The 227,384-nt window shown below is 66.1% G+C and carries 193 protein-coding genes and 6 pseudogenes (2 of these 199 running past the window's edge); 103 read left to right on the forward strand and 96 right to left on the reverse strand.

Going from position 1 to position 227,384, the window contains the following annotated elements:
- Window positions 1-106 carry the 3' portion of a cysteine dioxygenase gene (locus ACOCMH_RS06320; RefSeq protein ID WP_427308293.1) on the forward strand. It extends 512 nt beyond the left edge of the window, so the window shows 106 of its 618 coding nt (coding positions 513-618); its start codon lies off the left edge, out of view; the stop codon is at window positions 104-106.
- Window positions 103-1,725: a rhodanese-related sulfurtransferase gene (locus tag ACOCMH_RS06325; protein WP_427308294.1), complete on the forward strand. Its 1,623-nt coding sequence runs from the start codon at window positions 103-105 to the stop codon at window positions 1,723-1,725. The genes ACOCMH_RS06320 and ACOCMH_RS06325 overlap by 4 nt, the downstream gene beginning before the upstream one ends.
- Before the next feature lie 40 nt (window positions 1,726-1,765).
- On the opposite strand, the gene ACOCMH_RS06330 is transcribed toward ACOCMH_RS06325, so the two are convergent.
- On the reverse strand, window positions 1,766-2,125 hold the full coding sequence (locus ACOCMH_RS06330; protein WP_427308295.1) for a type II toxin-antitoxin system PemK/MazF family toxin: 360 nt from the start codon (window positions 2,123-2,125) through the stop codon (window positions 1,766-1,768).
- On the reverse strand, window positions 2,118-2,348 hold the full coding sequence (locus ACOCMH_RS06335) for an antitoxin of toxin-antitoxin stability system (protein WP_427308296.1): 231 nt from the start codon (window positions 2,346-2,348) through the stop codon (window positions 2,118-2,120). The genes ACOCMH_RS06330 and ACOCMH_RS06335 overlap by 8 nt, the downstream gene beginning before the upstream one ends.
- Before the next feature lie 310 nt (window positions 2,349-2,658).
- On the opposite strand from ACOCMH_RS06335, the gene ACOCMH_RS06340 reads away from it, so the two are divergent.
- The 4 genes from ACOCMH_RS06340 (at window position 2,659) to ACOCMH_RS06355 (ending at window position 9,025) form a co-directional block, all read left to right on the forward strand.
- Window positions 2,659-3,069 carry a cobalt-zinc-cadmium resistance protein gene (locus ACOCMH_RS06340; RefSeq protein WP_427308297.1) on the forward strand — a complete coding sequence of 137 codons (411 nt, stop codon included), beginning with the start codon at window positions 2,659-2,661 and terminating at the stop codon, window positions 3,067-3,069.
- A 215-nt stretch (window positions 3,070-3,284) separates the two neighbouring features.
- On the forward strand, window positions 3,285-4,739 hold the full coding sequence (locus tag ACOCMH_RS06345) for a TolC family protein (protein ID WP_427308299.1): 1,455 nt from the start codon (window positions 3,285-3,287) through the stop codon (window positions 4,737-4,739).
- 2 nt (window positions 4,740-4,741) lie between these two features.
- The gene (locus ACOCMH_RS06350) at window positions 4,742-5,902 is read left to right on the forward strand and encodes an efflux RND transporter periplasmic adaptor subunit (RefSeq protein ID WP_427308301.1); all 1,161 of its coding nucleotides are present in this window, start codon (window positions 4,742-4,744) and stop codon (window positions 5,900-5,902) included.
- 6 nt (window positions 5,903-5,908) lie between these two features.
- Window positions 5,909-9,025, forward strand: a complete 3,117-nt coding sequence (locus tag ACOCMH_RS06355) for an efflux RND transporter permease subunit (protein WP_427308302.1) — start codon at window positions 5,909-5,911, stop codon at window positions 9,023-9,025.
- A 266-nt stretch (window positions 9,026-9,291) separates the two neighbouring features.
- On the opposite strand, the gene ACOCMH_RS06360 is transcribed toward ACOCMH_RS06355, so the two are convergent.
- The 7 genes from ACOCMH_RS06360 to ACOCMH_RS06390 all read right to left on the reverse strand — a co-directional run bounded on the left by ACOCMH_RS06360 (window position 9,292) and on the right by ACOCMH_RS06390 (window position 14,174).
- Window positions 9,292-9,876, reverse strand: a complete 585-nt coding sequence (locus ACOCMH_RS06360) for a methyltransferase domain-containing protein (RefSeq protein ID WP_427308304.1) — start codon at window positions 9,874-9,876, stop codon at window positions 9,292-9,294.
- A gap of 11 nt (window positions 9,877-9,887) precedes the next feature.
- Window positions 9,888-10,235 carry a mechanosensitive ion channel protein MscS gene (locus tag ACOCMH_RS06365; protein WP_427308305.1) on the reverse strand — a complete coding sequence of 116 codons (348 nt, stop codon included), beginning with the start codon at window positions 10,233-10,235 and terminating at the stop codon, window positions 9,888-9,890.
- Between the two features lie 170 nt (window positions 10,236-10,405).
- A complete protein-coding gene (locus ACOCMH_RS06370; RefSeq protein WP_427308307.1) occupies window positions 10,406-11,524 on the reverse strand; it encodes an NAD(P)H-dependent flavin oxidoreductase in 1,119 nt (372 codons plus the stop codon).
- A gap of 55 nt (window positions 11,525-11,579) precedes the next feature.
- Window positions 11,580-12,467: a LysR family transcriptional regulator gene (locus tag ACOCMH_RS06375; RefSeq protein ID WP_427308309.1), complete on the reverse strand. Its 888-nt coding sequence runs from the start codon at window positions 12,465-12,467 to the stop codon at window positions 11,580-11,582.
- A 134-nt stretch (window positions 12,468-12,601) separates the two neighbouring features.
- Window positions 12,602-13,219 carry an FMN-dependent NADH-azoreductase gene (locus ACOCMH_RS06380; protein WP_427308311.1) on the reverse strand — a complete coding sequence of 206 codons (618 nt, stop codon included), beginning with the start codon at window positions 13,217-13,219 and terminating at the stop codon, window positions 12,602-12,604.
- Window positions 13,216-13,677, reverse strand: a complete 462-nt coding sequence (locus ACOCMH_RS06385; RefSeq protein ID WP_427308312.1) for a GNAT family N-acetyltransferase — start codon at window positions 13,675-13,677, stop codon at window positions 13,216-13,218. Before ACOCMH_RS06385 ends, ACOCMH_RS06380 begins: the two co-directional genes overlap by 4 nt.
- Window positions 13,674-14,174 carry a carboxymuconolactone decarboxylase family protein gene (locus tag ACOCMH_RS06390; protein ID WP_427308313.1) on the reverse strand — a complete coding sequence of 167 codons (501 nt, stop codon included), beginning with the start codon at window positions 14,172-14,174 and terminating at the stop codon, window positions 13,674-13,676. The genes ACOCMH_RS06385 and ACOCMH_RS06390 overlap by 4 nt, the downstream gene beginning before the upstream one ends.
- Window positions 14,175-14,241: 67 nt before the next feature.
- Here ACOCMH_RS06390 and ACOCMH_RS06395 point away from each other — a divergent pair, with 67 nt between their 5' ends.
- Window positions 14,242-14,754, forward strand: coding sequence for a MarR family winged helix-turn-helix transcriptional regulator (locus ACOCMH_RS06395; RefSeq protein WP_427308315.1), 513 nt, complete (start codon window positions 14,242-14,244; stop codon window positions 14,752-14,754).
- An 18-nt stretch (window positions 14,755-14,772) separates the two neighbouring features.
- Here the strand turns inward: ACOCMH_RS06395 and ACOCMH_RS06400 are convergent, their stop codons facing one another.
- Window positions 14,773-17,238: a DUF3772 domain-containing protein gene (locus tag ACOCMH_RS06400; protein WP_427308317.1), complete on the reverse strand. Its 2,466-nt coding sequence runs from the start codon at window positions 17,236-17,238 to the stop codon at window positions 14,773-14,775.
- Between the two features lie 472 nt (window positions 17,239-17,710).
- Between ACOCMH_RS06400 and ACOCMH_RS06405 the strand changes: the two genes are divergently transcribed.
- Complete coding sequence (locus ACOCMH_RS06405) at window positions 17,711-18,379, forward strand: alpha/beta hydrolase (RefSeq protein WP_427308319.1); 669 nt, start codon at window positions 17,711-17,713, stop codon at window positions 18,377-18,379.
- A gap of 152 nt (window positions 18,380-18,531) precedes the next feature.
- Window positions 18,532-19,266: a BON domain-containing protein gene (locus tag ACOCMH_RS06410; protein WP_427308320.1), complete on the forward strand. Its 735-nt coding sequence runs from the start codon at window positions 18,532-18,534 to the stop codon at window positions 19,264-19,266.
- A 12-nt stretch (window positions 19,267-19,278) separates the two neighbouring features.
- Here the strand turns inward: ACOCMH_RS06410 and ACOCMH_RS06415 are convergent, their stop codons facing one another.
- From ACOCMH_RS06415 to ACOCMH_RS06425, 3 genes are all read right to left on the reverse strand, one after another.
- Window positions 19,279-20,001, reverse strand: a complete 723-nt coding sequence (locus ACOCMH_RS06415; protein ID WP_306852367.1) for a GntR family transcriptional regulator — start codon at window positions 19,999-20,001, stop codon at window positions 19,279-19,281.
- A 77-nt stretch (window positions 20,002-20,078) separates the two neighbouring features.
- Window positions 20,079-21,407, reverse strand: coding sequence for an MFS transporter (locus ACOCMH_RS06420; protein ID WP_427308322.1), 1,329 nt, complete (start codon window positions 21,405-21,407; stop codon window positions 20,079-20,081).
- A 132-nt stretch (window positions 21,408-21,539) separates the two neighbouring features.
- Complete coding sequence (locus ACOCMH_RS06425) at window positions 21,540-23,195, reverse strand: GMC family oxidoreductase (RefSeq protein ID WP_427308324.1); 1,656 nt, start codon at window positions 23,193-23,195, stop codon at window positions 21,540-21,542.
- A 130-nt stretch (window positions 23,196-23,325) separates the two neighbouring features.
- Between ACOCMH_RS06425 and ACOCMH_RS06430 the strand changes: the two genes are divergently transcribed.
- Window positions 23,326-24,150, forward strand: a complete 825-nt coding sequence (locus tag ACOCMH_RS06430) for an IclR family transcriptional regulator (RefSeq protein WP_427306063.1) — start codon at window positions 23,326-23,328, stop codon at window positions 24,148-24,150.
- Between the two features lie 22 nt (window positions 24,151-24,172).
- Here ACOCMH_RS06430 and ACOCMH_RS06435 read toward each other — a convergent pair whose 3' ends face one another.
- Genes ACOCMH_RS06435 through ACOCMH_RS06470 form a run of 8 tightly spaced genes read right to left on the reverse strand, consistent with a single transcriptional unit; the run spans window position 24,173 to window position 33,248 of the window.
- Window positions 24,173-24,847 (reverse strand): uracil-DNA glycosylase family protein, encoded by a 675-nt coding sequence (locus tag ACOCMH_RS06435; protein WP_427306064.1) that lies wholly within the window; start codon window positions 24,845-24,847, stop codon window positions 24,173-24,175.
- 3 nt (window positions 24,848-24,850) lie between these two features.
- On the reverse strand, window positions 24,851-25,675 hold the full coding sequence (locus tag ACOCMH_RS06440; RefSeq protein ID WP_427306065.1) for an IclR family transcriptional regulator: 825 nt from the start codon (window positions 25,673-25,675) through the stop codon (window positions 24,851-24,853).
- Between the two features lie 37 nt (window positions 25,676-25,712).
- Window positions 25,713-26,870 (reverse strand): alpha-hydroxy acid oxidase, encoded by a 1,158-nt coding sequence (locus tag ACOCMH_RS06445; RefSeq protein WP_427306066.1) that lies wholly within the window; start codon window positions 26,868-26,870, stop codon window positions 25,713-25,715.
- Between the two features lie 13 nt (window positions 26,871-26,883).
- On the reverse strand, window positions 26,884-27,798 hold the full coding sequence (gene dapA / locus ACOCMH_RS06450; protein ID WP_427306067.1) for a 4-hydroxy-tetrahydrodipicolinate synthase: 915 nt from the start codon (window positions 27,796-27,798) through the stop codon (window positions 26,884-26,886).
- Between the two features lie 13 nt (window positions 27,799-27,811).
- A complete protein-coding gene (locus ACOCMH_RS06455) occupies window positions 27,812-29,581 on the reverse strand; it encodes an ABC transporter permease subunit (protein WP_427306068.1) in 1,770 nt (589 codons plus the stop codon).
- The gene (locus ACOCMH_RS06460; RefSeq protein ID WP_427306069.1) at window positions 29,578-30,669 is read right to left on the reverse strand and encodes an ABC transporter ATP-binding protein; all 1,092 of its coding nucleotides are present in this window, start codon (window positions 30,667-30,669) and stop codon (window positions 29,578-29,580) included. The genes ACOCMH_RS06455 and ACOCMH_RS06460 overlap by 4 nt, the downstream gene beginning before the upstream one ends.
- Window positions 30,670-30,706: 37 nt before the next feature.
- Window positions 30,707-31,792 (reverse strand): ABC transporter substrate-binding protein, encoded by a 1,086-nt coding sequence (locus ACOCMH_RS06465; protein ID WP_427306070.1) that lies wholly within the window; start codon window positions 31,790-31,792, stop codon window positions 30,707-30,709.
- A 19-nt stretch (window positions 31,793-31,811) separates the two neighbouring features.
- Entirely contained in the window at window positions 31,812-33,248 is a 1,437-nt protein-coding gene (locus ACOCMH_RS06470) for an FAD-binding oxidoreductase (RefSeq protein WP_427306071.1), read from the reverse strand.
- A 285-nt stretch (window positions 33,249-33,533) separates the two neighbouring features.
- Between ACOCMH_RS06470 and ACOCMH_RS06475 the strand changes: the two genes are divergently transcribed.
- Window positions 33,534-35,015, forward strand: coding sequence for a PQQ-dependent sugar dehydrogenase (locus ACOCMH_RS06475; RefSeq protein ID WP_427306072.1), 1,482 nt, complete (start codon window positions 33,534-33,536; stop codon window positions 35,013-35,015).
- 30 nt (window positions 35,016-35,045) lie between these two features.
- Here ACOCMH_RS06475 and ACOCMH_RS06480 read toward each other — a convergent pair whose 3' ends face one another.
- Both ACOCMH_RS06480 and ACOCMH_RS06485 read right to left on the reverse strand, forming a co-directional pair.
- Window positions 35,046-36,056, reverse strand: coding sequence for a tripartite tricarboxylate transporter substrate binding protein (locus ACOCMH_RS06480; protein ID WP_427306073.1), 1,011 nt, complete (start codon window positions 36,054-36,056; stop codon window positions 35,046-35,048).
- A 24-nt stretch (window positions 36,057-36,080) separates the two neighbouring features.
- Window positions 36,081-37,262, reverse strand: coding sequence for a M20 aminoacylase family protein (locus ACOCMH_RS06485; protein WP_427306074.1), 1,182 nt, complete (start codon window positions 37,260-37,262; stop codon window positions 36,081-36,083).
- A gap of 159 nt (window positions 37,263-37,421) precedes the next feature.
- Here ACOCMH_RS06485 and ACOCMH_RS06490 point away from each other — a divergent pair, with 159 nt between their 5' ends.
- From ACOCMH_RS06490 to ACOCMH_RS06500, 3 genes are all read left to right on the forward strand, one after another.
- Window positions 37,422-38,330 carry a LysR family transcriptional regulator gene (locus ACOCMH_RS06490; protein WP_427306075.1) on the forward strand — a complete coding sequence of 303 codons (909 nt, stop codon included), beginning with the start codon at window positions 37,422-37,424 and terminating at the stop codon, window positions 38,328-38,330.
- Between the two features lie 151 nt (window positions 38,331-38,481).
- Window positions 38,482-39,054 carry an AraC family transcriptional regulator gene (locus ACOCMH_RS06495; protein WP_427306076.1) on the forward strand — a complete coding sequence of 191 codons (573 nt, stop codon included), beginning with the start codon at window positions 38,482-38,484 and terminating at the stop codon, window positions 39,052-39,054.
- Window positions 39,055-39,129: 75 nt separating this feature from the next.
- The gene (locus tag ACOCMH_RS06500) at window positions 39,130-40,032 is read left to right on the forward strand and encodes a LysR substrate-binding domain-containing protein (RefSeq protein WP_427306078.1); all 903 of its coding nucleotides are present in this window, start codon (window positions 39,130-39,132) and stop codon (window positions 40,030-40,032) included.
- Window positions 40,033-40,059: 27 nt separating this feature from the next.
- On the opposite strand, the gene ACOCMH_RS06505 is transcribed toward ACOCMH_RS06500, so the two are convergent.
- From ACOCMH_RS06505 to ACOCMH_RS06515, 3 genes are all read right to left on the reverse strand, one after another.
- Window positions 40,060-41,592 carry a class I adenylate-forming enzyme family protein gene (locus tag ACOCMH_RS06505; protein ID WP_427306079.1) on the reverse strand — a complete coding sequence of 511 codons (1,533 nt, stop codon included), beginning with the start codon at window positions 41,590-41,592 and terminating at the stop codon, window positions 40,060-40,062.
- An 84-nt stretch (window positions 41,593-41,676) separates the two neighbouring features.
- Window positions 41,677-42,885, reverse strand: a complete 1,209-nt coding sequence (locus ACOCMH_RS06510) for an acetyl-CoA C-acetyltransferase (protein ID WP_427306080.1) — start codon at window positions 42,883-42,885, stop codon at window positions 41,677-41,679.
- A 40-nt stretch (window positions 42,886-42,925) separates the two neighbouring features.
- Window positions 42,926-44,239 carry an acetyl-CoA hydrolase/transferase family protein gene (locus tag ACOCMH_RS06515; RefSeq protein ID WP_427308385.1) on the reverse strand — a complete coding sequence of 438 codons (1,314 nt, stop codon included), beginning with the start codon at window positions 44,237-44,239 and terminating at the stop codon, window positions 42,926-42,928.
- A gap of 323 nt (window positions 44,240-44,562) precedes the next feature.
- Between ACOCMH_RS06515 and ACOCMH_RS06520 the strand changes: the two genes are divergently transcribed.
- Both ACOCMH_RS06520 and ACOCMH_RS06525 read left to right on the forward strand, forming a co-directional pair.
- Window positions 44,563-45,729 carry an acyl-CoA dehydrogenase family protein gene (locus ACOCMH_RS06520; protein WP_427306081.1) on the forward strand — a complete coding sequence of 389 codons (1,167 nt, stop codon included), beginning with the start codon at window positions 44,563-44,565 and terminating at the stop codon, window positions 45,727-45,729.
- A 216-nt stretch (window positions 45,730-45,945) separates the two neighbouring features.
- Window positions 45,946-49,908, forward strand: a complete 3,963-nt coding sequence (locus ACOCMH_RS06525; protein ID WP_427306082.1) for an autotransporter outer membrane beta-barrel domain-containing protein — start codon at window positions 45,946-45,948, stop codon at window positions 49,906-49,908.
- A gap of 103 nt (window positions 49,909-50,011) precedes the next feature.
- Here the strand turns inward: ACOCMH_RS06525 and ACOCMH_RS06530 are convergent.
- Window positions 50,012-50,548 (reverse strand): annotated as a pseudogene (locus ACOCMH_RS06530) (amino acid ABC transporter ATP-binding protein); the annotation flags it as partial.
- 16 nt (window positions 50,549-50,564) lie between these two features.
- Here ACOCMH_RS06530 and ACOCMH_RS06535 point away from each other — a divergent pair.
- Complete coding sequence (locus ACOCMH_RS06535) at window positions 50,565-51,455, forward strand: LysR substrate-binding domain-containing protein (protein WP_427306083.1); 891 nt, start codon at window positions 50,565-50,567, stop codon at window positions 51,453-51,455.
- Between the two features lie 98 nt (window positions 51,456-51,553).
- Here the strand turns inward: ACOCMH_RS06535 and ACOCMH_RS06540 are convergent, their stop codons facing one another.
- Entirely contained in the window at window positions 51,554-52,267 is a 714-nt protein-coding gene (locus ACOCMH_RS06540; protein WP_427306084.1) for a TetR/AcrR family transcriptional regulator, read from the reverse strand.
- Window positions 52,268-52,480: 213 nt separating this feature from the next.
- On the opposite strand from ACOCMH_RS06540, the gene ACOCMH_RS06545 reads away from it, so the two are divergent.
- The 8 genes from ACOCMH_RS06545 (at window position 52,481) to ACOCMH_RS06580 (ending at window position 60,369) form a co-directional block, all read left to right on the forward strand.
- Window positions 52,481-53,773 carry an alpha/beta hydrolase gene (locus tag ACOCMH_RS06545; RefSeq protein WP_427306086.1) on the forward strand — a complete coding sequence of 431 codons (1,293 nt, stop codon included), beginning with the start codon at window positions 52,481-52,483 and terminating at the stop codon, window positions 53,771-53,773.
- Window positions 53,774-53,853: 80 nt separating this feature from the next.
- Entirely contained in the window at window positions 53,854-54,510 is a 657-nt protein-coding gene (locus ACOCMH_RS06550) for a VOC family protein (RefSeq protein ID WP_427306087.1), read from the forward strand.
- The gene (locus tag ACOCMH_RS06555; RefSeq protein WP_427306088.1) at window positions 54,507-54,779 is read left to right on the forward strand and encodes a hypothetical protein; all 273 of its coding nucleotides are present in this window, start codon (window positions 54,507-54,509) and stop codon (window positions 54,777-54,779) included. Before ACOCMH_RS06550 ends, ACOCMH_RS06555 begins: the two co-directional genes overlap by 4 nt.
- 15 nt (window positions 54,780-54,794) lie before the next feature.
- Window positions 54,795-56,492, forward strand: coding sequence for an AMP-binding protein (locus tag ACOCMH_RS06560; protein WP_427306089.1), 1,698 nt, complete (start codon window positions 54,795-54,797; stop codon window positions 56,490-56,492).
- Window positions 56,489-56,974, forward strand: a complete 486-nt coding sequence (locus ACOCMH_RS06565; protein WP_427306090.1) for an acyl-CoA thioesterase — start codon at window positions 56,489-56,491, stop codon at window positions 56,972-56,974. Before ACOCMH_RS06560 ends, ACOCMH_RS06565 begins: the two co-directional genes overlap by 4 nt.
- Window positions 56,975-56,979: 5 nt before the next feature.
- Entirely contained in the window at window positions 56,980-57,738 is a 759-nt protein-coding gene (locus ACOCMH_RS06570) for a maleate cis-trans isomerase family protein (RefSeq protein ID WP_427306091.1), read from the forward strand.
- Window positions 57,739-57,748: 10 nt separating this feature from the next.
- A complete protein-coding gene (locus ACOCMH_RS06575) occupies window positions 57,749-58,882 on the forward strand; it encodes an FAD-dependent monooxygenase (RefSeq protein ID WP_427306092.1) in 1,134 nt (377 codons plus the stop codon).
- An 86-nt stretch (window positions 58,883-58,968) separates the two neighbouring features.
- Complete coding sequence (locus ACOCMH_RS06580; protein WP_427306093.1) at window positions 58,969-60,369, forward strand: MFS transporter; 1,401 nt, start codon at window positions 58,969-58,971, stop codon at window positions 60,367-60,369.
- A gap of 51 nt (window positions 60,370-60,420) precedes the next feature.
- Here ACOCMH_RS06580 and ACOCMH_RS06585 read toward each other — a convergent pair whose 3' ends face one another.
- The 6 genes from ACOCMH_RS06585 to ACOCMH_RS06610 form a co-directional block, all read right to left on the reverse strand.
- Window positions 60,421-61,509, reverse strand: coding sequence for a porin (locus tag ACOCMH_RS06585; protein ID WP_427306094.1), 1,089 nt, complete (start codon window positions 61,507-61,509; stop codon window positions 60,421-60,423).
- Between the two features lie 57 nt (window positions 61,510-61,566).
- Entirely contained in the window at window positions 61,567-62,544 is a 978-nt protein-coding gene (locus ACOCMH_RS06590; RefSeq protein WP_427306095.1) for a PDR/VanB family oxidoreductase, read from the reverse strand.
- 30 nt (window positions 62,545-62,574) lie between these two features.
- Entirely contained in the window at window positions 62,575-64,023 is a 1,449-nt protein-coding gene (locus ACOCMH_RS06595) for an NAD-dependent succinate-semialdehyde dehydrogenase (protein ID WP_427306096.1), read from the reverse strand.
- A gap of 65 nt (window positions 64,024-64,088) precedes the next feature.
- On the reverse strand, window positions 64,089-65,225 hold the full coding sequence (locus ACOCMH_RS06600) for an aromatic ring-hydroxylating oxygenase subunit alpha (RefSeq protein WP_427306097.1): 1,137 nt from the start codon (window positions 65,223-65,225) through the stop codon (window positions 64,089-64,091).
- Between the two features lie 142 nt (window positions 65,226-65,367).
- A complete protein-coding gene (locus ACOCMH_RS06605) occupies window positions 65,368-66,963 on the reverse strand; it encodes a BCCT family transporter (protein WP_427306098.1) in 1,596 nt (531 codons plus the stop codon).
- Window positions 66,964-67,229: 266 nt separating this feature from the next.
- Window positions 67,230-68,303 (reverse strand): tartrate dehydrogenase, encoded by a 1,074-nt coding sequence (locus tag ACOCMH_RS06610; protein ID WP_427306099.1) that lies wholly within the window; start codon window positions 68,301-68,303, stop codon window positions 67,230-67,232.
- A gap of 100 nt (window positions 68,304-68,403) precedes the next feature.
- Between ACOCMH_RS06610 and ACOCMH_RS06615 the strand changes: the two genes are divergently transcribed.
- The 7 genes from ACOCMH_RS06615 (at window position 68,404) to ACOCMH_RS06645 (ending at window position 76,862) form a co-directional block, all read left to right on the forward strand.
- The gene (locus ACOCMH_RS06615; RefSeq protein ID WP_427306100.1) at window positions 68,404-69,318 is read left to right on the forward strand and encodes a LysR substrate-binding domain-containing protein; all 915 of its coding nucleotides are present in this window, start codon (window positions 68,404-68,406) and stop codon (window positions 69,316-69,318) included.
- Window positions 69,315-70,301 carry a PAS domain-containing protein gene (locus ACOCMH_RS06620; RefSeq protein ID WP_427306101.1) on the forward strand — a complete coding sequence of 329 codons (987 nt, stop codon included), beginning with the start codon at window positions 69,315-69,317 and terminating at the stop codon, window positions 70,299-70,301. Before ACOCMH_RS06615 ends, ACOCMH_RS06620 begins: the two co-directional genes overlap by 4 nt.
- A gap of 329 nt (window positions 70,302-70,630) precedes the next feature.
- A complete protein-coding gene (locus ACOCMH_RS06625; RefSeq protein WP_427306103.1) occupies window positions 70,631-72,961 on the forward strand; it encodes an FdhF/YdeP family oxidoreductase in 2,331 nt (776 codons plus the stop codon).
- 101 nt (window positions 72,962-73,062) lie between these two features.
- The gene (gene fdhD / locus ACOCMH_RS06630) at window positions 73,063-73,896 is read left to right on the forward strand and encodes a formate dehydrogenase accessory sulfurtransferase FdhD (protein WP_427306104.1); all 834 of its coding nucleotides are present in this window, start codon (window positions 73,063-73,065) and stop codon (window positions 73,894-73,896) included.
- Window positions 73,890-75,101: a molybdopterin molybdotransferase MoeA gene (locus ACOCMH_RS06635; protein WP_427306106.1), complete on the forward strand. Its 1,212-nt coding sequence runs from the start codon at window positions 73,890-73,892 to the stop codon at window positions 75,099-75,101. The genes fdhD and ACOCMH_RS06635 overlap by 7 nt, the downstream gene beginning before the upstream one ends.
- Before the next feature lie 38 nt (window positions 75,102-75,139).
- Complete coding sequence (locus ACOCMH_RS06640) at window positions 75,140-76,597, forward strand: PLP-dependent aminotransferase family protein (RefSeq protein ID WP_427306107.1); 1,458 nt, start codon at window positions 75,140-75,142, stop codon at window positions 76,595-76,597.
- A gap of 1 nt (window position 76,598) precedes the next feature.
- Window positions 76,599-76,862, forward strand: a complete 264-nt coding sequence (locus ACOCMH_RS06645; RefSeq protein ID WP_427306108.1) for a transcriptional regulator — start codon at window positions 76,599-76,601, stop codon at window positions 76,860-76,862.
- A gap of 27 nt (window positions 76,863-76,889) precedes the next feature.
- Here the strand turns inward: ACOCMH_RS06645 and moaA are convergent, their stop codons facing one another.
- The 9 genes from moaA to ACOCMH_RS06690 all read right to left on the reverse strand — a co-directional run bounded on the left by moaA (window position 76,890) and on the right by ACOCMH_RS06690 (window position 85,964).
- On the reverse strand, window positions 76,890-77,990 hold the full coding sequence (moaA, locus tag ACOCMH_RS06650) for a GTP 3',8-cyclase MoaA (protein WP_427306109.1): 1,101 nt from the start codon (window positions 77,988-77,990) through the stop codon (window positions 76,890-76,892).
- Window positions 77,991-78,112: 122 nt separating this feature from the next.
- A complete protein-coding gene (locus ACOCMH_RS06655; protein ID WP_427306110.1) occupies window positions 78,113-78,934 on the reverse strand; it encodes a biotin/lipoyl-binding protein in 822 nt (273 codons plus the stop codon).
- Window positions 78,931-79,143 carry a DUF1656 domain-containing protein gene (locus ACOCMH_RS06660; RefSeq protein ID WP_427306111.1) on the reverse strand — a complete coding sequence of 71 codons (213 nt, stop codon included), beginning with the start codon at window positions 79,141-79,143 and terminating at the stop codon, window positions 78,931-78,933. The genes ACOCMH_RS06655 and ACOCMH_RS06660 overlap by 4 nt, the downstream gene beginning before the upstream one ends.
- Complete coding sequence (locus tag ACOCMH_RS06665; protein ID WP_427306112.1) at window positions 79,130-81,226, reverse strand: FUSC family protein; 2,097 nt, start codon at window positions 81,224-81,226, stop codon at window positions 79,130-79,132. The genes ACOCMH_RS06660 and ACOCMH_RS06665 overlap by 14 nt, the downstream gene beginning before the upstream one ends.
- A gap of 4 nt (window positions 81,227-81,230) precedes the next feature.
- Window positions 81,231-81,380: a DUF2474 family protein gene (locus tag ACOCMH_RS06670; RefSeq protein WP_427306113.1), complete on the reverse strand. Its 150-nt coding sequence runs from the start codon at window positions 81,378-81,380 to the stop codon at window positions 81,231-81,233.
- On the reverse strand, window positions 81,380-82,387 hold the full coding sequence (gene cydB / locus ACOCMH_RS06675) for a cytochrome d ubiquinol oxidase subunit II (RefSeq protein WP_427306114.1): 1,008 nt from the start codon (window positions 82,385-82,387) through the stop codon (window positions 81,380-81,382). The genes ACOCMH_RS06670 and cydB overlap by 1 nt, the downstream gene beginning before the upstream one ends.
- 13 nt (window positions 82,388-82,400) lie before the next feature.
- Window positions 82,401-83,840, reverse strand: coding sequence for a cytochrome ubiquinol oxidase subunit I (locus tag ACOCMH_RS06680; protein WP_427306115.1), 1,440 nt, complete (start codon window positions 83,838-83,840; stop codon window positions 82,401-82,403).
- A gap of 529 nt (window positions 83,841-84,369) precedes the next feature.
- A complete protein-coding gene (locus tag ACOCMH_RS06685) occupies window positions 84,370-84,492 on the reverse strand; it encodes an MFS transporter small subunit (RefSeq protein ID WP_427306116.1) in 123 nt (40 codons plus the stop codon).
- 35 nt (window positions 84,493-84,527) lie between these two features.
- Window positions 84,528-85,964, reverse strand: a complete 1,437-nt coding sequence (locus tag ACOCMH_RS06690) for an L-lactate MFS transporter (RefSeq protein ID WP_427306117.1) — start codon at window positions 85,962-85,964, stop codon at window positions 84,528-84,530.
- Window positions 85,965-86,272: 308 nt separating this feature from the next.
- Between ACOCMH_RS06690 and ACOCMH_RS06695 the strand changes: the two genes are divergently transcribed.
- Window positions 86,273-87,679: a sigma-54-dependent transcriptional regulator gene (locus ACOCMH_RS06695; protein WP_427306118.1), complete on the forward strand. Its 1,407-nt coding sequence runs from the start codon at window positions 86,273-86,275 to the stop codon at window positions 87,677-87,679.
- 5 nt (window positions 87,680-87,684) lie between these two features.
- A complete protein-coding gene (locus ACOCMH_RS06700; protein WP_427308386.1) occupies window positions 87,685-89,733 on the forward strand; it encodes a sensor histidine kinase in 2,049 nt (682 codons plus the stop codon).
- On the opposite strand, the gene ACOCMH_RS06705 is transcribed toward ACOCMH_RS06700, so the two are convergent.
- The 6 genes and pseudogenes from ACOCMH_RS06705 to nhaA form a co-directional block, all read right to left on the reverse strand.
- Window positions 89,728-89,958, reverse strand: a complete 231-nt coding sequence (locus ACOCMH_RS06705) for a DUF1484 family protein (protein ID WP_427306119.1) — start codon at window positions 89,956-89,958, stop codon at window positions 89,728-89,730. The two genes, ACOCMH_RS06700 and ACOCMH_RS06705, sit on opposite strands and share 6 nt — an antisense overlap.
- 566 nt (window positions 89,959-90,524) lie before the next feature.
- A complete protein-coding gene (locus ACOCMH_RS06710) occupies window positions 90,525-93,569 on the reverse strand; it encodes an efflux RND transporter permease subunit (RefSeq protein ID WP_427306120.1) in 3,045 nt (1,014 codons plus the stop codon).
- Window positions 93,566-94,675 carry an efflux RND transporter periplasmic adaptor subunit gene (locus tag ACOCMH_RS06715; protein ID WP_427306121.1) on the reverse strand — a complete coding sequence of 370 codons (1,110 nt, stop codon included), beginning with the start codon at window positions 94,673-94,675 and terminating at the stop codon, window positions 93,566-93,568. The genes ACOCMH_RS06710 and ACOCMH_RS06715 overlap by 4 nt, the downstream gene beginning before the upstream one ends.
- A gap of 288 nt (window positions 94,676-94,963) precedes the next feature.
- Window positions 94,964-96,550 carry an alpha/beta hydrolase gene (locus ACOCMH_RS06720; RefSeq protein WP_427306122.1) on the reverse strand — a complete coding sequence of 529 codons (1,587 nt, stop codon included), beginning with the start codon at window positions 96,548-96,550 and terminating at the stop codon, window positions 94,964-94,966.
- Window positions 96,551-96,745: 195 nt separating this feature from the next.
- Window positions 96,746-96,917: pseudogene (locus tag ACOCMH_RS06725) on the reverse strand (sodium/glutamate symporter); the annotation flags it as partial.
- A gap of 95 nt (window positions 96,918-97,012) precedes the next feature.
- The gene (gene nhaA, locus ACOCMH_RS06730) at window positions 97,013-98,215 is read right to left on the reverse strand and encodes a Na+/H+ antiporter NhaA (RefSeq protein WP_427306124.1); all 1,203 of its coding nucleotides are present in this window, start codon (window positions 98,213-98,215) and stop codon (window positions 97,013-97,015) included.
- A 393-nt stretch (window positions 98,216-98,608) separates the two neighbouring features.
- Here nhaA and ACOCMH_RS06735 point away from each other — a divergent pair, with 393 nt between their 5' ends.
- On the forward strand, window positions 98,609-98,932 hold the full coding sequence (locus ACOCMH_RS06735; protein WP_427306125.1) for an aldehyde dehydrogenase family protein: 324 nt from the start codon (window positions 98,609-98,611) through the stop codon (window positions 98,930-98,932).
- 57 nt (window positions 98,933-98,989) lie between these two features.
- Here the strand turns inward: ACOCMH_RS06735 and ACOCMH_RS06740 are convergent, their stop codons facing one another.
- On the reverse strand, window positions 98,990-99,331 hold the full coding sequence (locus ACOCMH_RS06740; RefSeq protein ID WP_427306126.1) for a YciI family protein: 342 nt from the start codon (window positions 99,329-99,331) through the stop codon (window positions 98,990-98,992).
- A gap of 134 nt (window positions 99,332-99,465) precedes the next feature.
- Window positions 99,466-100,416 carry a LysR substrate-binding domain-containing protein gene (locus tag ACOCMH_RS06745; protein ID WP_427306127.1) on the reverse strand — a complete coding sequence of 317 codons (951 nt, stop codon included), beginning with the start codon at window positions 100,414-100,416 and terminating at the stop codon, window positions 99,466-99,468.
- A 165-nt stretch (window positions 100,417-100,581) separates the two neighbouring features.
- Between ACOCMH_RS06745 and ACOCMH_RS06750 the strand changes: the two genes are divergently transcribed.
- From ACOCMH_RS06750 to ACOCMH_RS06820, 15 genes and pseudogenes are all read left to right on the forward strand, one after another.
- A complete protein-coding gene (locus ACOCMH_RS06750) occupies window positions 100,582-102,042 on the forward strand; it encodes a form I ribulose bisphosphate carboxylase large subunit (RefSeq protein ID WP_427306129.1) in 1,461 nt (486 codons plus the stop codon).
- A gap of 47 nt (window positions 102,043-102,089) precedes the next feature.
- Window positions 102,090-102,509, forward strand: coding sequence for a ribulose bisphosphate carboxylase small subunit (locus tag ACOCMH_RS06755; protein ID WP_427306130.1), 420 nt, complete (start codon window positions 102,090-102,092; stop codon window positions 102,507-102,509).
- Between the two features lie 174 nt (window positions 102,510-102,683).
- On the forward strand, window positions 102,684-103,619 hold the full coding sequence (gene cbbX / locus ACOCMH_RS06760) for a CbbX protein (RefSeq protein WP_427306131.1): 936 nt from the start codon (window positions 102,684-102,686) through the stop codon (window positions 103,617-103,619).
- Window positions 103,620-103,622: 3 nt separating this feature from the next.
- Window positions 103,623-104,384: an HAD family hydrolase gene (locus ACOCMH_RS06765; RefSeq protein WP_427306132.1), complete on the forward strand. Its 762-nt coding sequence runs from the start codon at window positions 103,623-103,625 to the stop codon at window positions 104,382-104,384.
- A gap of 1 nt (window position 104,385) precedes the next feature.
- The gene (gene rpe, locus ACOCMH_RS06770; protein WP_427306134.1) at window positions 104,386-105,105 is read left to right on the forward strand and encodes a ribulose-phosphate 3-epimerase; all 720 of its coding nucleotides are present in this window, start codon (window positions 104,386-104,388) and stop codon (window positions 105,103-105,105) included.
- Between the two features lie 74 nt (window positions 105,106-105,179).
- Entirely contained in the window at window positions 105,180-106,274 is a 1,095-nt protein-coding gene (locus tag ACOCMH_RS06775; RefSeq protein WP_427306135.1) for a class 1 fructose-bisphosphatase, read from the forward strand.
- An 11-nt stretch (window positions 106,275-106,285) separates the two neighbouring features.
- Window positions 106,286-107,164 carry a phosphoribulokinase gene (locus ACOCMH_RS06780; RefSeq protein ID WP_427306136.1) on the forward strand — a complete coding sequence of 293 codons (879 nt, stop codon included), beginning with the start codon at window positions 106,286-106,288 and terminating at the stop codon, window positions 107,162-107,164.
- 28 nt (window positions 107,165-107,192) lie between these two features.
- Complete coding sequence (gene tkt, locus ACOCMH_RS06785; RefSeq protein WP_427306137.1) at window positions 107,193-109,217, forward strand: transketolase; 2,025 nt, start codon at window positions 107,193-107,195, stop codon at window positions 109,215-109,217.
- Window positions 109,217-109,912, forward strand: a complete 696-nt coding sequence (gene gph, locus ACOCMH_RS06790) for a phosphoglycolate phosphatase (RefSeq protein ID WP_427308388.1) — start codon at window positions 109,217-109,219, stop codon at window positions 109,910-109,912. The genes tkt and gph overlap by 1 nt, the downstream gene beginning before the upstream one ends.
- Window positions 109,913-110,055: 143 nt before the next feature.
- A pseudogene (locus ACOCMH_RS06795) lies at window positions 110,056-110,196 on the forward strand (erythrose-4-phosphate dehydrogenase); the annotation flags it as partial.
- A 9-nt stretch (window positions 110,197-110,205) separates the two neighbouring features.
- Window positions 110,206-111,444, forward strand: a complete 1,239-nt coding sequence (locus ACOCMH_RS06800; protein ID WP_427306138.1) for a phosphoglycerate kinase — start codon at window positions 110,206-110,208, stop codon at window positions 111,442-111,444.
- Window positions 111,445-111,482: 38 nt separating this feature from the next.
- Window positions 111,483-112,520, forward strand: coding sequence for a class II fructose-bisphosphate aldolase (fba, locus tag ACOCMH_RS06805; RefSeq protein WP_427306139.1), 1,038 nt, complete (start codon window positions 111,483-111,485; stop codon window positions 112,518-112,520).
- Window positions 112,521-112,625: 105 nt separating this feature from the next.
- Window positions 112,626-114,899 carry an FdhF/YdeP family oxidoreductase gene (locus ACOCMH_RS06810; RefSeq protein WP_427306140.1) on the forward strand — a complete coding sequence of 758 codons (2,274 nt, stop codon included), beginning with the start codon at window positions 112,626-112,628 and terminating at the stop codon, window positions 114,897-114,899.
- Window positions 114,900-115,011: 112 nt separating this feature from the next.
- On the forward strand, window positions 115,012-117,783 hold the full coding sequence (locus tag ACOCMH_RS06815; RefSeq protein ID WP_427306141.1) for an AAA family ATPase: 2,772 nt from the start codon (window positions 115,012-115,014) through the stop codon (window positions 117,781-117,783).
- Window positions 117,784-117,842: 59 nt separating this feature from the next.
- Complete coding sequence (locus ACOCMH_RS06820) at window positions 117,843-118,040, forward strand: hypothetical protein (RefSeq protein WP_427306142.1); 198 nt, start codon at window positions 117,843-117,845, stop codon at window positions 118,038-118,040.
- An 88-nt stretch (window positions 118,041-118,128) separates the two neighbouring features.
- On the opposite strand, the gene ACOCMH_RS06825 is transcribed toward ACOCMH_RS06820, so the two are convergent.
- The 11 genes from ACOCMH_RS06825 to ACOCMH_RS06875 form a co-directional block, all read right to left on the reverse strand.
- Window positions 118,129-118,779 (reverse strand): DUF1345 domain-containing protein, encoded by a 651-nt coding sequence (locus tag ACOCMH_RS06825; protein WP_427306143.1) that lies wholly within the window; start codon window positions 118,777-118,779, stop codon window positions 118,129-118,131.
- Between the two features lie 51 nt (window positions 118,780-118,830).
- Window positions 118,831-119,808 (reverse strand): Dyp-type peroxidase, encoded by a 978-nt coding sequence (locus ACOCMH_RS06830; protein ID WP_427306144.1) that lies wholly within the window; start codon window positions 119,806-119,808, stop codon window positions 118,831-118,833.
- Between the two features lie 369 nt (window positions 119,809-120,177).
- Complete coding sequence (locus ACOCMH_RS06835; protein WP_427306145.1) at window positions 120,178-121,170, reverse strand: Bug family tripartite tricarboxylate transporter substrate binding protein; 993 nt, start codon at window positions 121,168-121,170, stop codon at window positions 120,178-120,180.
- Window positions 121,171-121,223: 53 nt separating this feature from the next.
- Window positions 121,224-121,985, reverse strand: a complete 762-nt coding sequence (locus ACOCMH_RS06840; protein WP_427306146.1) for a cupin domain-containing protein — start codon at window positions 121,983-121,985, stop codon at window positions 121,224-121,226.
- Between the two features lie 39 nt (window positions 121,986-122,024).
- Complete coding sequence (locus tag ACOCMH_RS06845; protein WP_427306147.1) at window positions 122,025-122,840, reverse strand: GntR family transcriptional regulator; 816 nt, start codon at window positions 122,838-122,840, stop codon at window positions 122,025-122,027.
- On the reverse strand, window positions 122,837-124,627 hold the full coding sequence (locus ACOCMH_RS06850) for an acyclic terpene utilization AtuA family protein (RefSeq protein ID WP_427308389.1): 1,791 nt from the start codon (window positions 124,625-124,627) through the stop codon (window positions 122,837-122,839). The genes ACOCMH_RS06845 and ACOCMH_RS06850 overlap by 4 nt, the downstream gene beginning before the upstream one ends.
- Before the next feature lie 10 nt (window positions 124,628-124,637).
- The gene (locus ACOCMH_RS06855; RefSeq protein ID WP_427306148.1) at window positions 124,638-125,405 is read right to left on the reverse strand and encodes an enoyl-CoA hydratase/isomerase family protein; all 768 of its coding nucleotides are present in this window, start codon (window positions 125,403-125,405) and stop codon (window positions 124,638-124,640) included.
- On the reverse strand, window positions 125,398-126,651 hold the full coding sequence (locus ACOCMH_RS06860; protein WP_427306149.1) for a CaiB/BaiF CoA transferase family protein: 1,254 nt from the start codon (window positions 126,649-126,651) through the stop codon (window positions 125,398-125,400). Before ACOCMH_RS06860 ends, ACOCMH_RS06855 begins: the two co-directional genes overlap by 8 nt.
- Before the next feature lie 98 nt (window positions 126,652-126,749).
- On the reverse strand, window positions 126,750-127,856 hold the full coding sequence (locus ACOCMH_RS06865) for an SMP-30/gluconolactonase/LRE family protein (protein ID WP_427306150.1): 1,107 nt from the start codon (window positions 127,854-127,856) through the stop codon (window positions 126,750-126,752).
- A gap of 136 nt (window positions 127,857-127,992) precedes the next feature.
- On the reverse strand, window positions 127,993-128,541 hold the full coding sequence (locus ACOCMH_RS06870; RefSeq protein WP_427306151.1) for a 2,4'-dihydroxyacetophenone dioxygenase family protein: 549 nt from the start codon (window positions 128,539-128,541) through the stop codon (window positions 127,993-127,995).
- 258 nt (window positions 128,542-128,799) lie between these two features.
- Window positions 128,800-129,624, reverse strand: a complete 825-nt coding sequence (locus ACOCMH_RS06875; protein WP_427306152.1) for a GntR family transcriptional regulator — start codon at window positions 129,622-129,624, stop codon at window positions 128,800-128,802.
- A gap of 185 nt (window positions 129,625-129,809) precedes the next feature.
- Here ACOCMH_RS06875 and ACOCMH_RS06880 point away from each other — a divergent pair, with 185 nt between their 5' ends.
- On the forward strand, window positions 129,810-130,454 hold the full coding sequence (locus tag ACOCMH_RS06880; RefSeq protein WP_427306154.1) for a TetR/AcrR family transcriptional regulator: 645 nt from the start codon (window positions 129,810-129,812) through the stop codon (window positions 130,452-130,454).
- 35 nt (window positions 130,455-130,489) lie between these two features.
- On the opposite strand, the gene ACOCMH_RS06885 is transcribed toward ACOCMH_RS06880, so the two are convergent.
- On the reverse strand, window positions 130,490-131,251 hold the full coding sequence (locus tag ACOCMH_RS06885; protein ID WP_427306155.1) for a TetR/AcrR family transcriptional regulator: 762 nt from the start codon (window positions 131,249-131,251) through the stop codon (window positions 130,490-130,492).
- A gap of 362 nt (window positions 131,252-131,613) precedes the next feature.
- Between ACOCMH_RS06885 and ACOCMH_RS06890 the strand changes: the two genes are divergently transcribed.
- From ACOCMH_RS06890 to ACOCMH_RS06910, 5 genes are all read left to right on the forward strand, one after another.
- On the forward strand, window positions 131,614-132,810 hold the full coding sequence (locus tag ACOCMH_RS06890) for an efflux RND transporter periplasmic adaptor subunit (protein ID WP_427306156.1): 1,197 nt from the start codon (window positions 131,614-131,616) through the stop codon (window positions 132,808-132,810).
- Complete coding sequence (locus tag ACOCMH_RS06895) at window positions 132,807-135,860, forward strand: efflux RND transporter permease subunit (protein ID WP_427308391.1); 3,054 nt, start codon at window positions 132,807-132,809, stop codon at window positions 135,858-135,860. The genes ACOCMH_RS06890 and ACOCMH_RS06895 overlap by 4 nt, the downstream gene beginning before the upstream one ends.
- Window positions 135,861-135,888: 28 nt before the next feature.
- A complete protein-coding gene (locus ACOCMH_RS06900; RefSeq protein ID WP_427306157.1) occupies window positions 135,889-137,256 on the forward strand; it encodes a TolC family outer membrane protein in 1,368 nt (455 codons plus the stop codon).
- On the forward strand, window positions 137,241-138,734 hold the full coding sequence (locus ACOCMH_RS06905; RefSeq protein ID WP_427306158.1) for a patatin-like phospholipase family protein: 1,494 nt from the start codon (window positions 137,241-137,243) through the stop codon (window positions 138,732-138,734). Before ACOCMH_RS06900 ends, ACOCMH_RS06905 begins: the two co-directional genes overlap by 16 nt.
- Window positions 138,735-138,997: 263 nt before the next feature.
- On the forward strand, window positions 138,998-139,462 hold the full coding sequence (locus ACOCMH_RS06910) for a hypothetical protein (protein WP_427306160.1): 465 nt from the start codon (window positions 138,998-139,000) through the stop codon (window positions 139,460-139,462).
- Between the two features lie 18 nt (window positions 139,463-139,480).
- On the opposite strand, the gene ACOCMH_RS06915 is transcribed toward ACOCMH_RS06910, so the two are convergent.
- On the reverse strand, window positions 139,481-140,743 hold the full coding sequence (locus tag ACOCMH_RS06915) for a DUF445 domain-containing protein (RefSeq protein WP_427306161.1): 1,263 nt from the start codon (window positions 140,741-140,743) through the stop codon (window positions 139,481-139,483).
- A 44-nt stretch (window positions 140,744-140,787) separates the two neighbouring features.
- Between ACOCMH_RS06915 and ACOCMH_RS06920 the strand changes: the two genes are divergently transcribed.
- Entirely contained in the window at window positions 140,788-143,919 is a 3,132-nt protein-coding gene (locus ACOCMH_RS06920) for a cation-translocating P-type ATPase (protein WP_427306162.1), read from the forward strand.
- On the opposite strand, the gene ACOCMH_RS06925 is transcribed toward ACOCMH_RS06920, so the two are convergent.
- From ACOCMH_RS06925 to ACOCMH_RS06945, 5 genes are all read right to left on the reverse strand, one after another.
- Window positions 143,900-144,286 (reverse strand): HMA2 domain-containing protein, encoded by a 387-nt coding sequence (locus ACOCMH_RS06925; protein ID WP_427306163.1) that lies wholly within the window; start codon window positions 144,284-144,286, stop codon window positions 143,900-143,902. The two genes, ACOCMH_RS06920 and ACOCMH_RS06925, sit on opposite strands and share 20 nt — an antisense overlap.
- 90 nt (window positions 144,287-144,376) lie before the next feature.
- Window positions 144,377-144,865, reverse strand: coding sequence for an HMA2 domain-containing protein (locus tag ACOCMH_RS06930; RefSeq protein ID WP_427306165.1), 489 nt, complete (start codon window positions 144,863-144,865; stop codon window positions 144,377-144,379).
- Complete coding sequence (locus ACOCMH_RS06935) at window positions 144,862-145,200, reverse strand: DUF5132 domain-containing protein (protein ID WP_427306166.1); 339 nt, start codon at window positions 145,198-145,200, stop codon at window positions 144,862-144,864. Before ACOCMH_RS06935 ends, ACOCMH_RS06930 begins: the two co-directional genes overlap by 4 nt.
- 177 nt (window positions 145,201-145,377) lie before the next feature.
- On the reverse strand, window positions 145,378-146,097 hold the full coding sequence (locus ACOCMH_RS06940; RefSeq protein ID WP_427306168.1) for a hypothetical protein: 720 nt from the start codon (window positions 146,095-146,097) through the stop codon (window positions 145,378-145,380).
- A gap of 59 nt (window positions 146,098-146,156) precedes the next feature.
- On the reverse strand, window positions 146,157-146,945 hold the full coding sequence (locus ACOCMH_RS06945) for an alpha/beta fold hydrolase (protein WP_427306169.1): 789 nt from the start codon (window positions 146,943-146,945) through the stop codon (window positions 146,157-146,159).
- Window positions 146,946-147,184: 239 nt separating this feature from the next.
- Here ACOCMH_RS06945 and ACOCMH_RS06950 point away from each other — a divergent pair.
- Window positions 147,185-147,790, forward strand: a pseudogene (locus ACOCMH_RS06950) (aminotransferase class I/II-fold pyridoxal phosphate-dependent enzyme); the annotation flags it as partial.
- Window positions 147,791-147,872: 82 nt separating this feature from the next.
- Here ACOCMH_RS06950 and ACOCMH_RS06955 read toward each other — a convergent pair.
- Window positions 147,873-148,205 carry a hypothetical protein gene (locus ACOCMH_RS06955; protein ID WP_427306170.1) on the reverse strand — a complete coding sequence of 111 codons (333 nt, stop codon included), beginning with the start codon at window positions 148,203-148,205 and terminating at the stop codon, window positions 147,873-147,875.
- 150 nt (window positions 148,206-148,355) lie between these two features.
- Here ACOCMH_RS06955 and ppk1 point away from each other — a divergent pair, with 150 nt between their 5' ends.
- Together ppk1 and ACOCMH_RS06965 are read left to right on the forward strand one after the other, a co-directional pair.
- On the forward strand, window positions 148,356-150,491 hold the full coding sequence (ppk1, locus tag ACOCMH_RS06960; protein ID WP_427306171.1) for a polyphosphate kinase 1: 2,136 nt from the start codon (window positions 148,356-148,358) through the stop codon (window positions 150,489-150,491).
- Between the two features lie 352 nt (window positions 150,492-150,843).
- Window positions 150,844-151,584 carry an SDR family oxidoreductase gene (locus ACOCMH_RS06965; protein ID WP_427306172.1) on the forward strand — a complete coding sequence of 247 codons (741 nt, stop codon included), beginning with the start codon at window positions 150,844-150,846 and terminating at the stop codon, window positions 151,582-151,584.
- Window positions 151,585-151,724: 140 nt separating this feature from the next.
- Here ACOCMH_RS06965 and ACOCMH_RS06970 read toward each other — a convergent pair whose 3' ends face one another.
- Window positions 151,725-152,528 (reverse strand): SDR family NAD(P)-dependent oxidoreductase, encoded by an 804-nt coding sequence (locus ACOCMH_RS06970; protein ID WP_427306173.1) that lies wholly within the window; start codon window positions 152,526-152,528, stop codon window positions 151,725-151,727.
- 167 nt (window positions 152,529-152,695) lie between these two features.
- Here ACOCMH_RS06970 and ACOCMH_RS06975 point away from each other — a divergent pair, with 167 nt between their 5' ends.
- The 4 genes from ACOCMH_RS06975 (at window position 152,696) to ACOCMH_RS06990 (ending at window position 155,455) form a co-directional block, all read left to right on the forward strand.
- Entirely contained in the window at window positions 152,696-153,646 is a 951-nt protein-coding gene (locus tag ACOCMH_RS06975; protein WP_427306174.1) for a GlxA family transcriptional regulator, read from the forward strand.
- A gap of 463 nt (window positions 153,647-154,109) precedes the next feature.
- A complete protein-coding gene (locus ACOCMH_RS06980) occupies window positions 154,110-154,418 on the forward strand; it encodes a hydroxyquinol 1,2-dioxygenase (protein ID WP_427306175.1) in 309 nt (102 codons plus the stop codon).
- A gap of 39 nt (window positions 154,419-154,457) precedes the next feature.
- Entirely contained in the window at window positions 154,458-154,877 is a 420-nt protein-coding gene (locus ACOCMH_RS06985) for an organic hydroperoxide resistance protein (RefSeq protein ID WP_306855239.1), read from the forward strand.
- Window positions 154,878-154,939: 62 nt separating this feature from the next.
- The gene (locus ACOCMH_RS06990) at window positions 154,940-155,455 is read left to right on the forward strand and encodes a DUF1097 domain-containing protein (protein WP_427306176.1); all 516 of its coding nucleotides are present in this window, start codon (window positions 154,940-154,942) and stop codon (window positions 155,453-155,455) included.
- A 43-nt stretch (window positions 155,456-155,498) separates the two neighbouring features.
- On the opposite strand, the gene ACOCMH_RS06995 is transcribed toward ACOCMH_RS06990, so the two are convergent.
- Window positions 155,499-156,974 carry an efflux transporter outer membrane subunit gene (locus tag ACOCMH_RS06995; protein WP_427306177.1) on the reverse strand — a complete coding sequence of 492 codons (1,476 nt, stop codon included), beginning with the start codon at window positions 156,972-156,974 and terminating at the stop codon, window positions 155,499-155,501.
- A 122-nt stretch (window positions 156,975-157,096) separates the two neighbouring features.
- Between ACOCMH_RS06995 and ACOCMH_RS07000 the strand changes: the two genes are divergently transcribed.
- The 4 genes from ACOCMH_RS07000 to ACOCMH_RS07015 all read left to right on the forward strand — a co-directional run bounded on the left by ACOCMH_RS07000 (window position 157,097) and on the right by ACOCMH_RS07015 (window position 161,771).
- Window positions 157,097-157,585 (forward strand): winged helix-turn-helix transcriptional regulator, encoded by a 489-nt coding sequence (locus ACOCMH_RS07000; protein ID WP_427306178.1) that lies wholly within the window; start codon window positions 157,097-157,099, stop codon window positions 157,583-157,585.
- Window positions 157,586-157,649: 64 nt separating this feature from the next.
- The gene (locus tag ACOCMH_RS07005) at window positions 157,650-158,756 is read left to right on the forward strand and encodes an HlyD family secretion protein (RefSeq protein ID WP_427306179.1); all 1,107 of its coding nucleotides are present in this window, start codon (window positions 157,650-157,652) and stop codon (window positions 158,754-158,756) included.
- Window positions 158,756-160,357, forward strand: a complete 1,602-nt coding sequence (locus tag ACOCMH_RS07010) for a DHA2 family efflux MFS transporter permease subunit (protein ID WP_427306180.1) — start codon at window positions 158,756-158,758, stop codon at window positions 160,355-160,357. The genes ACOCMH_RS07005 and ACOCMH_RS07010 overlap by 1 nt, the downstream gene beginning before the upstream one ends.
- A 361-nt stretch (window positions 160,358-160,718) precedes the next feature.
- Window positions 160,719-161,771: an alpha/beta fold hydrolase gene (locus ACOCMH_RS07015; RefSeq protein WP_427306181.1), complete on the forward strand. Its 1,053-nt coding sequence runs from the start codon at window positions 160,719-160,721 to the stop codon at window positions 161,769-161,771.
- A 211-nt stretch (window positions 161,772-161,982) separates the two neighbouring features.
- Here the strand turns inward: ACOCMH_RS07015 and ACOCMH_RS07020 are convergent.
- The 3 genes and pseudogenes from ACOCMH_RS07020 to ACOCMH_RS07030 form a co-directional block, all read right to left on the reverse strand.
- Window positions 161,983-162,096: pseudogene (locus tag ACOCMH_RS07020) on the reverse strand (alpha/beta hydrolase); the annotation flags it as partial.
- Complete coding sequence (locus ACOCMH_RS07025; RefSeq protein WP_427306182.1) at window positions 162,084-163,187, reverse strand: alkene reductase; 1,104 nt, start codon at window positions 163,185-163,187, stop codon at window positions 162,084-162,086. The gene ACOCMH_RS07025 and the pseudogene ACOCMH_RS07020, both read right to left, overlap by 13 nt.
- 23 nt (window positions 163,188-163,210) lie before the next feature.
- Window positions 163,211-163,960, reverse strand: a complete 750-nt coding sequence (locus ACOCMH_RS07030) for an SDR family oxidoreductase (RefSeq protein ID WP_427306183.1) — start codon at window positions 163,958-163,960, stop codon at window positions 163,211-163,213.
- A gap of 103 nt (window positions 163,961-164,063) precedes the next feature.
- Between ACOCMH_RS07030 and ACOCMH_RS07035 the strand changes: the two genes are divergently transcribed.
- Together ACOCMH_RS07035 and ACOCMH_RS07040 are read left to right on the forward strand one after the other, a co-directional pair.
- A complete protein-coding gene (locus ACOCMH_RS07035; protein WP_427306184.1) occupies window positions 164,064-165,026 on the forward strand; it encodes a LysR family transcriptional regulator in 963 nt (320 codons plus the stop codon).
- 174 nt (window positions 165,027-165,200) lie between these two features.
- A complete protein-coding gene (locus ACOCMH_RS07040; RefSeq protein WP_427308392.1) occupies window positions 165,201-165,635 on the forward strand; it encodes a MarR family winged helix-turn-helix transcriptional regulator in 435 nt (144 codons plus the stop codon).
- Window positions 165,636-165,667: 32 nt separating this feature from the next.
- Here ACOCMH_RS07040 and ACOCMH_RS07045 read toward each other — a convergent pair whose 3' ends face one another.
- The gene (locus tag ACOCMH_RS07045; protein ID WP_427306185.1) at window positions 165,668-166,444 is read right to left on the reverse strand and encodes an enoyl-CoA hydratase; all 777 of its coding nucleotides are present in this window, start codon (window positions 166,442-166,444) and stop codon (window positions 165,668-165,670) included.
- A 220-nt stretch (window positions 166,445-166,664) separates the two neighbouring features.
- Between ACOCMH_RS07045 and ACOCMH_RS07050 the strand changes: the two genes are divergently transcribed.
- From ACOCMH_RS07050 to ACOCMH_RS07065, 4 genes are all read left to right on the forward strand, one after another.
- On the forward strand, window positions 166,665-167,153 hold the full coding sequence (locus ACOCMH_RS07050; protein ID WP_427306186.1) for a winged helix-turn-helix transcriptional regulator: 489 nt from the start codon (window positions 166,665-166,667) through the stop codon (window positions 167,151-167,153).
- A gap of 126 nt (window positions 167,154-167,279) precedes the next feature.
- The gene (locus ACOCMH_RS07055; protein ID WP_427306187.1) at window positions 167,280-168,467 is read left to right on the forward strand and encodes a thiolase family protein; all 1,188 of its coding nucleotides are present in this window, start codon (window positions 167,280-167,282) and stop codon (window positions 168,465-168,467) included.
- A 77-nt stretch (window positions 168,468-168,544) separates the two neighbouring features.
- A complete protein-coding gene (locus tag ACOCMH_RS07060) occupies window positions 168,545-169,018 on the forward strand; it encodes a MaoC family dehydratase (protein ID WP_427306188.1) in 474 nt (157 codons plus the stop codon).
- The gene (locus ACOCMH_RS07065) at window positions 169,015-169,956 is read left to right on the forward strand and encodes a 2-dehydropantoate 2-reductase (protein WP_427306189.1); all 942 of its coding nucleotides are present in this window, start codon (window positions 169,015-169,017) and stop codon (window positions 169,954-169,956) included. Before ACOCMH_RS07060 ends, ACOCMH_RS07065 begins: the two co-directional genes overlap by 4 nt.
- 58 nt (window positions 169,957-170,014) lie before the next feature.
- On the opposite strand, the gene ACOCMH_RS07070 is transcribed toward ACOCMH_RS07065, so the two are convergent.
- The 5 genes from ACOCMH_RS07070 to ACOCMH_RS07090 form a co-directional block, all read right to left on the reverse strand.
- Window positions 170,015-170,827 carry an oxepin-CoA hydrolase, alternative type gene (locus tag ACOCMH_RS07070; protein ID WP_427306190.1) on the reverse strand — a complete coding sequence of 271 codons (813 nt, stop codon included), beginning with the start codon at window positions 170,825-170,827 and terminating at the stop codon, window positions 170,015-170,017.
- Window positions 170,828-170,860: 33 nt separating this feature from the next.
- On the reverse strand, window positions 170,861-171,907 hold the full coding sequence (locus ACOCMH_RS07075) for a tripartite tricarboxylate transporter substrate binding protein (protein ID WP_427306191.1): 1,047 nt from the start codon (window positions 171,905-171,907) through the stop codon (window positions 170,861-170,863).
- 76 nt (window positions 171,908-171,983) lie between these two features.
- Window positions 171,984-173,906 (reverse strand): acyl-CoA synthetase, encoded by a 1,923-nt coding sequence (locus tag ACOCMH_RS07080; RefSeq protein WP_427306192.1) that lies wholly within the window; start codon window positions 173,904-173,906, stop codon window positions 171,984-171,986.
- Window positions 173,907-173,908: 2 nt separating this feature from the next.
- On the reverse strand, window positions 173,909-174,700 hold the full coding sequence (locus ACOCMH_RS07085; protein ID WP_306852951.1) for an enoyl-CoA hydratase/isomerase family protein: 792 nt from the start codon (window positions 174,698-174,700) through the stop codon (window positions 173,909-173,911).
- Between the two features lie 28 nt (window positions 174,701-174,728).
- Complete coding sequence (locus tag ACOCMH_RS07090; RefSeq protein WP_306852952.1) at window positions 174,729-175,913, reverse strand: acetyl-CoA C-acyltransferase; 1,185 nt, start codon at window positions 175,911-175,913, stop codon at window positions 174,729-174,731.
- Between the two features lie 402 nt (window positions 175,914-176,315).
- Here ACOCMH_RS07090 and ACOCMH_RS07095 point away from each other — a divergent pair, with 402 nt between their 5' ends.
- From ACOCMH_RS07095 to ACOCMH_RS07110, 4 genes are all read left to right on the forward strand, one after another.
- Window positions 176,316-176,795, forward strand: a complete 480-nt coding sequence (locus ACOCMH_RS07095; RefSeq protein ID WP_427308394.1) for an SRPBCC family protein — start codon at window positions 176,316-176,318, stop codon at window positions 176,793-176,795.
- Window positions 176,796-176,873: 78 nt separating this feature from the next.
- Complete coding sequence (locus ACOCMH_RS07100) at window positions 176,874-177,407, forward strand: (2Fe-2S)-binding protein (protein WP_427306193.1); 534 nt, start codon at window positions 176,874-176,876, stop codon at window positions 177,405-177,407.
- 1 nt (window position 177,408) lies between these two features.
- Window positions 177,409-179,784: a xanthine dehydrogenase family protein molybdopterin-binding subunit gene (locus ACOCMH_RS07105; protein ID WP_427306194.1), complete on the forward strand. Its 2,376-nt coding sequence runs from the start codon at window positions 177,409-177,411 to the stop codon at window positions 179,782-179,784.
- A complete protein-coding gene (locus ACOCMH_RS07110) occupies window positions 179,781-180,641 on the forward strand; it encodes an FAD binding domain-containing protein (RefSeq protein WP_427306195.1) in 861 nt (286 codons plus the stop codon). Before ACOCMH_RS07105 ends, ACOCMH_RS07110 begins: the two co-directional genes overlap by 4 nt.
- A 23-nt stretch (window positions 180,642-180,664) precedes the next feature.
- On the opposite strand, the gene ACOCMH_RS07115 is transcribed toward ACOCMH_RS07110, so the two are convergent.
- From ACOCMH_RS07115 to ACOCMH_RS07125, 3 genes are read right to left on the reverse strand one after another with little or no spacing between them, the layout of a single operon-like run.
- Window positions 180,665-181,414, reverse strand: a complete 750-nt coding sequence (locus tag ACOCMH_RS07115; protein WP_427306196.1) for a TetR/AcrR family transcriptional regulator — start codon at window positions 181,412-181,414, stop codon at window positions 180,665-180,667.
- Between the two features lie 57 nt (window positions 181,415-181,471).
- A complete protein-coding gene (locus ACOCMH_RS07120; protein WP_427306197.1) occupies window positions 181,472-181,915 on the reverse strand; it encodes a winged helix-turn-helix transcriptional regulator in 444 nt (147 codons plus the stop codon).
- A gap of 30 nt (window positions 181,916-181,945) precedes the next feature.
- Entirely contained in the window at window positions 181,946-182,497 is a 552-nt protein-coding gene (locus tag ACOCMH_RS07125; protein ID WP_306852964.1) for a TetR/AcrR family transcriptional regulator, read from the reverse strand.
- Window positions 182,498-182,898: 401 nt separating this feature from the next.
- On the opposite strand from ACOCMH_RS07125, the gene ACOCMH_RS07130 reads away from it, so the two are divergent.
- Window positions 182,899-184,266, forward strand: a complete 1,368-nt coding sequence (locus ACOCMH_RS07130; protein WP_427306198.1) for an MFS transporter — start codon at window positions 182,899-182,901, stop codon at window positions 184,264-184,266.
- Window positions 184,267-184,355: 89 nt separating this feature from the next.
- On the forward strand, window positions 184,356-185,390 hold the full coding sequence (locus tag ACOCMH_RS07135) for an XdhC family protein (RefSeq protein ID WP_427306199.1): 1,035 nt from the start codon (window positions 184,356-184,358) through the stop codon (window positions 185,388-185,390).
- A 65-nt stretch (window positions 185,391-185,455) separates the two neighbouring features.
- On the opposite strand, the gene ACOCMH_RS07140 is transcribed toward ACOCMH_RS07135, so the two are convergent.
- The 3 genes from ACOCMH_RS07140 to ACOCMH_RS07150 form a co-directional block, all read right to left on the reverse strand.
- A complete protein-coding gene (locus ACOCMH_RS07140) occupies window positions 185,456-188,593 on the reverse strand; it encodes an efflux RND transporter permease subunit (protein WP_427306200.1) in 3,138 nt (1,045 codons plus the stop codon).
- Window positions 188,590-189,717 (reverse strand): efflux RND transporter periplasmic adaptor subunit, encoded by a 1,128-nt coding sequence (locus ACOCMH_RS07145; protein ID WP_427306201.1) that lies wholly within the window; start codon window positions 189,715-189,717, stop codon window positions 188,590-188,592. Before ACOCMH_RS07145 ends, ACOCMH_RS07140 begins: the two co-directional genes overlap by 4 nt.
- An 87-nt stretch (window positions 189,718-189,804) precedes the next feature.
- The gene (locus tag ACOCMH_RS07150; RefSeq protein WP_306852969.1) at window positions 189,805-190,422 is read right to left on the reverse strand and encodes a TetR/AcrR family transcriptional regulator; all 618 of its coding nucleotides are present in this window, start codon (window positions 190,420-190,422) and stop codon (window positions 189,805-189,807) included.
- A 96-nt stretch (window positions 190,423-190,518) separates the two neighbouring features.
- On the opposite strand from ACOCMH_RS07150, the gene ACOCMH_RS07155 reads away from it, so the two are divergent.
- A complete protein-coding gene (locus ACOCMH_RS07155; protein WP_427306202.1) occupies window positions 190,519-191,964 on the forward strand; it encodes an efflux transporter outer membrane subunit in 1,446 nt (481 codons plus the stop codon).
- A 117-nt stretch (window positions 191,965-192,081) separates the two neighbouring features.
- On the opposite strand, the pseudogene ACOCMH_RS07160 reads toward ACOCMH_RS07155, so the two are convergent.
- Window positions 192,082-192,201 (reverse strand): annotated as a pseudogene (locus tag ACOCMH_RS07160) (peroxiredoxin); the annotation flags it as partial.
- A gap of 368 nt (window positions 192,202-192,569) precedes the next feature.
- Here ACOCMH_RS07160 and ACOCMH_RS07165 point away from each other — a divergent pair.
- The 12 genes from ACOCMH_RS07165 (at window position 192,570) to yedA (ending at window position 203,869) form a co-directional block, all read left to right on the forward strand.
- Window positions 192,570-193,313: a response regulator gene (locus ACOCMH_RS07165; protein WP_427306203.1), complete on the forward strand. Its 744-nt coding sequence runs from the start codon at window positions 192,570-192,572 to the stop codon at window positions 193,311-193,313.
- A complete protein-coding gene (locus ACOCMH_RS07170; RefSeq protein ID WP_427306204.1) occupies window positions 193,310-194,611 on the forward strand; it encodes an ATP-binding protein in 1,302 nt (433 codons plus the stop codon). The genes ACOCMH_RS07165 and ACOCMH_RS07170 overlap by 4 nt, the downstream gene beginning before the upstream one ends.
- Before the next feature lie 198 nt (window positions 194,612-194,809).
- Complete coding sequence (locus ACOCMH_RS07175; RefSeq protein ID WP_427306205.1) at window positions 194,810-195,745, forward strand: dioxygenase; 936 nt, start codon at window positions 194,810-194,812, stop codon at window positions 195,743-195,745.
- Window positions 195,746-195,784: 39 nt separating this feature from the next.
- A complete protein-coding gene (locus ACOCMH_RS07180; RefSeq protein ID WP_427306206.1) occupies window positions 195,785-196,534 on the forward strand; it encodes an SDR family NAD(P)-dependent oxidoreductase in 750 nt (249 codons plus the stop codon).
- Between the two features lie 51 nt (window positions 196,535-196,585).
- Window positions 196,586-197,470: a 3-keto-5-aminohexanoate cleavage protein gene (locus ACOCMH_RS07185; RefSeq protein ID WP_427306207.1), complete on the forward strand. Its 885-nt coding sequence runs from the start codon at window positions 196,586-196,588 to the stop codon at window positions 197,468-197,470.
- A 41-nt stretch (window positions 197,471-197,511) separates the two neighbouring features.
- A complete protein-coding gene (locus ACOCMH_RS07190; RefSeq protein ID WP_427306208.1) occupies window positions 197,512-198,489 on the forward strand; it encodes a quinone oxidoreductase family protein in 978 nt (325 codons plus the stop codon).
- Window positions 198,486-198,827: a cupin domain-containing protein gene (locus ACOCMH_RS07195; protein ID WP_427306209.1), complete on the forward strand. Its 342-nt coding sequence runs from the start codon at window positions 198,486-198,488 to the stop codon at window positions 198,825-198,827. Before ACOCMH_RS07190 ends, ACOCMH_RS07195 begins: the two co-directional genes overlap by 4 nt.
- A 101-nt stretch (window positions 198,828-198,928) precedes the next feature.
- Entirely contained in the window at window positions 198,929-200,032 is a 1,104-nt protein-coding gene (locus ACOCMH_RS07200; RefSeq protein ID WP_427306210.1) for a porin, read from the forward strand.
- A gap of 89 nt (window positions 200,033-200,121) precedes the next feature.
- Complete coding sequence (locus ACOCMH_RS07205; protein WP_427306211.1) at window positions 200,122-201,105, forward strand: tripartite tricarboxylate transporter substrate binding protein; 984 nt, start codon at window positions 200,122-200,124, stop codon at window positions 201,103-201,105.
- 95 nt (window positions 201,106-201,200) lie between these two features.
- Window positions 201,201-202,235, forward strand: coding sequence for a LacI family DNA-binding transcriptional regulator (locus ACOCMH_RS07210; protein ID WP_427306212.1), 1,035 nt, complete (start codon window positions 201,201-201,203; stop codon window positions 202,233-202,235).
- A gap of 360 nt (window positions 202,236-202,595) precedes the next feature.
- The gene (locus tag ACOCMH_RS07215; protein ID WP_012356335.1) at window positions 202,596-202,781 is read left to right on the forward strand and encodes a hypothetical protein; all 186 of its coding nucleotides are present in this window, start codon (window positions 202,596-202,598) and stop codon (window positions 202,779-202,781) included.
- A gap of 212 nt (window positions 202,782-202,993) precedes the next feature.
- A complete protein-coding gene (gene yedA, locus ACOCMH_RS07220; protein WP_427306213.1) occupies window positions 202,994-203,869 on the forward strand; it encodes a drug/metabolite exporter YedA in 876 nt (291 codons plus the stop codon).
- 8 nt (window positions 203,870-203,877) lie between these two features.
- Here the strand turns inward: yedA and ACOCMH_RS07225 are convergent, their stop codons facing one another.
- The 3 genes from ACOCMH_RS07225 to ACOCMH_RS07235 form a co-directional block, all read right to left on the reverse strand.
- Window positions 203,878-204,570 carry a GntR family transcriptional regulator gene (locus tag ACOCMH_RS07225; RefSeq protein WP_427306214.1) on the reverse strand — a complete coding sequence of 231 codons (693 nt, stop codon included), beginning with the start codon at window positions 204,568-204,570 and terminating at the stop codon, window positions 203,878-203,880.
- A gap of 128 nt (window positions 204,571-204,698) precedes the next feature.
- Window positions 204,699-206,312: a glucan biosynthesis protein gene (locus tag ACOCMH_RS07230; RefSeq protein WP_427306215.1), complete on the reverse strand. Its 1,614-nt coding sequence runs from the start codon at window positions 206,310-206,312 to the stop codon at window positions 204,699-204,701.
- A gap of 107 nt (window positions 206,313-206,419) precedes the next feature.
- Complete coding sequence (locus ACOCMH_RS07235; protein ID WP_427306216.1) at window positions 206,420-207,175, reverse strand: TerC family protein; 756 nt, start codon at window positions 207,173-207,175, stop codon at window positions 206,420-206,422.
- 201 nt (window positions 207,176-207,376) lie between these two features.
- Here ACOCMH_RS07235 and ACOCMH_RS07240 point away from each other — a divergent pair, with 201 nt between their 5' ends.
- The 10 genes from ACOCMH_RS07240 (at window position 207,377) to ACOCMH_RS07285 (ending at window position 220,675) form a co-directional block, all read left to right on the forward strand.
- Complete coding sequence (locus tag ACOCMH_RS07240) at window positions 207,377-208,354, forward strand: 2-dehydropantoate 2-reductase (protein WP_427306217.1); 978 nt, start codon at window positions 207,377-207,379, stop codon at window positions 208,352-208,354.
- A gap of 259 nt (window positions 208,355-208,613) precedes the next feature.
- Window positions 208,614-209,333: a GntR family transcriptional regulator gene (locus tag ACOCMH_RS07245; RefSeq protein ID WP_427306218.1), complete on the forward strand. Its 720-nt coding sequence runs from the start codon at window positions 208,614-208,616 to the stop codon at window positions 209,331-209,333.
- A 325-nt stretch (window positions 209,334-209,658) separates the two neighbouring features.
- Window positions 209,659-210,891: a formyl-CoA transferase gene (frc, locus tag ACOCMH_RS07250; protein ID WP_427306219.1), complete on the forward strand. Its 1,233-nt coding sequence runs from the start codon at window positions 209,659-209,661 to the stop codon at window positions 210,889-210,891.
- A 142-nt stretch (window positions 210,892-211,033) separates the two neighbouring features.
- Complete coding sequence (locus ACOCMH_RS07255; protein ID WP_427306220.1) at window positions 211,034-211,816, forward strand: fumarylacetoacetate hydrolase family protein; 783 nt, start codon at window positions 211,034-211,036, stop codon at window positions 211,814-211,816.
- 38 nt (window positions 211,817-211,854) lie between these two features.
- Window positions 211,855-213,417 (forward strand): Re/Si-specific NAD(P)(+) transhydrogenase subunit alpha, encoded by a 1,563-nt coding sequence (locus ACOCMH_RS07260; RefSeq protein WP_427306221.1) that lies wholly within the window; start codon window positions 211,855-211,857, stop codon window positions 213,415-213,417.
- Between the two features lie 16 nt (window positions 213,418-213,433).
- A complete protein-coding gene (locus ACOCMH_RS07265; RefSeq protein ID WP_427306222.1) occupies window positions 213,434-214,831 on the forward strand; it encodes an NAD(P)(+) transhydrogenase (Re/Si-specific) subunit beta in 1,398 nt (465 codons plus the stop codon).
- Between the two features lie 324 nt (window positions 214,832-215,155).
- Window positions 215,156-216,502, forward strand: coding sequence for an oxalate/formate MFS antiporter (oxlT, locus tag ACOCMH_RS07270; RefSeq protein ID WP_427306223.1), 1,347 nt, complete (start codon window positions 215,156-215,158; stop codon window positions 216,500-216,502).
- A gap of 556 nt (window positions 216,503-217,058) precedes the next feature.
- Window positions 217,059-218,798, forward strand: a complete 1,740-nt coding sequence (gene oxc, locus ACOCMH_RS07275) for an oxalyl-CoA decarboxylase (protein WP_427306224.1) — start codon at window positions 217,059-217,061, stop codon at window positions 218,796-218,798.
- 40 nt (window positions 218,799-218,838) lie between these two features.
- A complete protein-coding gene (gene frc / locus ACOCMH_RS07280) occupies window positions 218,839-220,089 on the forward strand; it encodes a formyl-CoA transferase (RefSeq protein ID WP_427306225.1) in 1,251 nt (416 codons plus the stop codon).
- A gap of 148 nt (window positions 220,090-220,237) precedes the next feature.
- On the forward strand, window positions 220,238-220,675 hold the full coding sequence (locus tag ACOCMH_RS07285; protein ID WP_427306226.1) for a PAS domain-containing protein: 438 nt from the start codon (window positions 220,238-220,240) through the stop codon (window positions 220,673-220,675).
- A gap of 110 nt (window positions 220,676-220,785) precedes the next feature.
- On the opposite strand, the gene ACOCMH_RS07290 is transcribed toward ACOCMH_RS07285, so the two are convergent.
- The 5 genes in view from ACOCMH_RS07290 to ACOCMH_RS07310 are tightly spaced (at most 28 nt apart) and all read right to left on the reverse strand, a layout consistent with a single transcriptional unit that may run on beyond the window.
- Window positions 220,786-221,556: an HpcH/HpaI aldolase family protein gene (locus tag ACOCMH_RS07290; RefSeq protein WP_427306227.1), complete on the reverse strand. Its 771-nt coding sequence runs from the start codon at window positions 221,554-221,556 to the stop codon at window positions 220,786-220,788.
- A complete protein-coding gene (locus ACOCMH_RS07295) occupies window positions 221,543-222,775 on the reverse strand; it encodes a type III PLP-dependent enzyme (protein ID WP_427308396.1) in 1,233 nt (410 codons plus the stop codon). Before ACOCMH_RS07295 ends, ACOCMH_RS07290 begins: the two co-directional genes overlap by 14 nt.
- 2 nt (window positions 222,776-222,777) lie before the next feature.
- Window positions 222,778-224,607, reverse strand: coding sequence for an IucA/IucC family protein (locus tag ACOCMH_RS07300; protein ID WP_427306228.1), 1,830 nt, complete (start codon window positions 224,605-224,607; stop codon window positions 222,778-222,780).
- A gap of 28 nt (window positions 224,608-224,635) precedes the next feature.
- On the reverse strand, window positions 224,636-225,808 hold the full coding sequence (locus ACOCMH_RS07305) for an MFS transporter (protein WP_427306229.1): 1,173 nt from the start codon (window positions 225,806-225,808) through the stop codon (window positions 224,636-224,638).
- Window positions 225,805-227,384: the 3' portion of an IucA/IucC family protein gene (locus ACOCMH_RS07310; protein WP_427306230.1), read on the reverse strand. The gene runs 241 nt beyond the window's last position; 1,580 of the gene's 1,821 nt are visible here — the last part of the coding sequence; its start codon lies beyond the right edge, outside the window — the gene reads right to left on this strand; its stop codon occupies window positions 225,805-225,807. Before ACOCMH_RS07310 ends, ACOCMH_RS07305 begins: the two co-directional genes overlap by 4 nt.

The raw sequence follows: 227,384 nt of genomic DNA on the forward strand, positions 1-227,384 counted from the left end.
CTCGGTCTACGCCGAGGACGGCACCCGCAAGCCCTTTGTCTCGGGCTATTCCAACCAGACCCTGCCCAACCCGTGGGACCGTTCCCGCGAACTTGCCCAGTCATGACCACCATTACCGCTACGCCGCCCGCGCCGGCATTCCCGACGTATGCTCCCGAAGCCGTGCGCGAGGCGCTGCGCAACCGCGACGAGATCGCGCTGATCGACGTGCGCGAGGAAGACCCGTTTGCGCGGGAGCATCCGCTGTGGGCTGCCAACTTCCCGCTGTCCAGGCTGGAACTGGACGCGTGGGCGCGCATCCCGCGCCGCGACACGCTGATCGTCGTCTACGGCGAATACGCCGGCACTGACCTGGCGCCGCGTGCGGCAACGGTGCTGCGTGAACTGGGCTATACCCGCGTGCATCGGCTGGAAGGCGGGCTGCGCGCGTGGATCGACGGCGGCGGCGAGGTGTTCCGCGACGTCAACGTGCCGAGCAAGTCGTTCGGCGAAGTGGTGGAGGCAAAGCGCCACACGCCGTCGCTGCCGGCCGAGGAGGTGCAGGCCTTGATCGACAGCCAGGCCGACGTGGTGATCGTCGACGCGCGCCGCTTCGACGAATACCAGACCATGAGCATCCCCACCGCCACCAGCGTGCCGGGGGCCGAGCTGGTGCTACGTGTGCGCGAGCTGGCCCCCCATCCGCGCACGCGCGTGATCGTCAACTGCGCGGGCCGCACGCGCAGCATCATCGGCACGCAGTCGCTGGTGAACGCAGGAATTCCGAACCCGGTGGCGGCGCTGCGCAACGGCACCATCGGCTGGACCCTGGCCGGCCAGCAGCTGGACCATGGCGCCAGCCGCCGCGCCCCGGCCGCGGTCAGCGACGCCAACCGCGACAGCGCCCGCCGCGGCGCGCGCGAGATCGCCGACCGCGCCGGCGTGCGGCGCATCGCGCTGGCGCAACTGGACACGCTGCAGCAGCCGGGCCGCACCGTGTACCGCTTCGATGTGCGCACGCCCGAGGAATTCGCCGACGGCCACTTGCCGGGCTTCGTCAACGCGCCGGGCGGGCAACTGGTGCAGGAGACCGACCACAGCGCGCCGGTGCGCGGCGCGCGCATCGTGCTGGCCGATGACGATGACGTGCGCGCCAGCATGACAGGGTCCTGGCTGGCGCAGATGGGCTGGGAGGTGTGGGTGGTCGAACCGGTGGCCGCCGCGGCGCGCAGTGAAACCGGCGCCGTGGCCGCGCCGGTGCCGTCGTCAGCGTCCGTAGCGAGCGTCACTGCGGCTGAACTGGCCGCATGGCTCGATGCCGGCGATGGCGGTACCGCCGTGCTGGATTTCACCACCAGCGCCAACTACGTCAAGCGCCATATCCCGGGCGCGTATTTTGTCATTCGCGCCCAGCTGGCCGACGCGCTGCCACGCATCGGGCAGCCGAAGCGCTACGTGCTCACCTGCGGTTCCAGCCTGCTGGCGCGCTTTGCCGCCGCCGACCTGCGGCGCCTGACCGACGCGGAGGTATTGGTGCTGGAAGGCGGCACCCAGGCGTGGATTGCCGCGGGCCTGCCGCTGGAGAGCGGAGAGACGCGCCTGGCCTCGGAACGCACCGACCGCTACCGTCGGCCCTATGAAGGCACCGACAACCCGCGCGAGGCGATGCAGGGCTACCTGGACTGGGAGTTCGGCCTGATCGCGCAGCTGGAGCGCGACGGGACGCATGGTTTTACGGTGGTGTAGGGGCTGCATGAGCGCGTCACTGCGTCTCATGCAGCGTGGCCTAGAGCCGTAGCAGCAGGCGCATGGCCTCTTCCACCTTACGCAGGTGATTGGCCGCAAGGGTCGCCACCGGCCGACTGCCCATGAAGCGGCGATTGGATACGGCGCGAACCTGGTCGATCAAAAGGTCCGTTTCATAGGCCAGGCCCGGCAGCTTCCCCAGCGCCACGCGCAGCGGAAAGCAATCCTCCATTTCGGTCTGTGATGTCCCGGGTACGACAATAGTGGTCGCATGCCCCGCATCATTGAGCAGGTCGGTCTGCAGAACCAGCGCAGGCCGGTTGCGCTTGGCCGGCTCTTCCCGGTGGGTCTGCGGGTTGAAATCGACCTCCCAGATCTGTCCCCGCTTCGGTTCAATCAAGGCCGTCTCCGGCGGCGCCGTCCATTGCTTCGTTGGCAGCCAGGTGCTTCGCCGAGAGCTTGCGCGAAAGCATCGCGATACGGTTCGCCAGCTCGCGCTCGTTTTTCTCGCGGACGGCGTCGCGGATATAGTCCGACGTCTTCTGGCCTGCCGCCATCGCCAGGGCGCGGGTTTGCTCGGCCAGTTCTTCGCCTGCGCGGAATGACAAGGTCGTGCCTTGCATGAAGGGCTCCGACAATGGGTAATACGCAAGTATAGCGCTCATATGTCACGCGATTTTGTATTACAAAATTGCAGACGAGCCTGTTGTCTGGCCGCCCGACCAAGGTGAAGGAAGCCTAAGGCGGAGGGCGATAGCGAGAAAGGGGATAAGTCTGAAAGACCTGAACGACGCGTGTTCTCTCTGCAGCAAGGGAACGAACGTAACGATTCCCTGTCAATCGTAATCGTTCAGTTACAATGCTGTCCTGCAGCATCCCGGCCGGCCTGGTTCGCCACGGCGCCCCGGTGATGCCGTCAATGCCTCCGATCCCATGCGACTGTTGTTCCTGCTGCTGACCGCCATGTGCTTGTCGCTGCTCTCCTTTGGAGCAGCGGCGGACGCGCGCGCGGCGTTGCCGGGGCTGCAGCAGCCGGGGGTAGATTTGATCGACATGGCGGCGGCGCAACCCCTCGACGACCTGGGCCGCATCGTGGTGCCCGGCGACGACGGCCTGCACGACGACGATGTCTGCGATGACCCGCCCCCCGGCTACTGCAATATCTGGTCGGCCGACCTGCTCGATCCGCTCGACCTGCTCGACGAAATCGAAGAATCCAGCGCGCTGTTTGCGTTGCCGCCGGTGAAGCTGCTATTGCCCACCGGCGACGTGGCCCAGCAGCCGCCGGGCCGCGCCGACCCTCCGCCTTCGGCCTTTTTCCGGCCTCCCATCTCCCTCGCCTGATCGTTTCCTGCGCCCGCACCGCGCGCGCTGCCGCATGCAGCCGCCATGCCGCGGGCCGCGCCCCCTTGCCTGATATCGCCAGCCTGCCCGCCGCCTGAGCGCGCGGGCATGCCGCCGCCGTTGTGCGTCCTGCCGTGAATGCGTCCCCGTGACGCCTTCACCCGGGCGGGCGGCAGCATGGCGAACGGCAGATGTATTGCTTGCTTTCCCGACTCATGACAACAACCAAGCTGACCCTGATCGCGTCGCTTTCGCTGATGGCGCTTGCCTCGGCCCCGGCGCAGGCCGGAGCCCAAGGCAGGGCGTCCGCGCAGGCGACGGACGTGGCCGGTGCCGCGCCCGCTGGCCGTGCACCGCTGTCCAAACCTGCTGCCGCGCCCCTGCCGGGCGACGCGATCCTGGCGGCCGCCGCCGTGCCGAAGCCCGCGTCCGCGGGTGCCGCCGGCGCCGTGGCGGGGCCCGCCTACTCGCTGCCCCAGCTGCTCGACCTGGCCCAGTCCACCAACAAGGGCGTGGCGGCCGCCGAGGCCAATGTCGATGCGGCCAGCGCCGCGATCAGCAGCGCCCGGGCCTATCCCAATCCGCAGGTCGAGGTGATGTATGGCCGCCTGTCCGGCAAGCAGCCGGGCGTGGCCAGCGGCAACGCGCCCACTTATGCGGTGGTGCAGAAGTTCGATTACCCGCACCAGCGCAGCCTGCGCGAGGCCATGGCGACCCGCGGGCTGGAATCGTCGCAGGCGGTGCGGCAGGGCTTTCGCGCCGATCTGGCCGCCCGCGTGAAGACCGCCTATTACGATGTGCTGCGCCGCGAGAGCGAGCTGCATGCCGCCGAGGAAGACCTGGCGATGATGCGCCAGATCCACTCGCGCGCACGCCTGCGCGTGGAAGTGGGCGAGGCCCCGCGCTACGAGCTGATCAAGGCCGAGACCGAATTGCTGGCGTCGCAGAAGAGCCAGCAGACCGCCGAGCTGCGTGTCAACCAGGCCAAGGCGGCGCTGCGCCAGCAGGTGGGCGGCGCCATGCCCGGGCAGTTTTCGCTGGCGGGCACGCTGGGCCAGTCGCCCGACGTGCCGCCGCTGCCGGCGTTGCGAGACACCCTGACCGCCAGCAATGCCGAGCTGGTCCAGCGCCGCATGGAGCTGGAACGCGCGCAGCTGGGCGTGGACTACCAGAAGTCGCTGCGCTGGCCCGAAGTGGCGCTGCGCGCCAGCACCGACCGCCAGCCTGACAACAACGTCTCGCAGATCGGCCTGATCCTGACCATCCCGCTGTGGGACCGCCGCAGCGGGCCGGTGGGTGAAGCCGCGGCGCAGGCCACGCAGGCGCGCAGCGCGCTCGAGGCGCGCGAGTTCGAGCTGACCCAGGAACTGGAAGCGGCCTACCGCCAGTTCGAGATCAACCAGGCCCAGGTGACGGCGCTGGAATCGGGCATCGTGCGCGAGGCCGAGTCGGCGCTGGGCGTGGCCGAAGCCGCCTACCGCTTCGGCGAGCGCGGCATCCTGGACTACCTCGATGCCCAGCGCGTGCTGCGTGGCGCGCGCAATGAGCTGATCGCCGCGCAGTACGACCTGCAGCTGGCCGCGATCCAGATCGAAAAGCTTATGTCGACCGCCGCCGGCGCCACCGCCGCGCCCGGCCTGCAGCCGGCATCCAACCTCGAACAGAAATAACCATGCGTCCCAAATTCCTGCTTTCGCTGACGGCCGCCGCCGTCCTGACGTTCAGCCTGGCGGCCTGTTCCGACCAACCTGAACCGGTCGCCGAAGCGCCCAAGCTGCCGCCCGGCGTGATCCAGCCGGAGGGCAACCTGCAGAAGGGCCTGAAGGTGGCGCCCGTATCGACCTCACCGTTCAGCGAGATGCTGCGCGTGTCCGGCCGCATCGACTTCGACGAACAGCGCGTGTCGCGCATCGGCGCCAGCGTGACCGGCCGCGTGACCGACCTCTATGCCACGCTGGGCCAGGAAGTGAAGGCCGGCCAGGTGCTGGCGCGCCTGCACAGCAGCGAGCTGGGCGCGGCGCAGATGGCCTTCCTGAAGAGCGAGGCCCAGACCGAGCTGCAGGGCCGCAACGCCGAGCGCGCACGCCAGCTGTTTGCCGCCGACGTGATCGGCCGCGGCGAACTGCAGCGCCGCGAGAGCGAACTGGCGATCGCCTCGGCCGAGATGCGCGCCTACCGCGACCAGCTGCGCGTGCTGGGCATGTCGGCGACCTCGATCGCGCAACTGGCCAAGAGCGGCAGCATCAACTCGCACTCGCCGGTGTATTCCAGCATCAGCGGCACCGTGGTCGAGCGCAATGTGGCGCAGGGCCAGGTGGTGCAGCCCGCCGACGCGCTCTACACCGTGGCCGACCTGTCGCGGGTGTGGGTCGTGGCCGAGGTGCCCGAGCAGCAGGCCGCGCAGGTGGCCGAAGGCCAGAGCGTTGAGATCGAGGTGCCGTCGCTGGCGAACGGCGCCGGGCGCCAAACCATTACCGGCAAGCTGATCTACGTGGGCCGCACGGTCAATCCGCAGTCGCGCACGGTGCTGGTCCGCACCGAGCTGGAGAACCGCGAAGGCCGCCTGAAGCCGGCCATGCTGGCCAGCATGCTGATTGCCGGCAAGCCGGTCGACCAGTTGGTGGTGCCGGCCGCGGCGGTGGTGCGCGACGGCAACGACGAGCTGGTCTATGTCGAGATGCCGGGCAACAAGTACCGCCTGACCAAGGTCAAGCTGGGCGCCGAGAGCGACGGCATGCGCGTGGTTCAGAACGGCGTGAAGGCCGGCGACCGCATCGTGGTCGATGGCGCGTTCCACCTGGACAACGAGCGCAAGCGCCTCGAGCAAGGGTAAGCCGCCATGATGAAATCTTTAGTCGAAGCCGCCATCAAACAGCGGCTGGTGGTGTGCGTGATCGCCGTGGTGCTGTTCTTCTTCGGCCTGCGCGCTGCCACCAAGCTGTCGGTGGATGCGTTCCCAGACGTGACCAACGTGCAGGTGCAGATCGCCACAGAAGCCGCGGGCCGTTCGCCCGAGGAAGTGGAGCGCTTTGTCACCGTGCCGGTGGAAATGGCCATGACCGGCCTGCCCGGCCTGGAAGAGATGCGCTCGCTGAACAAGGCGGGCCTGTCCCTGATCACGCTGGTGTTCACCGATGCCACCGACGTGTATTTCGCGCGCCAGCTGGTGATGGAGCGCCTGATCGAAGTGGGCGGGCGCATGCCGGAAGGCGTGTCGCCGGTGCTGGGCCCGGTTTCCACCGGCCTGGGCGAGGTCTACCAGTACACGCTGGACCGCGCCGACGACGGCAACCACGAACTGACCCAGGAAGAGCTGGCCGAGCGCCGCATCGCCCAGGACTGGGTGGTGCGTCCGCTGCTGCGATCGATTCCTGGCGTGGCCGAGATCAACTCGCAGGGCGGCTACGTGCGCCAGTACCAGGCGCTGGTCAACCCCGAGCGCATGCGCCACTACCAGATCTCGATCCAGCAGGTCTATGAGGCGCTGGCGCGCAACAACGCAAACTCCGGCGGCGGCGTGCTGCCCCACTATGCCGAGCAGTACCTGATCCGCGGCGTGGGCCTGGCCCGCGGCGTGGACGACCTGGGCAGCATCGTGCTCAAGGAGATCAACGGCACGCCGGTGTACCTGCGCGACGTCGCCAACGTCACCATCGGCCATGAGGTGCGCCAGGGCGCGCTGGTCAAGAACGGCCAGACCGAGGCGGTCGGCGGCATCGTCATGATGATGCGCGGGGGCAATGCCAAGGAGGTGGTCAGCCGCGTGAAGGCCCGCGTGGCCGAGATCAATGAGCGCGGCATGCTGCCGGGCAAGCTGCAGATCGTGCCGTACTATGACCGCAGCGAGCTGGTCGACGCCGCGCTGTGGACCGTGACCAAGGTGCTGCTCGAAGGCGTGGTGCTGGTGGTGATCGTGCTGTTCCTGTTCCTGGGCGATGTGCGTTCATCGGTGATCGTGCTGGCCACGCTGGTGCTGACGCCATTGCTGACCTTCATGGTGATGAACGAAGTCGGCCTGTCGGCCAACCTGATGTCATTGGGGGGGCTGGCGATCGCCATCGGCCTGATGGTCGACGGCTCGGTGGTGGTGGTCGAGAACGCGTTCGAGCGGCTTGGTCACAAGGAGCCCGGACTGAGCAAGACCGAGATCCTGGTCAAGGCGGTGCAGGAAGTGGCCACGCCGGTGATCGTCGGCGTGGGCATCATCATCCTGGTGTTCCTGCCGCTGATGACGCTGTCGGGCATGGAAGGCAAGATGTTCGCGCCGCTGGCATTCACCATCTCGATCGCGCTGGCGATCTCGCTGTTCCTGTCGATGACACTGTCGCCGGTGCTGTCGTCGTACCTGCTCAAGGGCGGCGCCGAGCATGACACGCGCGTGATCGCCTTCATGAAGCGCCACTACTTGCGCCTGCTGCACTGGGCGCTGGGCAACAGCCGCAAGACCGTCATCAGCGCGGTCGCGGCCTTCGTCGCCACGTTGCTGATCGTGCCGCTGCTGGGCACCTCCTTCATTCCGGAGATGAAGGAAGGCTCGATCGTGCCCGCGATCGACCGCGTGCCGAACATCTCGCTGGAAGAGTCGGTCAAGCTGGAGAAGGAAGCCAACAAGCTGGTGCTGGAGGTGCCGGGCGTGAAGTCGGTGGTGTCGGGCGTGGGCCGCGGCGAAAGCCCGGCGGACCCGCAGGGCCAGAACGAATCGACTCCGATCGCCAGCCTGAAGGACCGCGACCAGTGGCCCGACGGCTGGACCCAGGACGATATCGCCAACGCCATCCGCGACAAGCTCAAGGCCATTCCGGGCGTGCAGATCGTGATGGCGCAGCCGATCTCGGATCGCGTCGACGAGATGGTCAGCGGCGTGCGTTCGGACGTGGCGGTGAAAGTGTTCGGCGACGACCTGGACAAGCTGCGCGAACTGGCGGGCGAGATCGCGCGCGTGGCCGGCGGCATCCAGGGCTCGCAGGACATCCGCATCGAGCGCGTGTCGGGCCAGCAGTACCTGTCGATCGAGATCGACCGGCAGGCGATTGCACGCTACGGGCTCAACGTGTCGGACATCCATGACGTGATCGAGATCGCCATCGGCGGCAAGCGCGCCACCGACATCTTCGAGGGCGAGCGCCGCTTTGCCGCGGCGGTGCGCCTGCCGGAGGAGTTCCGCAACAACGTGCAAGCGATCCGGCAGCTGCTGGTCAACACCCCAGACGGCATGCAGGTGCCGCTGCAGAGCGTGGCCCGCATCGAGGTCAACGACGGTCCCGCGCAGATCAGCCGCGAAATGGCCAAGCGTCGCGTGGTGGTGATGATCAACGTGAAGGACCGCGACCTCGGCGGCTTTGTCGCCGAGCTGCAGCAGGCCGCCGGCGCCAAGGTGAAGCTGCCCGAAGGCTACTACCTCGAGTGGGGCGGCCAGTTCCAGAACATGGAACGCGCCATGGGCCACCTGAAGATCATCGTGCCGGTCACCATCGCCGCGATCTTCTTCCTGCTGTTCCTGCTGTTCAACTCGCTGCGCTTTGCCACGCTGATCATCACGGTGCTGCCATTCGCTTCCATCGGCGGCATCATCGGCCTGTTCGTCACCGGCGAATACCTGTCGGTGCCTGCCTCGGTGGGCTTTATTGCGCTGTGGGGCATGGCGGTGCTGAACGGGGTGGTGCTGGTGTCGTATATCCGCACGCTGCGCGATTCGGGCTTATCGCTCGATGAGGCGGTGGTGCAGGGCGCGACGCAGCGTTTCCGTCCGGTGATGATGACCGCGACCATTGCGATGCTGGGCCTGGTGCCGTTCCTGTTCTCGACCGGCCCGGGCTCCGAAGTGCAGCGGCCGCTGGCGGTGGTGGTGATCGGCGGACTGATTACCTCGACGCTGCTGACGCTGGTGATGGTGCCCACGCTGTATCGCTGGTTTGACGACCGCAAGCCGGATCCGACGCGGGATGTGCCGGTGTGAGGCAGTGATTGCCTTGATGTCCCGCTGGTTTGCTACCCTCTCCCGCTCAAGGGAGAGGGGCAGGGGTGAGGGCAGGCGGTGGCAATAGCGACAGCCTTCACTTCGTTGACGCTCTCGCCCTCACCCCAACCCTCTCCCGCAAGCGGGAGAGGGAGTACCCAGGCGGTCGGTCAAGGGCCGGTGTGCTTGGCAAATTGTTCCAAAGACAACGCCCCATGCAAGTAGCCACTTGCATGGGGCGTTGTCTTTCCCTATTAGGCTGATATCTACGCCAGCCGCATCTCCAACTGCCGCGTCCACAGTTCCAGCACGAAATCCGGCTCCTCGTGACGGATATGCCGATACAACCCGGGTTGCGCGCCGATGGCGTCATGCACGGCCTGCGCGGTGATCTGCTGCTCCGCGAACGGATGGCGGAAATGGCAGGCGACGATGACGCCGTCATCGGCGAGCGCGCCGGCCGCCATCGCCGCGACTTCGTGCCAGTCCGGCTTGGGAAAGTAGTAGCCCAGTTCGGAAAACACCATCAGGTCGAAGCTGCCTTCGGGCCACTGCTGCGGCAATTCGCCGGTCAGCACGCGCGCCTGCGGGAATGGCGCCAGCCGTTGCCGCGCCTGCTCGGCGGCGGACTCGGCCAGCTCCATCGCCACCAGCGCATCGCAGCGCGGCGCCAGCGCCACGCTCAGGTGGCCGCCGCCGCAGCCGGGCTCGAAGGCGCGGCCGAAGCGCTCGCGCGGCAGCGTCGCCAGCAGCAGGGCGCGCTTGCGCGCTTCGTACCAGCGCGTGCCGATGCCCCAGGGATCCTGGTTGCGGCCGTACAGGCCGGCGAAATAGTCGCGGTCGACCGGCATGGCGGCAGGCCTCAGTAGCCGTAGTACGGTGCCTCGCGGTAGTAGCCGGAAGGCTGCGGTCCGCACGGCACGTAGGCGCGGTCGTAGTCGCGGTAGCAATAGCCAGGCGGCACCGCCGGCGCTGCGTAAGAGACCGGCGCGGGGGCGTAGGTGACGGGCGGGGGCGCTACCGGCGCCGCCATCACCGGTCCGGAGGCCAGCATGGCGCCCAGCGCCAGGCCGGCCAGCGCGCCGACCGCGAGCACGGCGCCGCCGTTGGAGCCGCCATGGTGGTGGCGGCCGTGCGCGGAGGCGGAACCGGCGGCTACCAGGGACGCGGCCAGGACCGCCGTGGCGACGATGCGGGTGGAGGGGCGCATTTCGGACTCCTTGTCATGCACAGCTTGTGTTCCTGAATGATGGACGCAAACTGGCGCGCAAGGTGTTTCGGCGCCCGGGCCGACTTGTTAGCTTTGTAACCGCGGCTTTTCAGATCTGTCTTTTTTAACCCGGTGTAAGACGCGGTAAAACGGCCCGTGTCCGAAACGGCTTATCCGAGCGTTTCGGCCAGCGCGCCCAGCCCCCGCGCGCTGGCGGCAAGTTCGCCGGCCAGCGCCGCAACCAGCGCCGCCGCCGGCAGCGCGCGCGCCAGCGGCGCGGCCTGGCCGGCCCATTGCGCGGCAAAGTCGGCGCTGCCGCGCGCCTTGGCGGCGGCGTGCAGGGCCTTGCCCGCATCGTAGGCGGTCGGGTAGTCGGGCGTGGCGGGCGCGCCGGCTGCCGCGCCCAGCTCGGTAAAGCGGTTGGCCAGGCCGCGGGCATTGCGGCCGGAGATGGCACGCGTCAGCACGGTCGGGCGCTTGCGCGCCTGCAGCAGCGCCTCGCGGTAGGGGTCGTCGGCCACGGTCTCGGGGCAGGCAATAAAGGCGGTGCCGAGTTGCGCGGCCTGCGCGCCAAGCGCCAGCGCCGCGGCAATGCCGGCACCGTCCATGATGCCGCCCGCGGCGATCACCGGCAGGCGGGTCTGGGTCGACAATACGCGTACCAGTGCAAAGGTGCCGAGTCCCTCGTCGACGGCGGCGGGGTCGAACACGCCGCGGTGGCCGCCGGCCTCGATGCCCTGCGCAACGATCGCGTCGATGCCGGCCGCCTCGATGGCGCGCGCCTCGTCCAGCGAGGTGGCGCTGGCCAGCAGCACCATGCCGGCTTCGCGCAGCGCGCGGATCCGGCCCGCATCGGGCAGCCCGAAATGGAAGCTGACCACGGCCGGGCGTTCTTCCAGCAGCATCGCGTGCATGGCGTCGTCGCTGACGTAGCTGCGATAGATCTCGCGCAGCGTGGCCGGTGGGGTGGCGCCGAATTCGGCAAAGCGCGGCGCGAGGTAGGCCAGCCAGGCCTGCTCGCGCGCCGCATCGGCGACCGCCGGCGCATGGCAGAACACATTGACGTTGAACGGCCCGCTGGTCAGCGCGCGGGTCTCGCGGATGGCCTTGCGCGCGGCTTCGGCGTCCATGGCGCCTACGCCAAGCGAGCCCAGCCCGCCGGCATGGGTGACGGCCGCGGCTAGCGCGGGCGTGCCGACACCGGCCATCGGGGCCTGGATGATCGGGGTGCGGATGCCAAGCCGGCGCAGCAGCGGCAGCCGGTCAGCGGTTGGGGTCGAGTCGGTCAATTTGGCGCTCCTTGGCAGGGTCGGTGGCGATTGCGCGACGGGCGCGATGGCGGGATCAGCCATCGCGCAGTTCGCGCACGAAGGCGTCGCAGGCGTGCGTGGCATAGCCGGCACGCTTGACGATATAGGTGTGCACCGCACGCACCGGCACGGTCTGCACGTCGACGGCGTCGCGGTGCAGCGCCAGCAGCGAGCGTGGCAGGATCGCCATCGCCGTGCCGGCACTGACGCAGGCGAGCATGGCGTGGTACGACGGCATCTCGGTGATGGCCAGGCGCTGGCGCATGTCGTCGCTGCCCTGCGCCAGCCAGTCTTCGGCGCACCGGCGGTAGGTGCAGCCCTTGGGGAAGGCCGCCAGGCGGCGCAACGCCACGTCCCGCGGCCCGCGTGCCCTGGGATGGCTGGCCGGCAGCACCAGTTGCAGGTGTTCGGTGAACAGGTAGGTGCCTTCCAGGCCGGGGGCCAGTTCGTCCAGGTCGGCCGCGCGCGCCGGGCCCTCGCCCGGATGCGCCACCACGGCGCAGTCCAGCCGGTGGTCGAGCACGGCATCGACCAGCGCGCGCGTGGTGCCGGTCCGGATCTCGATCTCTACGCCGGGCCAGGCCGCGTGGAACCGCGCCAGCGGCATCGGCAGGCGGTTGGCGGCGGCGCTTTCCATGGTGCCGATGCGCAGGCGGCCCGACGGTGCGGCGCCCTGCACCGACTGCCGCGCTTCTTCGGCCAGGGCCAGCATCTGGTTGGCATAGGCGAGCAGCCGGTGACCCTCGGGCGTCAGCAGCATGCGCTTGCTGTCGCGCTGGAACAGGGCCACGCCGAGCGCTTCCTCCAGTTGCTTGACGCGCGTGGTGACGTTGGACTGCACCCGGTCCAGCAGGCGCGCGGCACGGGTGACGCTCTGCTCCGTGGCGACGGCGCGGAAGATTTCAAGTTCAGCCAGTTCCATCGGCGGTCGGGCGGGGAAGGGGACAAGCGAATCGCTTGGATATTCTCGTTCAGAGAATATATCAATACAAAAAATCTTTCCACGAGAATAACAAAAGCCACGCCCCCGCGCCGCGAAAGCCGGCTTCGCCTGCCTCAGGCCGGCGCCGTCTCCATGGGCCAGCCTGCCGGCACCCGTATGCTGTCCAGCCCCATCTGGGCGAAGTCCGGGCCCCAGTTCATGCGTTCCATGCGCATCACTTCCACTTGCGTGATGCCGATCGCCGCGAACACGTACTTCAGGTAGGGCGTCAGGAAGTCCTGCTGGCTCCCCGGACCTTCCCCGAACGGGCCGCCGCAAGAGACCACCGCCAGCACCGGCCGGTTCGCCAGCATGCCGACCTTGCCGGCCGGCGTATTGCGGAAGGTGCGGTTGGGCCGCACCACCAGGTCGATCCATGCCTTGAGCGCCGACGGCACGGTGAAGTTGTGCATCGGCGTGGAGATCAGCACCGCGTCGGCGGCCTCCAGTTCGGCGATCAGCGTTTCGGACAGCGCCAGCGCCGCATGGTCGGCCGGGCCGCGCTGCTCGGGCGGCATCAGGCTGGCTTCGACGGTGGCACGATCCGGATGCGGCAGCGGCTGGGCGGCCAGGTCGCGCGCGATCACGCGCAGCGAACCATTGCCGATCTGCCCCAGCAAGCGCGCGGCGCCCTGCTGGCTGCATGAGGCCTCGCCGCGGCTGCTGGCGCTGAGGTGAAGCAGGGTAGTCATCGGTCGCTTTCCTCAAGGGGGAAGTAGAAGTGGAGCGCGCTCGCCAGCAGGCCATTGCGGTAGTAGAAGCGGTGGCCCAGCACGTTGGCGAGTGGCGTATCCAGAACCAGCGCGCGGCAGCCGGCCTGGCGCGCCTCGTGTTTCAGGCGGTCCATCACCTGCTGCCCGTAGCCGCTGCTGCGCGCGTTTGCGTCGGTGACGAGGTCATCGACGTAGGCGTGAACGCCGCGGACCAGGTTGTCCTGCACCCGCCAGCCGGCGAGCGCAACCGGCTTGCCGTGGTCCCATAGCACCAGCAGGCGATAGCCTGTCGCCGCCTGGCGGCGCCAGCGCGCCACCAGCTCATCGGCCGAGGCCAGGTGCGGGCGCAATTGCCGCATCAGCGCAAAACAGGCGGCCACTTCCATGTCATGCTCGACATGCCGCAGTTCGGTCTGGGGGGCGGTGGCGGTGTTCATGCGGCGCTCCCTGCCGCTTGCGCGGGCGGCGGCGGGAACTGCAGGCCGGCGGCAATGCGGTTCCATGCCTGGATCGCGGCGATCGCAGTGGTCAGGTAGGGGATCTCGGCCTCGCTGAACTGCTCGCGCACCCGCGCCAGCGCCTGCTGGCGGGCGTGTTCGGCGCCGGCGCCCGCGGTGGCGCCCAGCACGGTCAGGGCCTCGGCCCAGGCCAGTGCCGCCTGCTCGCGCGCGCCATGGACACCGGCCTCGCGCCAGACCGCGACCAGGTCAAGCTTGCGCGCGTCCACGCCATGCCGGCGCGCCAGGTTCAGGTGGAACTGCAGGCAGAAGGCGCAGCCGTTGAGCTGCGATACGCGCACCTTGATCAGCTCGGTCAACGGCTTGTCGAGTCCCGAGTCATCCACGGCGGTGCCCAGCGCGCGCAGGGCCGCGTACACGGCTGGCGCGGCGCGGGTGAAGGATTCGAACGTCATGCTGGCATGCGGGTCTGGCATTCCGGGCCTCCTTGGGCGGAACTGGGTTAATATCAGAGCACGAACATAATATAAGAGTTCTGACATTATGAGCAAGACCACCACCAGGCGCGGCGTCGCGGCCACGGCTTCCACTGCGGTTCCAGCGCCCGGCGAAGGCAAGCGGGGCGAGAGCGGCCACCTTGGCTACCTGCTGCGCCAGGCCGGCGCGGCCAACCGGCTGCGCATGGAGCGGGCGCTGGCCGACCTGAACGTGACGCCGCCGCAGTTCGTGGTGCTGACTATGCTGGGCGCGTATGCAGGGCTGTCGGGCGCCGACCTGGCGCGGCTGGCGCTGCTGACGCCGCAGACCGTCAGCGTGATCGTCGGCAACCTGGAGAAGGCGGGCCATATCGAGCGCGCGCCGCATCCCGTGCACGGCCGCATCCAGACCATTGCGCTGACGGCGCAGGGCAAGGCCTTGCTGGCCCAGTGCCGCGAGCGGGTCATGGCCAACGAGGCGCGCCTGGCGGCGGGCCTGACGGCGCAGGAAGAGCAGGTGATTCGCCGCTGGCTGGTGTCGCTGGCGGTGGAAGACGCCGCCGGCCCGGCCAAGGCATAGCGGCATTGCCGTGCGGCGTCAGCCGGTCGCCAGTGCGCGCTCCGGCTCGGCGCCGAACGGCGGCATGTTCTCCAGCCGCAGCGATTGCGGCACCGACAGCGAAATGCCCGCGGCGCGCAGCCGCTTGAGGATCTCGAACAGCAGGTCGCTGCGCGTGGCCGCGGCGATGCGCGGGCTGCCGACATAGCCGGTCACCGACAGCGTGATGCCGTTGGGCGCCAGCTGGCTGAACATCACCGACGGGGCCGGCACGTCGAGGATGCTTTCGTTCTCGCGGTAGACGTCCAGCAGCAGGTCGCGCAGCTGCTCGGGATCGGTGTCCAGCGGGAAGGTGAGCTGCAGCGAGGCCACCCCCTGGGTGCTGTTGCTCATGGTGACGTTGCGCAGGTTCTGCGAGATCAGCTGCGAATTGGGCACGATCACCGTGGAGCGGTCGCCCAGCTGGATCTCGGTGGCGCGCACGTTGATGCGGCGGATGTCGCCCTCGACCCCGGCGATGCTGACCATGTCGCCGACCTTGACCGGACGCTCGGTCAGCAGGATCAGCCCCGACACGAAGTTCTTCACGATTTCCTGCAGGCCGAAGCCGATGCCGACCGACAGCGCGCTGACGATCCACGCCAGGTTGTCCCAGCGCACGCCCAGCAGCGACAGCGTCAGCAGCACCAGCAGCACGTAGCCGACATTGCTGAACAGCGTGATCAGCGACGCGCGCAGCCCTTGCTCCATGCACAGCTTGGGCAGCAGTTCCGCATCCAGCCAGCGCCGCACCGTGCGCAGCAGCCAGATGCCCACCCCCAGCGCGACCAGCGCATTCAGGATGCGCTCCGGCATGATGTTCAGGCTGCGCAGCTTTTCGCCGCCCAGCACGGTGACCAGGCTGTCGACCAGGTCAGCGGGGGTGGTGCCGAAGCCGCCGGTCAGCAGCGCCACCACGGCCAGCAGCAGCAACAGGCTGGCGCCGATGCCGGACAGGATGGTGGCGGCCTGTTCCAGGCGCGCGTCGTCGACGCCGAACAGCTGCTTGATCACCTGGCCGCTGGCGTGCTGGGTCGAGAACACGCTTTCGAAGGTGTCGCGCGTGACCTGGGTCAGCAGGTACAGGCTGCACAGCACGATGTCGAACCAGACCAGCTCATAGGTCAGGAAGCGCGCAAAGCTGATATAGCCGGCCACCAGTGCCACCAGCGACACGACCACGATCAGGCTGACGCCGGCGTGGATCATGCCGGCCAGCGTGGCGCGCGCTTCCGGCTGCTCGCCCGCCGCGGCCAGCTCGCTGCGCACGCGGTTGGCGCGCAGCAGCGCCGCGCCGATGGTCAGCACCACCACCAGCGAGACCAGCCCGCGCCCGAGCAGCGTGACCTGCACGCTGGTATCGGCAATGCGGTTGAGCTGTTCCAGCGTGCCGGCCAGCAGCAACAGCCCGGCCAGCACCGCGGGGAACGGCTTCATCGCCAGCGCCACCGGGTCGGCCAGCGCGGGTAGCCGCCAGGACGGGTGGCGCGTGCACAGCAGGGCGCGGCCGAGCCCCGCGATCAGGGCGCTGGTCAGGGTCAGCTTGAGCAGCCCGCCGTACAGCGTCATCAGGTCCGGCGGCAGTTCATAGTTGCGCGCGAAGGCGTTGTAGACGATCTGCACCGCCAGCCCCGTGGTGGCCACGGTCGCGAGCGTGGTGGCCAGCGCCAGCGCGCTGCGCCGCAGGCGCGTGGGTGGCAGCCGGTTCAGGCAGAACCAGGCCAGCGCGCGTTCGGCCAGGCGCTTGCCCAGCAGCCACACGCCCAGTGCGAGCAGCAGCAGGGCGATGGTGGCGGCGCGCTGCGACGGCTGCCAGGCCAGTTGCGCCATCGGCACCACCTGGTCCAGGAACGCGGCCATGCGCGCCCGGTCCTCGGCGGCCGGGCTGACCATCGGCTTCCAGAACTGCGGGTTCAGGATGCTGTCCGAGCGCAGCGCCAGCTGGTCTTTCATCTGGCTGCGCTGCAGCCGCCCGATCTGGCCGCTCAGGTTGGCGATGTTCTCCTTGCTTTCGGCCGCCTGCTTCAGTTGCGCATCGAGCTGCATGCGGCGTGCGTTCAGTTCGGCGCGCTGCCGTACCACCGCCGGCGCTTCCCGGGTCATGCCATCCGTCGGCGGCGGGCCCAGCACATCGAGCTGCGCCTGCAGCTGGGCGCGCTGCGGCGTCAGCGCCGCGGACAGGCTGTCGACGTCGGCATCGAGCTTGTGCAGGGTATGGTCCAGCTCGTCCAGCTTGGTGGTGCCGTCGGGGTCGGAGGCCTGCTGCTTGATGCGGTCCTGCTCGGTCTGCAGGCGCTTGAGTTCGGCGACGGCGTCGGCGTGCGTGAGGGCGGGCGTCGGTTGCGCCTCGGTGGCGGAAGCGGCCGCGGACGCCGGCGCCGCGACGGCGGCGGGCAAGGCCGCTGGCATCAGGTGGCATAGCGCGGCGAGCGCAAGGCCCAGTGCGAGCCGTGAAACGTTGCTCATGGCGGAATCTCGTCGATGGTGACGGTTCGCGGCGGCCCGGCATCGCCTTGCGGCATGGAAGACGCGCGCCGGCCCCTAATGGGACGGCGGCGATCCGATGCGGGAACGGCCGGGATACCGGCGATGAACAGGCGAAGGGACCGCTGCTCGCTGGCGATCCTTTCGGCGCATGGTGTGGCCAGGGACCGGCGCTCCCGTCAAGGAACACCGGCAGCGGCTGGCCGTGGCGGCAGGAACAGGCAACCCACCCCGCCGCGATTCGCGAAATTATAGAAAAGCGCATCCGCCACCTTGCCGCATACTGCGGCGCATCGGCCACACGGTGACAAATTGATACGCATCCGTGGGTGTGCCGGCCTGGTACGGCCGCCACCGCCGACAGGCTTGCCGCCATCGCAGTAACATCACGCACTTCAGGCCGCGCGCGGCCCATTGTCATCATCTGTCACCCTCAAACTTCCCAGGAGCACGCATGGCGGTTGCGTCAGGCACCGAAAAGACAACGCTCGACGGCGAGGCCGGGCCGATTGAACTGCTGGTCGACCGGCCCGCGGGCGATCCGCGCGGCATTGCCGTGGTGGGGCATCCTCATCCATTGCTGGGCGGCTCGGCCACGCACAAGGTGCCGCACCAGCTGGCCAAGGCGCTGGTGGCGCGCGGTTACCTGACCGTGCGGCCGAATTTTCGTGGCGTCGCGGGTTCCGGTGGCGCCCATGACCAGGGCCAGGGCGAGGCGCGGGACATGCTGGCGGTCGTCGCGCATCTGCGCGCGGCGCATCCCGGCCTGCCGCTGGCGCTGGCGGGCTTTTCCTTCGGCGCCTTCGTCATGGCCCATGTGGCCGCGGCGCTGGCGGCGCAGTCCGTGCCCATCCGCCACCTGGTGCTGGCCGGCACCCCTTACGGCCTGGTGAAAGGCCATCGCAGCTATGACACCCCGGCCGTGCCGGCCGATTGCCTGGTGGTGCATGGCGAGCACGACGAGCGCGCGGAACTGGCCGCCTTGTTCGACTGGGCGCGTCCGCAGGCGCTGCCGGTGGTGGTAGTGCCGGGCGCGGATCACTTCTTCACCGGCAAGCTGCCGCTGCTGGTGCGCATCGTGGGCGGCTATCTCGACCGGCCCGCGCATGGAGCCACCGTGTAAAAACTTCGATCTTTGCCGCCGTTGCGCGGTCCGCGCCGGGCGCGCTGTCGGCCCGTCGCAATCCGCTGCGCTCCGCGCTGACCCGCGGCGAGGCATGGATGATGCTACCGATACCAGACACCGCGCACACGCGTTCAGATCGGAGGCAATCCATGAAAGACTATCCACCGTCGGAAATCAGGGAAACGTGGCGCAACCGGGGCTACGGCGAGCCCGGCGATACCCGCCAGGCACACCACTGGCGCAGCGGCAATCCGGGCGGCTCGGCGTTTGGCTACGGGCAGGCGCGCTATGGCACGGAAGGCGGCGAGGGCCCGGAAGACCGGTACCGCCCGGGCGCCCCGGCGCGGACCGGATCGCGCCGGCTGCCCAAGAACTACCAGCGCACCGACGCGCGCATTCGCGACGACCTGTGCGAACGGCTGGCGCAAGCCGACGATGACGTCTCGGACGTGACCGTCGATGTCGGCTCGGGCATTGTCACGCTGACCGGCACCGTGGCCGACCGCGGCATCAAGTACCGCATTGAAGAGCTGGCCGAAGACGTGCTGGGGGTCAATGAGGTGCGCAACAACCTGCAAGTGGCGCGCAGCGCGGGCGGTGCGGGGGAAGCACAGCGGCCGGCGGGTGCCGGCGCTGGCGGGGCACCAGGCCAGCGACGCCTGGGCCAGTCCGCCGGACGGCGCCAGCCGGTGGGCGAGGTTGCTTCGGACGTGCTGTATATCGTCCAGTCGCGCGACGGGCGCTTCCTGGGCGCGGAAGCCGGCGAGGCCGTGCTGGTGCCGGGGATCATGCAGGCCGGTTTGTTCGACGATCCGGATGAAGCCCGTGCCGCCGCGCAGGAGCACTGTGCCCGCGGCTACCGCATCCTGGCCACGCGGCGCTGACGGCGCGCGCAATCAGGCGTTGGGCACGGCAGGCGCGCTGGCCGGATCCGGGTGGATCTGCATCACGGCGGCGCGCTTCTCCAGCAGGTGCTGGCGCAGGATCGACGCCAGGCGCTTGCCGTCGCGGGCTTCCAGCGCACGGACCATCTCTTCGTGGTCGTGCACGGCGCGGTCCCACTTGTCGGTCTGGTGGTTGGAGCGGAAGCGCATCGCCTTGAGCCGCCGGTTCAGCGTCAGGTAGGTCTGCAGCAGGGTCTGGTTGCGCGCCGCCGCGGCGATGCGGTCGTGGATTTCCTGGTTGCGGCTGTAGTAGCCGGGCAGGTCATTGCGCGCGTGGCAGGCCAGCATGGCGTAATGCAGCGCCTTGATCTCGGCCAGTTCCGGCGCGGTGATGCGTTCGCATGCCAGCTCGCCGGCAAAGGCCTCGAGGCCGCTCATCAGCTCGAACGCCTCCCATGCCTCGGCCTCGCTCATGCGCGAGACGCTGGCGCCGCGGTTGGGCGAGATCTCGATCAGCCCCTCGGCGGCCAGCACCTTGAGCGCCTCGCGCAGCGGCGTGCGCGAGATCCCCAGCGTTTCGCACAGTTCGCGCTCGTTCAGCTTCATGCCGGGCGCCAGCACCCCTTCGACGATGAAGTTGCGCAGGTGGTCGACCACGGTGTCGTGCAGCCGCTGGCGCACCACCTTGGGCAGGAGCGGGGCGGCCGCGGCGCCGGAGCCCTCCGTAGGTTGCATGCAATGTCCCTGTCATTAGCGTGGTGCCATTCTAAGACATTGCCGGCTTGCCGCAACGCTGGCGGCAAGCCGCGGATTCAGCGCGCCGGCCCGCGCAGCGGCACGCCGCTTTCGCGCCGCGCCTCGGGGTCCGCGCGCCGCCCGATCAGCGCCACCGACAGCGCCGACACCAGTCCCGCGAAGGCCACGTAGGCGCAGATCTGCCAGGGTTGGCCGCCACCGGACTTGAGCAGCGCCGTGGCGATGATGGGCGTGATGCCCGACGCGAAGATGCCCGAGAACTGGTAGACGAACGAGATCCCGGTGTAGCGCACCCTGGCATCGAACAGTTCGCAGAACAGCGCCGCCTCCGGCCCGTAGACCGCGGCGTAGAGGATGCCGAACGGCACCACGATCGACAGCCACAGCAGCATGGTATTGCCGCCGCTGTTCAGCATCAGCCAGAACGCGGGGAAGGCGGACAGCGCGGTGATCAGCGAACCCCAGAAATACACCCGGGTGCGGCCGATACGGTCGGACAGGTGGCCGAAGAACGGGATGAAGAAGCACATCGCGATCGCCGCCGCCATCACCCCGAGCAGCGCCTGGGTGCGGCTGATCTGCACGGTCTGGGTCAGGTAGGTGATCGAGAACACGCCGAAGATGTTGAAGAAGACGCCGTCGATATAGCGCGCGCCCATGCCCTTCAGGATATTGCCGGGGTAGCGCCGCATCATGTCGACAAAGGGGATCTGCGTTTCCGCATTGCGCTGCTTGATCACGGCGAATTCCGGTGTTTCCTTGACGTTGAGCCGGATATACATGCCGACGAACACCATCCCCGCCGAGATCAGGAACGCCACCCGCCAGCCCCAGGACAGGAACTGCGCATCCGACAGTGTCAGCGACAGCAGCGCCACCACGCCCGAGGCCAGGCACAGCCCGATCGCCAGCCCGATCTGCGGCAGCGACGCATAAAAGCCCTTCTTGTCCGGCGGCGCGTACTCGTACGCCATCAGCACCGCGCCGCCCCATTCGCCGCCCAGCCCGATGCCCTGCAGTACGCGCAGCAGCAGCAACAGCACCGGCGCCAGGATGCCGATGCTGTCATAGGTCGGCACCAGCCCGATCAGGAAGGTGGACACGCCCATGATCATCAGCGTGATCACCAGCATGCTCTTGCGGCCGACCTTGTCGCCGAAGTGCCCGAAGATCACGCCGCCGAGCGGGCGCGTGACAAAGCCCACCGCAAAGGTGGTGTAGGCCAGCATGGTGGCCACCAGCGGGTCGTTGCCGGGGAAATACAGCTTGTTGAAGACCAGGCCGGCGACCACGCCGTACAGGAAGAAGTCATACCACTCGATGGTGGCGCCGATCACGGACGCCAGCGCGACCTTGCGGATCGCTCGTTCGTTGGGGCTTGTCATGCTTGTCTCCTCGGGTGATGGGCGGCGTCCTTTGAAAGGATGGTTATGGACGCCGGATGCACTGCAGGGTCTGGCCTGGTTGTTATCGGCGCCTGGCCTCGGCGCTTTGCAAGCGGAACCTGGCGGGGTGGCTCAGGCGGCGGTCGCCATCGGCGCCGCGAGGTCGGCGTGGTGGATCTCGCGCCGCGCGTCTGCGCGGATCAGGTCCGCCGCGCGCTCGGCCATCATCACCACCGGCACGTTGGTGTTGCCCGATACCAGCGTGGGCATCACCGAGCAGTCCACCACGCGCAGCCCGCCGATGCCGTGCACGCGCAGGCGCGCATCGACCACCGCCAGCGGATCGGCGGCCGGGCCCATTTTTGCCGTCCCCGACGGATGGAAGATGGTGGCGCCGTACTCGCGGCAGAAGTGCAGGATCTCGTCGTCGCTGCGCACGTCGTCGCCCGGCCGGAACTCTCGCTTCATCAGGCCGCGCATCGGTTCGGTCTGCGCCACGCGCCGCGCATAGCGCACCGCGGCGATGGTGCAGCGCCGGTCCAGTTCGGCCGACAGGTAGTTGGGCTGCATCGACGGCGCCTCGAACGGGTCGGTCGAACGGATCCGCACGCTGCCGCGCGACTCCGGACGCAGCTGGCATACGGAATAGGTGCAGCCCGAGAACGGATGCACCATGCCGCCGGCCATGTCGGCGGACAGCGTCGAGAAATGGAACTGCGTGTCGGGCGTGGCGCTTTCGTGCGGCAAGGCGCGGCAGAACATCGCGCCCTGGTTGATGCCGATGGCCAGCGGGCCCTTGCGCATCAGCAGCCATTCCAGGCCCATGCGCGCCTTGCCGGTCAACGTGCGCAGCTGGTCGTTGGTGGTGATGGGCCGGGCCACCTCGTAGATCAGCCGGACCTGCAGGTGGTCCTGGAGGTTTTCGCCAACGCCTGGCAGCGCATGCACCACCGGTATGTCGAGGTCTTGCAGCAACGGCGCCGGGCCGATGCCCGACAGCTGCAGCAACTGCGGCGATTGCAGCGCGCCGGCACAGAGGATGACTTCGCGCCGCGCCCGCAGGATATAGGGCTGGCCATGCTGGATGTAGCGCACGCCCACCGCGCGCTTGCCTTCGAACAGGATGCCGGTGGTATGCGCCTCGGTTTCCACGCGCAGGTTGGCGCGCCCGCGCGCCGGCCGCAGGTAGGCCACCGCGGTGGAGCAGCGCCAGCCGTTGCGCGTGGTCAGCTGGTAGTAGCCCACGCCCTCCTGGTCGCCGCCATTGAAGTCGGTCTGGCGCGGCAGGCCCAGCGCCTCGCCGGCGGCGATGAAGGCATCGACCAGCGGATGGCGCCGGTCGATCGAGGTGGCATTGAGCGGGCCATCGGTGCCGCGCGTTGGGCCGGCGCCGAGGTCGTTGTTCTCGAGCTTGCGGAAGTAGGGCAGGCAGTCGTCCCACCCCCAGCCCGGATTGCCCAGTGCCGCCCAGTGGTCGTAGTCCTCGCGCTGGCCGCGCACGTAGATCAGGCCGTTGATGGCGCTGCTGCCGCCCAGCGTGCGCCCGCGCGGCCAGTAGATGCGGCGGTTCAGCATGTTGGGATCGGGGTCGGTATAGAAGCCCCAGTTCACCTGCTTGTGGAACATGGTCTTGCCATAGCCGATCGGGATATGGATCCACGGGTAGCGGTCGGGCGGGCCGGCCTCGAGCAGGCAGACCGAATAGCGGCCGTCTTCGCTGAGCCGGTTGGCCAGCACGCACCCGGCCGAGCCGGCGCCTACCACGATGTAGTCAACGGTTTGCGACATCGTCGCTGTCTCCTTTTTTGGCCGGTAGCCGCGCAGCTAGCCGGCTTGGACCTATAATTTGAAACGTTCTGTTCCGGATTTTATTTCTCAAAACCGGAATGGAAAGCCCAATCGCGAGGAGACGCCGGTTGTGAAACAGAACGTGTCAATCCCGTTTCAGAATCGCACTGCAGCAGAGGATGGTGCGGTGGAGGACGACGCACGCAGCCTGCGCGTGCTGGCGGTGCTGTCCAGCCTGGCCCGGGCGCAGCAGCCGCAAACGCTGTCCCAGCTGGCGCAGCGTCTGCATGTGCCCAAGGCGACGCTGATGCGCCTGCTGGCGGCGCTGGAGCGCAGCGGCTTCGTGGTGCGGATGCCGGCCGAGCGCGGCTACGTGCCCGGGCCCGCCGCGGCGGCGCTGTCGCTGCAGACGCTGCGCAGCCCGCCGCTGCTGCGCGAATGCCGCGGCATCCTGGCCCGGCTGGTGGCGCGGCTGGGCGAGACCTGCAACCTCACCGCGCTCGACGGCGACCGCGTGCTCTACGTCGAGCGCGTGGAAACGCACGAGCCGCTGCGGCTGCAGCTGTCGCCCGGCATCCATGTGCCGCTGCATTGCACCGCCAGCGGCAAGCTGTTCCTGTCAGCGATGAACCGGCTCGAACGCCAGCAGATCCTCAGGCGCCTGGAGCTCGCCCCGCACACGCCGCGCACGCTGTCCGATATGCCCGGGCTCAACGCCGAACTGGACCGGCTGGCCGCGCGCGGCATCGGCGTGGATCATGAGGAGTTCGTGCGCGGCATGTGCGCGGTGGCGGTGCCGGTGCGCGAACCCGATGGCGCGGGGCCGGGCCGGGTGGTGGCCGCGATCGCGTGCCATGCGCCGACGGCGCGGGCCTCGCTGGAAGCGTTGCTGGCGGCGGTGCCAACGCTGCACGGCGCGGCCAAGGAGATGGCGGCGGTGCTGTGCGCGCACTGAGGCGGGCCGCGGCGACGCCGGCTCAGCCGGGGCGCGCCTTGGCCCGGAGCGCCGGCGCTCGGGATTTGCCGGATGCGCGTCCCTGCCGCAGAATGCGCGCCACCCGCTCGCGCAACATCGGCAATACCTCGCTCTCAAACCACGGATGCTGCTTGAACCACGGCTGGTTGCGCGGCGACGGGTGGGGCAGCGGCACGAAATCGGGTGCGTAGTCCTGCCATGCCCTGACGGTCTCGGTCAGCGTCGGCTTGCGGCGCGCCCCCAGGAAATGGCGCTGCGCATACTGGCCGACCAGCAAGGTCAGTTCGATCGACGGCAGTTGCGCCAGCAGCCGGTCCAGCCACAGTGGCGCGCATTCGGGGCGCGGCGGGTTGTCGCCGCTGTTGCCGCGGCCGGGATAGCAGAACCCCATCGGGATGATGGCGAACTGCGAGGCATCGCAGAACGTGGCGTCGTCGACCCCGAGCCATTGCCGCAGCCGGTCGCCGCTGGCATCGTTCCATGGAATGCCGGTTGCGTGCACGCGGGTTCCCGGCGCTTGGCCGACGACCAGGATGCGTGCGCCGGGGCCGACGCGGACGATCGGGCGCGGGCCCAGGGGCAGGTGCTGCGCACACGCGCGGCAAGCTCGCACTTCGGTGAGCAGTGCGTCAAGCGCGGCGTATGGGCCCTCAGGCGCTGGCTTGGCTGCTGGCATCGCTCATGCCGTCTGGAAACTCATCCGCTTCGCCTGCGAGATCGACATGGCCGCCACCTGCACATGCGGGGCCAGCCTGGCCTGCGCGGTTTCGAGCGTCCAGCGCGTGGAAGGGACGGAGATGTTGATGGCCCCAACCGGCAGGCCGCGATGATCGGTGATCGCTGCCGCGACGGAGATGTCGCCGACCACGGTCTGGTTCATCACCACGGCATAGCCGCGCTCGCCGGCCTCGCGCATCGCCGCCATCAGGTTGTCCGGCTGCGTCTCGGTGAAGGGCGTGATGGGCGTCAGTGCGGTGGCCCGCACCACGTCCCAGCGCTGCGCCTCGGTCAGCTTGGACAGGATTGCTATCCCGGACGCCGTGTACACCGCCGGCAGCCGGAAGCCCACCCCGAAGTCGACATTGATCAGGTGCTGGCCGGGGAAACGCGCCAGGAACACGATCTCGTGCCCGTCCAGTTCCTGCAGGTTGGCGGTTTCCCCCAGCGTGCGGCTGATATCAAGCAGGTACGGTGACGCGCGCTCGACCAGGTCGTTGGAGCGCAGGTAGTTGTACGACAGGCCCAGCACCTTGGAGGCCAGCCCGTACATCGCCGAATCGGGCACGCGCCGGATATAGCCGAGCTGCTCCAGCGTGTGCACCAGCCGCTGCGTCGCGCTGCGGTCGAGATCGGCCGCCCGCGCGATCTCCGCCATCGACATCAGGCGGCGGTCCGGGCCGTGGAAGGCTTCCAGCACCTGGAACGCCTTCTCCACCGACCCGACGAACAGGGACGAACGTTCGCGCCGGGCGCGCAAGCCGTTGCCTTCATGCGTTGCATCCACAAAACCTCCTGCTCGTCCTTGCTATTGTCTTGATGATTCACAGCGCCGCCAGCCGCGCCGCATGGTCGTCCGCAAGCGCGGCCGGGTCCAGCTGCGCGGCTTGCGGTATGCCCAGCAGCCGCAGCGTGGTTTCGAATTCCGCATGCAGGATCGCCAGGACTTCGGCCACGCCGCGCGGACCGCGCGCGGCCAGCCCATACAGCGGCGCGCGTCCCGCCAGCACGCCGCGCGCGCCCAGCGCCAGCGCCTTGGCGATGTCGGCGCCACGCCGCACGCCGCCATCGACGAACACCTCCATCTTGCCTGCCGCCGCCACGATGGCCGGCAGCATTTCGATCGCGCTGGGTGCGCCTTCCAGCTGGCGGCCGCCGTGGTTGCTGACCACGATGCCGTCCAGCCCCTGGCGCGCGGCGATTTCCGCGTCGGCGGGCGTAAGGATACCCTTGATGATGACGGGCCCGTCCCAGTGCCTGCGGACCCACGCGATGTCGTCCCAGCATAGCGACATGTCCATCTGCCGGCTCAGGCCCGCCGCCTGCGTCTTCAGGTCTGTCGCCAGCCCGCTGCTGCGGGCCAGGTTGACCAGCTGCGGCGAGCCGCCCTGGCGCAGCATGCGCAGGCACCAGCGCGGGTGGGCCGCGAGGTCGGCCAGCAGCCGCGGCGTCCACGGCACCGGCATGCGAAAGCCGTTGCGGATGTCATGGTCGCGCTTGCCGTGCACCATGGTGTCGACGGTCAGCACCAGGGCGCTGAAGCCGGCGGCGCGTGCGCGCGCCATCATGCTCTCGGCGATGGCGCGGTCGCGCTGCACATAGAGCTGCAGCCACAGGTCGCCGTCGCTGGCGGCGCGCACGTCTTCGATCAGCGAGGTCGATGCGGTCGACATCACGAAGGGCAGGCCGGCGGCATGCGCGGCGCGCGCCAGCGCTTCTTCTGCCTTCGGCCAGTACAGTCCGTTCAGTCCGGTCGGCCCCACCAGCAACGGCAGGGTGTACTTGCGGCCGAAGACCTCCATGCCGGGATCGGTCCCGGTGACGTCGCGCAGCACGCGCGGGCGGAACAGCAGGGCCTGGTAGGCGGCCAGGTTGCGCGCCAGCGTTCGCCCGTCCTCGGCGCCGCCTTCCAGGTAGTCGAAGGCAAAGCGCGACAGCCGGCGCCGCGCCAGTTCCCGATAGTCCTTGATGGCCGGCAGCATGGGCGTCCGCGCCTCAGGCGAAGGTGGCCTCGGCCTGCAGCCGCTGCGCGAGTTCGGCGCGCAGCTGCGCCTGCAGCGCGGGCGCGGGTGCCAGCAGCGGTGCCAGCACCTTCGGCGCGGTCACGCCCACCAGGTCGAGCACGGATTTCAGCGGGCCCGGGTTGGTCTCGGAGAAGGCCAGATCCAGCAACGGAATCAGCTCACGGTGCAGGCGTACCGCTTCAGCGGCCTTGCCGGCCACGCCGAGGTCGTAGAGGGCCCGCCAGGTCCGCGGCAGCACCGAGGCGGTCACGACCACGCCGCCCTTGGCGCCCGCCGCCATGTGCAGCGGGAACAGGCTGTCCTCGCCGCTGAACACGCTGAAGCTGTCGTCGACGCCCGCCACCACCTTGAGGAAGTGGTACATGTCGGTGTTGCAGGCCTTCATGCCGATGATGTTCTCGTGGCGCGACAGTTCGTGCAGCACCTCGGGCGCGATCGCGATCCGGGTGCGGTAGGGAATCTCGTAGATCATGACCGGCACCGGCGCGGCATCGGCATAGCGCAGGAAATAGTCGCGGATGCCTTGCTGGGTCGGCGACGTGTAATAGGGCGTCAGCACCATCAGGGCCGAGGCGCCGGCGTGGGCAAGGGCCTTGCCTGCGTCCAGGGCATCGTGGAAGCCCGGGTCGAGCACGCCGGGAATCACGGGGACCTTGCCGGCCGCGGCTTCCACGCAAACGGCCGCCATGCGGACCCGCTCCTGGCGCGACAGGGCACCGTATTCGCCGGTGCCGCCGAGCGGCACCACGCCTGAAATACCGTTGCCAAGCAGATAGGCCATCAGCTTGCGCGTGGCGTCCTGGTCGATCTTGTCGTTCGCCGTCACCGGGGTCGGGATGGCGGGGAAGATGCCGCGCAGGTCGGCGGCGGTAAGCTTGTGGTTCATGGGTAAGGGTATCTCAGCGCTCGGCGCTCTTGCGGCGCAGGCGTTCCGCGCACGTGATCAGGATGGTGACGAAGACGAACAGGCAGGTAGACACCGCGGCAATCACCGGTGAAAGCTGCAGCGTCACCTCGTCCCAGAACTGCTTGGGCAGGGTGGCGCTCAGTCCGCCAGAGGCAAACAGGGCGATCGTCAGCTCGTCGAACGAGGTGGCGAAGGCGAACAGGAAGGACGAGAACAGGCCCGCGGCCAGGATCGGCAGCGTCACGTAGCGCAGCGTCTGCCACGGCCGCGCGCCCAGGCTTTGCGCCGCGAGGTCGAGCCGCGTGTCGTAGTTGCGCAGCACCGCCATCATGGTCATGACGACGTAGGGCACGGCAATGACCGTGTGGCCGATCATCAGGCCCAGCGAGGTGCCGACCAGCCCGACCCGGGCGAAGAAGTAGAACATCCCCACCGCGATGATCATGCGCGGGATGATGATCGGCGACAGCACGAACGCCAGCAGCAGCGACTTGCCCCGCATCTGCGAGCGCACCAGCAGGAAGGCAACCGGCGTGCCGACCAGCAGCGCCAGCACCGCGGCGCCGAGGCCGACCAGCAGCGAGCGCAGCCCGGCCTGCATCCACAGCGGCGAAGCCAGCATGTCCTGGTAGTGCTGCAGCGTGAAGCCCCGCGGCGGCCAGTTCAGGCCAGAGTTCCCGGCGAACGACAGCGGGATCATCAGCAGCGCCGGCACGCTCAGGAACAGCAGCACCATCAGCACGATCGCGCGTAGCGGCAGCGACTCGCCCGGCTGCGGCTCGCGCCGTCCGCGCGGCACCAGGGCCAGCAGCTTGTCGCTGACGGTGCCCAGCGCGCCGAGCACATGGTCGCCGAGGCGATACAGCATGCCCTCGTGCGCGCTGGCGGAGCGGGTACGGCGCTCCGCTCCGCCAGCCATCGACGAGAGCCCGAGCACCTTGTCGTACAGCGCGAAGACGGCCAGCACCACCAGCAGCAGCAACACCGAGATCGAGCCGGCGAACCCCCAGTTCATGGTCTGCTGCACCTGGTCGATGATCAGTTGGGCCACCATGATTTCTTTTCGTCCGCCCAGCAGCGCGGGCACGATAAAGAAGCCGACCGCGGTCACGAACACCATGATCGCGCCAGCCGCCACGCCCGGCATCGACAGCGGAAAGTAGACGCGCCAGAACGCGGTGCCGGGCCGTGCCCCCAGCGTCAGGGCCGCGCGCGGCAGGTTGCGGTCGATGTTCTCCATCACCGACAGCATGGTCAGCACCGCCAGCGGCATCAGCGCGTGCACCATGGCCACCAGCACGGCCCCGAGGCTGTACAGCAGGTTCGCAGGCGCGTCCTGGATGCCCGCGGCGGTCAGCAGCTGGTTGACCACGCCGTTGCGGCCCAGCATCACGATCCAGGCGAAGGCCCGCACCAGGAAGCTGGTCCAGAACGACAGCAGCACCCAGAACAGCCATTTCGCCTTCCTGTCCTTGGACAGCGACGAAATCAGGTAGGCCACCGGATAGCCGGCAACCACCGAAAGCAGCGTGGTCCACAGCGAGATCTTCAGCGTGATCAGCATCACGTCGACGTACACCGACGACGCGAACAGCTGCCGGTACTTGGCCAGCGTGAAGGCACCGTCGCTGTAGAGGCTCAGCAGCAGGAGCTGCCCGACCGGATAGACCAGCAGCACCAGGAACAGCAGCACCAGCGGCGCGGCCAGCAAGGCAGGCCGCAGCCAGGGGCGGCGTTGCAGGGCAAGGGCGAGGGCGGTCATACGGAATCCGGGACGGCGACAGCGTCGCTGCGCTGCCAGGTGAGCGTGACCTGCTGCCCGACCGCATGCCGCGAAGCGTCCATCGAGGTGGGGTAGGACAGCACCACCGGGGTCTTGCCGGCGGCGTCGGACGCCACGTACAGCTTGGTCAGGCTGCCGGTGATCATGCTGTCCAGGACCCTGCCGCTGACGGCATTGGCGGCGGTGGTGCCATTGGCCATGGCAATGTTCTGCGGCCGCACCATGACGCGCACCTTGCCCCCGGCAGCCACCGGTGCATTGGCGACCGCGTGGGCGAGACCGCCGCCCTGGGCCAGCGCGACCTCGACGTGGTCGCCGCGCACTTGCGTGACCGTGCCCTCGAACAGGTTCGATTCGCCCAGGAAGTCGGCGACGAACAGCGTGCGCGGGCGGAAGTACAGGTCCGACGGCGTGCCCAGCTGCTCGATCTTGCCGCCGTTCATCAGGCAGATGCGGTCCGACATCGTCATCGCCTCTTCCTGGTCGTGGGTGACATAGACGATGGTCGTGCCCAGCTCACGGTGGATGCGCTTGATTTCCAGCTGCATGTGGTCGCGCAGCTTCTTGTCCAGGGCGCCCAGCGGCTCGTCCATCAGGATGATCGACGGCTTGTAGACCAGGCAGCGCGCCAGCGCGATGCGCTGCTGCTGGCCGCCCGAGAGTTCCTTCGGGAAGCGCGCCGCGACCTGCGGCAGGCGCACCATGTCCAGCGCTGCCAGCGCCTGGCGCTTTGCCGTGGCCGCGTCGACGCGCCGCATCTTCAGCGGAAAGGCAATGTTCTCCGCAATCGTCATATGCGGGAACAGCGCGTAGTTCTGGAACACCATGCCGATATCGCGCTCGTAGGGGGCGCCATAGGTCACGTCCTTGCCGTTGATCAGCAGCTGGCCGCCGTCCGGCACGGTCAGACCTGCGATCAGGCTGAGCAGGGTGGTCTTGCCCGAGCCCGAAGGGCCTAGGAGAGTGAGGAACTCGCCTTCGGCCACTTCAAGGTCGGTGGGTGCCAACGCGACGAAATCTCCGTAGCGCTTGGTCAGCCCGGCAATCTTGAGTTTGAAGTTCGGCATCGTGTCGTTGCGTCTTGTATCCGCTGCAGGATCCAGATCACTTGAGGATCCAGCCGTTGAATTTCTCCATCACCGCGGCCTGGTTATCGAGCCAGTATCTGGCGTCGATCTGCACGCCCGACTTGAGGTTGTCGGCGTGGGTCGGGCAGTTCTTCGCGACGTCGGGCTTGATGTACTTGAAGGCATCGGGCTGTGTCACGCCCGCCGGGAAATATTCCACCAGCGAGGCCATGCGCTTCGGGTCGGAGGCGAACTTGATGAATTCGCGGCAGGCTTGCGCATTCGGCGTGCCGGCCAGGATGGACCAGTTGTCGACCCCCCACAGGTTCTGGTTCCAGACAATGCCGACCGGCGCGCCCGAGGCGGCAGCGCTCTGCGCGCGCGACACCCACGTCGCCACCATGTCGACCTCGCCGGACTTGAGCATCTGCTCGACCTGTGCGCCGGAGTTCCACCACACGTCGACGTTGGCCTTGATCTTTTCCAGGTTGGCGATGGCGCGGTCGACATTGAGCGGATACAGCGACGCGGTCTGCGTGCCGGCGGCCATCAGCGACTCTTCGAGCGTGTCGAACGGGTGCTTGCGCAGGGCGCGGCGGCCGGGGAAGTCCTTGACGTTCCAGAAGTCGGCCCACGACGAGGGTGCCTTGCGGCCCTTGAAGGCCTCGGTGCGATAGGCCAGCACCGTGCTGTAGACGTTGGTGCCAACGCCGTAGGGCGACATGAAATGCGCCGGAATGGTCTTGACGGTGGCATCGCCTTCCAGGCCGTGCTTCTCCAGGTAGACCTTGCCGCCCTGCGTCAGCAGCAGGATGGCCGGCTGGCTGATCTTGGCCATGTCCCAGGTGTAGTTGCGGGTCTCGACCATGCTGCGGATCTGCGCCACGGGCTCGGCGTTGGCCTGCACGCCCACCACCTCGATGCCGGTCTTCTCGGTGAACGGCTTGTAGTACACCGCGCTGTACGCCTTGGTGTAGATGCCGCCGTCGTCGCGCACCACGATGCGCTTGGACTGCGCGCGCGCGTATTGCAGCACGGCGGGCGCGGCCAGTGTGCCGAGGCCGACGGCGGCGACTTTGAGGGCGCGCCGGCGCGAAGCGTTGATGTGGCTGTGGTCGTTCATGCAAGCTCCCTGGTTTGCGTCAAGGTTGTGAGGGCGGGGCGGCCGGCAGCAGCCGGCCAGGGTTGAACAGTTCCGCGGGGTCCAGCATCTGCTTGATGCCGCGCATCATGGCGATCTCGACCGCCGGCTTGAACTGCGCCATTTCACCGGTCAGCACCTGGCCAATGCCGTGTTCGGCGCTGAAGGTGCCGCCCAGCTCGTACGCCACCTGATCGATGGCATGCTTGATGCGCGCGGCGACCGCGTCGCGCTCAGGCAGTGCTTGCCACTGCGCGAAAGGCACCAGCGGGATGAAGTGGACGTTGCCGTCGCCCAGGTGGGCAACCACGATGATCGGCAGATCCGGCAGCACCGCATGGGCCGCGGCGGTGGCGCGCTCGATGAATTGCGGCACGGCCGAGACCGGCACCGCGCAATCGGTGTTCAGGCCCAGGCCCGCTTTCTTGTTGCCTTCGGAGACGCTATGCCGCACCAGCCACATGGCCTCGCGCTGCGCGCCGCTGGCGGCTACCACGGCATCGTCGACCAGGCCCTCGGCCACGCCTTGCTCCAGCACTTCCTGCAACACCTGGTCGAGCAGGTCGCGCCGGCCGGTATCGGCCAGCTCCACCAGCACGTGCCACGGGTGGCTGGCAGGCAAGGGCGCGCGGCGGCCGGGCACGTGATCGAGCACGATCTGCAATTGCACGGCGTTGAGCATTTCAAAGGCGGACAGCGTGGCGCCGCAGCGCTGCTGGAAGCGACCCAGCATCTCCAGCGCCGCCTGCGGCGTGCGCGCCGCCAGCCACGCCATGGCGTGCGCGGTAGGCAACGGATGCAGCTTGAGCGTGGCCGCGGTGATCACGCCCAGCGTGCCTTCGGAGCCGATAAAAAGATGCTTGAGGTCGAGGCCCGTGTTGTTCTTGCGCAGGCGGTACAGGCCGTTCCAGACCTGGCCGTCGGGAAGGACCACTTCAAGGCCGAGCACGTTGTCCCGCGTATTGCCATAGCGCAGCACGCCGGTGCCGCCGGCATTGGTGGCGATGTTGCCGCCGATCTGGCATGAGCCTTCGGCCCCCAGGCTGACCGGGTAGAGGCGCCCCTGTTCCGCCGCGGCCTGCTGGATCGCGGCCAGCACGCAGCCGGCCTCGACTTCCATCGAGTTGTTGGCGGCATCGATGGCGCGGATGCGGCGCATGCGCGCCAGGCTGATCACGACCGGCGGCGTGCCCTCGGCGGCCGGCACGGCGCCGCCGCACAGGCTGGTATTGCCGCCCTGCGGCAGCACCGGCACGCCGGCCGCTGCGGCGGCCCGTACCACGGCGGCCACTTGCGCGGTGGTGGCAGGAAGTACCACGCACAGGGCCGGGCCGCCGTAGCGGCCGCGCCAGTCCTCGGTGTAGGCCGCAACGTCGGCGGGCGCGGTCAGCACCGCATCCTGTCCCAACAGGTCTTTCAGCTGCAAAACAAGTGACATGGCTTGTGTCCTCGGGGCCGGTGAGGAAATACTATTCGATTGTCATGAGCATAAACATAGGTGAAATCCACATATACATAATCGCAATGCAATTACATACACACGTTCGACATATCGGGCGGGGGGCGAGGGAGCGACGTACAAATGGAAGGCCATGCCGCGCGCAGCGGCACTTTTTTCAAGCGGTGGCGCGGCCTGCGGCCAGCACCATCGACGGCCGTTGCACAGGGCTGTGGATCGGTTCTTGCGTGGCAGGCTCTGCCCCAGCCGTCACAGGAGCGCGCCATGCCGGAAGCCCTTCGCCACTCGCTTTGCCGATTCATCGTTGCCTGTTGCGTGGGCCTAGCAGCCTGCGGAGGGGGCGGAGGCGGCAGCGAGGGGGCAGGCGATGGCGACGGAGCGGGCGGAGGTAGCGCCGGCGGCAACGGCTCGCTGACGCTATCGATCTCGGGCCTGCCAGCCGGTACCTCGGCGGCCATCACCGTATTGGGTCCCGGGCAGTTCCGCCAGACCGTGACCCAGTCGACCACGCTGTCCAACCTGGCACCAGGCAGCTATACCGTCAGTGCCGCCAGCGTGCTGACGGGCAGTTCTCTGCTCAAGCCGCAGCCGCCGTCCCAGAGCGTCGGGGTGGCCGCGGGCGCCCGCGCGGTGGTGAACGTCGCCTACGGTTCGCCGGAAACCGTGCAGTTGTCGCTGACGCAGGTGGCAGGCGAGTTCGCCGCGCCCATCTTCCTGACCGCGCCCGCCGGCGATGCGCGGCTGTTCGTGGTGGAACGGGCCGGCCGCATCCGGATCGTACGCAACGGCGCATTGCTCGCCACGCCCTTCCTCGATATCGCGGCGCTGACGACGACCGACGGCGAGCGCGGGCTGCTGTCGATGGCGTTCGATCCCGACTATGCGGCCAACGGCCGCTTCTACGTCTATTACACGGACACCAGCGGCGCCATCACCATCGCCCGCTACCACGTCTCGGCAGCCAACCCGGATCTCGCCGATGCCGCGGGCACGGTGCTGCTGTCGATCCCGCACCCGACCTTCTCCAACCATAACGGCGGCCAGCTTGGGTTCGGTCCCGACCGCATGCTCTATATCGGCACGGGCGACGGCGGCGGCGGTGGCGATCCGGCGGGCAACGCCCAGAACCCGGCAACGCTGCTCGGCAAGATGCTGCGCATCGATGTCAGCGGCGCGTCGGGCTACGCCGTGCCGGCCGGCAACCCGTTCATCGGCCAGTCCGGCAGCCGCGGCGAGATCTGGGCGCTCGGGTTGCGCAATCCGTGGCGGTTTTCGTTCGATGCCGGGTCGTTGTATATCGCCGATGTCGGCCAGGACCTGCGCGAGGAGGTCGACGTCGCGCCGTCCACCAGCGCCGGCCTGAACTACGGCTGGAACCGGACCGAGGGCACCGCGTGCATGGGCGCCGCCACTTGCGACAAGAGCGGGCTGACCATGCCCATATTCGAGTACGGCCACGAGGCAGGCGGCTGTGCCATCGTCGGCGGCTACGTGTACCGGGGCAGTGCCAGCCCGGCGCTGCAGGGCCGCTATTTCTACACCGATCTTTGCACGGGCAAGCTGCAGAGCTTCATGTATCGCGACAGTGTCGCCACCGAACCGGTCGACTGGAACGTCACGGTGCCGGGCAGCGTGTTCTCGTTCGGCGTGGATAGCGCGCAGGCGCTCTATGTGCTGGCCGATCCGGGCACGTCAGCGAGCAGCGGGCGGGTCTACCGGATCGATGCCTCGGGCGGCACGCCCTGACGTCGCAGGGCCGCCGCATTTGTCCGCGCTTCAGGCCGCGTTGGTCTTGCGGCCGACGCCCTGGATCAGCTTGTTCACGCGCGCCAGGTACTGGTCGAACATCTTGTTGGCCTGTTCCTGGCTGTCGATCGGCTGCAGCACGGTGCGGCCTTCGGCTTCCAGTTTGGCGCGGATTTCCGGCTTGGCCAGTGCTTCGCCGATCGCCTTGCGCAGCACCGCCACGCGCTCTGCCGGCGTGCCCTGCCTGACGAAATAGCCACCGCCGATGGTGTATTCGAAATCCGGCACCAGCCGGCTTTGCGAAATCAGCGGGACCGACTTGAGCGCGGGCGGCAAGGCGCGCGAGAAGCTGGTCAGTATCTTCAGCCGGCCCTGCTGCTGCATGCTGTCGAAGCTGGACTGGTAGGGCAGGATGGCGAAGTCGACTTCGCCGCCGGCAAGGCCCTGCAACGCCGGGGCGCCGCCCTTGTAGGGCACGTGCAGGAAAGGCACGCCGACGCGCGCGGCCAGCGCATCGCCCATCAGGTGGTAGATCGAATCGATGCCGACGGTGGCATAGGTCAGCGGCTTGCCCTTGCTCTGCCGCGCGAACTCGATGAACTTGTCGAGACTGTCCGCGGCGATGCCGTTGCGCACCATCAGCACGATGTTGGCGTCGCTGATCGGCGCGGCCAGCAGGAAGTCCTGCGGCTTGTAGCGTGCCGCGGGGTTCAGCAGCGGCGCCAGGAAGACCTCGTTGATGGAGCCATGGAAGAAGGTGTAGCCGTCGGCGGGCGCCGCCAGCACCTTGTTGGCGCCGATCAGCCCGGTGCCGCCGCCGTAGTTCTCCACCACCACCTGCTGGCGCACGCTCTTGCTGATCGATTCGCCGAAGATGCGCGCCGACGCGTCGCTGGCGCCGCCGGCCGGGTAAGGCACCACCAGCGACAGGGCCTTGGCGGGAAAGGCGTCCGCCGCAAATGCCGGCAGGCCGGCCAGTACGGATGCGCCGGCGGCCAGGCCGGCGTGCTGCAGGAAGCGGCGGCGGTTCAGTGTAGTCATGGCGATGTCTCCTCGATTCTTGTTTTAAACCAGATAGCTTTGTGCCAGGTGCGCCCACAACGCGGCGCCGACCGGCAGGGCCTTGTCGTTGAAGTCGTACAGCGGGTTGTGCACCATGCAGCCGCCGTCTTCGCCCAGGCCGTTGCCCAGCCGGATATAGGCACCGGGCCGCTGCTCCAGCAGGTAGGCGAAGTCCTCGCTGCCCATCACCGGCGGGCGCTCGACCACGTTGTCGGCGCCCACCAGCCGGATCGCGGCCTGGCGCGCGAACTCGGTCTGCGCGGCGTGGTTGACCAGCACCGGGTATTTGCGCTCGTAGACCACCTCGGATTGCAGCCGGAAGCTTTGCGCCTGCGCGGCGACGAAGGCCTGGATGCGCTCCTCCACCAGGGTGCGCACGCGCGGGTCGAGCGTGCGCACGCCGATCTTGATCGTGGCCGTGTCGGGGACCACGTTGTAGGTGGTGCCGGCCTGCAGGGCGCCGACGGTGATGACCGCCGACTTGAGCGCGTCGATCTCGCGGCTGACGATGGATTGCAGTCCCAGCACCATGCTGGCCGCGCCCTGCATCACGTCGATGCCGTGATGCGGCATGGCGCCGTGCGCGCCACGCCCGCGCAGCGTGACCGTGGCGCGGTCGAACGACGCCATCGCGGGGCCGGCGATGACACCGATCTGTCCCACCGGCAGCCCCGGCGAGTTGTGCAGGGCGTAGACCTCGTCGCAAGGGAAGCGCTCGAACAAGCCGTCTTCCAGCATGCGCAGTGCGCCGCCTTCGTTCTCTTCGGCGGGCTGGAAGATCAGGTTCAGCGTGCCGTTGAAGTCGGCCGACTCGGCCAGGTAACGCGCCGCGCACAGCAGGATCGCGGTGTGCCCGTCATGGCCGCACGCATGCATCTTGCCCGCGATGGTGCTGGCATAGTCCAGGCCGGTCTGTTCCTGGATCGGCAGCGCATCCATGTCGGCGCGGATGCCCAGCGCCTTGCCGCCTTGGCCCTTGCGCAGCGTGCCCACCACGCCGGTGGTGCCCAGGCCGCGATGCACCGCATAGCCCCATGCCGCCAGTTGCTCGGCGACCAGATCGCTGGTCTGGCGCTCTTCAAAGGCCAGTTCGGGATGCGCGTGGATCCTGCGACGGATCGCGACGAACTCCGGCGCGAGAGTCTGGATGGATCGCTGCAGGTCGGCGGGGAGCATGGGGGTCATGGGAGCATGGGAACGTGGTGGTTCACCGCATTCTCGCTGCAGGCGCGCGCCGAAACCATGACAACGATAGCGGTAAATCGTTGTATAAAATGCAACGATAAAAGAACGTGCGACGCTCCCGCCAAGCGCCGCTCAACCGCCGCCGCAGGAGACCGGGACATGGAAGACGTGCTGGACCGCAAGCGGGCACTGTGCCTGCTGCAGATCATCGAAACGGGCTCGGTGCGCGGCGCCGCCGACGTGCTGGAGCTGGACCCCTCGGTGGTCAGCCGTGCCGTGGCCAAGCTGGAGCAGGACACCGGCCTGACCCTGCTGGAGCGGCGCGGGCGCGGCGTGGTGGCCACCGACGCGGGACGGCTGCTGGCGTTGTTTGCGCGGCGCCAGCAGGACCTGAACGACACCTTCCTGGCCGAGGTGAACAACCTGAAGAACGCGCAGCGCGGCCACGTCGAGCTGTCCTTCGGCGAGGGCTTTGTCGACCTGGTGCTGGAACCCGTGCTGCAGGGCTTCCTGCGCAAGCACCCCGACGTCACCTGCAGCATCCAGGTGGCGGGCACCGACGAGACCGTGCGGCTGCTGCTGGAGGACCTGGCCCATATCGGCTTCGTGTTCCAGCCGCCCGACGATGCGCGGCTGCACTCGCACTACTCGCGGCTGTCGCCGATCCGCGCGCACGTGCACAAGGATCATCCGCTGGCGCGGCGCCGCCGCGCGCTGACGCTGTCAGACCTGGCGCAGCACCAGGGCGCGTTCCTGGCCGGTTCGTTCGGCGTGCGCAAGCATGTGCAGGCGGCGGAGCTGGACGAGCACATCACGCTCAAGCCGGTGCTGGTGACCAACTCCTTCAAGGTGCTGTGGGAATACGCGGCGATGGGGCTGGGCTATATCCTGACGGCGCGCTCGGTGCCGCTGAAGGAACCGCAACTGCGGCAGCTGGTGTCGCTGCCCATGGCCAATCCCATCCTGAACAACAGCCGCATCCATATCCTGACGCGCGCCGGCCGGCATTTGTCGCCGGTCGCGGACGGCCTGCTGCGGCACCTGGTCAAGGCGTTTCCGGCGGTCTGAAATCGCACCGGCATGCGGTGGCGGCGAACGGAGCGTTCGGGAATGGCAGAGGCGGCCAGCCCGGATTGCGGCGATCATATCCGTTGATTCCCTCCGGCCCGAGATCCGTCATATTGCCCTATCCGCCATGCACGTCCATCTGCAGTCTTCCATGCACGCCAGCCTGCAGCAGCTGTTGCTGGCGTTTCCGCTGTCGGTCGGCGCCGAGCGCGGCCGGGTGGTGGTCAGGCGGCGCGGCTACGAGCGGGTGCTGCTGCCCGGCCAGCAGGCCATCCTCGACCCGTTCGAAGCCTTTGCGCTGCACCTGGAAGGCAGCAGCGCCAAGCCCGCGGCATGCACGCTCGAGATGCTGGGGCTGAGCCCGGCACAACCGTCGGAATGCCTGCATCACCGCATTGCCAAGCGGGTTTTCCTGCAGCCGCAGTACGCCTGGAACGCGGCCTTTATCGCCGAGCGGCTCGGCATGTCCGCGGCGCAGCTGCGGCGTGCGTTGTTCGCCCAGGGGACCGCGCTGACCGACCTGTGTCGCACGCAACGGCTGATGCGCCTGCTGTTCGACGTCATGGCGGGCGACGCGGCCCCTGGCGAGGCCAGGCGGCGGGTCGGGTGGCCCGCCAACGGTGATTTGGACAGCGCATTCTATGACCGCTTCGGCGTCTCGCTGGAAGCCGCGCGGCGGCTGTCCGCCGGGCACGCCGTGCCGCGGCAGCGCTCGGTGGCGTGACCGCGCGGTGCGGGCCGCGGGGGTACCGCGCCGCGGTTTGCGAGATAATCCGGTGTTACGCCCGGGAAGGATGTCATGCGCTTTGATCTGGTCGACCTGAAACTGTTCACGCATATCGCGGAGGCACAGAGCCTGACCGGCGGTGCGCAGCGTTCCCACCTGTCGCTGGCCGCGGCCAGCACCCGCATCAAGAACCTGGAGGAACACGTCGGCGTCAAGCTGCTGAGCCGCAGCAGCCAGGGCGTGAAGGTGACCGGGGCGGGCGAGACCCTGCTGGCCCACGCGCGCCGCGTGCTGCGCCAGCTGGAGCAGCTGAGCGGCGACCTGCAGGAATACGCGGCGGGCGTCAAAGGCCATGTGCGCGTGTTCGCCAATACCACCGCGATGAGCGAATTCCTGCCCGCGGTGCTGCGCAGCTATCTGGTCAGCCATCCGGACGTGACCATCGACATGCACGAACGGCTCAGCCCGGACATCGTGCGCGCGGTGCAGGAGGGCATCGTCGACATCGGCATCATCGCCGGCAATGTGCGTACCGAAGGGCTGCAAGTCATGCCATACCGGCGCGACCGGCTGGTGCTGGCCACCGCGCTGAGCCATCCGCTGGCCGAGCGCGGCCGCGTGGATTTCATCGATACGCTCGACTACGACTTCATCGGCCTGCCCGAAGACAGCGCCATCCACAACTTCCTGAAGCGGGCCGCGGCGGACCTGCAACGCAGCCTGCGCTGGCGCGTGCAGGTCAGCAATTTCGAAACCGCGTGCCGGATGATCGAGGCCAACGTGGGCCTGGGCGTGTTGCCCGAGACCACCGCCCGCCGCCATGCCAGGTCCATGGCGCTGCGCATCGTCCAGCTCAATGATGAATGGGCCGAGCGCCAGCTGCAGATCTGCGTCGCCGATCTCGATGCCTTGCCGCTGTTTGCGCGCAAGCTGGTGGACCTGCTGGTGGAAGACGGCCAGGGGCGCCAGGACTGAAGCCGTGGCGCCGGCTGGCCGGGGTGGCTATGGCTGGTCCGCGAGCATCTGCCGCAGCTGGTGCTTGAGCAGCTTGCCGCTGGCCGTGGTCGGCATGGTTGCCACGCGCAGGATGCGCTCCGGGCGCTTGTAGGGCGACAGGCGGTCGACCAGGTAGTCGTGCAACGCCGGTGCGTCAAAGCGCTCGCCCTCCCTGATTTCGACGAAGGCGATCACTTCCTCGTTGCCGTCCGCGGCGGGCTGTCCGATCACGGCCGATACGCGTACCGACGGATGCGTGTTGAGCACCGATTCGACTTCGATCGGGTAGACGTTGAAGCCCGAACGGATGATCAGGTCCTTGGTGCGGCCGACGATAAACAAGGCGCCGTCCGGGCCAAGCCGCCCGATATCGCCGGTGTTGAGCCAGCCGCCGGGGCGCAATGCCTCAGCGGTCAGTTCCGGCGCGCGGTAGTAGCCGCGCATCACGCCCGGACCGCGGATCCATAGTTCGCCGGGTTGCCCCGCTGGCACCGGCTTGCCGTCAGCGCCCACCACCTGCAGCTCCGCGCCCGCGACAATCTCGCCCGCGGCGCAATCGGTACGCGGACGGTCCATGCGCGTCACGAACATCGACCCGGCGTACTCGGTCATGCCGTAGCCGTGGTGCAGCGGCTGGCCGAACGCCGCTTCCACATCCTGCTTCAGCGTAGGGTCGAGCGGCCCGCCGCCGGTGTAGAGATAGCGCAGGCGCGGCGACGGCTGCAAGGCCGTGCCAGTGGCCCGCGCATGGGCCAGGATGCGGCTGAACATGGTCGGCACGCCCTGCAGCAGCGTGATCGCGCCGTCCCGGATCGCCGCGGTCAGGTCCGCCGCATTGAAGCGCGCGCACAGGTAGAGACTGGCGCCGGCGTGCAAGGTCGAGACCAGCAGCGTGCCCAGCCCGAACACATGCGACATCGGCATCACCGCGTAGGCGCAATCGTCTGCCTGCATGCGGCGCGAGGCCACGGTGACATCGGCGAAGTGCAGCAGGCCGCGATGGGTGACCATCACCCCCTTGGGCTGTCCCGTGGTGCCCGACGTGTAGATCAGCGCGGCCACGTCGCGCGCCAGCGCTTCGGGCTCGCGCGCGGCAGTGTCGTTGACGGCGCCGGCCATCAGCGGACCCAGCCCTGGCGGGGCAATTTCCCTGGCCCGGTAATGCACGCCGTGGCGCAGCGCATCCGGCGACGCGGCGTGGGTGAACAGCATCAGCCGCGGCTGGCAGTGGGCACGGATCACCTCGATTTCGCGTTCGGACAAGCGCGCGTTGACGACCACCGGCCAAGCGCCCAGCTCCGACAACGCAAACACCAGCGTGATCACCGCCAGGCAGTTCTCGGCCACGATCAGCACCCGGTCGCCGGTGCCCACGCCCTGCGACTGCAGATAGCGCTGCGCGTCCCCGATGCCGGCCCACAGCTGCGCGTAGGTGGTGGTCCGGTCTTCTTCGAAGACGGCGACATGGCCAGGGCTGTGCTCGGCCCAGTGGCGCGGGATATCGCTGATTCTGGCTTGGGGGTCGCGGTCCGGTGGCATCTTGCGGGAATCCATATAAAGGGCGGACCGTCCGGCGGGCGTGCGGCAGGAACGGGGCCCGGGCCGCACGCCGCCGAAGCGGGCTCAGTAGCGTTCGAACACCGCGGCAATGCCCTGGCCGCCGCCGATGCACATGGTTTCCAGGCCGTAGCGGCCGCCGCGGCGCTGCAGTTCGTGCAGCAGCGTGGCCAGGATGCGCACGCCGGTAGCGCCGATCGGGTGGCCCAGCGAGATGCCCGAGCCGTTCACGTTGAGCTTCTGCTCGATCGCGTCCTGGTCCTGCCAGTCCCAGCCCTTGAGCACGGCCAGCACCTGGCAGGCAAAGGCCTCGTTCAGCTCGACCAGGTCCATCTGGTCCAGCGTCAGGTTCAGGCGCGCCAGCAGCTTCTTCACTGCCGGCACCGGGCCGATGCCCATGTGCGAAGGCTCGCAGCCGGCAGCCGCCCAGCCCACCAGCGAGGCCATCGGCGTCAGGCCGAGTTCAGCAAGCTTGTCCTCGGCCACGATCAGGCAGGCGGCCGATGCATCGTTCTGCTGGCTGGCGTTGCCCGCGGTGACGGTGCCGTTCGGCATCAGCACGCGCAGCTTGGCCAGGCTCTCGAGCGTGGTCTGCGGGCGGAAGCCTTCATCGCGCGTGAACGGCACCGGCTCGCCCTTGCGCTGCGGCACCTGCACCGGCACGATCTCGGCGTCGAAGCGCCCGGCCTCCCAGGCCGCGGCGGCGCGCTGGTGGCTGCGCACGGCAAAGGCGTCGGCGTCGTGGCGGCTAATGCCGTAGTCGCGCGCCAGGTTCTCCGCGGTCTCGATCATGCCGGAGATCTTGCCGAAGCGCTCCACCGGCTGCGAGCGTTCGCGGCCGCGGTCGAGGCGGTCGAAGAAGCGCACGTTGCCGGAGCGGGCGCCCCAGCGCATGTCGGTGGTGTAGTACTCGATATTGCTCATGCTTTCGACACCGCCGGCGATCACCACGTCGGCGGCGCCGCTCTGCACCATCATCGATGCGGTGACGATGGCCTGCAGGCCGCCGCCGCAGCGGCGATCCAGCTGCATGCCCGGCACTTCCACCGGCAGGCCTGCCTGCAGCGCGGCCCAGCGGCCCACGCACGGCACTTCGCTGTTGGCGTAGGACTGGGCAAAGACCACGTCGTCGATGCGCGCGGGATCGATGCCGCTGCGTTCCACCACGGCGCGCACGGCGGTCGCGGCCAGTTCTTCGACCGGCACCGGGCGCAGGCTGCCGCCGAAGGTGCCGACGGGGGTGCGAAGGGGGGTGACGATTGCAGCTCTGCGCATGGAAGTCTCCTTGGAATTCGGGATCGGGTAAATCATCAAGTTAGTCGGTCGACGCCTGCCCGGGAAGGGCAGAGACGGCGACGAAGGCCGCGCCGCACTGGCGCAGCAGCGCATGGGCCTGGCGCTCCAGGACCGCGCGGTGTTCGGGGGCAGCGAGGTCCAGCATGCGGCGCACGCGCTGCGACAGGGTCTGGCCGCGCAGGTCGGCCACGCCATGCTCGGTGACGATCAGGCCGGCATCGGCGCGGGGCGTGCTGACCGGGCCGGACAATTGCGCGACGATGCGGCTAGCGACCCTGGCGGTGGCCGGCAGCGCCACGATCGGCAGCCCGCCGCGGCTGCGCGCGGCGCCGCGCAGGAAGTCCACCGCGCCGCCCACCGCGCCGACATAGACGCCGGCGGCCACTTCGGCATTGACCTGTCCGGTCAGGTCGACCTCGATGGCGGAGTTGATCGCAGTCAGCTTGTCGATGCTGGCGAGCACTTCGGGGTGGTGGGTATAGGCGGTCTCGCGCAGATGCAGTTGCGGATTGCGATGGGCCCAGCGCCGCAGCCGTTCGCTGCCCATCAGGATGCCACCGATGCCGATGCCGGTATCGATGCTTTTGCGTGCGTTGGTCAGCACACCGGCCTCAGCCAGCGCGGCGATGCCGTCGCCGACCGCGCCGCTGTGCAGCCCCAGGTCGCGGCGGTCATGCAGCGCGGCCACCACGGCCTCGGGCAGGTTGCCGATGCCCATCTGCAGGGTCGCGCCATCTTCCACCCAGCCGGCGATGTGGCGCGCGATGGCCTGTTCGGCCGGGCCGGGAGCGCCGCGTTCCAGGCTGATGGGCCCGTAGCGCGCATCAACCTGCAGGTCGATCTGCTCCGCGGTGAGATAACAGCTGCCATGGGTCCACGGCACCTCGGGATTCACTTCGGCAATGATCACGCGGGCCCGGTCGAGCGCGGCCGGCAGGTATTCATGCACCAGGCCCAGGCTGTGGCGGCCTTGTTCATCAGGCGGCGAGACCTGCACCAGCACCACGTCGGCGCGCAGCGTGCCGTGCCGGATCAGCGCCGGCAAGTGCGAATAATGGCTCGGCACGATGTCCAGCACGCCGGCACTGGCCAGCCGGCGATGCGGCCCGCTGGCGGCATAGCCGAAGAAATCGATGACGTCGGCCTGCTCCGGCTGCAGCGTATCCGACTGGCCGATGCCGACAAAGACGCTGAAGCGCCCGCCCCGCGCGATCGCATGGCGGTGTGCCACCAGCGCGCGCGTCAGCGTCAGCGGCTCGGCGGTGGCTTGTCCCCACCAGAGGTGGTCGCCGGGGCGGATCAGGCTTTGCAGTCGGTAGGCCAGGTCGTGCATGTCCACGGGGAAACGTTAGGGCGGCACGCGGCCGGAAGTCAGCCGGCATGCGCCGGATAGCCCGAAGCATGTCGCCAAAGCCGCGTTTGCGCTATTCGACAATGCCAATGACCGGCTTTGGCGATTGCGAAAAGGCCGGAAGCGCGCCGCCTGCCCGGACTTAAGCCGCGTGGAAGGCGCGCTTTCGGAAAGGCTGATTGTCCCGCCGGCCGAACGCCGCGACCATTGCGGCTATCACGCGGCGTCGCCCATCCGCCGCGGCCGCCACATACCGATCGCCAAGACTGATCGCCACCGACACAGACCGACCGCAAGGCAGCGCCATGATCGAACAGACCCTATCGAACAATTTTCACGAAATCCGCGATGCCATCCGTGCGCTGTGCGCGGAGTTTCCCGACGAGTACTTCCGCAAGGTGGACGAACAGCGCGCCTATCCGGAGGCCTTTGTCAATGCGCTGACCGAGGCGGGCTGGCTCGCGGCGCTGATCCCGCAGGAATACGGCGGCTCCGGGCTGGGCCTGACCGAAGCCTCGGTCATCATGGAAGAAATCAACCGCTGCGGCGGCAACTCCGGCGCCTGCCACGGCCAGATGTACAACATGGGCACGCTGCTGCGGCATGGGTCCACGGCGCAGAAGGAAAAGTACCTGCCGAAGATCGCCTCGGGCCAATGGCGCCTGCAATCGATGGGCGTGACCGAGCCCACCACCGGCACCGACACCACCAAGATCAAGACGTCGGCGGTGAAGAAGGACGGCCGCTACGTCGTCAACGGCCAGAAAGTGTGGATCAGCCGCGTGCAGCACAGCGACTTCATGATCCTGCTGGCGCGCACCACGCCGCTGGCTGACGTGAAGAAGAAGAGCGAGGGCATGTCGATCTTCATGGTCGACCTGCACGAGGCGCAGAAGAAGGGCCTGACGGTGCGCCCCATCCCCAACATGGTCAACCACGAGACCAACGAACTGTTCTTCGAGGACCTGGAGATTCCCGAGGAGAACCTGATCGGCGAAGAGGGCAAGGGCTTCAAGTACATCCTCGATGGCCTCAATGCCGAGCGCACGCTGATCGCCGCCGAGTGCATCGGCGACGGCTACTGGTTCATGGACCGCGTCACCAAGTATGTCAAGGAGCGCGAGGTCTTCGGCCGCCCCATCGGCCAGAACCAGGGCGTGCAGTTCCCCATCGCCGAGTCGTTCATCGAACTCGAGGCGGCCAACCTGATGCGCTGGAAAGCCTGCGAACTGTTCGACAAGCACGAGGCCATGGGGGCGCAGGCCAACATGGCCAAGTACCTGGCCGCCAAGGCCAGCTGGGAGGCCGGCAATGCCTGCCTGCAATTCCACGGCGGCTTCGGCTTTGCCTGCGAGTACGATGTCGAGCGCAAGTTCCGCGAGACGCGCCTGTACCAGGTGGCGCCGATCTCGACCAACCTGATCTACTCGTTCGTTGCCGAGCACGTGCTGGGCCTGCCGCGCTCGTTCTGAGCAGGGCGCAAAAAATAACTTAAATGGCAGGCAAGAAACAATAAATTGATTTTCGGCGTTCTTAGTGCATGCTACAGGTGGCGAATGCGGAACCCCGCTTCGCTGCCGCCTGCCGACATTCGGCATCCATCCCAGAACTGACGTTGCGGTCTGGCCGGCGCCCGCCTGCGATGCTGGCCGCTTCTGGGACTGTAGCGTCCGTCAAGGATATGCACTATGTCAAAGGAGCAGAATCGCCGCTGCGCCGCCCGCGATGGGAATGCCGGCACACGATTGCGGCTGACGCCGCTGGCTGCCGTGATTGCGGGGCTGGTGTACGCCGGCGGTGTGCCGGCGCAATCCAACGTCACGCCGTCAGGCACCTACGGGCCCGGCTCTTTCGATGCGGCCTTCCAGTTTTTCGGCACCGACGGGGTGATCCAAGGCGGCACCACGATTTATCCGCAGCCGCCGTATCCGTTCGGCTTCGGTGGCGCCGGGGTGTCGGTGGCATCGCGGGGTTCGGCGATCATCAATCCTGACCTGGGTCCTGCCCCGGGTGCCATTGTCATCGAATCCGACTATCGGGCAGGCGCGCCCAACACCGCCCTGTATGTGGCCAACGGAACGCTGACCGTCGTCGGCAGCAGCGATCCGGGGCGCCTGACCTATGTGCGCGGGCATGGCCAGAGCGCGCATGGCATCTACATCCCGGGCGAGACCGGTCCCTCGCTCTTCACCGGCGCCGGCATGGTGATGTCAGCCGATGGCCCGGATGCCAACGCGATCCGGGCCTACGGAGGATTCGCGTCGGCCGACGTGCGCAACGCCACCCTGCAGACCGCCGGCAACGGGCATGGCGTGCTGGCCTGGAGCGGCGCACTGGTGAAGCTGACCAACACCGATGTCACGGTGCAGGGCGCCGGAGCCTACGGTATTTTTGCCTATAACGGCGCCAGGATCGAAACCGCTGGCGGCAACGTGAACACCAGCCTCGCTGGCGCCCGGGGACTCTACCTGAACGGCGCCACGGGCACGCTGGCCGGCACCGATGTCACCACGCAGGGCACAAGTGCATACGGCATCGAGGCCGCCGGCTCGACCTTGTCCGTGACCGGCGGCACCGTCCGCACCCAGGGCAACACCGCCTATGGCCTATACCTTTATGGCAATACGGCCACCACGCTCGACGGCGCGACCATCGCCACCGCCGGTGCCAGTGCCCATGGCATCTTCGTCAGCAGCGGCACCCTGAACCTGAATGCCGCCACGGTAACCGCCGCCGGCGCCAGTGCGCGCGGCCTGTATGTTGCCGGCGGCGCCACCGCGGTGGCCAGCCAGAGCCGGTTCGCCGCGCAGGGCGACGCCGGCCTCGGCTCCTGGGTCAATGGCGCCGGATCGTCGCTGACGATGACGGGCGGCGCGCTCAGCGGCGCGCTGGCCAATGGCCACGGGGCCTACGTCTCCGCCGGCGGCAGCCTGCGCGCCACCGATACGGCGATATCGAGCGCCGCCGCGGTGGGCTTGTTTGCCGTCGGCTCCACGGTGGAACTGACCCGCGGCACGGTGTCCGGCGGCGCCTATGGTGTCTATCTGAGCGACGGCGCGACCCTGCGCGCCACCGGCACGGTAATCACCAGCGGAAGCGGGGCCACGCGCGGGGTGCAGGCGGCGGCCTCGACGCTGGATCTGACCGATGTCTCGGTCAGCACAGCCACGGCGGACGACCACGCCATCTATGCGTACAACGGCTCCACTTTGCACGCGCGCAACCTCATGCTGGCGACCCAGGGCCAGAACGCCTATGGCTTGCGGCTGATCGGCGCGCCATCGGCGCAGATCGATGGCATGGTGGTGCGCACCGCCGGGGCCGGCGCGCACGGGGCCGTGTTCGAGGGCGGGGCCACTGCCTACACCGGCAGCAACTTCGATATTGGCACCAGCGGCGGCGGCATTGGCATCTATGCATGGCAAGGCACCGCACTGAGCCTGGCGGGTGGCCGCGTCGATACCGGTAGCGCCGCCAATGCCCATGGCATCTATATCAACGATGCCACGGTCGACCTCGCGCCCAACGCGCAGGGGGCGGGCGTGTCCGTCACCACCGGCGGCGCCGGCGCGCATGCGGTCCGGGTCAGTTCCGGTGGCCGCTTCAGTGCCGCCGGCGCATCGCTGCATGCCGCCGGGCCCGGTGCCGCCGGCATCCATCTGCTGGGCGTCGCCGACGCGGCGTCGGCCAGCGCCATGGCCACGGCCGCACCGGCACCGGCTCCGGTTGCGCCGCCGAACGACGACGGCGCGCCGGCACCGGTTATGTCGGCGCCGCCGGTGCCGGCGCTGGGGCAAGCGTTGGGAACGACTGAAACCGTGACGCTTGCGAACAGCTCGGTGGTGTCGGACGCCGGCGCCGCGATCAGCGTCGCGGGCGGGGTTGCCACCATTGCGGCGAGCGGCACCACCATTCAAGGCGTGGCGGCGCTGCAGGTGATGGGCCGTCAGGATTCGTCCGCTGGCACGCCGGTCAATGTGCCGGGGGTGGCGACGCTGAATGCCAGCGCGTCGACGCTGACCGGCGCCGCGCTTACCGGCAGCGACAGCCAGTCGACCCTCAACCTCTCGCAGGGCAGCCGCTGGAACGTGACGGCCAGCTCGGTGCTGACGAATCTCGGCAATGACAGCAGCGTGATCGACGTGCAGGCGGCGCCAGGCTTGCCGCTTGGCCGGCGGCGCTCGCTGCGGGCAAGTCCGATCCCCGGCAATGCGTACCACACCGTTACCGTCAGGGGCGACTATGCCGGCAGCAGCGGCGTGGTTGCCCTGAATACCTTCCTTGACGAGGGCGGCAGCCTGCCGCAGCAGTTCACCGATCGCCTGCTGGTCCATGGCGCTGCCAGCGGCACCACCACCGTACAGGTCAAGCCGGTCGCCACCAGCCCGGGCGCGATCACCTCGCCCACGGGGGTGGTCAATGCCAGCGAAGGGATTTCGGTGGTGCAGGTGGCCGGCAATTCCACGCCGGACGCGTTCGCGCTGAAAGGGGGCTATGTCACCGCCGCCAATTCGCCCTATGCCTATCGCCTGTACGCCTATGGCCCCGGTTCGTCGATCAGTGCGGCCGATGCCAATGCGTCGCTGGTGGGCAATGCGTCGTCGTACTGGGACTACCGTTTGCAGAGCGCCTATGTCGAGCCCGATGGCCCGGTGGTGCCCGACCCGGACCAGCCGATTCCGCCCGATGCCCGGCCCGCGGTGGCGCCGCAGGTGGCGTCCTATGTCACCGCGCCGGCTGCATTCCTGCACGCGGGCATGCTTGACCTCGACAGCCTGCACCGCCGCCTCGGCGAAGTGCGCGACGACCGCGCGCTGGCGCGCGACCAGGGGCCCGGCGAGATGTTCTTCCGCGCCTACGGCGGCAATTTCCGCTACACCAGCAACCAGCCGTTCGAGCGCTACGGCTACGACGCCAGCGGCGATTACGCGGCCATCCACCTTGGCGGCAACCTGTTCCGCCAGGAAGACGAGACCGGACTCTGGCGGTTCGGCGTGGCCGGTTCGATCGGCTGGCTCCACTTTTCGCCGCACGCCGCCGACGGGCCGAGCAGCACACGCGCAACCATCTACCGCATCAGCGGCTACGGCACTTACCAGAGCAACCAGGGCTGGTACGTCGACGGCATCCTGTCCGGCGGATGGTTCGATGGCGACGTGTCGACGCAAGCGCGCGGCAAGGCCGGCGCGATGGACGGCAGCCTGTTCGCCGCGTCGATCGAAGCGGGCTACCCGGTGGCCATGTCATATGGCCTGAACCTGGAGCCGCAGCTGCAGCTGATCGGGCAGCATGTCAGCTTCCGGAACAACATCGACATCGATGACCTGGAGGTCAACATCGGTTCGCAGAACCAGCTGGTGGGCCGCGCCGGCGTGCGCCTGACGCGGCCGGTTGCGGTTGCCGGGGGCCGCGTAACGCCATACCTCGGCTTTGATCTGTACCATGCCTTTACCGGCGGCACCAACGTGCATGTCGGCGAGGTGCAGTTCGAATCCGGCAAACTGGGCGACGCCTACCAGTTGTCGCTCGGGGTCAACGGGATGCCGACCGGGCGGCTGTCGCTGTATGGCCGGGTCTCGTACCAGCATGCGATGGGGCGGGGCGGCATCCAGGGGTGGCTGTTCAACGCCGGCGCTCGCTATGTGTTCTAGCTTTGGCGGCTGTGCGTCGATCCGCGCCTGTCAGTGGGAATCGCCAGTGATGGCCAGCAAAAGGGACGCCCAGGCGTCCCTTTTTCCATGGCCGGAAGTCGGCTCAGTGATGCAGGATCTTCGACAGGAACTGCCGCGCGCGCTCCGAACGGGCGTCGATATTGCCGAAGAATTCTTCCTTGTCGGCGTCCTCGACGATCTTGCCCTGGTCCATAAAGATCACGCGGTTGGCGACCTTGCGCGCGAAGCCCATTTCGTGGGTTACGCACATCATGGTCATGCCTTCGTGCGCCAGCTGCACCATCACGTCCAGCACTTCATTGACCATCTCGGGGTCCAGCGCCGAGGTTGGCTCGTCGAACAGCATGCAGATCGGGTCCATCGACAGCGCGCGGGCAATGGCCACGCGCTGCTGCTGGCCACCCGACAGCTGGCCGGGATATTTGTCGGCCTGGCTCCTCAGGCCGACGCGGTCCAGGTACTTCAGGCCCTTCGCCATGGCTTCATCCCTGGAGCGGCCCAGCACCTTCACCTGCGCGATGGTCAGGTTTTCGGTGATCGACAGGTGCGGGAACAGCTCGAAGTTCTGGAACACCATGCCCACGCGCGAGCGCAGCTTGGGCAGATTGGTCTTGGGATCCGGTCCGGCCACCGATATGAAGCTTCACCACCTCCACGCCCTGACTGCCATTGCGCAACATGGCAGCATCAACGCCGCCGCGCGGGCGCTATGTCTCAGCCAGCCGGCGATCACGAAGACCATGCGTGAGCTCGAAAGCGAGATCGGCGTGCCCTTGCTCAACCGGAATTCATGGGGCGTCACCGTCACCGAGGAGGGCCGCCTGCTATTGGAGCGGGCGCGGGTCATCGTGCACGAGTTTGAGCGCGCCGAGCGCGAAATGGCAGTGATCCGAGGCAGGAGGGCGTCTTCGCTGCGCATCGGCATATCGCCCCTGGCTGGCCTGACGGTGCTGCCGGAAGCGTTCGTGAATTTCCGGCTTGCACGGCCGGACGTGGCAGTCGATCTGCTCCAGCAAGATGCGATGGCGTTGCTGGACGGACTCCGCACCGGCTATCTCGATTTCGCCCTGGCCGGTTTCTCCGAAGTGCCGTCGGATCCGTTCATCCTCAGCAAGGCGCTGGCAAGCTATCCTGGCGTGTTCGCCATTCGGCGTGGCAGCCCGCTCGCGCGGAGCACGTCATGCGCGCAATTGCAGGATGCCGAATGGCTGCACGCCGATGCGGGCGATGCCTATCCGCGCTATCTGGAAGCCTTGTTTGCCCGGCACGGCTTGCCGCCGCCCAAGCGCGTCACCCGCTGCACCTCGCGCGTATTGATCGACGCACTGATGAGCCACATGGACGCCGTCATGCCTTTGTCCCACATCACGGTGCAGAAGCGCAGCCTGATTGCCGATGTGCAGGCGATGGCGTTGCCGGAGGATCCGCCCAGCCTCAATCTTTGCTTGATGACGAGGGATGGCAGCATCCAGTCGGACTCCGCCACCTACTTCATCCGATGCATTCATGAAGCGATGGCTGAATAGGAAGCGCCGGGCTTCGTGTTCTTGATTGCCAGGGGTGTTCCCGGCGACGCCGCGGAATAGTCAAAGCCCCTGAGATCAAGGGAGCGAAGTCGGACTGACTATTCGCCAGTTGCGGCCCCGCCGGACCCACGCGCGTCGAGGCTGCGTTCCAGCAGCGTCAGGTCGTCCCGCAGCAATTGCAGGATAGCCGCCGGCCCGGGCTTGTCCAGCGCGCGGTGCGCTGGCAACTCGACCGAACGCAGCGCCATGTCCGCAATCTGGGCTGCCACATCTGCTATCGAAACCTGGCCGGCCGGATTGAACCACCACGCCGTCCAGTTGCACATGCCGATGATGGAAAAAGCCGCGACCCTCGCGTCCACCACGCGGAAGGTGCCGTGGTCGATGCCGAACTCGATCGCCTGCCGGAACTGCTCGAGCACTGCGCGGCGCGCTTGCTCGGCCATCTTGCGCTGCTTGAGCGGCAGGTTGTTTTCGTTGCGCTCGACCACGCGGAACTGCAGCGGGTGCGACAGGATCAGCGTGGCGTGGCGTACTACCAGATGGCGCAGGATGCCGGCTGGCGTGCGCATGGCTTCGGGGATGGCCTCGGTGGCCAGCTGCGCCGCGGTGCGCGTGACCGCCGTGGTCAGCTCCTCAAGGATGGCTTCCTTGCTCTTGAAGTAGTAGTACAGCGCCGGACGGCTCAGCCCCACCGCGTCCGCGATGTCGTTGAGCCCGGTGCCGTCGAAGCCGCGTTCGATGAAGAGGCGCGTCGCGACCTCCAGGATCGAGTCCCGCAGCGCGTCGCTCTTGGTCTGTGTCTTTGCCATGGACTGCCATTCAGTTTTTCGACGCAGGCGTCGAGAAGCCATCACGATAAACAAAATGGCGCGAACGCGCCACCCCGCGCGCCGCCTGCGCGGCTTTTAGCGCTCTGACTAGTGCGCTAGGCGCCGCCTGAGAAAGAAGGGTTCGTCGCCGTCGTGAAAAAATTTACGCTCACGTCGAAAAATGGACTATTCTGTAAAAAACGGAGTGAGATCATGACCAGCCCCCAGATGCCCCCCAACGCTTCCGCCGCCCCGGACGCCCCGAGCGGACCGATTGCAGGCTTCCTGAACACCGACTGGAACCCGCGCGACGTGCCGCCCGGCACGGTCACGCGCAATGTCGTGCTGCGCACCGAGGATGGCGCGGCCACCGGCGGTTCGCTGTACGCCGCGGGCCGGCCCGATACGGTGGTCTGCATCATGCATCCGCGCGAGTTCATGGCCTGCCACTACCTGATTCCCGACATCGTCGAAGCCGGTTACGCGGCGTGGTCGCAATCGCCGCGCAGTGTCGGCAACGACCAGCGCCTGGAGCACGAGTTCGGGCTCTATGACGTGGCGGCAGGCGTGCGTTTCCTGCGTGAAGCGGGTTTCCGCAACATCGTGCTGCTGGGCAACTCGGGCGGCAGCGGCCTGTACGCGCTGTACGTCCAGCAGTCCAACCTGGCGCCCGCGGCGCGCCTGGCCCGCACGCCCGGCGGCCGCGCCACCAAACTGGCCTCGACATTGCTGCCGGCGGTGGACGGCGTGGTCTTCGTTGCGCCGCATCCGGGGCAGGGCATGCTGCTGCAATCCTGCATCGACCCGTCCGTGACCGACGAAACCGATCCGCTGTCCGTGGATCCGGTGCTCGACGCCTTCTGCGCCGCCAATGGCTTTGCGCCTGCGCCGCAATCGTCGACGTACCGCGCCGGTTTCGTCGCGCAATACCGTGCCGCGCAGGAACAACGCATCCAGCGCCTGGACCACATGGCCAGGGCGATGATTGCCGAGCGTATGGACGCGCGTGCCGAAGTGAAGCGCAACCCGGCCACGGTCAGCGATGCCGTGCGCCGGCGCGCTGCCCACACGCAGCTCTTCACCGTATGGCGCACTGATGCCGACCTGCGCTGCTTCGACCTGTCGCTGGACCCGTCGGACCGCAAGTACGGCTCGTTGTGGGGCGCGGATCCGTTTGCGTCCAACTATGGATCAGTCGGGTTCGCGCGAGTGTGCTCGCCCGAGAGCTGGCTGTCGACGTGGTCGGGGCTCTCGTCGAACGCGGCGCTGTCGCGCACCGCGCCGGCCATTCACCAGCCCACGCTGCTGATCGAATACACGGGGGACCAGGCCTGCTTCCCGAGCGTGATCGCTGAGATCTTCGACAGTCTTGGCAGCGCCACCAGGCAGCACCACCGTGTGCGCGGCGACCACCATGGTCGCGCGCTGGCCAGCGGCGAGGAACCTGGCCGCTACGCGGCGGCACGCCTGCTGCAGACGTGGCTGCGAGAGACCTTCCCGCAATAGCCCACCGCACACGCACCAGAAACACCCACACCCGAAACGCGCATTCCAAGCACCACCCATTCCGATCCGGAGACGCAACGATGTATGCAAGGACCGCCCGACCCGACGCCGCCGCGCCACTGCGCCTGCACGGCGTCGACCATACTGCCCGGCCCACCTGGCGCCTGAAGGAAACCGTCACGTTCTATCGCGACATCCTGGGCCTGCCGTTGATCCACACGATCTCGGCGCGGGGCTGGGGGCCTTCGACGCACCCCGATTTCCTGCACTTCTTCTTCGACAGCGGCAGGGGCAGCACCATCGCGTTCTTCTACTACCTCGGCAGTGAGGAGCCCGCAGCGCTCGCCGGCCGCGATCGCCGTCCGCCGCGTCCGGACGACCACGTGTTCGACGCCACCCACACGGCATGGCTGGTCGACACGCAGGAAGAGCTGCTGGCATGGAAGACGCGTCTCGAAGCGCGCGGCGTGGTGGTGTCCGCGGAAACCGCGCATGAAGTGATCGAGTCGATCTACTTCCGCGACCCGAACGGCTACTTCATCGAGATCACGCGCAAGCTGCGGGCGCTGGCCGCGCTCGATGCGCGCGACGCCGACGCGACGCTGGCCGCTGCCATCGAGCTGGAGGACGAGGCCCGAGCCATGCAAGCGCGCGTGACGTCGATCGAGGATATCTGGGTGCGCAAGGCCGAGATCCTTGGCCTCCGCCTGAACGCGGAGCAGGAGTGTCACGCATGAGCCAGTCCACCCTGCGCATCTTTGTGCTGAACGTGCCCGAGTTCGCCGCGCTGACGGAAGCCGCGCAGCGCATGCCGGCATGCCGCCTCAGCCAGCTTGGCGACTACACCGTGATCGCCTGCGACGAGCCGGTCGAGTTCGGGCGCCGAGCCCTTGGACTCAAGCCAGCAGTCTGGTATGGGCTCTTTACAGGCGGCCTCGACGGCAGGATCGCCCGGTTCGACCGCGACATCGTGCGCATCGTGCCGCGCGATGCCGCGCAGGCTTGAGTTCCGGAGGCCATCATGACCGGTATTCATTTCCCGATCGAAGGCGTCGCGTACTGCCCGCCCGCCGACGCCGCGCGGTATTTCGAAAGCGGAACATGGGTCGACGACACGCTCGGCGGCGCACTGCGCAAGACCGCCCGGCGCACGCCGGACCAGCCGGCAATCATCAGCGACGAGCGTCTGATCACCTTTGCCGAACTCGACGCGCGCAGCGAACGCCTTGGCGCCGCACTGCACCGGCTTGGCCTTCGGCCAGGAGACCGTGCCATCTTCCAGATGGGCACCACGATTGACACGGTCATCGCGCTGATGGGCTGCTACAAGGCTGGCGTCGTGCCGGTGTGCGCGGTGCCGCAGTACCGTGAAGTCGAGATCGGACAGCTTTCCGCGCAGTCCGCGCCGCGCGCCTACTTCGTGCAGGCCGATTTCAGCGCGTTCGACCTGGCCAGCTTTGCGCGCGGCATGGCGCAGCGCCATGCGTCGATCGCGCACCTGGTCGTCGCGCGTGGCGGCGGCCCCGCCGCCCAGGGCCCGCTTGCCGAACATGGCATGGATGCACTGATCGACGCGATCCCCTATGAGCAGGCGGTCGACGTACTCGCCGGTGTCCCGATCGGCAGCGAGGACGTGCTCAGCTTCCAGTTGTCCGGTGGCACGACTGGCGTACCGAAGATCATTCCGCGCTTCCATGCCGAATACATCGGCCATGCGCTGGCTTGCATGCGCCAGCTCGGGCAGAGCGCGCAAAGCCGGCTGATCTGGTCGCTGCCGCTGCTGCACAACGCCGGACAGCTGTACGTGCTGGTGCCGGTCGTGGCCGGCGGCATGACGGCAGTGCTGATGCCGCGGGTCGACATCGCGCGCATGCTGGAGCTGATCGAGGCACACCGCGTCACGCACGGCATGTCGATCGGCCCGGTGGCGCCGCAGATGATTGCGTACCAGGACATCGCGCGGCATGACCTGTCGTCGCTGGAGCTGTTCGGGACGATGACGCGGGCCGACGCGCTGGAAGCGCATCTGGGCGTGCCGTGCTTCAACCTGTTCGGCACGACCGAAGGATTGCTGCTTGGTGCCGGCGCGCGCTTCCCGGCCGCGATGCGGCACCGCACGCAGGGCTTCTCCGGTTGCCCGGACGACGAGATCCGCCTGCTGGTACCCGGCACGGACGAGGCCGCGGCACCGGGAACACCGGGTGAACTCTGCTTCCGCGGGCCGTCCAGCCTGCGTGGCTACTACAAGGCGCCCGAGGCCACCGCGCAGGCACTGACGGCAGATGGCTTGGTGCGCTCCGGCGACCTCATGACCGAGCATGTGATCGACGGCCGCCGCTGCTTCGCGTTTGAAGGCCGCCTGCGCGACAACGTGAACCGTGGCGGCGAGAAGATCGGCTCGGAAGAAGTGGAGGCGTATGTCAGCCGGCATCCGGCCGTCGCCGACGCCAAGCTGGTGGCAATGCCGGATCCGCTTTACGGCGAGAGGGGTTGCATCTACGTAATCCTGCGCGCCGGCCACGCAGCGCCCGATGTGGCGGAACTCGCCGGCTTCCTGGTGGGCCAGGGACTGGCGAAGTTCAAGTGCCCCGAGCGGATCGAGGTGGTCGCCGAGTTCCCGGTGACCCGGGTCGGCAAGGTCGACAAGGCGGCATTGCGGGCCATGGTCGCACGGCAGCTCGATGCGGAAGCGGCCGGGTCGGGGAGGAAATCGGCATGACCTGCACTGAAGCCGTAGTGGCTGCCGCGCCGTTCACGGTGCGCCGGCGCGTCAAGTGGGGCGAATGCGACCCCGCCGGCGTGGTCTACACGCCGTCTTTCTCCGAGTACGTGATTGCCACGGCAGAGCTGTTCTACGAGTCATTGTTCGACGGCCCGCCGCAACGTACCAAGGACGCGCTTGGCTTTGGCACACCCACGCGCGCGCTGGCCTTCGACTTTCGCCGTTCGCTCTGGCCGGACGAGATGTTCGACATCACCGTCAGCGTCGAGGCCATCGGCACCCGCTCCTTCACGCTGGCGATGACGGCACGCATGCGTGAAAGCGGCGAAACGGCGTTCATTGGCCGGCTCACGCCGATCTGCGTACGCCGCGGGTCGCGCGACGCGATCCACGTTCCGGCCGCGCTGCGCGAGGCCCTCGAACAATACCAGCGTGCCTGCGAGACCAGCCCGCACGCCAACCCACTCCATCAAGGCTGACCAGCATGAACCGTCGCACCTATCGTATCGGGCAGATTGTGCCCAGCTCCAACACGACGATGGAGACCGAGATTCCAGCGATGCTGCGCGCACGGGAGCAGTTCCTGCCGGAGCGCTTCACGTTCCATTCGAGCCGCATGCGCATGCACCGCGTGGTGCGCGAGGAACTGGAAGCGATGAACCGCGAAGGACTGCGCTGCGCTGCCGAACTGGCCGACGCGCGCGTGGATGTGATGAGCACCGCGTGCCTCGTCGCCATCATGGCGATGGGCCCTGGCTACCACCGCCAGGTCGAGCAGGATCTGCTGCGCGTGGCGCGCGAGAACCACTGCGCTGCGCCGGTCATGACCTCGGCCGGCGCGCTGGTGACGGGCCTGAAGGCGATGGGCGCGCGCCGCATTGCGTTGATGGCACCGTACATGAAGCCGCTGACCGGCGCCGTCGTCCGGTACATCGAGCACGAGGGCATTGAAGTCCTGGACGCGTTGTCGTTCGAGATTCCCGACAACCTCGAAGTCGGCCGTCGCGATCCCATGCAGTTGCTCGCTGACGTCAAGCGCCTGAACACCGCCAATGCCGATGTCGTGGTGCTGTCCGCCTGCGTGCAGATGCCGTCGCTGCCGGCCATCCAGGCCGCGCAGGACGCCCTTGGCGTTCCGGTCACCTCCACCGCCGCCTGCACGGTGCGCCAGATGCTGGAGCACCTGGACCTGGCTCCCATCGTCCCCAATGCTGGCGCGGTCCTGGCGCCAGCCAGCAAGTAAGAGGCTTACCATGAATGTCGTCGTCATCGGAGGCGGCCCCGCCGGCCTGTACTTCTCGCTGCTGCTCAAGCAGCGGCATCCTGAAGACCATATCGTCGTGCATGAGCGCAACCAGGCGGGCGCGACCTATGGCTGGGGTGTCGTGTTCTCCGACATTGCGCTGTCGTTCCTGCAGGATGCCGATCCGGCGTTCTTCGGGAAATTCACCGCGCACCACCAGCGTTGCGATCATATGGAGGTGATCCACCGTGGCGTGGCGGTGCCGCTGCGCGGCAACCATTTCTCCCGGACCTCGCGCATCGACCTGCTGCGCGTGCTGCAGGACGCGTGTACCGACGCCGGTGTCGAGATTCGCTACGGCAGCCGCGTATGCGACCCGGCCGCGTTGCCTGATGCCGACCTGATTGTCGCGGCCGACGGCGTCAACAGCGAGGTGCGCACGCGGCTGGCCGGGCATTTCAAGCCGAGCTTCGACGTACGCCGCAACAAGTTCGCCTGGTATGGCACGCATCAGCTGTTCCATCCGGTTTCGCTGATCTTCCGCGAAACCGCGTACGGCGTGTTCATCGCTCACGCATACCAGTACAGCGACTCGCTCTCTACGTTCCTGGTGGAAGTCGATCCGGAAACCTGGCATCGCGCCGGGCTCGATACCGCGACCGAGGAACAGAGCCGCGCATTCTGCGAACAGGTGTTTGCCGGCGATCTCGGCGGGCAAGCGCTGCTCGGCAATCGTTCGAACTGGTTTCAGGCCAGCGTGGTGCAGAACGCGCACTGGTCGCACGGCAAGGTGGTGCTGCTCGGCGACGCGCTGCGCAGCGTGCATTTCTCGCTGGGATCCGGCACCCGCATGGCCATGCAGGATGCCATCGCGCTGTGCGATGCGGTCTGCGCGCATCGCAATGATGTCCCGGCCGCGTTCCAGGCGTTCGAAAGCTCGCGCCGCGACGCCTCGGCGAAGTTCCAGGATGCGGCCCGCCGCAGCCTGGACTGGTACGAGTCGGTCGATTGCAAGATGCATCTCGACCCGGTGGCGTTTGCCTACGACTACATGCTGCGCACCGGCCGTGTGACGCACGAAGACCTGCGCCAGCGGGACCCCGAGTTCATCGCGCGCGTGGAAGCCGCCGGCGCCGCTACCTAGCACTTCACTCACCGCAGCACTCAATCCGAAGTACCCGCACAAGCCGCAGCATAGCGGCTGTGCGCAGACAAAACCCAGGAGACAACATGACCGCCCCATCCGCCCCCGGCGGCGCGGCTGCCGCGCCCGCGCGCACCGCCGTCAACGTCCGCGAGTTCATCGACGCCGCGCGCCTGTCGCCCTTGCAGTTGCGCATCATGCTGCTGTGCTTCGCGATCGTCGCGCTCGATGGCTTCGATATTGCCATCATCGGCTTCCTCGCCCCCCGTATCCGCAGTGATTGGTCGCTCTCCATGGTGGCATTGGGACCGCTGTTCTCGGCCGGCCTGCTCGGGCTGATGGCCGGCGCCTTTCTCTGTGGCCCGCTGGCGGACCGCATCGGCAGGCGCCGCGTGCTGATCCTGTCGGTGCTGTGGTTCGGCGCCGCGAGCGCGGCTTCGGCCGCGGCGCCTGGTATCGGGTGGCTGATCGTGCTGCGCTTCCTGACCGGGCTGGGCCTTGGCGGTGCCATGCCCAATGCCATCACGCTGACCGCGGAGTTCAGCCCTTCGCGCCGGCGCGGGACCCTGCTGACGGTCATGTTCTGCGGCTTCTCCCTCGGCTCCGCGCTCGGTGGCGTGGTGACGGCGTATCTGATCGAGCATGCCGGCTGGCGCGGTGTGCTGGCACTAGGCGGCGTGCTGCCGCTGGCGCTGGTCCCCGTACTGGCGCTGGCATTGCCCGAATCCGTGCGCTATCTCGCCATGCGTGAAGGCACGCAGGCACGGATCGCCGCCATCCTGGCTCGCATCGACCCGCGCCGCATCACCGTGGCGATGCATTACGTGACCGACGAGCCGGAGGCTCCCGGCTCTCCGGTCAGCCAGCTCTTTGCGCAGCGTTATCGGATGGGTACGTTGTGGCTGTGGCTGGCATTCTTCTGCAGCCTGCTGTTGCTGTACCTGATGATCAACTGGCTGCCGATCCTGGTCCAGCGCAGCGGCCTCTCGCTGAAGGAAGCGTCGATGCTGGCAGGCCTGCTGCAGGGCGGTGGCGTCCTCGGCGCCATCGTGCTGGGCATGCTGCTGGACCGGTTCAATCCGTACACGGTGGTGGCCGGCGCCTACACGCTTGGCGCGATCTCGGTGGCGTGCCTCGCTTCCGTGAGTGCGCCGCAGGCCATGGCCGCGGCGATCTTTGTCACGGGCTTCTGTGTCAGCGGCTCGCAGGTCTGCGCCAATGTGCTCGCGTCGGCGTTCTATCCGACCATGAGCCGTGCCACCGGCGTGGCATGGGCGCTTGGCATCGGGCGCGTCGGTGCCATCGCGGGCTCGCTGGGTGGCGCATTGCTGCTGTCGGCCGGCTGGAGCAACGCGTCGCTTTACTTGCTGCTGGCGGTACCGGCGCTGGTGGCGGCGGTGGGCATCTACCTGAGCGGGCGCGTGCAGGTCGTGTCCAGCGCGCCAGCCCTCGCGTCGACCGAACCTGCTGTGCAACTTCTCGACTAAGGACGCAAAGGAACATGCACCCTGCGTTGCGCAAGCCGCGCTGCGCGAGGCTCAGAAGCTGTGGCGAATCCCGGCCATCACGCCCACGCGGGTCGTACTGCGCAGATCCGTCACCGGCGTCCCACCCCAGTACTCCGTCTCCCGCCCGACCGTGCCGCCGCGCGCGAAGGTGGCGTCGGCCTCGAGGAACAGGCTGGTGCGCTTCGACAGGGCGTAGTCGGCCACGGCCGATACCGCGTCGGCATTGCCGCTGCCGAGCGCGATGGGCGTGGCCTGGAACTGCGTGGTGACGTTGCCGCTCTGGTGGTAGCGGTAGTACGCGCCCGAAAGGTGGAGGGCCGGCGTGGCCTGGTAGCCGATGCCGACGAAGGCGATGCCGAAGCGGGCCTCCGGGTTGCGCTCGCGGCGGCCCATATAGCCGACGTAGGCGGTGGCGTTGCCGAGCACGTACGATGCGCCGACCGAGTAGTTGTGCAGCGTGTTGTCGCCGGTGCCCGGGCGTTGCTGGTCATAGGCCACGCCGATGGCCAGCGGCCCCTGCTGGTACATGACGCCGCCGCCGAACGTTGCCCCGCGCGCTGTGCTGCCGGGGCGCTCGCCGAAGCCATAGTCGAGCTGGACACTGACCGGGCCGATCGTCTTCTTGTAGACCACGCTGTTGTTGACTCGGTAGCCCTGGAAGAAGATATCGCCGCCCGTATAGAGCGGGTCGGACCAGAAGTTGCCCCAACTCTGGTCAAGGGGGTCAAAGGCCCAGGCGATGTTGTTCAGGGCGTTGTACTGGCGGCCGAAGGTCAGGGCGCCCCAGGCGCCGGAGAGGCCGACATAGGCCTGGCGGCCGAACAATGCGTTGTAGGCGGTCTTGCCGTCGTCGGTGCCAAAGCCGTTCTCAAGCAGGAAGACGGCCTTGTTGCCGCCGCCCAGATCCTCGTTGCCTTTCAGGCCCCAGCGGCTGCCGCCGATGCCGCTGGAAACGAGTTCGGCCAGTTCGTGATGGCGGCCGTCGAGGTTTGAGGTGTAGCGCACGGCGGTGCTGACCACGCCATAGAGCGTCACGTTCGACTGCGCATGCGATGCGCAAGGCAAGGTGGCAGGCAGCAGCGCGCCCGCCAGCAGCCAGAGGCTGGCTGGTTTGTTCATGTTGTCTCCTCGGGAGGAAGGGCGGCCGGCGTCCGGTGCGCCGGCCTTTCTTGTGACTTACAGGTCGAGCACGAGCTTGCCGCTCCTGGCCCGCGATACGCAGATCATCATGGTCTTCTGCGCCGCCTTCTCCTTGTCGCTCAGGTACTGGTCGAAGTGGATGGCTTCGCCTTCGAGGATGCGGGTCTCGCAGGTGCCGCACACGCCTTCGCGGCACAGGCACTCGACCGGCACGGTGCTGTCGCGCTCGATGGCCTTCAGGATCGACTCGCCGGCAGCCACTTCCACGGTCTTGCCGGATTTCGCCAGCACCACGGTGAAGGCGTCGCCCGCCTGTTCCGGCGCGGCGAACTGTTCCCAGTGCATGCGCGACGGGTCCAGTCCGACCGCCTGCGCGGCCGTGCGCACGGCGTCGATCAGCGGCGCCGGGCCGCAGACATAGACATGCGCGCCGGCCTGCATGTCGCCCAGCAGGCGGGCCAGGTCAAGCTTCTGGCCCTTGCTGTCGACATAGAAGCTGACCTGGCTCCCGGAAGACGCTTGCGCGAGCGCCGCCAGTTCGTCGCGGAACGCGCCGTGCTCGTCCGCGCGGAAGGCGTAGTGCAGCTCGTGCGAGGCGCCGCGCTTGCGCAGCTCATGCATCTGCGACATGAACGGCGTGATGCCGATGCCGCCCGCGATCAGCACGTGGTGCCGCGCGCCATCGTCCAGCGCGAACAGGTTGTTCGGCGTGGTGATGGTGAGCGCGTCGCCCTCGGCCACCCTGTCGTGCAGGAACGCGGAGCCGCCTTTCGACTTCTCCTCGCGCCGCACGCCGATCTGGTAGCTGCCGAGCGCATCGGGCGAACTCATCAGCGAATAGGCGTTGCTGTACTGGCGCTCGCCGTCGCGCATCTGCACGATGACGTGGCTGCCGCCGGTGAAGGCCGGCAGGTCGCTGCCGTCCATCGCTTCGATGGTGAAGCGCTTGATCAGCGGGGTCACGTGCTCGATGCGCGCGACCCGCACCTGGAGGGTCTGGTAGGTATTGCCCATGCTGCTGTCTTCCGGGTGGCTGCCAGCGCGTTACAGCGCCATGCAGAGGTATTTCATTTCGAGGTAGTCCTCGATGCCGTACTTCGAGCCCTCGCGGCCGAGGCCCGATTGCTTCACGCCGCCGAACGGCGCCACTTCGTTCGAGAACAGGCCCGTGTTGATGCCAACGATGCCGTACTCGAGCTGTTCGGCCACGCGCCAGACGCGGCCGATGTCGCGGCTGAAGAAATAGGCGGCCAGGCCGTAGATGGTGTCGTTGGCCATGCGCACGACGTCGGCTTCGGAGCTGAAGCGGACGATCGGCGAGACCGGGCCGAAGATTTCCTCGTCCAGCACGCGCATGCCGGGGGCGACGTCGGCCAGCACCGTCGGCGCGAAGAACTGCGCGCCGGCCTCATGCACGCCGCCGCCGATGGCGATGCGCGCGCCCTTGCTGACGGCATCCGCGACCAGCTCGCCGACCTTGGCGACGGCCTTCTCGGTGATAAGGGGGCCGATCTCGCTGCCGGCCGTGAAGCCGTTGCCCACGCGCAGTCCGGCCACCTTCTTCACGTAGCGCTCGACAAACTGGTCGTACACGGCGTCGTGGATATAGAGGCGGTTGACGCAGACGCAGGTCTGGCCGGCGTTGCGGTACTTGGCCTGGATCGCGCCCTCGACCGCCGCGTCGATGTCCGCGTCCTCGAACACGATGAACGGCGCATTGCCGCCCAGTTCCAGCGATACCTTCTTGATCGTGCCGGCGCACTGCTGCATCAGCAGGCGCCCGACCGGCGTAGAGCCGGTGAACGACAGCTTGCGCACCAGCGGATGACCGGTGAACTGGCTGCCGATGGCGGCGGCGTCGCCGGTGACGATGTTCAGCACGCCCGCCGGGATGCCGGCGCGCAGCGCCAGTTCGGCCAGCGCCAGCGCGCTGAACGGTGTCTCGTTGGCGGGCTTGACCACCATCGTGCAGCCAGCGGCCAGCGCGGGCGCGGCCTTGCGGGCGATCATCGCCGCCGGGAAGTTCCACGGCGTGATCGCGGCGCAGACGCCGATCGGCTCGCGCACCACCACCAGGCGCTTGTGGGCGGCCGGGGAGGGGATCACGTCGCCGTAGAGGCGCTTGGCTTCCTCGCCGAACCACTCGATGAAAGAGGCCGCGTAGCGGATCTCGCCGCGCGCTTCGGCGAGCGGCTTGCCCTGCTCGCGGGTCATGATGGCGGCGAGGTCGTCCTCGTTCTCGATGATGAGATCGAACCACTTGCGCAGCAGTGTGGCGCGTTCCTTGGCGGTGCGGGCTTTCCAGGCGGGCAGGGCGGCATTGGCGGCCTCGATGGCGGCCACGGCGCCGGCCTCGCGCATCAGCGGCACGGTGCCAACCCGCTCGCCGGTGGCGGGGTCGGACACGGCTACGGTGGCGGCGTCGGGCGCGTCGGTCCACTCGGCGCCGATCAGTGCCTGCTGGCGAAAGAGGGTGTTGTCCTTCAGTTGCATTTGTCTGGTCTCCGTTTCGGTGTTGATTCCCCCTCCCATGCATGGGATAGGGGGAGTAGCGGCGCTCATGCGCCTTCGTATTCCTTCGCCACCTTGCGGTGGAAATGCACGATGCCGTGCTCACTGATGCCGCTGCGCTGGCGGTCGACCATGATTCGGCCCTGGCCGCGATAGCCGCGCGACTTCAGCCCCTTCTGCACGCTTTCCACCAGGCGCAGGTCTTCGGGGCGGAACACGTCGCGATACCACTCGACCAGCTTCTGCTGATCCTCGGTCAGTTCCTTGTTCAGGAAGTAGATGTCGTAGTGCTGGAGGGTGACTTCGGCGCTGGCCGGGAACTCGTAGATCACCGTCATGAAGTTGGCGCCCGGCGGCACGTTGAACATCGTGCAAGGCCAGGCCCAGAAGCCGCTGAAGCTGGGGTCCTTGACCGACTCATCCAGCTTGAAAGACCTCTCCGACGACTTGGCGTGGCCGAACTGCAGCGACCAGTTGTCGTGCAGCGTGTGGGTGTAGCGATCGACCTGCACCGAGTCCGAGAAGCCAGGGTGCGCCGGGCCGCAGTGGTAGCACTCCATGTAGTTGTCGACGATGGACTTCCAGTTGGCCGGCGTCTCGGTGACGAAGCGGGCGCCGAGGTGGAGCTCGTCGATCACCGGGCAGGCGGCGCGCATGCGGGCTTCCAGGCCGGGCAGCTGTTCCTCGACGGTGCCGGCGTCCGGATTCATGTTGATAAAGACGAAGCCGGCGTACTCCTCGACCTTCACCGGCACGAGGCTGGACTTGTCCTTGTCGAAGTTCGGCACGTTGTCGCAGTTGCGGGCCAGCGCCAGTTCGCCGTCGAGCTTGAAGGTCCAGGCGTGGTACGGGCAGGTGATGACATTCTTCGCGCGGCCACTGCCTTGCAGCAGTTGATGGCCACGGTGCGGGCAGACGTTGTAGAAGGCGCGCAGCACGCCTTCCCGGTCACGCAGTACGACGATGCTTTCGCCGATGATCTCGCGGGTCACGTAGTCGTTCGACTCGGCCAGTTCACTGCGGTGGGCCACGCAGATCCAGCTGTTGGCGAAGATCTTTTCCTTCTCGTACTCGAAGACGGCTTCTTTCGTGTAGTACGAGGCGGGCAGGGTCCAGGCGTTTTCGTCGTCGGCGTTGAAGTTGGCTGGCAGCTTGACGGCGGCATTGTCCAAGGTCTTCTCCATGATTCTCTTTCCTTTGGTTAATTTGTAGTTAAGCGTTAAATATTGTTTAACAACAAGACGGAAGAAAAAGCCCGGGGGCGGGCAATGTGTTGGCGAGTGTCGGAAGGGGCGGCGACGGGGCGCCGCCCTGTCCATCAATCCATCAAACGTTGGCGACGGCGGCTTCGCGGTCGGTGGTCACGGCGCGGTGTTCGCCTTCAGGCTGGGCCGCTTCGATCAGGTGTGCCGGCGTGTCGGCGTAGTCCTGCAGCAGCCAGCGGAACAGACCAAACAGCTTGACGCCGAGGATGACCAGGAACGGGATGGCGGTCAGCACGACGGCTGTCTTCATGGTCTCCAGCGACGCCTTGACGAACAGCATCGCCAGCGGCACCAGCGTCAGCATCACGCACCAGAACACGCGGCTGGTCGGCGACGGGTCCTGTCCTTCCTCAAGGTTGCGGGTGGTGGTGGCGGCCACGGCGTAGGCCACGGCGTCGACGTGGGCGGCGAGGAAGACGATCATGATCACCAGGTACACCGCCAGGAACACCTTGCCGGCAGGCAGCGCGCTCAGCAGCATTTCCACTGCCGTCTCGCCGCCGTGCTCCTTCAGGATGCGCGGCACGTCGATGGCGCCTGACATGAACTGGTGCATGCTGTAGCTTTCCAGCGCGCCGAAGAAGAACCAGCATCCGATGCTGCCGCCCAGCAGCAGGGCGTAGATGACTTCCTTGATCTTGCGCCCCTTGGACACGCGCGCCACGAACATCGCCACGCCCGGGGAGTACGACACCCACCACAGCCAGTAGAACACCGTCCAGCCGCGGCTGAAGGCGCCGTCGCCGGTGGGATCGGTGAACAGGCTCATGTGGACGTAGTTCTGCAACATCAGGCCCAGGCCGTTGACGATGTTGTTGCCGGCGAACAGGGTCGGTCCGATGGCGAACACGACCGCGGCCAGCAGCAGCGCGCCCCAGCAGACCATATGGCTCAGGCGCTGCATGCCGCCGTTGATACCAATGTAGGCACTCGCGGAGAACAGCACCGACACGCCGACGATGACGATCAACTGCGTGACGAACGTATCCGGCACGCCGAACAGGCCGGACAGGCCGCGCGTGAAGGTCGACGCGGTCAGCGCGATGGAAACAGTCAGCGCCCCAAACATCGTCAGCAGGAAGATCAGGTCCACCAGCCGGCCCACTGGCCCGGTGGCGCGGAAGCCCGTAATGGCTTCGATGATGGACGCCAGGTTCAGCCCCTTGTTCTTGCGCACGTGGAAGTGGTACGCCATCGCCAGCGAGGGCAGGGCGTACACCGCCCAGGCGCTCAGGCCCCAGTGGAAGAACGAGTAGCTGATGGAGTATTCGAGCGCTTCACGCGTGCCGGTGGGCACGTTCAGGCCGGGCGACTGGTAGTAGTAGACCCACTCCATCACGCCCCAGTACATGGTCGACGACCCCATGCCGGCGCAGATGAACATGAAGACCCACGACAACGTGGAGTACTCGGGCTTGCCTTCGCCGAGGCGCACGTTGCCGTACTTGCTGAAGGCCAGCGCCAGGCACGCGATGACGCAGCCGAAGACGAAGATCTGGACCAGCGACCCGAAGGAGCGCGTGGACCATTCGAAAAGTTGGGTGGCAGTCGCGGCCGCTGCGGCGGGCCAGCGGACCATGGCGATGACGGTGACCAGCACGGCGGTGAGCGTGCAGACGGTCAGGAATCCGTCGCGGTGGGGCGTGGACGTTTTCAAGTGGATCTCCTCCGATGCGTCTTGGCGCATGGTGCTTTGTGATGGAACTTGTCTACCCGGCGCGGTGCGGTCCGCGTTCTTATCTTGCTTTACGTAAACCAATGGTTTACAGTAACTATTGGTTTACGAAACTCTAATGCAAAATTCCGGGGATGCACAAGCTCCGCGCTGAAAAAAACCGTGGGTGTGCCCGATGGGCCTTTTCGCGCCGGAGGCGGAAGGCGTGGCGCGCGAATCCTGCGTCACGTGCTCCCGCGCATCCGGTGTCAGACGGCGTCGGCGATGGCCCGGCCGACGTCGCTGGTGCCGGCCTTGCCGCCGGCATCCGGTGTCAGCGGGCCTTCGCGCAGCACGGTTTCGATGGCGGCGAGGATGGCGTCATGCGCTTGCTTTCCGGCGGAGCCCCCGAGGAAATCGAGCATCATCGCGCCCGACCAGATCATGCCGATGGGATTGGCGATCTGCTTGCCGTAGATGTCCGGCGCCGAGCCGTGCACCGGCTCGAACAGCGACGGGAACTTGCGCTCCGGGTTAAGGTTGGCCGAGCCCGCCAGGCCGATGGTGCCGGTGCAGGCCGGGCCCAGGTCGGAGAGCAGGTCGCCGAACAGGTTGGAAGCGACCACCACGTCAAAGCGCTCCGGCTGCAGCACGAAACGGGCGCAGAGGATGTCGATATGCTGGCTGTCCCATTTGACCTCGGGGTACTGCGCTGCCATGGCGGCGGTGCGCTCGTCCCACCAGGGCATGCTGACGGCGATGCCGTTGGACTTGGTGGCCGAGGTCAGCGTCTTGCGGGGACGCGCTTGCGCCAGTTCGAAGGCGTACTTCAGGATGCGGTCGGTGCCGTGGCGGCTGAAGATCGACTGCTGCATCACGATCTCGCGCGCGGTACCCTCGTACATGCGGCCGCCGACTGGGCTGTACTCGCCCTCGGTGTTCTCGCGGACCACGTAGAAGTCGATGTCGCCGGGCTTCTTGCCGGCCAGCGGGCAAGGCACGCCAGGCAGCAGGCGCACCGGGCGCAGGTTGACGTACTGGTCGAACTCGCGGCGGAACCTGAGCAGCGAGCCCCACAGGGAGATGTGGTCGGGCACCTTGTCGGGCCAGCCCACGGCGCCGAAGTAGATGGCGTCGAAGCCGTCAAGCTGCGCTTTCCAGTCGTCCGGCATCATCTTGCCGTGGTGGAGATAGTAGTCGCAGTTGGCCCATTCGAAGTGGCGCACTTCAATGGGCAGGTTGAACTTGCGCGCGGCGGCTTCGACGACGCGCAGCCCTTCGGGAAGGACCTCGTTGCCGATGCCGTCGCCGGCGATGGCGGCGATGCGAAATGGTTTGGTCATGGCGTGTCTCGCTCGTGTCTGGTGGTCAGGACGCGATCGAGGATGCCGCGAAAACCGGCGCGGATCATCCGCGCAAACGTGGAAACAGGAAACACGAATCGTGAATAATCTGCCGCCACTGGAAGACCTGCGGGTGTTCTGCCTGGTTGCCCAGCGCGCCAGCTTCGTCGCCGCCGCCGAGGAACTGGGCAGCTCGCCGGCCTATGTCAGCAAGCGCGTCAAGGCGCTGGAGCAGGCGATGGGCGCGCAACTGCTGCACCGGAGCACGCGCCAGGTGTCGCTGACGGAAAACGGCGACCGCGTGTGCCGCTGGGCGCGCCACATGCTCGACGAGATCGGCCAGTTGATGGACGACGTCTCGGCTGGCGGCGGCGCGCCGCGCGGGCTGGTGCGGATCGGCAGCAGCGTGGGCTTCGGCAGGCGGCGTGTCGCGCCGCTGGTCTCGGCGCTGTGCGAACAGTACCCCGGCCTGGAAATACGCTTCGACGTGTTCGACAAGCTGGTCGATCTTGCGGCCGAGGGGATCGACCTCGACATCCGCATCGGCAACGACATCGCCCCGCACCTGATCGCCCGCCGGCTGGCACGTAACTGGCGGGTGCTGTGCGCGGCGCCATCGTATCTCGCGGCGCGCGGCATGCCGCAGACGCTGGATGCGCTGGCGGAGCACGACTGCCTCGTGACCAAGGAGCGCGACCATCCCTTCGGCGTGTGGCGCATGACCGGGCCGGAGGGCGACCGCAACGTCAAGGTCGGCGGGCGCCTGTCGTCCAACCACGGCGAGATCGTCACGGGCTGGGCGCTGGCCGGACATGGGGTGATGTTGCGCTCGAGGTGGGATGTCGAGCCTGACCTCAAGGCCGGCCGCCTGGTGCAGGTGTTGCCCGACTACCGCCAGGACGCGGATATCTGGGCGGTGTATCCTTCGCGCCTTTCCGGCTCCGCACGGCTGCGCGCCTGCGTCGAGTTTTTCATGCGGCATCTCGGGGATGCCACCGGGGAATCCAGCACATGACAGAAAACAGCTTCGCGTTCCGCCTCAAGGAACTGCTCGAACACAAGAAACTCACGCTGCAGGCGGTGGCCAACGCGCTCGAGGTGTCGCGCCCGGCCGTCCACAAATGGACCCGGGGCGGCGAGATCGACTACGAGAAGCTGCGCAAGCTGGCGGCGTTCCTCGGCGTCAACTGGATCTGGCTGCGCTATGGCGAGCAGGCGCGGCAGGAGGCGGAAACATCGAGCGCGGTGGAAATCCCCATGACCGACATGCGCCGCCGCTACACCGCCGAGATCATGGAGAGCGAGGCGCGCATGAAGCTGGCGCAGGAAGGCGCGCGCATCGTCACGTGGGAATGGAACCTGATCACGGACGGCGTGACCTACTCGTCCAACGTCGAGGCCGTGTACGGCTGGCGCATCGTCAGCAACGAAAGCTTCTGGAAGCATGTGCATGCCGATGATGTGCCCATGATGAACGCCGCCTACGAGGAATCGCTGCGCACCGGCCATGCGCACGAATTCGACTTCCGCCTGTACCAGCCGGACGGCAGCATCCGCTGGATTTCGTCCCGCGCCACGCCGGTGCGGGAACTGGACGGGCGCATCGTCAAGATCGTCGGCATCAGCATGGACAATACCGCGCGCAAGCTCGCGGAGCAGTCGCTGCGCGACCAGCAGGCGCGGTTCCAGGCGGTGTTCGAACTGACGTCGGAAGGCATGGCCCTGCTGGACGCTTCGTTGCGCTGCGAGTCCGTCAACGCGGCGCTGGCGGCGATGGCCGGCTGCGATGCCGATGCCCTGCTGGGCGACGGCTTGGCCGGACGGCTCGCCGACGCCAGGGCGCGCCTGCGCAAGATGACGCGCGCCCGGCCGAAAGGCGAGTTCCACACCGAGCTGCAACGCGAGGACGGCAGCGGGCTGGCGGTGACGGTGCGCGCCACGCTGAACCGCAGCGAGGACGGCGCCTCGTACTACGCGCTGGCGCTGCGCGCGGCCTGACTGTCCACGTTCCAGGCTGGCGATGGCGATCGTGTTGCCGGTCGCCTCGACTACCACGTGGTCGTCGGGCATTAGCTTGGCGGCAAAGCGCTCCAGTTCGCAGGGCAGCCTTCCAGTCATGAGTCGCGGAGTCAACTCGGCCTCGCGCAGGCAGCGCTTCGGAGCCGGTATTCCCTCGCGAACACTGTGCTCCCTTTCCGCCCCCCGATTTGTACACACCGGCCAGCCCGCCGGAAATCTACTCTGGTGTCACCGCAACGATCCGGCCGTCCTGGCTCCGCAATACAGGACCGGCCGGGCCGCGCCCGTCGTTACAGGACACCACGCCAATGAGCACCCCCAAACCTGAAGCAGGCCATATCGCCCCCTACACCCACCCCGCCGCCGGCTGGGGTGCGCTGAAGTACGTTGCCATCAACCTGATCAAGGAAAAGGTGGCCGGCGGCAAGTACAAGATGCTGTTCAAGCAGAACCAGGCCGATGGCTTTGACTGCCCCGGCTGTGCCTGGCCGGACCGGCAGCATGCCTCCACCTTTGAATTCTGCGAGAACGGCGTCAAGGCCGTGGCAGCCGAGTCCACCAGCCTGCGCGTGACCCCTGAGTTCTTTGCCCAGCACACGGTGACGTCCCTGATGGCGCAGACGGACTATGAACTGGAGCAGCACGGGCGCCTGACGCACCCGATGGTCTACGATGCGCCGACCGACAAGTACCGTGCGATTGCCTGGGACGAGGCCTTCGCGCTGATCGCGCGCCACCTGCGCGCGCTGCCGGACCCGAACCAGGCCGCGTTCTATACCTCGGGCCGCGCCAGCAACGAGGCCGCGTTCCTCTACCAGCTGTTCGTGCGCGCCTACGGCACCAACAACTTCCCTGACTGCTCCAACATGTGCCACGAGGCTACCAGCCGGGGCCTGCCGCAGACCATCGGCGTGGGCAAGGCGACCGTGGTGCTGGATGACTTCGAGCATGCCGACACCATCCTGCTGTTCGGCCACAACGCGGCCACCAACCATCCGCGCATGCTGGGCGAGCTGCGCGAGTGCGCGCGGCGCGGCGCCACCATTGTGTCGATCAATCCGCTGCGCGAACGGGGGGTGGAGCGCTTCACCAGCCCGCAGCACCCGGTGGAGATGCTGACCGGCGCCAGCACCAAAATCGCGTCGATGTTCGTGCAGCCGCGGCTGGGCGGCGACTTTGCGCTGATCAAGGGCATCGCCAAGCGCCTGGTCGAACTGGACGAGGAGGCTATCCGTCATGGCCGCGAGCGGCTGATCGACGTGGATTTCGTGCGCGAGCACACCATCGGCTTCAGCGACTTTGTGGATGACCTGCGCACCGAAAGCTGGGCCGACATCATTGCCGAGTCGGGCGTGTCGCAAGGGGACATCGACGCGCTGACGCAGGTCTACGCGCGCGGCAAGCGCGTGATCGCCTGCTGGGGCATGGGGCTGACGCAGCACAAGCATTCCGTGCCGACGGTGCAGATCCTGTCCAACCTGATGATGATGCGCGGCAATATCGGCCGCCCGGGTGCCGGGCTGCTGCCGGTGCGCGGCCATTCCAACGTCCAGGGCGACCGCACGGTAGGCATCGAAGAGCAGCCCGAGCCGGAGTTCCTCGACCGGCTGCAGGCCGCCTTCGGCTTCGAGCCGCCGCGCCAGCATGGCTATGACGTGGTGCACACCATCTCGGCGATGCTCGCGGGCAAGGTCAAGGTCTTTGTCGGGCTGGGCGGCAACTTCTCCACCGCCACCCCGGATACGCCCCGCACCTTCGAGGCGCTGCGCCAGTGCGACCTGACCGTGAATATTGCCACCAAGCTCAACCGCAGCCACCTGGTGCACGGCAAGGCATCGCTGATCCTGCCGACGCTGGGCCGCACCGAGATCGACCAGCAGGACGGCGTGGCGCAGGGCGTGACGGTCGAGGACTCGGTCTGCATGGTCCATATCTCGTTTGGCATGAACGCCCCGGCATCGCCGCACCTGTTGTCGGAGATTGCCATCGTCGCACGCATGGCGGCCGCCACGCTCGGCTCGCAGAAGATCGACTGGCTCTGGTACGCGCAGGACTATGCCCGCATCCGCGATGCCATCGAACAGGTCATCGACGGCTTCGATAGCTACAACGAGCGCGTGGCGGTGCCGGGCGGCTTCCACCTGACGCCGCCGGCATGCAACCGGGTCTGGCACACGCCGTCGGGCAAGGCGCAGTTCCTCGTCAACCGCATCGACAAGGACACCCCCATCAACCGGGCGCGCCAGCAGTATGGCGACAAGCTGATGGTGATGATGACCACGCGCTCGCATGACCAGTACAACACCACGATCTATGGCCTGGACGACCGCTACCGCGGCGTGTTCGGCCTGCGCCGGGTGGTCTTTATCAACGCCGCGGACCTGGCGCGCCTTGGCCTGAAGGCGGGGCAGCACGTGGACATCACCAGCGTCTGGGACGACGGCGTGCAGCGCCGGGTCGAGGACTTCGTGCTGGTCGAATACGACATCCCGCCTGGCTGCCTCGGTGCGTACTACCCCGAGACCAACCCGCTGGTGCCGCTGGAGAGCACGGGCGATGGCTGCGGCACGCCCACGTCGAAGTCGGTGCCGGTGTTGCTGACGCCTTCCGTGCGGCAGCCGGCAGCGGCGCCACGCTGATCCGGCCACTGCTGAAGGGGCCGCTCTCCCGCCAGCGGTAAAGGGCGCCCCCCCGACTTTGCGCGAGTCCGCGCTGAATTCATCTTCTACGAGAGACCCCCATGGCATGCACCGAACTGGTTGAACACACAGGCTTTGAAGCGCGCGGCATCGTGCGGCACAAGCGCTGCGTGGCGCAGCCGGCCACGGACAACGTGGCCGAAGAGCTGCCGGTGGCGCTGGTGTACAACGGTATCTCGCACGCCGTGATGATGGCCACGCCGCTGGACCTGGAGGCCTTTGCGGTCGGCTTCTCGCTGACCGAGGGCATCGTCGGCCACAACGCGGAAATCCACGATCTCGAGGTGCGCGTGCATGCGCATGCCGCCGAGGTGCAGATGGAGATCAGCGAGCACGCCTTCGCCACCATGCGCACCCGCCGGCGCGCGCTGGCCGGGCGCACCGGCTGCGGCGTCTGTGGCATCGAAAGCATCGCGCTGCTGGACCTGGAGCCCGCGCGCATGCCGGAACCGGCCACCCCGCTGGTGCCGTCGCGCGGCATGATCGAGCGCGCGGTCGCGGCGCTGCCGTCGCGCCAGCGGCTGATGCAGGCCACCGGCGGGGTCCATGCCGCGGCCTGGTGCAATGCGGATGGCGAGATCCTCCATGTCTTCGAGGACGTGGGCCGCCACAATGGCCTGGACAAGCTGATCGGCCACCTGGCGATGCAGCGCGTCGACATGCAGGACGGCTTCGTGCTGCTGTCCAGCCGCGCCAGCTATGAACTGGTGCGCAAGGTGGCGCGCATGAACATCCAGATGCTGGCGACGATCTCGGCGCCGACCGCGCTCGCCATCCGCATCGCCGAGCAGGCCGGTCTGCGCCTGCTCAGCTTCTGCCGGCAGGACGGCTATGTCGACTACACCGGTGCGGCCCTGGAAGGCGCGGCATGCTGAACTTCGACGAAGCCCAGGCGGTCTTCGCCATGTGCGCGCAGCCGGTGCGCGAGACCGAGACCGTGTGGCTGGGTCTGCTGACCGGCCGCGTGCTGGCCCGCGATGTGGCCGCGGTGATCGATACACCGGCGGCGGACCGCAGCGCCATGGATGGCTACGCGGTGCGCTGCGTGGACTGCCGCGCGGGCGCCTGCCTGCCGCTGCAGCAGGTGGTCTATGCCGGCACCCGGCCGCAGCCGCTGCTGCCCGGCCATGCCATCCGCATCTACACCGGCGGCGTGATTCCGCCCGGCGCCGATGCCGTGGTTGCGCTGGAGGATGCCGAGGAGAGCTACCAGGGTGTGGTGTGCGCGCGGGCGCCGCTGGCGGGCCAGCACATCCGCCGCCAGGGCGAGGACGCCCGCCGCGGCGACCTGCTGCTGTCGGCCGGGACCCTGCTGCATGCCGGCCATATTGCCGCGCTGGCATCGCAGGGCGTGGCGGAGGCCGAGGTCTGCCGCCTGGTGGAGGTGGCCATCCTGACTTCCGGCGACGAGGTCGCCGCGCACGACGAGCCGCGCGACGTGTACCAGGTGCATGACGTCAATGGCCCCATGCTGGAGTCGCTGGTGCAGGCGATGGGCGCGGTGGTCAGCTGCCACCGCCATGTGCGCGATGACGAGCGCGCGCTGCACGACATGCTGCGCGAACTGGCGTGCGACGCCGACCTGGTGCTGGTCACGGGCGGGGCCTCGGTCGGCCAGCGCGACCTGGTGGCGGCGGCGCTGGCTTCCGCCGGTGGCGAGCTGCTTTGCCGCGGCGTCAACATGAAGCCCGGCAAGCCGGTCACGGTGGGACGCCTGCGCGGCAAGCCCGTGGTGTGCCTGCCGGGCAATCCCGCCGCCGCCTATGCCACCTTTGCGTTGCTGGTGACGCCATTGCTGCGCCGCCTGCAGGGGCGCTCAGCGCTGTTTCCGCCAATCGGACGGGTCAGGGCGGCACTGGCCGGCACGCGCCCCCACCGGGGCGACGCGTTCTGGCGCGTGGGCGAGATCGGTAACCTCGGTGGCCGCGACAGCTTCGTGCAGGTCAATGCACAGCAGGGCGCGGCGTCCGTGTCCGCGCTTGGCCAGACCTGCGGCTTTGTGCGAGTGGAACCGCAATGCGCGGGATCCCTGCAAAACGTGCCCTTGCCGTACTATGATCTCCAGCGTTGGCTCAGCTGATGGCGCCGGCCGGACCCGGCAAGCAAGGGGAGCGCAGCGTGAAACTCTATGAAAAGCTGGCTGCGGAGATCGAGGCCCTGGTGCAGCAGGGCGTGCTGCTGCCCGGCGAGCGGATTCCCTCGGTGCGGCAGACCAGCCAGCACCACCGCATGAGCATCACCACGGTGATCCGCGCCTACGTCCTGCTGGAGAGCCGCGGCATCATCGAAAGCCGGCCCCAGTCCGGCTACTTTGTGCGCGCGCGGGCCGGCGAGCCGGCGGCCGCGCTGCGCCCGTCCAGGCCCAGCGCCAAGCCCTCGGCAGTGGATGTCAGCGCGCTGGTGCTGTCGACGCTGCGCTCGATCCGTTCGGACGAGGCCGTGCCGCTGGGTTCCCCGTATCCGGATCCGGCGCTGTTCCCGTGGCAGCGCATCAACCAGTACGCCAACAATATTGCGCGCCGCTATGCCAAGTGGACCATGCTGGACGACCTGCCGCCCGGCAGCCCCGAGCTGATCCGGCAGATCTCGCGCCGCTACCTCGAGAATGGCTACGCCATCGACCCGAACGAGGTCATCGTCACCATCGGCGCGACCGAGGCCATCAACCTGTGCCTGCAGGCCGTGGCCAAGCCGGGCGACACCATCGCGGTGGAGTCGCCAACCTACTACGCCATGCTCCATGCCATCGAACGCCTGGGCATGCGCGCCATCGAGGTGGCGACCGACCCCGCCGAGGGCATCGACATCGAGGCGCTGGCGCGGCTGATCGATGAAAAGGACGTGGCCGCCTGCATGGTGATGCCCAACTTCCAGAATCCGCTCGGCTTCCAGATGCCCGACGAGAAGAAGCGCGCGCTGGTGGCGATGCTGACCGCGAAGGACATCCCGGTTATCGAGAACGATGTCTATGGCGAACTCTATTACGGCGAGGCCCATCCCAGTTCCTTGAAGGCTTATGACCGGGCCGGCATCGTGCTGCATTGCGCCTCGTTCTCCAAGACCCTGACCAATGCCTACCGCATCGGCTGGGCGCTGCCGGGGCGCTACCGCGAGGCGGTGGAGCGGCTCAAGTTCCTCAATACGCTGACCACGCCGGCGATTCCGCAACTGGCGATCGCCGAGTTCCTGAAGAACGACGGCTACGACTTCCACCTGCGGCGCGTGCGCAAGGCCTATGCGCAGCAGGCCAGCATCATGGCGGCGACGGTGCGCAGGTGCTTCCCGGACGGCACCACCACCTCGCGCCCGGCGGGCGGCTATGTACTGTGGGTGCAACTGCCGGTGGGCATCGACGCGATGGAGATGTACCACGCCGCGCTGGAGCATCGCATCACCGTGGCGCCGGGGCATATGTTTGCGCCGGGCGCAACCTATCGCCACTGCATCCGGCTCAATTACAGCGCGGAGTGGTCGCCCGGCATCGAGTCCGCCGTGCAGACCCTGGGCAAGATCGCGCAGCACCTGCTGGCGCGCAGCCGGGAGGCAGACGACGAAGCGGGCGAGGAAGAGCACTAGCATGCAAGACGCCGACATCGATCCCGCCATCGTCGCCGTGCTCCAGGTCCTGTGCCAGGCGGGCCGCGAAGCTGGCGGCGGTCCCTGGTCGCTTGCCAGGATCGCCAAGCGCTCGCGACTGCCAATGAGCGCGCTGCGGCGCGTGCTGACGCAGTTGCAGTCGGCCGGACTGGCCGACATGTCGGTCGATGAGGCAGGCCGCGGGCACGCGAGCTTGACGCCAGCCGGCGCGGAACTCGCCGCGCAGGTCTTTCCCGAACCATGATGGCGTCGCCGGGCCCTTGCCCGCACCTCAGCCTCCCACCAGCGACATGCGCACCGTCGGGTACTGCCGTTTGCCGCTGGCCAGCCGTTGCCCGCGCAGTTCCGAGTAACGGTCGCCGCGGGCCTGCCAGGCTTGCCGGATCGCGTCAGCCAGGGCTGGCTCGGGGTTGGCGCCGCTCATGTGCTGGCGCAGGTCCACCGAACGCGTCGCAAACAGGCACAGGTGCAGCCGGCCATCGACCGACACGCGGGCGCGGGTGCAGTCGCCGCAGAACGGGTGCGAAACACTCGAGATAAAGCCCAGCCTCAGGCTGCCATCGGCCAGCAGGAAATTGCTGGCGGTGTCGCCGGCGCGCCTGGCTAGCGGCAGCAATGCATGCGCGCACTCGACCATGCCGCGCAGTTCGTCCGACGGCACCACGCGCGATTGCGACCAGCCGCTGGGGCCTTCCACATCCATATACTCGATAAAGCGCAGGGTGACGCCGCTGCCGCGGAAGTGTTCGACCAGCGGCAGCACCTGGCCGTCGTTGGTGCCGCGCTCGACCACGCAGTTGACCTTGACCGGCGCCAGGCCGGCGGCGCGGGCCGCGTCGATGCCCTCCAGCACGCGCCCGACCGGGAAATCCACATCGTTCATGGCGCGGAAGATGCCATCGTCCAGGCTGTCAAGGCTGACCGTGACCCGGCCAAGGCCCGCGTCGCGCAGCGCGCGCGCCTTGCGCGCCAGCAGGCTGCCATTGGTGGTCATGGCGACGGCCACCGGCCGGCCGTCCAGCGTGCGCAGGGCGGCAATGCGCTCGACCAGCGACTCGATGCCCTTGCGCAGCAGCGGCTCGCCGCCGGTCAGGCGCACCTTTTCCACGCCCAGCCCGACAAAGGCGCGCACGATGCGCAGCAGCTCGGCGTCGGAGAGGCGTTGCGCGGGCGTAAGGAACGGATAGTCGCGCCCGAAGCGCGACTTGGGCATGCAGTAGGTGCAGCGGAAATTGCACTGGTCGATCACCGACAGGCGCAGGTCGCGCAGCGGACGGCCGAGCTGGTCCAGCACGATGGGTGCCGTCGGGTCGGGCTCGATGGCCGGAGGACCGGGCGTGGCCGGCAAGGCTTGCACAAGCGCTGCTTGCATGACGAATCTCCGTGGGGCAATGGCGTGGAATGTGCTGTCCATCGTAGGCGCGGCGTGCCGCGCCGCGGGGTACAAAGCGGCTGGCGCGCAAGCAGAACAGTTGGCCCGGCGCCGCAGCGGCGTCAGTGGCGCGGCTCCCGGATGCGCACCGTGGCGGTCTGGCCGGCGATCAGCTGGACCCCGTCCGGGACCGGGTCCAGCGCGATGCGCACCGGTATGCGCTGCGCCAGGCGTACCCAGTTGAAGGTCGGGTTGACGCTCGGGAGCAGGTTCGGCCCGACCGCGCGGTCCTGGTCCTCGATGCCCGGCGCAATGCTCTGCACATGTCCGTGCAGCGGCGCGTGCTGGCCCATCACATGCACTTCGGCGGCGCTGCCGACCCGGATCGCGGGCAGCTTGGTCTCCTCGAAATAGCCCTCGACGTACTGCGAGCCGCTCGCCACCACCGACAGGGCTGGCTTGCCGCGGGTGGCGAAGTCGCCGGCGCGCGGCAGGCGGTCGCTGAGCTGGCCGTCGACCGCGCTGGTCACGCTGCAGCGCGCCAGGTCCAGCCGGGCCACGTCGACCGCGGTTTCGGCCTGGTCGAGGCGCGCCTGCGCGGCGGCCACCGCGGCCGCGCCAGGCTGGCGCCTGGCCAGGGCCAGCGCGGCGCGCGCCGACGCGGCCTCGGCCTGCGCCTGCTTCAGGCCCAGGCGGAAGCGCTCCGGGTCCACCACGAAGAGAACCTGGCCGCGTTGCACCCGGGCGTTGTCGCCGACCAGCACAGCCGTGACCGGGCCGGAGACATCGGGCGCGACCTGGATCACGGCCGCGCGCACGTGGCCGTCGCGGGTCCATGGCGCCGCGGTGTAGTACTGCCACAGATGCCAGGCGGTCAGCGTGGCGGCGGCCACGGCCGCCAGGGTTACCGCGACCGGGCCGAGCAGCGAAAGCTTGCGAATCATGATGGGGCCTGCCAGACGAGCGCGATGATCGCGCCCAGTACGAGGAGATAGAGCGAGAGGTTGAACAAGGACCGGTGCCACACGATACGGTAGAAGCCGATCCGGGCCAGCACGGCGCGCACCCCGGCGGTGACGGCGAACGCGGCCAGCATCCACACCACGGTGGCGGGCACGAACACACCGTACAGGTCGAATTCAGTGGCGTGCATGGCGTCTTTCCTGGTCATGGGGATAGAGGGCAAGGCGCAGCGTGGCGAGTGCCGCCAGCGTGGCGCGCGGGCTGCCGTGCGCGGGCGCTGCCAGCGCCGCGAACGCCGCGTCGATCTGCGCGGCCAGCGCCGGTGCGGGCGGGCTGGCATGGCCGGCGCGCGCGCACTGGCGGTAGTGCCGCGCCACGGCTGCAAGCACGCGGGCGATGGCACGGGCGCCCGGGCGGGCCGGGACGCGCCCCGTGGCGCGCCGCAGCGCCAGCGCGGCGGTTTCCACCAGGAAGTCGGCCGCGGCGTTGCCGGCCTGCCTGTCGCTGGCATGGTTGCGGCGCGTCAACGGCGGCCATTGGCGCAGCAGGCGGTCCAGCATGCGCCCGCGCAGGCGCGCGCTGTTGACCGGCGCGCGCGGGTGGGCGGCCAGCGCGATCTCGTTCCAGTTCGCGCGCGCCAGCCGGTAGGCCACCAGCTGCTGCCCGAACGGCTGCATCAGCACCGCCCACAGCGCGGCGAACACCAGCGCCGCCAGGCTGGCCAGGCTGCTGTTGAAGATGCTGGCAAAACTTGCCGCGCCGAGGTGCTGCGGGCCGGGGAACGACGCCGCGGTCACGGCCAGCAGCACGCCGAACAGCGCAAAGCGCGGCTGCGTGGTCATCGCGCCGATGACCAGGTAAGGCCCGAACAGCAGCGCGGCGAGCGAGCCGAAGTCATGGGCCAGCTGCAGCACCACGAACTGGTAGTACCAGGACAGCAGCGCGCAGGCAACGCTCCACGCGATCACCCGGCCGGCCACCAGCCGCGGCTCGGGCGTGCTGGCGATAAAGCAGCTGGCCAGCGCCGCCAGGCCGACCGGGACCGCCCCGTCGACCCATCCGGATGCCATCCACAGGATGCCGGCAAGCAGGGTGGCCGACCCCGCCGTGGCGGCGCGGAACCATAGCTGCGCATGGTCATGATGCCGGGCCTGCCCGGCCGGCTCCACCCGGTAGCGCAGGGCCGCCGGCTCGCTGCCGCCCTGGCGCAGGCTGGCCTGCAGCAGGCGGCAGTCATGCCAGAGCTCGCCCAGTTCATCGAGGTAATTGCAGGTGGCCGCGACCAGCCGCGCATGCCAGTCGGCGGGCGCGGCCGGTGCTGTACCCGCCGGGTACCACGACGGCGGCGGGCGGGCCGCGCCGCTGGCGCCTGAGATCCATGCCAGCATGGCGCGCAGGCGCTGCGCGACGCTGTCGGGCATGCCGTCGCGATGCCGGCGCAGCGCGCCCGCGGCATCGGCCAGCGCCAGCACCAGCGGCAGCAGCGCGGTCATGCGCTGGTGCAGGGCGCGGGCGCGCCGCAGCGTCTGCGCGCTGCCGGATTCATAGGCGAGCTGGGCCATCTGCGTTTCCATCGCCAGGATATCCGCGGCGAGCGTGCTGAAGCTGTCGTGGCGTTGCCCCGCGCTGGCGTCGCCGGCCAGCATGTCGATGGTCCAGCGCGAGGCGTGGTCCATCCATGCCGACGCGCGCGCCGCCAACGCCGGCGCGGTGCGGGACGGGAACACCACCGCGCTGACCACGCTGGCGCAGAGGATGCCGATGACGATCTCCTCGATGCGCGTGAGCGCCACGTCGAACACCGTGGCCGGATCGGTGACGGTCGGCAGCGCCACGATCGGCAGCGTATAGGCCGCCAGCAGGCAGATGTAGTTGCGCGGTGCCGGCTCCAGCAAGGACAGGTAGAGCAGGGTGCCGGTCCAGCAGGCAATCGCCGCCATCAGCAGCACCGGCTGGTCGACCAGCCACGGCACCAGCGCCACCGCGCCGACAGCGCCCAGCAGCGTGCCGATGACGCGGTAGGTGCCCTTGGCATGCGTGGCGCCCGCGAGCGGGCTGGAAACCAGGTAGACCGTCGCCATGGCCCAGTAGGGCCGCGGCAGGCCCAGCGCCAGCGCCGTGCCGAGCGCCAGCATCGCCGCGCCGAAGACCTTGAGCGAGTGCAGCCAGGGCGCAAGGTCTGGCGCGCCCGCCCACGCCGCGGCGAGCGCGCCGGCGGTCCGGTCCGGGCGCGGGCGCGGCGTGTTGCGGGAGAGTTGGCTGGAAGCGGGCATGGCGTCAGTGCGCGAGACCAACGGCACGCATCAGCAGCTTCATCAGGCTGGCGCAGAGCAAGACGGTGCCGACGCCGGCCAGCCACAACGCCAGCAGCCAGCCGAGGCGTGTCGCCAGCCGCGCCCTGGCCTGCGCATGCGGGTTCCTGGCCATCAGTGGTACCCCTCGCCGCGCCGGACCTTGCCGCGGAACACGTAATACGACCAGGAGGTGTAGGCCAGGATGATGGGCACGATGAAGAGCGTGCCGACCAGTGCGAAGCCCTGGCTTTGCGGGGGCGATGAGGCCGCGAAAATCGACACCGACGGCGGGATGATGTTGGGCCAGATGCTGATGGCCAGCCCGGTATAGCCCATGAAGATCATCAGCAGCGCGTACAGGAACGGCGCCACGTTCGGCTGCCGGCGCAGCGACCGGTAGATGCCCCAGGCCGAGCCCAGCACCAGCAGCGGCACCGGCAGGAAGAAGAGCAGGTTGGGCAGCGCAAACCAGCGCTGCGCGATCTCCGGATGGGTCAGCGGCGTCCAGATGCTTACCGCGGCCACCATCGCCAGCATCACGCCGGTCAGCACGTTGGTCACGCGCAGCATGGTCCACTGCAGCCGGCCGTCGGTCTTCATGATGAGCCAGGTGACCCCGAGAAACGCGTACGTGATCACCACGCCCACGCCGCAGAACAGCGGGAACGGTGCCAGCCAGTCGAGCGCGCCGCCGGTGAAGGTGGTGCCATCCATGGCGATGCCATCGATATAGGCGCCCAGCGTCACGCCCTGGAAGAAGGCCGCGACTACCGAGCCCCACGTGAATGCGGCATCCCAGTACGGGCGGCTGCGATCGCTGGCCTTGAAGCGGAATTCGAAGGCCACGCCGCGGAAGATCAGCCCCAGCAGCATGAACACCAGCGGCAGGTAGAAGGCGCTGAGCAGCACCGAATAGGCCAGCGGGAAGGCGCCCAGCAGCGCGGCGCCGCCCAGCACCAGCCAGGTTTCGTTGCCGTCCCAGACCGGCGCCACGGTGTTCATCATGACGTCGCGGTCATGGCGGTCGCCGACGAAGGGAAAGAGGATGCCGATGCCGAGGTCGAATCCGTCCATGATGACGTACATCATCACGCCGAAGAAGATCAGGGCGGCCCAGATAACGGGAAGGTTGATACCCATGTCGATCACCTGTTCAGGATTCGCGGCGGCCGTGCGGGGCCATCGCGTTGGCTGTGGAAGCGGCGGCCATGGCGGCGGGAACGACGCTGCCCGGGCCGTAGGACGGCACCTCGTGCGGGTGCGCGTCGGGCGCGGGGCCGGCGCTGGCCAGCTTGAGCATGTAGCGGATGCCCACGCCGAAGCAGACGAAATAGACCGCCACGAACAGCGCCAGCGACAGCGCCACCGGTCCCGCCTGATGCGCGGAAACGGCATCGTGGGTGCGCATCAGTCCATAGACCACCCACGGCTGGCGCCCGATCTCGGTGGTCATCCAGCCGGCCAGCAGCGCGATCAGTCCGGTCGGCCCCATGACCACCGCCAGGCGCAGGAAGGCGCGCGAGCGGTACACGGCGCCGTTGCGGCGCAGGATCCCTCCGAGCAGGCCGAACAGGATCATCGCCACGCCCAGGCCGACCATGGCGCGGAAGGTGAAGAACACCACGGTGGCATTGGGGCGGTTTTCCTTCGGGAAGTCCTTCAGCCCGCGGATCTGGCCGTCCAGGCTGTGCGTGAGGATCAGGCTGCCCAGGCGCGGGATCTCGACGGCGTAGCGGGTTTCCTCGCGTTCCATGTCGGCAATGCCGAAGAGGATCAGCGGGAAGCCGCCCTGGTCGCCGCTGGGCGCGGTGTTCCAGTGTCCTTCCATCGCCGCGATCTTGGCGGGCTGGTGCGCCAGCGTGTTCAGGCCGTGGGCGTCGCCCACTACCGCTTGCAGCGGCGCCGCCACCAGCACCATCCACAGCGCCATCGACAGCATCTTGCGCGCGGCGGGAACGGCGCGCCCGTGCAGCAGCTGCCAGGCCGATGCCGCCGCCACGAACAGCGCCGTCGACAGCAGCGCCGCGATCACCATGTGCGCGAGCCGGTAGGGGAACGAGGGGTTGAAGATCACCTCCAGCCAGTCGGTCGGCACGACCTTGCCGGCGACGATGACATAGCCGGCCGGCGTGTGCATCCAGCTGTTGGACGCCAGGATCCAGGTCGACGAGATCAGCGTGCCGAGCGCCACCATCACCGTCGAGAAGAAGTGCAGCCCGGGCCCGACGCGGTTCCAGCCGAACAGCATCACTCCGAGGAAGCCCGCTTCCAGGAAGAAGGCGGTCAGCACCTCGTAGGTCAGCAGCGGGCCGGTGATGCTGCCGGCAAACTGCGAGAAGCCGGACCAGTTGGTGCCAAACTCATAGGCCATGACCAGGCCGGAAACGACCCCCATGCCGAAGTTCAGCGCGAAGATCTTGATCCAGAACTGGTACAGGGTCCGGTACACCGTGTCGCGGGTGTGGAGCCAGCGCGCTTCCAGGAAGGCCAGGAAACATGCCAGCCCGATGGTGATGGCGGGAAACAGGATGTGAAAGGAAACCGTGAATCCGAACTGGATCCTGGCGAGTTCCAGGGCTGTGAGTCCGTGCATCGATGTGCTCTCCGTGGGGTTGCCGCCGGCACGACGGCAGGTCGCGCGACACTACGGACAAGCGTAAGGACTACAGCGTGCCCGCCAGGGATACAGTTTTCGCGGATCTGTTCAAGCTCAGTTGTTCAGGCCGAGACCTGATGGCCCTCGACTCCCGACTGTGTGCTCCCCTCTCCCGCTTGCGGGAGAGGGGCGGGGGGTGAGGGTCGGCGCTGGCAATAGCGAGGACATTCACTTCGTGGCAGCGCCCGCCCTCACCCCGACCCTCTCCAAGAGGGAGAGGGAGTACCCAGCCGGCAAGCCCGGCGCCACGACCGATGGCCCTCGACTCCCGCTTGTTTGCTCCCCTCTCCCGCTTGCGGGAGAGGGGCGGGGGTGAGGGTCGGCGCTGGCAATAGCGAGGACATTCACTTCATGGAAGCGCCCGCCCTAACCCCAACCCTCTCCCAGAGGGAGAGGGAGTACCCAGCCGGCAAGCCCCGCGCCACGACCATGGGCACGACGCGGGGGCCGGCCGCGGCGAAGGCGTTCAGCTGAACAGCGCCAGGGCCTTGCCCAGGGTGGACCAGATGCCGGTTCCGAGCGGGATCAGTACATAGGCCCAGAACGCGAGCAGCAGCAGGGTCTTGCCGAAGGTGCGATCGTCTTGCATGGCGAGTCTCCGTGCGATGGATGAGGGAACGGCGCTCAGGCCGCGCTGGCGGCTTCGCGCAGATGGTGCCGCGCATGCACCGGCCGCATCAGCAGGTTGCACGCGAAGCCCACCACCAGCAGGCCCGCCATGATATGCAGGGTGTCGACATAGACCTCTGATCTGGGCACGCCGAGCGCCAGTTTGTACTCGCGGATGTAGTTGACCAGCGCCGGCCCGGCGATGCCCGCGGCGGCCCACGCGGTCAGCAGGCGGCCATGGATGCCGCCCACATAAGCGGTGCCGAACATGTCCGCCAGGTAGGCCGGTATGGTGCTGAAGCCGCCGCCGTACATGGTCAGGATCAGGAAGTAGCAGGCCACGAACAGAGCCACGTTGCCGGATGCGCCGACCGCCGGCACCGCCATGTACAGCGCGGCGCCGAAGGCGAAGAAGATGGCGTAGGTGACCTTGCGGCCGAGGTAATCGCTGGCGGAGCTCCACAGGAAGCGCCCGGTCATGTTGCCGATGCTGAGCAGGCCGACGAAGCCCGCGGCAGCCGCGGCGGTGATGGTGCCCTTGAAGGTTTCCTGGATCATCACCGCGGCCTGGCCCAGCACGCCGATGCCGGCCGTGATGTTGAGGAACAGGATCAGCCACAGCAGGTAGAACTGCGGCGTCTTCAGGGCCTGGTCGATGTGCACGTTGGCGTGCGTCACCATCTTGCTGGGCTTGCTGGGGGGAACGTAGCCCGGCGGGGTCCACCTGGGGGCGGGGATACGGATCGCGAGCGCGCCGATCGACATCGAGAGGAAATAGATCACGCCCATGACCAGGAAGGTCTCCGCCACCCCCGCGCTGGTGGCGCTCTTGAAATGGTTCATCAGCGCCACCGACAGCGGCGCGCCGATCATCGCGCCGCCGCCGAAGCCCATGATCGCCAGCCCGGTGGCCATGCCGCGCCGGTCGGGGAACCAGCGGATCAGCGTCGACACCGGCGACACGTAGCCAAGCCCGAGGCCAATGCCGCCCAGTACGCCGTAGCCGAGGTAGAGCATCCAGATCTGGTGCAGCCAGATGCCGAGCGCCGAGACCACGAAGCCGCCGCCGAAACAGCAGGCGGCGGTGAACATGGTGCGCCGGGGCCCGACTTTCTCCAGCCATTTGCCGGCAAACGCGGCCGAGATGCCGAGGAAAAAGATCGCCAGCGAGAACACCCAGCCCAGCGTGGTCAGCTGCCAGTCGCCGGGCGCGGATTGCGTGACGCCCAGGATGCGGGTCAGCGGCTCGTTGAAGACCGAGAAGGCGTAAGCCTGGCCGATGCACAGGTGTACCGCCAGCGCGGCAGGGGGCACCATCCAGCGGTTGAAGCCGGGGCGGGCGATGATGGCCTCCTTGGAGAAGCGCGAGGGGCGCGTGGTGGGCGCGGTGCCCGTGGTGCTCGTGATACGCGGGGTGGGCGAGGGCGTCTGCGCTTGCGCGGGATATGACATGAAGTTGTCTCCTACCTGGAAGTGGCAGCCTCTTGTTGCGCGGGGCGCGGCGGGCTGGAGCGCGTCGTCCAGCAAGACCTGTGCCCAACGCGCAAGCCCATTGCCATCAACGCATGACGGCGCACGGCCCGCTGGCGGTCCCGGTGCGATGGACAAAATGTCCGCGCGCCGGCCCTTGGCCCGGGACAAAATGTCCATCCGCTGCCCGGTGGCCGGGTCGGGCTCGGTTTAACTCCCAATACAGCGGTTGCGCCGACTGTCGCTAGACTCTCCCCCTCTCCGTCCCCCCGCCCGCAACAACCAAAGTGATGAGCGAACGACAAAGCAATGCCGCCGATTCCGACAACTGGCAACGCCGCACAATCCTGGTGGTGGACGACGAGGCCGGCATGCGTTCGTTCCTGTCGCGCGCGCTCGAGGGCAAGGTCGATGGCGTGATCACCGCCGACAGCGCCGAGGCTGGCGCGGCGCTGCTCGAGCAGCGCCATGTCGACCTGATCCTGCTCGACGTGGCGCTGCCGGGCGCCAGCGGCGTGGAGTGGCTCAAGGCGCTGCGCGCCGCGGGCAACCCCGCCGACGTGATCCTGATGACCGCCTTCGCCGACATGGAGACGGCGATTGCGGCATTGCGCTCCGGCGCGGCGGATTTCATCGTCAAGCCGTTCCGCGTCGACCAGATGCTCAATGCCATCCGGCGCTGCTTCGACCGCGCGCGCCTGGCGCGCGAGAACTACCTGCTGCGGCGCGAGCTGGACCAGTACACCATCCACAAGCATGTCATCGGCACCTCCGAAGCCATGAAGAAAGTGATGGCGCTGGTCGCGCGGGTCGCGCCGATGCCGTCGACCGTGCTTGTCACGGGCGAGTCCGGTACCGGCAAGGAAGTGGTGGCGCGCGAACTGCACCGCCTGAGCGGGCGGCAGGGCCAGTTCGTGCCGCTGAACTGCGGCGCGATGGCCCCCGAGCTGATCGAAAGCGAGCTGTTCGGCCACGCCCGGGGCGCGTTCACGGGCGCCGCCGGCGCGCGCCATGGCTTGTTTCTCTATGCCGACGGCGGCACGCTGTTCCTCGACGAGATTTCCGAACTGCCGCTGCCGATGCAGGCCAAGCTGCTGCGCGTGATCGAGGACCGGCGCATCCGCCCGCTCGGCACCGAGCGCGAAATCGTGGTCGACGTGCGCATCGTCGCGGCCTGCAACCGCAACCTGGCCCACGAGGTGGCGGCCGGGCGCTTTCGCCAGGACCTGTATTACCGGCTCGACGTGGTATCGGTCGCGATCCCGCCGCTGCGCACGCGGCCGGAAGACATCGTGCCGCTGGCCGGTCATTTCTCCGAGCAGCTGTCCACCCAGCTGGGCCTGCCCGTGGTGCCGCTGTCACCCGCGCTGGTGCGCATGCTCGAGGCCTATGACTGGCCGGGCAATGCGCGCGAACTGCGCAACCTGGTGGAGCGGGCGTTGATCCTGGGCGAGTACCCGGTCGAGCTGCTGGCGCAGCCGGGCGCATCGGCGCAGGACGCGCAGGCCGGTGCCGCCGCCGATGACGATGCGCGGGCGCCGGGCGACGATGCCGTGCTGCTGGAAGCGGTGGAGCGCCGGCACATCCTGCACGTGCTCGCGTCCGAGGGCGGCAACCGTGCGGAAGCGGCGCGCCGGCTCGGCATCTCGCGGCGCACGCTGGACCGGAAGTGCCTGCAGTGGGGGCTGCGACCTTGACGCGGGTGCGCCCCGCCGCATGGGCCACGCTGGTGCGCCGCTATCGCGCGTCGCTGCGCGCCAAGCTGGTGTCGATCGTGATCGCGCCGCTGCTGGTGGCGCTGGTGGCGCTGCTGCTGCTGATGGCGTTGTGGGGCAATCGCACCTTTCAGGCGTTGCTGGCCTACAAGGTCAACAGCGACCTGCTGGTCGCGCACGAGTATTTCGGGCATATGGTGGGCGGCGTGCAAGACCGGGTCTTGCAGGAGGCCAGGTCGCATGCGCTGGTGGACGGGCTTGGCCGCGGCAGCGCCATGCCCGGCATCCTGGCCGTGGCGCGGCGTACGCACGGACTCGACTTCCTGCAATTGCTCGACCCCAAAGGGCGGCTGCTTGCCGCTGCGCCGGCTGGTGCGGCGGGTACGGACTACGCCGGCTGGCGCGTGGTGGAAAGCGCCGCGACCGGCCGCGCTGACGCCGCCACCGACGCCTGGTCCGCTGCGCAGCTGGCTGCCGTCTCCGGTGACCTGGCAAGGCGCGCCCAGGTGGCGCTGCGCGCCACCGCCAATGCGGCGCCGACCGACAAGACCATCGAAACCCGCGGCATGGTGGTGCACGCGGCGGCGCCGGTGCTCGACGCGGCGGGCAAGCTGGTGGCGATCCTGCATGGCGGCACGCTGCTGAACCACAATCTGGCCTTTATCGACACCATCAACGCGCTGGTCTACCAGCCGGAATCGCTGCCGCGCGGCAGCCAGGGCACCGCCACGCTGTTCCTGGACGACACCCGCATCGCCACCAATGTGCGGCTGTTCCATGGCGAACGCGCGCTGGGCACGCGGGTGTCGCGCGAGGTGCGCGACAAGGTGCTGCTGCGCGGCGAGAAATGGCTTGACCTGGCGTTCGTCGTCAGCGACCGCTACATGAGCGCCTATGAGCCCATCGTGGACAGCCGCGGCCAGCGCATCGGCATGCTGTACGTGGGCTACCTGGCCAGGCCGATCAGCCAGGCCAAGGATCTGGCGCTGGGCGTGCTGGTGGGGCTGTTCCTGCTGCTGGCCGTGGCGGGCGCGCTCTGCTCGCTGCTGTGGGCCAGGCGCGTATTCACGCCGATGACGCAGATGGTCGGCACCATGCGCGCGCTCAAGGCCGGCAACGACAACGCGCGCGTTGGCCCGGTGCGCAGCGAGGATGAACTAGGCCAGCTCGCAAGCCAGTTCGACCAGTTGCTGTCCGTCCTGCAGCTGCGCAATGCCGAACTCCGGGACTGGGCGGATTCGCTCGATCGCAAGGTCGCCGAGCGGACCCGCGAGCTTGAGGATGCGAACGCGGTGCTGCGCGCGACCCGGCAGCAGCTGATTACATCGGAAAAGCTGGCGCTAGCGGGGCAGCTTACGGCGGGCGTGGCACATGAGATCAACAATCCGATTGCGGTGATCCAGGGTAACCTGGACGTGGCGCGCGACATTCTCGGGCCGGCAGCGGAGCCGGTCCGGCATGAATTGCGGCTGATCGACGAGCAGGTGCGACGCATCTACCTGCTGACCAACCGGCTGCTGCAGTTTGTCCGGCCAGAGGCATACGCCGGCAATACCGAGCGCCTGGATGTGGGCGAGGTCGCGGCGGGCTGCGTGGATTTGGTCCGGCATATGCTGAAGGACGCGGCGATCCGGGTCGAAGTGGATTGCCGCGCCACGCGCCACGTGCGCATCAGCCGCAGCGAACTGCAGCAGGTGGTGGTCAACCTGCTGACCAATGCCATCCACGCCATGCCGCACGGCGGCAACCTTACGCTGGCCACACGCGACTGGGAAGGACACGGCGTGACGCTGCATGTGCGCGACACCGGCCGCGGCATCCGCGCGGAAGACCTGCCCAATCTGTTCAATCCGTTCTTCACCACCAAGAAGCAGATGGGAACCGGCCTCGGCCTGTCCATCAGCTATGCGCTGGTGGAGCGCTATGGTGGCCGGATTACCGTGGAAAGCACGCTCGGGCAGGGGGCGGAGTTTATCGTCTGGCTGCGCGAAGACGGGTCCGCGGCAGGGAAAGAGACCGATGACAAGGTGTCATAACGACTCCGCCTCCGGACACAACGCCTCGGCTATCTGATCAAGCTGCGTCTTGATCATCGCCAGCAGGCAATGGACGCCGTGGCATCCCTCGGACCGTTCGCTTTCCACTTCCAGCAGCGACAGGACGCTACCCAGGCCGGCCTGGACCCGGTCAAGCGATTCCAGGGTTTCCGCCGGAATGCCGACGAAGATAGTGTCGTGCTGGGGATGGGTTTTCTCTTGCATTGCGTTCTCCTCAAGAAGGGTGGGAGACCCGCCTGATGCAAAACCGTAGGGGGTGGCGGGCCTGACAGCGGGGGTCACAAACCGGTTCATCAACGAAGCCCGGCCAGCCTCACGGCTGCCCCGCCCGGCCCGCCATAGTGAAACGACGCGCGCGTGCGTGTGGAGATGGTCGCCTGAGCGACCATCCGTTGATGATATACGGGTTGTGACACCCGATCACCGTTGTTTCGGTGATGGCCTTAGTTTTGCCTTTTCGGTGGGGGATGACGATAAGACGATTCGCAGTTTTTTCTTTGCAGGGTGTCGGGAAGCGGGCTAAGGAGGTAGCACAGGTCGGTTAAGTCTGCAGGCGAACTTGGTCATTGCTGATGATTTGGCTCTCGACCGGCCGAGATCGACCCTCTCCCGCCATTCAGCGCCGAGCGGTCCCAATGGCGGCTTCCGAGAAGGAACGGACATCTTTGCGGTGATGTTGACCGGCAAGTGCTCAGGTTAAGCGGACGCCCGCACTCGGCACAACGACGTCATTCCGCGAGCCTTCTGGCGCTCCAGGCATCGCCGTAACATTACCGGTTATCTTCATCGCCGAAAACCGTGACATACACGGTTGGAAGAAATATCAGCGTCAACAATGTTGCGACGAGCAAGCCTCCCATAATGGCAAACGCCATCGGGCCCCAAAACACCGTCGGCGCAATAGGGATTAAGCCAAGCACAGTCGAAATAGCCGTCAGCATTAGCGGGCGCAATCGGGAGCGACTCGCCTGAAGTACGGCGTCCCGCACGCCAAGCCCTTCCGCACGGTCCCCTTCGATCTGCACTATCAGTATCACTGCATTCTTCGCAATCATCCCCAGCAGCGACAAAATGCCAAGCATCGCAACGAACCCGAGTGGCCGGCCCGACACCAGTAGTGCTAGCACGACGCCGATGAGTCCGAGTGGCAAGAGCACCAGCACAATTGCGAGCCGCCCAAAGCTACGCACGGCAATCATCAATATGGTTAACATCAAAAGCAGCATCAGTGGAACCACGGCAAAGACCGACGCGCTGGAAGCCGCGCTTTCCTCGGCGATACCACCAAGCTCGATCCTGTAAGGCTTTGCCAGCGTCGCGCCGAGCGCGTTTAACTGCGGCTCTAGCGCGGTTACCACCGTATCGGGCAAGACGCCGTGACGGACGTCTGCACGGACAGACAACGTCAGAACGCGATTTCGTCGCCAGACCAACGGATACTCTTGCTCATACTCAAAGGTTGCAAACTGACTCAGTGGAACCGTGCGTCCGCCTGGAATCGGCACCTGTAGCGCGCGCAAGGTGGACACTGCACCGCGCTCCGCTTCCGTTGCACGCGCCACAACATTTACCAGATAGATATTGTCTCGAAGCTGGGTCACTGGTGTTCCGGTCGCCGCTGCGTGCAGCGCACCGGAAATCGAAGCAGAGCTGACGCCAAGGCGGCCGGCCTGTTCCTGGTCGACTTTGATGCGCAACTGCCGCGCCGGCTCGATCCAGTCATAGTTGAGATTCCGCACGTCAGCGTTCGAGGCAATGACCTGCGCGACGTTCTGAGCGATTCTTGCAACTTCATCCTTGTCTGGCCCGCTTACCCGCCACTGCAAGGGCCAGCCGACTGCGGGACCCAACTCGAGTGGCGAAACTTTGGCAACGACCTCAGGGAACTGCTCGGCTAAGAGTTTCTCAAGACGCTCCTGAACCCTGTTTCTGGCGTTTACATCTTTTGTCACGAGCACCAGTTGCGAAAAGAACGGGTTCGGTAACTGGACATTGAGCGGCAGATAAAAGCGAATGGCACCGCGGCCAACATAGGTGCTCCAGTGATCAATGTCGCCATCCTTGGCGACGAAGGCTTCGAGTGTTCGCGCCATCTCGTCGCTTGCATAAATGGATGCGTTTTGACGCAGCGTCAGGTCCACGATCAGTTCAGGTCGATCCGATGAAGGAAAGAACTGACTGGGCACGAACCTCATAAGAACGGTGGCCGCAACAAAGATGCCAAGCGTCAGCGCTATGACAAGCCACCGGGCGCCGAGTGCCCATAACAACAGCTTGTTGAACGCACGAAGCAAGCGTCCCGGCTCAGCCGCATCGCGCGCATCCGGTTTTGGGGCCCTCAGCGCCGCGACCCCGATTAGCGGCGCGAAGATGACCGCTACCAGCCACGATACGATCAACGCGATTGCCACCACCGCGAAGATGGAAGACGTATATTCACCAGCCGAGCTCTTGGCGAACCCGATTGGAACAAATCCGGAAATCGTAATCAACGTGCCGGCAAGCATTGGAGCTGCCAATGTCCGATAAGCAAATGTTGCTGCGGTCACCATCGTGTCCCCAGCCGCGAGACGGCGGATCATTGCGTCGACTGTCGTCATGGCATCGTCGACCAACAACGTGAGCGCGATAATCAGTGCGCCCAGGGATATGCGCTGGAGGTCTATTCCCGCTATCTGCATCACCGCAAAGACGATTGCCAATGTCAGTGGAATCGCGAGCGCTACCACAGCGCCCGGGCGGACCCCCAGACTGACAAAGCTCACGATCAGGATGATCACAATCGCCTGCCAGAGCGACGTGACAAAATCGCCGATAGCCGTGTCAACCGTCTGTGCCTGGTCGGCGACGAGGATCGGTTCGATACCGTACGGGAGATTCGCTCGTATGCTTTTCATCTCCTGCCGGACGTTCCTCCCCAGTGCGAGGATGTCACCGCCTTCGCGCATGGCAATGGCAAGTCCGATCGCTGGCTTGCCATTCACCCGGAACAAGGTTTGCGGCGGGTCGTCATACGCGCGGCGGACCTGAGCAATGTCGCCTAGCCGAATGTTGCGGCCGTCAACGACGAAGTTCACGCCGCGGATATCTTCCTCATTGTCAAAGGCGCCGGTGACACGCAGGAACATCCGCTCGTTGCCTGCCTGTAGCACGCCAGCGGGCCGCACAACGTTTTGGGCTTGGAGCGCAGCGATAAGCGTACTGTAGTCAAGGCCGAGCGTGGCAAGCCGTTCGGTTGAGAACTCGATGAAAATCTGCTCGTCCTGAGCGCCAAGTATTTCGATCTTCGATATGTCACGCACATTGAGCAGTCGCGATCGCGCATTCTCGACGTAGTCGCGTAGCTCTCGCTGCGAAAATCCTTCCGCCGTGAAGCCAAAGATGATTCCGTACGTTTCCCCGAAATCGTCGTTGAAAGCAGGGCCGATAACCCCACCCGGCAACGCGCCCCGGATGTCGCCGATGTTCTTGCGTACCTGGTACCAGAGGTCCGGAATGCGAGCCGGCGGTGTCGCCCCTTCAAGATCGACAAAAATCGTTGCGGAGCCGGCCGTCGTATAGCTTCTGATCCTGTCGAGATGGGGTGTTTCCTGCAGTTTGCGTTCAATGCGCTCGGTAACCTGAAGCAGGGTTTCCTCGATTGTCGCACCTGGCCACGCGGCACTCACTACCATGGTGCGCACAGTGAAGGCAGGATCCTCCGCGCGCCCAAGACGCAGGAATGAAAGGGCACCAGTGACGATTGCCACGATCATGAGAAAGACAACCAGAGGACGGTTCTTGATCGCCCATTCGGAGAGGTTGGGGCCAATCATTGCCGGGTCTCGAGAAGACGCACCTTCTGCCCCGGCCGCAGCACCTGGACACCAGCGGTCACGACAATGTCGCCTGGCTTGACGCCGGTGGCAATCACCCAGCCGGGGTCGAAATCACTCACTTCGACGACTTGCTGGGCCACGGTCAACGCCTTCGGGTCGACGACCCATACAGCAGAACGCCGATCAGAGCGAACCAGCGCCGACGCTGGAATGACATATCCTTCCGCGGCACCCCGCGACATGCGTGCCGTCACCGTGCTTCCGAGGCGCATGGCTGGAGGAGGATCGATCAGGCGAAGGCGAAACTGAAAGGTGCCAGTCACCGGGTCCGCACGAGGCGAGACCTCACGCACGCGCGCTGCCGCCTCCACCTTGGGGTTCATCGTCAGCGAGACCGTGAACTCTGGCTTTTCGGGCATACTCTCCTTGACCGCGGCGGGAAAATCGAACACGGCGTCGCGCCCGCCTTCTCTGGCAATTTCCACGATCTTCTGTCCGGCCCGGACAACTTCCCCCGATTCCGCTCCTACGCTGGTCACGACTCCTGCCGAGTCCGAAACGAGGCGCGTGTAGGTCAGGCGGTTTGTGGCAAGCGTGACTTGTGATCTGGCGACGGCCACCGCCGCATCCGCCGATTTCATCACCGCCTCCGCCTGTTCGTATTGCGCTTGCGACACCGCCCTCTTCGCAACGAGATCGCGCAGGCGCGCGTAACTGCTCCTGGCTTCAATTTGCTGGGCAGTGGCCGCGACAAGCTGCGCGTTTGCTCCCTGAAGCGAGCTCTGCTCGTTCTGCGGGTCGAGTCTGGCGACCAACTGTCCAGGCTTGACCGTGTCGCCGACTTTCACACGGCGTTCGGTCATTCGCCCGTCGATGCGGAATGACAGACTGATCTCGGACTGGGCATGCACGGTTCCGGTGAGAGTGACCGTACTTGTGGCGGCTCGCTGCTCGATCTTAATGGTGCGGACAGGTCGGACTTCCGGGGCTGTCGGTTCCTCTGCGTGCTTGCATGCCGCCGGCAGCAGTGAGCCGACTGCGACCAGTAGCACGAAGCGTGCAGCCCGATATCGCGAGAGCCCTTTGGTCAGGCACGAATGCATGAATACACCTCCGGGATGGTAGAACTACAGTCATAGGGTCCTCTTGCGGCCGCCAGGAGAATGGCCTGTGCTGTGGTGACGCTGCGCGATTGCACCAGCGGAAAGCACCATGCCAATCCCGATGCCAAGCCAACCTGTAACGTCCTGAGTTCGCTTGAGAATGTCGTGGCGACTAATACCCTTGGAATCAATAGAGCATCCGCCTCGGGCAAATACAAGTATTGAACAGCCAACCTACGTGGACGCGCGCCCGGTGGACGGACTGGGCCCCTGAACAAAGCGGACTGCTTACGGGCTTAGATCGGCCTTCAACTCGGACTCGAGTTCCATTGGCAGGGTGGGTTGCGGCGTTCGCTCGTGCCTGGCGTTGGCTTCAGCGGCGATTTTGGCCTTTCCCTCCAGCCCGTGCGCCGGGCCAGGTATCGATGCTATTCCCTGCTCGATTCGCGCGACTACGTAAGGGAAGAGCGGATTGGAAGCGATGCGAGAAAGTGAATCAAAGTTCACGATCAATGTGCCGCGCTCCCCGCGCGCACGCAGCGTGCCAAGGCTAACGCCATAGGCGGGTGCGCCCTGTGTTGGCTCCGTGCCATAGAGCGGGTCATCCACAGAAAAGGGAATGGCCACGTGCGATAGCGAGAAGACTTGCGAGGGATAGACCAGATCCAGTGCCCGCACCGATTGCACCACTTCGCCAGCTTCGATGACGCGTTCCTCCACGCTGCCGTCCTTTGCCACGCTGCTTCCGAGTACGGTAAGCCGGTAGAGCTCTGGTAGCGGTGGCATTAGTCGCGCCAGCGCGTGGCTGGATGCCGCGCTTAGCAAGCTGCTAATCGTGGCCGCCCGATTGACGTCAAACAGCACCAGCTCGCTGCCGTTGGCGGGAAGATAAGCGTAGAGCGCGGAGAGTACAGCGGGTGTGCTGACAGTATGGTCGGTTACTGACTGAAAGGTCAGCACTGGCGGCAGCGATGCCATTACCGATGCGCCGGACAAGCGTACGAGCTGGCGCTGTAGGGCCACCGTTAGTCGATGCGACTGACGCGCACCATTGACGGGGAACGAATTGTATTTGAAAGGATTGAATTCTGGCACGACGTCAAGCCACGCGGCCTTGGCGAAGGCGGGCAATAACGCCGGCAATTCCGCAAGGCCGGCAATGCGGGCAAAGCGCGTAATGCCAATCATCGGGGAAATGAGCACAATCTGCGATGGTCTCGCGAGCCCACCCTGTTCCAATGCGTCAAGGGAATACTTCATCGCCAGTGCGCCTCCATTGGAAAAGCCCACCAGGTGCAGCGGCGCGTCTGGTCCGGCGCGCCGACGAGCTTCCCTGACCGCCAGGCGGGTCGCGGCCATCCATGCTTCCCAAGTGACGTCTGTCAGTCCGGCCGGCACTGTTCCGTGCCCAGGCAGGCGAATGGCAACCGCAACGAAACCATGATCAACATAGAGCTGCCCGATCCGGCGCAAACTGTAGGGCGAGTCTGTCAATCCATGCAGCAGTACCACCGCGCCTAGCGGCTTGGCCACCGGCTTCAGCACGTAAGACCTGTTCCAGTCCCGCGCGAACTTTGCTGTGTCGACGATACTGCCTTTGTAGTAGCGATTGATGGGGGGCGTTACACCAGGTGCACTTCTTTGCATCACCTCGTTTCGAACCTGCAGGAAGATCTGATCCTCGCGCTTCAGATATGTATCCCAGTCGGCGGCGTCGATAGCGTCCGCCGTTAATTCCGAAGGGACAACTGTGTGCCACGGCGAAAGTTCTGGACCTCGGCGCGCATCGTAGGCTCGGAGCGCAAGCGCCAGGAATAGGGTGATGGCTAACAACAACAGGATCCACTTAAATCCCTTGATCAACGAGGTACGCATTTGCAGCCTCGGCGGAGGTTTGACCGCTCCGGGAGATCTCTCCGCAGAGGTACGTCTTGGCGCAAGAGTTGGAACAAGACCTCTGCGGATACGGTGAGAGCCCTGGATGAGCCCGCGAATGTGCGCGATGTTTCCTTTGGCATAATTGGACTGCTTCGCAGCGCGCATCCCGGAGCGTGCCGAGCTGGCTTGCGCTTACTCGTAAACGGGCAGCAGCAGGAATAGTTTGATGACAATCGCGTTCGCAATGTCGATAAAGAACGCGCCCACCATCGGCACTAAAAAATGCGAGATGAGACGGGCCAAACCGCTCCGTAATAGCCTGCATATTGGCGATTGCTGTCGGTGTGGCGCCGAGACGCCGCCCAAGCAGAAGAACGATGGCTGCGGCCATTAGCGTTTCGAGCGCATTGAGTGTCAGCATTTCATTCAGGTCCAAGGCAGACCTTCAGGCGCCCCTTGCTATTCGTTCGTTGAGGTCCTACCCGTAGCGAACAGTAGAAGCGCCGATCCAGTGATTCCCGACAGGAGCGACCCTGCTATTACGCCCAGACGTATTGGCACGACATAATCAGGACCTTCGAAAGCAAGAGAACCGATGAACAGACTCATGGTGAAGCCAACGCCACACAGAGCGGCGGCACCAGCAAGCTGGAACCAGTTTGTGCCGTCTGGAAGCCTGGCCAGGCCAAGCCGAACCATCAAGGCGCTCGCACCGCAGACACCGAGGATTTTCCCCGCAAAGAGACCACCGACAATACCGAGTGGAAGTGGCTCCAAGAGCGCTGCAAACGTGACGCCCGCGAAAGAGACGCCGGCATTGGCGAACGCAAAGATTGGCAACACGGCGAATGCAACCCACGGGTGGAGTGCGTGTTCAAGCTGATGCAGCGGTGCGTAACCTTCGGCGTTTTTTGTTTTGACCGGCACTGCGAATGCAGTCGCGACGCCAGCGAGCGTTGCATGAACACCGGACTTGAGAACGAATATCCACAGGACGACGCCAACAAGAACGTATAACGCGATGCGGGTGACATTTAGCAGGTTCAGGAAAATCAGCCCTGCAATTGCCACAGCCGCGAGCAGTAGCATTTGGACAGAGAGGTCGGCCGTATAGAACAACGCAATGATGACAATGGCGCCCAGGTCGTCAGCAATCGCCACCGCGGTGAGGAATATCTTTAGCGACAAGGGCACCCGACGACCCAGCAAGGAAACGATCGCCAGTGCAAACGCTATGTCAGTCGCAGTGGGAATAGCCCAGCCGCTCAAGTTCTCTGCATGGCCGCGGTTGACAAGGAAAAAAATAAGAGCGGGAAAAATCATGCCGCCCGCCCCAGCCGCGACCGGCAGGACAACCTGCGCGGGTGTAGACAACTCACCCTCAGTAACTTCGCGCTTGACCTCCAGTCCGATCAGGAGAAAGAAGATGGCCATCAATCCATCATTGATCCAGAGCAGCAGAGGCTTGGCGATAGAGAATGTTCCAACGACGATCTGCACTGGGAGGTTCAGCAGATTGTCGTACGTCTGCTGAAGGGGCGAGTTGCTGCAGACTAACGCAAATATCGCGGCGGCAATTAGCAACAGACCGCCGGCCGACTCCAGCTTGATGAAATCGGCGACACCTGCGCTTACCCTATGAATTGCGTTCTCGACCACCATAGTTTTGCTTTTACTTTGCGCAACTTCTGCGGACGGCGGCCCCATGTAGAAACCGGGTAAATCAGGGGTCTCGTACTGTTACACGTGAGGATAGGAGGCGGGATGCTTCATGGACAGCTTTTTTCTGTGTTCCGGACCACAGTTGGCCTTGCGGCCAAGACAGGGTCTTAAGCTTCCTGGTTATGATGAGTCGCTCTAACTGCCTATTCTCCATATAGAGGGCGGGTCGGGGGCCGGATCTAGGAATGCGGCAGGAGGTGTCGGATTTTGGGAGGCCGGCGGCGTCTAGGCGCTCCATCAAGCATATCCGCGCAGTCGCCGTGGTTCTATGTCAGGGCCCAATCGCAGGGGGTTGAGTTGGCTCGCGGATAGCGCGCGCCGCCACTTGCTTGAGTGCGCAAACGGCCCGCCCGCGAGGAACCTTTCGGCCCAATCCTGCCCTTGCTCAAGTTCCGTGACGTGGACGACGCCATTGCGCGATCGAATGACAGCGAATACGGACTAGGCGGTTCGGTCTGGGGGCGCGACGCAGAGGCCGCGATGCGAGTCGCGTTGCGGCTCAACACCGGTACCGTCTGGGTCAACCAGATTCACACCATTGGGCCGGACAAGCCCATGGCCGGCCACAAGCAATCGGGCGTTGGCATCGAGAATGGCGTCGATGGGCTGTTGGAATACACGGTGCCCCGAACGGTGTCGCTGAAACGATTGCAATAAATGAAGGACTTGCAGACCGGACAGCGGGAGAGTGTCATTGATTGCCGACCCTGCCCGTCAGCTCTCGGGGTCATATCCAAACTCGCGGAGTTCCTGCGAGCAGCGGCAGGCTTTGGCGATCTTTGCAGCCCACAGGATGGCGGCTTCGCGCGACGGGAGCTCCAGGACACAGAAGCCGCCGTCGAACTCCTTCGTCTGGGGATAGGTTTCGTTTGTGACCGTGCCGTCTGCGGCGACCATGCGTGGTGCGACATCCGCGTTGATGCCACCACCGAACACGTACACGCCTGCAGCCTTGGCCTCGCGGATGACCTCGTGCGAAGCTTCGCCCACGGCGGCAAAGTCCTCGGCGGGCACTTGCATGGCGCTGCCAGGAAAGGAGATAAGGTATTTCGTCATCGTTCGGTCCTTCAGTTGAGGTCGGTGCTATTTGTGAGGCCTAGTCGGCGGTGTTCACCGGCAAGGCGCCCAACAGGATGCCGGCACAATGATTGCCTGTGCGTGGCCGAGCTGGGCGCCTGGATCGCGGCCCATCACGCCACGCGCCGCCGCGGCAGCAGCCCACTGAACTCCCTCCCCAAAAACTCCGCCGTATGCTCCAGCAAATAACCCCGGCAACTCTCCCCCGCCGGCGATAACCGCTTGCTCGCCATATGCGCGACATGCCAGATGCGCTCGATCGGCGTGCCGGTCACGTCCAGCAGGGCGATCTCGCCGGTGCGCAGCTCCAGCGACATGGTGTGCAGCGACAGCAGGCTGATGCCCATGCCGGCCATCACCGCCTGCTTGATGGTCTCGTTGCTGCCCAGGGTGATCACCTTGGCCGGTGTGAACAGGTGGTCGCGGAACATGTACTCGGCCACGGTGCGGGTGCCTGAGCCGGGTTCGCGCAGCAGGAAGGTCTCGTGCCGCAGTTCCTGCAGGTCGAATTGCGCGGCATCGTGCAGCGGATGACGCGGCGAGGCCGCCAGCACGTGCGGATGCGCCGCGATCGGTTCCGAGACGGCGTCGAGCTCGCGCGGCGGGCGGCCCATCAGCGCGAGGTCGATGGCATTGTCCTGCAGCAGCTGCAGCAGGGTTTCGCGATTGCCTTCGGCGATGCGCAGGTCCACGCCCGGGTGCAGGGCCGTGAAGCCCGCCAGCAGTTTGGGCGCGAAGTACTTCGCCGTGCTGATCAGGCCGATCGTGATCGAGCCGCGGTCGACGTCCTTGACCGCCTGCAGCCCTTCCTCGGCGTCCTTGACCTCGCCCAGGATGCGCAGCGCATGGTGCAGCAGGCGGTCGCCCGGTTCGGTCAGCGTGAGTTGCCGGCCGACGCGTTCGAACAGCGCCAGCCCCACCACGGATTCAAGCTGCTTCACCTGCATCGAGACGGCTGGCTGCGTCAGGTGCAGCTCTTCGGCCGCGCGCACAAAGCTGGCGTGCCTCGCCACGGTGACAAAGATCTGCAGCTGGCGAAGGGTAAGGGCGCGCAGGAAAGACATCGGGAGTGGGGCGGCGTTATAGGTATCCCCGATGTGCTCTCTGGCTCGCACTTAAGGGATTGCTTATGCGGTGACTAAGAATATCTGAATTTACCTTATAGAGGTGCGCTTATATCTTTGCATCAACGCAGCCGCCACGACGCTCAACCAAGCAAGGAGACAAGCATGAACGCACCCGAACCGGTCCAGGCCAAGCCGCGCAAGCGCTATGACGCCGGGGTCATGAAGTACAAGGAAATGGGGTACTGGGACGCGGACTACGAGCCCAAGGACACCGACCTGCTGGCGCTGTTTCGCATCACCCCGCAGGACGGCGTGGACCCGGTCGAGGCCGCCGCCGCGGTGGCCGGCGAATCCTCCACCGCCACCTGGACGGTGGTGTGGACCGATCGCCTGACCGCCTGCGACATGTACCGCGCCAAGGCCTACCGGGTCGATCCGGTGCCGAACAACCCGGAGCAGTTCTTCTGCTACGTGGCCTATGACCTGTCGCTGTTCGAGGAAGGCTCGATCGCCAACCTGACCGCATCGATCATCGGCAACGTGTTCAGCTTCAAGCCGATCAAGGCGGCGCGGCTAGAAGACATGCGCTTTCCGGTGGCCTATGTGAAGACGTTCGCCGGCCCGTCCACCGGCATCATCGTCGAGCGCGAGCGCCTGGACAAGTTCGGCCGTCCGCTGCTGGGCGCCACCACCAAGCCCAAGCTCGGCCTGTCGGGCCGCAATTACGGCCGCGTGGTGTATGAGGGCCTGAAGGGCGGCCTGGACTTCATGAAGGACGACGAGAACATCAACTCGCAGCCCTTCATGCACTGGCGCGACCGCTTCCTGTTCGTGATGGACGCGGTCAACAAGGCCTCGGCCGCCACCGGCGAGGTCAAGGGCAGCTACCTCAACGTGACCGCCGGCACCATGGAAGAGATGTACCGGCGCGCGGAGTTCGCCAAGTCGCTGGGCTCGGTCATCATCATGGTCGACCTGATCGTGGGCTGGACCTGCATCCAGTCGATGAGCAACTGGTGCCGCCAGAACGACATGATCCTGCACCTGCACCGCGCGGGCCACGGCACCTATACCCGCCAGAAGAACCACGGCGTGTCCTTCCGCGTGATTGCCAAGTGGCTGCGCCTGGCCGGCGTGGACCATATGCACACCGGCACCGCGGTGGGCAAGCTGGAAGGCGATCCGCTGACCGTGCAGGGCTACTACAACGTCTGCCGCGACGCCTACACCCGTACCGACCTGACCCGCGGACTGTTCTTCGACCAGGACTGGGCTTCGCTGCGCAAGGTCATGCCGGTGGCCTCGGGTGGCATCCACGCGGGCCAGATGCACCAGCTGATCAGCCTGTTCGGCGACGACGTGGTGCTGCAGTTCGGCGGCGGCACCATCGGCCACCCGCAAGGGATCCAGGCCGGCGCCACCGCCAACCGCGTGGCGCTGGAAGCCATGGTGCTGGCGCGCAACGAAGGGCGCGACATCCTCAACGAAGGCCCGGAGATCCTGCGCGATGCCGCGCGCTGGTGCGGACCGCTGCGCGCCGCGCTGGATACCTGGGGGGACATCACCTTCAACTACACGCCGACCGATACCTCGGACTTCGTGCCCACCGCATCGGTGGCCTGACCCTGGCTGGAAGCCACCCCTGCGAACCCACAGAACGAGAGGACATCATGCGCATCACCCAAGGTACCTTTTCCTTCCTGCCCGAGCTCACCGACGAGCAGATCACGAGACAGCTCGAATACTGCCTGAACCAGGGCTGGGCGGTCGGCATCGAGTACACCGACGACCCGCACCCGCGCAATACCTACTGGGAAATGTTCGGGCTGCCGATGTTCGACCTGCGCGATGCCGCCGGCATCCTGCTGGAGATCAACAACGCGCGCAATACCTTCCCCAACCACTACATCCGTGTCACCGCCTTCGACTCGACGCATACGGTGGAATCGGTGGTGATGTCGTTCATCGTCAATCGTCCCGCCGACGAACCGGGCTTCCGCCTGGTGCGGCAGGAAGAGCCGGGCCGCACGATGCGCTACTCGATCGAGAGCTACGCCGTGCAGGCACGGCCTGAAGGTAGTCGCTACTGAGCAGCCGCTACTGAGCGGCACCGGCTGAGCCGCCGCGCCGCCACGGCGCTGCCGCCGCCGATTTCCTGACGCTGCAATTCCACGGGCGCGCGGCCAGATGGTCGCGCGCACGGGGGAAAACTGCGCCTCGAATTCAGCGAACCCATTGATCGATTAACTCACAGGGAGCCCGTCATGCCCGCACCCGAAACGACCGCGCCGCTGCAATCGCCTGCAGCCTTGCCTGCGGGTTTGCCAGGATCGCTGGCCGAATCGCTGGCCAGCTCGGGCATCACCGAGCTGCTGGCGCAGCTCGACCGCGAGCTGATCGGGCTGAAGCCGGTGAAAGCGCGTATCCGCGATATCGCTGCCTTGCTGCTGGTGGACAAGCTGCGCGCCGCGCGCGGTTTCAGCGCGGGAGCGCCCAGCCTGCACATGTGTTTTACCGGCAATCCCGGCACCGGCAAGACCACCGTGGCCATGCGCATGGCGCAGATCCTGCACCAGCTGGGCTACGTGCGGCGCGGCCACCTGGTGGCGGTAACCCGCGACGACCTGGTCGGCCAGTACATCGGCCATACCGCGCCCAAGACCAAGGAGATCCTGAAGAAGGCGATGGGGGGCGTGCTCTTCATCGACGAGGCCTACTACCTCTACCGACCGGAGAACGAGCGCGACTACGGCCAGGAGGCCATCGAGATCCTGCTGCAGGTGATGGAGAACAACCGCGAAGACCTGGTGGTGATCCTGGCCGGCTACAAGGACCGCATGGACCGCTTCTTCGAGTCCAACCCGGGCATGTCGTCGCGCGTTGCCCACCATATCGATTTCCCCGACTACCAGCTGGACGAACTGCGCCGGATCGCCGACCTGATGCTGGACGAAATGCGGTACCAGTTCGACGACGAGAGCCGGGCAGTGTTTGCCGACTACCTGGCGCGGCGCATGGCGCAACCGCATTTCGCCAACGCCCGCAGCGTGCGCAATGCGCTGGACCGCGCGCGGCTGCGCCATGCCTCGCGCCTGCTGGACCACCCTGGCACGGCGGTGGACGACCGTGCCCTGACCACCATCACGGCCGCGGACCTGCTTGCCAGCCGCGTGTTTGCGCAGGCTGCGGCCGCGGAGTAGACCATGAAAGCCCTGATCTTCGATGTCGACGGCACGCTTGCCGATACCGAGACCGCGCACCTGAAGGCCTTCAATGCCGCCTTTCCCGAAGTCGGCCTCGACTGGTGCTGGGATGAGGCGCTCTACACGCGCCTGCTCAGGGTGGCCGGCGGCAAGGAGCGGCTGATGCATTACTGGCGCATGGTCGACCCGGAAGAAGCGCGCGGCTGCAAGCTCATGGAAGCGATCGACGCCGTGCATGCCATCAAGACCCGCCACTATGCCGAGCTTGCCGGCAGCGGCCAGCTGCCGCTGCGCCCCGGCATTGCGCGGCTGATCGACGAGGCCGGGCGCGCCGGCGTGCCCATCGCCATCGCCACCACCACCACGCCGGCCAACCTGGACGTGCTGCTGCGCACGCCGCTGGGCGCCGGCTGGCGCGATCGCTTCGCCGCGATCTGCGACGCCGGCACCACCGCGGCCAAGAAGCCGGCGCCCGACGTCTACCTGGCCGTGCTGGAGCGGCTCGGGCTGCAAGCGGGCGAGTGCCTGGCGCTGGAGGATTCGGAAAACGGGCTGCGTGCCGCGCAGGCGGCCGGCATTGCCACCGTGGTCACGCCCACGGCCTACACCGGGCAGGACCGTTTCGACGGGGCGCTGCGGGTGCTGCCGCACCTGGGCGACCCGGCGCAGCCGATCGCGCAGCTGCCGGGCGCGGATCACCGCTGGGTCGACCTGGCCGCGTTGCGCGCCTGGCATCGCGGCACCCTGTCCGAGGCTGCCTGAGATGCCCGCCACGCTCCCACAAGCCATTGGCCCGCGCGCCATCCGCCTGGCCCCGTCGATCCTGTCGGCCGATTTCGCGCGGCTGGGCGAAGAGGTGTGCGCGGTCGAGGCCGGCGGCGCGGACCTGATCCACTTCGACGTGATGGACAACCACTACGTGCCCAACCTGACCATCGGCCCGATGGTGTGCGAGGCGATCCGGCCGCTGGTCTCGGTTCCCATCGACGTACACCTGATGGCAGAGCCGGTGGACGCGCTGATCCCGCTGTTCGCCAGGGCCGGCGCAGGAATCATCAGCTTCCATCCGGAGGCGAGCCGCCATGTGGACCGCACCATCGGCCTGATCCGCGACCACGGCTGCAAGGCCGGGCTGGTGCTCAACCCGGCCACGCCGCTGGGCTGGCTGGACCACACGCTGCACCAGCTCGACCTGGTGCTGCTGATGAGCGTGAACCCGGGCTTCGGCGGCCAGGCCTTCATCCCCGCCGTGCTCGACAAGGTGCGCCAGGTGCGCGCGCGCATCGACCGGCAGCAGGCGGCCGGCGGGCGGGAGGTCTGGCTGGAGGTCGATGGCGGCGTCAAGGCCGACAACATTGCCGCGGTCGCGCGCGCGGGTGCCGACACCTTCGTCGCCGGCAGCGCCGTGTTCGGCGCACCGGATGCCGACGGCGGCTACTGGAGCATCCTGCGCTGCCTGCGCGAGGCGGCCACCGTCACGTAGCCGAAACCGGCGACGCCGACGCAGCCGACATCGGCCCCCACAACAACACATCGCCAATCCAGAGGAGACCTGTCATGCCTGAAGTGCAAAGGATGACCCTGACGCAGTTCCTGATCGAGGAGCGCCGCCGCTATCCGGACGCCAGCGGCGGCTTCAACGGCCTGATCCTCAATGTCGCCATGGCCTGCAAGGAGATCGCGCGCGCGGTGGCATTCGGCGCGCTGGGCGGCCTGCACGGCAATGCCGGCGGCCAGGGCGCGGCCGGGGCGGCCGTCAACGTGCAGGGCGAGGTCCAGCAGAAGCTGGACGTGCTCAGCAACGACACCTTCCTGCGCGTCAACGCGTGGGGCGGGTACCTGGCCGGCATGGCCTCGGAGGAAATGGAGGCCCCGTACCAGATCCCGCCGCCGTACCCGCGCGGCAAATACCTGCTGGTGTTCGATCCGCTCGACGGCTCCTCCAACATCGACGTCAATGTCTCGGTCGGCAGCATTTTCTCGGTGCTGCGCGCGCCCGCGGGCACGGCCGACGTCGCCGAGCAGGCCTTCTTGCAGCCCGGCACGGCGCAGGTCGCGGCGGGGTATGCGCTCTACGGCCCCACCACCATGCTGGTGCTGACGGTCGGCAACGGGGTCAATGGCTTCACGCTGGATCCGAACCTTGGGGAATTCTTCCTCACGCATCCCGATCTGCGCGTGCCCGCCGATACCCGGGAATTCGCCATCAATGCGTCCAACAGCCGCTTCTGGGAGGCGCCCGTCCGGCAATACGTGTCCGAGTGCCTGGCCGGGCAGACCGGCCCGCGCGGCAAGGATTTCAATATGCGCTGGATCGCCTCGATGGTGGCCGAGGCGCACCGCATCTTGATGCGCGGCGGCGTCTTCCTGTACCCGCGCGACAGCAAGGACCCGGCCACGGCGGGGCGCCTGCGCCTGCTCTATGAAGCCAACCCGATCGCCTTCCTGATGGAGCAGGCCGGCGGCCGCGCCAGCACCGGCCGGCAGGCGCTGATGTCGGTGGCGCCCGGCGCGCTGCACCAGCGCATCGGCGTGATCTTCGGCTCGCGCAATGAAGTGGAGCGGATCGAGCGCTACCACACCGAGCAGACCGACCCGGAGCTTCCCAGTCCCCTGTTCAACGAGCGCAGCCTGTTCCGCGCGTCTGCCTGAGGTACCTGGCCATGTCAGAACGTTATCCCATCATCGCCATCACTGGCTCTTCCGGTGCCGGCACCACCTCGGTGACCCGTACCTTCGAAAACATCTTCCGCCGCGAGGGCGTGAAGTCGGTGGTGATCGAAGGCGACAGCTTCCACCGCTACGACCGTGCCGAGATGAAGCTCAAGATGGCCGAGGCCGAGCGCACCGGCAACATGAACTTCAGCCATTTCGGCGAGGAAAACAACCTGTTCAGCGAGCTCGAAGGGCTGTTCCGTTCTTACTCGGAAGCCGGCACGGGGATGCACCGGCATTACCTGCACAGCCCGGAGGAAGCGGCGCCGTTCGGCCAGGAGCCCGGCACCTTCACCCAGTGGGTGCCGTTGCCGGCCGATACCGACCTGCTGTTCTACGAGGGTTTGCACGGCGGCGTGGTCACCGACGAGGTCAATATCGCGCGGTATCCCAACCTGCTGATCGGCGTGGTGCCGGTCATCAACCTGGAGTGGATCCAGAAGCTGTGGCGCGACAAGAAGCAGCGCGGCTATTCGACCGAGGCCGTGACCGACACCATCCTGCGCCGCATGCCGGACTACGTGAACTACATCTGCCCGCAGTTCTCGCGCACGCATGTGAACTTTCAGCGGGTGCCGTGCGTGGACACCTCGAACCCCTTTATCGCGCGCGAGATTCCCGCGCCCGACGAAAGCATGGTGGTGATCCGCTTTGCCAACCCCAAGGGGATCGACTTCCAGTACCTGCTGAGCATGATCCACGACTCGTTCATGTCGCGCGCCAACACCATCGTGGTGCCCGGCGGCAAGATGGAACTGGCGATGCAGCTGATCTTCACGCCCTTTGTGCTGCGCATGATGGAGCGCCGCAAGCGCGCCGCGCTGTGACCCATTGCCGTTTGCGAGGACACTCCTGATGAACGCCCCCGAACGCATCGACTCCGCAGCGCGCTGTGCCAACGCCCTGCGCTTCCTGGCCGCCGACGCGGTGGAACAGGCCAAATCCGGCCATCCCGGCGCACCGATGGGCATGGCCGAGATGGCCGAAGTCCTGTGGCGCCGCCACCTGCGCCACAACCCCGTCAACCCGGCCTGGCCGGACCGCGACCGCTTCGTGCTGTCCAACGGTCACGCTTCCATGCTGCAGTACGCGCTGCTGCACCTGACCGGCTACGATTTGCCGATGGCGCAGCTGCGCCAGTTCCGCCAGCTGCATGCGGCCACGCCGGGTCATCCGGAGACCGGCGTGACGCCGGGCGTGGAAACTACCACCGGGCCGCTGGGCCAGGGCCTGGCCAATGCGGTCGGCATGGCGCTGGCGGAGAAGCTGCTGGCCGCCACCTTCAACCGGCCGGGCTTCGACATCGTCGACCACCACACCTATGTGTTCCTTGGCGACGGCTGCCTGATGGAAGGGCTCAGCCACGAGGCCTGCTCGCTGGCGGGCACGCTCCGGCTGGGCAAGCTGATCTGCCTGTACGACGATAACGGCATCTCCATCGACGGGGATGTCGCCGGGTGGTTTGCCGATGACACCCCGCAGCGCTTTGCGGCCTACGGCTGGCATGTGATCGCAGGCGTCGACGGACATGACGCACATGCCATCGACACCGCGCTGCATGCAGCGAAGGCCGAGCGCGACCGGCCCACGCTGATTTGCTGCCGCACCGTCATCGGCCAGGGCGCGCCGGCCAAGGCCGGCGGCCATGACGTGCACGGCGCCCCGCTGGGCGCGGCCGAAATCGCCGCGATGCGCGCCACCCTCGGCTGGGAAGCCGCACCGTTCACGGTGCCGCCCGATGTCGCCGCCGCCTGGGATGCGCGCGCGCAAGGCGCCGCGCGCGAGGCCGAATGGGAGGCACGCTTCGCCGGCTATTGCGCGGCGCACCCCGAGCTGGCCGCGGAGTTCCTGCGCCGGGTCCAGGGCGGGCTGCCAAACGGCTTCGACGCGGCACTGCTCGCGCAGCTTGGCGCGCAACCGGACGCACCTTCGCCGCTGCAAGGCAAGATCGCCACGCGCAAGGCCTCGCAGCTGTGCCTGGAGGCGCTGACGCCCGCCTTGCCCGAGCTGCTGGGCGGCTCGGCCGACCTGACCGGCTCCAACCTGACCAACGTCAAGGCCTCGGTCTGGGTCAATCATGCCGGCCACGGCAACTACGTGAGCTACGGCGTGCGCGAGTTCGGCATGGCGGCGGTCATGAACGGCGTGGCACTGCACGGCGGGCTGATTCCTTACGGCGGTACCTTCATGACCTTCTCGGACTATTCGCGCAACGCCATCCGCATGGCGGCGCTGATGCGCCTGCGCGTGGTTCACGTGCTGACCCACGATTCCATCGGCCTGGGCGAGGACGGGCCCACGCACCAGCCGGTGGAGCATGCCGCCAGCCTGCGCCTGATTCCGAACAACCGGATCTGGCGCCCGTGCGACGGCGCCGAAACCGCCTACGCGTGGCTGGCCGCGCTGCGGCGCGCGGACGGCCCCACCTGCCTGGTGCTGTCGCGCCAGGCGCTGACGCCGTTCGAGCGCGATGCGGCCCGGCGCGACGCGATTGCGCGCGGCGGCTACGTGCTGCGCGATGCGGCGGCGCCGCGCGTGGTGCTGGTCGCGACCGGCTCCGAGGTGGAAATCGCCATGCGCGCGGCCGCGCAGCTGGATGCTGCCGGCGCCGCCGCGCGCGTGGTGTCGATGCCCTGCGTCGAGCTCTTCTACGCACAGGACGCCGCGTACCGCGACACGGTGCTGCCGCCGGAGTTGCCGCGCGTCAGCGTGGAGGCCGGCGGCACCTGGTTCTGGCGCGGCGTGGTGGGCGAGCGCGGGGTTGCGCTGGGCCTCGACACCTTTGGCGAGTCGGCACCCGCCGAGGCGCTGTACCAGCACTTCGGCCTGACCCCGGCCCATGTCGCGGCGGCGGCGCTGGACGTGCTGGAGGACGCATGATGGCTACCGTTTCCATGCCCTGCGCCGCGGTGCTGATCGACCTCGACGGCACGCTGGTCGACAGCGCGCCGGACATCGTCGGCGCCGCCAGCCGCATGCTGGCCGATCTCGGCAGCCCGCCGCTGCCGTTCGCCACCGTGGCCGGATTTATCGGCCGCGGCGTGCCCAACCTGGTGCGGCGCGTGCTCGAGACCGCGCACCTGGCCAAGCGCGTGGACGCCGCCGACGCCATGGCGCTGTTCCATCGCCACTATGCCGACACCAACGGCCGCCTCGGCACCGTGTTCCCCGGCGTTGAGGCTGGCCTGGATGCGCTCAGGCGCGACGGCTACCGCCTTGCGTGCGTAACCAACAAGCCGCGCGCGCTGGCGGTGCCGCTGCTTGCCATGACCGGCCTGGCCGCACACCTGGAAGTGCTGGTCGCCGGCGATTCGATTGCACAGATGAAGCCGGACCCCGAACCGCTGCGCCATGCCTGCCGCCTGCTCGATGTCGATGCCGCGCAGGCCGTGCTGGTGGGCGATTCACCGGTGGACGTGCAGGCGGCACGCGCGGCCGGCATGCCGGTGTGCCTGGTGCGCTACGGCTACGCCGGACCCGGCGGCCCGGCGGCGCTGGGCGCCGATGCCCTGATCGATTCGCTGGAGGCATTGCCGGCGCTGCTGGCGCCGGCACGGCTGGCGCCAGCCGCCTGAGCTTGCGCCGGCGCGCGACCCGCCCGGCGCAAAGGACATCAAGACAACGAGATGGAGATAGCATGACTATCAAGGTAGCCATCAATGGCTATGGCCGCATCGGCCGCAATGTGCTGCGCGCCCACTATGAAAGCGGCAAGCGGCACCCGGCCTCGTCCACCTTCGACGCCACCCTGACCAAGGTCAACGGCACGCTGGTCAGGGTCTCGGCCTGGTATGACAACGAATGGGGCTTCTCCAACCGCATGCTGGATACCGCGGTGGCGCTGGCCGATGCGCGCTAGCCGGAGGCCATGATGAGCGAATCCCATGCTGCGCACGCGCAACCGCAATCCACGGCGCCGCACACGCTGGCCGCGCTGCTCGCCACGGGCGGGCTGGCTGGCAAGCGCGTCTTCATCCGCGCCGACCTCAACGTCCCGCAGGACGCCGCCGGGCAGATCACCGACGACACCCGTATCCGCGCTTCCGTGCCCGCCATCGCGGCCTGCCTGCAGGCGGGCGCCGCGGTGATGGTCACTTCGCACCTGGGCCGGCCCGCGGAAGGGCAGCCCGACCCGCGCTATAGCCTGGCGCCGGTGGGGCGCCGCCTGTCGGCACTGCTGAGCCGCCAGGTGCCGCTGCTGTCCGGCTGGATCGAAGGCGGCTTCCAGGTCCCGCCCGGCCAGGTGGTGCTGCTGGAAAACTGCCGCATGAACCCGGGCGAGAAGAAGAACAGCGACGAACTGGCCCAGAAGATGGCCCGCTTGTGCGATGTGTACGTCAACGACGCCTTCGGCACCGCGCACCGCGCCGAAGCCACCACCCACGGCATCGCCAGGTACGCGCCGTTCGCCTGCGCCGGCCCGCTGCTGGCCGCCGAGATCGATGCGCTGGGCAAGGCGCTGGGCCAGCCGGCGCGCCCGCTGGTGGCGATCGTTGCCGGCTCCAAGGTCTCGACCAAGCTGACCATCCTGAAGTCGCTGGCCGACAAGGTCGACCACCTGGTCGTCGGTGGCGGCATCGCCAACACCTTCATGCTGGCCGCCGGCCTGAAGATCGGCAGGTCGCTGGCCGAGCCCGACCTGGTCGGCGATGCCAGGGCCATCATCGACATCATGGCCGGGCGCGGCGCCTCGGTGCCGATTCCCGTCGACGTGGTCTGCGCCAAGGCATTCAGCGCGACCGCCGCTGCCACGGTCAAGGACGTCAGGGACGTCGCCGACGACGACATGATCCTCGACCTCGGCCCAAGGACCGCCGCGATGCTGGCCGGGCAGCTCAAGGCCGCCGGCACCATCGTCTGGAACGGCCCGGTCGGCGTGTTCGAGTTCGACCAGTTCGGCAACGGCACCAGGGTGCTGGCCGAGACCATCGCCGCATCGAAGGCCTTCTCGATCGCCGGCGGCGGCGACACGCTGGCCGCCATCGCCAGGTACGGCATCGCCGACCGCGTGGACTACATCTCCACCGGCGGCGGCGCGTTCCTGGAGTTCCTGGAAGGCAAGACGCTGCCGGCACTGGCCGTGCTGGCGCAGCGCGCGGCCGCCTGATCGCTTACCGATTCCGCATCAAGCAAAGGAGACTCATCATGGCACTCATATCCCTGCGCCAGCTACTGGACCACGCGGGAGAGTTCGGCTACGGCGTGCCGGCTTTCAACGTCAACAACCTGGAACAGATCCACGCGATCATGGAAGCGGCGGAGGAAACCGATAGCCCCGTGATCCTGCAGGCCTCGGCCGGTGCCCGCAAGTATGCGGGCGAGGCCTATCTGCGGCATATGGTGCTGGCCGCCGCCGAGACCCATCCGGATCTTCCCATCGTGCTGCACCAGGACCACGGCGCCAGCCCCGCGGTGTGCCAGGCGTCGATCCGCTCGGGCTTCACCAGCGTGATGATGGACGGCTCGCTGCGCGAGGACATGAAGACCCCCGCCGACTACGACTACAACGTCGACGTCACCCGGCGCGTGTGCGAGATGGCGCATGCCGTGGGCGTGTCGGTGGAGGGCGAACTGGGCTGCCTGGGCTCGCTCGAGACCGGCCTGGCCGGCGAAGAGGACGGCGTGGGTGCGGCGGGCACGCTGTCGCACGAGATGATGCTGACCGACCCGGCGCAGGCGCGCGACTTCGTCGCCCGCACCGGCGTGGACGCGCTCGCCATTGCCATCGGCACCAGCCATGGCGCCTACAAGTTCTCGCGCCAGCCCACCGGCGACATCCTGGCGATGGACCGCATCCGCGAGATCCATGAACAGATCCCCGACACCCACCTCGTGATGCACGGCTCCAGCTCGGTGCCACAGGAATGGCTGGAAATCATCCGCCAGTACGGCGGCGACATCAAGGAGACCTACGGGGTCCCGGTCGAGGAGATCCTGCGCGGCATCCGGAACGGCGTGCGCAAGGTGAATATCGACACCGACATCCGCCTGGCCATGACCGGCGCCATCCGCAAGGCGCTGTCCGACGACCGCAGCGAGTTCGATCCGCGCAAGGCATGGCTGGCCGCCAAGCAGGGCGCGAAGGGCGTGGTGAAGCTGCGCTTCGAGGCCTTCGGCTGCGCCGGGCAGGCGGCACGGATCAAGCCGGTTGGGATGGAAAGGATGGCGAGGCTTTATCGCTAGCCACTTGCGCACCCCTCTCCCGCGCGCGGGAGAGGGGTGCAAACCTCCAGCGCGCAACCAGCAGTGATCAACGCCACCCCCTGACGGGCGGCACAAGGAGCCATCATGGCCAAGCTACGCGACGTACCCGGCATCCGCAAATACGACGGCCCCGCCGGAGGGTGGGGAGCGCTGAAGGCGACCGCCACTGCGATCCGCACGCAGATGGACACGGTCAGGGCCCCGATCACCCTGATGCGGACCAACCAGCCCGATGGCTTCGATTGCCCCGGCTGCGCGTGGCCGGACAAGGAGCACAAGTCGACCTTCCAGTTCTGCGAGAACGGCGCCAAGGCCGTGACCTGGGAGGCCACGACCAAACGCGTGCCGCCAGAGTTCTTTGCGGCCAACACGGTGTCGTCGCTGCTGAACCGGACCGACTACGAGCTTGAAGACTTCGGCCGCCTGACCCATCCCATGGTCTACGATCGCGCCACCGACACGTTCCGGGCGGTGGCATGGGAAGCCGCGTTCGCCCGCATCGGCGAAATCCTGCGCGGGCTGTCGCCGGACCAGGTCGAGTTCTATACGTCAGGCCGCGCCTCCAACGAGGCCGCATACCTGTACCAGTTGTTCGCGCGGGAGTACGGCACCAACAATTTCCCCGATTGCTCGAACATGTGCCACGAGCCGACCAGCGTCGGCCTGCCACGCTCGATCGGCATCGGCAAGGGCACCGTGTCGCTGGACGACTTTGACCGCTGCGAGCTGATCCTCTCGATCGGGCACAACCCCGGCACCAACCATCCCCGCATGATGGGAACGCTGCACGAGGCGTCGCGGCGCAACGTGCCGATCCTGGTGTTCAACCCGCTGCGCGAACGCGCGCTCGAGCGCTTCGCCGACCCGCAGAACATGCTGGAGATGGCCACCTATGGCTCTACCCGGATCGCGTCGTCGTACTTCCTGGTGCGGGCCGGAGGTGACGCCGCCGCCATCAAGGGGATCATGAAAGCGCTGCTCGACCTCGAGGCCAGCCAGGGCAACGTGCTGGACCATGACTTCATTGCCGTCCACACCGAGGGCTTCGAAGCACTGGCGGAGGACCTGGCCGCGACCGAATGGGCGGATATCGAAAAGACCAGCGGGCTCGCGCGTGCCGACCTCGAACGCGTCGCGGCGGCCTATGCCAAGTCGAATGCCACCATCGTCACCTATGGCATGGGCGTGACGCAGCACAACGAAGGCACGGCCAATGTCCGCCTGCTGTGCGACCTGCTGATGCTGCGCGGCAACTTTGGCAAGCCCGGTGCCGGCATCTGTCCCTTGCGCGGGCACTCCAATGTGCAGGGGAACCGGACCGTCGGCATTACCGAGAAGCCCTCGGCGGATTTCCTGCAGCGGCTTGCCGACACCTTCGGCTTCAGCCCGCCGGGCGCGCACGGGCACGATGCCGTCAGGGCGATGCAGGCGATGATCGATGGCACCGCCAGGGCGCTGTTCTGCCTGGGGGGAAACTTCGCGGTCGCATTGCCCGACCCGGACCAGTGTTTCCCCGCCATGGGAAAGCTCGACCTGAGCGTCCATGTCGGCACCAAGCTCAATCGCACGCACCTGCTGGTGGCCCGGGAAACCTATCTGCTGCCCTGCCTTGGCCGCACCGAACTGGACGTGCAGGAAACCGGGCCGCAAGCGGTGACGGTGGAGGATTCGATGTCGATGGTGCATGCCTCGGCCGGCAAGCTGGCGCCGGCATCCGGGTTGCTGCGCTCCGAGCCGGCCATCGTTGCGGGTATTGCCACCGCAACCCTGCCGGACAGCAAAGTGCCATGGCTCGAACTGGTTGCCGACTACGACAGGATTCGCGACCTGATCGAAAAAACGGTGCCGGGCTTCGAGGACTTCAACACGCGCGTGCGCGTGCCTGGCGGATTCCGCATGCCGTTGCCGCCCACCGAACGCAAATGGGAAACGCCGTCGGGCAAGGCGGAGTTCTACGTGTTCAAGGGGCTCCACGAAGACAAGCAGATCCATGCCGACGATGTGCTGCGTCTGGTGACGATCCGCAGCCATGACCAGTACAACACCACCATCTATGCCATGGATGACCGCTACCGGGGCGTGTTCGGGCGCCGTGATGTGCTGTTCATGAACGCGGCAGACCTGGCTGCGCGCGGCCTGGAACACGGCGACCTGGTCGATATCGAGACCATCGTGGTGGGCCGGCAGCTGCGTTTCGACAAACTGACGGCGATCGAGTACGAGATCGCACCGGGTTCGGTCGCCGCCTACTACCCGGAGGCCAACAAGCTGGTGCCGCTCGACTACATTGATGAGGACAGCGGCACGCCTTCCTATAAATCCGTGCCAGTGCGCGTGGTGCGCTCGGCGGTGACGTAAGCGCGGGCCATGTTGCTCCTTTGATGCCAGGCGCCGTGGCAAGCCGTACCGGCGGCGTGCCACGGCCTTCCGTTGACGCTGAACGCGACCTACCTGTGGAGGAAAGTCCATCATGCCGACCCTATGTGAAATCTGCAATGCGCGTCCTGCCGTGGCGCGCGTCACCGTGGTGCAGGACGGCCAGCGCAAGTCCATGTCGATCTGCGATTACGACTACCGGCAGCTGCTGCGCCACCAGGACATGCTCAATCCGTTCGATTCGCTGCTCGGCGCGGGCGGCTTGTCCCGCTTCTTCGGCGGCCTCGGGGATGAGGCCGACGACAATGCGCAGGGTGGGTTCGCGGCCGAAGTGCCGCGCGAATCCGTCGACGTGACCGATGCCTTCAGCGAACAGACGCTGGCGTTGCTGCAGCGCGCGGCGGAGAAGGCCCATGAGCTGCGGCGCAATGAACTGGACACCGAGCACCTGCTCTATGTGCTGTCCGATACCGATGTCTGCGTGGCGCTGCTCAAGGAGCTCAAGCTCTCGCCACAGGACCTGCGCGGCTATATCGACGCGCATGCAAAAACCGGCAGCGCCGAGCCGGATGGGGCGATCGACCGGATGACGATCTCGCCCCGCCTGAAAAAGGCGTTCCAGTACGCGTTCCAGGCGTCCCGAGACCTGGGTCATTCTTACGTTGGCCCGGAGCATTTGCTGATCGGGCTTGCGTCAGTACCAGACAGCATCGCCGGGACGCTGCTGAAGAAATATGGCGTCACGCCCGAGGCGCTGCGCCAGAAGGTGGTGAAGGTGGTGGGCAAGGGCGCGGAGGATGGCCGCGTCGACACGCCGACCGGCACGCCCACGCTGGACAAGTTCGGCCGCGACCTGACCGCGATCGCGCGGCAGGGCAAGCTCGATCCGGTGCTGGGCCGTGCGCAGGAGATCGAGAGCACGATCGAGGTGCTGGCGCGGCGCAAAAAGAACAACCCGGTGCTGATCGGCGAGCCCGGCGTGGGCAAGACCGCGATCGTCGAGGGGCTGGCGCAGCGCATCGTCAACGGCGACGTGCCGGAAGTGCTGCGCGGCAAGCGCCTGGTCGAGGTCAACCTCAATGCCATGGTGGCGGGGGCGAAGTACCGGGGCGAGTTTGAGGAGCGTGCCAAGCAGCTGATCGATGAAGTCACCGCCAAGCACGAGGAACTGATCCTGTTCATCGACGAGCTGCACACCATCGTCGGTGCGGGGCAGGGCGGGGGCGAGGGCGGCCTCGACATTGCCAACGTGCTCAAGCCCGCGCTGGCGCGCGGCGAACTGAGCCTGATCGGCGCGACCACGCTGAACGAGTACCAGAAGTACATCGAGAAGGACGCTGCGCTGGAGCGGCGTTTCCAGCCGGTGCTGGTGCCGGAGCCTACCGTGGAGCAGACCATCGTGATCCTGCGCGGGCTGCGCGACAAGCTCGAGGCGCACCACCAGGTCACCTTTGCCGACGATGCCTTTGTCGCCGCGGCGGAAATGTCGGACCGCTACATCACCTCGCGCTTCCTGCCGGACAAGGCCATCGACCTGATCGACCAGGCCGCGGCGCGCGTGCGCATCGGCGCGACTTCCCGGCCCGCCGAGATCCAGGAACTGGAGGCGGAGATTGCCCAGCTCAGGCGCGAGCAGGACTATGCCGCGTCGCGCAAGCGCTTTGACGAGGCCAAGGCCTTCGAGGACCGTATCACCGGCAAGCAAAAGCAGCTCGATGAGCAGACCGAGGCCTGGCAGCGCAAGACCGGCTCGGAAACGCTGGAGGTTACGGTCGCGGCGATTGCCGAGGTGGTGTCGCGCCTGACCGGCATCCCGGTGACCGACCTCACCCAGGCGGAGCGCCAGAAGCTGCTGCAGATGGAGGCGCGGCTGCGCGAGCGCGTGGTGGGGCAGGAGGACGCGGTGGTGGCGGTGAGCGATGCAGTGCGCCTGTCGCGCGCGGGACTGGGCCAGGCCCACCGGCCGATCGCGACCTTTCTTTTCCTCGGCCCCACTGGCGTGGGCAAGACCGAACTGGCCAAGGCGCTGGCGGAAACCGTATTCGGCGACGAGCAGGCCATCATCCGCATCGACATGTCCGAGTACATGGAGCGCCACGCGGTGGCACGCCTGATTGGCGCGCCGCCGGGCTATGTCGGCTACGACGAAGGCGGGCAGCTCACCGAGAGGGTCCGGCGCAAGCCCTACAGCGTGATCCTGCTGGACGAGATCGAAAAGGCCCACCCCGACGTGTACAACGTGCTGCTGCAGGTGTTTGACGACGGCCGCCTGACCGACGGCAAGGGCCGCGTGGTCGACTTCAGCAACACGGTCATCATTGCCACCAGCAACCTGGGCGCGCCGATCATCATGGACAACCTCGGCAAGCCTGAGGCGACGCGCATGGATGACAAGGCCTTGCGCGAGGCGCTGATGAAAGTGCTGAAGGGGCACTTCCGCCCGGAGTTCCTCAATCGGACCGACGACATCATCGTGTTCCATGCGCTCTCGCGCGAGAACATCCGCGCCATCGTGCAGATCCAGCTCGAGCGCGTGGCTCGCACCGCCGCGGCGCAGGACATTACGGTGACCTTCGATGCGGCGCTGGTCGAGCATCTGGTGGAGGCGGGCTACCAGCCGGAGTTCGGTGCGCGCGAGCTGCGGCGCCAGATCCGTCAGCAGGTCGAGACCACGCTGGCGCGGGAGATCCTGGGCTACAAGCTGGCATCCGGCGACCGTGTCGAGGTGGGCTATGACAAGGACAGCGGCGTGGCGACGTTCAGGAAGCTTGAAGCGGTGGGCAAGCCCAAGGCCGGCAAGGCGGCCAGGGCCGCTTCGCCCAGGAAGGCGGATGGCGCCGTTGCCGCCGGTGACGCCGCGGCGTGAGCGCGCCTGGCAGGCGCGCAGGCAACGGTGCAGGCAAGGCTATGCAGGAGGGTTCAAAAATGCAGGAGTTCGACTTTTACATCAATCCACAGAAACCGACGCTGGGACTCTATGTGCGCAAGGGCGCCGGGCTTCCTGATCTCGCCGATGCAAGGCAATGGCAGCTTGAAGGGACCGTCCCCGAGACCGATCTGCCACGCGAGGCCTTGAAAGGACTGGAGGCCAACGGCCACGCCTTCCAGGAACTGGGCGGGTAATCCCGCCATGCGCGGCCGCGATTGCGCGAGAGGGATCGCGGCCGCACGGCAGATGCCCCGGCAAACAGCGCCAGCGGCGGCCTTGCCTTTACAAGCCGCCCAGCGCGTTGACGGTGAAGGCCAGGATCCCCATGTTGAAGAGGAACGCGGCAAAGCAGTGGCCCAGCACCACCTTGCGCATATGGGCGCCGGTGATGGTGACGTCGGAAGTCTGGAAGGTCATGCCCAGCGTGAGACTGAAGTAGAGGAAGTCCCAGTAGTCGGGCTCGCGCACACCCGGCACCTCCAGGCCACCGCGGTCGCCGCTGGCGCACTGCAGGTAGTACAGATGGGCATAGTGCAGCGTGAAAACGGTGTTGGCGAACAGCCACGCGAGGGCGAGGGTGGTCACGATCAGCACGACATCGACCCAATGTGGCGTCTCTGGACGCGCGATCAGCGTGCCGATCGCGAACAGGATCACCAGCGACAGCAGCACCGAGATCGTGAGCAGCGCCGCGCGGTTGGCATCGTTGCGTTCCGCCGTGCGCCGCATCGCCGCGGGATCGGCCCGCAACAGCGGCAGCGCGGCGCCGAGGAACACCAGCGCGGCGAGGTCGAAGCCAATCAGCAGCGCGATGCGCGCTTCCGCGCCAAGCGCCCACGCGGTGGCCGTCGCGACCAGCAGCAGGGCGCCGCACAGCAGGAAGCGTGGCGGCGCGATGCGCCCGCCGATGCCGGTTTCAGCGGAAGAGGTCATATGGCGACGCGGATGCGCGTTGCGGCAAGGCACCTTGGGTGTGCGGCACGGTTACGCTGATGCGCGGGAAGCGCCATCGGCAGGCCCGCTGCGCTCCGCCAGCGCTTCGAGCAGGTCGGCCGACGGAACGAAGAACAGGCCGCCGGTGACGGCCCGGCTGAAGTCGAGCAGCCGGTCGTAGTTGCCGGGCGGCCGGCCCACGAACATGTTCTCGAGCATCTGTTCGATCGGTGCCGGCGAACGGGCGTACGCGATGAAGTAGGTGCCGAACTCCCCCGCACCGGGGCGGCCAAACATCATGTTGTTGCGCAGGATCTTCACTTCCTGCCCGTTCTCGTCGAGCGTGGTCAGCGAGCTGTGCGAGTTCGACGGCTTGACACGGTCGTCCAGTTCAATGTCCGACAACTTCTTGCGCCCGATGATCAGTTCCTGGGCCTCGACCGGCAGGGCGTTCCATCCGGCCATGTCGTGCAGGTACTTCTGCACGATGACATAGCTGCCGCCTGCGAACCCTGCGTCTTCCTCGCCGATCACCGTGAAGCTGACGGCTTCGCTGCCGGTCGGATTCTCGGTGCCATCGACAAAACCGATCATCGCGCGCATGTCAAAGTTGCGAAAGCCGTGCACCTCGTCGACAACCCGGACCGCGTCCCCCAGCTTGCCGAGCAGTTGCGTGGCAAGCTCGAAGCAAAGATCCATCGATTCGGCGCGGATGTGCAACAGCAGGTCGCCCGGCGTTGCCGGGGCCATGCGCGCACCGGCGCCGAACTCGCGGAACGGATGCAGGGCGGCGGGACGGGGCGCGCCGAAGAGCCGGTCCCAGGCCTGCGAACCGAAGCCGCAGACACAGGACAGGTTGCCGTCCGGCACGCGATGGCCGACGGCGCGCACCACCGCGGCAATGTCGGCACACCATGCGCGCACGGTGTCGGCGTGGTCGTCGCCATCGGCAAGCGTCGCCACGAGGAAGATCGCGCTGCGGGTGACGGCACTTGAAACAGCCTGGGATTCGGGGAGGCGGGTGGGCATGGGGTTCGGTGTGTTGTTCGGGCCAATCCGTTTGCGCGCAAACGGGAGAGCATTCCACGCGTAAGAGTACACGAACTGCCGGGCCTCTCTCGAGCCCTCTTGCCGCATGGCCGGGCAGAATTCGGCCCGCAACTGATACGGTCTGCATGCGCGCGCCGTCTCATCCCGGCAAGGCGAACGGGTTGAACCCGGTACGCGCGGTATTCCGGATACAGCAGACGGTTTTTCGAATGGACAATGTTGAGCAGCCCCGCGCCCTTGGGGCACAGCGAACCACGGCTGACAGGATGGTCCGGGCCCGCGCCTGTTGACCTGCCCGTGTCCGGACCTCCAATGCCAAACTCCGCATCCGGGCCGCCATTGACAAAGTCATTCCGGCTCGATGCCGGCGGCTTTGATCACCTTTGCCCATTTCGCGGTCTCGCTGCGCACGAACCCCGCCAGCTCTTCTGGCGTCGATGGGGAGGGTTGGCCTCCTGTCCGGCTGAAGTGTTCGGTAGCCGCCGGACTCGTCAGCCCTTTTTCAATCAGCTGGCTCATGCGCGCGACGACCGGCTTTGGCGTATTGGCAGGGAAAAAAGCGGCAACCCAGGCCGTCATTTCATACGCTGGCAGACCGCTTTCGGCCATGGTCGGCACTTTGCCAAGCAAGGGATGGCGCTCGGACGTGGTCACGGCGACCGCGCGCAGCTTGCCGTTCTGGATCAGGGGCAGGGCCGGATTGATGTCCGAAATCATGAAATCCACCTGGTGCCCCATCAAGTCGGTCAATGCTTGCGGCACGCCCTTGTAGGGCACATGCAGTGCCGGTGTGCCGCTCATCATCTTGTAGAGCTCGCTGGCCACCCGCGTGGAGGAGCTGCCGCTGGAAAAGGTCATCTTGCCTTGCCGGCTTTTTGCCAATGTGGTCAGGTCGGACACCTTCTGCACCGGGCTGTCCGACGGCACCACCAGGACCAATCCACTTTTGGCGATCAACGACACCGGCGCGAAGTCCTTGATGGGATCATAGGGTAGCTTCTTGAACAGGGACGCATTGGCCGCGTGGGTGGTATTTGTCGTAATGAGCATCGTGTAGCCATCGGCGGGCGCTGTTGCGACCGCCGTCGCTGCGATGAACCCGTTGGCACCGGGACGGTTTTCCACGACGACAGACTGGCCGGTTTGTGCAGTGATGGTCTGCGCGATGTAGCGCGCCGTATTGTCCGTGCCACTGCCTGCGGGAAACGGCACCACGACACGGACAGGTTTGCCCGGGTATTCGTTCGGGCCAGCGGCCCACACCAGTTGCGATGCCGCGCAGGCAACCGTCAGGCCGGATACCATGGCGAGCATGCGTCGCCGGGAAAATCGCTGGAACATCTTGTCTCCTCCCGCATCTCGGGTTCCGGATTGAGTTATTTGGCAGAGCTTGGTCAGGACAGCGGATCGTGTGCGCGAATGACAATCAGCTCGCGCGTGCCGCCTGCCGGGTCAAGACTGAGCTCCGCGCCGTCGGGGACGTAGACCCACTCCCCGGTCCCGGCGGCGAAGCCCTCTCCATTAATGCGCCCGTGGATCGTGCCGCTGCGCACGAAGAGGACCTGCTCGGTCTCGCCAAGCCTGTGCGGCTCCGCGCTGCCATCTGGATCAAGGTCTACCGTGTAGATGTCGAGAAACCGGGAGTCGACGGTCTGGCGTGTGATGACCGGTCTGACGAGGGCGCCACGGTAGTGTGGCAGCTCGATCCCTTCGGTGCTGGAAGGAACGTCGCGGACTTCGGCGGCACCCGCCTGAAGGCGCGGGTCGTCCGGGCCGCTTGCAAGCACTGCTGCGTTCGGGTTTTCGCTATACGGTGGTGCGTAGACCACCATCACCTGTACCGGTTCGTCGCTGATGACCTCGAAGCGATGGAAGACGCCGGCCGCATTGAAGCTCCAGTCCCCTGCGCGCAAGATGCGCTGCTTGCCGGGTAGTTCGCCGAGACCCTCGCCGGCTAGCAGCAACGACGCCTGTTCCAGGCCTGGGTGTGCATGCGGCAACGCGCCGTGGCCCCGCGAAATCGTGCCGAGCAGGACCTCGAGCCGGCGCGCACCGACAGTCTCCTTGCCGATGATGCGCTGGTTCGCCGTTCCGGTGTGGTTGGCCGGCGCATAAGCGGCCACATCGGTGGCCCTCCGTACAAAGGGTGATGTCATGCCGATGTCTCCTCTATCGAATGGTGAAATCTGTCGCGCTCAGCGGCGGCTGTCGGGGATGGCGAGCGCCGGGTAGTGCTCGGTCAGCTTGGCCGGCATCTCCACATCCAGGATGAAGCGGTCGCCGCGATACCAGAACTGCCCTGCCATGAGCACATTGCCGTCGACGTCCAGCGTCGATCGGACGATCCTGGCGATTGGCGCCCCGAACCCATAGGCGAGTTCGCGTGCCAGGATATAGTCGGCCGGCTCGACCGTCATGGTCTGCTGCATCATGCCAAGGCGATCGCCTTCAACCTGGCGCAGCAAATGAACGAGCTTGTGGTGCTTTTCGCCGCCGCGCGGAAAGCGGGCAAACACCGACGAGGCCACGTACATTTCGATCAGGCAGAACGGCGTGCCGCCGTGCACATGCAGCTTGCGCACCATCACATAGCTGTCCAGCGGCGTGCCGCGCCGGGCCAGCCCCGGCCGCAACGCCACGCCCTTGCGCATTTCGAGGATGCGGATCTCCAACTCGTCGCCGTGGGCCGATTCGTCATTGATGGCCGAGCGCAGCCCTTCTCCGGGTGCCGAGGGCTGCTTGATGACGTGGGTGCCACGACCGCGCTGGCTGCTGACCAAGCCCTCTTCCGTCAGCACCGCGAAGGCCTGGCGCACGGTAACCTTGGCGATCCCGTAGATCTGCGCCAGGTCGTCCACGGTGGGCAGTTGCATGCCCACCGGGTACTCGCCAGAAATGATCTTGTGCCGGATGATGCTGGCGAGCTGCCGGTATCGCGTCACGCCGCCGGTGCCGTCGTCGGCGAGGGGGACGACCTCGTTGGCAGGGGCGTTGCTAGCGTTCCACGTCACGACACCAGCTCCCGTGGCACGCGCACCGGCATGGTCAGCAGGATTTGCGCCATCCCCTTGCCAAGGGGATCATTGCGCAGCGACGCCATGCCACCGCCATCGAGGGCCGAGTCGCAGACAAAGTTCATGGCGTCGAAGCCGGGCAGGTCGTAGCGGGTCACCGGCCCGTTGACCAGGTGCCCAAGCCAGTCAGCCACACGGTCCACTGTCACTTGGGCCCGCAGCACGGGCAAATACACCGGTCGGCGCGCAATCAGCCCGATGTTGGAGGTATCCCCCTTGTCGCCGCTGCGGCCATAGGCCAGCCGTATCAACGGAACTTCGACGGTATCGTGTCCCGCAGGCCCAGTGTCCGTCTGTTCAGCGACTGCAGGCGCCGCAGGCGCGACCGGTGCTGAAGGCTCACCCAAAGGAATGGTCACGCCGCTGCGTACACCGTCCACCACCACCACCGGGCTCAGGGCGCTCTTGTCGAGCAGGAACGCATACTGGCGGATCGACGGCGAGGGACTGGAGCGCCCACCACTTGAGCCAGTCGTGCCAGGCGCCCAACTGGTACCCGCCGCGGCAATTTCACGCGCGAACAATTCCAGCGCCGCCTTCTCCGGATGCATGACCGCCAGCCGCATCACCGCCTCGCGGGTATGCCGGACGGCAGCATGTGGCCCAAAGCAGGACTCAGCGCCCAGCACCTCGATCCGGGTGCGACTGTAGTCTCCCCAGCCGTTCTCCGCGAAGAGTTGGCGCGTGCGGACAAGGATCGCCTGCGCCGTACGTTCCGCCTTGGCGACCGCGTCGACGCCGACGATGGAAAGCTGCGCGTTGCAGCGAAAGCCCTCGACATAGGTGGCACAGACCTTATAGGCATTGCCTGGGGCCCGCCCGCGTGCGCCGCTGACTTCGACCAGGTCTGGTGCGGCTTGCCGAAGGGTTACCTGCGTGAAATCGCAGGTGACATCTGGCAGCAGGTAGGTGGCCGGGTCGCCGATCTCATACAGTACCTGCTCGCCGACCGTGGCGGTATTGACCAGTCCCCCGGTGGCGGGCGGCTTGCCAACAAGGAAGGTGCCGTCGGCACGGCACTCGACCACCGGATAGCCGATGTTGTGCCAGTCCGGAACGCTTTCCCAGTCGGTATGCAGGCCGCCCGTTGCCTGGCACCCACATTCGATGATGTGGCCGGCCAGGCTGCCTTGCGCCAGGCGATCATAGTCGTCCGCCTGCCAGCCGAACTCGTGCATCAGCACGCCGAGTGTCACGGCACTGTCCACGCAGCGTCCGGTGATGACGATCTGGGCGCCCCGATCCAGCGCTTGTTTGATCGGCAAGGCACCCAGATACGCATTGGCGCTGACCACCTTTTCTGGCAACGGGCGGCCTTTCTGCATGTCTTGCACGCCGGCTTCGCGCAGCTGGGGAAGCAGGGGCATCACGTCATCGCCTTCCACCACGGCGATGCGCAGCGTCAGGCCCTGTTCCGCCGCCAGCGCGGCAATGGCCTGCGCACACCCGTGCGGGTTCATGCCGCCGGCATTGCTGACCACGCGGATCCCGCGCGCGGCGATCTCTCCGAGCAGGGTCTTCATTGTCACCGTCACGAAATCGGTGGCGTAACCCAGTTCCGGCTTGCGCAATCGGGCTGCGGCCAGAATCGACATGGTCAGTTCGGCCAGGTAGTCGAACACCAGGTAATCGATATCGCCGTGGCGCACAAGCTGTGGCGCGCCGACGCTGCTGTCGCCCCAGAAGCCCGAAGCCCCGCCAATGCGTACCGTTTTCGCGTCCATTCCCATCTCCCTATCTGCCAGTCCACATGGGCTGGCGCTTCTCGCGGAATGCCAGCTGGCCTTCGCGCGCGTCCTCGGTCAGTGCAAACAGCCCGATCTGGCTTTCGGTGAACGCCATGGACTGCTCGAACGACATGGTTTCCATATGTTTGACCGTGTACAGCCCCCGACGGATGGCGGCGGGCGAATTGTTCCGCAGGCGGGTCAGCAGCAAGTCCAGTCGGGCGTCGAGATCGTCGCTGACATCGTTGATGAGCCCCGCGGCCAGCGCTTGCCTCGCGGACAGTGGGTCGCCGCACAGGCACATTTCGGTGAGCGTGCGACGTGGCACCAGGTGCTGCAGCACGCTCAGGACCTGCGCCGGGAACAAGCCCAGCTTGACCTCCGGCAGGCCGAAGCGGGCGCCTTCGCTGGCTATTGCCAGATCGCACATCGCCATCAGCCCCATGCCGCCCGCCATGCAGGTGCCATTGACACGGGCGATCAGCGGCACCGTTGACTGCCTGGCACAGCGGAAAAGGTCCGCCATCCCCAGGTAGGGCTCGGCGTAATCGAAGGCAAAGGATTTGCCGGTCTGCAGATCGGCGCCGGCGCAGAACGCCTGTTCGCCCGTTCCGGTAATGACCACGGCGCGGATGTCGGCATCGCGGTTGGCGCGCAGGAGGCCGTCGCGAAGTCCCTGCAGCACCCCCGGCGTGATGGCATTGCGGCGCTCCGGCCGGTTGATGGTCAGGTAGAGTGCTGCGTCCCGGACCTCGCTCAGCAGTTCATCATTCATGCGGGGTTTCTCCTTCGGTGCGTTGCGCTTGTGACCCATCCCTGGAGATGCCTGACGCGAACAGCGTATCGATGGCGTCGTCGTCGTAGCCGGCCTCACGCAGGATCTCGCGGCTGTGCTCACCCAGGGCGGGCGCATGGCGTCGGCTGGTCGGCGGGGTGCCATGCCATTCGCTGGGCACCGCCATCTCCCGGATACGCCCGACGGCCGGGTGGTCTGATTCGCTGAAGAAACCGATGTCCTGCAAATGGGGATCGTCCAGCAGCGACTCGAACGTGTGCATCGGAAAGACCGGCACATCGGCGTCCTTGAGCAGGGTGCGCCATTCGTCGGTGGTGCGCTTGGCCATTTCGTCGCTGACCATGGCATACAGGTCGGTGATGTTGGCGGTGCGGGTGTTGATGTTGGCGAGGCGCGGATCGGTGTCGTACAGGTCCGGCTTGCCAATGACCTCGAGGAAGGCCCGCCAATGATGATCGTGATAGATCAGGCAGCAGACATGTCCGTCCTTCGTCCGGTACGGGCGCCGCTCCGGCGAAAGCAGGCGCGGATAGCCGAAGCCGCCCTTTGCCGGGACGAAGGTCTCGCCATACAGGTGGTCTCCCATCACATAGGGAACCATGGTCTCGAACATGGGGACATCGACGCGCTGGCCCTTGCCGGTGCTCGTGCGCGAATACAGGGCGGCACAGATTACGCCGAAAGCGTAGAGTCCGACCGAGCGATCCGCGATGGTGATCGGCAGATATCGGGGGCTGTCGCCGCTGCCCAGCGAAACGGCCACGGGCAGGCCGGTCGCGGCCTGGATCAGGTCATCGAAGGCAGCCTGGGGCGCGTAGCGTCCGCGCTGCGAAAAGCCGAACATGCCGACATAGACCAGGCGCGGATTGATGGCCGACAGCGTTTCATAGTCCAGCCCCAGCCGCTGCATGGCCTGCGGGCGCACGTTGTAGGCCAGCACGTCAGCATCCCGCACCAGGCAGAGCAGGGCCTCACGCCCCTCGGGCGCTTTCAGGTCAAGCACGATGCTGCGCTTGTTGCGGTTCAGGCCAAGGAAGAGCGGCCCCAGCTTTTCATCGCCGCAGGGACCTATGCCGCGCGTACTGTCTCCGCCCGGCGCCTCGACCTTGATCACGTCGGCGCCCAGGTCAGCCAGCATCTGGGTGGCCGAGGGCCCCATGAAGACTGACGTGATGTCAATCACTTTCACGCCGGCCAGCGGCCCCGTTGTCTGCTCTGTCTTCATATCCTTTTCATCTCGGTGGGGCCATGTATGACGGCTGGCACGAAGGCCGCCGTTGCCTGCCGATTGGCCGTGGCATCGCGCTTGCAACAACACATCGATCATCGGTCGAACTCCGGCCTGGCTAGCTCAGGTATCCGCTTCTTGATTCTCGAGATGGTGTGGAGCTTCACCCGCTGCGCCCACGGCCCATCGATGGTGCGCAGGTTCTTGCCCATGAGATGCGCCAGGCCAAGCTCGTCACTGAGCTGCGCAAGGGACGTCTCGACATCGAGCGAGAGGTTGGTGACAAGAACGTCGCCGCCATGGAAGACGAGGCTGTTCGACCAGAGAAAACCGATGGGTGCGCCCTTGCGATCGATGCCGCCGAAGTCGCCGAGCTTGGCAATTACCTGCCCCTTGGTTGGCTCGAGCACCTGAATCTCGTTGGACTGATTGCAAGCGATCCAGAGATTGTCGTGCTCGTCGATGACCAGGCCGTCGGGCCCGCCGCCGATGCGATTGACGAAGACTTCGGGCGTGCCCGGCTCCAGCGTCGGGCCGGTGACGGGGATCCTGACAACGACGTCATTCGCCGTATTGGCGACAAACAGAGCCGTCTTCTTGTTGTTGAACGCCAGGCCATTGGCGCCGATGGTCGGTGGTATCCGCGTGGGCTTCAGCAGCGCGCTGGTGACCCAGGCTGACGCTTCGCCGCCATCGGGTCCGACTTTCCAGATGATGCCCTGGTGGGCGTCGGTCACGTAGACGTTTCCGGCGGGGTCGAACGTCATCCCGTCGAGGCCGGGGTTCTTGCCGCTGACCGTCATGAACACGGACGAGGCACCCGTCCTGGGATCGACGCTCAGGACCTTCGCACCCAGGTAGTCGACGATGAGCAACTGGCCTGTCCGGGGATGGAAGCCGAGGTCGAGCAACAATCTGCTCGAGCCTTTGATGCTGACAGTGCGCAGGTGCTTGCCCTGCGGGTTGAACACAATAAGCGTGCCCTCGCTTGCCCTGGGCTTGTTCACCGCCACCGTGACGACATAGACGTTGCCCTCCCGGTCCACGGTGATGCCCTCGGGATGCGCCTCACCCGGTGGCAAAGTGGCGAATGTCTCAACCTTGCCGCGCTCCCACGCTCTTGCGACTAGCGGCGTCGCCAGCAACACGAGCAAAATCAGCATCGGCAGTATCGGCATCCCGCGGGACTTGATCATTCTCATGTTGCACTCGCTCAATCTCGGGATTGATGGATCGTCACGCATTGATCTGACCGGTGTCGTACACGCTGGTCGGCAAGGCGCAGAGGCACGGCACCGCGCAGGCCGACGAGCGGCCTGCCGTGGTGTCAGTCGCTCATTAATCGGTGGTAACGTCGGCGCCGTTGCCGCGGACATAGGGCATCGGTCCGATGCCGCGCGCCGCCGCGAGCGTGTGGAGGGCGTACTGGATCGAGAGCGCGTCATTGAGCGAGTGGAAGGTTCCATCCTCGTTGAAGCTGACTTGCGCACCTTCAATCCAGGCGATGGTGATCGTGTCCTCGGTGTTGTCCTCGGGGGTGTAAAAGGTGTGCACCGAGCCACCGGGCTCGTACAGGTAGGAGCCCGCCGTCTGCGGCTGGTCGGGGTACTCGCGATACTTCCAGCAGCCCTGAATGGTCCACACCTGCGCCGTGCCGGTGTGGTAGTGAATCGGCAGGGAACAGCCGGGTTCCACGATGGCCATGAAGACCCACTCTCCGCGCTCCGGGTCCAGGCGCAGCGGCTTGATGTGGATGCCTGGAAAGACATCCTTGATCAGCGGGATCTGCTCGATGTTGACGGTCAGGAGCTTGTCCTGCGGTAAGGCCGGCAACGGCAGCGCGGCGCCGGTGGATGTGGTCGGCTGGGTCGGGAGTCTTGCGGTCATGTGTTGTTCCTTTCACTGCAAACGTTGAGAGCGGAAACTGTCCGTTGGTGAAACGGAGGCGGAAGGCCGGTCCGGCAGAGAACTTCAGAATTGGGACGCAGCACTCGGATGAATCAGAGCGTCCAGTTCGACGGTAAAGCGTGGCCAGCTGTTGCAGGCCCGCAAGCCGTTAAACTCCTAAAGTTCTAATGATAGGAGTTTATAGCCCGCAAAAGAATTTCCCAGCCCTTGTTTACCCTAGAGGTTGAGCGAGGGCCTTTAGCTTTGCTTGCGCTCGGTAGGTGGCCGGCGTTGGGGTTCGGTGATGGCAGGCACCGCTTTCAATGCGGAGGCGGGAAGGTCGACTTCGGAGACGTAGCGGTCACCCCGATACCAGGTGACGCCTGCGTACAGTACGCTGCCTTTGCCATCCAGCAGGCATCGCGACATCTTGGCGACAGGAGAGGCGAACGGAATCTTGAGCATGTCGCACAGCGGATAATCCGCCGGCATCACGGTTGTGCGTTGGCGAACTCGCTTGTTTCGCGAGCCCTGTTCATCCAGCACCGCGGCGAGAAGCTTCTTTTTCTTGGCGGTGTCCTTGGGCAAGGAGTCGAAGACCTGGGTCAACACATAGATCTCCGCGTAGCAGAACGGCTCGCTGGAATAGGTGTGCAGCTTGCGGACACAGACGTAATCGCCATTCGACTGGTCGCCCGGTCCGAGCAGTTCCGGCGGCACCGGTGTGCCGCGCCGTATTTCAAGTACTTCAAAGCCCAGCGCCTGCGGCGCGGCGAACGGATCGTTGATCGCCAATTCGATGTCGCCGGTAGCTGCAGGGATGGCAGCCACGTGAGTGCCGACACCCCGCTGGCTACGGATCAGCCCTTCTTTAGAAAGCAATTCATACGCCTGCCGGACGGTAACCACGGCCACGCCCAGGTCAGTGGCGAGCTGCGTGATCGGCGGCAGCAGCATGCCGAGCGGATACTCGCCCTTTGCGATCCGATACCTCAGCAACGAAGCCAGCCGCTGATATTGCGTAACGCCCCGTTCTGCCGACAGCTCCGGGCGCTCAATCCCCGTACTTCGATCGTCCGTCATTCCGATTGCCTAATCTTCTGTACCTTGGAGTATGCACCAGAAGAACGGGTGGGCGCTTCGCTGGCGGGCGTCGCGGCAGGAACTGGTAAACTCGACGGCTTCTGGATGGCTATAACCACAAGATGCCTGCCGCTGTCTCCGCTACAGATCACCGTCCCCGCGTCGCCGCCGAGCGGCGCGCGCGCATGCGCAAAAGGCTGCTGGAAAGCGCGATGATCGTGTTCGCGCAGAAGGGGCTCGGGGCCAGCGTCATTCCGGAAGTGGTGGCCGCGGCGGAAGTCTCGAAAGGCTCGTTCTACAATTATTTCCGCACCAACGAGGAATTGCTGGTGGCGGTCAGCGAGGAATTGAGCAACGAGATGCTGGCGCTGATCGAGGGCGCCGTGGGCGGCATCGAGGACCCGGCGCTGCGAGTGGCCACCGGCGTCCGCTCGTACCTGCATCTGGTGCGCTCCTATCCGATCGTCGCCCGCTTTCTTTGCAGCGCCGGCCTCAGCCTGGCCGGCAAGGGCAGTGCCATGTTCGACTACCTGCCGCCGGACCTCAAGGAAGGCCAGAAGCGAGGCTTCTTCAGCCCCATGCCGATCGACGCCGCGGTCGACCTGGTCGCGGGCACCTCCCTCATTGCCGTGCATCGAATGACTCACAGCCGCACGGCCAAGCGCTATCCGGAAACCCTGGTCGAGGCCATGCTGCGTGGACTCGGCATCGGCGCGGCCATGGCGCACGCCTTGACCGAAGCGCCCATCCCAAAGCTGACGGCTCCGCCCGATTCGTTGCTTGCCAAGACGCAAGTACGAACGGATGCCGCGAACGGCGCCGCCTCCTGACTCGTTGGATCGGTCCGGCTTGTCCGCCGCCAGGTTCATCCTCGCGCGATACCAAGGGTAGCGGCCAAGGCGCCGACAAGCTGAGCCTCGTCTGCATCGGGCAGGGTCCGAGCGATCTCGTCGGCGCTATGTGCCTCGATCCCCAGCGCTCGCAGCGCCATGGCGGCCGCTTGCTCTGAATAGTCTTCCCGGCTGTCCGATTCCTGCATCCGCTGGATCGTGCCCAGCACAGCCCCGACAACGATATTGAGCGCGATGGCCATCGGCATGCGCGTGAAGCGCCCTTGCCGAAAGCCATCCTCGATGTCCGTGCGCACGAATTCCAGCATATTCGGCCCCTGGTCGCCCGGCCATCCCACATGCGCGAGAAAGCCAGCGACGGCTGGGTAGTGCAGAGCAAGCCGCGATGCCAGTCGAATGCCGCGCGCCACCAGCCGCGCCGGATCGTTGCTTCCGCGCACCAACGGATCGACGGTGCGGACGATCTGGTTGGCGATTTCAGTGGTCAGTTCCCGGACGATGGCATCTGGCGACGAGAAGTACTTGTAAAACGTTCCGCGCGATACCTCCGCCTCCCGGATCACGTCGTCGACCGACATCGTCGCATGGCCCTTGCTAGCTACCAGCCGCAGGGCGCTGTTCAGCAGTCGCCCACGCATTCGCTCGCGGCGTTCGGCGCCCACCCGCTGGCGGTGGTTCGCCGTTTGCGGGGGCTGACTCCCTGCAACGAGCTGACTGTCTGGGTGATCCTCAGGCCGATCTGCGTCGATCTTCGGTGAGACATCGGGTTTTGTCATGATGTAATTATGGTCATTATGAAAGATGGGTTCATCGAGGCGCCGTCGTCTTGCTGCGTTGCGCGATAGGCCTGACTGACACGGGACACCCGGTCTTCCCCGTTTCTTGCAGCAAGCCCAAATGATGCGTGCCCATTGCCCGGTCCGGATTCCGGCCGCAAGCGCTCCACAGCGCTCCGCCGCGCACATTCGACTTCAGCCCTCTGTTCCGCATCCGATGGCACGGGGTCAGTGGCGCACCCGTACATAGTACACTAAATGTCATCCTGACAACTCGTCAAAGTTGATATATAGTTCGCCTCGTCGATACCGACGCCCCCATCCCTGAGCGACTGGACTACCTCGTCAGGCGAGCCCGGCCCATGCGGCTCGACGCATTTTTGGCGGATTGGCGCACGGCGGCCAGCACCCCACAACGGCCACCCCGCAGCGATCTGAAAGGAAGGCAGAAATTGACCCTAATCCCTAAAACCCTAGCCCTTACACTGATCGCGGCCTACGCGGTCGCCGCCTGTTCGCGCGCCGAGCCCGTTCAGCATGAGGAAGTGCGTCCGGTGCGAACCATCATTGCCGGTCAGACCCCGGGCACTGTCGGCGCGAGCTATTCAGGTGAAATCCGTGCCCGGTACGAGAGCCAGCTTGGCTTCCGCACAGGCGGCAAGATCGTCGCCCGGCTCGTCGACGTGGGCGCCCACGTCAAGCGCGGACAGGTATTGCTTCGGCTTGACCCGACGCAGGAGGCCTTGCAAGTGACGGCCGCCGCCGCTGAAGTCGATGCGGCACGCAGTCGGGTCGCGCAGGCGCGTGTGGACGTAAAGCGAATCGAGCAACTTCTGGCGCGTAATTTCGCTTCGCAGGCTGAGCTAGACCAGCAGCGGCTCGCGTTGGATCAGTCCGAAGCCCAATTGCGCTCCGCGCTGGCGCGCCAGAGGCTGAATGCGAACCAGGAGGGGTTCACCACACTGGTGGCGGACCGCGATGGGGTGGTCAGCACGATCAGCGCCGAGGCCGGCCAGGTCGTGGCGGCGGGGCAGTCGGTTGTGACAGTGGCGGCGGATGATGAGCGCGAGGTCGCGATCAGCATTCCGGAGTCCCGTGTCGAAGAACTGCGCAAGGCCAAGTCGCTGCAGGTCTCGGTCTGGGCTCATCCGGACAAGACCTGGACTGGCACGCTCCGAGAGTTGGCCCCGGACACCGATAGCGTGACGCGCACCTATTCGGCCCGTGTTTCGATTCAGCATCCGGACGAGACGCTGCTGCGACTCGGCATGACCGCGTCGGTGTTCGCGCCGGATGTAGACGGTAACCGCGCGATACGCGTGCCATTGACCGCGATCGTGGATCGTGACGGCGGCCGTCAAGTGTGGATCGTGCCCCCCAAGAGCTCGCGGGTCCAGGCGCGCGACGTCCAGCTTGGCAGCGCGCAGAAGGACAGCGTACTGGTGACCGCGGGCCTGTCCGGTGGCGAGACGGTGGTGACGGCCGGCGTGCATATGCTCAAGGCTGGGCAGCGCGTCAAAGTCGTAGCGGCCGCGGCCCCCGCAGGGAGCGCCAAATGAAGGGCATCAACCTCTCTGAATGGGCGCTCAAGCACCCGCAGATGATCGCGTTCCTGCTGCTGCTTTTTTCCGTGACCGGCATCATGGCCTACACAAGCCTGGGCCAGAAGGAGGACCCGGAATTCACCATCAAGACCATGGTGGTGCAGGCCTACTGGCCCGGCAGTTCGGCCGAGCAGATGGCAGACCAAGTCACCGACAAGATTGAGCGCAAGCTGCAGGAAGTGGCGGAGATCGACTACACCTCCAGCTATGTGAAGCCGGGCGAGACCCAGGTCAAGATCAACCTGCGAGAGGACTTGCCGCCGAAGGCGGTCCCGGATGTCTGGTACCAGGTACGCAAGAAGCTGGGCGATATCCGCCAGACCCTTCCCCAGGGCACGCAAGGCCCGTTCTTCAACGACGAGTTCGGCGATACCTTCGGCAATATGTATGCGCTGACGGGAGACGGCTTCAGCTATGAGGACCTGCGCCGCTTCGCCGACGCCGCACGCAACGAATTTCTGCGTGTGTCCGACGTAAATAAGGTGGACCTGATCGGCAAGCAGGAAGAGAAGATCTATGTGGAGATGTCCACCGCCAAACTGGCCTCACTCGGCCTGGATCCGGCCCTCATCGCCTCGACGCTGGCCCAGACCAACGCGGTGACCGCTGCCGGCACGGTACAGACCCCGAGCGAGCGGGTGCGCCTGACAGTGGGTGGTGAGTTTGATTCGGTCGATAACATCCGCGCGATTGGCATCCATGCCGGCAACCGGACTTTCCGACTTGGCGATATTGCCGACGTTCATCGCGGCTTTATCGAGCCGGCGGCACAACGCATGCGTTTTAACGGCACCGAGACGATGGGCTTGGCGGTAAGCATGCGCAAGGGTGGCGATGTGATCCACCTGGGCGAGCAACTGGACGAAACCGTGCGGCGCATCCGCGCCGAACTGCCGGTCGGCGTGGAGATTCATGCCGTCAGCGACCAGCCCCGTGTGGTCGAGCACTCGGTATTCGAGTTCAAGAAGAGCCTGGCCGAGGCCGTGGTGATCGTGCTGGCCGTCAGCTTCCTTTCACTGGGCGTGCGCAGTGGGCTGGTGGTGGCCATGAGCATCCCGCTGGTACTGGCCATGACCTTTCTTGCCATGTACCTGCTCGGCATTGACCTGCAGCGGATTTCGCTGGGCGCGCTGATCATTGCACTTGGCCTGTTAGTGGACGACGCTATCATCGCCGTCGAAATGATGTCCCTGAAGCTTGAACAAGGCTGGGACAAGTTCCGTGCCGCCACCTACGCGTACACGGCGACTGCATTCCCAATGTTGACCGGCACGCTTATCACCGCAGCTGGCTTCCTGCCAGTGGGCTTTGCCAAGTCGGGAACTGGCGAGTACGTGTTTTCGCTGTTTCAGGTCGTGGGCATTTCGCTGGTGCTGTCGTGGGTGGTCGCAGTTCTGTTCACGCCATATATCGGTTTCAAGCTGCTCAAGCAGGAAGCGCACGCTTCCCATGACGAAGATGCGGTGTATCAGCGCGGCTTCTACGTCAAGTTCCGCCATTTCATCGACTTCTGCCTGACGCACCGCCGCTGGGTGATCGCCATCACCTTCGCCCTGTTTGCCGGCTCCCTGGTGCTGTTCAAGTTCGTGCCACAACAGTTCTTCCCGGCATCGGACCGCCCTGAGCTGATCGTGGACCTGTGGATGCCCAAGGCCTCGACGTTCGATGCCAGCGAGCGGGAGGTTCGGGATATCGAACGCCTGCTCAAGCGCGACGCCGACATCGAAGCCGTAACGAGCTTCGTCGGCAACGGCGCGCCCCGGTTCTACCTGCCGCTGGACGTACAGACGCCCAATCTGAACCTGGGCGAGCTGATGATCATGACCAAGGGTGGCGAAGCACGCGAGCGCGTCATGGCGAAGATCGACAAGCTGTTCGACGAGCGCTTCGCCAACGTGCGCGGCCGGGTTCTGCGGCTGGAGAACGGCCCGCCCGTCGGCTATCCCGTCCAGTTCCGCGTCTTTGGCAACGACAACGCCAAGGTTCGGGAAATTGGAGAGCGCGTGGCCGCCATCATGCGTGACAACCCGAACCTGCGCCGGGTCAATGTCGACTGGGGCGAGCGGGTCAAGCGCATGCAGGTCGATGTCGACCAGGACAAGGCACGCGTGCTCGGTGTCAGCTCCGGCCAGATCAAGGAAGCGCTGCAGGCGTCGCTGTCCGGCACGCCGGTCACCCAGTACCGCGAAGGGGACCATGGGTTGGACGTGGTCGCGCGCCTGGTTGAGACTGAACGCACCGACCTGAATAACCTCAAGGATGCCAAGATCTATCTGCGCGACGGCAAGTTCGTGCCGGTTTCGCAGGTCGCGCGATTGTCGCTGGAGAGCGAGGACAGCGAACTCTGGCGGCGCAACCGCATCCCGACGCTGACCGTACGCGCCGATGTCTCGGGCGGCCAGGCGCCGGACATTACCCGGGCGCTGATGCCGAAAATCGAGGCGCTGACCAAGGGGCTGCCGCTGGGTTATGGCATCGACGTCGGTGGCGCGACCGAATCGAGTGCGAAAGCGCAGAAGTCGGTGTTCGCCGTCATGCCCGTGACCGTCATCATCGTGCTCTTGCTCCTGATGATCCAGTTGCAGGACATGAAGAAGATGGGGCTGGTGCTGCTGACCGCGCCGCTGGGCTTGATTGGCGTGAGCGCGATCATGGCTGCCTTCCACATCCCGTTCGGCTTCGTGGCGATGCTGGGGGTGATTGCGCTGGCCGGCATGATCATCCGCAACTCGGTGATTCTCGTGGTGCAGATCGACCACGACGTGGCGTCGGGCGTGCCACTGTGGACGGCTATCGTCGAATCCGCCGTACGTCGACTGCGGCCTATCGTTCTCACCGCCCTGGCCGCCATCCTCGGCATGGTGCCGTTGACCCACTCGGTGTTCTGGGGCCCGATGGCGTGGGCCATCATGGGCGGCCTGGCCGTCGCAACGTTGCTGACACTGGTGTTCCTGCCTGCGCTGTACGCGGCCTGTTTCCGCGCCCAACGCGCTGGCACGGACTGACGGGCATTCAAGACAAGAGAGTTTCCCAATGATGACCATTTCAAACACCGCCCGCCGGGCGGCGCAGGCGGCGTTCGCCCTGCTTCTGGCGGCGGGCGCCGGAAAAGCGGGCGCGATGGACCTGGTTGAAGCGTATTCGCAGGCCTTGCACAACGATCCGACGACACTCGCTGCTGACGAAGCGCTCAGCGCCGGGCGCGAGAAAGCGGTGCAGGGGAACGCGTTACTGCGTCCGCGCATCAACCTGCAGGCCGGCGTGTCCCGGATCAATAATCGCTCTTCCGCCGACCTGCCGCCAGCGCTCTCCGGGCTCGCGCCGTCCAATACCAATGGCACGGTGCGGCAGGCGTCGGTGCAGCTGGTGCAACCGCTCTACGACAAGTCCGCGAGCGCGACCCGGCGGCAATTGCGCGAGCAGTCCGAACTCGCGCAGACGCAGTTCGAACACTCCCAGGAGAATCTCGCGTTGCGGGTGGCCGATGCCTATTTCGGTGTCCTGGTGGCAGAAGAGACGCTGCGCGTCGTGCAGGCCGACAAGCGCGCGCTGGGCCAGCAGCGTGACCGTGCCAAAGCGCGCTTCGATGTGGGCCAGGGCAAGATCACTGACCTCCAGGAGGCCCAGGCGCGGCTCGACGGCGTGGAAGCGCGGGAAGTGTCGGCCAAGTCGACGCTGGAACTGCAACGCACGCGCTATCGCGAGACTGTCGGCGTCGCGCCGGAGCGGCTCTCGGCTCTGGCGCCGAACTTCGCCGCGCAGCCACCCCTGCCGGACGACCTGTCAGCGTGGCAGATGAAGGGTGAGGATCGGAATACCGTGGTCAAGACCAGGCAATCCGAGCTGGAAATTGCCGGGGCGGAAATCGACAAGTTCCGCCTTGCCAGCCGGCCGACGCTGAACCTGGTGGCCGGTTATGGCACCGAGGATCAGAACGGCAACCTGTCGCCGCTGGTTGCGCGGCAGGGAAACCGCTCGGCGCTGATCGGACTCCAGCTCAATATCCCGATTTACGCCGGCGGCGGGATCGACTCGCGCGAGCGAGAGGCCGCTGCCAGGCGGCGCCAGGCCGAGCAGGAACTTTCCGCCGCGCGACGCGACGTGCGTTTGCAGGTGCAGGACGGGTTCCTTGCGGTCAAGACTGGCGTGTCTCGCATCGCTGCGCTCGAGCAGGCGCTCGTGTCGGCGCGCAGCGCCCTGGAGTCGACCACACTCGGGCGCGACGTGGGTACGCGTACGCAGCTGGACGTTCTCGACGCGCAGCAGCGCATGTATGCCTCGGAGCTGGACTTGATCCAGGCGCGCGTCGACTATCTGATGGGGCGCCTCCGACTGGAAGCGGCGGCCGGCGAACTGAATGAGGACAGCCTGCGCGCGTTGAGCGCATGGCTGGCGTCGTGATGCGCGCAACGCAGATGAACTTCGCTTGCGCCCCGACGACACCGCCACCGATGTCGGCTCTGGCGCACAAGGCAGCCGGCATGGCGCGCCGCCTGACGTTGTTGTTCGCAGCCGCCGCACTGACGGCCTGCTCGACTGCGCGGCCGTGGATCAATGCGCCGATTACCGCGAATTCCCCGCTTCCGTCGGTGACCGCGGTGCAAGTGCCGGAACAGTCGCCACCGCCGAGCATCGTCGCAGCCGTTGCGCTGTCCGGCGGCGGTGCGCGTGCAGCGGCGTTCGGCCTCGGCGTGCTTGAGGAAATGAAGGCCACGCGTTTCAACTGGGAAGGCCGCAGCACGACACTGCTTGATGAGGTCGGCCTGGTCAGTGGCGTGTCAGGCGGTAGTGTGCTCGCTACTTATTTCGCGGCGTTCGGCGACGAGACCCTGACGCGCTTCGAGCCCGAATTCCTGCTGACGGACTTCCAGGGTGGCCTCGTCGGCCATGTCCTGGCGCCAGGCACTCTGTACAGGATGACCTCGCCATGGTTCGGCCGCACCAATGTCCTGCAGGAAAAACTTGACGCGCTCTACCGGGGCAAGACCTTCGGTGACCTGCGCGCCCGAAGCCGTGGGCCGCATCTGTTGGTGACCGCGACCGACCTTACCACCGGGGCGGCGTTCGAGTTCACCCCTGAACAGTTTGCCCTGATCTGTTCCGACCTTGGCAGCGTGCCCTTGTCATTTGCCGTGGCCGCGTCGTCATCGGTCCCGATCCTGCTCAGTCCTGTGACACTGCGCAACTATGCCGGCGCCTGCCCGCAAGCCGGCCAATTGGCCGACACCATACGCAGCGACCGCAACCTGCAGGCGAGGATGCTGCATGCCAGTGCGCAAAGCTATCTCGATGCCGAGAACCGGCCTTACCTGCATCTTGTCGACGGGGGCCTGGTTGACAACCTGGGCGTGCGTGGCCTGCTGGACCGTACCGCGGCGCGTGGCTCGCTCGATGCGAGTTTCGGCAACCTGCCTGCAGGTTCCATACGCAAGATCGTACTGATCAGCGTGAATTCCGAACGCGACACCGCAGAGCGCATCGACCGTAGTGACCGGGTGCCCGTGACACCCCAGGTGCTGGATTCGCTGATATTCGGCGCCGGCTCCCGTGCCACCAGTGAAACCATCGCGGCAATGGATGACAACGCCCGCCGCTGGGCGAAGGAGCTGACGGCAGTGCGGGGCACGAAGGACAGCCCGTTTGCGCCGGACGCAGAAATTCATGTGATCAGTGTCAGCCTGCGCGACGTGAAGGACGCGGGAGTCCGACAGGCACTGCTCCAGGTACCGACAGCGCTGACGATCCTGCCGGGACAAGCGCATCAGTTGGTGGAGGCGGGCCGCGCGGCGCTGCGCGATTCCGCCGAATTCCTGCGGCTCCGGGAAAGCCTGAATCGGGTAGAGGACAGGCCAGGCCTGCACGCAAATCATGACGAATGATGTCATCGGAGGTTGCAACCCTTTTCCTTATTGCAAATCTCGCTCCCCAACGTTGCAACGACCCTTAACAGTCCCCAGCCGGCACGCTAGCCCGACCCGCCGGGGCGCTGTCTCTACAGGAGCGATTGTTGCTTACCCATCTCCATGGTCTATGTTTGCCTTATGGCATGGGCGCGGGTTTGCTCCCATGCGCACATGGCGCAGCCGTCGCATGCGCGGCGGGTGCCCATTCGATCGCTACATTCGCGACATAGGAGGTTGCCATGGCACGTCGAGACAGGGAAACAGAAGAGGAAAAGCTGGTCGGTACGGAAGATGCCGAAGCCACAGCTGGGTCGGAGGGCGGCGATCGGGGCACGCGCCGCGCACGCTATGGGTTGCGCGAACCCGCACGCGTTGCCGCGGATGAATTCGGCGGCCCTATCATCGGTTTCGTCCGGGATACCCTGACGGGGACGCTGCGTGCGACTGGCACGGTGGCAAGCGACGCGGTTGATATCGTTCGCGATGTCTTGACAGGTGCGGTACACGCGACGGAGGAAGTCGGCACTGAAGCGCTGGGCACTGTCAACACGCTCGGAACGGGTGTCGTTTCGGTAGCGCGGGACATTATCGCAACAGGCGTGGGCGGTGTGCGCCAGGTGGCCGGATCTGCGGCGACAGGTCGGACGCCGATGCGTGCCGAAGTGGAGAGCCCGACAACGAAGGAGACGTCTACCACGGCATGATGCCGTTGCCGTTGCAAATCATGCGAAGCGCGTCAGCGCGTGCAGCGCCAAACCAACGAGACCGCCGATCAGCGTGCCGTTGATGCGCACGAACTGGAGATCACTCCCGACTTCGACTTCGATCTTGCGGGTAACGGTTGCGGTGTCCCAACGCCGCACCGTATCCGCAATCAACTGCGCGAGTTCATGACGCTGAGCGGCAATGGTGGTGGCGAGCGTGTAGCGGGCGCGTTCATTTAGCCGCGCCTGCAACGCCCGGTCCTGAAGCGCATCATGCGCCCACTGCGAGATGATGGCGCGCAGGCGGGCTCTGACCAGGGAGTCCGGCGACCGCGTGTCGGTGCGCAGCATCTCTGTCAGCTCGGCTAACACGTTGCGGATCCAGCCGGAAAACGCAGGATGCGCGAGCATGTCCTCGCGCAGTTTCTCCCACTGTGTAAGAAATGCCGGTGATTCGGCCAGCGTGATGATCCACCCATGCGCCACTTCGGTAAAGCGGCCGCGCCATGGATGGTCCGGCATGTCTCGCACCTCGGCGAGCGCTTCGTCCATAACTCGGATCAGTGAATCCGAAATTTTTTCGTCCAGCGACACACGTTGCCAGATCCAGCCCGTGCTTTCGCGCACGCGCTGCCGTATCGCGTCCTTGTTCAGGTGAAGCAGTTGCACCTGCTCTTCGAACAGCCGCGTAATTATTTTGTCATAATCGATTCCCTTCGAAATCTGGGTCAGCACGCTCGACGCAATGGGTGCCAGTTCGACACGGCCTATGTGGTTTGCCAGCGTCTCGCGTGCCAGGTTCTCGAGATCTTTACTGTCGGCCTTGGCCAGCAGTTCGGGCGCAAGCTCTGCCAGGTAGTCGGCAATCTGAGCGGTCTGTGCCGGCCTGTCGATCCAGCGTATGAAAGAGCCGGCCAGATCGATATCGGCAAGCTTGGCGGACACCACTTCTTTGGACAGGAAATTTGCTTCGAAGAAGGCGCCGAGGTTGCGCCCGATGCGGTCCTTGTTTCGTGGAATGATCGCGGTGTGCGGCAAAGGCAGGCCGAGCGGATGTCGAAACAGCGCGGTGACCGCGAACCAGTCGGCGATGCCACCCGCCATGCCGGCTTCGGCGAATGCGCGCAGGAACCCGATCGCCGGGTGCGCATCTTCGTACCGGCGTGCGACGATGAACAGCGCGGCCATGCCGATCAGCAGCCCGGTCGCGGCCCATTTCATGCGGCGGAGGTCGCGCGATTTCGCGTTCGGGGGCGTCGGTGGGGCGGCTGGCAATTCCATGGCTTTGTCCTATGCTTGCATTTTTACGGGGCATGAGCGTGAGCTTGCAACTGCGTTATCCCACGGCCCTTTCGCACGCGGCCCCGCGCGGGGCGGTTCGCAAGAACGTCGACGCCACGCCGGTCGTCCCTTTGCACACTGTGCGCGGCCGTGCGCGACTACATGTGTCGCGACTGTATCGCGATGAGATAGCTTGCGCAGCCCTCGCACAGCAATTGTGCAAGACAGCCGGCATTGTCAATGTCCGGGCCAATGCGTGGACCGGCAACGTCGTCGTGCTATTCGATTCCGCGTGTTCGCTGGATGCCATTATCGCCTGCATCTTCGCGCAGGGCGGGGAGACGAGTGCCAGCGCCCCCGCCGCGCGCGCGTCCGGTGTCAATGAACCGGTGGTGCGTCCCGACTTCGGGGCGCACATCAGCCGCGCGCATGTTGTCACCACACCGGCTGGCGCGGCACAGACCGGCCTTGCGGGGCGGCCTTGGCACACCGTTCACGCCAGGGAGGCTTTGCTGGCGATGGGCTCGACGATGGAGCGGGGCCTGTCACATCGCACCGCGCGTCGCCGACTGCTGGCCCACGGTCCGAATCAACTCGACCCGCCCCGGCTGCGCTCGGCGTTGGAGATGTTCGTCGCTCAGTTCAAGAGCCTGCCGGTGGCACTTCTAGCCGGCTCGGCCATCGTGTCGATCGCCACAGGTGGCCTCGCCGATGCACTGGTGATCGCCAGCGTGGTGCTTATCAATGGCGCGATCGGCTACGCAACGGAATCACAGGCCGAGCGCGCAATCCATGCACTTGACGACATGACGCAACGCCAGGCGATGGTGCTGCGCGATGCGGAACTGCGTCGGGTCGATGCGCGCGAGCTTGTCGTCGGCGACATTCTCGTCCTCACGGCGGGCGTCTATATCGGCGCCGATGCGCGCGTGATTGACGCGCGCCAGCTGAGCGCCGACGAATCGACGATGACAGGGGAAAGCCTTCCCGCGCAGAAATCGCCGAAGCGCCTGCGGGAGACAGAGGTGCCTCTGGCCGAGCGCACCTGCATGGTATACATGGGCACTACCGTCGTCAGCGGAAGCGGACTGGCCATGGTCGTCGCGGTGGGCAGGGCGACCGAGCTGGGCATGGTCCAGATGCTTGTCGGCTCGACCCGACCGCCCGCCACGCCCATGCAAAGACAGCTCCAGCACTTTGGCAACCAGACGGTGCGCCTTGGCAGTGCCATGTGCGCACTGGTCTTCGTGATTGGCATGCTGCGCGGGCTGGGCCTCGGGGCCATGTTCAAGACCTCGGTCGCGCTCGCCGTGGCGGCTGTGCCAGAAGGGCTGCCCACCGTGGCGACGACGACGCTGGCGCTTGGCATCCGCCGCATGCGGCGGCACAACGTCCTTGTGCGCCGGCTCGACGCGGTGGAAACGCTTGGCGCGGTACATACCGTGTGCTTTGACAAGACCGGTACCCTGACCGTGAACCGTATGCGGGTGCTCGCCATGCACGCGGCGATGCATCGCAGTACCGTTGCAGATGGCAGGCTTTATGCACCTGAAGGACGTATCGATCCGCTCGCGGATGATGCAGTATTGCGCCTGCTGCATGTCGCCGTCCTCTGCAATGAAGCCCGGCTCGATCGCGGCCCGGACCGCTTCCAGCTCAACGGCTCGTCGACCGAACTTGCGCTGCTCGAATTCGCGCTTGCCGCCACGGTCGAGGTCGATGCCGTGCGTGCGCGCCATCCTTTGCTCGAGGTGGCGTACCGCACCGATGAGCGCAACTATATGTGCACGCTGCATGGGAGCGAGGGTGGCAGCAGACTATTGGCGGTGAAGGGCAACCCCGCCGAGGTGCTGGCGCTCTGTGGCGAGCATGCGGCCGACGGACATCGCCTGCCGCTCACCGACGCAGATCGCGAATCGATTCTCGCGGCCAACCACGAGATGGGGGCGGAGGGGCTGCGCCTGCTCGGTTTCGCCTATGCCACGGGGGAGGGCAGATTCGACATCGAAGCCCGTCCGCTGTGCTGGCTCGGCATGCTCGGACTGGCCGATCCCATCCGCAATGGCGCGCGGGAACTCATCGATCTGTTCCACCATGCCGGCATCAAGACCGCGATCATCACCGGCGACCAGGCTGTGACCGCCCATGCGGTTGGCAAGACATTGGGAGTGGGCGGCGATGGCGGACCGGCGGTTGTCGAAGCACGCCAGATCGCCGGCATGAAACCAGATGAGTTCGCCAGGTTGGCGCAGCGCATGGATATCTTTGCGCGCGTCAGCGCGGCCAACAAGCTTCAGATCGTGCAGGGACTGCAGCGCGGCGGACAAGTGGTGGCAATGGTGGGCGACGGGATCAATGACGGTCCTGCGCTGAAGGCTGCGGACATCAGCGTGGCGATGGGACGGCACAGCACCGATCTGGCACGCGAGGTCGCGGATGTCGTGCTCGAGGACGACGAGCTGCAGACGCTGGCGGTGGCCATCAGCCAGGGGCGTGCCATCTACAGCAATATCCGCAAGTCCGTTCACTTCCTGGTTTCAACCAATCTCAGCGAAATCGTGGTGATGTTGGCTGCCGTGGGCGCCGGCGTAGTCCAGCCGCTAACGCCGATGCAGTTGCTGTGGATCAATCTGTTGAGCGATGTCTTCCCGGCGCTCGCGCTAGCCGTGGAGCCGCCTGAGCCCGATGTGCTGCGGGTTCCGCCGCGGGATGCCGGCGAACCGATCGTGGGGCGCTCGGATATGTCGCGCTTCGGCATGGAGGCGCTCGCCATTAGCGGCGGTGCCATTGCCGCTCATGCCTTCGCGGCGGCGCGCCACGGCGCCGGTCCGGCCGCCGGCACGGTGTCGTTCATGACCCTGACGCTGGGTCAGTTGCTGCATGCGTACAACTGCCGGACCGATAGCCGTAGCATGGGGACCGCGCCGGCACAGCACAATCGCTACCTGGACTTCGCCGTTGGCGGCGGGATGGCATTGCAGCTGCTGGCTGGCGTGATTCCAGGGCTGCGCAGCTTGCTTCGCGTGGCGCCGGTCAATGCACTGGACCTCGCTGCGATCGCAGCAGGTGCAGCGGCGCCGTACTGGATCAATGGCGCAGCGCGGCGGCAGCGCCATGCGCCCGTGGGCGCAGCCCGCCAAGACGACGGTATCTCGCTTAGATCAGCGCGGCAATGACCGCCACGGCGCAACGTTCGACGAGCGCGTCGACGGCCTTCTTGGCGATTGCGACAGCCAGCGAGGCCGTCCGCTCGCTCATTGCCGCGGAGGACCGCGCAAAGACGGGCGGGGGCAGGGTCACGCTTGTCGGGACATAGCCGTCGGCGCGCAGCGCTGCGATGATCAGATCGCCCGTGGTGAGGCGGGGATAGAAGCGGATGACGATACTGCCCGTCAGGGTGTTGGCGCACGCGTCACGCACGCCAGGCAGCGCATTGACCGTCCGCTCGATACGGCGCGCCCCGTCATCGTTGTGCTTGATCGCCGGCAGCTTCAAACGAAGGCGACCGGGCACGTGGTGAATCTCTCCGAGCTGCTCTTGCATGCTTGCAGCGCTTCTTCAGCGCATATTCCCGGCCATGCCGGCGTCGTGCGCTATTAAACTGCTGCGATGTGACGTCTTGATGAAGGTCTTTTATGGCGTCGGGGGTGGGCCGGGGCGGGTCGAGGGTCGCGACTTCCAGGTGTCGTATGCATACCATAGCAGCGAGATCGCGGGGACCATGACCTGGCTTCGCAGCGTTTGCAGGATGCCCAGGCTGGCCAGCGACGCGCTCAGCACGCCGGCGCGCCGGTCCGATGCACTGATTGGATCCACCGTGGACAGCCGCGGCGCTGGAGAAGCCGGTCGCGCGACGATGCGTGAATTTGACGCGGTGAGGTCCAGACGCAGCCTGAACAATCCCTGCTCAGACGCGTACGCTGCGACCGCGTCATCACTGATCGAATGAATGATCAGCACGCTCGCGGTCAGCGAATTGACAATGACTTCGTCCACGCCTTCGCATTGCGAAAGCCGCCGTATGACGTCCTCGAAGTAGGCAACGTCGTGTCGCCGGGTCGGTATCTTGACACGCAATCGACCCGGCAGCACATGGGATAGCTGGGCATCATCCGGCTTCATGTGTTCTGCCCCGACATCGGAGGATGGCCCGCCTCCGGGAATGTCTCGGTCATGACATCACTATCTGACTTTGGCCCGGCGAAAGTCGACGAGCGCGGGGTCTCCAGTTCGGCCCGCGCCTCGGCGATCAGATCTTCAAAGACCTCGGTCATTTCGGCCGCCGCCTCACGACCTCTGTCGAACAGAATCACGCCGGTCTTGATCGCAGATTTCGCCACCGGCTTGGCAACCGTGGCCAACACCGGTAGCACCACCGGAGCCAATACCACAACCCCGACGCCGACCAGCAGACCAGCGAGAAGATTGCCTTTAAGGAAGTCATCGACGCCGTTCATGACATGTCCTCCCAAAGAAACTCATTATAGGCACGAAAAAATTGGCCAGCGGCGCTACCTGGCATCATGCGCTGCTGCTGAGTTTCTCGATGAGAAGAGCGCGCGGAAGCGCGTCGGTCAGGCATCGTCGACGACGATTGCTACTGTCTGAACGCTGAGTCCGCTCGATGTATCGCCTCAACTGAACCGCACATTGCCGATATCGATGGCGACCATCAGCCGGGCGTGGTCGGCGGACAGGTCTTCGTTGCGCATGTAGGCACGACGTCGCGACGGAAGAACGATGCCGTCCGCGGTAATGTGGTCAGAGAGGTACTGGGTCGCCGCAAAGCCGCCCGCGATGTCGACATGATAGTCGTGCCGCCGGACAAGCCTGTCGTCGCCAAAGTAGAAATCCTGCAGTTCGCAATGGCTTTCAATATTGGCTGGAAAACGTACCCGCAATCCCCGCCATGTCTCTGAACCCTCGCGCCATGGTTCGATTTCGGCGACGTCAAAACCAGGCAGCGCCATCAGGAACGGCGTGGTCAGATAGGTCCACAGCGCGTAACCGTTGAAGTAGGCGCGCTGCAACGGATTCCATGCGGAGTCGATGACATGACCAGCGAAGCTGCGCCGTGGGTCCATGAGTTCCTTCACCATTTCTCCGCTGGTTGTTTCGATGGCGATACGTCCGGGCTCGAACGCGGTACGCCAGTTGGATTCGCCAAACGGTGTCACCGAAGCGCGCTCTTCGTGCAGCGATACCGTCATGGTACGCGGCGCCGGATCTTGCACTAGGCCCTTCATCGCCCAAAGTCCGCCACCGGTAACGATACTTGCCGACACTTGACTAAAACGGTTCCACCGGTCGATGCCGCCGTGCGCCTCAAGTACTTCGTCTGCAAAGTTGTTCATTATTCAATCTCCAAAGAGACGGACCGCGAATACTAGCCGGCTCCGGCAGTTGCTTCAGCCTACTGCGGCTGATACGCCGCGGCGGCGGCAATTGCATCCGCCACCTGCTTTGGCCGCGACAGCTGCGGTACGTGGCTCGTCGGCAGTTTTACGATGCGCGCGGAGATTTTCTGGGCCATCGCGCTTTGCAGCGCAGGCTGGATCATGTGATCCTGCTCACTGAGGATGTACCAGGATGGCCTGGTGCGCCATGCGGCAACCGTGGTCTTTTCCTCGAAACTCTTGGCGCTGACGGGCCCCTGTGTTGCCATCATGATCTTCGTCCGCGCCGCTGGCAAATCCTGGGCGAAGTGCCTCGCCATTCCCTCTGCCTTCAGCGTCAGGAAGCCTTGTTGGTCGGCAATGATGAAGCTGGAGCCCTTCGGCTTCGGGTAATCCTTGCCGAGGTCCGCCACAGACTGGCCCTCCGAAGGCGCGAACGCCGAGACATAGACGAGGGCTTTGACGCGCTCATGCTGACCGATTTCCGAGATGACAACGCCACCCCACGAATGTCCGACGAGCACGATCGGTCCGGTCTGCATGTCAAGCGCGCGGCGCGTGGCGGCAACATCATCCGCGAGCGAAGACAGCGGGTTCTGGACCGAAACAACGTTCAGACCTCTGCCCTGGAGCAAGGGGATGACCTTGTCCCAGGATGAACCGTCGGCGAAGGCGCCGTGCACGAGCACGACCGTGGCCTTGCCAGGACTCACATCCGGTGCGGCAACTGCCGGGGCCGCACCAGACACGAGGATGACTGTGGCAGTAAGCGCTGCAGTCTTGGTGATCGATTTCAACGAGTTCATGCGGTGCTCTTTTTGATTAAGTGGATCGCTGGACCGAGGTGGCGAGACCGAGCGAGAAGAGGAGCAGACCAAGGGCAACGGTGCAGGACAATGCAATGCTGTTCATTGGACACCTCGTATATGGTTAATGGCGCGCATCTCAATCTATTCCTGGAAGTGGATTCACCGGTCTAGGATACGGTTCTAGCTCGTGGCCGGAATGACGAATTTCCCTCGTTTCCGGACAAGATGAAAGACATCGGCGGGAACTGGTTGCCATCGCCCGGCAGCATGGACTGATGATCATCGAGGACGGAGCCTACGCGTTCTTGGCCGACGGCGCTCCACCTCCGTTGGCCTCCCTTGCTCCGGAGAGGACGGTTTACGTGTCGAGCTTTTCCAAGAGCATGGCGACGGGGCTGCGGGTCGGCTGCATTTGTGCTCCACTCGAGTGGGTTCCAATACTCGAACGGGCTATTCGGGCAACGACCTGGAATACACCGGCGATCATGACGGCGATTGCCTGCGGATGGCTCGAGGACGGCACCGTGGCTCGGCTCGAAGCCCACAAGCGGCGGGACGCCATGCTGCGTCAGCGTCTTGCAGCGAAAGCTTTGGGGGGACTGAAGCGGGTCAGCCATCCTGCGTCGTACTTCGTCTGGCTGCCTCTGCCGCACGAGGTCCGGGCAGATGCCATTGCGATGGCGTTGATACACGAGCACATTGCCGTGTCGACGGCCCATCCGTTCGCGGTATCAGCGCAGGTGCCTCATGCCATCCGGCTGGCACTCGCATCGGTCAGTCTCTCTACACTGAAGCGGTCTCTGAAAACGGTCGCCAGTGTGGTTGTCGATCAGGCCTACTGATTCGGTGGCCGTGCAGAGTCCGCCGCGAAATGGGGTGGGGTAAGGAGTCCCAGTTGTGCCTCGCCTCCAAGGATGCACTGCTCTATTGCGGATGTCGGGTTACTTTCGGCTCGCTTCCGGCGAAGGGGATTTCATGCTCGCGAAGCTTTTGCAGCGATTTCGTCAGCCTCGCACCGCAGGTGCGATCCGCGGCCAGCAGCAGGATCTCAATGCGCTCCTCGAGTCCTGCGAGTTCGCTATCGCCCGGTGGCCCGATTGCCCTCATTTCCTGGAATTCATTGGCAATGCGCTTCGCCAGCTTGCGCACGAACTTCGGGTCGAGCTGACCGTGCGTACCTGCGTCTTCAATATGCTCGATCAAGCTCCTGAGCCCCTCCGAAGTGGTCTCGGTCACAGGTTGTGTCTCGGGTGTCATAGGAAACTCCAGTTGGCAAGTCAGATCATTCTAGGCACCGATGGACGCGCGGTAGCATGTATTCGCGTGTTCTGTGCCATTCATTCGCGCCAATATGGGTGATACGGCAGCTAGACTCTGTAAGGACTCCCCTGAATTGGCAGTCAAACCATGAAACGCGATTGCGATCTCATACCTAAGACGGCACCGAAGCCCTCGGAGAGGCGGCATCCCGACTCGGCCGTGGACCCGGAGGCGTTGTGGAACGGCAATGAGTTTTATATCAACCGAGAACTCAGCGAACTGGAGTTCTTTGGGCGCATCCTGCAGCAGGCCGCCGATGCCGCGGTGCCGCTACTGGAACGTCTGCGCGCCCTGTGTACGTTCAGCAGCAATCTGGACGAGTTCTACGAGATTCGCGTGGCGGGGCTCAAGGAACAGTGCTTACTCCAGTCGCCGGTGGTCGGTCCGGATGGGCTGACGCCGCAGGTGGTCTATCTCAGGGTCAATCAACGGGTCCGGAAACTGGTCGATCAGCAGTATCGCCTCTTCAATGACGTGCTGATTCCGGCCATGGCCGAGCAGCAGATCTGCTTCTTGCGCCGGCCCTCGTGGAACGCTGGCCAAGCCGCATGGATCCGCGAGTTCTTCTTCGAAGGGCTGATGCCAGTGCTGACGCCGATCGGCTTGGATCCGGCGCATCCATTTCCACGGGTGCTCAACAAGAGCCTGAACTTTGCCGTTGAACTTGACGGCAAGGATGCGTTTGGGCGCAACTCAGGCTATGCGATCGTGCAGGCGCCCCGAGCGTTACCGCGCGTCATTGCACTGCCGGCGGATATTGCCGGATGCGCGCACGGTTTTGTATTTCTCTCCTCCATCTTGCATGCCCATGTCGGCGAACTGTTCAGTGGCATGGCAATTCGCGGCTGTTACCAGTTCCGCGTGACACGCAACAGCGAGCTGTTTGTGGACGAGGAGGAGGTCAAGAACCTGCGCGAGGCCCTGCAGGGGGAATTGCCGCATCGGCATCTTGGTGATGCTGTCCGGCTCGAGGTGGCGGACAACTGCACGCCGGCCATGACCGCGTTCCTGCAGGAACAGTTCGGTCTGGCGGCAAGCGAGGTGTTCTCCGTCAACGGACCGGTCAACCTGGTTCGCTTGATGCAGGTGCCGGATCAATTGGATCGGCCGGACCTGAAGTACCCGCCTTTCCGGCCCGGCGTGCCAAGGGCTTTGCATGAGTGTTCGGACATCTTCAGCGCCATTCGCGATGGCGACATCCTGCTGCATCATCCGTTCCAGTCGTTTGCACCGGTGGTGGATCTGGTCAGACAGGCGGCACACGATCCCGATGTGGTAGCAATCAGCCAGACGGTATATCGCGCCGGACATGATTCGGTCCTGCTTTCGGCGCTTATCGAAGCTGCGCGAAACGGCAAGGAGGTCACCGTGGTGGTGGAACTGCTGGCCCGCTTCGACGAAGAGGCCAACCTCGGTTGGGCCGCACAATTGGAGGACGTCGGCGCGCATGTCGTCTACGGAGTCGTAGGTTTCAAGGCGCACGCCAAGATGGTCATGGTATTGCGACGCGAGGAGGGGAAGCTGCGGCGCTATGTGCATCTCGGAACGGGGAACTATCACAGTCAGACGACGCGCACCTATACGGATTTTGGATTGCTGACATCGAATGAGGCCTTGACGCAGGATGTCGCGCAAGTGTTCAGCCAACTGACCGGCCGCGGGCAAATCCATGGCCTGGCCCATCTCTGGCAATCGCCGTTCACCATGAACAAGGCGCTGCTTGAGGCAATCCGGCGCGAAGCAGGGCATGCCCGGGCTGGCCACAAGGGATGGATAATCGCCAAGATGAATGCATTACTGGCGCCCGATCTGATTCAGGCGCTGTACGATGCCTCACGCGATGGCGTGCAGATTGACCTGATCGTCCGAGGCGCCTGCGCGCTGCGCCCCGGCGTGGCCGGTCTGTCGGAGAACATTGCGGTGAAATCGGTGATGGGCCGGTTTCTCGAGCACTCGCGCGTCTTCTATTTTCACGATGAAGGTGCGGAACGAGTCATGCTGTCCAGTGGTGAATGGATGGAGCGGAGCTTGTTCCGCCGGATAGAGATCTGCTTTCCGATTCTCGATGCCGGGCTGAAGAAACGGGTCATTGCGGAAGGGCTCATGCCGTACCTGACAGACCGCTGCGACAGCTGGCAGATGGCATCGGACGGGAGATACGAGCGTCAGCCCTCGCGTGAGGGCGAGGCTGCGCAAAGTCTCCTGCTGTCAGCCTTGTCATGAGCCAACTCGCGGCTTGGCCGAGGTCTTCCTGGATCGGCCGGTATTTGAACACCGCGCGAATGATGCTATGGTCGCTGGTCCCCAGCTTGTTGTGATCGCTGAAATTGAGGTGATCGTTGCTATGTCCGCGGCCCGTGACCGGCGCAATTGGCATGGACCGGTCGGGCGTATTCAGTCTCGCGAGGTTACTTAGTCAGCCTCGAAGCGCTTGTCGAGGCCCCCGTTACGAAAAGCCTTCCATAGCCTCAGCTTATACCAGTGGTTGAAGAAGTTAGTGCTGGCTCATGGCTATCGCAGAGGGAATGGACAGACCATACTCCATTCACCAACGTCTATTGCTCAGGAGCATGTCATGACCACCCTTTCTGGAAAAGTCGCCTTTGTCACGGGCGGCGCGCGCGGAATCGGCGCAGCCATCGTCCGCCGTCTGGCGCGCGAGGGCGCGACTGTCGCCTTTACGTATCAGCAATCTGCAACGGCCGCCGACGCGCTGGCAGCCGATGTCGAAGCGACCGGTGGTCGCGCACTGGCGATCCAGGCAGATGCTGCTGATCCCGCGGCGCTCACTGGCGCGGTCCACAGCGCCGCACAGCAGTTTGGCAAGATTGACATCCTGGTGAACAACGCTGGTGTGCTGCTGCTGGGCCCGGTCGAGAGCCTCTCGCTGGAGGACTTCGACAAGACGCTTGCTGTCAATGTGCGCGCTGTCTTCGTCGCCGCGAAGGCCGCGCTTGCGCACATGGGCGAGGGCGGTCGCATCATCAATATCGGCAGCACGAATGCCGAGCGGATGCCATTCCCTGGCGGGAGCGCATATGCCATGAGCAAGTCCGCGCTGCTGGGCCTCGTGCAAGGCATGGCCCGCGATCTCGGTCCACGCGGCATTACCGTCAACAACGTCCAGCCGGGTCCGACCGACACCGACATGAATCCGGAAGCCGGCGAGTTTGGCGCCACGATGCACGGCCTCATGGCATTGCAGCGCCACGCGACCCCAGACGAAATCGCTGCGATGGTGGCCTACGTGGCCGGTCCGGAGGCTGGATTCGTCACGGGCGCAAGTCTTACGATCGATGGCGGATTCAGCGCGTGATTCGCAGCAAGATCACGAGACGGCCAGAGTCCGGCCGGCCTGGTGATTGACAAGGAGAGAAGGCGCGGTGGCCAGGTCGAACCCCGATATCGGGCTCCAGCAGCGAAACGTGCCGTAACCCTGCGCGCGCCTTCAGTCCGTTACCGCCCGACGCCGTAGCGCGCGGCAGGCAGGTTGCGCGACAGGTTGGGTACGAGCGCGGCGCGCGCAGCCTCGAACGACTTCCAGTCGGCATCGTCCGGCAACGACGGCACGGTAATCACTTCGCCCTGGTCCAGCCCTGCAAGCGCGGCGTCAACCAGGTCGTCGCCGCTCATGACTATGGATTGCGGCAGGTTCTCGACCGGCTGGCCGGCGGTGTCCCAAAATTCAGTGCGGGTTGCGCCAGGCAAGACGGCCTGGATGCGCACGCCCTTGCCGGCGAGCTCATGCTGCAACGACTGGGAAAAGGCCAGCACGAAGGCCTTGGAGCCGCCGTAGACGCCGTTCAGAACCTCGGGCGCGATCGCCACAGCCGAGGCGATATTGATGATCGTGCCGCGGCCGCGTGCGACGAAGGCCGGGGCGGCGGCATAGGTCAGGCGCGTGAGGGCGGTGATGTTGAGTTCGATCATCGCCTGCATCGTGTCGACATCCGATTCCAGCAGCGGTGCCGCGCCGCCGAAGCCGGCATTGTTGACCAGCGTCGTGATGCTCGCGTCGGTGCGCAAGATCTCTTCGACGCGCAGTACATCGGCTGGCACGCCAAGGTCCGCGGTCACGATCTCGACCGATCGGCCGGTGTCGTCGGAAATGCGGCGGGCCAGCTGTTCCAGCCGCGCGCGGTTGCGCGCCACCAGAATCAGGTCGTGGCCCCTGCGTGCCAGGCGGTGCGCATAGATGGCGCCGATGCCGGAAGACGCACCGGTGATCAGTGCGGTACCCGAATGGTTGTGCGTTGTCATGTCAGATCTCCAGATTGAGGGAGGAAGGGTTCGTGGCGCTCGACACTGGTTCGGCCGGCTGCGTGAAACGTAGATTAGGTGCACAATGGCCATGACACCAATGTCATAGATGCCACTTTTACTGCCACCGCTGCAAGCCTGCCCTGCAGGGCCCCGAGGAGATCGACATGCATCACGTAGCCCTTGCCCTCTATCCCGGCTTCCAGGTGCTGAACCTGGCGGTCTCGACGGTGCTGGAGTTCGCCAACCGCGCGCTTGGAGAGTCGCTGTACAAGGTTCATCTGGTGTCCGAGCATGGCGGAGCCGTATTGAGTTCCGCCGGCTTTTCGGTTGACACTGAGCCCTTTGGCAGGCGTCGCTTCGATACCGTGCTGGTGGTGGGCGACAATGATGTCCTTCCTGCGTCACCCGGCCTGGTGAAGTTCCTGCAACGTGCGGCGCGCACCGCGCGTCGCATCGGTGCGACCTGCACCGGTGCCTTTAACCTGGCTGAGGCCGGGGTGCTGGATGGCCGCCGCGCCACGACGCACTGGTACTACGCTGAACAGTTGCGACGGCGCTTCCCGAGCGTCGGGGTGGAGGAGGACCGCATCTTTATCATCGATGGTCCCGTCTGGACCTCGGCCGGCATGTCGGCCTGCATCGACCTGGCGCTGGCGCTGGTGGAGAAGGATGCAGGTCGCGCGGTGGCACGCGATGTAGCGAAGTCGCTGGTGGTGTACCACCGCCGCGCCGGAGGACAGTCCCAATTCTCGGCACTGCTGGACCTGGAACCGCGCTCTGATCGCATTCGCGCCGCACTGGATTTCGCGCGGCAGAACCTGCAACAGGAGCTTTCGGTGGAACAACTGGCGGACGCCGCGCACCTTAGCCCGCGGCAGTTCGCGCGTGCCTTTCGGGACGAAACGGGACAGACCCCTGCCAAGGCGGTGGAGCATCTTCGCGTGGAGGCGGCCAGGCTGATGATGGAAAGCGGCCGCCATGCCATCGACGTGGTTGCACGCGATACCGGCTTTGGCGACCGCGAACGCATGCGGCGTGCGTTCCTGAGGGCGTTCGGCCAACCGCCGCAGGCGATCCGGCGCATGGCGCGCGGCGACGAATTGCAGGCGGCCTGAATCGTCTGCGCAAAGTGGCCGCCGCGGTGAAGCTGTCAAGCTCCGCGGCCGGGCAAAACAGCTCGATGCTACCGAGCTTCATTCAATTGCCATTTCATTGCTTTGGTCTGCGGCGACACAGTCGCCCTGGCTTAAGCGATGAAGCCATCATATTGGTGCCACTGGCAGAAGTCGCTATCGCCCGTGGCCTTGCGCCACGAGTGGCCGCGAGGCGACGTGCCCCGACCTTGCGGAAGAAGCGGCGGCCCTTATCTGTCTGATCCCAATCCCGTTCACACGCGCGCTTTGTACGCGTTTGTATCACGCCGCGGCAGCGATACGTCATCCGACAAAACGGGCACTCCCGCGCTACGCGGGAGATACGTCGATCCGCTTAAATGCACTCCGTGGCCCGGCAGCGAACCTCGACGAGGTGGTCCTCCGGCCCCGCAATACCCAACGCAGACTCTTAAGGAAATCGATCATGACTACTCATATCGCCAAGCGTTTTATCGTCGCCGTGGCACTGGTTGCCGCTGCAGCCGGTGCGCAGGCCGCCGGACTTTCACATGTGGGTGCGCCAGACCCGTACACCGACGGTTCCCGGTCGGTGCAGGACACACGCAGCCCGTATAGCGATGGCGCACGCAATTTCGACCCGTACACGAACGGTGCGCGCGACGTCGATCCGTTTTACGACGGCGCGCACAGCGTTGCAGGATTGGACCGCACGGGCGCCTCGGCGGACCCGGCTCGCAGTGTCGATCCCTATCTTGACGGCGCCTACGCCTGAAATCCAACCCTGATCTGTTGAACAAAAAAGGAATCCATCATGACCCGTATTGAAAAAGTGCTGTACACCGGCAAAGTCCACATTACCGCAGGCGGACGCGATGGCGAGGCTCGCAGCGATGACGGCAGGCTGCACCTTCATTTGTCGTCGCCTGGCACCAAAGGGCCTGGCACGAACCCGGAGCAATTGCTCGCCACGGGCTGGTCAGCGTGCTTTATCGGCGCGATCGGGCTGGCCGCCGGCAAGATGAAGATCAAGCTGCCGTCCGACCTTTCCGTCGACGCAGAGGTTGACCTCGGCATGGCTGGCGATGCCTATCTGCTGCAGGCCAGGCTCAATGTCCATATCCCCGGCATCGACCGTGAAGTGGCACAGGCGCTGGTGGATACTGCGCACCAGACCTGCCCGTACTCGAAAGCCTTGCGCGGCAACATCCACATCGAAACCAACCTGGTCTGACCTGTACCGTTGACCTGCCGGAGGCAAAACCCTGGGAGGTCATCTTTTGGAAGGAGGCTCCCATGTCGAAGATTGGCACTTCGGTGCAGGCTGCGGCAATGAATATCCCGCCAGGCACGTTCCATGGCATCACGCTGATCGGGGCCGTCGTGGCCGCCGTGACGACATTCCTGACGCTCGCCGCAGCGCTTCCTGCCTGGGCCATGTTCCTTGGCTGGGTCGGATTCAATGCAAGCGCGCAGACGACGCGCGAAGGCGTGGCGAATCTCGCAGCATTCCTGCTCGGCATTGTCTTCGGTGCCGCGACAGGACTGCTGATTGCATGGCTGACGCCGCGCTTCGGTGATCTGTCTACGCCGCTCGCGGTGTTCGGTGATGTGGTCCTCGTGCTGAGTCTGCGCGCGCTGCCACGGATCAACAACCCGCTCGCCTATTTTCTTGGCCTGATCAGCTTCTTTGCCGCGGGCCAGCCGCCATCGCTGAGGCTGCTTGCGGCGCTGGCCGCCGCGGGTGTGCTCGGCGCAATCGGCGCCGGTATCGCCAACGTGCTGCAAGGGCGGCTTGCGCGCGCAGGCTGAGCCGGGTGGGGCGGCCGGCAAGCTGGGGCGCGCGCGAGCGCATTTACCAGCCGCCGCCCAGCGCGCGGAACGTCGCCACCGCCGCGCGCGCGTTGTCAGCGCGCACACGAGCCTGCTGGTCGCGCGCGGCCAGCAGCAGCCGGTCTTCCTCGAGCACTTCGAACAAGCTGACCGCGCCACCCTTGAAGGCCTCCTCTGCCGCGCCGCGCGCGCGGGCATGGGCATCGACTTCGGTGTCCAATTCCGTGCTTTGCAATTCCAGCTGGGTCAGTGCAATGATTGCGTTCTCCACGTCCTCGGTGGCGCGCAGCATGGACTTGCGATAGTTGGCCAGCGCTTCGGCGTTGACGCCCTTGGCTTGCGCCACTTCAGCGTCGACCCGGCCGAAATCGAACAGCCGCCAGCGCAGCCCCGCGATCGCGGCGGGCTGGAATGCTGAAGCGGTGAACAGCTTGCCGGCTGAGAGGCTCTCGAAGCCGAGCAGCGCGGACAACGACAGCTTCGGGTAGTACTCAGCGGTGGCCACGCCGATGCGGGCACTGGATGCAGCCAGCTTCCGCTCGGCGGCAATCACGTCCGGGCGGCGTTGCAGCAGGTTGGCCGGGCCCTGCGCCACGGAGACTTGCGGTACGGCCGTGCGCTGCGCCGGCGCCCGTAGTTCCGCTGCATAAGTGCCAGGGTGCGCGCCCATCAATACATCGAGCCGGTTCAGCTGCGTTTCCAGTTCGATCTGCAGCGGCGGGATGGTTACGCGAGTCTGTGCCAGTTGCGCTTCGGCCTGGGCCCGTTCCCGCTGTGCGCCGATGCCATCGGCCAGCCGCAACTGCACCAGTTCAAGAAGTTTTGCGTTGGTCCGTACCTGCTGTTGCGCGATGGCAATGCGCTGCTGTGCGCCGCGCACGCGAAAGTAGGCATCGGCCGCTTCGGCGGCCACCAGCACGCGCACGCCAAGGTGCTCGGCTTCTGCGGCCTGGGCCTCCGCGCTGGCGGCTTCCGCGCCGCGGCGCAGGCCGCCGGCCACGTCGATCTCCCAGCTCGCCCCCACGCCCGCGCTGTACAGCGTCGAATTGCGGTCAAAGCCAGGCAGGTGCTTGCCGAGGCTGCCCAAGGGTCCTTCCAGGGACTGGCGCTGCTTGCTCACGCTGCCGGACAAGGCTGCCTGCGGCAGCAATTCCGCGCCCGCGTGGTTTGCTGCGGCGCGCGCCTGGTCGACCCGCGCAATGGCCGCTGCCAGGTCGAGGTTCTGCTCCAGCGCGCGATGGATGATCCGTGTTAGCGCGGCGTCCTCAAAACCGAGCCACCAGCGGTCCAGCGCCGGCGCCGGCTGGGTAGCTTCCCGAGCGTCCAGCGCCGCTGCGTGCGCGTAGGCAGCGGGCATATCCGAGGGCGGGGCGTGGTAATCGGGGCCGACAGCGCAGGCTGCCAGGCTGGCGGCGACGGTGGCCGCAAGCAGTTTGGGGAGGACGTGGATACCAGCGCGGACGCGCCGGAGCGCGGGGCGTGAGTGACTTTGCAGCATGACGGACACCTTTCAACAGCGACGAATACAGCACAAGCTAAAAACTAACTTGCAAGATGATAGTTACTACTCTAGACTAACTTTCAAATTGATAGCAACTACATTTTGCGAGGAAGCCGATCATGCTGAGAAAGCCGCTTGCTGAAATGCCGTGTCCGATCGCACGCACGGTCGCCCGCGTTGCCGACCACTGGAGCGTGTTGATCCTGCGCGAAGCGTTCTATGGGGTGACCCGCTTCGACGAGTTCCAGCAGAACCTCGATATCGCTCCCAATATGCTGACCCGCCGGCTGAACTCGCTGGTGGACGAGGGCATGTTGGTGCGGCGTCAGTACTGTGACCGGCCGCCCCGTTCCGAGTACCTCCTGACCGAGCGGGGCCGCGATTTCCGGCCCGTCCTGCTGGCCATGCTGGCCTGGGGCAACAAGCATCTCGCGCCCGAGGGCGAAAGCGTGCAACTGGCGAACCGGAGCACCGGCGAGCGTGTCGAGCCGGTACTGGTGGATGCCGCCAGCGGGCGCCCCATCACCGACGCCGACTACCACATTGCTCCCGGCCCGGCGGCGACCGACCGGGTGCGGCGGCGGCTCAACCGTTCAGCCGAGGCTTGATTCCAGTTCCCCTCCCATAGCGCCTGCCAGGCGCGGTAAGTCGTGAAAGCAGAAAGGAAGTGCCATGAGCAGTAACACGCTGATTGAACGGGCGGGTACCGAACCCGTACCCGCGTCCAAATCCAAGGCCAGCCCCAAGCGGCTGCTGGCGACCGGCGCGCTGGTTGTCGCCGGATTGGCCGGGATCGGGTACGGCTACCACTGGTGGACATCGGCTCGCTACCTGCAGAGTACCGACGACGCCTACGTCGGCGGCGATGTTACGGTGATTGGCGCCAAGGTCGGTGGCTACATCGCGGCAGTCGCGGTGACGGACAACCAGACGGTCCATGCGGGCGATGTGCTGGTCCGCATCGACGACCGCGATTACCGTGCCGCACTGGCCAAGGCCGAAGGCGCCGTGGCCGCGCAACAGGCACTGCTGGCAAATCTTGACGCCACCGCGCGCCTGCAAGAGGCGGTCATTGCACAGGCCAGGGCCGGCATCACGGCCGCCAATGCCGACACCGTACGGGCGCGCGATGACCAGGTGCGCTATGCCAGCCTGGTGGCGAAGGCGGCGGTTTCCATCCAGAGCTCTCAGAAAGCGGATTCGGACTATAAGCAGGCGCAGGCCAACGGCGACAAGGCGCATGCCGCGCTGCTGGCCGCGCAACGCCAGCTTGAGGTGATTGGCACGCAGAAGCAGCAGGCGCAGGCATCGTTGGCACAGGCCATCGCCGAGCGCGACATCGCGAAGTTAAACCTGGGTTATACCGAACTGCGCGCGCCCGTGGACGGCACCGTGGGTAACCGGCGCGCCCGGGTGGGTGCCTTTGCCGGTGCCGGCAGCCAGTTGCTGTCCATCGTGCCGGCCAGCGGGCTGTGGGTGGATGCGAACTTCAAGGAAGGGCAACTGGCGCACATGCGCCCCGGCATGCCGGTCGAAATTGAAGCCGATGTGCTGCCTGGGCGGGTCTTCCATGGCCACGTGGCCAGCGTGGCCCCGGCCACCGGTGCACAGTTCAGCGTGTTGCCGCCGGAGAATGCCACCGGCAACTTCACCAAGATCGTCCAGCGCGTGCCGGTGCGGATCCGGCTGGATGAGCAAGATGCCCGGCTTGGCGTGCTGCGCCCGGGCCTGTCGGTCGTCGCCCAGGTCAACACACAGCCTGGCAAGCAGGTGCAGTGATGACAACGGCCAGCCTGACCCGCCCCGCGTCCGCCCTGGTGGCGACACCGGACGCGATGTCCACCGGCGCCAAGGTTTTTGCCTTTGGCACGATGTGCGTGGGCATGTTTATCGCCTTGCTGGATATCCAGATCGTATCCGCCTCGCTGCGCGATATCGGCGGCGCGCTCTCGGCCGGCGCCGATGAAACCGTCTGGGTGCAGACCAGCTACCTGATTGCCGAGATCATCGTCATTCCCTTGTCCGGCTGGCTGTCGCGCGTGATGTCGACGCGCTGGCTGTTCGCCGCCTCCGCGGCGGGCTTCACGGTAACCAGCCTGCTGTGCGGGGTGGCGTGGGACATCAACAGCATGATCGTGTTCCGGGCGCTGCAGGGTTTCCTGGGCGGCTCGATGATCCCGATGGTGTTCACCACCGCCTTTGCCTTCTTCAGCGGCCCCCAGCGCGTCATCGCCGCCGCCACCGTCGGCGGACTGGCCTCGCTGGCGCCGACGCTGGGGCCCACCATCGGCGGCTGGATCACCGATCACTATTCCTGGCACTGGCTGTTCTTCATCAACCTGGTGCCCGGAATCTTCGTCACCATCGCCGTGCCGCTGCTGGTCAAGGTCGACCGGCCCAACTGGTCGCTGGTGCGCGGTGCCGACTACCTGGGCATGGGCCTGCTGGCGCTGTTCCTGGGCTGCCTCGAATACACGCTGGAAGAAGGGCCGCGCTGGGACTGGTTCGGCGACGACGTGATCCTGGCCACCGCCTGGATCGCCGGCCTGTCGGGCGTGGGCTTCATCTGGCGCACGCTGACCTATGCCAACCCCGTGGTGGACCTGCGCGCGCTCAAGGAACGGAACTTCGCGCTTGGCTGTTTCTTCTCCTTTGTCACCGGCATCGGCATCTTTGCGACCATCTACCTGACCCCGCTGTTCCTGGGGCGCGTGCGCGGCTTCAGTGCACTGGATATCGGGCTGGCGGTGTTCTCCACCGGCGTGTTCCAGATGGCGTCGATTCCGCTCTATGCCTTCCTGGCGAACCGGATCGACCTGCGCTGGCTGATGATGATCGGACTCGCGTTGTTCGCGGTGTCGATGTGGTACTTCGCGCCCATCACGCACGACTGGGGCGCGGCTGAACTACTGTTGCCGCAAGCGCTGCGCGGCATGGCCCAGCAGTTCGCGGTGGCGCCCACCGTGACGCTGACGCTTGGCAGCCTGCCGCCAGAGCGCCTCAAGCTCGCGTCGGGCCTGTTCAACCTGATGCGCAACCTGGGCGGGGCCATCGGCATCGCGGTCTGTGCAACCGTGCTCAACAATCGCGGCAACCTGCACTTCATGCGCGAGGCCGAGCACCTGAACATCCGCAACGAAGCGATGGGGAACCTGCTGCAGGGGGTCAGCGATCAGTTTGTGGCAGCCGGGCACGATGCCCTCGATGCGCAGACCGCGGCGCTGAGGCAACTGTGGGGGCTGGCCTGGCGCGCGGCGCAGACGCAGACCTTTGGCGACATCTTCCTGCTGATCCTGATCTGCTTCGTCGTCGCCACAGCCATGGTGCCGCTGATGCGCAAGGTTGCAGCGCCGAAGGGTCCGTCGGCAGATGCACATTGAAGGGGCAGACCATGAAATCCAGCCTATGCAAGATGTTCCTGTCAGTCGCACTGCTCGCGGGCAGCGCCGCTACCGTGTACGCGGGCGAACGCCCGCGCGATACCGGCGTTGCGTGCGCCCGTGCGGCCAATGCGTATTGCAATGTTCCAGATGCGGGTAGCAGGCCAATGCCGCAAGTCGTGCTGCTGGGAGAGTCCGATTGACTGGCGTGCGAGTCCTTCAGCCGGGCTGCTTTGTATCCGCGTATGGCGCAATCGCGGATCGATACACAGCGATACAAATCCCCTGAAATCCGACACATGCCGCTTGCCATGCCCTCCTAGACTCATGCTCACATTGATCACGCAAACAGGAGAAGAAGATGTCGAAGACAGTCGATCTACCTCGCCGAGGCTTTCTGGGTGCAGCGGCAGCGACGCTGGCCACCGCGCCGTTCGGGCTGCCGCAGGCCGCCCGCGCGCAAACCGGTGTGTCGAAGGCGCCGCCGCTGCCCTTGACCACGCCGGGCACCCATGCCAGCTTCGCGCCGGTCAAGCACCTCAACGCCGGCGTGCTCAATATCGGCTACGCCGAGGCCGGCCCTGCCGCCGGGCCCGTTGCGCTGCTGCTGCACGGCTGGCCCTATGATATCCACAGCTTTGTCGACGTGGCACCGCTGCTGGCGGCCCGCGGCTATCGGGTGATCATTCCCCACCTGCGTGGCTTTGGCTCGACGTCCTTCCTGTCTGCCGACACCATGCGCAACGGCCAGCCCGTGGCGATCGCCGCCGACATGATCGCGCTGATGGACGCGCTGAAGATCCGCAACGCCGTGGTGGCAGGCTTTGACTGGGGCGCGCGCACCGCGGACATCATGGCGGCGATTTGGCCGGACCGCTGCAGGGGGCTGGTCTCGGTCAGCGGCTACCTGATCGGCAACCAGGCAGCCGGCAAGCAGCCGCTACCGCCTGAGGCCGAGCTCCAGTGGTGGTACCAGTTCTATTTCGCCACCGATCGGGGCCGCGCCGGCTACCAGAAGTACACGCACCAGTTCGCCAGGCTGATCTGGAAACTGGCATCGCCGCAATGGCAGTTCGATGATGCGACGTTCCATCGCAGCGCCGCCGCCTTCGACAATCCCGACCACGTCGACATCACCATTCACAACTACCGCTGGCGGCAGGGGTTGGCCAGCGGGGAAGCCAGGTTCGACGACTTCGAGAAGCGGCTCGCCACGGCGCCAGCCATCGGCGTGCCCACCATCACCATGGAAGGCGACGCCAACGGTGCGCCGCACCCCGAGCCGAGCGCCTATGCCAGCAAGTTCACGGGCCCCTACGAGCACCGGAACCTGACGGGTGGGATCGGCCACAACCCGCCGCAGGAAGCGCCCACCGAGTTTGCGCAGGCGGTGCTCGATGTGGACAGGCGCTGACGAAAGCAGGGGGCGCAATGCGCAGATTGCTGATACTGGCTGCCATGGCGCTGTCGGCGCTGGCATCGGAGGTGGGCGGCTCAGGCCATCGGTGCGCATGGTCGGGCATGCCCCGGACCATGCGCCCGGATAAGCGGGCTCGAAACAAGGGCGGCCCGGGCGCTGAGGGCATTGCCATGCCTCAGCGCCCGCCGCCGCCCGCCTGGGGCGCTCAGCGCAGCAACCTGAACGCTGCGCGCAGCTCTTGAGCGAACCGCTGCGGCTCTTCCCGTGCCGCGAAGTGGCCTCCCTTGTCGGCCTTGTTGAAGGAGGTCAGCCCGGGGTAGTGTAGGAAACCGGAATTAGCCGCGGTGCATAGTCGATGTAGCCCTCCGCGCCCTGCGTGAACCATGTACCGAAGTTGTCCTCGGCAAGTGCTTGACCCTTAGCGAAGCGCGTCGGAAGATCCGGGTTAGCGATGAACGGACGACCGAAGGTAATCGCATCGGCGCCTCCACTCGCAACGTCCGTCCGAGCTCGATCGAAGTCGTAATCCGAGTTTAAGATCAGCACCCCGTTGAATGCGCTGCGGATCGCCGGCGCAAACGGCGGCCGGTCCGATGCGCCAAAGCTGCCATCAAGCGGCGGCTCGCGCAGTTCGAGGTGCGCGATGCCGATCGCCGACAACGCCTCGGCAGCCGCCATGAATACGGGTTCCGGATTGCTGTCGCGTACGCCCTGATCCGTTCCGTTAGGCGTGAGGCGCACGCCGGTGCGATCGCCGCCCACCGTATCCGCGACGACTTGCGTCACCTCGCGCAGCAGCCTCACACGGTTGGCAATCGAACCGCCGTAAGCGTCGTTGCGAAAGTTCGTGCCGTCGCGCAGAAACTGATCGATCAGATAGCCGTTCGCGGCGTGGATCTGCACGCCGTCGAAGCCGGCTCGCATCGCGTTTCGCGCGGCGTGCCGAAAGTCATCGAGCAGCGCCGGGATTTCGTCCGTGCGTAGTGGACGAGCACCCGTGTATGGTTGTTTGCCTGAGTAAGTGTGCGCGTGACCGGGGGCGGTCGTCGCGGATGCCGACACGGGCTGCGCGCCATCGACGAAGCTCGGATGTACGACGCGGCCCATATGCCATAACTGGGCAATGATCCGGCCGCCGGCGCGATGCACGGCTTCAGTCACCCTGCGCCATCCCGCGATTTGCGCCGTTGACCAGAGGCCAGTCGCGTACGGCCACCCAAGCCCTTGTTGCGTGATCCCGATTGCTTCACTGATGATTAGCCCGGCGCCAGCACGTTGTGCGTAGTAATCAGCCATCATTGGCGTGGGAATGTGGTCTCGGGTGCCCCGGGCGCGTGTCATTGGGGCCATCAGAATGCGATTCGGGGCATCGATCGCGCCGAGTCGGATCGGATCAAAAAGAGTTGGCATGAAGGGCTCCTGTGATCAGCTGTTCAGACTAGGCGCGAGCCACCGTCGAGATTGAGCGTTGCGCCGTTCATCCAGCCGTTGGTCATCAGAAACAGGACGCCCGCGCCGGCTTCCTCGGGGGTGCCGAGGCGATGCAGCGGCAACGAGTTCCGCATCGAAGCCACGACCGCGTCTCGGTTCTCACCGAGCGACTTGGAAAGGATCGGCGTGTCGATGGGGCCCGGCGACAAGGTGTTGACGCGGACTGGCGCCAGTTCCAGCGCGAGGCCGCGGGCAAGGGCTTCCATGGCGGCGGAAGCAGCGGCGAGCACTGCCGTGCCATACGCGTTGGGGCGATCGGCGAGGGCGCCCGAGATCAGCGTGATCGAACCGTCCGGGCTCAAACGGTCGCCCAGCGCGCGGACTGCGTGGATGGCCGCCCAGATCCGCTCGTCGAAGGCACGGTGCAAATAGGCGATCTCGGCTTCGCGAACCTGGCCGGCCACGAAGGTGCCCGCCAGCAGCACGAGGTGATCGACCTGGGGAATGTCGCGCAGGGCCGCTTCGACAGCGGCGCCATCCGTGACGTCAGCCGCGCGCCAGCCGTCGAAGCCGTGCTGCGCGGCCGTTTTCTCCACACTCGTTGCGTCGCGCCCGACCACAATGACATTCGCGCCGGCTGTCTTTGCCTGGATCGCAGCCGACCGGCCGATGCCCGAGGAGCCGCCGAAAATGACGACCGTCTTGCCGTCGAGTCGATTGGACAGAGGGACGGCGTTGGGTGTGCTGTTCATGATGATCTCCGTGAGCGACGCCACGGCGGCGTCGATGGAGACGAGAATAAATTGAAGCGCGCGCCTTGATAATCAGGCCAGAATTCGCTTTAATAGTTCCATTATGGAACAAATCGGACTAGAACGGCTGACGGGCCTCATCGCCTTCGCGCGGGCGGCCTCGCTTGGCAGCTATACCGCTGCTGCGCGAGCGTTGTCGGTTTCGCCCTCAGCGGTGAGTAAAAGCGTCCAGCGCCTTGAGCAGCATTTCGGCCTGAAGCTGTTCAGCCGCACCACCCGCTCGCTGACACTAACGCCCGAAGGGCGCGATTTATTCGAGCGCGCGCAGCGCCTGCTGCGTGAAGCAGAAGGTATTGAGCAGGCGATGGTTGCCGCGCGTGCCGAGCCGGCTGGCACGCTGAAGGTTACGGCGCCGCTGCCGGTCGGCGTTCATATTCTCGCGCCCCAACTGCCGCGCTTTCGCGCGCAATATCCGAAGCTCGACGTCGACCTGCGTCTCGGCGACCGATACGTCGATCTCATCGAGGAGGGTGTCGATATCGCGATCCGTGCAGGCGATCCGGGCGATTCAAGGATGATCTCCCGCTACCTCGCACCGCACCGGATTTGCGCGTTCGCATCGCCCGAGTATCTTCATCGACGCGGCACGCCGCAGCATCCCGATGAGCTCGTCGGTCACGAATGCGTGAACTTCAGGTATCAGAGCACCGGGCAGGCGGCGAGATGGCCGTTCCGTCTCGGCGACAAGGTGCTCGAGATCGCTCCCGATGCGGGCATTACGATCGACGTGAGCGACGCAGTCGCGGCTACGCTCGTGGCGAACGGCGGTATCGGCATTTCGGCGACGTATATCGCCGCGCCGTTCGTCGAGCGCGGTGAACTCGTGCCCCTGATGTACGAGCTGGCGCATGACCTCTTTCCGCTAACCGCACTATGGCCAGAAAGCCGGCGCGGGAATCCGAACGTGAAGGCTTTCGTTGCGTTTCTCGGGGAGATTTTTTCTGCGCCAACGCCTTGGGATCAATGCATCGCTCAGGCGGCGCGTTCGCAAAGGCCAATCAGGTAGCGTGTGTTATGCGTTGAGCCTTGCTTGCCGCATTAATGCAGAGCCTCCCACCGCGACTCTTCCAACGACCGCTTATCGGCAATGTGTATGGCGCTGCGCGCCAGGCTATTCGGGATTTCAGCGCATGATAATATTCGCATGCGAACGAAATCTCATCCTTATGACGCACCAGATATGGAACATCGCCTCGTCTACCTGTTGAACGTGGGCCAGCGGCGCCTGCACCGGTGGTTACAAGCGCGCACTGCCGCGGGTGGCGTGACATCAGCCCAGGCCGGACTGCTTTTCTTCCTGGGCAGCAACGACGGCGCGCTGACAAGCGAGGCTGCCGCGGCGCTGGACCTGGGCGCGCCCGGGATGAGCGGCTTGGCGGAGCGGACCGAAAGGGCCGGCCTGATCGAGCGCCGGCCGGACGAGAACGATGGCCGTGCCTCGCGCCTGTGGCTGACAGAGGCAGGGCGCCTGGCGCGCCAGCGTTCCAAGGCGAGCATGAAGGCATTGAACACCAGGCTGACTGAAGGTTTCACCGCCGCCGAGATCGACGTGGTGGCGCGCTGGCTGACCAGCCTGCAGACAAAGTTTCCGACCGCGGACGAGGGCGAGGTGTAGCCTGGCAGCGGCCGGAAAGCGAGGCAGTCGACTTACTGCCCGGCAACCCTGGTGAAGTCTGGTTTGCGTTTTTCGGCGAAGGCCGAGAAGGCTTCCCGGGCTTCCGCACTGGCCAGCCGCTCCTCGAACCTGGCGCTTTCGCTGTTCATCTGCGCAAGCAGTTTTTCCGCATCGCGCATGAGCTGTTTCATTGCGCTCAGGGCGCCGGCCGGCCTGGCGGCAATCTTCTCGGCCATCCGGCGCGCATCCGTGCGCAGCTGGTCATTGGCGCAAACCTTGTTCGCAATGCCCCATGCCACGGCGGTTTGCGCATCAAGCGGCTCGCCCAGCGCGAACATCTCGAAGGCCCTGGCGTGTCCGATCCGCAACGGGAGCAGGTAACTCGACGCCGCTTCGGGAACCAGGGCGAGATTGACGAACGGCGTGATCAGTTGCGCGTCCTGGCCGAGCACGACGTAATCACAATGCAGCAGCATGGTGGTCCCGACGCCGACGGCCTTGCCATTGACCGCGGCGACAATCGGTACGGTCGAATTGGCAAGGGCCCGCAGGAAACGGTGCACGTGACGTTCGCTGGGGCCATTTCCCGATGCGATCGCCGCGAATTCGCCGAGATCATTGCCGGCGGTAAAGCTGTTTCCGTCCCCCTGCAGCAGCAAGACGCGGACAGCCCTGTCCTGTTGTGCCTGCTCGATAGTGTCGGCCAGTGCGCCGTACATCTCGTTCGTCAAGGCGTTCATCTTGTCCGGCCGCGCAAGCGTAATGGTCAGCACGCCGCCGGTGAGGTCACTGCGGATTTGCGGGGTCATTGGTCGGTCTCCAGGTGGGGGTTGCATGCCTGCCGTGCAGGCATCGCGATTAAATTCGCATGCGAAGTATATATATGGTTCGCGTGCGAAGTAAACGGTTGAGGCGCGGCAGTGTGCGGTATCGGCGCCAAAAGGAAAAAAACGGACTTGCATGATGATAGTGACTACCCTAGACTAACTATCAAATCGATAGCAAGTAGGTTTTTCGAGGAAGCCAATCATGCAGAAGAAGCCACTGGGCGAAACGCCGTGTCCGATCGCACGCACCGCGGCGCGCGTTGCCGACACCTGGAGCGTCTTGATCCTGCGCGAAGCCTTTTACGGCGTGACCCGGTTCGACGAATTCCAGCAAAACCTGGCTATCGCGCCCAATATGCTTACCCGTCGCCTGAACTCGCTTGTCGAAGAAGGCATGCTTGAGCGTCGCCAGTATTGCGACCGCCCGCCCCGCTCCGAGTACATCTTGACCGAGCGCGGGCGCGATTTCCGCCAGGTGCTGCTGGCGATGCTGGCCTGGGGAAACAAGCATCTCGCGCCTGAAGGCGAAAGCGTGCAGTTGACGAACCGGCGCACCGGCGTGCGCGTGGAACCTGTGCTGGTCGACGCCGCCAACGGGCGCCCGGTCACCGATGCCGACTATCACCTTGCGCCCGGGCCCGCCGCCAGCGACCGCGTGCGCCAGCGGCTGACCCGCTCGGCAGAAGCCTGAGCGGGGTTTCCCGCGCAGCCAATTCCTATTGAAACGTCAAGACCCGGCCACCGGGCGTATACCGCATGGCGCCTGACTGAAGTGCGTGCGGCCGATTGGTACTGGGTGTTCGGCAAGGAGAATGCGATGCATGCAAGAGATGTCGTGCTGTGCCAGCCGGTGCGCACCGCCATTGGCGCCTACAACGGCTCACTGAAGGCCGTTCCGGCGGTTGATCTCGGCGCCGTGGCGATACGGGCAACCGTGGCACGGGCGGGAATCGATCCAGGCGAGGTCGGCAGCGTGGTGTTCGGAAACGTGATCCAGGCCGGCAACAAGATGAACCCGGCCCGGCAGGCTGCCCTTGGGGCGGGCCTGCCGGTTTCGGTTCCCGCGATGACCGTCAACCGCGTCTGCGGCTCGGCAGCGCAGGCGATCGCCACGGCCGCGGACGAGGTGCGGCTCGGCTATGTTGATATCGCGATTGCCGGCGGCATGGAGAACATGGACCGTGCGCCTTACCTGATGCCGTCCGGCCGCTGGGGGCAGCGCATGGGCGATTCCGTCCTGCATGACAGCATGCTGCACGACGGCCTGTTCGACGCCTTCTCAGGCGAGCACTCCGGATGGCATACCGAGGACCTTGTCGCCCGCTACGCGCTGACCCGCGAGGCCCAGGACCGCTGGGCCGAGCGTTCGCAGCGGAATTTCGCACTGGCGCAGGCGAACGGGCGATTCACCGGCCAGATTGCCGGGGTGGCGACCAAAGGGAAGGGCGGTACGGCCATGTTCGAGGTGGACGAAGCCAACCGCCCTGATACCAGCCTCGATACCCTTGGCCGGCTCAAGCCGGCGTTTCGCCGGGATGGCACGATTACCGCCGGCAATGCGCCGGGGCTCAACAGCGGCGCAGCAGCCATGATCGTTGCGGAACGTTCGGTGGCTGAAGCCAGGGGGCTGGAGCCGATGGGACGATTGGCCGCTTATGGTGTCGGGGCCGTGGAGCCCGGCATGTTCGGGCTGGGCCCGGTCCCGGCGGTGCGGCAGGCGCTGCAACGCGCCGGCTGGGAGCTGGGCGACATTGAACGCATCGAGATCAACGAGGCGTTTGCCGCGGTGCCGCTGGCCGTCGCCGCGGAGCTTGGCCTGCCGCACGACCTCATCAATGTTGACGGTGGTGCCATTGCCCACGGCCATCCGATCGGGGCGACCGGCGCGGTGCTGGCGACGCGCTTGCTGCATGCCATGCGCGCGGACGGCATCCGGCGCGGCATCGTTACGCTGTGCATCGGCGGCGGGCAGGGGATTGCGCTGGCGCTCGAGGCGTTGGGCTGATTCTCTGCGAGGTGATTGCAAGGGATGACGCTGGCCCCGGAAAAACCAGCGTAAAAAAATCTGGAGGAGCACGAGACATGAACGTCCACTACATTGAAGATTTGGCGCCGGGCCAGAAATACGGTTCGGGACAGCTACTTGTCGACGCGGACAGGATCCGTGCCTTTGCCGCCGAGTTTGACCCGCAGCCTTTCCATCTCGATGCGGAGGCAGCCCGCGACACGCTGTTCCGCGGCCTGGCCGCGAGCGGCTGGCATACGGCGGCGCTGACCATGCGCCTGCTCGTCGATGGGGAATTCCGGCCGGCTGGGGGCATCATCGGCGCGGGCTTCGACGAGCTGCGCTGGCCGAAGCCTGTGCGCCCCGGCGATGCATTGCATCTTGAGAGCGAGATCCTGGAAGTGCGGACTTCGAAATCCCGTCCGGAGCAAGGTATCGTCAAGGTCAAGACCACGACCTTCAACCAGCATGGCGAACCCGTGCAGGTCTCCATCGGCAACCTGGTCGTGCAGCGGCGCCCAGCGGCTGCCGCCGCGGCGGAGGCGTCATGAAGATACTCGTTCTCGGTGCCGGAGCCATGGGTGGGTACTACGGCGCCCGGCTGATCGAGGCCGGAGCCGACGTCACCTTTCTTGTGCGGCCCGGCCGCGCGCAAGCACTCAAGCGCGATGGCCTGAAGGTGCGCAGCGAACTCGGGGACTTCCGCGGTCCGGTCAGAACGGTCCTGGTCAACCACGGCGATGCCCAGTACGACATCGTCCTGCTGGCCTGCAAGGCCTATGACCTGGCCGATGCGATTCGGGCGATCAGCCCCGCGGTCGGCCACGGCACGGCTGTCCTGCCATTGCTCAACGGCCTCGGCGCGTACGACCAGCTTGACCAATGCTTTGGCAAGGCCCGCGTGCTCGGTGGCGTTTCGTACATCGCGACCACGCTCGCGGCGGATGGCACCATCCAGCACGCTGGCCGTGGCGACCGGCTTCTGGTTGGCGCTCGCGCGCCGCAGGCCTCGGCGCTGGCAGCGGATTTCCACGCGCTGGCGTCGCAGTCCGCAGGTACGCGCGAACTGTCGGACGCGATCGACCAGGAGCTGTGGAACAAATGGTCCATGATCGCTGCGGGCGCGGTCATGACCTGCCTGATGCGGGGTACCGTGGGCGACATCATGAAGACGCAGGACGGCCGTCGCTTGATGCTGGAGGCGATGGCGGAGTGCCATACGGTGGCGCAGCTGTGCGGCCACGCCATTCCGGCGCCGGTGGCCGAAGCCGTGCAGGGCCGGCTGCTGGACCATTCATCGACCTGGGCCGCGTCGATGATGCGGGATATCGTCCAGGGCGCCCCCCGCATCGAAGCGGACGCCATCGTCGGCGATTTGATCGCACGGGCCGCCGCACACGGCTGCGATCTGCCGTTGAGCCGCATGGCCTTTTGCCACCTGCAGGTCTATGAAGGGCAGCGTGCGGCCCGGCAGCTTGCCGTCCAATAACTTGGCGGAGGCCGCGTAGCGGTCTCCGTGCCAATGCGCTCAGCCAGCGGTGCAGCGGCTATGCCGCACCACCGCTGCGCAGGCCGGCAAAGTTGGCGGGCCGCTTGCCCAGGAAAGCGGCTATGCCCTCGGCGGCTTCCGCGCCGCCCTGGGCTACCACCATCGCAATCCGCTCAGCTTCCAGTTGGTCGGCAAGCGTGCGTTCGTGGGCATGCCGGCACAGCGCCTTGATCGACTTTATGGCTTGCAATGGCCCTTGCGCGAGCCGCGCCGCCAGCGCGATTGCCGCGGCGCCGGCCTGTCCCGCCTCGACCAGCGCGTTGACGATCCCGGCGTGTTGCAGCTGTTCGGCGGTGATGCGGTCGCCCGTCAGCGCCAGTTGTGTGAGCAACTGCCGCGACATGCTCTGGGCCAGCAAGCCCGTGATGCCGCCATCCGGCGTCAGCCCGACCTTCACGTAGGCGATCGAGAATGCCGCGCCGGCGGAGGCTACGAGCAGGTCGCAGGCCAAGGCCAGCGAGAAACCCGCGCCAGCCGCGCCGCCTTCGACCGCGGCCACGATCGGCTTGGGAAAGTCGCGCAGCTTGCCGATCACGTCGTGCAGGTGCCCGACGCGTTCCATGCGCTCCTCATAGCTCAGTTCCCGGCGCTGGATGATCAGTTCCAGGTCACCGCCCGCACAGAAGTAGTTGTCGGCCCCGGTCAGCACGATCGCGCCGATTTGGGCGTTGTCGGCCGCGGCGGCCAGCGCGGCCCGGATATTGTCATAAAGATCCGCGGCAATGGCATTGCGCTTGCCGGGATTGTTGATGGTAAGGACCAGCACACGGCCTTCCGTGCGCTGCAGCAAAGAGGAGAATGTCGTCGTCATAGCGTGGTTTCCATTAGCGGACGAGGGTGCTGATCAGCCGGCGAGCTTGAGGCTCCTCGCGATGCGGATCAGCTTGGCGTGCTCGCTGTTCAGGAAGGCTTGCGCCTGGGCCACCGTCATCGGTTCGATCGCGCGCTGCAGGTTGACCGTGCGGCGGGTACGGTTCTCGGGGCTTGCCACCCAGGCGTTCATCGCTTCCACCACGCGGGCCATCACGGGGTCCGGCGTATTTGGCGGCGCCAGCACGCCTGCCCACTGGCTGTATTCGAAATCAGCCAGGTCCTTGCGCTCCGACAGCGCCGGAACGTCGGGTAGCGAGGGATGCCGGGCCTTGCTGGCGACCGCGATCGGCTTGAAGCGGCCGGCCTTGATCATCCCGTACGTCGGGCCGCCCATGGGCATGAAGGTGAGGTCGACCTGTGAACCGGCGATATCGCTGGTGACCGGAGCCGCGCCCTTGTATGGAACCTCAAGGAAGCGCACGCCGGTACGGGCCTGGAAGTCGGCGCCGACCAGGTGTGGCGCCGAGCCGGGTCCCCAGTGCGCCAGCGACAGCGGACGGTTCTTCGGGTCCTTTGCGTACGCGATGACCTCATCGACGTTCCTGAACGACAACGAGGGATTCGAGACCAGGATGAAATCCGAGATCCCGCTGAAGCCGGCCAGCCTGAATTTCTCCGGAGAATACCTGGCTGATGCGATGGTGAGCGGCGCGACCAGGAAGTCGATGCCAGTCGTGCCGAGCAAGGTATAGCCATCACTGGCGCTGCGCAGCACGTTCATCGCGCAGATCGATCCGCTTGCGCCGGGAAGGTTGTCGGCGATGACGTTCTGCCCCAGGCTCCGTTTCATCACGACCGCTGCCGCGCGGATCGATTCGTCCGCCGGCCCACCGGCGGGAAAAGCGACCTTGACGACAATCGGTTTGCTGGGATAGGGCGCATCTGCCCGCAGCCAGGATGGGGCAAGCATCGCCGGCACGGCGCCACAGGCGGCCTGCAGCAGGCGCCGGCGCGAAAGCTGGATGGACATGGTTGTCTCCTTCATGGATTGCGCAAGCCGGCAGCGCACTCCCGCCATGGATATCGCGGGGAAAGGAGCCCTGCCGGCATGCAACGCGCCCCACCGAGGACGCGGCCCTGCGGACAGCAATGGCCTACTCGTAAACCACCGTGTACTTGATCGTCAGCGTCGTGAACGCCTGGCTGATGGTGGCGACCGCAGCCTCCCTTTCCTCATTGCTCAGGCTGGCGGGCAATACCAGCGTGGACAGGATGCCCTGGTCCCCCCGATCATCAATGCGGATATCCACAAGAGGCACGGGCGCATCCGCCTTGACCTCGGCAAGCATCTGCCGCTGGGCCCGTAGTACGGCGTCGCTGCGCAGCGCGTTCTTCTGGATCTTGCCCACGGCCGTCTTGGGGATGGCATCGACCACATAGAACTGCTTGGGTACGGCAGCACGTTCCGGGATCACCTCATAGGCGTAGTGTTTGATGCGGCCGATCGGGAACGTGCTGCCGGGCTTGAGCGCGATATACGCCACCGGCAATTCCCCGGCATGGGCGTCCGGCAGGCCGACGGCGGCGGCATCGAATACCTCTGGGTGCCGATACAGCGCTTCTTCGATCATGCGCGGATCGATATTGTTGCCGCCACGGATGATCAGGTCCTTGGCGCGGCCGGTCAGCCAGAAGTAGCCATCCTCGTCCGCATAGCCCAGGTCGCCGGTATTGAACCAGCCGCCATCGAACCAGATGCCCTTATTCTGCTCCGGGTTCAGGTAGCCGGCGAAGATGTTGGGGCCGCGCACCACCACGATGCCAGGCTCGCCGGGCTCGCAATCGCGCTGGATTTTCCCGCCGGCAGCCTTGACGACCTTCATCTCCTGGTACGCCATGGGCAGGCCGATCGAGCCGATGCGACGCTGGCCATAACGCGGGTTGGTGGCGCTCAGCGCGGTGCCTTCGGTCAACCCGTAGCCTTCGAAGATCATCGCGCCGGTCTTGCGCTCGAACGCCTCGGCGACGGCCACCGACAGCGGTGCGGTACCGCAGCTTGCCGCCTTGAGCGAGCTGATGTCGGCATTGCCGAGCGGAATGTTGAGCGCCATGTTGACCACGCTCGGGACCATGCCCAGCGCGGTCACGCCGAAGTGCCCGACGATTTGCCACAGATTGCGGATGACGGAAGGGTCCCGCCAGCCGCTCGAAGTCAGCAGCACCACCGATGCGCCGCGTGCCAGCGGCATCAGGCAGTTGGTGAGCACGCCCGTGACGTGGAACATCGGTACACCGCACACCCGCACGTCCTCGGGCTGTACGTCGATCTGCATCGCGCTGACCCATGCCATCGTCACTTCGTTGCCATGGGTGTGCAGCGCAAGCTTCGGCGTGCCGGTGGTGCCGCCGGTATGGAACATTGAAGCCGTATCCTGCGGTGAGAACACCCGTTTGCTGTCCAGCGCCTCGTCATCGAAGCGGGCCAGTTCGGCGTCGAGGTCGACGATCCCTTCCTCGCCCGCCTTGCCGCCGCCGGCCTTGATCCAGTGCTGCACGCCAGGAAGCTCGCGGCGCACCAGCATGGCTTTGTTCCAGGCCTCGATATCCGGATCGGGGCCATAGGCGATCACCGCCTTGGCGCCGGCGTTGCGCAGCAGTGCCGCGATAATCTCCGGCTCCAGCATCCAGTTGACCGGACAGGCGATGCCCGTCGCCTCGCTGCCCCAGATCGCGTACTGCGACTCGGGGGTCACCGGCATCAGCACCCCGATGACATCATCGGGCCCCAGGCCAAGCGAGTGCAGCAGGTTGGCGGTCTGCGTGATGCGCCCGAACATCTGCGCATGCGTGATGGTGACCGCCTTGCCGAGCTCGTCGCCGGAAGTGAAGTAGTGCAGGGCGGGCGCGCCTGGCGCGCGGTTCCGCGCCAGGCGCAGCAGCTCGTAGGTGCTGTCGGGCAGGCGTCGGTCGGCGATCGGGGTCTGTTCGAACCGCCGGATATCGGCAAGCGCCGTCACCGTCAGCCGCGGCCGGTACGGATCCGATTGCGCCGCAGCGCCGTTGTTGAGTTGGGGCATGATCAGACTCCGCGGTAGACCGGACGACGCTTGTTCAGGAATGCTTCGCCGCCTTCGTGCATGTCTTCGGTGCTGAACAGCGTGGCAAAGGCCAGTTGCTCCAGCATCAGCGCCGTATCGAGCGTGGCGTCCTGGCCGTTATTGATCATCAGCTTGGCCATGGCGATCGAGTGCGGCGACTTCTCGGCAATGCGCTGTACATAGGCCTTGGCTTCATCGAGCAGCTCGGCCGCGGGCACCACCTTGTTGACCAGGCCAATGCGGTAGGCCTCGTCGGGCTTGATGATCTCGCCGGTAAAGATCATTTCCTTGGCTCGCGTCGCCCCGACCAGCCGGGTCAGCCGCTGGGTACCCCCGCGCCCGGGGATCAGGCCGACATTGGTTTCAGTCTGCCCCATCAGGGCGTTGTCCGCGGCTACGCGCAGGTCGCACGCCATAGCCAGCTCAAGGCCACCGCCGAAGCACGGACCGGCAATAGCGGCGATCACGGGAATGGTGCTGTGGTGGATCAGCGCCCACAGGTCGGGTGCGCCGCTGGTCGGGACGAAGGCTTCGATTGGGCGGCGTGCCAGCATCTCTGGGATGTCGCCGCCGGCAACGAAGGCCTTGGTGCCGCCCCACAGGACAATGCCGCGGACCGTCCGGTCGGCCATCAGCGACGACAGCGCCGCATAGAGATCGGTGCGAAGTCCCGTGTTGAGCGCGTTGTATTTTTCCAGCCGGTTCATGGTGACGACGGCGCACGGACCGTCCCGGTCGATAAAGACCGTCTCGTACTCGGTGATATGGGTCATCGGTGTCTCCGTTGCTTCTGTTGGAAGCTTAGTGAATGAACTCGAACAGGCCGGCCGCGCCCATGCCGCCGGCGGCGCACATGGTCACGACGCCATACTTCGCCTTGCGGCGGCGTCCCTCGAGCAGGATGTGGCCGACCTGGCGGGCGCCCGTCATGCCATACGGATGGCCGATCGCGATCGCGCCGCCATTGACATTGACGCGCTCCAGCGGCAGGCCGAGCTGGTCGATGCAGTACAGCGCCTGGCAGGCGAAGGCTTCGTTCAGCTCCCACAGGTCAATGTCGTCGACGGAGAGTTCATTGCGCTCCAGCAGGCGCGGCACCGCACGGACCGGGCCCACACCCATTTCGTCGGGCTCTACCCCCGCGGTGGCCAGGCCGACGAAGTAGCCGAGCGGTTCCAGGCCGCGCCGCTCCGCTTCAAGTTCGGACATCACCACCAGCGCGGCGGCGCCGTCCGACAACTGGCTGGAGTTGCCGGCCGTTACTTGGAAGCCTTCACCCTTCACGGCTGGCAGCACACGCAGCTTTTCCAGTGTGGTGTCGGCGCGGACGCCTTCGTCGGCTTCGAGCAGGAACGCTACGGACGAAGTCTCGCCCGTCGTCTTGTCGGTCACTGACTTGGTGCTTGCCAGCGGCACAATTTCATCCGCGAAGCGGCCGGCCTTCTGCGCCTGGACGGTCAGCTGCTGGCTACGCACCGAGAACTCGTCGGAGCGCTCGCGCGACATGCCATAACGCTGGGCCAGGATCTCCGCGGTGTCGATCATGTGCAGATAGACATCCGGGCGATGCTTCGCCAGCCACGCTTCCTGTTGCGCTACCTTCAGCGTGACCGGCTGCGACAGGCTGATCGATTCGACGCCGCCTGCCACCATCACCGGCACCTTGTCGATCAGGACGCGCTGCGCCGCAAACGCGACCGCCTGCAGCCCGGAGGCGCAGAAGCGGGTCAGTGTGGTGCCGCTCACGGACACCGGCAGGCCGGCGCGGATGCCGCCGGCGCGCGCAATATTGCCGCCCGTGGCGGCGATAGGCTGGCCGCAGCCGAAGATGATGTCTTCGACTTCGCCGCCGTCGATGCCCGCGCGCTGGACAGCATGCTGGATGACATGGCCGGCCATGGTTGCGCCATGGGTCATGTTGAATGCACCTCGGCTGGCTTTGCCAATCGGGGTGCGGGCATAGGAAACGATCACTGCGCGGGACATGGGTTCTCCTTGGGTGTGGATGACAGGCACGCACGGCCTGCGAAACCAGATATAGACAGTGGATACATTGGAGGGCAATTCTTTCGCTGAGCGATAGGCTGACAGTGCGGAACGTGTTCAATGCCTTGCCTGCATCACGCCCCTGGTATTGTCGCGCCTGCGGTGTATCCACTGTCTACATACTAGGGTTGCGATCCTGGCAACGTCAAGAACTGGTTAGGTTTACAAGGCTAGGGTTTCCACTAGGCGTAAACGCCTTGCAGTTCCTTGACGGTGGCTCGCCGGCTCCCTACGATATAGACACTGGATAGATTGGCTTCGATTCATGCGGCCAATGCACTGGGCAGGGCGCTCACGCTTTATGAAGCCGCGCCCATGGAATGGCAGAAACCGGAGGAAGATTTGGAATTCACTGGCGCACAGGTAATCAGGGCTTCCAGGGCAGAGGTATGGAGGCGGTTGAACGATCCGGCAACCTTCCAGCAGTGTTTGCCGGGATGCGAGCAATACGAGCAAGGAGACGATGGTGGCTATGAGGCGGTCATCGTCGCCTCCGTCGGGCCGATCAAGGCGCGGTTCAAGGGCACGGCGCGTTTCTCCGACCACAAGGAGGGCATCGGCTATCACGTCGAGGGCAGCGGAAGCGGTGGCGTCGCGGGCTTTGGCAAACTGGGCGCCGATGTGCGCCTGGAAGACGTGGAAGGTGGTACCTCGCTGCATTACGTCGCCGCGGCGCAGATGGGTGGGAAGCTGGCACAGATCGGATCCCGTCTGGTCGGCGCCGTGGCCAACAAGTTTCTGGCGGAATTCTTTTCCCGCTTTGAGAAGTTGGTCAGTCAAGCGGTAGATGGAGGCGGTTCCCTGGCACCTTCTCCTGAGTGAACTCCGGCGAACACTGGGGAAGGATGGAATCAAAATTTTTTTGCCCTTTAGTATGATGATCATAATACTATAGACGGCATGCGTGCCGATGCTGAAGGTGCGAACGCAGACACAGAGGCGACTGTGAAGATAGAGAACACAATCAATGGCGTGAGAGGCGCCACCGAGATAGCGCCGAGGCGGCTCCTGGTCCATTTGTTGCGGGACCAGAAGCGCCTGACCGGTGTCCACATCGGCTGCGACACCTCGCAGTGCGGAGCCTGCACGGTGCTTGTGGACGGCACGACGGTGAAGTCCTGCACCGTGCTGGCCGCCCAGACTGACGGCTGTGAACTGCATACGATCGAAGGGATGGAGCACGATTCCACGACGACCGTGCTGAAGCAGGCCTTCCATGAGCTCCATGGGCTGCAGTGCGGCTTCTGCACGCCGGGGATGCTGCTTGCGGCACGGGCGCTGCTCACGCACCAGCCCGCGCCCACCGAGAGCGATGTCAGGGAGGCGCTGCACGGCAACCTGTGCCGCTGTACCGGATACCAGAACATCGTCGATGCCGTGCTGCTTGCCGCGACCCGGCTGCAGCAGGCGCCATCCGACACTGCGGAGTCCTGAGATGAGCGAAGCACAGAACGGCAGTGCAACCAGGTATATCGGCAAGTCCATCAAGCGCCGCGAAGACAAGCGCCTGATGAGCGGCCAGGGCAGGTTTACGGACGACCATCAGTTCCCGGGCATGGTGTTCGCGGCCTTTGTGCGTTCACCCCACGCCCATGCCAATGTGGGCGACATCGACACGTCGGCGGCACGGGCACTGCCCGGCGTGATCGGCGTGCTGACCTATGCGGACATCCGGGGCAAAGTCGGCGACATCCGGCCAAACTGGGTGGTCGGCAATTCGAAGGTGCCTCCGCATCCTCCGCTTGCCGCCGGGCGCGTGCGGTACGTGGGCGAAGCCGTGGCGATGGTGTTGGCGCAAACGCGCGAGATCGCCGCGGATGCTGCCGAACTCGTCACTGTCGACTACGAAGAGCTGCCACCGGTGGTCGACGCGGAAGCCGCGCTGACCGACACCGCGCCACAGCTTCACGACAATGTGCCGGGCAACCGCATCGGGGTGTTCCGCATGAAGGGCGGCAACTACGAGGATGCACTGAAGCAGGCCGACCGGGTCGTGTCGATCCGGCTGGTCAACCAGCGGCTGATACCGAGCCCGCTCGAACCGCGGGCCCTGTGCGCGAACTTCGACCCGGTCGACGAGCGTCTGACGTTCATCGTCCCGACGCAGGTTCCGCATATGTCGAGGCGATGGCTGGCGGAGACCCTCGGATGGCCGGAGAACCGGGTCCGCATCGTCGCGCCGGATATCGGCGGCGGGTTCGGCTCAAAGATGCATTTCTATGCGGAAGAGGTGCTGGTGGCCTTTGCGTCCCGGCATTTCGGCGTGCCGGTAAGCTGGACCGAGACCCGCAGCGAAAACCATGTCGCAACCACGCACGGCCGCGCGCATACCGAGTACGTGGAAGCGCCCGTCACCCGCGACGGCAAGGTGCTGGGGCTGCGCCTGCGGTCGTTCGCCAACCTCGGTGCCTACCTGTCGAATATGGCGACAGGGATTCCTACCATCAACACGGCCAACTACGTCACCGGCAACTATCAGATTTCGTCGGTCGACCTGGAAGTGAACCTGGTGACGACCAACACCACGCCGGTCGATGCCTACCGCGGTGCCGGGCGGCCGGAAGCCGCCTATATCATCGAGCGGATGATGGACGCCGTGGCGTGGGAACTCGACATCGACCCGGTCGAGCTGCGGCGGCGCAACCTGGTGCAGTCGCACCAGTTTCCGTATCAGCCGCACGACGGTGCGCGCGGCAAATGGGACTCGGGCGACTACGAGGCATGCCTGAACAAGGCAACCGAGCTCATCGGCTACCGGCGCTGGCGGGAGGAACAGGCCGCGCTGCGGCAGAAAGGGAAATATATCGGCATCGGGGTGATCTGCTATCTCGAGCTGGTGGGCATGGGCATTTCACCGATGCTGGAGAAGGTGGGTTTCAACCGGGGCGGCTGGGAGAGTGCGCATATCCGGGTGCATTCCGACGGCAAGGTCACGCTGTTCAGCGGTTCGATGCCGCAAGGCCATGGTCATGCCACCAGCTTTGCGCAGATCGTTGCCGAAGCGCTGCAGTTGCCGATGGAAGATATCGACGTTGTGCAGGGCGACACCGACCGCGTGCTGGCGGGCCATGGCACATTCAATTCGCGTTCCATGCCGGTCGGCGGTACCGCTGCCTATGCGGCGGCCGGCAAGATCGTGGCGAAAGCCCGCCGGATCGCCGCGATCATGCTCGAAGTCCCCGAGGAGGAAGTCCAGTATGTGGATGGCCAATTCTCCAGCGCCACGAACCCGGCCATTATCTCCTTCGCCCAGGTCGCAAGAATGGCATACCTTGCGCACAAGCTGCCCCGGGATTTCGAAGCAGGGCTGGATGAGCGCGTCTTCTATGAGCCGGTCGCCCTGGGCGCGCCGAACGGCTGTCATGCAGTGGTTGTGGAAGTCGATGCGGAGACCGGCACAGTGACGATTCTTGACTATGTGGCGGTGGATGACGTGGGCGTGATGATCAATCCCATGCTTTGCCACGGGCAGATGCACGGCGGGATTGCGCAGGGGATCGGACAAGCCCTGTTCGAAGAGGGCAAGTACGACGAGGCCGGGCAATTGCTGTCGGGGTCGCTGCTCGATTATGGTTTCCCGCGCATCGAGCAGGTTCCCCGCATGCGCACCGGCTTTCATGTCTCGCCGGCCCCGTCGAACCCGCTGGGCGTCAAGGGCATCGGGGAGGCGGGCTGCGTCGGCGCGCCGCCCGCAGTGGTCGCTGCTGTCTGCGACGCCTTGAAGCCATTCGGGATATCCCATCTCGATATGCCGCTGACGCCGCCAAAGGTCTGGCGCGCCATTCATGACAAGAGCCGGAGCGCAGCATGATTCCCTACGAAGTTGAATACCTCAGGGCGAGCAGTGTGCAGCAGGCGCTGTCCGTCCTCGCGCAGAACCCCGAGGCGAAGCTCCTGGCCGGCGGCCATACGCTGCTGCCGATGATGAAGCTCCGGCTGGCGCGGCCCGAATTGCTGGTGGATATCGGCCGCCTGCCGGAACTGCGAGGTATCGCCGTGCACGAGGACTCCGTGTCGATCGGCAGCGCCACGACCCACGCTGAACTGGAAGCCAGCGCGGACCTGAAGCAGCGGGCGCCGCTGTTTTCCCTCGCCGCCAGTGTCATCGCCGATCCCACGGTGAGGAACCGTGGCACGATCGGCGGGGCGCTGGCGCACGCCGACCCGTCGGCCGACTGGCCGGCTGTCGTGCTCGCGCTGGGCGCCGAGATGGAGGTGATGGGCGAACAAGGCATGCGGCGCATCCCCGCGCATGAGTTCTTTGTCGGCTTTATGTCGACGGCCGTGGCGCCGGGCGAGGTCCTGACACGCATCCATGTGCCACTGCCAGCGCCAGGCCGGGTCGCCTATCGCAAGTTCCGCCATCCGTCGTCTGGCTATGCCGTGGCTGCGGCGGCCGTCGCTGTCGACGTTGGCAACGACGGCTACGCATGGGGGCGGATCGGCATCACCGGCGTTGCTGATGTCGCATTCCGCGCAAGGGAGGCCGAGGCATTGCTCGAAGGCAACTTCACGGACCTCGCGGGCAAGGTGGATGACATTGTCGAAACGGCATTCACTGGCGTGAACGCGCTGGAAGACAACTTCGCAGACGGAGCGTACCGGCTCCAGCTTGGCAGGGTGATGCTGAAACGCGCATTGCTCGATGCCCTCGGTTCACAGGGCTGAAGCACCGAAACACCGGGGGCAGGCTACGATTGCGTGGCGGCGCGTGGCCTTGCCCTTGGCTTGCTTGCCGCGGCGTGCGACGGCTGTGACGCCGCGGCGGCCTTTTTCCGGCCCGCTGCCAGCAGGCCGGTCAGCACGAACTGCTGCACGCTTTGCCGCCATTGCGCCAGCGCGACTTTCGGGCGCGGGCTCGGGCCGGTCGGCTTGGCACTGAAGAACATGCTGACGCCATGCATCGCCGACCACGCACAGCGCACCATCATGTCGTCGAACTGCTCAGCCAGATGGTTCTCCTGGAAGTAGTCCCGGACCGCGCCGGACAATAGCTGGTAAGACGCGTTGCCGGCTTCCAGCAGCTCCGGATACTTCTCCTTGTCTTCGATCTGGGGCCCGAACATCAGATAGAACAGGGCTGGGTGCTTGACGGCAAATTCGATATACCCGTCCATGACTGTGAGCAGCCGCACCTCCGCGTTCATCTCGCGCGAGAGCCGGGCCCGGCGCACCGCCACCAGTTCACGGAATCCCTCAGTGGCGATCGCGGCAAGCAAGCCTTCCTTGTCGGCAAACTGGTTGCGGGGCGCACCGTGCGACACCCCCGCGAGCTTGGCCGCCGAGCGCAGGGTCAGTCCGTGGACGCCCTTGCTGGCCAGGATCTCCCGGCCACAGCGGATCATCTCTTCCCGCAGATTGCCATGGTGATAGCTCTGGCGGCCAGTGGGAGTCGTGGAGGAGGTCATGGAAATTTCGTTGATGGTGTCGTCAGGCCTCAATATTAGCGCCAACCCGTCCTCGCTCCTCAGTATGCAGCGTCGGGCAGTGGGAGTCCGCTAACGTGTGTGGCTGGCAATCACCAGGACGTCGTCGAAAGCGATGCGCGAACCATCTGCGCGCGTCAGCGGCGGAGCCACGATCTCTTTGCCGGTTTCTTTGTCCACGAATACATTGACGCGCCGCCTCGGTCCCCCCCAGCGCTCTGCCCATGCCTTGAGGCTCAGGTAGGTCGGCAGGAAGTCGCGCGCGCTGTCGCTCAGGACGTAGGCGCAGCGCGTGCCGCCTGCGATCGGCTGGCGTACCAGCAGTTCATGATCGGTCATGGCCTGGAGGCGGGCACTCAGGATATTGGAGGCGATGCCGAGCCGGCGCTCGAACTCCTCGAAGCGCGTCGCGCCATAATAGGCTTCGCGCAATATCAGGATGACCCAGCGTTCGCTCAGCACTGCCGCGGCGCGTGCAACGGGGCAGGGCATCTGCAGGAATCGGGCGCTAGGCATATCGTTCTGGGTTTCCGCTGGTCAGTCCTGCTACAGGGACGTCTGGAGCGCCTCGACAATTTCGGTGGACAGCGCTTCCGATCGCACGGCGCGCGCCAGCACGAGCCCGCCAACCATGGCGGAAAGCGTCACGATGGCATCCTTGCGGGAAGCCTCGTCATCAGCCCCGGCAATCATTTCGATCAGCGCGGCAACCCGTGCCTCGAAACGCCGCCGTGTTTTTGCGTCCAGCCTCGACACATCGGGTCCGAGCGCTGCGATCGCGCAGCCGGATCCGGGATTGTCGCGGTGCTTTTTGCTCACATATGCATGGATGATGGCCTTCTTGCGCTGCCCGGGCGAGGTAGCGGCCGTTGCCTGCTCCAGCGCCACCATGGTCTGGTCGAAGGCAGCGTCGATCGCCTCGGAAATCAAGGTGTCCTTGGATTCGAAGTGTGCGTAGAAACCGCCATGGGTTAAACCGGCACTCTTCATCAACTGCGCCACGCCGATGCCGTTGACACCGTGCTTGCGCAATTGCGTCGAGGCCGTCTTGACGATGTGATTCCGAGTCTCAGCTTTTTGGTCGGCCGGATAGCGCATGATCTATTGAGCAGAATGAAGGGACGTCTGTGTCTCTGCAATATATAGCATTACGATCATCATTGCATCCGGATTGCAACCGGGACCAGCGGAGGCACACGGCCGGCGCCGAGCTGTGTGCTTAGGGATAGCACCAAGGGGCGACAACGTGTTCTGCCTTGACCGGGCGGGTTCCCCTGTCTAGGATGTAGACGGCGGATACATTATGCCGGTGAAACGGTGGAAGCGAAGGGCGGAAGACAGCGTCCGCGTTGGTCGGCAACGCGTAACTGCCGCGGCGACATCGCTTCGTCGGCTATTGATATGACGATCATCATGCTATGTGCCACTCGCCGAAGCGCACCGGACCATGAACCGGCACACGACAGGCAAACGCTCGAATAACGATATGGAGGAGTCGCATGAAACCACAGCTCACAGGCTCGCCGGGAACGATAGACGTCCAGGCATTTATCGACCACCAGAAGTTCTCCCCCTACCAATGGCTAGTGCTGACCGTCTGCTTCCTGGTGGTCGCGGCGGACGGCTTCGACACCGCCGCGATCGGCTACGTAGCACCGACGCTGATCAGGGAGTGGGGCATCTCGAAGCTGGTGCTGGGCAACGTGCTCAGCGCATCGCTGGTTGGGCTTGCCTTCGGTGCCCTGATCGCAGGGCCCTGTGCTGACCGGTTCGGCCGCAAGCTGGTGCTCGTTGCGTCCGTTGCGGTCTTTGGCCTGTTCAGCCTTGCCACTGCGTCCGCGGCATCCGCCGCGGAGTTGTCGGGCTGGCGCTTCCTGACCGGCCTTGGGCTCGGTGCAGCCATTCCGAACGCGACCACGCTGCTCGCGGAGTATGCCCCGGCGCGTCGTCGGGCGTTCCTGGTGAACAGCATGTTCTGCGGCTTTACGCTGGGCGCGGCCGGGGGCGGCTTTCTTGCTGCGGTCATCATTCCCGCTTTCGGCTGGCGCAGCGTCTTTATCGTCGGCGGGGCGATTCCGCTGGTCCTTGCCGTAGTCGCGCTTGCGCTTCCGGAGTCGATCCGCTTCATGGTCCTGCGGGATTGGCCGGCCGACAAGATCAGGGTGGTGCTACGGCGCATCGCAGGTTCGGCTGACATCGCGGCGTCCCGGTTTACGTTGCCGGATGATCAGGCCGACACGTTGCGGTCTCCGCTCGGGCTGATCCTGTCACAGAGGTTCCGGACCGGAACCTTCATGCTGTGGACCACCTATTTCATGGGTGTGCTGGTCTTCTACCTGATGACCAGCTGGATGCCGACGCTCGTCAAGGAAGCCGGCGCGACGTTGGCTGAAGCCTCGCTGATTGCCGCGCTGTTCCCGCTGGGCGGCACGCTGGGCGCCATGGCTTGCGGCTGGCTGATGGATCGTATCGATCCACATCGCGTGATCGCGGTGGCCTATTTCTTCACCGCCGTATTTACGCTGGCAATGGGGCAGGCGACCAGCGGGGCATACCTGACCCTGTTGACGCCGATCGCCGGGCTGTTCATGGGGGCGGGCCTGGTTTCCATGCCGGCGCTGGCGGCTTCCTTTTATCCGACCCATGGCCGCGCCTGTGGAGTGGGTTGGATGCTGGGAATAGGGCGCTTCGGCGGCATCCTTGGGGCGGTTTCCGGCGGCACGCTGCTGCAGCTTGGCCTCGGCATGAGTTCGATTCTCAGCATCCTGGCCGTGCCATCCCTGCTTGCAGCCATCGCGGTCGCCGGCAAGGGGATGACAGGCGCAGGGCAGCCGGCGCAGCCAGCTGACGTTGCCAGCGAAGCGTGACCCGGTGTTTGGCCCCGGAATTGACGAGATTGCGGCCTGCTAAGCTTGCCCGGGGCGGCGGATGCAGGCCGGACCGGTAGGGATGAATTATGGAAAGCGTGGATCTCGAAGTCTTGCGAAGCAGTGTCCGCTGGGAAGAACAAGGACACCATTGCCTGCTGGTGACGGTGGTCCGTACCTGGGGCTCTTCGCCGCGCCCGCCGGGCGCGATGCTGGCGGTCCGTGGCGACGGCCTGGTCGTAGGGTCGGTATCAGGCGGCTGTATCGAGGACGACATCATCGACCGAACGCGCCGCGAAGGCATTTGCTACAAAAGCCCTGAGGTGATCCGATACGGTATCAGCGCGGAGGAGGCACACCGTTTTGGCCTGCCCTGCGGCGGCACCATCGAACTGGTGGCAGAGCCGGTATCCGCCGCGAGCGGATTGCGCGACTTGCTGGATGCAGTGGAAGCCGGCCGGCTCGCGACGCGCAGGCTCGACCTGGCTACCGGCATGGCGACGCTGGGGCCTGCCACCGCCACCGATGGCCTGATGTTCGACGGCAAGGTGCTGTCGACCGTCCACGGGCCGCGCTACCGCATGCTGGTGATCGGTGCCGGGCAGCTTTCGAAATACCTCTGCGAAATCGCCGTCGGACTCGGCTTCGATGTGACGGTCTGCGATCCGCGTGAGGAATATACCGAGACCTGGGCCATCCCCGGCATCACCATGGTGCGTACCATGCCGGACGACACCGTGATAGAGATGTCGCTGGATGAACGCAGCGCGGTGGTTGCGCTGACGCACGATCCCAAGCTGGACGACCTGGCGCTGATGGAGGCGCTGCGCACCCCGGCGTTCTACGTTGGTGCGCTGGGTTCGCGCCGCAACAACCAGGCGCGGCGCGAGCGCCTGCGGGAATTCGACCTGACTGGCCAGGACCTGGCGCGGCTCCATGGCCCTGCCGGAATCTATATCGGCAGCCGCACGCCGCCGGAAATCGCCATCTCGATTCTTGCCGAGGTGGTGGCTGCCAGGAATCAAGTCTCCCTGCCGGACGTGCTGAAGGTGGAGGAAGCCAAGGCCGCGCGGGAGGTGCCGGCCGATATCAGTGGCGTCTGTCTGGCAGCGGTGCATCCGTGAAGCTCCGGCACACTGGCATACAAGGAAGCGCCGGCGCGGGCTGCTCCCGCGGCGGCGCTGCCTCGTCAAGCAGTGGCTGCCGGAATGTCGGGGTTGCCATCACCGGAATGCGGCGCGACTGGTGATGCGTCGGGACTTCTGTCACCTGCGTTCGCGGGAAGCCGGATCCTGAACCACATCGCATACATCGCCGGCAGGAACACCAGGGTCAAGACCGTGCCAGCGAAGGTGCCACCGATCAGCGTGTAAGCCAGGGTGCCCCAGAACACCGAATGCGTCAGGGGGATGAAGGCGAAGATCGCCGCCAGCGCAGTCAGGATCACCGGCCGGGCACGTTGCACCGTGGCCTCAACGACAGCATCGAACGGCCCCAGGCCCTCACGCTGGTTCTCGTCGATCTGCCCGATCAGGATCAGCGTATTGCGCATCAGGATGCCAGACAGTGCGATCAGGCCGACCAGGGCATTGATGCCGAACGGCTGCCGGAACAGCAGCAGGGTCGGCACCACACCGATCAGTCCCAGCGGGCTGGTTGCCAGCACCATCACCATGGCCGAGATCGAGCGGACCTGCACGATGATGATCAGCAAGGTCAGTGCCAGCATGATGGGGAACAGAGGCTGCAATGCGGCCGTGGCCTTGTCAGATTCCTCGATGGCTCCCGCTTGCTCAATGCGGTATCCATCCGGCAGTTTTGCGATGATGGGCTGCAGTTGCTTGTGAACGGCGGTGGACACGTCGGGCGGTTGCAGGCCATCGGCGATATCGCCGCGCACCGTAATGGTTGGCATGCGGTCGCGCCGGCGCAGGATCGGGTCCTCCATCCGTATGTCGATGGTGCCGACCTGCGAGAGCGGAATACGCTGGCCAGCGGCCCCGACCAGGGTGAAGCCGGCGATCTTCTCCGGATCCAGGCGTATGTCGCCGGCTGCGCGCGCAAGGACCTGCACCGAGCGGATGTCCTCGCGGACTTCGGTGACGGGCAAGCCGCTGAGGAGAAACTGGAGCTGCTGCGCGACCGCGCTGGAAGTCAGGCCAACGGCCTGCAGCCGATCCTGGTGGAGCTTGAAGTGCAGCGTGGGCGTGCGCGTGCCCCAATCGGTATTGACGGTGCGCATCAGTGGGCTGGCGTCCATCACCTTGCGCATGTCTGCAGCGATAGCCCGCAGCGTCTCAGGGTCCGGTCCCGATACCCGGAATGCGACCGGGAACGGCGAGTACGGGCCGAACACCAGCTGGGTCACACGTACGCGCGCCTCGGGCGCCAGTCCGTCGGCGATGGACTGGCGCAGCCGCGCCTTCAGGGCTTCGCGTTCTTCCTCGCTGCCCGTCAGCACAATGATCTTGGCAAAGGAGGGATCGGGTAGCTCCGGCGCCAGGGCAAGATAGAAGCGGGGCGCGCCCTGACCGATGTAGGCGGTAACGACCTTCGCTTCCGTCTGCTTCGCGAGCCAGGCCTCAACCTTGCCCGCGGCCGCGCTGGTCTGGCTGATGGAGGCACCGTATGGCATCTGGACTTCCACCAGTACCTCGGGGCGGTCGGAAGTGGGGAAGAACTGCTTCTTCACCACGCCCATGCCCAACACGGCCACTACAAAGCTGCCTACGACCACGCCGGCCACGATCCACTTGCGCTGGATCACGCGTCCCAGAAGACGCCGGAAGCGGTTGTAGTTAGGCGTATCGTAGATGGCACCGTGGCCGCCTTCTGCCTTCCGGATCTCCGGCAGCAGCTTGACCCCCAGGTAAGGCGTGAAAGCAACCGCTACGATCCAGGACGCAATCAGCGCAATGCCCACGATCCAGAACATGTTGCTGGTGTACTCGCCTGCCGTGGAGCGGGCAAAGCCATTGGGCATGAAGCCGATCGCCGTCACCAGGGTCCCGGACAGCATCGGCGCGGCGGTATGGCTCCAGGCATAGGCGGAGGCCGCGATACGGCTGTAGCCTTCCTCCATCTTCACCACCATCATTTCGATGGCGATGATGGCATCGTCCACCAGGAGGCCCAGCGCAAGAATCAGCGCGCCGAGCGTGATGCGATCGAAGTTCTTGCCTGTCGCGGCCATGACGACGAATACCGCCGCCAACGTCAACGGTACCGCCGCAGCAACGACGATGCCCACGCGCCATCCCATGCTCAGGAAACTCACCACCATGACCACGAGCAGAGCGACGAAGAATTTGACCATGAACTCGTCGACTGCCGAACTGATGTTGACCGACTGGTCGGTGACCTTGGTCAGGCTCATGCCTAGTGGCAAGGCCGCATTGATCGCCGTGACTTCCGTATCCAGGGACTTGCCCAGGTCCAGGCCGTTCCAGCCTTCGCGCATCACGATGCCCAACAGCAGCGCTGGCTCGCCGTTATTGCGGATCAGGAATGATGCGGGGTCCTCGTAGCCGCGCTCGATCGTTGCGACATCCGACAGCTTCAGGGTCCGTCCCTGGGCCGCTACCGGCGTGTCGCGAATCTTCTGCAGTTTATCGAACGCGCCGTCGAGGCGGATGAACACCTGAGGCCCGGCGGTGTCGATCGAGCCTGCGGGCGTGAGGGCGTTCTGGCCATTGAGAGCCGCGAAGATGTCCTGTGGCGAGACGCCCAGCGTGGCCAGGCGTTCATGCGAGAACGACACGAAGATCCGCTCGGACTGTTCGCCGATGATGTTCACCTTCTTCACACCTGCCACGTGGAGGAGGCGCTGCCGCAATGCCTCGGCATCGCGCGCCAGCCGCCGCTGTGGCTCGCCCTTGGCCTTCAACGCGAACAGCGCAAAGGTCACGTCCGAATACTCGTCGTTCATGATGGGGCCAATGACGCCGGCAGGCAGATGGCCAGACTCGTCCATGAGCTTCTTGCGTGCCTGATAGAACTCTTCCTGGACCTCGGACGGCGGTGTGCTATCGAGCAGCGTCACGGTGGTGAACGCCAGGCCGGGGCGCGTATAGGTTTCCGTGCGCTCGTACCAGCGCAGTTCCTGCATGCGCTTTTCCAGTTTCTCTGCCACCTGGTCCTGCATTTCCTGCGCTGTCGCGCCTGGCCAGGCGGTAATGACCGTCATCGTCTTCACAGTGAAGGCCGGATCTTCCGCACGGCCCAGCTTGAAGAAGGCAATGACACCCGCCACCGACACCAGAATGATCAGGAACAGCGTGACGGATCGTTCGCGGACCGCGAGTGCCGAAAGATTGAAGCCACTCATTGCTGCACTCCACGATCAGTAGCCGCGCCGGCGTCTGCTTTGTTTGCTGCCACGATGCGGACCTGCGCGCCTTCGCGCAGCAGATGGGCGCCGAGCGCCACGACCTGGTCGCCGATCCTGAGGTCGCCAGCGACTTGTGCGGCCTCGTCCCCCAGGCTGCGCACCTTCACCGGGCGCCAGGTAACGCGGGTCTTGTGGCTATCGAGCACCCACACGCCCGGGCCTTTGCCGGGATCGAACAGCGCACCGATTGGCACCTGCAAGTTGGCTTGCGCCGATGCGCCTTCGTCTGGAATCTGGATGGTGACGGTTGCGCCAAGCGGGGCATCGGCCAGCGCGCCATCCAGCACGTACCTCGCTTCATACGTGCGGGTCAGCCGGTCCGCAGAGTCGGAAAGCTGCCTGAGTTTCGCCGGGACGCTCTGGGTTTCCTTGCCGTAAAGAATGGCCTGAGCAATCGATCCGACAGACGGGCGCAGGGTTTCCGGCAGGTGGACAATCGCTTCGCGGCGACCCGCATGCGCGACGCGTACCACCACCTGTCCGGCATTGATGACCTGGCCAGCGTCAGCCAGTGTCTCTACAACAACGCCGTCCGCATCAGCGACCAAGACCGCATAGCTAGTGGCGTTCTTTGCGACATCTGCCTGGGCTTCAGCCGCATTGCGCTGCGCCCTGGCCGACTCCGCTGCCGCCTTGATCTGATCGTAGGCCGAAGCCGACACGGCTCCGGACGCCACCAGGTCGCGATACCTGGCCTCATCCTCGGTGGTCTGCCTGGCGCGCGCTCTGGCGGCAGTGACTGCTTCTTGCTGGGCGTGCGCCGTCAGCTTCAAATCGTTGGGATCGATGCGCATCAGCGGCTGGCCGCGCCTGACGGTCTGGCCTGTATCAACCAGCCGCTCCAGGACTTTCCCCGAGACACGGAAACCCAGATCGCCCTGGAATCTTGCGGCAACGGTTCCCGTGAATGACCGTGAGGCTGCGGAGCTGCTCTGAACTACTCCAACACGGACCAACGGGGCCTGTGTGCGTGGATCTGGCGGAACCTTGTCGCTGCAAGCGGTGAATGCGAACGGCAGCAGAAAGGTGGCGGCGGATGTTGCGAGTCGGCGCGGAAGCATGAGGTCACTCCCCTGAAAATGGAAGACAGGACCTCAGTATTGTTCGTGTGACCAATTTAGTCAATGGTCACAAAAGATATGTGGTGCTTAAGGCGCCAGACTGCGCAGTATCAGGCTGGAAAGCAGGGCAGGCGCCTCCTCGGCCACACCGAGGTTGTGCTGCAGCAATAGCGGATCGATGTACGTACGCATGACGAGATAGATGCCATTGGCGGTCTCATCCAGTGGCGTCTTGCGCTCGAACTCGCCGGAGTCCCGCCCGTCCCGCAGGATCTGCACGATGAGTTGCTTGAGGTGCTCTTCGTACGCACCAACGGGCTGCCACCTTTCCGCGGCAGCGGCCGCTGCAATGGCGTAAAGCTTGCGGTCCTGGAAGAAAAGGCGCACGCCTTCTTCCACCAGCGACTTGAACAACCTGCGCAAGCGTTCGGAGGCGGTGGGAACGGCCGCGATGGCCTCATCCACCGCACTGGCGATAGCGCCCAGGCAGTTAGCACAAATCACTTCGCCGATCGCCTGCTTGGAATCGAAGAACTTGTAGATGTACGCCTTGGAGAAGCCAATGGCCTTGGCCAGGTCGGACACCGTCGTCTTCTCGTATCCATACAGGCTGAAGTGCTCGGTGGCCGCCTCGACGATCTGGGAGCGGACGGCGTGCTCGGAAGGTCCCCGCTGAAGGGAAGCATTAGGCAAGGTTTCGGTCATTTCCTGAGATTACCCTGTGAATCCTCGATTGACAACGAGTGACTATTTTATAAAATAGTCACAACGTCCATCGTCTCGAAACAAGGAAATCATCCCATGCCCTCCCGTCGCTCCCTTGCCCTTCTGCTCAGTCTCGGCGTTACAGCGGGTTGCGCGGTCGGCCCGGACTACAGCAGGCCGGCCGCCCCTCTGCCGGACCGCTACCTGGGCCAGTCCCAGCTTGAACAGGGGCATGCGGCGGCGCCCGCCAATCTCGTGACCTGGTGGGAGGGGTTTGGCGATCCGCTGCTGACCCGCTTCGTGTCAGCGGCGCTCGAACAGAACCTGGACCTGGCGCAGGCGGCGGCGCGCGTCGCCCAGGCGCGCGCCGGACTCGGCATGGCCAACGCGGCATTGCTGCCTTCGGCCGGGGTCAGCGCACAGGCCGCCAGAGCGCATCAGTCGGTTGAAACGCAGCTGGGCCAATTGCTCAACGCCACGCCTGGCTTTGACCGCTATGGCAACAGCTATGAAGCCAACCTCGGCGCCACCTGGGAGATAGACGTGTTCGGCGGCCTGCGCCGCGGGCGGGAGGCTGCCGTGGCGGACTACCAGGCATCGGAAGCGGGCGCGGCGGCGACGCGTCTCGCCGTGGCCGCGCAAACCGCGGACCTGTACATCACCATACGGGGCCTGCAATCGCGCCTGGCCATTGCCCGGCAGCAAGCCGACACGCAACAGAAGCTGCTCTCGACGGTCGGCCTGCTCTACGGCAAAGGCCTTGCGGCTGAGCTGGAAGTGCGGCAGGCCGAAGGCGCGCTGGCCGAGGTGCGGGCAAGCATTCCGGTGCTTGAGGCCGGACTCGAGGCCGCGCTGAACGGGCTGGACGTCATGCTTGGAACCCCGCCCGGCACCTATCGCACCGAACTGGCTTCTCCCAAAGCGATTCCAGTCGGCCCCCAGATCGCTGGCGCGGGGGCGCCCGCGGACCTGCTGCGGCGCCGGCCCGATCTTATCGTCGCGGAGCGCCGCCTGGCCGCGGCCAATGCACGCATCGGGGTAGCCATTGCGGAGTACTACCCGAAGTTCTCACTCAGCGCGTTGTTGGGCAGCGCCACCGCGGTGGCAAGCGGGAACCTCTTCTCCGCCGGTGCGAGCCAGGCGGCGGGCGTGGTGGGTTTGCGCTGGCGCCTGTTTGATTTCGGCCGCATCAATGCCCAGATCGAGATGGCACGGGGCCAGGAAGCCGAGGCCCTGGCAGCGTATCGTCAAGCGGCGCTTCGCGCGACCGAGGATGTCGAGAATGCCTTCTCCGCGCTGATCAGGCGTGAGGAACAGGCTGGGACGCTGGCGCAGGGTGAAACCTCGCTCACCCAGGCGCGAAACGCCTCATTTGCCGCTTACCAGAAGGGCGTCGTCCGCCTGATCGAGGTCTTGCATGCCGATGAGCGCTTGCTGAGGACCTCCGATGCCAAAGCGCAAGCGCAAACCGAATCAGCGCGGGCCGCCGTTGCCGCGTTCAAGGCGCTCGGCGGCGGCTGGCAGCCTGCTTTGGCGTCGTAGGTTCAGGGTGCCTTCTGCGTTCTGCGCGGTCGCAACCAATAAGCGGAAGACAACGCGGGCCGCGTGGCCGCTGCTGGCCTACCCTCAGGCGGGCCAGGCGCCCCAACGATGCGCGGGTCAGACGAGATGGATTTCAACGTCGATATTGCCGCGGGTGGCCTTGGAGTACGGGCAGGTCTGATGGGCGGTATCCACCAGAGCGCGGGCGGCTTCGGGATCCACACCCGGCAGGCTTACGGTGCGGGCCACCGATGCATTAGAGCGCTTCGGCGTATCTGACCTGTGGCAGCCGGCGCGCGGTTTTGCAAACGCATGTATCCGGCTGCCTTGCTGATACAGAGACATACAAAGAAGCCAGAACGGTCAGCTGTCGACTTGTTACGCTTGGTTCTAAGCCAATATTTCTGCCCACCAGCGCGGCGTGCGCGGACCTCGCGTGCATCGAAGTGATCAGGAAAAACTACGTCCAATGGCGCGTCGATCGGTCCCGAAAACAGGTAGGCCACGATGCGCGCGGGGGCAAGGCCCGTCGCGCCGTTTTGCGTTACCCTTTGCGTGCCTGGTGTCCCCCTTGGCCGTTCCTCTCAACCCGTTGAAATGACACGATGGAAGCCCATACCGACCATATCCTCATCGTCGACGACGACCGCGAAATCCGTGAGCTGGTTTCCGCATATCTCACGAAGAACGGTTTGCGCGTTACCGTGGCGCCCGATGGCCGTCATATGCGATCGTTTCTGGAAGTCAACAGTGTCGACCTGATCGTGCTCGATGTGATGATGCCGGGAGACGACGGCCTGGTGCTATGCCGGGAGTTGCGGGCCGGCAAGCACAAGACCACCCCGGTGCTGATGCTGACCGCGCGCACCGACGAGACCGATCGTATTGTTGGCCTGGAAATGGGCGCCGACGACTATCTTGCCAAGCCGTTCGCAGCACGCGAACTGTTGGCACGAATCAAGGCGGTGCTGCGCCGCACCCGGATGTTGCCGCCCAACCTGCAGATCAGCGAGGCTGGTCAACTGCTTGCGTTTGGTGACTGGCAGCTGGACACGACCGCCCGCCACCTTATCGACCTGGAGGGCACCATCGTCGCCCTAAGTGGCGCCGAATACCGGCTGTTGCGCGTGTTTGTCGACCATCCGCAGCGCGTGCTCAACCGCGACCAGCTGCTCAGCCTCACGCAAGGCCGCGAAGCGGAAATGTTCGAGCGCTCGATTGACCTGCTGGTCAGCCGCTTGCGACAGCACCTGCGGGAGGATGCGCGAGAAACCCGCTATATCAAGACCGTACGCAATGAGGGCTATGTGTTCTCGATGCCAGTGGAGATCCGGGAGGCACGCAAATGAGTCTCCAGGCGTTACCCTGGCCCCGAACGCTGGGATCACGGCTGTTCCTGATCCTGCTGGCGGGAATGATCATCGCGCATCTGCTGTCGTTCGGCGTGCTGTTTTCAGAGCGCTACCTTACCGCCCGCGCGATAATGCTTGGCACGCTGGAAACGGACGTTTCCACATCGATCGCCATCCTGGACCGCGTACCCGCTCAAGAGCGCCCGCAGTGGCTGAGATATGTGAATCGCGGCAACTATCAATACATTTTGGGGCCGGGCCTGCCCGGTGTGCCGGAGATGAGCGCGCAGGCCAAGGAGGTGGCCGACCGGATCATGGAAGCGAGCGGTGGCCGGTTTCCGGTCAAGGTCGAGTCGATCCCCGGCGAGGGCAAGCGCATGCAGGCACATCTGACGCTCAGCGATGGCAGCCCGCTGACGATCGACGTACACCCGAAGCCAGCGCCCGTCGCCCAATGGTTGCCCTATGTGCTGGTGATCCAGCTGGTGCTTCTGATCCTGTGCTGCTGGCTCGCGGTGCGGCTGTCGATTCGTCCCCTGGTGGCGTTGGCCGATGCGGCGGACTCACTCGATCCAAATTCCCGAAGCCAGCCGCTGGCGGAGACCGGGCCGAGCGAGCTGGTACGCGCCGCGCGTGCATTCAATGCCATGCGCGAGCGTATCGCCCGCTTTGTGGAGGAGCGCGTGCAACTGCTGGCCGCGATCTCCCATGATCTGCAGACGCCAATTACGCGGATGAAGCTGCGTGCGGAGTTGGCGGAAGATTCTGAGGACAGGCGCAAGCTGGTGCACGACCTCAGCGAGATCGAAACACTGGTGAAGGAGGGGCTGGCGTACGCGCGCGCGGCGCATGGCGACGGCGAGAAGCCGTCGCGGATCGATATCGGCTCATTCGTCGAGAGCCTCGTCTATGACTACCAGGACACCGGCAAGCCTGTCACCATTGTGCACAATGCAGGCGGTGCGCTCACGACGCGCCACCACGCCTTGCGGCGCATCCTGACCAACCTGACCGACAACGCCATCAAATTTGGCGGAGCTGCGGAATTGAGCGTGCTGCGTGACGGCGGCGCGGTGATCATCAGCGTGCAAGATCGCGGGCCCGGGATTCCGGAAGACAAGCTCGAATCCGTGCTGCAGCCGTTCGTCCGGATCGAGGAATCGCGCAACCGCGACACTGGCGGCACGGGCCTGGGCCTGGCAATTGCGCACCAGCTTGCGGTCACGATTGGAGGCACGCTCACATTGCGCAACCGCCAGGGAGGCGGCCTTGAGGCGCAGGTGAAGCTGGGCTGAGCAGTAATCGGTCCTATGCGCCGCATTCTGCGCCTCTGCATGCACCTAGGGTTTCTCCTGAAATTCCTTCGTACCCCCTTGTTTTGATTGTGATTCTGGTTGAACGGAAGCCGTTGCAAGTGGTGGCGGTGACCAACTTCGACCTTGACCCTCCGTCGAAACCGCCGATAATGCAAACGTTTGCAACGGAGGCAAAACATGGAAACTTCCAGCGAGCGGCAGGCGCCACAAGGCGAGCGTCTGGCGCTGATCGAGGACGAACACTCGGTGACAGGCGTGGTCCAGGCGGCCATGGCCAATACCACCAATCCGCGCCTGCGTTTCGTCATGGATTCACTGGTGCGGCACCTCCACGGGTTCCTGTCCGAGGTGCGGCTGTCCGATGAGGAATTCGAGCTGGCCCTGGGGTATATCGCCAGTCTCGGCCATGCGACCAATGCCAAGCACAACGAGGTTGTCCTGGCTGCCGACGTGCTGGGGCTGTCGACGCTGGTGACCGTCATGAACAACAGCACCAGGGACGGGCGCACGCCCGGCGCGCTGCTCGGCCCGTTCTATCGCGCCAACGCGCCGCGTTATGACTGCGGTGACTGCGTCGTGCAGGACGACGCGCCGGGCTTGCCGCTGCTGGTCAGCGGCACCGTGCGCGCGACCGATGGCACGCCGCTGCCTGGCGCGCTGGTCGAGATCTGGCAGGCGTCGCCGGTGGGGCTGTATGACAACCAGGACCCGACCCAGCCCGACCGCAACTTGCGCGGCTGCTTCCATACCGATGAAAGCGGGGGCTATCACTTTCGCACGGTACGGCCTGCCGGCTATCCGGTGCCAACCCACGGACCGGTAGGCACATTACTGGCCGAGCAGCAGCGCCATCCGTACCGGCCGGCGCATATCCATTTCATCGTCGCGGCGCCGGGCTACCGGACGCTCGTCACCCAGGTGTTTGCCGACACGCCGGACAAGCTGGAATCCGATGTCACGTTCGGCGTGCATCGGCAACTGGTTGGCGATCTCCGGCTGCACCACCAGGGCCCCAGCCCGTGGGGCGATGTGCCGGCGCCGTTCTACACGCTGGCGTTCGATTTCACGCTCGAGCCCGGCGAGCAGACCTTCCCGAAGCCGCCGATCGACTGACGGCCGGATCGACATACCCTGACCCATTCCCAAAAGACCATGAGTGCTACTTCTCTTTCCGGCAAGGTGGCCGTGATCCTCGGCGGCACCGGCGCGATCGGCTTTGCCGCCGGTGAAACGCTGGCGCGGCTTGGCGCAAGCGTCGTGCTGACCGGGCGCGACCCCGACAAGGCGGCCAGTGCCGCGGCGGCCTTGCCGGCCGGCAACCATCTAGCCGCCGTGGCCGAGATTGCCGACAGCGCATCGCTGCGCGCGCTGGCCGACGAGGTCAGCCATCACTACGGCCGCGTCGATATCCTGGTGAACACCGCAGGCTTTACGCGGGCGATTCCGCACGCCGACCTCGACGCCCTGGACGATGCGCTGATCGATGAACTGTTTGCCGTCAACTGGCGCGGGCAGTTTGCTGCGATCCGTGCGTTCGCTCCGCACCTGCGCGCCAATGGCGACGGGCTGGTGGTCAATGTCGGGTCGATCGCCGGCCGTACGGGGCAGGGCAGCAATGTTGCGTACTGCGCTGCCAAGGCCGGGCTCGATGTCATGGCGATGTCGCTCGGGCGTGCGCTGGCGCCGCATATCCGCGTGCTGAACGTTTCACCGGGCGTGGTCGATACCGCCTTCGTGCCGGGACGCGACAGCGGTTTCAACGAGCGCGCCGCCAAGTCGACGCCGCTCAGGCGCGTCGGCCAGGCACAGGACGTGGCCGATGCCATCGCAGCCTGCGCGACCTCACTGCGCTTTGCCACTGGCACCACCATCGTCGTGGACGGCGGCCGCCAGCTTGGATAGGCCAGGCCCTCCATGTCTGCCCAATCGCATTTCCATCACTGACCTTCGCTCATGCACGCACGCAAGACCATCATCACCTGCGCGGTGACCGGCAATATCGTCACCCCGGAACAGCACCCCGGCTTGCCGGTCACGCCGGCCCAGATTGCCGACGCCGCGCTGGAAGCTGCCGAGGCCGGCGCAGCCGCCGCCCACATCCACGTGCGCGACCCCGAAACCGGGCGCCCGTCGATGTCGCTCGACTACTACGCCGATGTCATCGACCGCATCCGCAAGCGCAACCGCTCGCTGATCATCAACCTCACCACCGGACCCGGTGGCCGCTTCGTGCCGAGCGAGGACGAGCCGCGGGTGGCCGCGCCCGGCACCACGCTGCTGCATCCCGCCAGGCGCGTCGAACACATCGCGGCCCTCCGCCCGGACGTCTGCTCGCTCGACCTGAACACCATGAACTCCGGCGGCGACGTGGTCATCAACACGCCCGCCAACGTGCGCAAGATGGCCGGCGTGATCCGCGCGGCCGGCGTCATGCCCGAGCTGGAGATCTTCGATTCCGGCGACCTCAACATGGCGCTCGACTTCATCCGTGAGGGCGTGCTGGACGGCCCCGGCCTGTGGACCTTCGTGCTGGGCGTGAAGTACGGCTTTGCGCCCACGCCGGAAACCATCTTCTACGCGCGCAACATGCTGCCCGCCGGCGCCCACTGGTCGGCATTCGGCATCGGCCGCGCGGAGTTCCCGATCGTGGCCCAGGCATGGCTCGCAGGCGGACACGTGCGCGTCGGCATGGAAGACAACATCTATCTGGAGAAGGGCGTGCTGGCGCCAAGCAACGCGGCGCTGGTCGCCAAGGCGCGCGACATCGTCAGGTCGCTCGGCGGCGAGATTGCCTCGTCCGCCGAGGCCCGGCGCACGCTTGGCCTGCGCGAGGCCTGATCCCGGCCATACAGAACCAAACATTTCAGGAAGGAATTTCCATGAATACCATTCGAGTCAGCGAGAAAGCCGCCAATATCGATGTCCTGCACCTGGAGCTGCTCGGCGTGCCGCGCCCGGAAGCGGCGCCGGGCCAGGTCATCATCGAAGTGGCCAGCGCCGGCGTGAACCCGAGCGACGTGAAGGCAACGCTCGGCCTGATGCCGCATGCGGTCTGGCCGCGCACGCCGGGCCGCGACTATGCAGGCCTGGTGATCGACGGTCCCTCCGAACTGCTGGGCCAGCAAGTCTGGGGCAGCGGCGGCGAGCTCGGCATCCGCCGCGATGGCACGCATGGCAAGTATCTGCGCCTCCAGGCCAGCGCCGTGCGCGCCAAGCCGGCATCGGTATCGCTGCTGGAAGCCGGCGCCGTGGGGGTGCCGTTCATCACCGCCTATGAAGGGCTGCGCCGCGCGGGCATGCCGCAGGCTGGCAGCACCGTGCTGGTATGTGGCGGCAACGGCAAGGTGGGGCAGGCAACGATCCAGATCGCCACCGCGCTCGGCGCGCGCGTCTTTGCCGTGGAGCGCACCGCGGAGGCGTATCGTGGCCATGCCAGCGGCGACGTGCGCATGATCGACGCCAGCAGCGAATCCATTGCCGCGGTGGTGCACGAAGAGACCGACGGGCACGGTGCGGATATCGTCTACAACACGGTGGGAAGCCCCTACTTCGAACAGGCCAACCAGGCCATGGCGATCGGCGCGGCGCAGATCTTTATCTCGACCATCGAGAAGCCGGTGCCGTTCGATATCTTCGCCTTCTATCGTGGCCAGCACACCTATGTGGGCGTCGACACCCTTGCGCTGGACAGCAACGCCTGCGCGGGCATCCTTGACCGGCTCGCACCGATGTTTGCCTCGGGTGCGCTGCGGCCGTTCCCGGTGCTCTCCGACTACACCTATTCGCTTTCCAACGCCAAGGAGGCCTACCGGGCGGTCCTCCAGGGCGCAACCGAGCGCGTGGTGCTCAAGCCATGAACACGACCCGGTTCGCACAGGCGCCGGCCTACTTCCCGGCCAATCATGAAGGCATGCACTGCCTGCGCTTGCAAGGGCATGAAGCGGGACCGTCCGAAGCCTTGTGGATCGGGGTCTCGGTGCTGCTGCCGGGCGGCCATACGTCGATGGATGCCGCGCCGGTGGAAAAGCACTACGTGGTGCTGGAAGGCGAAGTCTGCATCGCCACGCCCGACGAGCGCGTGACGCTGGGCCAGTTCGATTCCGTGCGCCTGGCGGCGGGTGAGGCGCGGCAGGTGTTTAACCCGGGCAATCGGCCGGCGCTGCTGCTGCTGGCGATGCCGTATCCGAAGGACTGATATTTTTGGGCCGAATTGCAAACGATTGCATAAGAATGGAGCAGCTGGCCCCCCCCCATAACAACCACAACAACCACGACAAACCACGGGAGACAAAGCAAATGAAGTCCATCAGAAGGCGTAGCCATCTGCTCATGCTGGCCATGGCCGCAGGCTGTGGCGGTGAGGCCTGCGCGCAGTCAGCCGTGACCCTGTACGGGCGCATCAATACGGCACTGGAGTATTCCTATGCCAACACGGCCACCGACGGCACCCGCCTTGGCGGCGTGGGGCGCCTGACCAACAACCGCTCGGTCTTCGGCATGCGCGGCGAAGAAGGCCTGGGCGGCAGCCTGAAAGCGATCTGGCAGATCGAAAGCAATTTCTCGCTCGATACCGGCCAGGGCCAGGTGGCCGGGCGCAATACGCGGGTGGGGCTGCAGGGAGATGCCGGCACGCTGTTCCTGGGGCACTGGCAGACCCCATACACCGAATCGACGCTGGCCTACGACCCGTACTATCCGACTACTGCCGGCTATATGGCACTGATCGGCAACGGCTCCACGTCCAGTTCCGACAACGTCCAGGACACCAGCTCGTTCGACCGCCGGCAGAAGAACATCATCGTCTACAAGACGCCGTCGTTCGCCGGCTTCAGCGGCGCCGCGGCGTGGGGCGTGAACGAGGAGAAGACCACCGTACCGCGCAATCCCGGCCTGTATTCGTTCTCGGCCGCCTACGACAATGGCCCGCTCAACGTGGCGCTGGCCTATGAAGTCCACCAGCACTACCAGACCGCCGGCCGCAACGATGACGCGATGAAGGCGGGCGTCTCGTACAAGTTCCCGACCACCACCGTGGCGCTGCTCTATGAACGGCTCCACTACCGCACCGCGACCGGCGACCTGACCCGCAACGGGTACTACGCCTCGCTGGTGCAGAAGCTCGGGCCGGGCAGCGTGCGCGTCGGTTTTGGCCTTGCCAGCAATGGCGCGGGCAATGCGACCGAGACGGTGGGCTTCTTCCGCAGCGGCGCGGAAACGGGTGCCACGCAGGTCACGGTTGGCTACGACTATCCGCTGTCCAAGCGCACCGCGCTGTATGCGTACTACAGCCGCATCAACAACAAGCGCAATGCGATCTACGACTTCGCCATCAATGAACTGGGCGTGAGCGCGGGTTCAGACCCGCAGACGGTCGCGCTCGGCATGCGGCACTTCTTCTGAGGCAGAACGGCACGCCCGGCATGGGCGCGCCGCATTCAACGGTGATGCGCGGTGCCCGCGCTCGCTTCTGAAGTGAGGAGACACACGGAATGATCCGATCCATCCAAGGCGCCGTGCTGGCGCTGGCGTCATCGCTCATGCTGGCGGCCGCGCCCGCCGCCCACGCGCAACCGCAATATCCCAGCAAGCCGATCCGGCTGGTGGTGCCGTTCTCGGCTGGCAGTGCCACCGACATCCTGGCGCGCATCATCGGCAGCAAGATGGGCGAGGGCGGCACCTACCAGGTGATCGTCGACAACCGCCCCGGCGCCGGCGGCACCCTGGGCGCCACTGGCGTGGCCAAGGCGGCGCCGGATGGCTACACGCTGATCCTGGTTTCGGTCGGGCACGCCATCAACGCCACGCTGTATCCCAGGCTGTCGTATGACACGGTGAAGGACTTCGCACCGGTCTCGCTGGTGGCGACGGTCCCCAATGTGCTGGTGGTCAATGCCGGCAGCAAGTACAAATCGGTGCGGGACGTCGTCAACGCCGCCAGGGCGACGCCGGGCGCGCTGAACTTCGACTCGGCGGGTTCCGGCAGCTCCACCCACCTGAGCGGCGAGATGTTCAAGATGCAGGCCGGCATCGAAATCGTCCATATCCCGTACAAGGGCACGGGCGAAGCACTGACCGACGTCATGGCTGGCCGGGGCGACATGATGTTTGCGCCCAGCGTATCGGCCATGCCGTTCGTCAGGCAGGGCAAGCTGCGGGCGCTGGCGGTCACCACGGCCAGACGCGCCAGTGCGCTGCCGGAGATTCCCACGGTGGCGGAGTCTGGCTTCCCCGGCTACGCCTTCGACTCCTGGTTCGGCGTGCTGGCGCCCGCCGGCACCCCGAAGGAAATCGTCGATGCGCTCAATGCCGAGATCGGCAAGGCATTGGCCGCGCCGGATGTGCGCGAGCGCCTGGCTGCCCAGGGCGCGGAGCCAAAGCGCTCGTCGCCGCAGGAGTTTGCTGCCTATATCCAGGCGGAGATCGGCAAGCTGGCGCCGGTGGTCAGGCAATCCGGCGTGAAAGCGGGGCAATAGCGGTAGTCCGCAGGCGTGCGGCGACGGCGCGGGGCTGGCTTAGAATGGCGTCTTCCGACTCTCCCCGGGCTGCTGCCGCCCCGCCAACTGCCGTCATGCCCGAGCGCAAGCGCCTCACCCTGAAAGACCTGGCTGCCGAGATCGACATGCATTACTCGACCGTCTCGCGAGTGATGAATCCGGCCACGCGGCACCTGGTGGCTGAGGACGTGGCGGCCCGCATCCTGGAGCTTGCCGAGGCCCGCGGCTTCCGCCCCAATCGCATCGCGGCGGGCCTGCGCACCCAGCGTTCGGGTCTGGTGGGCGTGGTGCTGCCCGATATTTCCAATCCGGTGTTTCCGCCCATCCTGGCCGGCATTGAATCCGTGCTGGCGCAGCAAGGCTACGTGCCGATCGTGGTCAATGCCGGTACCGACAAAAGCCGGCAGCGTTTTGTCATCGACCAGATGATCGGCCGGCAAGTCGAAGGACTGGTGCTCGCCACCGCGGAACGGGACGATCCGATACTCGCCTACTGCCTCAAGCAGCATATCCCCGTGGTCACGGTCAACCGCGGTGAAGACACGGGCCGGGTGTCCTGCGTGGTGAGCGACAACCTGCTGGCCATGCGTCAGACGGTTGACCACCTGGTCGGCCTGGGCCACCGCCGCATCGGGCATATTGCCGGGCCAGCCACACTGTCGACCGGCTTTCTGCGTCGCGAGGGCTTTCTTCAGGCGGTAAAGCGCCACCGCCTGCGCCGCGCGGAATGGCAAGTCATGGAAGCCGCCAGCTATTCGCGTGAAGCCGGCCGGCTCGCTTGCGAGCAGCTCTTCGCGGCATTCCCGCAGATGACCGCCATCGCCGCCGGCAATGACCTGGTGGCGATGGGCTGCTACGACTTCCTGCGCGAGCGCGGCATGCGTTGCCCCGAGGACGTCTCGGTCGTGGGCCACAACGACATGCCATTTGCCGACGCCCTGACGCCGCCGCTCACCACCGTGCGCATTGCCGTCCACGAAATGGGCGAGGAGGCTGCCCGGCTCCTGCTCAGGAAGATCGACAAGCCAGCCTCCGATGCCGTCACCGTGCAACTGACGCCGCAACTCATCGTGCGGGGTTCCACGGCTGCGCCGCCCCCAGCGCAATAGCCGAGGTCGATACCGGCGATCAGGCGGGGGCCCGTCCACGTAGGATCGGCTGTGCGCGCTGGCCTCTTCCCTCCACAAGGCAGGTCTCATGACCTCATGAAGCCAATCCCCAGCAATCTGGTGCGCGTAAAACCAGCCCAAGCCATCAAAAAGTGCCTTAAGAGCATCACTGCATAGGCATAAAGTGGCGTCATCTATTTCAAAGCATTAGATGGCATTCGCGAGATCTTATGTTCGGTGGCCTCACAGGCGGGATGTGAAGTCTCCGGCTACGTACTTTCACCTAATGCTGCATTGCGACATTTCCTCTGCTACAATCAGGGAAAACCCCATAAGGGTAATCCCGAAAGGAAGGACGCCATGAACACCCAATCCGATATCAAGCTGACCGATCAACTGGAACGCCAACTCATCGAGCGCGAGCTCGGCACGCAAAGCCTGGGCTTCGCCCACGACGTGAAGCGCGCCATCGCCGCCGTGCAGTCGGTGATCGAGCGCCTGCAAAGCCAGGCCCGCAAAGCCAAGGTGGTTTACGCCAACGGCTGAGCCCTGCCTGCAGTACGGTGGTTGCGGCCCTTCCGGGCTGCGTTGAAGAACCGGCCATACGTGCGCCCGCCCTGGGTGAACGCGGCCGGTTTGTTTTGCCCGCGGCGCTTGAGTGCTTTGTGAATGACTCTCGCAACGCTTGCCAGCGCTTTTCGTTTTGTCGCGGCGACGGACACGGCTATCTTGGATGCCTTTGCCGAACCGGTCCGTCCATGTCCCCGCTTGTCCTGCTGTGCCTGTTGATCACCTATGTGGTCTGGGGCACGACTTACCTGGCGATCCGCTTTACGCTGGAGAGCTTTCCGCCGCTGTTCATGATGGGCACGCGCTTCCTGTGCGCGGGCCTGCTGCTGGCCGCCTGGCTGGCATCGCGCGGCACGCCAATGCCGTCCATGCGCCAGTTGCGCCATTGCGCGGTGCCGGCGTTGTTTCTGCTGGTGGGTGGCATGGGCCTCACGGCCATTGCCGAGCAGACCATTTCCTCTGGCGCCACCACGGTGATGATCGGGTCGATGCCGATCTTTGCGCTGATCTGGGGGGCCTGCTTTGGCAATCGGCCGAAGTGGTTTGAGTATGTAGCGATTGCCATCGGCAGCGCCGGCATCCTGGTGCTGACCGCGGGCGCGGAGTTCCAGGTCAGTACCGGCGGTGTGGTGGCGCTGTTGCTGGCGGTGGCGAGCTGGTCCTTCGGCTCGCAGCTGGCGCGCCGGCTGGAGTTGCCGCCAGGGGCGGCGGCGTTTGCCGCCGAAATGGTGATCGGCGGCGCGGTGCTGATGGCGCTGTCGATGCTGCGGCAGGAGCCGTGGCCGTCGTCGGTCAGCGCGCAGGCCGGCTGGGCCTGGGTCTACCTGGTGGTGGCGGGGTCGCTGGTGGCGTTCTCCGCTTACATGTACCTGGTATCGACGGTCAGCCAGACCCTGGCGGCGAGCTATGTCTATGTGAACCCGCCGGTGGCGCTGGCCATGGGCGCTTGGCTGGGCGGCGAGCAGATCGCGCCGCAGACGCTGGGTGCGGTGGTGCTGATCCTGGCGGCACTGGTCGTGCTGAGCCTGGGCACGCTGCGCGCGGCGCGGGCCCAGGCAGCCTGAGCGCGGCCTCAGCTGCCCGACTGCTCCTGGATCCAGAGCGACAGCCGCACCTTGTACGCCTGCTGGATATGCCGGCGCGCGATCTGCTCGGCCAGCGCGGGATCGCGCTGTTCCAGCGCTTCCACCAGTGCGATATGTTCTTCGTAGGAGCTGCGCGCGCGCCCCGGCACCGCCAGCGTGGTGCGTCCGAGCAGCGCCATGGACTCATGCAGCGAGCGCAGCGTCTTCAGCAGGTAGCGGTTGTGGGCGCAGCGGTGCAGGGTTTCATGGAACAGCCGGTTGTTCAGGGCGAGCCGGTCGGGGTCGTCGGCGATGGCGAGGTCGCGCTCGACGATATCGCGCAGCAGCGAGATCTCGACGTCGGTGGCGTGGCGCGCGGCCAGCGCGGCGGCGGTGCCTTCCAGCACTTCGCGCATCACGTACAGCTCGCTGACCATGCTGGCATCGAGTTGCGTGACCATCATGCCGCGGTTGGGCTCGTTGACGACCAGGCCTTCGGACTCCAGCCGGGACAGCGCTTCCCGCACCGGCGTGCGCGACAGCCCCAGCGATTCGGCCAGTTCCACCTCGCGCAGGCGGGTGCCGGGGGAAAGCTGGCCGGCCTGGATGGCGGCGCGCAGCTGCTGATAGGCGCGCTCGGATCGGGGGAGCGATGCAGCCTGGCCGCTCTCGGCGGCGCCGGCGAACTCTTGAGAAATCATGTGAGGCTGGCGGATGCAGTGGAACTGTCGTAGCCAGCCATCATACCCGCTCGCGCCAGCCTGACATCACGGCGTCGCAATAACGTGTAAAGCGGGCGGCCCGGCGCCAGCCCGCGCGGCCCGGGGCCTTAGCCGGCGGGCGACTGGAACGGGTGGTACTGGTACAGCCAGGTTTCCGACAGCGGCTTGCCGTTCAGGCGCAGGAACAGGCGCAGGTCGACCGGCTGGGCGCCATCGGTGGTCAGGTCGAACTGCGCGCGCCAGTGGCCGGCCACGCCGTTGGGCACGGCTTCGGTAAAGACATAGGAAAAGGTGCCGCGCGAGGCGGTCAGCACGGCTTCGGGTTTGACGCCGAAGGGCAGTTTCTCCAGCGGCGCGCCCTTGAACTCGACCATGAACTTGCGCACGCCCTTGGGCCGCGGCTGGCCGGGCTGGCCGCCGTTGCCCAGCCGCGTGGCGACGCAGCGTGCCAGCGGCGATGGGTAGGGCTCGTCGGCCGCCCAGTGCAGCCGGTAGCGCAGGCGGTAGGTGCTGCCGGCCTTGGCCGGCGCCTTCGGCACCCACATGGCGACGATGTTGTCGTGGATCTCGTCGTCGGTGCGCAACTCCACCAGCTGCACCGAGCCGGCGCCCCAGCCATCGCGCGGCTCGACCCACAGGCTCGGGCGGCGTTCGTAGTTGACGCCGTCCTGGTAGTGGTCGAACAGGCGGTCGCGCTGCAGCAGCCCGAAGCCCTTGGGGTTCTCGTCGGCGAAGGCCGAAGCGGTGGTCTGCGGCGGGTTGTTCAGGGGGCGCCAGATATGCTCGCCCGCACCGTTCCACAGCGCCAGGCCGTCGGAGTCGTGCACTTCGGGGCGCCAGTCAACGGCGGTGCCCTTGATGCTTTCCGAGAACCAGTACATCGAGGTCAGCGGCGCCAGCCCCAGACGTGCCACATCCTTGCGCAGGAACAGCGCGCACTCCACGTCCATGATCACGGCCTTGCCACGCTGCATGACGAAGCGGTAGGCGCCGGCGATGCTCGGTCCGTCCAGCAGCGCGTAGACCGTGACGGTATCGCCGCTGCCCTCGGGGGTTTCGAACCAGAAGTGGGTGAAGGCGGGAAACTCCTCCTGCTTGCCGGCTTCGGCCACGTCGATGGCGATGCCGCGCGCGGACAGGCCGTACTGGTACAGCTCGCCAATCGCGCGGAAATACGAGGCGCCGAGGAAGGCCACCCAGTCATTCTTGCGCCAGTCCCGGGTTTTCTGGTCGCCCAGGCGGCTTTCCTGGAAGCGGAAGCCGGCAAAGCCGCTGCCCGGCGGCAGCTTGTGCGCGGGGCTGTCGGCCGGCATGTCGAAATAGGCCTCGTCATAGACGATCTCGCGGGCCTTGCCGGTGCCGCCCTTGGCGCGCTCGATCACATGCATGCGCACCGGCGTGCGGAAGTAGGTGCCGAGGTGGAAGAACGTGACCGGGAACTGGCCCGGGCCGTTGGCAAAGACCGCGTCCTCGGTGCGGAAGCGGATCTTGCCGTGGGCGTCGTAGTCGATGCGGGACAGCACCTCCGCGGGCGGCGCAGGCGGCGGCGCGTAGGGCTTGGCGGCCAGGCCGCGGGCGCGTTCGATCAGGGCGTCGAAGCCGAACGGCTGGGCCTCGCCCAGCTTGATCCGGCCGGCTGCCAGCACCGAGGGGGTGATGCCGAGGGCGGCAAGCGCGGCGGAGGCGGTGGCGGAAACCAGCAGGGTTCGGCGGTTCATCATGTGCTGAAAGCGTCCTTTTATTGTCCGGGGTTGTGCAGAACTGTAAAAGACGCCGCCGCTGCAGAAAAGTTCGGACACCCTCTGTTACAGGGGAGGGCCCCGGCGCCTCAGTGTGCGCCGCCCGCGGCGCGGCGCCGCCGGCGCCGCTGCCGCGCCAGCATGTTCAGCCCCTCGACCGCGGCCGAGAACGCCATCGCCGTATAGATGTAGCCCTTGGGCACGTGCGTGCCGAGGCCTTCGGCAACCAGCGTCATGCCGATCATCATCAGGAAGGCCAGCGCCAGCATCACGATGGTGGGGTTGCGGTTGATGAAGTTGGCCAGCGGCGTCGCCGCGAACAGCATCGCCATCACCGCCGCGATCACGGCGACGAACATGATCTGCACATGTTCGGTCATGCCCACCGCGGTGATGATGCTGTCGATCGAAAATACCAGGTCCAGCACCAGGATCTGGCCGATGGCCGAGGCAAAGCTCTGCACCGCCTTGGCGGTGCCGCCTTCCTCGCCTTCTTCGTCCGCGGTGACATGGTGGTGGATTTCGCGCGTGGCTTTCCACACCAGGAAGGCGCCGCCCGCGATCAGGATGAGGTCGCGCCATGACAGGCCCTGGCCCAGGATCGTGAATACCGGCTCGGTGAGCTTGACGATGATGGCGATGGTGGCCAACAGCGCCAGGCGCATCAGCAGCGCCAGGCTGATGCCGATCTTGCGCGCCTTCTCCCGCATCGCTTCTGGCAGCTTGTTGGTCAGGATCGAGATGAAGATCAGGTTGTCGATCCCCAGCACGATTTCCATGGCCACCAGCGTGGCCAGTGCCGCCCAGGCGGCGGGATCCTGCAGCAATGCCAGCGACGCTTCCATGAAGGCTCCGGGATGTGAGGGCAGGGCGCTGCGGTGACCCGCTCCAGGCGCACGAAGGCCTCATGTTAGCGCAGCGTCGCTTCAGCGGGCAGCTTTACGCGCGCGGACTAAAGCGCGTTCGACAAGGTTGCCATGCGCAGCCATGGAATATAGTATGTGATATATCAATAGATCCAATCGAGCCATCAAGGAGACAGCAATATGAAAGTGTGCATCTATGGCGCCGGTGCCATCGGCGGTTATGTCGGGGCCCAGATGGCGCGGGCCGGGGCCGAGGTTAGCTTCGTCGCACGCGGTCCCCATCTTGCGGCGATGCAGGCGCATGGCGTCAAGCTGCTGATCGACGGCGAGGAGCGCATGGCCAAGGTGCGCTGCACCAGCGATCCGCGTGAACTCGGGCATCAGGACTACGTGTTCATCACGCTCAAGGCGCATTCCGTGCCGGGGGTGGTGGAGCAGATGCAGCCGCTGCTCGGGCCGGAAACCGCGATCGTGACCGGCGTCAACGGCATTCCTTACTGGTACTTCTACAAGCACGGAGGCGAACTGGCCGGCCGCACGCTGGAAAGCGTCGATCCGGGCGGGCGCCAGTGGCAGCGCCTGGGGCCGGAGCGGGCCATCGGCTGCGTGGTCTATCCGGCCGCCGAAATCGTCGCGCCGGGCGTGATCAAGCATGTCTACGGCAAGAAGTTTCCGCTCGGAGAGCCGGACGGCAGCCGCTCCGCCCGGGTGACGGCGCTCAGCGAGATGATGATGGCGGCTGACCTCGACGCCCCCGTGCGCGACAACATCCGCGACGAGATCTGGCTCAAGCTGTGGGGCAACCTCTGCTTCAACCCGATCAGCGCGCTGACCCACGCCACGCTGGACGTCATTACCGCCGATCCCGCCACGCGCGCGCTGTCGCGCCAGATGATGGTGGAGGCGCAGGGCATCGCCCAGCGCTTTGGGGTGAAATTCCGTGTCGACGTCGAGCGGCGCATCGACGGCGCCGGCGCCGTTGGCGCGCACAAGACCTCGATGCTGCAGGACCTGGAGGCGGGGCGGGCCATGGAAATCGACCCGCTGCTGACGGTGGTGCAGGAAATGGGGCGGCTGGTGGGCGAGCCGACGCCGATGTGCGATGCCGTGCTCGGGCTGATCAAGCAGCGGGATGCGATGGCCAAGCTGGCCGCATGAGGGGCAGGGGGCGCCACGGGTCGGCGTCAGGCGGGCCGGGCAAGCAAAGTGGCGCTTGCCCGGCTCGCGGAGTCCGAAGGCAGGGCGATAGTGATATACCATATACGACAGACCGCGCACTGCTATTGTGCCGATGCATGTGGAGCGCGCATCGTTTGATGCGTTTTCATAATGGGTCAGGCGTTTTTGCTAAGCTGTGCAGCGATGCGCAGGGCAGCCATTCCGGCCGCCCGGGCGCCGGTCTCACACGAGCTCATTCATGTCTGCGCAAAGCCAATCCATCGTCCAGCCCAACGGGCTGGCCCTGTCGGTACAACCGATCAACGCCGGCGCCAGCCTGCGCGACCAGGCCTACGCCATGCTGCGGCAGGCCATCGCCGACGCCGACATCTACCAGTCGCGCGACGAGATCCGGCTGGATGAACGGGTGCTGAGCGAGGCCATGGGCGTCAGCCGCACGCCGATCCGCGAGGCCATGACGCTGCTGGAGCAGGAAGGCTTCCTGCGCACCGTGCCGCGGCGGGGCATCTACATCATGCGCAAGACCAAGCGCGAGATCGTCGAGATGATCCAGATGTGGGCCGCGCTGGAAAGCATGGCGGCACGGCTGGCCACCAAGAACGCCACCGACGCCGAGATCGCGCAGCTGCGCAGCATGTTCGACAGCTTCCGCGATTCCACCCCGGCCGAGCACATCGAAGAGTATTCCGACGCCAATATCGTGTTCCACCAGGCGATCGTGCAGCTGTCGAAGTCGCAGATCATCATGGACACGATCCGCAATATTTTCATCCACGTGCGCGCGATCCGGAAGATGACCATCTCCCAGAGCGACCGCGCGGCACGGTCCATCGTCGACCACCTGCGCATCATCGAGGCGCTGGAGAAGCGGGATACCGAACTGGCGGAGCGGCTGGTGCGCCAGCATTCGCTCGACCTCGCGGACTACGTCGAGAAGCACTGCGATTTCCTGGACTAAACCGGGCAGTGCAGGACAGCAGCAGGGCGGTTCAGGCGGCGGACTTCGGTCCGCCGCTTTGCTTTTTGGGGGGCGCACCTGCATGGGCGGTGGCATTTCGCTAAGTGGTGTGTGATATATCAATGTGAAAAGCGCGTCGGCCCTTATGCCGCCCGGGCATGGAAAAGCCCCGCCTTATTCTCTCCGTCGCTAGTCAACGGAGCTCTGTTGCGCCGCACCGTCGATATTTGCCCCGGAAGCGCCAAACTCCTCTTGCTCTCTTCTGATATATCACATACCGTATGTCATCAGAGACTACAAATAGCGGAAGAGGAGACCCTTCGCAATGGAAACCAAGGCCCTGCAAGGTGTGCGCATCCTGGACATGACCCATGTCCAGGCAGGCCCGTCGGCGACGCAGTTGATGGCGTGGCTGGGCGCGGACGTGATCAAGGTGGAGATGCCGGGACGCGGCGACATCACGCGCAGCCAGCTGCGCGACGTGCCGAATGCCGACAGCCTGTACTTCACCATGCTCAATTCCAACAAGCGCAGCCTGACGCTGAACATGAAGACGCCCGAAGGCAAGGCGCTGCTCGAAGACCTGGTCCAGCGCAGCGACGTGCTGATCGAGAACTTCGGCCCCGGCGTGCTGGCGCGCGCCGGCTTCGACTGGGACCACCTGCAAGACCTGAACCCGCGCCTGGTCTATGCCTCGATCAAGGGCTTTGGCCCCGGCCCGTACGCGGACTGCAAGGCCTACGAGAACGTGGCGCAGTGCATGGGCGGCTCGGCCTCGACCACGGGCGATGCCGACGGCGTGCCGACGGTGACCGGCGCACAGATCGGCGACTCCGGCACTGGCGTGCATGCCGTGGTCGGCATCCTGGCCGCGCTGCTGCAGCGCGAGCACACCGGCCGCGGCCAGCGCGTGGAAGTGGCGATGCAGGACGCAGTGCTGAACCTGTGCCGGGTCAAGCTGCGCGACCAGCAGCGCCTGGCCAACGGCCCGCTGCGCGAATATCCCAACCAGGACTTCGGCGACCACGTGCCGCGCGCGGGCAACGCCTCGGGCGGCGGGCAGCCGGGCGCGGCGCTGCGCTGCGCGCCGGGCGGCCCCAACGACTATGTCTACGTCATCATCCAGCCGCAGGGCTGGGAGCCGCTGATGCGCCTGTGCGGGCGCGAAGACCTGATCAACAACCCGGACTACGCCACGCCCGAAGCGCGGCTCAAGCACCTGGCCGACTGCTTCGCCGTGATCGAGAAATGGACGCGCGGCATCAGCAAGTTCGAGGTGATGGCGGCGCTCAACGAGGTCGATGTGCCGTGCGGCCCGATCCTGTCGATGAAGGACCTGATCGAAGACGAGTCGCTGTACCAGCGCGGCTACCTGGTCGAGCTGGAGCATCCGCAGCGCGGCAACTACGTGCAGCTGGGCTGCCCGATCACGCTGTCGGCCTCGCCGGTGCAGGTGGAGCGCTCGCCGTTGCTGGGCGAGCACACCGAGGAGATCCTCGAGTGGCTGGGACGCACGCCTGCGCAGATCGCCGCGATGAAGCTGGCCGGGGCGGTATGAGGCTGGGCTGACGTCATTCCCGCCCGCGCGGGAATGACGACCGGCGGCGCGCGCCGTCCTGCTTTTCCCTTTCTCCCAAGATTCCCTGCAAACCGACATCGGCGCAGGCGGGGTCTCCCTTTGCCTGCGCAAGGAGCATGCTGTGCAAACCTGGATACGTTTTCGCCGCGCCGACGGCAGCATCGGCCATGGCCGCATCGATCATGCCGACCCCAACCGCGTCGTCGAATACGATGGCGACGGCTTCGACGATCCCAGCCCCACCGGCGCCGTTTATGACCGCGCCGCGCTGGCCCTGCTCGCGCCGTGCGCGCCGGGCAAGGTGGTGGCACTATGGAACAACTTCCATGCGCTCGCGCGCAAGCTGGAAAAGCCGGTGCCGACGCATCCGCTGTTCCTGCTCAAGCCGGCCACGTCGCTGGCCGGTCCGGGCGATGCCGTGCAACGCCCGAAGAGCTATGACGGCAAGATCGTCTACGAGGGCGAGCTGGGCATCGTCATCGGCAAGAAGGCGCGCAACGTGACGGTGGCGGAGGCCGGCGCCCATATCTTCGGCTACACCATCGTCAACGACGTGACCGCGGCCGAGCTGATCACGGCCGATCCCAATTTCCCGCAATGGACGCGCGCCAAGGGCTTCGACACCTTTGGCTGCATCGGTCCGGCCATCGTCACCGGCTTCCACTGGAAAGCCGCCAGCGTGGTCACGCGTCTGGACGGGGTGGAGCGGCAGAACTATCCGCTGTCGGACATGATCTTCTCGCCCGAGGAACAGGTCAGCCGGATCTCGCAGGACCTGACGCTGATGCCGGGCGACGTCATCGCCGTCGGCACCTCGCTGGGCGTGGGTTCGATGAAGGACGGCGCCGTGGTCGAGGTGTCGATCGCCGGCATCGGCGCGCTGGTCAACCATGTGCGCGGCTGAGCCGGGCGCCCGATTCATTTCCTGAAACGGTGAATGCCATGCCAATGACAATCGGTGTGCCGCGCGAAGTCCACCCGGGCGAGCGGCGCGTTGCCGCCACCCCGGATTCGGTCAAGGAACTGCTCAAGCTCGGCTACCAGGTGGTGGTGGAGAGCGGCGCGGGCCAGGAGGCTTCGTTCTCGGACGACGACTACCGCGCCGCCGGCGCTGCCATTGTCGACGCGGCCAGCCTGTGGGCCTCGGTCGACGTGGTGGTCAAGGTGCGCCCGCCGCAGGTCCACCCCAGCCTGGGGGTGGAAGAGGCGGCGCTGCTGAAGAAGCACGCCGCGCTGATCGGCTTTGTCTGGCCGGCGCAGCAGATGGCCATGCTGGAGCGGCTGGCGCAGCGCGGCGCCACGGTGCTGGCGATGGACTGCGTGCCACGCATCTCGCGGGCGCAGAAGCTGGATGCGCTCAGCTCGATGGCCAATATGGCGGGCTACCGCGCGGTGATCGAAGCCGCGCATGCCTTCGGCCGGCCCTTTGCCGGCCAGATCACCGCCGCGGGCAAGATCCCGCCGGCGCGCGTGCTGGTGATCGGCGCGGGCGTGGCGGGGCTGGCGGCGATCGGCGCGGCGCGCAGCCTGGGCGCGGTGGTACGCGCGTTCGACACGCGGCCGGTGGTGCGCCAGCAGATCGAGAGCCTGGGCGCGGAATTCCTTACCGTCGAGATCGACGAGGACGGCAGCGGCAGCGGCGGCTACGCCAAGGAGATGAGTCCGGCCTTTATCGAAGCCGAGATGCGGCTGTTTGCCGAGCAGGCGCGCGAGGTCGACATCATCATCACCACCGCGCTGATTCCGGGCAAGCCGGCGCCGAAGCTGCTGGAGGCCGCAACCGTCGGGCTGATGCGCGCCGGCAGCGTGGTGGTGGACCTGGCCGCGGAGCAGGGCGGCAACTGCGTGCTGACCGTGCCGGGCGAAAGCGTGCGACGCGAGGGCGTCACCATCATCGGCTACACCGACCTGCCCAGCCGCATGGCGGCGCAGGCGAGCCAGCTCTACGGCACCAATATCCGCCACTTGCTGGCCGAGCTGACGCCGGGCAAGGACGGCCAGCTGGTGGTCGACATGGACGACGAGATGATCCGCGGTGCGACCGTGCTGCACCAGGGCGCGGTGACCTGGCCGCCGCCGCCGTTGACGGTGGCGGTACCGCAGCAGCAGGCGCCGGCGGAGGTGCCGCCGGTATCGGCCGAGGCCGGCCCGCCGCGCAGCCGCACCGGTTCGGCACTGGTCGCGCTGGCGCTGGCGGCCGCCGCGCTGCTGGCGCTGGGCGCGGTTGCGCCGCCAGCCTTCATGGCGCATTTCACGGTGTTCGTGCTGGCGATCTTTGTCGGCTACCAGGTGGTGTGGAACGTCACCGCGGCGCTGCACACGCCGCTGATGAGCGTGACCAATGCCATCAGCGGGATCATCGTGGTTGGGGCGCTGGTGCAGCTGGGCAAGCCGTCGCTGCTGACGGCGCTGATCGCGGGCTGCGCGGTGCTGGTGGCCACCATCAATATCGCCGGCGGCTTCCTGGTGACGCAGCGCATGCTGAAGATGTTCCAGCGAGACTAAGGCCAAGGAGACAGCCATGCCATCCGGAATCAGCAATATCGCTTACCTCGCCGCCAGCGCGCTGTTCATCCTCAGCCTGAGCGGGCTGAGCCATCCCGCCAGCGCCCGGCGCGGCAACATGCTCGGTATCGCCGGCATGGTGATCGCGGTCATGACCACGGTGCTGGCGGGCAGTCCCGACGGCATCGCCATCATCATCGGCGCGATGCTGGTGGGCGGCATCGCCGGCGCGCTGCTGGCCAGGCGCGTCGAGATGACGCAGATGCCGCAGCTGGTGGCGGTGCTGCACAGCTTCGTCGGCCTGGCCGCGGTGCTGGTCGGCTACGCCAACTACCTGGAGCCGACCACGCTCGCCGGCGCGGAGAGGGCGATCCATGAGGTCGAGACCTACCTCGGCATCCTGATCGGCGCGGTTACCTTCACCGGGTCGATCATCGCCTTCCTCAAGCTGCAGGGCACCATGGGCGGCAAGCCGATGCTGCTGCCGGGCCGCCATGTGCTCAACGCCGGCGCGCTGGCGGTGTGCGTGTGGCTGGGCTATGCCTTCCTCGGCGCGCCCGATCCGCAGCAGGGACTGGTGCCGCTGGCGGCGATGACGGTGATCGCGCTGCTGGTCGGCGCGCACCTGGTGCTGGCCATCGGCGGCGCCGACATGCCGGTGGTGGTGTCGATGCTCAACAGCTACTCCGGCTGGGCCGCCGCGGCGACCGGCTTCATGCTGGGCAACGACCTGCTGATTATCACCGGCGCGCTGGTGGGCTCGAGCGGCGCCATCCTCAGCTACATCATGTGCAAGGCGATGAACCGCAAGTTCCTGGCGGTGATCCTGGGCGGCTTCGGCGCGGTGCAGGCGCAGGGCGCGGCGACCGAGCAGGGCGAGGTGCTGCCGGTGTCGAGCGAGGAAGTCAGCAGCCTGCTCAAGGACGCCAGCGAGGTGATCATCGTGCCGGGCTACGGCATGGCGGTGGCGCAGGCGCAGGGCACCATCAGCGAGATCGCGCGGCGGCTGCGCGCGCAGGGGGTCAACGTCCGCTTCGGCATCCACCCCGTGGCCGGCCGCCTGCCGGGGCACATGAACGTGCTGCTGGCCGAGGCGAGGGTGCCGTACGACATCGTGCTGGAAATGGAAGAGATCAACGATGACTTCGAGAAGGCCGACGTGGTGCTGGTAGTCGGCGCCAACGACATCGTCAACCCCGGTGCGCTGGACGACCCCGCCAGCCCCATTGCCGGCATGCCGGTGCTGGAGGTGTGGAAGGCCCGGACCGTGGTGGTGTCCAAGCGCAGCATGGCGGCGGGCTACGCCGGCGTGGACAACCCGCTGTTCTACAAGGACAACACGCGCATGTGGTTTGGCGATGCCAAGGGCAGCGTCGATGCGCTGCTGCGGCAGCTGGAGGAAGCCCCGGCCTGAGCGGCCTGGCGAGACCGTGCCTCGCGTCGTGCAAGCCCACCGCAGCCCCCGCTGCCCGCGGGCTGCGGTGGCTTGCTGCGTTGCGAAACCGCTTTGCATCGCCGCCTGCCCTGGGGATTCATGCCAGTTCCGCTCTCTATAAACGGTCGTGAATAGATACGATAAAAAACTTTAAGACTAGTCAAATTAAGCTTCAGGTAGCATCAATCCACGACTTCATGTGCCGCAATGCCAGGCGCCGGTCTAGTTGCGAGAAGGGGCGATCCCACAACGCCCCGATGTGCCCGCCGAGGCACAAACAATACGTACCAGGAGACAAGACAGATGGCGCAATTGGAAGCATCGGCCCCCGCCGGTCACGACGACGTGAACGGGCGCGGGCTGCAGAACCGCTGGATCCAGCTTGCAATCGGGGTAGTGTGCATGGGGCTGGTGGCGAACTTGCAGTACGGCTGGACCCTCTTCGTGTCACCGATGGACGCAAAACATCACTGGGGCGCGTCCGCCATCCAGGTGGCATTTTCTATTTTCATCGTGACCGAAACCTGGCTCGTGCCGCTGGAAGGCTGGCTGGTGGACAAGTTCGGCCCGCGCCCGGTGGTGGCGGGCGGCGCCATCTGTGCGGGGCTGGCATGGGTGATGAACGCCTACGCGACCACGCTGCCGGAGCTCTATGTGGCCGCGGTGATCGCCGGCATCGGCGCGGGCGGCGTCTACGGGACCTGCGTCGGCAACGCGCTGAAGTGGTTTCCGGACAAGCGCGGCCTGGCCGCCGGCCTGACCGCGGCGGGTTTTGGCGCGGGTGCGGCCATCACCGTGATCCCGATCGCGAACATGATCCAGAGCGCGGGCTATGAGAAGGCCTTCCTGTTCTTCGGCATCCTGCAAGGCGTGTGTATCTTTGCGCTGGCGTTGCTGCTGGTGAAGCCCAGGGCGCCCAAGGGGGCAGTGGCGGCCAAGGCGGTGCTGACCAATCCGGTGGAATACACCCCGGGGCAGATGGTCAAGACGCCGGTGTTCTGGCTGATCTATGCGAGCTTTGTCGCGGTGGCGGCGGGCGGCATCATGGCGACGGCGCAACTGGGGCCGATCGCCAAGGACTACGGCTTTGCGTCGATGCCGGTGACGCTGCTGGGACTGACCTTGCCGCTGCTGACGATGACGCTGTCGATCGACAACCTGTGCAACGGCTTCACGCGGCCGCTGTGCGGGTTCCTGTCGGACCGGTTCGGGCGCGAGAACACGATGTTCGTGATCTTCATCGGCGAGGGGCTGGCGCTGCTGGGGCTGATGCAGATGGGGCACAACCCGTACTGGTTCATGTTCTTCGCGGCGCTGACCTTCCTGTTCTGGGGCGAGATCTTCTCGATTTTCCCGGCGTTGTGCGCGGACACGTTCGGCAGCAAGTTCGCGGCGTCGAACGCGGGCACGCTTTACACCGCGAAGGGGACCGCGGCGATGCTGGTGCCGCTGGCCTCGGTCCTGTCGGCGCGCGGCGGCTGGGAAGCGGTCTTCACGGTCGCGGCGGTGGTGACGATCGCAGCGGGCCTGTCGGCGAAGCTGGTGCTGGCGCCGATGCGCAAACGATTTATCACGGGCCATGCGGCGCCCGCCATGCCCGTGGCGGAAGCCGGCCTGATCGCGAACGCATCGGCCAGGCATGGTGAGTAGGCGGGCCATCGCCGTGTCGGGTTGATGCATCGAGGTTGCTGACGGCCGGGCGCTTGCGCCCGGCCGTCGGTCGCGCGCGATAGAAGCAAAGAGGCCGGAAGGGTTTGGCATCCCTAGGGAGCGCTTAAGGCGGCCTCAAAGTGCGCAAATACGTTGTATGTAATATATCTATCGCTTGGAATCGCTGTGCCGTACGTTCCGGGTGGGCCGACCCGCGTCTGTGCGAAATGCGAATAAATGGCGCTCGAGTGAGGAATTGCGCTGATATGAGCGCTGATCCAGCCGGGATTGCTGCGGTGCACTGACGAAAGTTTGTCGCACAGGTGGAAAATAGCTTGCCGTTCTCTGATATATCACATACCGTATGTCATCAAGACCGGTCGATCGGAACCGGCACAGATCGAAGCAGGGCACAGGCCCCGCGCACCACGAACACAAGTCCAACAAGGAGACCAAGCATGTCGGAAGTCGTAGCGAAACGGGCCCAGAGCACTCCCGCGGCAGCCTGAACCAGAAAAATTCCAACCCCAGTCAATTTGCATAGAAGGAAGCAACCATGGCAGAAGTCGGAAACGAGCTGCAGCGTCACGCCGCGGAAGAACATCAGGCACAAACCGATGGGTTTCATCTGGTCATCGAAGCGCTGAAGCTGAACGGCATCGAAAATATCTACGGCCTGCCCGGCATTCCGGTGACGGACCTGGCCCGCCTGGCGCAGGCAAACGGCATGCGCGTCATCAGCTTCCGTCACGAGCAGAACGCCGGCAACGCCGCGGCGATCGCGGGCTTTCTCACGCAGAAGCCGGGCGTTTGCCTGACCGTGTCCGCGCCCGGCTTCCTGAATGGCCTGACGGCGCTGGCGCATGCCACCACCAACTGCTTCCCGATGATCCTGATCAGCGGCTCGAGCGAGCGCGAGATCGTCGACCTGCAGCAGGGTGACTACGAAGAGATGGACCAGCTGGCGATCGCCCGTCCGCACGCCAAGGCGGCGTTCCGCGTGCTGCATGCGGAAGACATCGGGGTCGGTATCGCGCGTGCCATCCGCGCCGCCGTGTCGGGCCGTCCGGGCGGTGTGTACCTGGACCTGCCGGCCAAGCTGCTGGGCCAGTCGATGGAAGCCGAAAAGGGCCGCAAGTCGCTGATCAAGGTGGTGGACCCGGCCCCGCGCCAGCTGCCCGCGCCGGACTCGGTCGACCGTGCCGTCGCGCTGCTGAAGACCGCCAAGCGGCCGCTGATCCTGATCGGCAAGGGCGCCGCTTACGCACGCGCCGAGGCGGACTTGCGCAAGCTGGTCGAGAAGACCGGCATCCCGTACCTGCCGATGTCGATGGCCAAGGGCCTGCTGCCCGATACGCATCCGCAATCGGCCTCGGCTGCACGCTCGTATGTGCTGGCTGAAGCGGACGTGGTGCTGCTGGTTGGCGCGCGCCTGAACTGGCTGCTGTCGCACGGCAAGGGCAAGACCTGGGGCAAGCCCAAGCAATTCATCCAGATCGACATCGCGGCGACCGAGATGGACAGCAACGTCGCCATCGCCGCGCCGGTGGTGGGCGACATCGGCTCGTGCGTCACCGCCATCCTCGACAAGATCGGCAACGACTTCGCCAAGCCGGGCGCCGACTGGCTGAACGCGGTGGCCGACCGACGGGACACCAACCTGGCGAAGATGGCCGAGACCCTGGCCAGGGCCAGGGATGCCGCGCCGATGAACTTCCACGGCGCACTGAGCGTGCTGAAGGATGTGGTCAAGGCCAACCCGGGCATCTCGTTCGTCAACGAAGGCGCCAACACGCTGGACTACGCCCGCGCCGTGATCGACATGTACGAGCCGCGCAAGCGCCTGGACGTGGGCACCTGGGGCGTGATGGGCGTGGGCATGGGCTACGCGGTGGCCGCGGCGGTCGAGACCGGCAAGCCGGTGCTGGCATTGTGCGGCGACAGCGCGTTCGGCTTCTCGGGCATGGAAGTGGAGACCATCTGCCGCTACAACCTGCCGGTGTGCATCGTCATCTTCAACAACAACGGCGTCTACAAGGGCATCGACGTGAACCCGACCGGCGGCAAGGATCCGGCGGTCACGACCTTCGTCCCGGGCGCGCGCTACGACAAGATGATGGAAGCCTTCGGTGGCGTCGGCCACAACGTCACCACGCCGGCGGAACTCGACGCCGCGGTGAACGAAGCCCTGCGCTCGGGCAGGCCCACGCTGGTCAACGCCGTCATCGATCCGGCGGCCGGCACCGAAAGCGGCCGCCTGACCAACCTGAATCCGCAAAGCTCGGCCAAGAAGTAATCCACCCGAATTTCACTCCCTAATCCAATAGGAGACGAACGTGAACCTCCCACTCAATGGCATCAAGATCATCGACTTCACGCACGTCCAGGCGGGTCCCGCCTGCACGCAGTTGCTGGCTTGGTTCGGCGCCGACGTGATCAAGGTCGAGCGCCCCGGTTCCGGCGACGTGACCCGCACGCAGCTGCGCGACATCCCGGATGTCGACGCGCTCTACTTCACCATGCTCAACAGCAACAAGCGTTCGCTCACGCTGGACACCAAGAAGCCCGAGGGCAAGAAGATCCTGGAGCAGCTGATCCGCGAGTCGGACGTGCTGGTCGAGAACTTCGGCCCGGGCGCGTTGGACCGCATGGGCTTCTCGTGGGAGCGCATCAACGAGCTGAACCCGAAGATGATCGTGGCGTCGGTCAAGGGCTTCAGCGACGGCCATCACTATGAAGACCTGAAGGTCTACGAGAACGTGGCGCAATGCGCCGGCGGCGCGGCCTCGACCACCGGCTTCTGGGACGGCCCGCCCACGGTGTCCGCCGCGGCGCTGGGCGATTCCAACACCGGCATGCACCTGGCGATCGGCATCCTGACCGCGCTGATCGGCCGCGACAAGACCGGCAAGGGCCAGAAGGTGGCCGTGTCGATGCAGGACGCGGTGCTGAACCTGTGCCGCGTCAAGCTGCGCGACCAGCAGCGCCTGGACCGCCTGGGCTACCTGGAAGAGTACCCGCAATACCCGCACGGCACCTTCAGCGACGTAGTGCCGCGCGGCGGCAACGCGGGCGGCGGCGGCCAGCCGGGCTGGGTGCTGAAGTGCAAGGGCTGGGAGACTGATCCCAACGCCTATATCTACTTCACCATCCAGGGCCATGCCTGGGAGCCGATCTGCAAGGCGCTGGGCAAGCCGGAATGGATCGACGATCCCAACTACGCCACGGCCAAGGCGCGCCAGCCGCATATCTTCGATATCTTCAACACCATCGAGGAATGGCTGGCCGACAAGACCAAGTACGAGGCGGTCGACATCCTGCGCAAGCATGACATCCCGTGCTCGCCGGTGCTGTCGATGAAGGAGATCGCCGCCGACCCGTCGCTGCGCGCCAGCGGCAGCATCACCGAGGTGCCGCACAAGGAGCGCGGCTCCTACCTGACGGTGGGCAGCCCGATCAAGTTCTCCGACCTGAAGCCGGAAATCACCGGGTCGCCGCTGCTGGGCGAGCATAGCGAAGAAGTGCTGGCCGGCCTGGGCTACGGCGCCGACGACATCAAGCGCCTGCGCGAGTCCCAGGTGATCTGACGCCGCCGCCGGCATATGTGCCGGGGCGTACGCCGGGGTCGCGCCAACCGCGCCGCCCCGGTGTTTTTGCTTGCAGCGCGGCCCGATGCCGCGCTAACTTGATGGCTACATACCCCAACCGGCAATGACCGACAGAGAGGGAATCCCCATGCCAGAACCCATCGATTTCGCGCAACTGGTGTCCGCCATTGGCGACGCCGTCATCATCTCCGACGCCAACGGCGCCATCACGCTGTGGAACCCGGCCGCCGAGCGCATGTTCGGCTACACCCAGGCCGAGGCCATGGGCCAGTCGCTCGACCTGATCATTCCCGAACGGCTGCGTGGGCGCCACTGGGAGGGCTACGACAAGACCATGGCCACCGGCATTACGCGCTACGGCCATGACCTGCTCAAGGTGCCCGCGGTCGACAAGGACGGCAAGGCCCTGTCGATCGCCTTTACCGTGGCGCTGCTCAAGGATGACGCCGGTGCCATCACCGGCATCGTCGCGGTGATCCGCGACGAGACCGTGCGTTTCCAGGAGGAGCGGGCGCTGAAGAAGCGGCTGGTCGAACTGGAAAGCCAGGTCAGGGAGCAAGCCTGAGGGGCCTGCCGCTGCAGTGACGCGGGCGCCGCCGCCGTCTTTCCTGTGCACCCGATTTGCCTCGGCGGCAGCCCTGTCAGGCAGGCACGGGCCGTTCGTGCCGCCCGGCATCAAGGTTCACGCCGGTAGCCTGCCACCAGCTGCTTCATGGCGCGAAAGGCCGTGGCCCGGTCGTCGCCCAGCAGGAAGGCGTGTACGCCTAGCTCACGCCACGATTCGTATTGTCCGGCCGCGCGCGGCATGGCGCAGAACGGTACGCCACCGGACCGGCAGGCCTGCGCCATGCGGTGGATCGCGGCCTGTACTGCGGGATGGTGCGCGTCAGCGGGCACGCCAAGGCTTTGTGACAGGTCGATCGCGCCTTCCAGCACCATGTCGATGCCGGGCACGGCAACGATGTGTTCGATAGCTTCGACGCCTTCGCGATCCTCGATCATGGCCACTACCATCAGCTCACGGTTGGCCCGCTCCATGTATTCCGGGAGCGTGAGCGTACCGAAGCCGGTGGTGCGGCCGCCGGCGATGCCGCGGCTGCCGAGCGGATGATAGCGCGTGCTGGCAACCGCCAGCTCGGCCGTGGCGCGGCTGCATACGTGCGGCACCACGATGCCCTGCGCACCGGCATCCAGGACGCGCAGGATGATGGCCGGCTCTGCCGCGGGCACCCGTACCAGCGCGGTGATGCCGGCGCATTCGGCAGCGCGGATCATGTTCTCGAGCGTCTGCGGGTTCACGCCGACATGCTCGAGGTCCAGGATCACGAAGTCGAAGCCGGCGTAGCCGATCATCTCTGTCATCAGCGGCAAAGGCAGCGAGTTGATCAGCCCGAACACGTCGCGCCCGGCCGCGAGCGCACCCTTGAGTTGGTTAGGCTGCAGCATGGGTATGCTCCACCGGCAGGTAGCAATGCCGCGGATGCGGGTGGCGCAGGAAGTCATGGTGGGAGATATGCCAGGCGTAGGCGCCGGCGTACGGGAACACCACCAGGTCGCCCGCGCGCACGCTGTCCACCGACGTGTCGTGGGCCAGGATGTCCTTGGGCGTGCAGAGTTGCCCGACCACGCTGACGCGCGCGTCGCGCACCGCGGGGCGGGCGAACGGATAGCGCCACGACGCCACCGGCAGCACCCGGAACGGATGGCTGTGGCCTTGCGCATAGGGTGTGCGGAAGTGGTGCGTGCCGCCGCAGGCGACGACGAAGGTGCGATCGAAGGCATGCTTGACGTCGATCACCTCCATGGCGTAGTAGCCGCAGAACGCGGTGATATAGCGGCCGCATTCGAAGCGCACGGTGAGCCCGTCGCGCTGTGCCGACAGTGCCGGCAGGCCTTCGGCAAAGCCGGCCCAGTCGAACTGCCGTTCGGGCTCGCGGTAATTGACGCCGATACCGCCGCCGACGTTGACCTGGTCGAGCGTGTCGAGCCCGTACTCGGCGCGCCAGCGCCTGACCTGGCCCAGGTAGGCGTCGAGCAAGCGCAGGTGGGCGGCGGCGTCGAGCTGATGGGACATCAGGTGAAAATGGAAGCCGCGCAGCCGGATCTCCGGGTGCGCGCGCAGCCACGCCAGGCACGCGGGCAGCTGGTCGCCGGCAATGCCGAACGGCGTGGGCTTGCCGCCCATCATCAGCGTGGTGGCCTGCAAGCCTTCGATGGCCAGGTTGACGCGTAGCAGCACCGGGGCCGTAACGCCGCGCTCGCGCGCCAGCCAGGCCAGCCGCTCGAGTTCGTGCAAGCTTTCCACATGCAGCGCCTCGACGCCGAGCTCGAGCGCGCTGGCCAGTTCCGCATCGGTCTTGCCGGGGCCGCTGAAGATCAGCGGCAGCTCGGCAAAGTGCTCGCGCACCCAGGCCAGTTCGCCGCCGGAGGAAATCTCGAAGCCATGCGCCAGCGGCGCCAGCGTCTGCAGGATCGGCAGGTCGGAATTGGCCTTGATGGCGTAGAACAGTTCGAAACCCGGCGGCAGGCTGCGCGTGATGGCGCCGGCGTGGCAGCGCAGCGCCTCGAGGTCGTAGACGTAGGCGCTGAGCGGGTCGGCCGCGCCGGCGAGCGCCTGATGCAGGTGTCCGGTGACGCGCGACCAGCGTAGTTCGGGAGTGCTCATAGTCATGCCGCCTCCATGCCGGCGAAGGGAATGGGATTGGCCACGGACACGTAGGTCGAAGCGCGATCGGCGCGCTGGAAGAAGCGGTTGCTGAAATTGGTCTTGGCAGGGAACGGGTGGCCTGCCAGCAGGCCGTTGATGCGCCGCGCCGACGCGGCATTGCCATGGCGATGCTGGTAGGCATGCAGGTGATGACGGACCACCGACCACAGCCGCGCAGTCAGGACCTGCCTGCCGGCACCGAGCTGGGCGATGACTTCGCACAGGTTGTTGACGAACAGGCAATAGGCGACGCGGTTCCAGCCTTGCGCTTCGTCATACCACAGCGAAGCCCGCGCGCGTTCGCTGAGCCCGGGCATGGACGACGCGGGATGGCGCGACGGCGTCAGCTTCACCCCTTCGAAGTCGCGCAGGAACAGCTGCGCCGGCATGTCCTGGCGCAGACCCAGCACGACATTTTGCAGGTGCGGCTCGAACACGATGCCGTGCGCGAAGAAAAGATGGAACACCGGGTAGAGCAACTGCGACACATACGCGGAGAACCAGCGCTCGGCCATGGCATCCACCGTGGTCCCGGCCTGCGCGGCGAGCGCAGTGAGAAGACGTTGCATGCGCGCAGCGCCGTAGTCATGGTTGCCGAACAGCGAGCCGGCCAGCAGCGGCACGCAACCAGGCGCGCGCAGCGTATCCACGCTCTGGCGCAGGATCAGGCCGAAGCCTTCGATGACCTGGCGGTTCTGCTCCAGATCGGCGTTCTTCAGGTCCACCGACAGGAACGCTGGCTCCTCCATCAGCGCCAGGCCCGGGAACAGGCGCGCCAGGTCCGGCAGCAGCGGACGCAGCACGCGGTTGACATGCATGGCGCTCTCCAGCTCGTACCATGCGTTCTTGCGCACGCAATTGGTGATGCGGATGTTCAGCGACAGCTTGTAGAAGTACGGATTGCCAGGCTGGTACAGGGTCCGGATCGATGAGGTAGGAAAAAAGTCCGTACCCTGCGTGCCCAGGTCCAGCATGCGTCCGCTTGCCAATGCAGCGTGTACGAGCGGATGCTCGCGCAGATATCCCGCCTGCCACGGATGGACCGGCACCGCGACGCGGTCGGCGCAAACGGCCGGGGCATGCGCCGCGATCAGCTGGTCGCAGCTGGCGCCGAGCAGCGACTGCTGCGCGATGTCCTCGCGCGGCACCGCAAACCACGCCAGCGGAAAGCGTGTGCGCAGTTCCGGCGAATAGCGCAGCAGGTCATCGTCGGAGAAGCCCTGCCGGCTTTTAGGGGTGGGATGGAAGGGATGGCCGAAGGTCAGCGATTGCTCCGAATCGATATAGGCCTCCACCGGATCGGCCGGGATGGTCGCAGGTACGGGCACTGACAGCACTTTCGTGCTGACCGCGACGCTGTTGCGGATCTGCACCATCAGTTCGGTGTTGGGTGGCAGTTCGTGCTGTTGCGCCATCTCGCGCAACAGCAGCGCGGCCAGCGCTTCCCAGTCCAGCAGCGCCCATGGCTTGTTTTCGGCCTTGTGGAAGACCGGCGACAGGTAGCGGTAGTTGCCGGTCAGCCACGCACCGCCGACAACGGCCAGCAGGCGGTCGTGGAGATGCGGCAACCGCACCTCCAGCACCTGGGCCGGCTCGCGCTGCAGGATCATGGCGATGGTCGCAGGCCAGTCGTTCGGCGCGGCGGGCGGGCCGACGCGCAGCTCGCCGGCGGGGGCCGCGACTTCACGGCAGTAGCAGTTCAGCAGCGTTTCCTCGCAGCGCCGCGCGGCGGCCAGTTCTGCCAACGGGCGGCGCGTGCCGATATCTTCGGTCTTGGCTTGCACTTGCATTGTCTTGTGACCTCGTTCTCGGGAGGGATCAGAGTGTGCCCATCCGCTGTCGGGCGGTAAGGACCAGGTAGGTGACGACTGGCGCCAGCAACGCGGCGCCAAGCAGGTACGGGGCGCGCTGGCCGGCCAGGCTGACCGCCGCGCCGGCGCCAAGGCCGGCCACGACCCCACCCCATTTCGAACTGCTTTCGAACCAGCCGAAGGTGCGGCCGGCATTGCCCGCGTGCACCACGCTTGCGACCAGCGCATGCAGCGCGATAAAGCCGACGGTCATGGCAAGGCCCATCAGCAGCCGCCAGGCCACCAGCGCCGGCAGTCCGAGCGGCGCGGCCTGTGCCACCAGGGCAAGCGCCAGCGTGCCGTAGGCGGTGGCAAGCAGTGCCAGCGACGGGGCAAGCCCCAGACGTCGCGACAGCAGCGGGGCCGCGGCCAGGTACACCAGGTGTGGCAGGCCGAACAGCAGTCCGGCAGTGGCCGAGGAGATGGCGGGCATGCGCTGCTGCATGTCAGGGATGAAGTAGGGGAACGTCACCACGGTGGCGAACACGAAGGCAAACTGCAGCACATAGATTTGCCGCGGCGTGGCGGGTGCCGGCACGCTGGTGCCATGGGCGCGTGCCGGCCGCTTTGCCGCGCTGCCGGCTTCGCCCGCTGGCAGCCAGGCAATCAGCACCGCGGCGCCCACCGGCAGCAGCGCAAGCCAGCGGTACAGCACGATCGGCGCTTCGGCACCCATCCACCAGCCGAGACAAGCGGGGGCGGCCACCAGCGCGGCGCGCGCCGACCACTGCATCGCCGTCAGGCTGCGAGTCAGGGTGGTGCCGCTGGCGACCGTGGCCAGGTAGGCATTGGAGGCCGAGAAGGTCCCGCCCAGCACGCCTTGCAGAACAAGCGCCACCAGGAACGCAAACGCGTTGGTTGCGTAGCTGGCGAGCAAGAAGCTTGCCGCCAGCCCCAGTTGCGCGCGCATCAGCAGCGGCTTCTTGCCGAAGCGGTCCGCGAGCCGGCCCCACCATGGCGCCGAGATCGCCGCCAGCAGCGTTGGCACCACGTAGAACGCGCCCGCGAGCCATGGCACGTCGTTATGCAGCGAGCGCTGCAGGATCAGGGCGAAGAACGGCGGCATCCCCAGCGCCGCGAACGCGGCGATGAAATGGCATAGCATCACCACCGCGACAACCTGCCGCGTGCCGGCGCTCATGCGGCCACCCTGAGAAAATTGGGGGCCCGCTTGCCATAGAACTTGTTGACGTCGGTCGCGCCGGTCTGCGCCTTTTCGGCCAGCGACGCTGCGGTCAGCAGGTACTTGAGGTGCAGCCGGTCGTCGTCGAGCAGTACCTGGCGCGCGCAGGTGGTGTCCTCGCCGGCGGCAGCCAGGTCGGCAAGCACGGCCTCCACGTGGCGTCGCACGCGCGCGTAGCCGGCGCCCGCATCGGTGCCACGGCGCTGCGCCAGGCCTTCCACCAGCGCCGCGATGTTCAGTTGCAGCGTGATGGTGACGAACATCTGCGCCAGCGGCAGCGCCGAGTCCACGCCGATCCGCTGGTCTTGCAGGCCTTCCAGGCAGGCCGCGAGGGCCGGCCAGCGCTGGGCGAGCATGGGGCGGTCGATGCGCGCGGCATCATTGTCCTTGAGCATCAGGCGCAGGCCGTCGCTGCCGTAGACCAGCATCGAGTTCTGCTGGTTGGATTCCAGCGCCACGCCATAACGCAGCCATAGCGTGAGGTGCAACTGCAGGGTCAGCGCCAGGTAGGTGTCCAGCCAGGCCTCGACATCGCCGCCGTGATAGCGGCCAGCGAGTTCCTCGGCCACGCACAGGCCACTGGCGGTTTCAGCCAGCAGCCCCGCCACCGGGACCACGGTCTTGTCCGCCAGCTGCGCTTCGGGATAGCGGCGCAGGATATAGCCCAGGAACGGGCGCTGGTCGACATGGGCGCCGTTGGCTTCGTCGGTCAGCAGCACGCGCCCGTGCAGCCCCGGTTCCTGGCGGACAATCTCGCCAAGCAAGGTCTGGATGCGATGGCCGTCGCCGATGGTGCTGGGCTTGATCGTGCGGATGTTCTTGGCGCCCAGCGTGCGAATCGTGAGCGGCAGCTTGATATGCCATGCGGGGGCGTCGAGCACCACCAGCGAGCGCACCGACAAGGTGGGCGACACGCGCAGGCAGGACCGGGGTGCGCGGATGACCTGGCGTTCAAGCCCGGCTTCGGCGAGGAAGCCATCGAGGTGATGCTGCCAGACGAAGGGATGAACCGGCACCAGCGCATGCGAGCGCGCAAGTGCGGGATCGAGGCCGACCTCGGCGCAATCGGGCCAGTTCGGCGGCAGCGCGTCGCCGCTGCGATGATGACGCTCGCGCGGGACGGCAAGCCAGTTCAGCGCGAATGCCGGCTGGAACTCGGGCGCGTAGCGAGCCAGGTCTGCGGCGGTAAAGCCAAGCTTGGCGCGCGCGGTGGGGTAGTAGGGGTGGTCGAGGAAGCTCGCGACGCGGTCGTAGTGGAGCATGCGCTGGTGCCAGGCCGTCAGCGCGTAGCCGGCAGCGCTGTCACCCTGCGCAAACCAGCGTGCGCGCGCGGCCATCGATACGGTGCGATGCTCGGCCGCGGCACGGCATTCGTCGCCGTAGGCGGTGAACAGCCGCGTCTCTTCGTCGGGCAGACCGTCGGCAAAAGCGGCCAGGATGGTGTCGAGGTCATGCAGCGCGGTGAACGCGCCGGCCGCTTCGCGCAGCACGGGCAGGCGGGTCAGGCGCCATTCCTGCATGTAGCGCGTTGGCG

It is taken from the genome of Cupriavidus sp. H39 (assembly GCF_050271075.1).
Classification (GTDB): Bacteria; Pseudomonadota; Gammaproteobacteria; order Burkholderiales; family Burkholderiaceae; genus Cupriavidus; species Cupriavidus necator_B.

What these genes read in the sequence shown, in the direction of transcription:
- ACOCMH_RS06325 (WP_427308294.1), top strand. Translation starts at nt 103, where the DNA reads ATGACCACCATTACCGCTACGCCGCCCGCGCCGGCATTCCCGACGTAT.
- ACOCMH_RS06335 (WP_427308296.1), bottom strand. Translation starts at nt 2,348, where the DNA reads ATGCAAGGCACGACCTTGTCATTCCGCGCAGGCGAAGAACTGGCCGAG.
- ACOCMH_RS06340 (WP_427308297.1), top strand. Translation starts at nt 2,659, where the DNA reads ATGCGACTGTTGTTCCTGCTGCTGACCGCCATGTGCTTGTCGCTGCTC.
- ACOCMH_RS06345 (WP_427308299.1), top strand. Translation starts at nt 3,285, where the DNA reads ATGACAACAACCAAGCTGACCCTGATCGCGTCGCTTTCGCTGATGGCG.
- ACOCMH_RS06350 (WP_427308301.1), top strand. Translation starts at nt 4,742, where the DNA reads ATGCGTCCCAAATTCCTGCTTTCGCTGACGGCCGCCGCCGTCCTGACG.
- ACOCMH_RS06355 (WP_427308302.1), top strand. Translation starts at nt 5,909, where the DNA reads ATGATGAAATCTTTAGTCGAAGCCGCCATCAAACAGCGGCTGGTGGTG.
- ACOCMH_RS06360 (WP_427308304.1), bottom strand. Translation starts at nt 9,876, where the DNA reads ATGCCGGTCGACCGCGACTATTTCGCCGGCCTGTACGGCCGCAACCAG.
- ACOCMH_RS06365 (WP_427308305.1), bottom strand. Translation starts at nt 10,235, where the DNA reads ATGCGCCCCTCCACCCGCATCGTCGCCACGGCGGTCCTGGCCGCGTCC.
- ACOCMH_RS06375 (WP_427308309.1), bottom strand. Translation starts at nt 12,467, where the DNA reads ATGGAACTGGCTGAACTTGAAATCTTCCGCGCCGTCGCCACGGAGCAG.
- ACOCMH_RS06380 (WP_427308311.1), bottom strand. Translation starts at nt 13,219, where the DNA reads ATGACTACCCTGCTTCACCTCAGCGCCAGCAGCCGCGGCGAGGCCTCA.
- ACOCMH_RS06385 (WP_427308312.1), bottom strand. Translation starts at nt 13,677, where the DNA reads ATGAACACCGCCACCGCCCCCCAGACCGAACTGCGGCATGTCGAGCAT.
- ACOCMH_RS06390 (WP_427308313.1), bottom strand. Translation starts at nt 14,174, where the DNA reads ATGCCAGACCCGCATGCCAGCATGACGTTCGAATCCTTCACCCGCGCC.
- ACOCMH_RS06395 (WP_427308315.1), top strand. Translation starts at nt 14,242, where the DNA reads ATGAGCAAGACCACCACCAGGCGCGGCGTCGCGGCCACGGCTTCCACT.
- ACOCMH_RS06400 (WP_427308317.1), bottom strand. Translation starts at nt 17,238, where the DNA reads ATGAGCAACGTTTCACGGCTCGCACTGGGCCTTGCGCTCGCCGCGCTA.
- ACOCMH_RS06405 (WP_427308319.1), top strand. Translation starts at nt 17,711, where the DNA reads ATGGCGGTTGCGTCAGGCACCGAAAAGACAACGCTCGACGGCGAGGCC.
- ACOCMH_RS06410 (WP_427308320.1), top strand. Translation starts at nt 18,532, where the DNA reads ATGAAAGACTATCCACCGTCGGAAATCAGGGAAACGTGGCGCAACCGG.
- ACOCMH_RS06415 (WP_306852367.1), bottom strand. Translation starts at nt 20,001, where the DNA reads ATGCAACCTACGGAGGGCTCCGGCGCCGCGGCCGCCCCGCTCCTGCCC.
- ACOCMH_RS06420 (WP_427308322.1), bottom strand. Translation starts at nt 21,407, where the DNA reads ATGACAAGCCCCAACGAACGAGCGATCCGCAAGGTCGCGCTGGCGTCC.
- ACOCMH_RS06425 (WP_427308324.1), bottom strand. Translation starts at nt 23,195, where the DNA reads ATGTCGCAAACCGTTGACTACATCGTGGTAGGCGCCGGCTCGGCCGGG.
- ACOCMH_RS06435 (WP_427306064.1), bottom strand. Translation starts at nt 24,847, where the DNA reads ATGCCAGCAGCCAAGCCAGCGCCTGAGGGCCCATACGCCGCGCTTGAC.
- ACOCMH_RS06445 (WP_427306066.1), bottom strand. Translation starts at nt 26,870, where the DNA reads ATGCTGCCGGCCATCAAGGACTATCGGGAACTGGCGCGGCGCCGGCTG.
- dapA (WP_427306067.1), bottom strand. Translation starts at nt 27,798, where the DNA reads ATGAACCACAAGCTTACCGCCGCCGACCTGCGCGGCATCTTCCCCGCC.
- ACOCMH_RS06455 (WP_427306068.1), bottom strand. Translation starts at nt 29,581, where the DNA reads ATGACCGCCCTCGCCCTTGCCCTGCAACGCCGCCCCTGGCTGCGGCCT.
- ACOCMH_RS06460 (WP_427306069.1), bottom strand. Translation starts at nt 30,669, where the DNA reads ATGCCGAACTTCAAACTCAAGATTGCCGGGCTGACCAAGCGCTACGGA.
- ACOCMH_RS06465 (WP_427306070.1), bottom strand. Translation starts at nt 31,792, where the DNA reads ATGAACGACCACAGCCACATCAACGCTTCGCGCCGGCGCGCCCTCAAA.
- ACOCMH_RS06470 (WP_427306071.1), bottom strand. Translation starts at nt 33,248, where the DNA reads ATGTCACTTGTTTTGCAGCTGAAAGACCTGTTGGGACAGGATGCGGTG.
- ACOCMH_RS06475 (WP_427306072.1), top strand. Translation starts at nt 33,534, where the DNA reads ATGCCGGAAGCCCTTCGCCACTCGCTTTGCCGATTCATCGTTGCCTGT.
- ACOCMH_RS06480 (WP_427306073.1), bottom strand. Translation starts at nt 36,056, where the DNA reads ATGACTACACTGAACCGCCGCCGCTTCCTGCAGCACGCCGGCCTGGCC.
- ACOCMH_RS06485 (WP_427306074.1), bottom strand. Translation starts at nt 37,262, where the DNA reads ATGACCCCCATGCTCCCCGCCGACCTGCAGCGATCCATCCAGACTCTC.
- ACOCMH_RS06490 (WP_427306075.1), top strand. Translation starts at nt 37,422, where the DNA reads ATGGAAGACGTGCTGGACCGCAAGCGGGCACTGTGCCTGCTGCAGATC.
- ACOCMH_RS06495 (WP_427306076.1), top strand. Translation starts at nt 38,482, where the DNA reads ATGCACGCCAGCCTGCAGCAGCTGTTGCTGGCGTTTCCGCTGTCGGTC.
- ACOCMH_RS06500 (WP_427306078.1), top strand. Translation starts at nt 39,130, where the DNA reads ATGCGCTTTGATCTGGTCGACCTGAAACTGTTCACGCATATCGCGGAG.
- ACOCMH_RS06505 (WP_427306079.1), bottom strand. Translation starts at nt 41,592, where the DNA reads ATGCCACCGGACCGCGACCCCCAAGCCAGAATCAGCGATATCCCGCGC.
- ACOCMH_RS06510 (WP_427306080.1), bottom strand. Translation starts at nt 42,885, where the DNA reads ATGCGCAGAGCTGCAATCGTCACCCCCCTTCGCACCCCCGTCGGCACC.
- ACOCMH_RS06515 (WP_427308385.1), bottom strand. Translation starts at nt 44,239, where the DNA reads ATGCACGACCTGGCCTACCGACTGCAAAGCCTGATCCGCCCCGGCGAC.
- ACOCMH_RS06520 (WP_427306081.1), top strand. Translation starts at nt 44,563, where the DNA reads ATGATCGAACAGACCCTATCGAACAATTTTCACGAAATCCGCGATGCC.
- ACOCMH_RS06525 (WP_427306082.1), top strand. Translation starts at nt 45,946, where the DNA reads ATGTCAAAGGAGCAGAATCGCCGCTGCGCCGCCCGCGATGGGAATGCC.
- ACOCMH_RS06535 (WP_427306083.1), top strand. Translation starts at nt 50,565, where the DNA reads ATGAAGCTTCACCACCTCCACGCCCTGACTGCCATTGCGCAACATGGC.
- ACOCMH_RS06540 (WP_427306084.1), bottom strand. Translation starts at nt 52,267, where the DNA reads ATGGCAAAGACACAGACCAAGAGCGACGCGCTGCGGGACTCGATCCTG.
- ACOCMH_RS06545 (WP_427306086.1), top strand. Translation starts at nt 52,481, where the DNA reads ATGACCAGCCCCCAGATGCCCCCCAACGCTTCCGCCGCCCCGGACGCC.
- ACOCMH_RS06550 (WP_427306087.1), top strand. Translation starts at nt 53,854, where the DNA reads ATGTATGCAAGGACCGCCCGACCCGACGCCGCCGCGCCACTGCGCCTG.
- ACOCMH_RS06555 (WP_427306088.1), top strand. Translation starts at nt 54,507, where the DNA reads ATGAGCCAGTCCACCCTGCGCATCTTTGTGCTGAACGTGCCCGAGTTC.
- ACOCMH_RS06560 (WP_427306089.1), top strand. Translation starts at nt 54,795, where the DNA reads ATGACCGGTATTCATTTCCCGATCGAAGGCGTCGCGTACTGCCCGCCC.
- ACOCMH_RS06565 (WP_427306090.1), top strand. Translation starts at nt 56,489, where the DNA reads ATGACCTGCACTGAAGCCGTAGTGGCTGCCGCGCCGTTCACGGTGCGC.
- ACOCMH_RS06570 (WP_427306091.1), top strand. Translation starts at nt 56,980, where the DNA reads ATGAACCGTCGCACCTATCGTATCGGGCAGATTGTGCCCAGCTCCAAC.
- ACOCMH_RS06575 (WP_427306092.1), top strand. Translation starts at nt 57,749, where the DNA reads ATGAATGTCGTCGTCATCGGAGGCGGCCCCGCCGGCCTGTACTTCTCG.
- ACOCMH_RS06580 (WP_427306093.1), top strand. Translation starts at nt 58,969, where the DNA reads ATGACCGCCCCATCCGCCCCCGGCGGCGCGGCTGCCGCGCCCGCGCGC.
- ACOCMH_RS06585 (WP_427306094.1), bottom strand. Translation starts at nt 61,509, where the DNA reads ATGAACAAACCAGCCAGCCTCTGGCTGCTGGCGGGCGCGCTGCTGCCT.
- ACOCMH_RS06590 (WP_427306095.1), bottom strand. Translation starts at nt 62,544, where the DNA reads ATGGGCAATACCTACCAGACCCTCCAGGTGCGGGTCGCGCGCATCGAG.
- ACOCMH_RS06595 (WP_427306096.1), bottom strand. Translation starts at nt 64,023, where the DNA reads ATGCAACTGAAGGACAACACCCTCTTTCGCCAGCAGGCACTGATCGGC.
- ACOCMH_RS06600 (WP_427306097.1), bottom strand. Translation starts at nt 65,225, where the DNA reads ATGGAGAAGACCTTGGACAATGCCGCCGTCAAGCTGCCAGCCAACTTC.
- ACOCMH_RS06610 (WP_427306099.1), bottom strand. Translation starts at nt 68,303, where the DNA reads ATGACCAAACCATTTCGCATCGCCGCCATCGCCGGCGACGGCATCGGC.
- ACOCMH_RS06620 (WP_427306101.1), top strand. Translation starts at nt 69,315, where the DNA reads ATGACAGAAAACAGCTTCGCGTTCCGCCTCAAGGAACTGCTCGAACAC.
- ACOCMH_RS06625 (WP_427306103.1), top strand. Translation starts at nt 70,631, where the DNA reads ATGAGCACCCCCAAACCTGAAGCAGGCCATATCGCCCCCTACACCCAC.
- fdhD (WP_427306104.1), top strand. Translation starts at nt 73,063, where the DNA reads ATGGCATGCACCGAACTGGTTGAACACACAGGCTTTGAAGCGCGCGGC.
- ACOCMH_RS06635 (WP_427306106.1), top strand. Translation starts at nt 73,890, where the DNA reads ATGCTGAACTTCGACGAAGCCCAGGCGGTCTTCGCCATGTGCGCGCAG.
- ACOCMH_RS06645 (WP_427306108.1), top strand. Translation starts at nt 76,599, where the DNA reads ATGCAAGACGCCGACATCGATCCCGCCATCGTCGCCGTGCTCCAGGTC.
- moaA (WP_427306109.1), bottom strand. Translation starts at nt 77,990, where the DNA reads ATGCAAGCAGCGCTTGTGCAAGCCTTGCCGGCCACGCCCGGTCCTCCG.
- ACOCMH_RS06655 (WP_427306110.1), bottom strand. Translation starts at nt 78,934, where the DNA reads ATGATTCGCAAGCTTTCGCTGCTCGGCCCGGTCGCGGTAACCCTGGCG.
- ACOCMH_RS06660 (WP_427306111.1), bottom strand. Translation starts at nt 79,143, where the DNA reads ATGCACGCCACTGAATTCGACCTGTACGGTGTGTTCGTGCCCGCCACC.
- ACOCMH_RS06665 (WP_427306112.1), bottom strand. Translation starts at nt 81,226, where the DNA reads ATGCCCGCTTCCAGCCAACTCTCCCGCAACACGCCGCGCCCGCGCCCG.
- ACOCMH_RS06670 (WP_427306113.1), bottom strand. Translation starts at nt 81,380, where the DNA reads ATGGCCAGGAACCCGCATGCGCAGGCCAGGGCGCGGCTGGCGACACGC.
- cydB (WP_427306114.1), bottom strand. Translation starts at nt 82,387, where the DNA reads ATGGGTATCAACCTTCCCGTTATCTGGGCCGCCCTGATCTTCTTCGGC.
- ACOCMH_RS06680 (WP_427306115.1), bottom strand. Translation starts at nt 83,840, where the DNA reads ATGCACGGACTCACAGCCCTGGAACTCGCCAGGATCCAGTTCGGATTC.
- ACOCMH_RS06685 (WP_427306116.1), bottom strand. Translation starts at nt 84,492, where the DNA reads ATGCAAGACGATCGCACCTTCGGCAAGACCCTGCTGCTGCTCGCGTTC.
- ACOCMH_RS06690 (WP_427306117.1), bottom strand. Translation starts at nt 85,964, where the DNA reads ATGTCATATCCCGCGCAAGCGCAGACGCCCTCGCCCACCCCGCGTATC.
- ACOCMH_RS06695 (WP_427306118.1), top strand. Translation starts at nt 86,273, where the DNA reads ATGAGCGAACGACAAAGCAATGCCGCCGATTCCGACAACTGGCAACGC.
- ACOCMH_RS06705 (WP_427306119.1), bottom strand. Translation starts at nt 89,958, where the DNA reads ATGCAAGAGAAAACCCATCCCCAGCACGACACTATCTTCGTCGGCATT.
- ACOCMH_RS06710 (WP_427306120.1), bottom strand. Translation starts at nt 93,569, where the DNA reads ATGATTGGCCCCAACCTCTCCGAATGGGCGATCAAGAACCGTCCTCTG.
- ACOCMH_RS06715 (WP_427306121.1), bottom strand. Translation starts at nt 94,675, where the DNA reads ATGCATTCGTGCCTGACCAAAGGGCTCTCGCGATATCGGGCTGCACGC.
- ACOCMH_RS06720 (WP_427306122.1), bottom strand. Translation starts at nt 96,550, where the DNA reads ATGCGTACCTCGTTGATCAAGGGATTTAAGTGGATCCTGTTGTTGTTA.
- nhaA (WP_427306124.1), bottom strand. Translation starts at nt 98,215, where the DNA reads ATGGTGGTCGAGAACGCAATTCATAGGGTAAGCGCAGGTGTCGCCGAT.
- ACOCMH_RS06740 (WP_427306126.1), bottom strand. Translation starts at nt 99,331, where the DNA reads ATGACGAAATACCTTATCTCCTTTCCTGGCAGCGCCATGCAAGTGCCC.
- ACOCMH_RS06745 (WP_427306127.1), bottom strand. Translation starts at nt 100,416, where the DNA reads ATGTCTTTCCTGCGCGCCCTTACCCTTCGCCAGCTGCAGATCTTTGTC.
- ACOCMH_RS06750 (WP_427306129.1), top strand. Translation starts at nt 100,582, where the DNA reads ATGAACGCACCCGAACCGGTCCAGGCCAAGCCGCGCAAGCGCTATGAC.
- ACOCMH_RS06755 (WP_427306130.1), top strand. Translation starts at nt 102,090, where the DNA reads ATGCGCATCACCCAAGGTACCTTTTCCTTCCTGCCCGAGCTCACCGAC.
- cbbX (WP_427306131.1), top strand. Translation starts at nt 102,684, where the DNA reads ATGCCCGCACCCGAAACGACCGCGCCGCTGCAATCGCCTGCAGCCTTG.
- ACOCMH_RS06765 (WP_427306132.1), top strand. Translation starts at nt 103,623, where the DNA reads ATGAAAGCCCTGATCTTCGATGTCGACGGCACGCTTGCCGATACCGAG.
- rpe (WP_427306134.1), top strand. Translation starts at nt 104,386, where the DNA reads ATGCCCGCCACGCTCCCACAAGCCATTGGCCCGCGCGCCATCCGCCTG.
- ACOCMH_RS06775 (WP_427306135.1), top strand. Translation starts at nt 105,180, where the DNA reads ATGCCTGAAGTGCAAAGGATGACCCTGACGCAGTTCCTGATCGAGGAG.
- ACOCMH_RS06780 (WP_427306136.1), top strand. Translation starts at nt 106,286, where the DNA reads ATGTCAGAACGTTATCCCATCATCGCCATCACTGGCTCTTCCGGTGCC.
- tkt (WP_427306137.1), top strand. Translation starts at nt 107,193, where the DNA reads ATGAACGCCCCCGAACGCATCGACTCCGCAGCGCGCTGTGCCAACGCC.
- gph (WP_427308388.1), top strand. Translation starts at nt 109,217, where the DNA reads ATGGCTACCGTTTCCATGCCCTGCGCCGCGGTGCTGATCGACCTCGAC.
- ACOCMH_RS06800 (WP_427306138.1), top strand. Translation starts at nt 110,206, where the DNA reads ATGATGAGCGAATCCCATGCTGCGCACGCGCAACCGCAATCCACGGCG.
- fba (WP_427306139.1), top strand. Translation starts at nt 111,483, where the DNA reads ATGGCACTCATATCCCTGCGCCAGCTACTGGACCACGCGGGAGAGTTC.
- ACOCMH_RS06810 (WP_427306140.1), top strand. Translation starts at nt 112,626, where the DNA reads ATGGCCAAGCTACGCGACGTACCCGGCATCCGCAAATACGACGGCCCC.
- ACOCMH_RS06815 (WP_427306141.1), top strand. Translation starts at nt 115,012, where the DNA reads ATGCCGACCCTATGTGAAATCTGCAATGCGCGTCCTGCCGTGGCGCGC.
- ACOCMH_RS06820 (WP_427306142.1), top strand. Translation starts at nt 117,843, where the DNA reads ATGCAGGAGTTCGACTTTTACATCAATCCACAGAAACCGACGCTGGGA.
- ACOCMH_RS06825 (WP_427306143.1), bottom strand. Translation starts at nt 118,779, where the DNA reads ATGACCTCTTCCGCTGAAACCGGCATCGGCGGGCGCATCGCGCCGCCA.
- ACOCMH_RS06830 (WP_427306144.1), bottom strand. Translation starts at nt 119,808, where the DNA reads ATGCCCACCCGCCTCCCCGAATCCCAGGCTGTTTCAAGTGCCGTCACC.
- ACOCMH_RS06835 (WP_427306145.1), bottom strand. Translation starts at nt 121,170, where the DNA reads ATGTTCCAGCGATTTTCCCGGCGACGCATGCTCGCCATGGTATCCGGC.
- ACOCMH_RS06840 (WP_427306146.1), bottom strand. Translation starts at nt 121,985, where the DNA reads ATGACATCACCCTTTGTACGGAGGGCCACCGATGTGGCCGCTTATGCG.
- ACOCMH_RS06850 (WP_427308389.1), bottom strand. Translation starts at nt 124,627, where the DNA reads ATGGACGCGAAAACGGTACGCATTGGCGGGGCTTCGGGCTTCTGGGGC.
- ACOCMH_RS06855 (WP_427306148.1), bottom strand. Translation starts at nt 125,405, where the DNA reads ATGAATGATGAACTGCTGAGCGAGGTCCGGGACGCAGCACTCTACCTG.
- ACOCMH_RS06860 (WP_427306149.1), bottom strand. Translation starts at nt 126,651, where the DNA reads ATGAAGACAGAGCAGACAACGGGGCCGCTGGCCGGCGTGAAAGTGATT.
- ACOCMH_RS06865 (WP_427306150.1), bottom strand. Translation starts at nt 127,856, where the DNA reads ATGAGAATGATCAAGTCCCGCGGGATGCCGATACTGCCGATGCTGATT.
- ACOCMH_RS06870 (WP_427306151.1), bottom strand. Translation starts at nt 128,541, where the DNA reads ATGACCGCAAGACTCCCGACCCAGCCGACCACATCCACCGGCGCCGCG.
- ACOCMH_RS06875 (WP_427306152.1), bottom strand. Translation starts at nt 129,624, where the DNA reads ATGACGGACGATCGAAGTACGGGGATTGAGCGCCCGGAGCTGTCGGCA.
- ACOCMH_RS06880 (WP_427306154.1), top strand. Translation starts at nt 129,810, where the DNA reads ATGCGCAAAAGGCTGCTGGAAAGCGCGATGATCGTGTTCGCGCAGAAG.
- ACOCMH_RS06885 (WP_427306155.1), bottom strand. Translation starts at nt 131,251, where the DNA reads ATGACAAAACCCGATGTCTCACCGAAGATCGACGCAGATCGGCCTGAG.
- ACOCMH_RS06890 (WP_427306156.1), top strand. Translation starts at nt 131,614, where the DNA reads ATGCGGCTCGACGCATTTTTGGCGGATTGGCGCACGGCGGCCAGCACC.
- ACOCMH_RS06895 (WP_427308391.1), top strand. Translation starts at nt 132,807, where the DNA reads ATGAAGGGCATCAACCTCTCTGAATGGGCGCTCAAGCACCCGCAGATG.
- ACOCMH_RS06900 (WP_427306157.1), top strand. Translation starts at nt 135,889, where the DNA reads ATGATGACCATTTCAAACACCGCCCGCCGGGCGGCGCAGGCGGCGTTC.
- ACOCMH_RS06905 (WP_427306158.1), top strand. Translation starts at nt 137,241, where the DNA reads ATGGCTGGCGTCGTGATGCGCGCAACGCAGATGAACTTCGCTTGCGCC.
- ACOCMH_RS06910 (WP_427306160.1), top strand. Translation starts at nt 138,998, where the DNA reads ATGGCACGTCGAGACAGGGAAACAGAAGAGGAAAAGCTGGTCGGTACG.
- ACOCMH_RS06915 (WP_427306161.1), bottom strand. Translation starts at nt 140,743, where the DNA reads ATGGAATTGCCAGCCGCCCCACCGACGCCCCCGAACGCGAAATCGCGC.
- ACOCMH_RS06925 (WP_427306163.1), bottom strand. Translation starts at nt 144,286, where the DNA reads ATGCAAGAGCAGCTCGGAGAGATTCACCACGTGCCCGGTCGCCTTCGT.
- ACOCMH_RS06930 (WP_427306165.1), bottom strand. Translation starts at nt 144,865, where the DNA reads ATGAAGCCGGATGATGCCCAGCTATCCCATGTGCTGCCGGGTCGATTG.
- ACOCMH_RS06935 (WP_427306166.1), bottom strand. Translation starts at nt 145,200, where the DNA reads ATGAACGGCGTCGATGACTTCCTTAAAGGCAATCTTCTCGCTGGTCTG.
- ACOCMH_RS06940 (WP_427306168.1), bottom strand. Translation starts at nt 146,097, where the DNA reads ATGAACAACTTTGCAGACGAAGTACTTGAGGCGCACGGCGGCATCGAC.
- ACOCMH_RS06945 (WP_427306169.1), bottom strand. Translation starts at nt 146,945, where the DNA reads ATGAACTCGTTGAAATCGATCACCAAGACTGCAGCGCTTACTGCCACA.
- ACOCMH_RS06955 (WP_427306170.1), bottom strand. Translation starts at nt 148,205, where the DNA reads ATGACACCCGAGACACAACCTGTGACCGAGACCACTTCGGAGGGGCTC.
- ppk1 (WP_427306171.1), top strand. Translation starts at nt 148,356, where the DNA reads ATGAAACGCGATTGCGATCTCATACCTAAGACGGCACCGAAGCCCTCG.
- ACOCMH_RS06965 (WP_427306172.1), top strand. Translation starts at nt 150,844, where the DNA reads ATGACCACCCTTTCTGGAAAAGTCGCCTTTGTCACGGGCGGCGCGCGC.
- ACOCMH_RS06970 (WP_427306173.1), bottom strand. Translation starts at nt 152,528, where the DNA reads ATGACAACGCACAACCATTCGGGTACCGCACTGATCACCGGTGCGTCT.
- ACOCMH_RS06975 (WP_427306174.1), top strand. Translation starts at nt 152,696, where the DNA reads ATGCATCACGTAGCCCTTGCCCTCTATCCCGGCTTCCAGGTGCTGAAC.
- ACOCMH_RS06980 (WP_427306175.1), top strand. Translation starts at nt 154,110, where the DNA reads ATGACTACTCATATCGCCAAGCGTTTTATCGTCGCCGTGGCACTGGTT.
- ACOCMH_RS06985 (WP_306855239.1), top strand. Translation starts at nt 154,458, where the DNA reads ATGACCCGTATTGAAAAAGTGCTGTACACCGGCAAAGTCCACATTACC.
- ACOCMH_RS06990 (WP_427306176.1), top strand. Translation starts at nt 154,940, where the DNA reads ATGTCGAAGATTGGCACTTCGGTGCAGGCTGCGGCAATGAATATCCCG.
- ACOCMH_RS06995 (WP_427306177.1), bottom strand. Translation starts at nt 156,974, where the DNA reads ATGCTGCAAAGTCACTCACGCCCCGCGCTCCGGCGCGTCCGCGCTGGT.
- ACOCMH_RS07000 (WP_427306178.1), top strand. Translation starts at nt 157,097, where the DNA reads ATGCTGAGAAAGCCGCTTGCTGAAATGCCGTGTCCGATCGCACGCACG.
- ACOCMH_RS07005 (WP_427306179.1), top strand. Translation starts at nt 157,650, where the DNA reads ATGAGCAGTAACACGCTGATTGAACGGGCGGGTACCGAACCCGTACCC.
- ACOCMH_RS07010 (WP_427306180.1), top strand. Translation starts at nt 158,756, where the DNA reads ATGACAACGGCCAGCCTGACCCGCCCCGCGTCCGCCCTGGTGGCGACA.
- ACOCMH_RS07015 (WP_427306181.1), top strand. Translation starts at nt 160,719, where the DNA reads ATGTCGAAGACAGTCGATCTACCTCGCCGAGGCTTTCTGGGTGCAGCG.
- ACOCMH_RS07025 (WP_427306182.1), bottom strand. Translation starts at nt 163,187, where the DNA reads ATGCCAACTCTTTTTGATCCGATCCGACTCGGCGCGATCGATGCCCCG.
- ACOCMH_RS07030 (WP_427306183.1), bottom strand. Translation starts at nt 163,960, where the DNA reads ATGAACAGCACACCCAACGCCGTCCCTCTGTCCAATCGACTCGACGGC.
- ACOCMH_RS07035 (WP_427306184.1), top strand. Translation starts at nt 164,064, where the DNA reads ATGGAACAAATCGGACTAGAACGGCTGACGGGCCTCATCGCCTTCGCG.
- ACOCMH_RS07040 (WP_427308392.1), top strand. Translation starts at nt 165,201, where the DNA reads ATGGAACATCGCCTCGTCTACCTGTTGAACGTGGGCCAGCGGCGCCTG.
- ACOCMH_RS07045 (WP_427306185.1), bottom strand. Translation starts at nt 166,444, where the DNA reads ATGACCCCGCAAATCCGCAGTGACCTCACCGGCGGCGTGCTGACCATT.
- ACOCMH_RS07050 (WP_427306186.1), top strand. Translation starts at nt 166,665, where the DNA reads ATGCAGAAGAAGCCACTGGGCGAAACGCCGTGTCCGATCGCACGCACC.
- ACOCMH_RS07055 (WP_427306187.1), top strand. Translation starts at nt 167,280, where the DNA reads ATGCATGCAAGAGATGTCGTGCTGTGCCAGCCGGTGCGCACCGCCATT.
- ACOCMH_RS07060 (WP_427306188.1), top strand. Translation starts at nt 168,545, where the DNA reads ATGAACGTCCACTACATTGAAGATTTGGCGCCGGGCCAGAAATACGGT.
- ACOCMH_RS07065 (WP_427306189.1), top strand. Translation starts at nt 169,015, where the DNA reads ATGAAGATACTCGTTCTCGGTGCCGGAGCCATGGGTGGGTACTACGGC.
- ACOCMH_RS07070 (WP_427306190.1), bottom strand. Translation starts at nt 170,827, where the DNA reads ATGACGACGACATTCTCCTCTTTGCTGCAGCGCACGGAAGGCCGTGTG.
- ACOCMH_RS07075 (WP_427306191.1), bottom strand. Translation starts at nt 171,907, where the DNA reads ATGGCGGGAGTGCGCTGCCGGCTTGCGCAATCCATGAAGGAGACAACC.
- ACOCMH_RS07080 (WP_427306192.1), bottom strand. Translation starts at nt 173,906, where the DNA reads ATGCCCCAACTCAACAACGGCGCTGCGGCGCAATCGGATCCGTACCGG.
- ACOCMH_RS07085 (WP_306852951.1), bottom strand. Translation starts at nt 174,700, where the DNA reads ATGACCCATATCACCGAGTACGAGACGGTCTTTATCGACCGGGACGGT.
- ACOCMH_RS07090 (WP_306852952.1), bottom strand. Translation starts at nt 175,913, where the DNA reads ATGTCCCGCGCAGTGATCGTTTCCTATGCCCGCACCCCGATTGGCAAA.
- ACOCMH_RS07100 (WP_427306193.1), top strand. Translation starts at nt 176,874, where the DNA reads ATGCGTGCCGATGCTGAAGGTGCGAACGCAGACACAGAGGCGACTGTG.
- ACOCMH_RS07105 (WP_427306194.1), top strand. Translation starts at nt 177,409, where the DNA reads ATGAGCGAAGCACAGAACGGCAGTGCAACCAGGTATATCGGCAAGTCC.
- ACOCMH_RS07110 (WP_427306195.1), top strand. Translation starts at nt 179,781, where the DNA reads ATGATTCCCTACGAAGTTGAATACCTCAGGGCGAGCAGTGTGCAGCAG.
- ACOCMH_RS07120 (WP_427306197.1), bottom strand. Translation starts at nt 181,915, where the DNA reads ATGCCTAGCGCCCGATTCCTGCAGATGCCCTGCCCCGTTGCACGCGCC.
- ACOCMH_RS07125 (WP_306852964.1), bottom strand. Translation starts at nt 182,497, where the DNA reads ATGCGCTATCCGGCCGACCAAAAAGCTGAGACTCGGAATCACATCGTC.
- ACOCMH_RS07130 (WP_427306198.1), top strand. Translation starts at nt 182,899, where the DNA reads ATGAAACCACAGCTCACAGGCTCGCCGGGAACGATAGACGTCCAGGCA.
- ACOCMH_RS07135 (WP_427306199.1), top strand. Translation starts at nt 184,356, where the DNA reads ATGGAAAGCGTGGATCTCGAAGTCTTGCGAAGCAGTGTCCGCTGGGAA.
- ACOCMH_RS07140 (WP_427306200.1), bottom strand. Translation starts at nt 188,593, where the DNA reads ATGAGTGGCTTCAATCTTTCGGCACTCGCGGTCCGCGAACGATCCGTC.
- ACOCMH_RS07145 (WP_427306201.1), bottom strand. Translation starts at nt 189,717, where the DNA reads ATGCTTCCGCGCCGACTCGCAACATCCGCCGCCACCTTTCTGCTGCCG.
- ACOCMH_RS07150 (WP_306852969.1), bottom strand. Translation starts at nt 190,422, where the DNA reads ATGACCGAAACCTTGCCTAATGCTTCCCTTCAGCGGGGACCTTCCGAG.
- ACOCMH_RS07155 (WP_427306202.1), top strand. Translation starts at nt 190,519, where the DNA reads ATGCCCTCCCGTCGCTCCCTTGCCCTTCTGCTCAGTCTCGGCGTTACA.
- ACOCMH_RS07165 (WP_427306203.1), top strand. Translation starts at nt 192,570, where the DNA reads ATGGAAGCCCATACCGACCATATCCTCATCGTCGACGACGACCGCGAA.
- ACOCMH_RS07170 (WP_427306204.1), top strand. Translation starts at nt 193,310, where the DNA reads ATGAGTCTCCAGGCGTTACCCTGGCCCCGAACGCTGGGATCACGGCTG.
- ACOCMH_RS07175 (WP_427306205.1), top strand. Translation starts at nt 194,810, where the DNA reads ATGGAAACTTCCAGCGAGCGGCAGGCGCCACAAGGCGAGCGTCTGGCG.
- ACOCMH_RS07180 (WP_427306206.1), top strand. Translation starts at nt 195,785, where the DNA reads ATGAGTGCTACTTCTCTTTCCGGCAAGGTGGCCGTGATCCTCGGCGGC.
- ACOCMH_RS07185 (WP_427306207.1), top strand. Translation starts at nt 196,586, where the DNA reads ATGCACGCACGCAAGACCATCATCACCTGCGCGGTGACCGGCAATATC.
- ACOCMH_RS07190 (WP_427306208.1), top strand. Translation starts at nt 197,512, where the DNA reads ATGAATACCATTCGAGTCAGCGAGAAAGCCGCCAATATCGATGTCCTG.
- ACOCMH_RS07195 (WP_427306209.1), top strand. Translation starts at nt 198,486, where the DNA reads ATGAACACGACCCGGTTCGCACAGGCGCCGGCCTACTTCCCGGCCAAT.
- ACOCMH_RS07200 (WP_427306210.1), top strand. Translation starts at nt 198,929, where the DNA reads ATGAAGTCCATCAGAAGGCGTAGCCATCTGCTCATGCTGGCCATGGCC.
- ACOCMH_RS07205 (WP_427306211.1), top strand. Translation starts at nt 200,122, where the DNA reads ATGATCCGATCCATCCAAGGCGCCGTGCTGGCGCTGGCGTCATCGCTC.
- ACOCMH_RS07210 (WP_427306212.1), top strand. Translation starts at nt 201,201, where the DNA reads ATGCCCGAGCGCAAGCGCCTCACCCTGAAAGACCTGGCTGCCGAGATC.
- ACOCMH_RS07215 (WP_012356335.1), top strand. Translation starts at nt 202,596, where the DNA reads ATGAACACCCAATCCGATATCAAGCTGACCGATCAACTGGAACGCCAA.
- yedA (WP_427306213.1), top strand. Translation starts at nt 202,994, where the DNA reads ATGTCCCCGCTTGTCCTGCTGTGCCTGTTGATCACCTATGTGGTCTGG.
- ACOCMH_RS07225 (WP_427306214.1), bottom strand. Translation starts at nt 204,570, where the DNA reads ATGATTTCTCAAGAGTTCGCCGGCGCCGCCGAGAGCGGCCAGGCTGCA.
- ACOCMH_RS07230 (WP_427306215.1), bottom strand. Translation starts at nt 206,312, where the DNA reads ATGATGAACCGCCGAACCCTGCTGGTTTCCGCCACCGCCTCCGCCGCG.
- ACOCMH_RS07235 (WP_427306216.1), bottom strand. Translation starts at nt 207,175, where the DNA reads ATGGAAGCGTCGCTGGCATTGCTGCAGGATCCCGCCGCCTGGGCGGCA.
- ACOCMH_RS07240 (WP_427306217.1), top strand. Translation starts at nt 207,377, where the DNA reads ATGAAAGTGTGCATCTATGGCGCCGGTGCCATCGGCGGTTATGTCGGG.
- ACOCMH_RS07245 (WP_427306218.1), top strand. Translation starts at nt 208,614, where the DNA reads ATGTCTGCGCAAAGCCAATCCATCGTCCAGCCCAACGGGCTGGCCCTG.
- frc (WP_427306219.1), top strand. Translation starts at nt 209,659, where the DNA reads ATGGAAACCAAGGCCCTGCAAGGTGTGCGCATCCTGGACATGACCCAT.
- ACOCMH_RS07260 (WP_427306221.1), top strand. Translation starts at nt 211,855, where the DNA reads ATGCCAATGACAATCGGTGTGCCGCGCGAAGTCCACCCGGGCGAGCGG.
- ACOCMH_RS07265 (WP_427306222.1), top strand. Translation starts at nt 213,434, where the DNA reads ATGCCATCCGGAATCAGCAATATCGCTTACCTCGCCGCCAGCGCGCTG.
- oxlT (WP_427306223.1), top strand. Translation starts at nt 215,156, where the DNA reads ATGGCGCAATTGGAAGCATCGGCCCCCGCCGGTCACGACGACGTGAAC.
- oxc (WP_427306224.1), top strand. Translation starts at nt 217,059, where the DNA reads ATGGCAGAAGTCGGAAACGAGCTGCAGCGTCACGCCGCGGAAGAACAT.
- ACOCMH_RS07285 (WP_427306226.1), top strand. Translation starts at nt 220,238, where the DNA reads ATGCCAGAACCCATCGATTTCGCGCAACTGGTGTCCGCCATTGGCGAC.
- ACOCMH_RS07290 (WP_427306227.1), bottom strand. Translation starts at nt 221,556, where the DNA reads ATGCTGCAGCCTAACCAACTCAAGGGTGCGCTCGCGGCCGGGCGCGAC.
- ACOCMH_RS07295 (WP_427308396.1), bottom strand. Translation starts at nt 222,775, where the DNA reads ATGAGCACTCCCGAACTACGCTGGTCGCGCGTCACCGGACACCTGCAT.
- ACOCMH_RS07300 (WP_427306228.1), bottom strand. Translation starts at nt 224,607, where the DNA reads ATGCAAGTGCAAGCCAAGACCGAAGATATCGGCACGCGCCGCCCGTTG.
- ACOCMH_RS07305 (WP_427306229.1), bottom strand. Translation starts at nt 225,808, where the DNA reads ATGAGCGCCGGCACGCGGCAGGTTGTCGCGGTGGTGATGCTATGCCAT.